Origin of the sequence: Exiguobacterium sp. s145, from assembly GCF_018618835.1 — a bacterium.
Classification (GTDB): Bacteria; Bacillota; Bacilli; order Exiguobacteriales; family Exiguobacteriaceae; genus Exiguobacterium_A; species Exiguobacterium_A artemiae.
In genome coordinates this window covers 108,313-331,999 of sequence record NZ_JACSMV010000002.1, presented here as the reverse complement: position 1 = coordinate 331,999, position 223,687 = coordinate 108,313, and the positions used below count along the sequence as shown (strand labels likewise).

Here is a 223,687-nt window from a genome sequence, read left to right as displayed (position 1 = left end):
CGTTCCGTTCATGCAGAACTTCATGATCAAGGGTTAAAAAAAATGGATTATAAAGTTGGATTAGACGGTCGTGTCCAAAAGACGGAGGATAGTCTAGTTAGCGGTTTGTTTGAAAGCCCATTTGATGAAAAAAATGCACCGAACGATTTCCGACGCTTTATGCGTAACGATTACGTCATTACGCTGGAACAGGATGGAATTTCATATGCGACGGGTGCGCCAGACAATGACAAATGGGAGCTGCAGTACTGGGAAGACGGCAAGCAGCGTGTCGTCAAAAAAATATTTCCGGCACCTGCTGAAGCTAGGAAGCTAGGAAAAACCGAGCTTTATCCGTATAAACGGATTGGAAACAGTATGTATGTTATTGCGCGAGATTATGAATCCGAATCAAAAACATTGTTATACAAAATTGATTTAAAAAACGAAACGATTCGAAAAATCAATTTACCATTTACCTCTAAAGATGAGTTCTATCTTCTAGGAATCCATGATGAAACGATTGTTTATTATACGTCGGAAGGTGTAGAAGGATCAGATGAGACAATAGAAAAAGTATATATGAGCGACGGAAAAACATCTCAACTTTTAAAAGGATTAAAGTCGGTTGGTGCTAACCAAACCGAACTGAGTGCGGATGGAACAAAACTGATCCTACTTGAACGCGAACCAAAAGATTTAATATGGGCAGTTTATGATCTGGCATCGAAGAAATCGACAAAATATAAGATAGGTATCCCGTTAGTATTAGATGAGTCTGGATTAGGTGAGTATACCGAGCTGAAAGATGATTTGATTTACACGGCGAATCGAACTGGTGACGGTGTTATCAATGTCCTTGTCGTCGACGCAATATCAAACCGCGTCTTGTATGAGGGAAACATCAAGGACAAATTAAAACGAGCAGAAACTACACTCAATGAACTTGTCTTGAACTAACGAACAACTTTAATAACTCCAAAAAAACGCAATCCGGAACTCTTCAAGAGTTTCAGATTGCGTTTTTTGTTTCACTGATACGATTTGATGATGATGTCCTGTTTCGTGTAGTAACTCCATGTCAGGTCCTGCGATTCAACCTTTTTCGTCGTCACGGCAACAAACTTGTTTTTCCCGGTGTAGATTCCGACGAAGTTCGGTGATTTCGCCTTTTTCGCCTGGACGAACAACAGATCGCCCGGGACGGCTTTTTTGAATGTGACCGTCTTCAGCGGCATAGCGGCTTGTTTCGCAATTGTCCGCTCGAGTGTCAGACCGCTTTTTTGATAAACGTATTGTGTGAAGCCGGATGCGTCAAAGCCTTTTGTTGTCGTCCCGCCTTCTTTATATGGTGTTCCGATCAAAGACGTCGCGAGTTTCGTAATCGCCGCTTTCTTTTTTGCAAGTGCTTTTTCTGATAATGGTTTCGCTGTCTCGCCTTTAGTCGGTGTTGCAGCAAATGTCGTGACCGGACTAACCGTCGCTGTCAGTAAGAGGGCTGTTAATGGAAGGGCATAATACGATTTCATAGTAAAATCTCCTTTTTCGTAAGTGGGATGAACAACTGACTTTACCGTACCATGCCGATTGGAAAATAAAGCAACAAATTAGATACGTTCACCTAACAGTGTTGTAAGGTTCGGTCTGAGTCTCCGCTACAAAAAGACGCCCGTTCCGTGTGCCTCACGAGAGGACACCATGGAAACAGACGCTTTTTTTATGAATGTTGATCGAGCCGGTGACTGACCGCCGTCAACGCAGCTGCGAGTATAGCAACGGCACCACCGACAAGGGCGATGTTCATGATCGGACCGTTTGCATACACGAGTCCGCCGAGTGCGGAACCGAAGGCAATCCCGACGTTGCTTGCGACCGGCATCAGGGAAGCAGCAAGCCCTTTCGCTTCCGGATTAAACTTTTCTGCCAGGTCGATCAGATAAATTTGCGTCGACGTCGTCAATAAAATCGACATCAAGGACATCAAGGCAATGTTGATCAGGCCAAGCGATACCGACGCTGTCGTCACGTAGAGAGCAGCGAGGACGATCGCCTGAACGATGAAGACGAACCGGAGACGGCCGATCGGATTCCGACTGGCGATTTTACCGGCCAAGATGTTACTGAAGATCGAGACGACACCGTAAGCGAGTAAAATCGGACTGATCCAGGCTGACGGCAATTTCAGTTCCAACTCAAGCACGGGCACGAGATACGTATAGACGACGTATGTCGCACCGAATCCGAATGAGGGAATGAAAAAGGCGATCATGATCCGTGGATTGGCGAGTAAACTGAGCTGTTCGCGGATCGAACCGGATGATTCCGATTGCTGGACTGGAACGACTTTCAAAACAGCAAGCAGAGCGACGACACCAAGACTGCTCGTCAGCCAAAACGTGGCAGAGTAACCGGCATGTTGTCCGATGAATGTGCCAATCGGCACACCGAGGACGTTTGCCATCGTGAATCCACCGAAGATGAAGGAGACAGCGACGCCGCGTTTCGCGATCGGCACACTGTCGCTTGCGACGACCATTGCCAGTGAAATCAGGACACCCGTCAGAACAGCCGTCACGATTCGTGACAACAGCAACAGTTCATAATTCGGTGCGATCCCGCTGCAGATATTCAAAATGATCCAGACGAAAATCAGACTGAGCATTAACTTCCGCCGTTCGAGGTGTCCGGTCAAGGACATCGTAATCGGTGTTCCGATGGCGAAGGCGATCGCAAAGGCGGAGACGAGTGTCCCGGCTTTTGCAATCGTGATGTTCAGACCGTCCGCAATTTCAGATAAAATACCGACGATGACGAATTCGCTTGTTCCAAGGACAAACGTCAACATGGATAACGTCGCGATTAACAGCCAGTCGGCTTGACTCAAACGAGTCGATGATGATGATGACATAAATAATTCCCCACTTCTGGCGCCTGTGCGCAAAAAAACTATCGTTTATCAGAATAGCATGATTTAACAAGGGCGGAAACCGGATTTGCCTGACACAGAAAAAGAAGCATTATTGTGAATAGACAGTCAATTTCACCTGTCACAGATTCGGGTATACTAACAGAGTAGGAAACATCACTTAAATCAGAAAAGGACGTGATCTTGATGCAAGCAACAGTCACTTGGAATCACAAGATGGGTTTTAGCGGGGAGACCGAATCCGGACATCACTTAGCGATGGATGCCGCGCCAGAAAACGGCGGAGACAATCAAGCACCCCGGCCGACAGAGCTCCTTCTTCACGCCGTCGCCGGTTGTACAGGCATCGATATCGTCTCAATTTTAGAAAAGATGCGTTTGACGCTGACGTCATTTGAAATGGATATCGAAGGCGAACGGGCGGATGATCATCCCCGGCGTTTCACGACGATTTCAATTCATTACCGGCTTGAAGGTGATTTACCGGACGATAAAGTCCGCCGGGCGATTGCCTTATCAAAAGACAAATACTGCTCGGTCTCACAATCGCTGAACGCAGAAATTGAAGTCTATTACTCGATCAACGGCGTCCGGAACGAGGAACCGATTTGAAACGGATGGTTCCTGTTCTGTTGGCAAGTGTCCTCCTCGCCGGTTGTGCTGACGAGCCGGCACAACCGGTCGAACCGCAACCGAAGCCGGCGAAGAAAACAAAGCCGCCGCAGCCGGATCGACCTTCTGCTGCTGAGCGGGCAGAGAAACAACTTAAAGAAACCGTCTCGAACATGTCGACGGCGGAAAAAGTCGATCAGTTGCTGTATATCGGTGTGACGGGAACAGCTCTGACACAAGCCGACCGAACGCTGTTGCAGGATCATGCACTCGGTGGTGTGCTGTTACTCGGCGGCAACATCACGTCGACCGATCAACTGAAAACCTTTACGGCAGCGATTGCTGAAGCCCAACCGGCTGATGCAAAAGCGTTTCTCGGCTTTGACGAAGAGGGCGGACGCGTCAGTCGGGTCCCGGACGCACAGCTCAAATTATCACCGAGTCTGTCGTTCGGTCAAAAAAATGATCCAGCATTGATGAAGGAAGTCGGACAGACACTTGGTTCGATTTCCCGTTTTTACGGCTTTAATATGGACTTCGCCCCGGTTCTTGACGTGAACAGTAATCCGGCGAATCCGATCATCGGCGACCGGGCACTCAGTGCGGATCCGCAACAGGTCGCACGGCTGGGTGTGCCGTTGATGCAGGGAATGAAAAAAGAAGACATCGTTCCGGTCGTCAAACATTTTCCGGGACACGGTGACACGACGGTCGATTCCCATGTCGGTCTGCCGCGGGTCGATGCGACAAAAGCGGAACTCGAACAGACGGAACTGGTCCCGTTCAAGCGGGCGATTGAAGAGGGGGCCGAGATGGTCATGGTCGCGCACATCCTGTTCCCGGCCCTCGACAAAAACCGTCCGTCTTCATTGTCAAAACCGGTCATGACCGGCGTCTTGCGGGATGAACTGAAGTTTGACGGAGTCATCATCACGGATGATCTCGTCATGGGAGCGATTACGGAACAGTACGGTCTTGCCCAGGCCGCAAGTCTTGCGCTTGAAAACGGTGCCGACATGGCGATGTTCTCGGCTCCGGGTGCGTATACGTCCGTCCACAAGGAAATCATGGCACGGATCAAACAAGATAAATTGTCGAGAGCCGATCTCGATCAGAAGGTCATCCGGGTTTTACGCTTAAAACAAACGTATGACTTGTCGCAAACGAAACGTGTCGACGAATACCAACGCTTGATCGAGCAGGTCAAAGCGGTCGAAGCGGACATGCGACATTAATCAAGGGTAGAACAAATCGGACTACCCGTGGTAAACTACAGGCGTACCACACAAATCAATATCTACACTAGGGGAGTCTCGCAGCAGACTGAGACGGAAGTATCCGGACCCTTTGAACCTGATCTAGTTCGTACTAGCGGAGGGAAGTGGATTCCGATCATTCATAGAGGATGCGACGGCTGTCGCCCTTTTTTGTAGGACCACTCCATCAGTTCATGGGGTGGTCCTTTTTCGTGTGGAAAGGGGGAAATGATGAGCCAGTTACATCTGATGACAACCGGTCAACAGGGCTGGGAAACGCTGGAACATACATTACCGGAACTCGCGATGCGTGTCGACCGGATTCATCTGCGGGAACCGCTTTGGTCCGCACGGGAGTTGGTGACCTGTATTGAGTTTTTAATGAAACGCGGGGTGCCGGCGGAACGATTAATCGTCCATGACCGGCTTGACGTCGCTCTCGTCACCGGCATCGGGATTCAACTGACGACACGCAGTATTCCGGTCGATCGTGTCCGGAGCCGTTTTAAGGAACTGCGGATCGGTCAATCGGTCCATTCGCTGACGGAAGCGGCAGCAGCAGAACAAGCCGGTGCGGATTACGTGATGTACGGTCACATTTTTGAAACCGGATCAAAACCCGGTGTACCGCCGCGGGGACTGCATGCCTTAAAACAGATTGTCGAGCAGGTCTCGATTCCGGTCATTGCGATCGGCGGCATCAAACCGGGCAACGTTCAGGAGGTCATTGCGACCGGTTGTTTGGGCGTTGCCGTCTTGTCGGGGATTCTCGGGCAAGCGAATTCGCTTAAAGCAGCTGACCGGTTCCGGGAGGTGATGCAACGATGACACGACCGGATGTCTTAATCATCGGGACCGGCATGATCGGTTTGACGCTCGGCTATGAGTTGCTTAAACGCGGACAAACTGTCCGTTTACTTGACCAGTCGACAGCCGGACAAGGGACGACACGGGCAGCGGCAGGGATGCTTGCGACAGACGAAGAACTGCCGGAACCGTTACACGAACTGGCGGCGCTGAGCCGGACGTTGTATCCGGAGCTGGTCCGGCAATTGTTGGACGAGACCGGTCTCGGGAGCGGTTATCTGGAACAGCCGTTTTGCCTGCATCGAGGAAATCAATTCTTGACGTTCGAACAAGTTGGACAAATCGATTCCCGATTAGTGACGCAGGCTTTACGGAGCGCGATCGAACGACGGGGCGGAGTCATTGAAGAAGACACATCTGTTTCGCAGCTCGTTCGGGACAAACAGCGGATCATCGGCGCCGAGACGAACCGGGGTCTGCGGACAGGCAGACAAATCATTGTCGCCAGTGGTCGTGGATCGGAAGCCGTGTTACGTTCGATCGGCATCACAATCGATACATGTCCGGTCAAGGGGGAATGCCTGTCCGTGCGCCTCATGACCGGATGGCTCGACCGGACACTATTTAATGAACAGGTGTACCTCGTTCCGAAAGCAGACGGACGAATCATCATCGGAGCGACGGAACGGTCCGGGGATGAATCGACGACCGTCAGTCTCGACAGTATTCGTTTGTTAGTGAATCAAGCCATCAGGCTCTATCCGCCGCTTGCGGAAGCTGTGTTTGTCGAAGCGTGGGCCGGCGTCCGACCGCAAACCGGTGACGGTCTGCCGTATCTTGGACCGGTGGACGGCATCGAAGGATTATTCGTCGCAACCGGTCATCACCGGCATGGCATCTTACTGGCACCGGCGACGGCGACTGTGCTGGCAGATTGCATCATGGGGCAAAAACCGAAAGTGATGTTGGGTGCTTTTAGTCACCAGCGACAGGGGGAGAAAACGAAGTGAACATTCGTTTAAATGGAAAAGACTACGCATTGATCGAAGAAACGACGACGTTACACGACTTATTGCAACATCTGGCGATTGACGGAAAAATCGTCATCATCGAGCAGAACCGGCAGATCATCGATCGGTCCCGTTATCCGGACACGACCGTCCAACCCGGTGATGTCGTTGAAATCGTTCATTTTGTAGGAGGAGGATGAATCATGTTAGAAATCGGTGGAAAAACATTTGCTTCACGCTTGTTACTCGGAACGGGAAAATATCCGGATGCAACGACGCAACAACAGGCGGTCGAAGCATCCGGGACGAACATTCTGACGTTTTCAGTCCGACGGCTCGACGTCTTTGCCAAAGGACAGACCAACCCGCTCGCGGCACTTGATTTAAACCGCTACGATTTGTTGCCGAACACGGCGGGTGCAAAGACGGCGGAGGAAGCCGTTCGCCTTGCCCGACTTGCCCGCGCATCCGGGATGTGCGATATGGTCAAAGTTGAAGTGATCGGGTGCGACAAGACGTTATTGCCGGACCCGGTTGAAACGTTGCGGGCGTCAGAGGAACTGATCAAGGACGGTTTCATCGTCTTACCGTATACTTCCGACGATTTATTGCTGGCGCGCCGGCTCGAAGAACTCGGTTGTCATGCGATCATGCCGGCCGCATCACCGATCGGTTCCGGTCAGGGGATTCTGAATCCGCTTGCGCTCAGTTTTATCATCGAACAACTGACGGTCCCGGTCATCGTCGACGCCGGCATCGGTTCACCGGCAGACGTGGCTTACGCAATGGAACTCGGAGCGGATGCTGTCCTGTTGAATTCAGCCGTCGCCCACGCCGGAGATCCCGTTAAGATGGCACAGGCGATGAAACTGGCGGTCGAAGCGGGGCGCCTCGGTTTTGAAGCGGGACGGATCGAGAAAAAACGGTATGCGACGGCAAGCAGTCCGATGACCGGGATCAGCCGACCGTGACGGATCGGTACAGCCGGCAAGTCCGATTTCGTCCGATCGGACAAAAGGGGCAGGATCAAATGGCGGATCGTCACGTCGTCATCATCGGTGCCGGTGCACTCGGGACTGCGAATGCCGAACAGCTTGTCCGGGGAGGGGTCGGACACGTCACGTTGATTGACCGGGATCATGTCGAGTGGAGCAACCTGCAACGGCAACAACTCTATACGGAACAGGACGTGCAGGATCATTTGCCGAAGGCGGTTGCGGCCAAACGCCGGCTCGGCAAAGTCAATTCGGTGGTTTCCGTCACGGCAATCGTCGAAGATGTCACGCCGGAAAATATTGAACGTTTGGTCCGCGGCAGTGATTTAATGATTGATGCGACAGACAACTTCGGTGTCCGGATGCTGATCAATGATGTGGCGGCAAAAAGCGGTATTCCCTGGATTTTTGGTGCCTGCGTCGGCAGTTACGGCATGACTTATACGATTCGCCCCGGACAGACACCTTGTCTGCATTGTCTGCTTGAACATCTGCCGAAACAGCAGGAGACATGCGAGACGTCGGGCGTCATCAGTCCCGTCGTCCAGCTTGTCGCGGCGCATCAAGTGACGGAAGCCTTGAAGTATTTGACGGGAGCGGACAACGCCTTACGGCAGACGTTGCTGTCGTTCGACGTCTGGGACAATCATCAGAGTCAAATCAACGTCGGTTCTCTCAGACAATCCGCGTGCCCGTCTTGCGGAGACGATCCGGTCTATCCGTATCTGAATGCACCGATCGTTCAATTCGTGACTTTGTGCGGACGGGATACGGTTCAAATCCGCGGCGAAGGACCGCGGGATTTAGTCCGGCTTGAACAGGAGCTGACTACACACGGGATCAGCTGTCTCCAGAATCCATATCTGCTGATGTTCAAGGCGGACGATTACCGGATTACGGCTTTTGCCGACGGGCGAATTCTTCTCCATGGCGAAGCAAATCTTCAGCAGGCCAAACGAGTATATGAGAACTATTTCACCGGAATATTCACAAAAAAGTAAAACATTTTTTTCGATACATGTTTTAGATGTTTAAAAAAGAGGTAAATAAGACTTCAGACGTAAGTCGGAGATTTTTGGTGAAATTGAATGTGAAGAGGAGTGATTACGATGAAACAAGAATTCGATCAATCGATCCAGTCATTGGATCAGACGAAGCGGACAGACCATGCAGCTGAAGCCGTTCAGCAAGCGAATTGGAATCCAGACCGGTATCGGACGAACCTGAATCCGTTCTATCTGTCACCTTGCAGCGTCGAACGCCGGGAAGACCGTCAACAGGAAGTTGACCGGATTGTCGAAGTCGAGCCTACATCCTCCCCTCTCCAACAGTTATTCGAGCAGAAGCAGGAAGAACATATAACAGCAATTGAACCAGGTTCTGCGAAGAATCCCGGAGGAAAATTTACGACCGGGATTGTCGTCGGGGCAATCATCGGAGGATCAGTGTCCATCTTCACGTCGGTCAAACGATTTCGTCAAAAGCGCCACACCCACTGAAGATGACAATTAAGCCGTCCGAAAAACCGCCTTCCAGCTAAACAGGAAGGCGGTTTTTGTCTATTGTCAGGAGGAAGCTATAATGAATTCAGACAAACCTGAGGCGAATCCTTTTGAGCTTCTCGCAAAGCCGGCACAACGGGCCCTGAGTGAACACGGCGTGACATCATTGGAATTGTTAGCGATGTATCATGAACATGATATTCTGCAGTGGCACGGAATCGGACCTTCTTCGATACCGAAGTTAAAACAGTTGCTTGGTGAACGTGGACTGACCTTTAAAACATGATGCATCATAAAACCCATTGCTTGACCGGGAGACTATCGGTCAAGCAATGGGTTTTACTTGGTTTGGAATCGGTCAGATCATCGTCAGAACCATTCAAGTCATGCTAAAATAAGGATATTATAGAGGAAAAGTGAGCGTGATGAGAGATGAAATGGATTCATACTGCCGATTGGCATTTAGGAAAAATCGTTCATGGCGAATCGATGCTCGACAATCAGCGGGCTGTTCTCCAGGAATTTCTACAATTGCTTGACCGGGAACAGCCGGACGCGGTCATCATTGCCGGTGATCTGTATGACCGTGCCGTCCCGCCGACGGAAGCGGTCGAACTGCTTGATACGGTGTTAGCCGACATTGTTCTGGAACGGAAGATTCCGGTCGTCGCGATCAGCGGCAACCATGATTCAGCGGAACGGCTGAGTTTCGGTACACCGTTATTACAACGGGCGGGTCTTCACCTGGCAGGTAAATTGACGGAGGCGATCGAACCGGTTCAGATCAACGGCGTCCGTTTTTATCCGGTGCCGTTCGCAGATCCGGCGACCGTCCGCTATGTCTATCAGGATGAAACAATCCGGACGCATGATGACGCGATGCGAAAAATCATCGGAACGCTGGACATCGATGGACCAAGTGTCCTCGTTGGGCATGCCTTTGTCATCGGCGGGCTTGAGACCGATTCCGAACGCCAATTGTCGGTCGGGACAGCGGGACAGGTCAGCGCCAGTGCGTTTGCTCCGTTCACCTATACGGCGCTCGGACATTTGCATAATCCACTTGCGATCAAGTCGGAGACAATCCGGTACAGCGGTTCGTTATTGAAATATTCGTTTTCGGAAGCCAGTCATGTCAAAGGCGTCGATATTTTGACACTGAACGAAAACGGGACGTTTGACCGTCGCTTCGAACCGTTGACGGCCAAGCGCGATTTGCGTGAACTGACAGGCAGTCTTGCCGAACTGACGAATCCGGTCTTCGTCGAAACACAAGCGACGGACGATTACATTAAAATCAACCTGACGGATGCCGAAGCCTTGATTGATCCGATGGGGAAATTAAAGAAGCTGTATCCGAATATTCTTCACCTCGAACGGACCGGATTCACACGCGAAAGTACCCGGGCGGTCCAGGCATCACGCGATCAGGTGCAGGCGGCGACGCTAACGGATCTGTTCCGGGAATTTTATGAAGCGGTAAGGGAAAAACAACCGACGGATGCGATGCAGACCGTCTTAGAGGAGGAAGCTGCATGCGTCCAGAACGATTAACCCTACGTGCGTTCGGACCGTTTGCCGACGAACAGACGATTGATTTTCGCGCACTCGGCGGACGGACGATGTTCGTCATCTCCGGGAATACCGGCGCCGGAAAAACGACGATTTTTGATGCATTGACGTTTGCATTGTACGGCGAGACGTCAGGCGGGGAACGGGAAATGAGCGATTTGCGCAGTCATTTCGCGAAACCGGAACACAAGACGGAAGTCGAACTCGAATTTCTGTTAAAAGGCGAACGCTACCGGATTATCCGGCAACCGAGTCAGCCGCATCCGGTCAATAAAACGGATTACGGACATGAGGCGGAACTCGCCCGGCATGATGGGACGAGCTGGAAACCTCTTGCGCTAAAAATTCCGGAAATCCGTCAGCAGGTGCAGGAACTGTTGCAACTCGACCACAAACAGTTTTCGCAAATCCTGCTGCTCCCGCAAAATAAGTTCCGCGAACTGTTGATGGCGGAGTCAAAAGATAAGCTGCAGATCCTCAAGCAGTTGTTCAAGACGGAACATTATGGGGAGTTTCAGCAACGGCTGCACCGGAAAGCGCTGGATCTTGCTGCGGCGATCAAAGAAACGAAAACGAAGCAGCTTGCGAAGCTCGAAGAATTACCGCTCGACCTCAACTGGTCGGAAGCGACGGAAACGACAATCCGTCACCAAACAGATACATTGCTTGTAGCACTTGATGAAAAAATTGAACAGGCGAAAACGGTGGAACAGACAGGACGTCAAACGGTCGAACAGTTGACGGAGCGGCTGCGCCAGGCGGAGCACCTCGAGCAGACATTTACCGAGTACGATCAATTGTTACATCTCGAACAACAGCTCGCCTTGACGTTGCCGGAAACAATACGCCAGAAAGAACAATATGACGCGGCTTCCCGGGCAGCAGCCATCCAAGGGGTGTACGAAACGTTTCAGTCGGAGGAACAATCGGTCCGGCAATTGACCGGGACGAAACAAACCGTCCTGTCCGAACTCAAGCACCTGCAACAGCAACTCGACCAGGTCAACCGGACCGTTGAGCAATTGACGATGCAGGAACCGGAAATACGCGAGGCGTCACGGCGCCTGGAGCAAATCACGGAAGAGCTGCAACGGCTGAAGGATCAAGAACAATTGGTGCGTCAACAAGAAGACTTACGGCGTGCCGTTGCTAAGCTGAATCCGGACGCATTACGTGAACAACGGACTCGTCAGCGCAGTGAACGGACACAGCTGCAGGCAGAGATTTCGATGATGATCGACGATTCGAGCATCCGTCTGTCCTTACAGGAACGCCGCTTCGTCCTGCAATCCATCGAACAGAAACACTTAGAGTGGCAACGGAATGAAGCCGAGCGACTGCAGCTGATCGAGCAGGGGACACGCGTGAAAGCGGAGAAAGAACAGGCCGAAAAAACGTACACGGCTGGCCGGCAGAATGAACGCCGTCAACTGGCAGCGGAACTTGCGGCACATCTGCATGACGGGGAAGCATGTCCGGTCTGCGGTAGTGCAACGCATCCGCAACTTGCTGTCAAAATGGAAGCGCTCGATGTCGAAGCGTTGCATCAGTCCTACTTAACCGCACAATCGGCGCACCAGGAGTTACAGGCGACGTACCGGACAGTCGCGGAACGGAAACGGCAACTCGAACAGGAACTCGCGACACTTGCGGACGGACAACCGGTTCCGACCGATGTGACCGCGATTCGTTCTGAAATCAACGACTTGAAAGGGCAAGAAAATCGATTACAGCAACAACAGGAACGAAAACAGCAACTGGAGCAACAGCTCCGGACAATCGAGACGGAATTGGAACAGGCAGACCGGCAAATCGAAGAGGAGACGAATCAGCAGTCGAAACTGTTGCTGGAGCTCGCTCGGCTTGAAGGCATGCTGAACCGAAATCCGGATGAGGCGTCACGTCGTGAGTTGGAAATCGAACAGCAGACACTGACAAAACGATTGGCGGAGTTTGAAGCGGCACGGACAGCAAGTCAGAATCAAAAACAACGGCTCGATCAAGAAGTCGCGGCACGAAGTGGACGCCTCGAGCATATCGAAGAAGAATTGGCGACCCATACATCCAAGCAGACGGAAGTCAAACGCGTGTTTGAACGGAGTTTACAGGAAGAACGCTTCGAGACAGTCGAACAATTCGAGCAGGCCCGTCTGACACGACAGATGATGGAAGGGTTAGCGGAGCGACTCGAAGCCGACCGGCGAAAACGGCAGGATGTCGAAAGTGGTCTTGGGCGGATCCGACAACTGATTCAGCAACAGGATCGTCCGGATCTGACGGCTCTTCGTCCGCTCGTCAGACAAGCGGAAGCGGAACTGGCGACAGCGACGGATTACCGGATTGGCGTTGAGAAAGAACAGTTGCACATCAAACAACTGGTCGATGCCTGGTCGAGTCTTCAGCAACAAATCGAAGCGGAGGATGCACGGTACGGTATCCTCGGTGAGCTGGCCCGGGTCGGTGTCGGAGAGAACGCGCAACGGATGACGTTTGAAACGTATGTCCAGACCGCCTACTTTGACGAAATCCTGCAGGCGGCGAACCGTCACTTGCACGGGATGACGTCCGGACGCTTCCTGCTCGAACGGAAGACGGAAGCCGGTAAAGGCTTGAAGAAATACGGTCTTGATTTAAACGTTTTTGATGCCTATACGTCGCAGACTCGTCACGTCAAGACGTTGTCCGGCGGGGAAAGCTTTAAGGCCTCACTCGCCTTGGCACTCGGTCTGTCGGAAGTCGTGCAGGAAGCGAGCGGAGGTGTATCGCTTGAGACGATGTTCATCGATGAAGGATTCGGTACGCTTGATCCGGAATCGCTCGAGCAGGCGATCGAGACACTGCTTTCGATTCAGGCAAGCGGCCGGATGGTCGGAATCATCAGTCACGTTCAGGAACTGAAGTCACGGGTCGATGCGAAAATTGAAGTGACGCAAGGCAAAACAGGATCGACGATTCGTCTTGTCGTCGAGTGAGGGGTGCGAAATGGAAACAAGACAAATGGTCACGAAATCAAAACTGATCACCGATTTGAAACAACTCGGTGTGACGCCGGGTATGAAAGTATTCGTCCACAGCGCGATGAAACAGATCGGCTGGATTCCCGGCGGAGCACAAGCGCTGATCGAAGCGTTGCAGGAAGTCATCACGCCGGACGGTCTGATCATGATGGCGGCACAGAGTACGGATAATTCGGATCCGAAAAACTGGAGCCGTCCTGCCGTTCCGGAAGACTGGTGGGAGACAATCCGTCAGCAAATGCCGGCATACGACCCGGCGAAGACACCAACCCGGAGTATCGGCAAGGTACCGGAACTGTTCCGGACGTTCCCGGGCGTCAAACGCAGTGCCCACCCGATGTGGTCAGTCACGGCGTGGGGAAACGAGGCATCGGAATTCGTTGCCGGACATACGATTGAAAATGGATTTGGTCCTGGTTCACCGCTTGAAAAGTTCATCGAAGCGGACGGACAGATTCTGCATCTCGGTTCACCGTGGGATTCGACGACCGTCTGGCATTACGCCGAATACGGAGTCGACCGGCCGCTCGAGGAATCGGGATGTAAGATGCTTCAAGGAGATGAAGAAATCTTCATTCGTTATCAGCACCGGATCATCGACAGTGATCCTTTTGGACCGATCGGCGAAGGAATTATGGACGAACCGTTCGTCACGACAGGTAAAGTCGGACAGGCGACGTCGCACCTTGTCTCAGCGAAAGCATCGATCCCGGTCGTCATGCTGCAGCTGAATGCCTTAAATAGTTGGTTAAGCTGAAACTTTTCCGGAAAACAACCGTAGTAAGAAATAGAAAAAATAGAAGGAGTGAACGCAAGATGGCAACACGATTTAAAGTGAATCCGGCCTTACGCCGTGGTTTTGAAACGGCACGTGCCGGTGAACGGCCGATGACGAAGGCAGGGACGATGAGTAAGATTTTCCTGTTGCTCGCCCTTGTCACGGCAGCAGCCGGTGGAACATGGTTCTTCTTAGCCGCGAATCCGCAATTTTTAGTACCGGCTTTGATTGGCGGAGTCGTCCTCGGATTGATTCTCGCGCTGATCATCACGTTTAAACCACGAACGGCACCCGTGCTCTCACCGGTCTATGCAATCGTCGAAGGGGTCGCCGTCGGAGCGATTTCGTTGATGTTCGAAAGTATGTACCCGGGACTCGTCGGTAAGGCGGTCCTCGCGACATTCGTCGTCTCGTTTGCGATGTGGTTCGTCTATACGACCGGCATGATCAAAGTGACACAACGATTCCGTTCGGCTGTCACGGCAGCGATTCTTTCGATCCTCGTCTTGTACGGCGTCAACTTGTTGCTCGCGTTGTTTGGTGTCGATCTGCCGTTCATGACCGGCAGTTCGCCGCTTGCGATCGGCATTCAGTTTGTCATCGTCATCGTCGCCTCACTGTCGCTCGTGATGGACTTTGATTTCATCTCGCAACAAGTCCAGGCCCGTGCGCCGAAATCGATGGAGTGGGTGGCCGCGTTCGGATTAATCGTCACGATCATCTGGCTCTACATCGAGTTGCTTGATCTGCTGTACCGTTTGGCAGCACGGGACTGATTATTACGAAAAGACATTGCGAAAACGCAATGTCTTTTTTTGATGGAGGAAGCACATAAATGCATTCGGATAAAAAAGGTAGAACCGGAAACCCTCAATTCGATTGTAAAATCCAAGAAAATATTTTATATTTGATTATATTATGTGCAAGTGCACGCTAACAACATAAACATAATCTCATGTAATTGTTTGATTAGAACAGCAAGAACTCAAGAAGGTGAAAAGAATGAAAATGACACGGTCGACGGATTATGCAATTCGCGTTCTGCTCTATGCCACTTTGAATCCCAACCGGCTTGTTCAAATCCAAGAAGTAGCGGATCATTACGCCATTTCCAAAAATCATTTGATGAAAATTGTCCATTCATTGAGTAAGTTCGGGTTAATTACGTCTTATCAGGGACGGAATGGGGGATTTAAGTTAGCCAAAGCACCGAATGAAATCACGCTGGGTCAAGTGGTGGCTTTATTTGAAGAAGTTTCGTATTTGAAAGAAGTATTGCCAACACACGAGAAAGAATCGCTTCGAAATACGCGGCAAGCTTTTGATAATGCTTTTTTATTATTTTCAAATGCTTTGCAAGCGTACACATTAGAAGATTTAACAAAAGTGCAGATTGGATGAAACGAATAAGCACGGTCTTCTTTTTATCAAAAGAAAAAGTGGACCGCTTTTCGTTTTTTTTATGGCTTCGGATTCGGTCTGAAAAGACGAAATATGTTAAACTAAAAAAGGCTAAGCAAATCAGGTTTCTTTGGAATTAAACATACGATATTCTTATATGTTTAATGTTTTGTCTGGATCTTGGCGCAACAAAAGAAAAATCTTCGAACATTTGGTATCGAGGTTAGAAAAGAGGTTTTTGATGTCTGAGATAAGCATTGAACGCATCATTCGTTTTATTCAAAAATTAATTCACCCTCCGTTTTTCCTTACGACGCGGCGGGGAAGAAATCATGAAGTTCACCTTGAAGTCCGGTATTTGGACGTGTCAGAACGTATGAAATCGTCCCTTCTTCATGAAACCATCCATCTCTTACATACGCATACAAGTGAAGAAGTGAGAGAACGACTACATGAGGAATTGCTGGCGGTTGCCGTCTATACACAAAAACATTCGACCTTGCTTTTTGCGTTCAGCTTGATCAACGAACCGCCTGTTCGAATCAAATTGATTCAGAATGAGCAGGTGACCTGTCAGACTCTTATCCGGACGCAGGATGATTTAAAAGCATTCGTTCAGAGCCTAGATACGCGATGGATGAGACAGCATTGATCGTCTCTAAAACATGTATAAAAATGGTATGGATTGATCATCGATAGCAATAAGAAGCGAAATACAGGTTTGCTTTATGGATTTGAGCTAAACTAGAAAAAAGGAAATCATTGATAGAGGGAGGACACAAACGTGAAGCCAATCATTTTATTTGATGGGGAATGCAATTTGTGTGATGCCAGTGTGCAGTTTATCCTGAAACGGGATCAAGGGTACTATGATTTTGCTTCATTGCAGGGCGCGACTGGACAGGAACTCATTCAAAAACATCGTTTACCATCTGATTTAAACAGTGTTGTGGTTATCGAGCAGGGAGTTCCTTATATCAAATCGGATGCAGCGCTACGGATTACCAGACACTTAAACGGCGCATGGCCATTCGCTTCGTTTTTCCGCTTCTTACCGCGTGTCGGAAGAGATTTTGTGTATGATATTGTCGCGAAACACCGGCATGAATGGTTCGGAGAAAAGCAACAATGTATGCTTCCTTCTAAAGAAACACGCGCCCGATTCCATGACTGATACGGGTTCGGCATATGTTTCATCAAAAAAGCCAGACGATGTTCATCGTCTGGCTTTTTTGATGAGGTAATGAATATCATCTGGCCTCCATGAACAGCCAATGGCAGCTCGGTAAAGGGTCAGCTAAAAAACTGAGACCGAGGTCATGTGTTTGATGAATCGGCTGAAAAGCACAGGATTCTGTTTGCAGATAAATTTCATGGTGAGGGGAACGAAGATGAGTTCCGCACAACCGCCATCTTCCGTGACCATACGCGGTATGGACCGTATAGTTGATGTCGGGAGCGATCACCAACGGATTGCCGACTGAATGCCGGGTCGTAAACTGGAGAAAGTCTCGGTCCTTTTCAATATCTTCCAGATAAACCTTCCGTGTCGATGCTACGTCTTCACTCCGTAGGCGTCCCGTCGAGGTCAGAGAACGTGTCGGATTGGCCTGCTTAGCAAGGTGAACATGAGGAACATCCTGTAAGCCTGTCATGGCAATCTCAGTCAACGTCCGGTATTCCGTCGCATGGGGATCAAAGGTCCGGTCATCGCCCTCAAAATAAATATGAGGAGAAAGCAGATTCGGATTTTTTAAAATCGGTGGAGCAATAAACGTCATGATTCGCAGTCGTGCGCGGACGGCTTCGGGTTCTTTATTCGGTGCAAGGGGCTCAGATACAAACGGATGGAGAAGGATATAAAGAATAAACGATTCAAACTCCCGTTCCCGATCTGGTTCGTGTTTTAAATGATTCAAAAGTTTTAACGCTCCCTCCATGACGGAGGAGAGTGGTACATTCTGACGAGACGATGGTCGGAGGGCACGGATTTCGTAACGGGCAGACTCGTCTTGCGATGATGCTTCGTACCACGTATGATTATCCGTATCGCCCAAGCGTTTTCCATCTCGGAAGATACTGTAGGATTCGACATCCGGGATAGCCCCCCATACCAAAAGTAATTCCTGGTCTGAACGGATGATGACGGTGGATTTTTGATTCCAAAACAATGTTCCCTCATCGGCGACAACGGCTGTATCGATTGTGATACGGACGTGATTGGTCCGCAGTTCATATTGCACGGGAGAGAAGGGAGCAAGCGTCGTATCGATGAATTCGTGTGCCGCGCCATCACTGAGGATCTCACCGTCACGGAGAAGCTGAACGGGAGAATCCGCTTGCCACGAAAGATGTAAATCTTGACCAAGTTGCTTGACTGTAATGTTTTTAACGGATAGCATAACGGCGTCCTCCGATCAGTCTTTTAATCCCTTTCGCTTCCCATAATAGGCGGAAGTTACGAAACCCTCTCTTCTCGACCGAAGAGAGGGAAATGTTTACTTGCTCTGAACCAATTCCTGAATCAGGTTCATCTTTTCTTCATCATGCTTCAACTGCTTTTTTAAATCGTATGCCAGGTACATATCATTTTCAATCATGTAAGTCGCAATATCAGCATGTGTCTGAATGGCATGATTCAACTGCTTCGTCAGGATTTTTCTGACATCGGGAGAAGCAGCTTCCGTAACGGCCACGGCATAGGCGCGGACGAGTGATTTGGCACTGACGAGATGGTCGATGGCGATCAGTTCGTCTCTTTTCTTGCTGGCACGGTTCATCTGTTTTTGAATGGTCACAAAAAGCACCTCCGGTCGTTCGTCTGGTGGAATCAATGGAATAAAGGTTGTAGCTCTTTTAGTGCACGTTCTGATTCTTTGATGTCCTGTTCAATCAGTTTTTTAACTTTTTATCTTTGACGAGCGGGCTAAGTGCATAAGATTTGACAAGACAGGATTGCTTCATCGTCATAATTTCATGGATTTCCAACGTCTCGTGCAACGCCAGTTGTTTCGCCATCCTGTCTCACTCCTTGTCCTTTAGAATGCGTTTGACTGTATCCGCGACGCCTCGTTTTTGCGGCGGTTCATTCAAATCATGGTGCAGATTGTGTGCCGGAACTTCAGGATTTGGAATTTGACCCTGCGGTGCCGGATTTTCGAGATACACGAATTCACCGGTTCCATCCTGCGCGCTTCCTTGCGCCCAGCGTCCTTCTTTTGAAGCCGTTCCTTCCGACAAGTCCCAAAATTCATAAGCATGCGGCTGGGCTTCCATTTCATCTTCCGGTGCAAACGTGGCCGGGACGACGATGCCGTTTTTCTCTTCCAGCTCTTCAATGGCTGCCATCCATTGATATTGATGATACCGGTCGCGGGCCAGCATTTTCCGGAGTGTTGTCCGGACTGCTTCATCGTTCGTCATGTGATAGAGACGTGCGACCTGAAGTCGCCCCTGCGATTCCGCATGGAGGTTGGATCGCATATCCGCCAAGAGATTACCACTCGCGACAATGTAGGAACCGTTCCACGGCACCCTGTTTGAATTGGAAGGAAGTCCGCCGAGTCCACTGACAAGAAGGTGTTGCGGATTCATTCCACCGAGAATTGCGGCGATGGCAGGATCCTTGGCCGCCTCAGCTTGGTCGTCGGGTGAAGCACCGTCGAGCAATTGCGAAATTAAAGAACATAACATTTCGACGTGACCGATTTCTTCCGTGCCGATATCCATCAGCATATCCTTGTACTTTTCATTTCCCCGACAGTTGAATCCTTGGAACAGATACTGCATCATGACGGTCATTTCCCCAAATTGTCCGCCTAATACTTCCTGGACAGCCCGTGCAAGTTTCGGATCCGGCCGGTCGACCTTAACTTCGAACTGTAATTCCTTTTGGTGTCTGAGAATGATTCATTCCTCCCTCAGATTAAAAACATATATAAAATGTACATGATATATATACCTGTTTAAGAAAAACGAAAACCAAAGGGGAAGGATTGTCATCAAAATGTAATGTTTTAGAAAATGATTTGGACCGGTGATGCAGGCAGTTATCAGGAGGACGACCAAGTCAGATTCCGCTTGAGCAACGGATAGTTCAACGGATCATTCATTAATTCCACCATATGCGAAAAGAGCAAATCCGTTTCGTTCATGACATGCTGACGCCAAAGCCGGTTTTCGGTAAAGATCGCTTGCAGAGGCAGTCGAAAACCGGATGAGTCTTTAGCTGTTCCGCATTCGATGATCAGTCCAAGGAAACCAATCTGCTTTTCATGCGTCCACTGATACAGTGAGTTCAACCATTCACCTTCAAAGAGATAAAGTGGATGTTCGACAATCGGATAACGGGTGAATTCTTTTAAATGATCCGGTGTGCGGCAATCAGCGGAAGGCAGGACCAGTTGAACTTCTGTCTGGAGGCCGTGACCCGTGTGACAGTCAAGAAACAAAACGTGCGAGTAGGGAGTGATGAGGTAGGAAACTGCAGAAAGGACGTCATGAATATACGGGTCAGGCGGCTGTCCGTCAAAATGAATACTTATCGGTTGAGGAACTGGTACGGTTGTGGCGCTTTTGAACAAACGACCGGGACCGATTGGAAGTAACCGGCTTACTGTTTGGAACGAAAACGGGAAGTGTCCGAATCGACTACCGGAGCCCGCCTTCGGGATGAAAACACCACGAAACGGTGCATAAGTGTGATGGTCCATGGTGTCTACATTCATAGCGTGAATGAATAAAAGATCGACTTCGCTGCTGTTAAGCCGGGCGAGATGTTCTTCTAAAAATCGCAATTGCATCGCGCTCCCCGTAAACCCTTCGATTCCATGCAGACCGCTGCTGAGAATGAGCAACGCATGATTTCCCTCACGTTTCGCATGAATCAAGTCGCAGCTGGCATTTTGTGCCTGGTTGATCGGCAGGTGTGAAATGGACGGGTATTTTGTCGGCAAATGATGCAGTGCGGTTTCGAGGAGTCGTTTTCGTGCCGTCTCACATGTTCCTGAAAAGTATTGCAACATGATGCTGTCCTCCTTTTAGTCGAACGATACGTCACTGCTGTTGGAACAATCAATGGATAATGTCGTGTGGAGAATTTCCAATGCGTGCTCTTTCGCATCTTGCGTCTCGGCTGCGGTACAGTCTTTTGGCACCCAGATTTCGTATTCCCGCATATAAGCGTCGTTTGCCGTAAACAGGATACACATGTCGGTCGTGATGCCCGTAATGATCAGGCATGAGATATTGAGATGCTTTAAGAGAATATCCAACTGTGTCCCGTAAAAACCGGAATGTTTCGGCTTGATGATGAAATAATCATCTTCTTGCGGATGCAACGCTTGAACGAAGACATCGCCGAGCCCGCCGCGGCACTCTTCGACAATCTGATCAACGTTTTCTTGCCATAAACTAAAATTGTCATTTACATAAATGACCGGTATATCATGTTCTTTACATATATGTTTAAGGTCGATCAAAGACTTCAATATGGGGCGTGTCTCAGCAAGCAGATTTTCTGCGCCTTCAAAATCCATTTTATTGATGATATCAACGATTAACAAGGCGGTTCCGGTTATTTTCATACTGCAGTCCACTCCTTATAAAAATGTGATGAGGTAATGATAGGGAGAATATAACTGGGCTTTAGCAATAAAGATTTCCGTTGGATCTTCCGATTCTTTTTCCCCCCGGACATCGATGAGACACCGGAAAATCGTCTCTTCGATTTCAGAGACGAATTCCGGATATTGATATAAGGCATACGCTAAATGCCGCCGGACATGATCCTCAATTAAGATAATGGCCGGCGAGGTATCTTTCAAAATCGTGCCTGAGAATGATCCGAGATGATTGCGAAAATCTCGGTTCAAGTAATAAATGATACGATCTAACTCATAATCCATACGTATTCACTTCCTCTGTCTTTAAATCAATTTATGGTTTTCCGTCTTTGGTCCGTTGCACCATCGGCAGCCGGACTAGGAAATCCGTTCCGACATCCAGTTCGGATGAAACAGAAATTTGTCCGGAATGAGCTTCGACGATTTCCTTACAAATCATCAGCCCGAGTCCGGTTCCTTGAATCCGCTTATGGTCGTTGCGCTCCACGCGGTAAAAGGACTCGAACAAATACGGTAGGTCTTGTTTCGGAATGCCGAGTCCGTTATCGCTGATTGTCAGGACAACCTCTTCCTCACTGCAGTCGAGCAGGACCTCGATCTTCGGACTTGACGGCGAGTATTTGATTGCATTACCCAAAAGGTTCGTCAGCAGTTGACGTATTTTTCCACGGTCCGCTTCAATCGTACAGGTCGTATGAGCCGAATCAAACAGGACCTGATGGGAGGTGTTGGAGACATTCATCCAGTCGGCTACTTCCTGTACCAAAGCTGCTATGTCAAAGGATTCAAACGAATAGACTTCCTTTTGGTGACTCAAGCGTTGATAGTCCAAGAAAGCGGTGACAAGCTTACCTAAGCGTTGGGCTTCACTGCGGACAGTTTTTAAATATTTCAATTGTTTTTCACCGGAGACGTTGCGGTGAATCATCAGCTCACTGAATCCTTCAATCGAGGCTAGGGGCGTCCGGAGTTCATGTGAAATCATTGAAATGAAGGCATGCTCCTTTTGTACCGCTTCGACTTCAGCCGTCCGTTCACTTAAGACAAAGATGATACCTTTGCTGTCCGGCAGAAATTCCGTATACAGACGGACGTGACGATTCCTGCTGACTTCGAAATCTTGGGCGTCCATGGCATGGCCGTTCGCTAAATGAATTTTTAATTGTTTCATATAGTCGGTAAAGGCCTCTTTTTCAGTAAAGACCCGGCGAAGGATGGCCATGATGGATTCAAAATCATGCAAAGTATCTGGCAGGTCTCGTAATTCGGGGAACATAGTGACCAACGTCCCGTTGTGAATCAATCGTGAATCGGGAAAATTGACGTACATGACGGCTTCTCGAAGGCTGTCCAAAATCCGTTGGACGTGCTGTTTATCTTCTTTCAGTGCCCGCATATGCTCGATTCGCAAAATCCCGAGTGACAGAATATCGCTGACTGCCGAAAGCTTTTCATATACTTCTGCCGTTGGGTCAGTGAATGTCAACAAGGCAAACGGTTCAGCTTCACGCGAATTCAGCAATGGAATAATCCGTTCAACAAGGTATTGATCCTCTCTGACAGGCTGCGCCAGCCGGGGGATGCTGCCTTCAGACAAAGGATTTTGCCGGTAAATGACTTCTTCTTGCCTCGAAACCAGAGTCAGCTTCAACTCCGGTAAGCCGAATGATCGGGCCACATCCCGTAGCAAATCTTGCGTGCAGTGAAACGTCTCGTATTCCAATAAGTGACGGGCAAGATCCGTCTGAAGTTGTAGCTTGATTTCCGTTTTGTTTTTTTCCGACAGGCTGTCAGAAAGTTCACGGTTCCGGCTTGATAATTGCTGATTGGCACGATCTGTTTCGGATTGTTGAAACGCAAGCATCGTCATCATGTTCTGCATGGCTTTGGCGAGGACGCCGATTTCATCCTGTCGTTTGATCAGAGGCATCGAAGAATAAGCATATGGATTTTTTGTTTGCTTGACCAGACGAACGAGATCATTTGTCAACCGTTGCATGAATCGGAACGTCCAGCTGTTTAAAAGGAAAAAGACAGCAACAAGAACTGTCAACGTTTTCCAAAGGGTCGCTCGCATCTGATGGGCAAGTGTCTGCTGTGCTCTTTTTTCCAGTATATGAATAGAGTTGATATATTGATCCGCTGCTTGTCGGGTCGTCGAAAAAAAATACATGGTATCGAGTGAAGAACGTTCTGTCCCGCTCATAGTCGATTGCAACGGGATGACGAAGGACGCATCCTTTAACATCCGTCGCATGGCGGTAAAATCGGTATATCGGTTGGCGGACTGTCGATTTTCCGTCAATGGAATCAATATTTTTTCGTAGTACTGTATTAAAATCATTGCCGTTTTTGAGTAAGAATCTGTTTCTGCGGAAGGGTAAGTATGCGCCAAATGTTCAAGATCCTGCTTTGTCCGCTTTAAGTCATTCGACAGTCCGAGAGAAGCCGGTGTTTCCTTTAATAAGGCTTCCTGAATCTCAATATTCGTCTCCTGCAAATCATTCCAAATCTCACGTGCAGCAGTTTTTTGATTGGTCAAACGCAACAGCATGACATTATTCTCTTCTAGTTGCTGAATGGAATAGGAATAGGCACCCATCGTCACGCACACTAAAATCATAAAATTTAATAGTAGCAGTCCTGAAAAGGTCCGGGTAATTTTACTGAATATCCATTTCATCATGACCTCTTTCTACAGCGGACAACGGAGATACGTAGTTCGTGTCCCTGATGATCGCTGTGTGAATAACATACTATGATTATACATGTTATGGGAGAGGTTTTGACCCGTTTCATCAATGGAACTTCTATTAAATTTTTGATGGTAGTATACAGACGATTAGTCTGGACTTTATTCTATTAAGTGATGAATGGATCCAATTAATTCATCAAGAGGCTCAAAACTCTCTAGAAAAAATTGATAATTGGATGGATGCCGAATGCCGCGAATGAAAATTCGTTTTTCTAGTGTCGGTAAAATCAGCAGATATTCGATATCCATGATCCGCTCTTCAGAAAATTCGCGACGGAAAACGGAAATTTTAGCTGAATTAGCAGTTAAATACGTCGGATCGACCCGGTAGCGTTCTTCAGAGAATTGTCTTTTGATAAATACTAAAAAGTCCGAACCACTAAAAAATTTCATATGCGTGAACTCCTTCCTATAATCGTTCTTTATATATTAAGTATTTCCTGTACATGTTTAAAGGAAACGTATTTCAGCAAAAAAATAGATACATTTCATAACACTTAAAACTATATCTTATGTCGTTTTTTTTGTACTATAGGTGATATAGAGAATAAAGTAGGTGGAAATAATGAAAATGACTCGATCGACGGATTATGCGATTCGAGTGCTATTGTATACGACTCTTCACCCGACTCGACTCGTTCAAATTCAAGAAGTAGCCGATTATTATGATATTTCGAAAAATCATTTAATGAAAATTGTTCATGCACTAAGCCGATTCGGACTCATCACATCCTATCAGGGACGTAACGGAGGTTTTAAGTTGGCGAAAGATCCGTTGGACATCACGTTGGGTGAAATCGTACAGCTTTTTGAAAAGGTCTCTTATCTTGAAAGTATTCCAGCCGTCCATGAAGATGAAAATCTGGGAAATATGAAAGAAGCGTTTGATGATGCATTTTTTCAATTTTCGGAAGCACTCAAGGCATACTCACTGCAAGATTTGATTCAAACGGATTGACGGTGTGTAAAAAAAGAGTTTAAAACACGTGGCAGATTGGTAATATTCTGTAACGTGTTTTTTTGTCATGAACAGAAGATAAAATTCCCTAATAAAACTGGTAAATGTTATACTTAATTTTGGATGGAAATAGGGAACTAAAGTGGTTTCTTTCGTTGCATGTCCTCATCCGGAATAATCATAACTTGAATTCTGTCAGAAAGGAGTTTCCAGAATGTCTGAGATCACCATTGACACATTCACATCCTTTATCAAGACCATAATCAGACCTCCCTTATTTCTTGTAGAGAAAAAAGAACAGCCTGAAAACATAACGGTTGAGATTCGATACGCACAGTTGCGTTCTACAACCAAAGCTCAATTGTTAGAACCCCTTGTCCGTTTGTTCGAGGAAGAGGCGACGGATGAAGCAAGGGAAGTGTTAACGAAGGAATTGATTCATTTAGCTGCACATACACTACATCATTCGAATCATCTTTTAACCGCTTGCTTGACGAAAGAGACAAACTCAAATCGTCATTATGCTTATTTGTATATTGAAGGAAAAGAAGTACTACACCGAATTATGACGGATGAGAAAGATATCCTGCCGTTTGTTCGCCAGATCGATCAATTGATTCAGAAATTTGAATCAGACTAACGCTGACTGAAAATGGTGCAAGCCATTTTATATATAAGGATCACGTTCGAAAAACTGAAATGTACAGTAATCATGTAGGATTGCTGGAACAAGTCCGTTGAACATGCCAACAGGCAAGCCTTCCGAAATAACGGAGGACTTGCCTGTTGTTCATTTAACGATTCTCGGACGAGGTATCTTTGAACGCATCGACATATTGTTTCGCTTCCAGTAACGGATAACCAAGCGTTTCCCGGACGAGTTTAACGGCTTCGACTGTCTGATAATCAGCAAGAAGCTGCTTGATTTGTTCATTGAGTAAGGTATGACTGCTTGCTGCATCCGTCATCCCGAGGTGTTCCTGAATCCGGGTCATTTCGCGCAGGAGCTGTTGTTGCATGACCCGTTGCTTTGCCAGTTGTTGAGATACGGATTGCCAGAACATGATCAAGAGGATCAAAGGCAACCAAATCGATAAAAATGAGTCCATATGAAAGAAGCCTCCTTTTGTTTACCGTATCATACTAAAAATGATATAACAATTAGTGGAAATTGAAAAGAATACCGTTTATTCTGAAATAGTGGAAAATTAAGGGTTTGAAAAAGAAAGGAATGAAAAGTGTGGAAGATTTGTTAGCTGCGTTGATTCCGATATTACTTCTTTCAGGGAGTATCCTGTTTGTCGGGTTTGTCGTCACGCTCGGCAGTTTATTTTATTTCCGCCGGCGGTCGTTTGAGAAGAGTACATACAAGCAGGTTACACAAGAACGGTTTCTGAAGGCCGTCCGTGACAAAGGGATCTGGGGAGAATATTTAACGACCCGGCAACTTGAAAAAGTCGGCGGATACGGGAAATTCGTCATGAATACCTATCTGCCAAAAGCACGCGGCAAAGGTCTGACGGAAATCGACGTGACGTTTATCCACGAGAGTGGCATTTACGTGCTCGAGTCGAAAAATTACAGCGGCTGGATTTTTGGAAAAGAAGCGGACCAGCAGTGGACTCAGATGTTTAAAAACCGCTATAAACAAAAGTTTTACAATCCGATCAAACAAAATGAACAACACCTGAAGAGCATGGAACGATTTTTGGAGTCGATGGTCGTAGAAGACGTATTCCAGTCGGTCATCGTCTTCGGTGAACGTTGTGAACTTAAAAAAATTACGGTGGACTCAAGTCACGTCCATGTCATCAAACGGAATGACTTACGGCGGGCCATCAAGAAACTGGCGACTGTCGATCGTTTGACACCAGCACAGGTCGATGCGGTCTATGAGCAACTCAAGCAACAATCCCAAGTTAAACAAGAAGTGAAGGATGCGCATATCGAATCGGTTAAATCGTTTACGTCTTAAATTAAACAATCAGAAGGAAGTGGAAACATGGCCATTCATAAAAAGCCGATTGATTACATTGATATTCCTGCTCCGCAACATAGTGAAGGCGCCTATTACCGGGTTGTCTACGGGGATGTCGACTGGGAGGAAAATGAAAACTTTCATCGGGCGATCTACGTGTTAATGGGATACGAGGAAAAAATCATGTATCGCCGAGTCGCGCACATCTTAACGACACCGAATCACCCGAATGATTTGTCGGACTTCGATAAAGTGATGGCTGCAATGACCCGATTGAAAGACCGCAATGCTGTCTATAACGATAAAAAGAGAGAAAATCAGACATCTATTTGACAATCCACCGATTCCGGCATATAGTAAATAAGTTCAATTAATAAGTAGTGCAACTATTATGCCGAAAGTGGGGAGTCTTAATGAAAGAAGCGGATTGGTCACTTGGTATGCAATTGTCACGCAGCTATCTTTCCTTTAAACGGGCTGCCACGAAACGGATGGAACAACATGGCCTGACACCGGAACAATTTTCAGTGTTGAGTGAGCTGCATAAGCAGGAAGGCATCTCGCAAAAACAGTTGGCGTTGACGACCGAGCGGGATCAGACGACAGTGGGAAAAATCCTCGACAAGCTGGTCAAGAAAGGGCTTGTCATTCGTTCGGCGGATCCGAGAGACCGGAGAGCCTTCATTTTGTTGACGACGAAAGAAGGTATCCAAACGATTCAGCTGCTCGAACCGACACTCGATGAACTGCAGCAGCAGGCGTTTTCTGGTCTGTCGAAAAAAGAGATTAAACAATTCATCAAAACACTCGAGACCATTTACAAAAATGTGACGTAAGTGGTTTCTCTTTTTGAACTAATAGTTGCACATGCTATTATAAGTAATGCATATAAAAAGGAGAGTACATTACATGAAGAGTTTTAAAGAAGTATGGTCCATCACACAAACGAAAGTCGGGTTAATGTTTGCCTTGATTGTTCCGGTCTTGTTCCTTGTCGTCTGGATGACCGGTTACCACGGCGCGACGGACCGGTTGGATCAGTTACGCGTCGCCGTCGTCAAAGATTCGACGACGGAAGGACTATATCAAAACCTCAAAGCCGATAGTCCATTTACCGTCAAAGCCGTTTCGTCCGAAGCGGAAGGATTGAAACAACTCGATGCAGGAAAAGTCGAGATGGTGCTTGCGGCAGACTTGACCGATGCAAAACAAATGACGTTTCATGTCAACCAGGCAAATGCCGAGTTCGCGAACGGTATTCTGAAACAGGCGACAGCTGAAATCGCCAAAGGAATCAACGGTCAACCGGCTATCCAATCGGACATCATCATCGAACACGAGGTATCCGATTTCTCAATGTCGATGTTGCCGTTGTTGCTTGGATTCGTGATTTATATTGCCGTCATGACGATGGGAATTCAATTTAATCTCGTGACACAAATTCTCCAAAAACGTTTTTCGAAATGGTCACTCTTTTGGAGCAAACAACTGTTGCACGGGATCGTCCTGCTGGTTGTTCCGCTCGTCATGGTATCGCTTGCGTTTGCCTTTGCCGATATCGAGACATCATTCTTGAAAGTATGGGCGTTCCAACTGTTGCTGACAGCAACGTGTATCAGTGTCACGCAGATGAACTTCACAATTTTTGGTCCGATTGCCCCGCTTGTGAATGTCGCATTGATTCCGTTCCAACTGATGACGGCGGGCAATATCGTTCCGTCTTCGATGCTGGCTCCGTTTTACCAAACGATTGGTCATTATCTGCCGGTTCCGAATGCCGTCGGCGGTTTGACCCGGTTGCTGTATTTTGACGGTGATATCTCGACCTATCTCTTCCGATTGGCGGTTATTCTGCTCGTGACGCTTGTGGTCACATTGATTTTGACAGCAGTTCGCCGGGAACAGGCACATATCGTCGAAGTCAAACAGGCTTCCTGAATCAAAAAAACGAGCTTGATCCAATGGATCAGCTCGTTTTTTAGTTAAGCAAACAGTTCAGCAATCGCGGTTTGACCCGTCAATAACGGAATCGTTTGGTGGTAGGCCGACTGTTGTCCGATCGAGGCGACGACGACACGGGCGACATCCTCACGGGCAATCGTCGTTTCGTCCGTTGATGCCGGATCCGTCGTCACCGCTCCCATTCCCGCCTCGTCCGTCAGGCCACCCGGACGCAGAATCGTATAGGCAAGAGAACTTTCACGCAACAGACGATCCGCATAATGTTTCGCGACATAATACGGTTTCATGCTGTCGGACCACGTTTCCGGCGAATCGGCATTTAACGCACTGACCATGATGAACTGGCCTGCCTGAATCCCTTCTGCTGCCGCAACCGATTTTGCGGCTCCGTCGAGATCAATCAAAATGGTTTTATCGGCACCGGTGTGACCGCCGGATCCTGCTGTGAAGATGACGATGTCACTGCCTTGGATCGCATCTTGAATCGACGCGACATCCTGCTCCAAATCGAGAAAAACCGGTGTTGCCCCGAGTGCTTCAAAATCGGCATACTGTTCTTTTGAACGTAATCCGACTCGGACGTCGTGACTCGATCCGCTTAATTGTTTCGCCACCTGACGACCGACTTTTCCGTTTGCTCCAATAATGAATACGTTACTCATCTTCCATTCCTCCCATTCGTTGATTCGTTCTCTGTCAGTATGGAAGAAAGTAAGTGTATCCTGCAATCAAGAGGACTTGATGAAAGAACATTGCCTCTTTTTGACGAAATAATCAAAAAATTGTTGGAACCGTTAGAACAATATGATACTGTTTTGAGTATTATACAAAAACACAGCGTCAGACAGAGAGAGGAAGCGGACAGAGTGAATAAACGAGAATTGGCACTTGGAGGAAGTCTGTTGCTTTCCGGTCTCATGATAGCGACACGATTAAAGAATGCGACGGGTTCATTCAGCGTCGGTAAACAAAATGTCTTCACAACAAAAAAGATTGTCGTCGGAACGACCGGAGATTATAAACCGTTTACGTACCTGAACCGTCAGACCAACCAATATGAAGGGTTCGACATTGATGTCATCTGCTCGTTTGCGGAAGTCGCCGGACTCGAAGTCGAATTCGTCCCGACGACATGGGGAACACTGACCCGTGATCTACGTGCCGGGAAATTTCATATGGTCGTCGGCGGCGTCACGAAAAACATCGAACGCGAAATCGTCGGCGACTTCACGAAAAGTTACTTGTCGTTTCAAAAGACACCGCTCGTCCGGACAACGGATCTCGACCTGCTGACGTCAATCGAGGCAATCAATCGACCGGACGTGACAATCGGATTAAACCCAGGAGGAACGAACGAACAATTCGTCCGGCAGACGTTTGATCAAGCCCATATCGTCATGTATGCCGATAATTTGGCTATCCCGGCAGCTGTCGCGACCGGCGAAGTCGATGTCATGATCACGGATACGGTTGAAGCGATTTATTATGCGTCGCTGGATACGCGGCTAGGGGCTCCGAAAATCACTGAAAAGTGGATTCCGGCCGAAAAAAGTTATCTGATCCAGGACCGGCAGACGGAAGTTCTGGACGTGATGAATCTATGGATGAATTCCTATGAAGGACAGGAACGGATTCGAGCCTTAAAAGAAAAGTGGTGTGTGGCTTCAGTTGGACAGGATGTCATCTAAATAGAGCAACCGATGGGCAAATCCAATTTTGGGTTTGTCCCTTTTTGTGCAATCAGCTAAAAAGTGGGTAAAGATAAGGAAGTGACTGAACGATTGCTGACTAACGAAAGGACGGATGAGCATGATTGAAGTAGACCGGTTGACGAAGGAATATAACGGGAAAAAAGTCGTTGATCAGATTTCCTTTCATGTCGACAAAGGCGAGATTTTTGCCTTTTTGGGACCGAACGGTGCCGGTAAATCGACGACGGTTCAAATGCTGACGACATTGATTGCCGTCTCGTCCGGCAGTGCAACGATCAACCAGTACGACATTCAACGAAATCAAAAGGATGTCCGGTTGCAAATCGGTGTCGCCCTGCAGGAAACCGGTATCGATAATGATTTGACAGGTGAAGAGTTACTGGTGCTGCAAGGGAAACTGTTTGGATTTTCAAAGGACAAAGCCGTCGAACGGGCCGTTGAACTGCTTGAACTCGTTGGATTATCGGCAGACGGGAAACGCCGCGCCGGCACGTATTCCGGCGGGATGAAACGCCGGCTGGATCTCGCATTGACACTTGTCCATCAGCCGACCGTTTTGTTTCTCGACGAACCGACAACCGGACTGGATCCAGCAAGCCGTCAGCAAATCTGGACGGAAGTCCGGCGATTGAATGAAGAATACGGAACGACGATTTTTTTGACGACACAGTACTTGGAAGAAGCCGATCAGCTGGCAGACCGGATCGCCATCATCAATGACGGGAAGCTGATTGCCGAGGGGACAGCGGCAGAGCTGAAAGCGCTGAACGGAACAGAACGGATCGAGGTCGTCCTTGAAGGGGAACAGTCGAGCGAGGCTTTCCGGCAGGCGTTTGATGGTCGGATCGAGAAGGGTCTGATCATTTTGCCGTCCAACGGGACAGAGACGCTGAAGCAGGTGTCCGCTATCTCGATGAACAGCACTTGACGGCCCGTTCGCTTGTTGTCAAACAGCCGTCGCTGGATGATGTCTTCATTCAACTGACGGGTCAGGCCTATAAGGAGGAGAGCTGATATGGGCGGGAAACTTTGATATTGACGAAACGCAGCCTGCTCGTGACCTTACGGAATCCGTTTTCGTTCATCCCGAACTTGATCATCAGCGTTTTTTTCCTGCTCGTCTACACGAACGGGCTGTCCGGCATCTCCAGTCTGCCCCAGTTCGGCGGCGTCGACTATTTTAACTTCATCCTGCCGGTCTCAATCGTCTCCGGTGTCGTCGGAGGAGCCGGGGGAGCGGGGCAGGCACTCGTCAAAGATATTGAGAGCGGTTATTTTGCCCGTTTGCTGTTGACACCGGTCTCACGAACGGCGATCGTTCTCGGTCCGATGCTTGCCGGGATGTTGCAATTATTCGTTCAGACGTTATTGATTTTCGGAATGGGCTTTCTACTTGGTCTATCGATTCCGGCGGGGATCAGCGGCTTTTTCCTGACGATTATCCTCGCTCTCGGCTTCGGTCTTGCCTTTGCCGGTTATTCCGTCGGTGTTGCTCTGAAAACTCGGAACGCCCAGGCGGCACAAGCCGGGACATTACTGTTCTTTCCGTTGATTTTCTTATCGACGACGTTTGTCCCGAAAGAATTGATTGAAGCGGAATGGTTAAAGGTAGCCGCGACGCTCAATCCGACGACTTATATCATGGAAGGGATGCGGGCGTCCTGCTACGCGAGACGATTGATTGGAGTGTTTATACACAGGGTGTCATCGTCGCTACCGTTTTGAGTATTGCGATGGTCGTATTTGCGGCACTCAACGCAAGGGGTGCCTTGAAGAAATGACAAAACGCTATCTCCGACTTTTTTAGCCGGGGACAGCGTTGTTTTAAGACGACTTAGGTGTGCGTACTACATAATAGATACCGGAGAGAATCAGGAAAACGAGTCCGATCAGAATCGAGACGCGGGTCTCATCATTGAACAACATTCCGACGAGGACGATCAGCAGCATCACAATCGTGATGTAGTTCGTATACGGTGCGCCGGGCATCTTAAACGGGTGATCGGCAATCCGGTTGGCTTCGATTTTCCGGTACTGGATGTGGCTGATCAAAATCGCGAACCACGGTACCATTCCCGGTAAGACCGACGCACTGTAGACATAGACGAAGATATTCGTGTCTTTGCCGAGAAACAATGGCAGGACGATGTCGAGGATGATTCCGACAAAGATACCGGCTGACACGGCAAGGACCGTGTAGAGTGGAATCCCGTTTTTGTTGACCTTCAGGAAAAGCGACGGCATCTGTCCTTTTTCCGCGAGCGTATAAATCATCCGGCTCGAGCTGAAGATGCCGGAGTTACAACCGGACATCGCAGCCGTGATGACGACGACATTGATGACGGCTGCTGCGGCTGTAATCCCGACTTTAGCAAACGTCGCAACAAACGGGCTGCCGAGATCTGCCAGCTGATCCCATGGATAGACGGTGACGATGATGAAAATTGCTCCAACGTAGAAAATCAGGATCCGCCAGATGACGCCGTTGATGGCACGGGTGATGTTCGTTTCCGGATCCTTCGTCTCCCCGGCTGTCACACCGATTAGTTCAACGCCGATATAAGACGCGAAGACAATCGAGAGGGCGAAGAAGAAGCCGCTGACGCCGTTCGTGAAGAAGCCGCCGTGTGACCACAGGTTCGAGAAGCCGATCGGCGTCCCGTCGTTTCCGAAACCAAACAGGATGATGCCGAGACCGGCGATGATCATCAGGATGATTGTGATAACTTTGACGGAGGCAAACCAAAATTCGAGTTCACCAAACATTTTGACCGAGGCGAGGTTCGCAAGCGTCAGGATGACGATGACGACGACACCCGGAATCCAGGTCGGTAGATCCGGCCACCAAAACCGCATGTAGGTCCCGACGGCAATGACTTCACTCATCCCGACAATGACCCAGTTGAAAATGTTGCTGCTCGCCGTCATGAAGCCGGCTGCCGGATGAATGTAATCATTCGCGAACTTTGCATACGATCCGGTGTGTGGATGGGTGTAGACCATCTCACCTAAGGCGCGCATGATTAAAAAGATGAAGGCCCCTGCCAACATGTAGGCAAGAATGACAGATGGACCGGTCCAGGCAATCGTACTTGACGATCCAAGAAATAGGCCGACGCCGATGGTCCCCCCTAAGGCAATCATTTGTACTTGTCGTGCTGTTAATTCCCGCTTTAAGTTCGATTCCATAAGTACCCCCATGTACCAAAAAATGATTACTCTTGAACTTGTCAGACAAGTCCGAAACACTATAACCATGAGTATACTATCTTAAAAAAGAGAATTGAAAGCTTTTTCTGAAAACATTTTCGTTTTTCCTAATATAAATGAAAAGAAATGAAAAAAAGCCGAACCCCTTCAAAATGAAGGGATTCGGCAACTTGTCATTTTGGAATGAAATCTGTAAACGTTCCCGCATAAAGACGGGTATCCGTAGAGAGGACGATTCGGTTTTGGCGCATTTTGATGGTTCCTTGCAGCGGAGAGCCTTTTTCCGACTCGAATAAAATCCGTGCCATCTCGACATACTTATCGCCTTCCCGCTTTAGCAAATACGTATGTTCATTGTCCGTTGAAATCAAATACCCGCCTTGGACGACGAAATCTGAAAAATGTCGACGCGGGACTTGATAGCTTATACTGTTTCCTTGATGAAAGTGGACGACCCGGTAATCCGGATGATAAAAGAACCAGGCATCGTCCGACGCACAGACGTTCAGCGCATAACAGTCATCAATCGGATAATCCTTGTTCTTAAAAACGGCTTGTCCAAATTCATCGAAGACTACTAATCCAAAGGAACCAACCGAATTGGTCACGGCATCGGCAAAGACGCCCTCATCGAAGTAACTGACCCAAATTTGGTTTTTTTCATCAATATGGACGTTTTGAATCCCGTCATCAAGACAAAAACTATCGAGGAGATGTCCCGCTGAATCGTAAATAAAAGCATTCGGCAGCCACAAACCGTCGATATCATCGTCGCATCGTGAAGCGACAAGGAGAATCCGTCCGTCAGAAAATGAGTCGACATAACTGAAATCTGTTTCGGCCTGAGCGATGATCGTCGTTGTCCGCCATTGGTCATGCAGACGATGGACATGCAGTACGTTCCGATGTCGTTTTGTATCATAAATTTCTTCAATCATCATGATTTGTCCTGAAATCGTCAATCCCGTGGCAATGTGTTTACCGGTAACTTGAGACGCCGTAACGCGGTCGAGGTGAATTTTTAATGTGTTGGAAGTATCCAAGATAAGTCGCTCCTTTTTAAAAACAGTCTGCCGCGGGGACAGACTGCAAAACTTGAATTAGGTTGTACGTTGACGCTTTTTCAGGAAGACATATAAGAGAATCATAACGACAGCAGCAATCAGGACACCGTTCGTATAAGGTGCGGCCACTTCTTTAATCGAGCGCCAGTTCGTTCCGAGCGTCTCACCGAGGTAGAGGAAAAGAATCGACCAGGGAATGATGGCGAGGACAGTGTAGAATGAGAATTTCGTCTGATCCATTTTTGCAAGACCGGCTGGAATCGAAATCGCATGACGGACGACCGGAATGAAGCGGGCTCCGAAAATGACGCCTTGTCCGTATTTCAGGAACCAGCGTTCTGCGAGATCGAGATGGTGTTCCGTAATCAGCAGGTACTTTCCGTATTTTAAAATCAATGGTCGACCGCCGTAACGGGCAAACCAGTATAAAAATAATTGCGAAAACAAACCGCCGATGACAGCAGCAACAACGGCAAGCGGCCAACCGATCGTTCCTTGGGAAATCATGAATCCACCGTAAGACAAGACGATTTCGCTCGGAATGATCTCAATCATCAATCCTAAGGCAATACCGAAATACCCTAGATCAGCGAGGTATAATAAAACGTTATTAACAACTTGAGATAACACATCGAACACTCCTTCAGCTTCACTTCATTCCTTTATATTAGAGAAGAAAGCCGGAAAATGAAAGAAAAAATCTTTAATCTGACGAAGCAAATATTTACTAAGCATCTTTAAGTAGAAGGTACAGCCCGTTTAATGAAGCAAAATGATTCAAAAAAAGAACCAATACCGATTATGGCATTGGTTCCTGAAAACATACTTTTTATAACACCATCGCGGCAATCGTTCCGAAAACGAGCAGCGGCAGATTGTAGTGCAGGAATGTCGGGATGACGGTTTCCCGCATGTGATCATGCTGTCCGTCAGCGTTCAGTCCACTTGTTGGACCGAGCGTCGAATCGGATGCCGGGCTTCCGGCGTCGCCAAGGGCACCGGCCGTCCCGATGATAGCAATCGTCGCTTCCAGACTGAATCCGTACTGGACACAAAGCGGGACGAAAATCGCAGCGATGACAGGAACCGTCGAGAAACTCGAGCCGATCCCCATTGTGACGAGCAGTCCGATCAATAGCATGACGAAAGCGGCAACGAGTTGGGAATCGCCCATCAAGGCTTTTGAATTCTCAACGAGCGGATCGATGTCACCGGTTTTCCGGAGGACGTTCGAAAATCCATTCGCTGAAATCATGACGAATCCGATGAACGACATCATTCGCATACCTCGGGTGATGACATCGTCTGCTTCACTGAAGCGGACGAGACGAAGAAGGAGAAACAGGACGAGACCTGTTGTCGCAGCAAAAATCATCGATTCGGTCGTCAGCTGGACAGCGAGTGTCGCGAGGACGACGAGTCCGCTGAGGAACAATTTTGTTTTCGTGATGACGGGAATCTCATAGTCGTCCGGTGCGATGTTCCTCATTTCGTATTCCCGTGGTTTCCGGTAAACGTAAAGACCAATCAACAGACCAACGAGCATTCCGAGTGCCGGAATCGCCATTGCCTGAATGACGGAAGCACCAGCCGTGTCCATTCCGTTTTTCGAAATGTTCGGCAAAAGGATCTGGTTCAAGTAGATATCCCCGAAGCCGACCGGCAGGAACATGTACGGTGTGACGAGACCAAACGTCATGACGATGGCAATCAGGCGACGGTCAATCTTCATCTCATTAAACAGACCGAGGAGCGGTGGAATGATGATCGGGATGAAGGCGATGTGAATCGGCAAGACGTTTTGTGAGCTGATCGCGAGTAACAAGATTGCAAAGACGATAAAGCCTTTTAACTTCTTGACTGACGCCGCGTCAGCGGATCCTTTTGAACGTTTGATCAGAGCATGTGCCAACGCATCCGGAAGTCCGGTTTTCGACAAGGCGACAGCAAACGCACCGAGTAAGGCATAACTGAGGGCGATTTCGGCCCCGGCGCCAAGTCCTTCAGCAAACGTCGCGATCGTCTTGTTGATGCCGAGACCGCCGATCAGTCCGCCGGCGACGGCACTGAGAACCATCGCGAGGACGATATGGACCCGGAAGATGGCTAAAAGAAATAATAGAGCAACGGCAATAATGACTGCATTAAACATGAACTAAAACCACACTTTCTTTTGGTATCACTGTACTATACTAAAGTATCATACAGACCGATCTTTTGACTGTCAAGAAAAAAACACAAAAAAGGTATGACCGACGTCAAATTGAGGTTGGCCATACCTTTCTTCTTCATTAAAACGTGATTCAGCAATCGACTTGGTCGAGTTTACCTGTTCCCGGATCGATGACAAGTCCGTGGACTTCCGTGCCCGGTGGCAACAATGGATGGTTTTTGATCAGTCCGACCGAGTGGCTGACATTTTCTTCGACCGATGTGAAGCCGCGTAACCATTGCTTCAAATCGACGCCGGAAGCATCCAGCGTGTGCAGAACCTGTTCATTGATGCCACGATCCTGCATCTCGGCGATCATCTTCGCCGGGTCAATCGTGCTCATGCCGCAGTCATGATGTCCGATGACAATGACTTCTTCCGCACCGAGGGCGTAGAGGGCGACGAGAATTGACCGCATGACAGATCCGAATGGATGGGACAGGACGGCTCCGGCATTTTTGATGATTTTCGCATCACCGTTTTTCAGACCAAGTGCGTGGGGAAGGAGCTCCGTCAAACGTGCATCCATACAGGTCAGAATCACAACCTTCTTATCCGGGAACTTATCCGAGATGAATGGTTCGTATTGTTTTTCTTCAACGAACTGTTGATTAAACGCAAGCATTTGATTAACGACTGACATTGAAACTTCCTCCTTTAAGACAAATGAATGATGGAACTATTCCTAGCGTACACGATGAACGATTGGTCAGACAAGCAGATTCATAGATTGCTGTGACAGTTATCACAGCGAGTGATCGAAAAGACGGACCGTTATGTCAGAACAGGTCATTTCGATGAAAACGCTCTCATTCATGTGAAATAGTTCACAGGATAGTCATGCACAAATGAAACAAAAGGCGGTATGATTGATTTGTGAAGGAAAGCACAAACTATTTAAAATCAGCTTGGCATTCCTAACATCTAATAGGGAATTGCAGACTCAGATTCGTTCCAAAATAGGGAGGAAACCTAACATGGCTGTCAAAGAAAAAATCAAATCAGAAGTCACACCTGTCGAAAAAGCAATCAATCAAATCGTCGCGAAAGGTCAAACGGCACTTCAAGAATTGTTGACATTTAATCAAACGAAAATTGATACGATCGTCCGCGACATGGCGCTCGCCGGTCTCGAACGGCACGTCGAACTTGCCCGTCTTGCGGTCGAAGAGACAGGTCGTGGTGTCTTTGAAGATAAAATGATCAAAAACATGTTTGCGACAGAGTACATCTACAACAGTCTCCGCAACGAAAAAACGGTCGGGATTTTAGAAGAGGATGTCCAAAACGGTCTGACGTATATAGCGGAGCCGGTCGGTGTCGTCTGTGGTGTCACACCGGTGACGAATCCGACATCAACCACGATGTTCAAAGCATTGATCGCGATTAAAACACGGAACCCGATCATCTTCGCGTTCCACCCGTCGGCTCAAAATTGTTCCCTCGAAGCAGCGAAAACATTACGGGATGCGGCCGTCAAAGCAGGTGCACCAAAAGATTGTATCCAGTGGGTCGAACAACCGTCCCTCGAAGCAACAAAAGTTTTGATGAACCACACGGACATCGCGATGGTCCTTGCGACAGGCGGAGCCGGCATGGTCAAATCCGCTTACTCGACCGGAAAACCGGCGCTTGGTGTCGGACCGGGGAACGTACCGTGTTACATCGAAAAAACCGCTAAAATCAAACGCGCCGTCAGTGATTTGGTCCTCTCGAAAACATTTGATAACGGAATGATTTGTGCGTCCGAGCAAGCCGTCATCGTCGATCAAGAGATTTATGCGGAAGTCCGGGCAGAGATGGAAGCACTCGGTTGTTACTTCTGTACACCGGATGAGAAAAAACGTCTCGAAGCACTCGTCATCAAAACCGATACATGTGCCGTCAATGCGGATATCGTCGGAAAACCTGCGACATGGATTGCAGCAAAAGCCGGCATCGATGTTCCGGGCAACACCGTCATGCTCGTCGCGGAACTCGAAAAAGTCGGAGCGGAAGAACCGTTATCACACGAAAAACTAAGTCCGGTTCTCGGTGCGTACAGCGTTGCGTCAACGAATGACGCCTTCCATGTCGCGGAACGGATGCTTGAAATCGGCGGACTCGGTCATACGGCGGTTATTCACACAACAGATGATGAGTTGATGACAGCGTTTGGTCTCCGGATGAAAGCCTGCCGGATTCTCGTCAACAGTCCGTCAGCACACGGCGGAATCGGCGATCTCTACAATGAATTGACACCGTCACTCACACTCGGTTGCGGATCATACGGGAAAAACTCGGTCTCAGAAAACGTAACGGCGAAACATCTACTCAATGTCAAAAAGGTGGCGAGACGACGCGTGAACATGCAGTGGTTCAAAGTACCGGAAAAGATTTTCTTTGAGAAAAACTCGGTTCAATACTTGAAATCGATTCAAAATGTCTCACGAGCATTGATCGTCACCGATCAATCGATGGTTGAGTTCGGTTATGCCGACAAAGTCATCCGTAACTTGCCTGCAGGCGTCAGCTACCGGATCTTTGACCAAGTCGAACCGGATCCATCCGTGACGACCGTTCAAGTCGGTGCCCAGGCGATGCGTGACTTTAAACCGGACCTGATCATCGCCCTCGGTGGCGGATCGGCGATGGATGCTGCGAAAGGGATGTGGTTGTTCTACGAGCAGCCAAACGAAACGTTCTCGAACCTCCGTCAAAAATTCATGGATATCCGGAAACGGGCCTATAAATTCCCGGAACTCGGTAATAAAGCGAAGTTCGTCGCCATTCCGACGACATCCGGTACGGGATCAGAAGTCACACCGTTCACTGTCATCACCGATAAAGAGAAAAACGTTAAGTATCCGATTGCTGACTATGCGTTGACACCAGACGTTGCGATCGTTGATCCGGAGTTCGTCATGACGGTGCCTGCCTCTATCACGGCCGATACAGGGATGGATGTCCTGACCCACGCGACGGAAGCGTTCGTCTCTGTCCTTGCGAACGACTACACGGATGGATTGGCATTAAAAGCAATCAAGATGATTTTTGAGTACTTGCCACGCGCTTACGATAACGGTTCAGACGCCGAAGCACGCGAAAAAGTCCACAATGCGTCAACGATGGCCGGAATGGCGTTTGCGAATGCCTTCCTCGGCATCAACCACTCAATCGCGCACAAAATCGGTGGGGAGTTCCACACACCACACGGTCGGACAAATGCGATTCTGATGCCACACGTCATCCGTTACAATGCAACAAAACCAACGAAACTGGCTGCTTTCCCGAAATACGAGTCGTTTATCGCGGATGAACGGTATGCGGAAATCGCCCGTTACCTCGGTCTACCGGCAGCAACGACAGAACAAGGCGTCGAGTCGTTCATTCAAGCCGTCAGTGAGCTCGGACAACGCCTCAACATCAAGATGTCGTTTAAAGCCCAAGGCATCAACAAAGCTGACTTTGAAGCGAAACTCGACAAGATGGCCGTCGATGCGTTTGAAGATCAATGTACGACCGCCAATCCGAAAATGCCGCTTGTGACGGAACTCCGTCAAATCATGGAACTCGCTTACGAAGGTATCTAAATTAGAGAGAAAAACATCATGGCAATAAAAAAGAGCCTTGCTTCCGGTCATCGGAGGCAAGGCTTTCGTCTGTTCATAATTGTGAAGTAAAGTTTACTCATTTGTTAATCACAATCGATAACTGATAATTCACATGCTCATTTAATTCAGTTAAAAACGAATCTAACTCCTGATTTGATGGAAAACGACACTCCAATAGATAACAACTGTCCCCACTGATTTTATAATTATTCAGAACGTATAACGGATGTTTTTTGAGAAACGAGAGATATGGCTGGTGATGGGTATCTTTCGTATAGATACTGATCATCGCATGAATCGTATAACCCATCTGTACGGGGTTGAGAAGAATCGTATACCCTTCGATGATGCCTTGTTCTTCTAATTTCAAGACCCGTGCGGATGTCGCAGGGCCGCTTAAATGAATTTTTTGACCTAATTCTTTCATCGTAATCCGGCTGTTCTGAGACAGTTCGTCGATGATTTGTAAGTCCGTCTGATCCAACACGCTTTCAAATCCCTTCATAAGTAAAGTAAAACGGCAAAAACACCTTCAGTAAGCTCTGTATCGGGAGGATGTTCAAATTATATACTAGGCTCCTAACAACGAAAGGGAGTGGTACACATGAACATCCAACATATCCGCAATGCAACGTTAAAAGTAGACTATGCCGGCAAAACATTTTTGGTTGACCCGTTTTTAGCAAATAAGGGAGCCTATCCGGCATTTCCGAATTCGGCACGACAAGATCAAAAAAATCCGTTAAACGACTTGCCGGTTTCACTTGATTCTATTATTGATGCAGATGCGGTCATTGTCACACATTTGCACCTCGATCATTGGGACGACGTGGCGAAAGAAGTACTATCAAAAGACATGCCTTTGTTCACTCAGAATGAACAGGATGCCCAAGAAATCAGAAACAGCGGATTCCAAAACGTCGAAGTGTTACAAGAAGATACCGTTTTTGAAGGAATTCAGTTGATTCAAACAAAAGGTGAACATGGCAGAGGACCCATTTTGGAAATCGCCGGTTCGGTGTGCGGAGTCGTCTTTAAACATGAGGACGAAAAAACAGTATATATCGCTGGCGATACGGTCTGGTATGAAGAAGTGGAGAAAGTGATCAAGCAGCATCAACCGGAAGTCATCGTCGTCAACGCAGGCGATAACCAGTTTGTTGAAGGTGGATCACTGGTGATGGGAGCGGAAGACGTCTTAGCTGTCCATCAGGCAGCTCCAGCGGCTATGATTTTATCCGTGCATATGGAAGCTGTGAATCACTGGGCATTGTCTCGGACAGATTTAAGAATGTTTGCTGTTGAACATCACTTTTCTTCTCAACTGATCGTGCCGGAAGATGGCGAGCGTTTTGTGTTTTAAGTTTAACTGGAGTTGCCGTGATTTTTGGAGGCACTCATCTTGAAGCAGATAGAGAAACGGTCTTTATGGACAAAAAAATTCGTGATGTTATCAAGTATCAACTTTTTCTTGATTTTTATGTATCTGTTGCTCAACTCCATCATCACACTGTATGCCCTTGATGAATTGGGTACGACGACTGGTCAGGCGGGGGTAGTCGCAGGTATTTTTATCATCGGTGCGTTGGTGGGGCGTCTCGTGACAGGGGTGCTTTTGTCGAAAGTGAACGGTCAGTCCTTGTTACGCTTTGGATTACTGTTCTTTGCCCTGACGATGGCTCTCTACATTTTGGATTTTGGATTTGCCTTTTTTGCTTTAACCCGTTTGTTAAACGGTTTTGCGATGGGTATTGCAACAACTATCATCGGAACGATCGTTGTCTTGACAATTCCGGAAGAAAGAAGCGGAGAGGGCATCGGCTACTTTGCTGTAAGTACAGCGTTGGCTACCGGAATCGGTCCGTTCGTTGGACTTTTTTTGATGCCCCGGACAGGGTTTACGACAATCTTTATATTCTGTTTGCTGTTGGCGGTCCTGAATGTGGTGTGTGGATGGTTCCTTTCGGTTCCATCGAAGAAAACGAATACGCCGACTTCGGATTTGAAGTGGATGCATGTGTTTGAACGAAAAGCATTACCCATCAGCTTGATTATTTTAGTGATGACTTTTTGTTTTTCCAGTATCCTCTCGTATATCAGTTTATTTGCCATCGAGCGTAATCTAATCACGGCTGCCAGTTATTTCTTTATCGTCTACACGTTGACGGTTTTGGTTTCACGTCCTGTTACGGGACGTTTGATGGATCAGCGCGGACCCGACGTCGTCATGTATCCTGCCTTTCTCCTGTTTGCTGTCGGGCTGTTTTTACTGAGTAATGCGACTGATGCCGTTGTCTTTTTATTCGCCAGCCTGTTGATTGGACTCGGATTCGGGAATCTCTCTTCGATCAGCCAGACGATGGCTGTGAAAGCTGTCGCGCGCGAAGGAAAAGCCCGTGCAACAGCGACGTTTCTTATCTTTTTTGATATCGGAAATGGACTCGGTCCGGTTTTACTCGGCTTGATGTTGCCGGTTATTGGATATACCGTCATGTATGTACTGCTTGGAATCATCGTGCTGTTGACGATTCTTCTTTACCGACTTTTGTCTCTGCGATGAATGGGACATAGTACGCACGTCATGCAAAAAACGAAATTCAAAAAACAACTAAAAAACTCAATGTGGTCGGGGAAGACTTTTGTTCTTCGACCGGATTGAGTTTTCTTTTTATCAAAGGAGTAGTGAACATGTTTTTGGAAACAGAACACTTGACGAAAGACCATCGGGATATCGACCGGGTAAATCAATTATACCTGGAAGCATTCCCGGATCATGAACGGATGCCGATGAACATATTGTTAAGAAAAGCCAACAAGCGCTCTGTGGATTTTTGGGCGCTGTATGATCAAAACATTTTTGTTGGTTTTACCTATTTGATCACGCATCAAGATTTAACCTACGTTTTGTATGTTGCTGTTGACGGTCAGGCAAGATCAAGCGGATACGGGAGTCAACTCTTAAAGAAGATTGAAGAACACCGGCCGGGAAATCGTATAATATTAAACATCGAGAATCTGGATGAGAGTGCTGAAAATTATCAACAGCGGGTGACACGGAAAAGGTTCTATGTGCGGAACGGCTATCGAGATTCCGGTCTGGTGTATGAAGACCGATGGGCAAAATATGAAGTACTCTTGAACGGGACGGCCGTAGAAACACATGAGTTTTATCGATTGTTGCGAAAGTTTGCGGGAAACCTGCGATTCCTTCTCTTTAAACCGCGTATTACAAAAACAAATTTGAATCGTTAAACAGTATTACCGAAACCAGTCCCCATACATCGTCCCTTGCGCAACAATCAGATAATCAAGCCACTTATCGAAGGAGAACGGGAGTCGTTCGAAGTCCGGATCTTCGTAAGTCAGGAATTCACCGGTCTAGATCCGATTGTCGCCTTCACTGATCGATTCGCAAACGAGCCTTACTAAACAGTACTCGTCGTGTTCTTTTGACTGTCATGCCACCACTTTTTAATCACCGGACACAGCGCTTCGTAGTCTTTGAGCGCTTTTAACGTCTCAAGCACCTGCTGAACGGCAACTTGTTGCTCCTTTTCAGTTACGGGTTCAAGGTGAAGAGATTTGGACAGACTATAGGCAAGCCATCCGAGTTTACTCGCATATCCAGCGGATAGAGCGGGCTCAAGAGAATAGTTGAGTCGACCGCCTGCCGCATGATACCCCTTGAAGAAGGCTTTAAAATGGTCTCGTCGCACACGATTTTGCTCATCGAGCGACCAATAGAGGGCCGTTTCTAAAAAATCATGCATCGGATGAATCGGACCGGCCGATTCCCAGTCGATGAGAATCGGTGCGCCGGACTTCCACAACACGTTTTTGGCATCCAAATCGCGGTGACTGAGGACAGAAGTTCCCCGCCATTGTTTTAGGGCAGAAGACGCCTCGTTGTCCCAACGCTTGATTCGTTTTAAATCCGACAAGTAAGGTTCTAGCACTGTGAGTCCTTGTTGCCGGATTTTTTCTGCGAATATGTCCCATGAAACCGGAGACTCTGATGGTGCAAGGGTTTGTTGAATCGGCAACGAGGACAGGTCCGCAGTATGAATCTGCGCCAATTGTTCACCGATCAGTTCAGCGTGGTTTGGTGTGACTTGGTGAATCGGCAACGTCCACCCGTCCACCCATTGGAAGACGAGATAATATTGTGTACCGATTTGGTGTAAGGCGGATCCATTGATCGTGAGGGCGGGCAAGGCAGAGACTTCTCCAGCTAAAGCTGTGACAATCCGTTCCGAATCAATGAATTTTTGCCGTGCAGTCGGACGAGAGAGGATGATCGGATTCAGTAACTTTATTGCATACGTCCCGGTCGTCGTTTGAAGAAGAAACATCTTGTGCAACAGACCACCGGACAGAGGATCCGGTTCCGTCAGTAACTCCCCGAGCTTGAATCGTCTGCTGATAGTCTTAAATAGTGTTGAAGCGTTTTCTGTTGTCGTCACGTCATTCCTACTCGTGGAATTGAAATCCCTCTTCCATCCATAATTGGTTATAATTAAAGTATAGCGTACAGAAATGACCAATCGTCGTAAAAATAAGGCGACTGGCGTTTCTGAATGAGGCAGAACAGGAATAATCAAACAAAGGAAAAGGAGGGAATGACAATGGAGCAACGACAAGAGCGGCGCAACAGGCGTTTTTCGATTTTGGATTTCGTACTCGGAATCGGGTTTGGTCTGATTTTCTTTGCCGTCTTATTTGGTCTGATGACAGTCGTGACCGGACAAATCGAGTCCTCCAGTGATTATCAGTCACTCGTGAAGCAAATGCAGGATGCGGGTGTCACCTGGGGCAGTAATGATGTGACGGTGACGTTAATGCTGCTGTTCGTCGGCGGACTCGACGTGACGATGCCGTCTGCCGTCCGGGAAGCAATCATCAACCAATTACTCGGAGCCAGTTCGGCCGGAGATGTCCTGTCGATCTTTGGGATTGATTTGAATCAAGTCTTGTCACCGCTGACCTTCGACGTGACATATGGTTCCCTTTTGCTGTCTGTATTCGGTATCGTATTTGTTTTTATTCTCTTTTTACTAATGCGGATTAAAGCAAACCGGCTCGGCTGGACAGTCCGGTCCGTCAGTTTTTTAGTGACGGCTTGGATCGGTTGGTTCATGCTCGTTCAGCGCAGTGACTCGATTTCCTTTTTATCGTTCCAAGACGGTGTGTTGACACAAGGGTTGCTTGCGCTCGCCATCATGATTGCGTTAAGTTATCTGGCACTTTATCCGCAAGGGTTATCCGGTTTGTCAGCGGCCGCCCGGGGGAGCCTGCTTGTCCTGATGTTTGCGAGTTGTCTCCAGCTGTATCTCGTCGTTACGGATGAAACACAGTATGACGGCGATTCGGCCCTTCGGACGGCCTTGACGGTCGCCAGTCTCGATGCCGGCAGCGGCGGCATGTACGACTTGTTGCACGGCGGACAGGTTGCCTACAAAGCAAATCTTCTTGGAGCAGATGTTGATGTACCGGTGACGATGCTGAACGGGGAGACCTCGACCGGAAAGTTAAATCAATCGATTGAGGATGTCCTGGCAGAAGTTGATACCGACCGGGTGACGGAGCAACTGTTGACGATTCTTGGCGGAGAGCGGCCCGATTTATCGGATACTCAGCTGAATCTCGATCCGGTCGATTACGGTATCGCAAGGCAGACGATTCAAGCACTTGATGCCGAATCGGCGGGTGTCACGCCGGAGCCGATTGACTCGGAGAGTGCGTACTGGGTCCTGATCCTGATACCGTTCATTCTCTATCTGCTTGTCAGTATCCGGGCGTTCAAGACGATTCTCGATCCGATTGTTTTTGCGGTCCTTGTCGGAGTCACCAGTTTCCTGGTTGCTCAAGCGACGACGGCGGACTTTACGGTCGCTTGGCGTAACGAAGCCTTGTTGCAGTTTTCCCAGCAACCGGCCGGACTGACGCCGCTTTATGCTGCGGGGATGGCATTGATTGCCGGATTGATCGGATTTGTCATCAAACGAAAACCAACTGTATAACCAATGACGCCGGTCGACCTGAGAGGGAAGGCCGGCGTTTTTGATTTAACATGTAAAGGCTGTTTGAAGATTATTAAACCAGTATTTGAAATTAGTTAAGAAGGTTAAATAAGACGGATGTCCGACCTATACAAAGTCGCTATAAGCTACAATGAAAGCGTGTTAAATTAGTTGAGCAGTCATTTCTATTTAGGGGGAAATCAGATGAAACAAGTCACAAAAATCGTTATTGCCAGCACGTTGATCGCACCGATGCTTGCACCCGTCATTCAAGTCAAGACACTCGCTGCCGACAACAGCGTCGTCAAGCTCCGTTTTTTAGAGACTACTGATTTACATACAAACTCGATGAACTACGATTACTTCAAGGATGCGCAGGATGAGACGATTGGTCTTGTCAAAGCCGCAACCGTCATCAAACAGGAACAAAACGTCGTCGGCGAAGCCAACAGCTTTGTATTCGACAATGGCGATACATTACAAGGGACACCATTTGGCGATTACGTCAAAAATCAATACGACAAAGGCAACGAAGGGAAACACCCGATGTACGAATTAATGGAATACATCGGTTATGACGCCGTCACACTCGGGAACCACGAGTTCAACTTCGGACTCGACTTCCTGAAGTCAGCGATGAAAGCATCAAGCGGTGAAATCAAATTCGTCAACTCGAATGTCCTCGATGCTGTTACGAAAAAACCGATCGTGTCCGAGTTCAACACGGACGGGAAGGATTATCAAATCATCGAACGTCAAGTCAAAGACCAAAACGGTCAGATGAAAACGGTCAAAGTCGGTGTCTTCGGAGTCGTCACACCACAAATCATGGCGTGGGATGCCGGCAATCTGACAGGAAAAGTGACAGCGGAAGATATCGTACCGGTTGCTAAAGCAACGGCGAAAAAATTAAAAGATGCCGGTGCCGACGTCGTCGTCGCACTTGCGCACACAGGAATCGGTGATACAGCGGATCAAAAAGACGGCGATGAAAACGTCGGGTACGCGTTGACAAAAATCGCGGACATCGATGTCTTGATGACCGGTCACCAGCACGGAAAATTCCCGGACAAAACATTAGCGTTCAATAACTTACCGAACGTCGACGCAGCAAACGGTCTTATCAACGGTAAACCGGTTGTCATGGCCAACACACAAGGGAAAAACGTCGGCGTGATTGATTTGCAATTGAAGCAGGACGGCGAGAAATGGGTCGTCGATACAGCCGGATCAAAACTGGCAGACGTGACAAAAGACACGGCGGCTGATGCCGGTGCTGTCAAGTTGATTGAAAAAGCGCATGAAGGAACGCTTGCTTATATTCGTCAAGAAGTCGGTACGATTAATGACGATATCCAAAGCTTCTTCGCACTCGCGCAAGATGATGACTCGGTTCAGTTCGTCACGAACGCTCAAAAATGGTATGTCGAGAAACAACTCAAAGAAAATGCGGATCTTGCGAAATATAAAGATCTTCCGTTATTGTCAGCAGGTGCACCGTTTAAAACAGGCGGGCGCAATCAAGTCAATGCGTCTGACTATACGTTGATCAAAAAAGGTCCGATCGCGTTGAAAAACGTCGCCGATCTGTATGTCTATCCGAACACACTCGAAGTTGTCAAAGTGACGGGTGCCGACGTCAAAAACTGGCTCGAAATGTCAGCCGGTCAATTCAATGAAGTGACAGATGCGAAAACAGATTTGTTGAACAAAGACTTCCGCAGCTACAACTTCGATATTCTCGATGGTTTGACATACGACATCGACATCACGAAACCGGCGAAGTTTGACTATAACGGGGTGGTCGTCAAGGAAGACGCAAGCCGCGTTCAAAACATTAAGTACCAAGGCAAGGAAATCAAGGACAATCAGGAGTTCCTCGTCGCTACCAACAACTACCGAGCCGGCAGTGCGACTTTCCCGGGCCTTGGTCAAGGAAAGAAAATCGTCTACAAATCGGCTTATGAAACACGCAACGTCATCTCGGACTTCATCAAAGCAAAACAGCCGGTTGATTATCAAGCGGACAACAACTGGTCACTCGTTGCGAGTAAACCGATCACGGTGGACTTCGATTCAGCCGAAGCTGCTGCCGACTATACGAAACGGTATGAAGGCATCACGAACACAGGTGTTAAACGCGCTGGTGAGACAGGGACGTTCCTGAAGTTTAAACTCGACGTCCCGATGAAAGACTTTAACGTCAGCGTCAGCGCTGTCAAACCGGGAGCAAAAGTCGTTACCGGTAAAGCGGTCGCCGGAGCAAAAGTCACAGTCAAACGTGGCACGACGGTCCTTGGCACGACGACAGCCGACGAAACCGGCAAGTATGCCGTTACCGTCCGTCCGGTCAAACTGCGTGACAAATTGACGGTCGTCTCGGAGCTTGGTTTCATGAAAAAAGAAGCAACCGTTACGGTTGGGACACCGGTCATCGACAAGAAACGAGTTGTTTACAATTCATCAGTCTTTTCTAAAAAAGTAATGGAAGAACTTGATTACGCATACTACAAAGGTGTTTGACTGAAATCACAAAACCGGTAGCTATAACTACGTCCTGAAGATGCGGACCGGTCTTGCGACAGGGTCATACAAGATGAACATCTATACAGCATCTGATCGTCTCGATCAATCGCGTTACTTCATCACGAAAAAATAAGGCAGGAAAACGGCTTCTCATCTGAGGAGTCGTTTTAGTTTTGCGGAAAAAACTGGCATACTAATAACGAGGGGAGCGGATAGCATGCGGCAAGTCATCGTCACACCATATCAAACATCGTGGCCGGAGGCATTTGAACAGGAAGCGGATCGATTAAGAGCCATTTTCGGAGACCGTCTGCTGGCGGTTCATCATATCGGCAGTACATCGGTCCCGGGATTATCGGCTAAACCGATTCTTGATATTCTGCCGGTCGTCGATTCACTCGACGGGATCGAAGCGTTTGACGCCGCGATGGAACAGATCGGCTATGAAGCCAAAGGGGAGTTCGGGATGCCGGGTCGCCGCTATTACCGAAAAGGCGGCGACAACCGGACACACCATATTCACCTCTATGTGGACGGCAATCCGGAAATCATGCGCCACGTTGTCTTCCGGGATTACTTGCGGCAGCACCCGGAGGAAGTCGAAGCCTACAGTACAATCAAAGAACGCCTGGCACACCAGTATCCGGAAGACATCAGCGCCTACATTGCCGGCAAGGACAGCTTCGTCAAAACGATGGAGCAGCGGGCACTGGCCTGGTGGTCACAATGACGGACTGGCAACAGGCACTTGACCGGCATGTTGGTGTCGGGGTCCGGACGACCCGTGCGTTGATTCAACTGATTCAGCCGGAAGACTGGGATAAACGTCCGATTCCCGGCAAACGGTCCGTCTATGAAGTCGCGGTCCATCTCGCAGTCCTATTCGAAGCCGATCTGCGGATTGCAACAGGGGCGACAGCGGACGAGATGGCACAGTTCTATGCCGTTCCGGTGCTGCCGGAGCAACTTGTCGACCGGCTGGACCAGTCGTGGCAGTATTATCAAGATCGGCTTATGGCCGATTTTTCGACGGAGACGACCTACTGGGGCGTCACCGACAGCACGACCGGTTGGCTGCTGGAAGCAGCTGTCCATTTGTACCACCACCGGTCACAGTTATTTGATTACTTGAACCTGCTTGGGTATGACATCAAGCTGGATTTGTTTGAATAGGAGAGGATTTATAATGGAACGGATTGTCGATACAGCAGACGGCCGCTTTGATACACGTTTGACAGGGACGGGCAATGTGACATTCATTCTTGATCATGGAATGATGTCGAGTCATTACCAATGGGGCTGGCTCCGCGGGGAACTTCTGAAACAGGGACGGGTCTTTGAATACTCCCGGCTCGGGTACGGCAAGTCGACCCGTGGTAAAACGAAACGCCTGTTTACGCAACAAGCGGACGAACTGGAACGGGTCCTCGCATTGCTTGGGATTAAAGGACCGTTCGTCTTCATCGGGCATTCCCTCGGTGCCTACATCTCGCTTGAACTCGGACGCCGCCGTCCGGACGAGACGGCAGGAATCGTTCTGCTCGACCCGTCGCATCCGGAAGTTGATGCCGAATTGCCGAACTGGTACGAACGGACGCAGGAGGAATGGAACCGTTTTTTGTATGTTTTAAGTCATGTCCGGCCACTCGCCTGGCTGATTCCGGATGATCTCGGCGCGCGTATGTTTACGAGTCTGCCGGAAGCCGACCGCATTCCGATGTGGCGGAACATGGCACGGAAAAACCACTGGCGGGGGACGCTGGATGAGTGGCAGGCAGTCGAAGCGAATAACCAGCATGTCTTGGAAGTCGTCGAGCATATCACGCCGCCGGTCCTCGTGTTATCCGCATCGGACTGGGCCGGCGGAATGCCCGAGAACTGGCTGAACCCGGAACTGACGAAGCGGATCAATGCGGCGCATGAACGGTTTGCTGCGAGTTTGCCGGACGCGGAATTTCACGTCATTACGGACACGAATCATTATACGATTGCCGGTTTTTCGGAAGAGGCCGCGACAACAATCGTCCGCTTGATCCGCAACGCCTTTTTTAAATAAGTCTGATTCCTGGATCCCGTTTCCATGACGCCTTGAGGATTGTCATGGAAGCGGGAATTTTTTCATAGTGTAAAACAGCAGTTGACAGGCTAAACCGGAACGATTACTATTTAAAACGTAATGATTCCGATTTAAAAAGGAGACTGTGTATGAACCCGATTCCGATCACCGTCTTGTCCGGCTACCTGGGTGCCGGCAAGACAACTGTATTAAATCATCTGTTGAACAACCGGCAAGGACGCAAGCTGGCCATCATCGTCAACGACATGAGTGAAGTCAATATCGACGCCGTGTTGATTGAACAAGGCGGCTTTTCACGGACGGAAGAATCATTCGTGACGCTATCGAACGGTTGCATCTGCTGTACGCTGCGGGACGATTTATTGCTCGAAGTCCGGCGTCTCGTCGAGCAAGGCGATATCGACGGCATCGTCATCGAATCGAGCGGGATTTCGGAACCGATTCCGATTGCGCAGACGTTTACATATCTTGACGAAGACAGTCAGATCGATTTGACGGAGACGACAAAAATCAATGCGATGGTGACGGTCATCGACGGCTATCGTTTCCTGAAAGACTTTGAGTCCGGTGAATCGTTGATTGAGCGGCAACAGGCGGTCGACGAGACGGATGTCCGGGAAGTCGTCGATCTCCTCGTCGATCAGGTCGAGTTCGCGGATATCATTTTGCTGAACAGGATCGACCGGTTGACCGAGTCGGGAAAACATGATGTCACAAGCTACTTAAAGGCGCTCAATCCGATCGCCAAACTGATTGAGACGACCCACGGGCAAGTCGATCCGGCTGAGATTCTTGACGTTGATCTGTTTGACTTCGAACAGGCGGCAGCAAGTGCCGGCTGGATCCGTGAGCTGAACGCGGAGGAACACGTCCCGGAAACGGAAGAATACGGGATCAGCTCGTTCGTCTACAAGCGCGATGTCCCGTTTCATCCCGAACGGTTGATGGCACTGATTGAGGCCTGGCCGGAAGAAATCGTTCGCGCGAAGGGTTTTGTCTACCTTGCGACGCGCCCGGAAATCGCCTTGCAGTTCCATCAGGCGGGATATGCGTCGAATATGGAATACGCCGGACGCTTCGAGTCAGTCGCGGATCGCCGGACGGAGTTGGTCTTGATCGGGATTGGTTTCGATCAGGTAACGCTTGAAGCGGAGTTCGACACCTGCCTCGTTCAAGAGGACGAAACGGATTGGGTCAGCCTGAGTGATCCGATTCCGGGACGCGAGCTATACGATCTGAATTTTTCAAAATAGGTCAACTTTTCAAGAAATCACATCTGTGGTTTCTTTTTTTGCTATATTTTTAGAGAAGACAGGGAATTAGAAGAACAGAGTACGTTACAGAGGAGGAAGTCTAGTGCGCAATCGGATTTTACAGTTCGCGCTCGTGTTTTTAGTCGCAGGCGGAATCATTTGGGGACTATACCAATTGGGCTACCTGTTTTATGTTTTGACGATTTCCGCGACCGTCGTACCCTTGGCCGTCATCATGATCATCTTCATCGAGAACCGGACGGCGGAGTCGACGATTGCCTGGTTTTTAGTTTTGATCTTCTTACCGATTCTCGGTGTCATCATCTGGATGATGTTCGGGCGCAATCCGCGCCGCCGTCGCCGGAACCGGCGGTCGCACGATGAACGGATGTTGCTGAAACAGGCAATCCGTCCCGTCCGGTCGCTCGCGGTCAGTGAGTTGCCGCCGAATCACCTGAAGCTGGCCAATACGATTCGGAACTTTGGCGGCGGTGGCGTTGATGTCCATACTGCCAGTCAAATCCTGACGAACGGTAACGAGACGTTCCCGGAAATTCTCCGGATGATCCGCTCCGCCAAGCATCATGTCCATATCCAATACTACATTTACCGGAACGACGAGACCGGACAGGCGATCCGGGAAGCATTGATTGACCGGTTGAATGACGGGGTCGAAGTCCGGTTCATGTTTGACGGTCTTGGCAGTTACATGCTCGGCGAAGGATTTTTGAAACCGCTCCGGGAAGCCGGGGCAAAGATTGCCGCCTATGATCCCATCTCCAGTCCGTTGTTCATCTTTACGGCGAACTTCCGCAATCACCGGAAAATCGTTGTCGTCGATGGCAAAATCGGTTTTACCGGTGGACTGAACGTCGGCGACGAGTATGACGGTAAAAGTAAGAAGTTCGGCTTTTGGCGCGATACCCACCTTCGGCTCGAAGGACGGGCCGTCAAGGAACTGCAGGCAACGTTCCTCGACGATTGGCTCTATGCCCATATAGAAGGCAGTGATACGTGGGAGACGTTTGCCGGCGAAGGGGCAATCGATCAATACTTCCCGAAATACGATGTCGAGACCGACGGCGCGGTCCAGATCGTGACGAGTGGACCGACGTCAAAAGATCCGGCGATCCGGAACGCGTTGATTGCCGCCATCATCTCGGCCCAGCGCTCGATCTGGATTTCGACGCCGTATCTGATTCCGGATAACGAGACGATGACATTGCTCCGTCTTGCGGCCCGTGCCGGACTGGACGTCCGGATTCTGACACCGGGTAAGGGAGACAGTTTTACCTCCTACTATGGAACCCGGTCCTATTTCGGACCTTTGTTAAAAGATGGAGTCAAAATTTATACGTATAACCGGCACTTCATCCATGCCAAACTGTTCCTCGTCGATGGAAAGATTGCCGTCGTCGGAACGGCGAACATGGATATCCGGAGCTTCGTTTTGAACTACGAACTGATGGCCTTTATGTATGATTCCGATAGTGCCGCCCGGCTCGAACGCGATTTCATCGATGATTTCGACGTCTCGATTCAGTTGTCCTCGGCGGATTATGTCAAACGGCCGATGCGGTTCCGGATTTTTGAATCGTTCTCCCGTTTGATTTCACCATTGTTATGATCACAAGCGTACCGTCCTTGATTTTCAAAGGACTGGTGCGTTTTTTGATTAACTGTCACTTGAAACGGGAACAACAATTCTTATACACTAATAGTGTAATCGGTTGCACACTTAATTTTTGGAAGGAAGTGACAAGGACGTTCGCGTCCTGATCCCGTATGCGCACAATTGACGAATCCCATTTCTATACCCGAGACATGAAACCATTGGCACGACCGGAAGCGATTGTCCAAGGCGACACATACCGCTTCACCGTTCTCACCAGTCGCCTGATTCGACTCGAGTACGCAGCGGACGGACAATTCGAAGATCGGCCGACGCAAACCGTTTGGTACCGTGATTTCCCAGTGCCGTCGTACCGGATCGTCGAAGACGAAACGGAGTTGCAAATTATCACGGAACACGTCCATTTGCATTATACGAAAGGACCGTTTGCGTCGAACACCCTCTACATCGACGTCCTTGGAAACTTCAGTACGTATTACAGCCGCTACACGTACGGCGGACCGCTCCGGACGCTTAAAGGAACGGCGCGGACACTTGACCATGCCGACGGGGAGATTCCGCTCGAAGAAGGAATCATCTCCCGCCAAGGCTATGCGGCCATTGACGACTCCGCGTCGTTCGTCCTGACGGAGGATCATTTCGTCGAACCCCGTCAAGAAGGAGCGCAAGACATCTATTACTTCGGTTACGGTCACGACTACAAACAGGCGCTGAAAGACTTTTACCGCCTGACCGGTCCGACACCGATGTTACCGCGGCAAGTGCTCGGGAACTGGTGGAGCCGCTACTGGCGCTATAACGAAAAAGAATACAAGGATTTAATGACCCGCTTCAAGACGGAAGATGTGCCGTTTTCGGTCAGCGTCATCGACATGGACTGGCACGTGACGGACATTCCGGAGAAATACGGCAGCGGCTGGACGGGCTACACGTGGAACCGCGATCTGTTCCCGGATCCAAAAGGGTTCCTGCAATGGTTAAAGGATGACGACCGGATGGTGACACTCAATCTGCACCCGGCCGACGGTGTCCGTGGATTCGAAGAAGCGTATGAGGCGATGGCGGTTGCGATGGGGGTTGATCCGGATACGGAAGACCGGATTCCGTTCGACTTCTCGGACCGCGATTTCATCGAACACTATTTCACGAAGTTGCATCACCCGCACGAAGCCGATGGGGTCGATTTCTGGTGGATTGACTGGCAACAGGGCGCCAACTCGAAGATGAAGGGGCTTGATCCGCTCTGGATGCTCAATCATTACCATGCGCTCGATATCGCGCGGGACGGCAACCGTCCGTTGATCTTCTCGCGGTATGCCGGACCCGGCAGTCACCGTTATCCGGTCGGTTTCTCGGGCGATACGTTGATTTCCTGGGCATCGCTCAAGTTCCAGCCGTACTTCACGGCGACGGCCTCAAACATCGGCTACGGCTGGTGGAGTCATGATATCGGCGGTCACCAGCGTGGGGAGAAGGACGACGAACTGTCGACGCGTTGGCTCCAGTACGGCGTCTTCAGCCCGATCATGCGTCTCCACAGCACGATGAGTATCTTCAACGGGAAAGAGCCGTGGCGTTACTCGGTTGAGTCGGAACAGGTGATGAAGAAGTATTTACGACTTCGTCATCAGCTCGTCCCGTACATCTATACGATGAACGCCCGCAATCACTTTGACGGTCTGCCGCTCGTCTCGCCGATGTACTATGAGCATCCGGAAGACGAACTGGCGTATGCGGTTCCGAACCAATATTATTTCGGGACGGAACTGATGGTCACACCGATCGTCGAGCCGATGAATCCGAAGCTGCACGTCGCAGCGACAACGGCCTGGTTGCCGGAAGGGGACTGGTTTGATTTCTTCACCGGTCACCGGTACACGGGCGGAAAACAGATGCGTCTGTTCCGTAAGCTCGAGGATCAAGGGGTCCTTGCGAAAGCCGGAGCCATCATTCCGCTCGGTCAACACCTCGAGCATTCGAACGCGCTCCACAATCCGGAGCATCTCGAACTGCTTGTTTTCCCGGGCGCCTCGAACCAGTTCACGTTGTTTGAAGATGACAATGTCGGTGTCGCACACCGGGACGGGGAGAATGTAGAGACGGCATTTGAACTCGACTGGGCGGCCCGGACGTTGACGATTGCAACGCCGTTCGGTAAACGGGAACTGTTGCCGGAAAAACGCGAAGTGACACTGATTCTGCGTGGTGTCAACGAAGGACACGTCTCCCGGGACGGAGAAGTGTTGCCGAGCCGTTATGACCATAAGACCCAATCGTTGTCCGTTGAACTCGGCGAAATCGGAGAGACACAAGTCCTGTCGCTCCAGGTCGACATGTCGACGAACGATAACCGGATGGAGCGGCTCTATACGTTCCTCGACCAGGCGGAGATCGGTTACGACTTGAAAGACCGCTTGTACCGTTTGCTGTCACAGCGACTGGATCCGGTCAATATGATGCATCAGTTGCAGGCGCTGGATCTTGAGAAAGATTTGGTCGACTGTCTGCTTGAAATCATGTTGTTCTAACAACAAAGTAAGGTGCCGCAAGCTCTCACTCTCTTTTCATCCGCTTTTCTCTGCAGGAGTCGGATGAAGACGAGGGAGATCTCCGAACATTCAAAAGAAGCGGTGGACACGTCCATCGCTTCTTTTTTGTATAGATGACTGAGCTGTTCGTTTACGTCCTGTTAATTTGTAAAGGGGAGAATAATGGGAAGATTCGTTTCCAATTGTGAGATAAAAGAAGTTAAAAAGGTGTTCTTCCGCAACCTGCGGAAAGAACACCTTTAGTACGATCATTTACGTTTTAATTTCTTCGCTTTCAGCTTCATATCCGGATACGTAATCATCGGACTGTCATCGACGGTCAGCCGGAGATGGTTCGGTTCACCTTTTGAAGTGATACCGGAACAATACAGAATGTCGGCATACTGGTCAAACAGCTTTTCGTAAGCCGGCAAATGGTGCATCAGTCGGCCGGGTGAACCCCAACCACACAAGACGACACCGTTCGTTTCCTTGACCCGGCGTAACGTCTGTTCGACGAATTCGTAATTGATGTCGTCAAAACTGGCTTGGGCGAACGGCAAGTCTTCACTGACCAGCAGGTCCGGCATCAGACTGATGATATCGTATTGTTTGATTGGATCTTCAATGTGCTTCTTCATCAAATTATACGCACGCTGCGTTGTCGTGCCGGATAAAAAGGCATCCGTCGTCCGCGGTGTGTAAATTAGGGCGGCTACGTGCGCGCCGTCCGTCACATCATCAAAGATGTAGCTCCGGAGATAACGTTTTGTTTTTGCTTCGTCAAACGTCGTCTGGACGCGGATTGACGATTCCTCAATCGTCAATGACGAACGATCGGGTTGTGTCATGGTAGTGCCTCCTTTTAGTTGGTCAAACGTAAGCTGATGCGAAGGAGTTGGGCAAGTGTCTGTTTCTTGAAATCGAGATCGTTCGCATCAATCAATTCGATTTTTTGTTGATAGGCATCGTATTGGTTGAGGACGTCAATGACATACTGTTCACTGCGATTGTATTCAAACAGGGCAGATTCAAGCGTTCCTCGGTCAGAATTTTTCGTGACGTCGTGCTGATTGAGGTACTTTGCGGCCGTATGCGCGCTGTCCGTCAAATCCGTCGGATCGGCTTTGCCGTCTCCGTTTGCATCGACACCCAGTCCACCGTATTGTTTGATGGCTTCTGGATCGGTTAAGTCAATTCCGTCATGCTCGATGTCGCCAAGTGACGTTCCGCCTTCATATCCCCAACCGACCCATGTTTTCGGCATGAACTGGAAAGGGCCGAGTGCGCCGACGGAAGACTGCATCGCGGACGATTTTGAGAAGATGGTCTCGACGCGATGGATTGCGGCAAGTAACTTCCAATCGACCTCGTAGCGGTCACCGGCTTGTTCGTAGATGTCGATATTCTCGGCTGGGACACCGTACTGTCCATAATAGGTACGATACAGCTCATTTTGGACGCGTTCCCGGTTTTGCCAGTAGATGATGCTACTACCGATGAGGACGATCAGTACGAACAAGATGCTTAATCGAAAAACTTTTCGCATATTGTTCTCTCCTCTTTCTGTGATTCCACTGAATGGTATCATATTTCGCAAGGCGCTAATAGTTTTTTTGCAAAGTCTGTTCCCGTGCAACGGTGAGAGCGGTCACACCTTCTTCAAAGATTGATGGATCGTGTCCGGTTTTTAACATGAAACAAGAGCAGAGTGGATTTAAAAAACAGCTAAATGGGAATGAGGTTGTTAATTACTGACATCGTCAAAACAAGCGAAATTTGATAGACTGAATGTCAGATGAAGTCATCGTTCATTTTTAAGATTTTGACGGTTGCAGGAATCGTCGATTGGCTTGTAAAATGAAGAGGTAAACGCTTACACATCAAAGGAGATGGACGAAACCATGCGAACGATCACTTCCACTGGCGAACGAAAGAAAACAAGTTGGACTCTGGATATCGGGAGTCAACCGAAGTTGATGATGGATGGACTGACGGAGAAAGAAACAGATCAAGAACAACGGATCATCTTCGATCACTTTTACATTCCGACAACGGCTACACTGATTTTTCGGTTCAAGGAACGTTTCCCGAACCATCTCTGCGAGAACGGGTATGATGTGTATGGAGCAGCAGCATTTGATGAACAGGTCGTCGAACTGATCTCGAACTGGTTCGTCGAACTGGTCACTGTCTTGACGGCCATTCAACGCACGAAAGGCGTCCAGCACTTTTTGATTGAAGGCGGAGTCGCCAAACGGACGGATTTCCTTCCGACCGTGCGCCGGACCTGCCGGGCATTAGAATCAACAGTTGATATCGCATAATTCGTTAGACCGCCGGCCGACGCCGGCGGTCTTTTTTTCTGTGAACAGCAAAACGATCCCCTTCATCGCCGAACCAGATGGGGGACCGTCATTGAAAAATGATTTTAAAACAAACGAGGAAAAGACTTCCTCGTAGTCGAATGCCTTACATAGGGTTCGAGAAGCTTTTTTCAGCCGCCCGACATGCCCGGAGCAAGGCATCCTTGAAGAACCGGTCTTCCTGTGAGGCGAGCAAACGTGTTGCTTCCTCGTCACCGCGTAACGATTTACCGAGCATCTGGATGACTTTGACCCAGCGCCGGACGTGATCGAGTTGCGGACGACCCATTGCGACGTAGACGGTGAACCAGTCGTTTTGATCACGACGGATCATCCGTTGGAAGAGTGACTTCGCGAGATCGACTTCTTCCGTCGACGGGACCGTCATCGTCTCGAAGTACTGGCGAAGCGAAGCGATGGCCGTAACATAAGCTTCTTTGACGTCAGCGGACGGTTCGTGTTTCCCGTAATCGGACGTCGACAGGTGGATCAAGGCCGGTTTCTTTTCGATTCCGGTGATCCAGGCGGACATCGTCTTACTGCTTTTGACCGCTTGCCGGTTGGCGACGGGCAGTTTCGCCGTCACTTGGCCGACCTTGCCGATGACGTTGACTTTTCCGTTACGTTCCTGGACTTCCGTCACCGTCATTTCCACCGTATCGCCCATCTCGAACGGGATGGCTTTTGGCTGCAGTTTTTCACCGGCCGTCAACGGCGCCCGTTTGCGGATCATCCGTAAAGCTTCCTGTTCCATCCGGTCGTCGAGCGACCAGAGGTGTTCCGGAGGGACGTTGCGGAAACGGCGGCGACGCACTTTGATGTATTGATCGAGCGCGTCGGCAGCCTGCTCCCGTGACATCTCGCCGGCAGCGACCGGTCCGATGATGTCTCGCAATGTGATTGATTCGAGTCGTTCCATGATTCCTTCGAATGGAATCAGCTCCATCACGTAGAGGCTGCTGACGACGAGTTCACATTCGCGGGGCGTAAGAGGGCGTTTGGCCATAAATTGACTTCCTTTCCAGTTGCTTGATGATTCTAGTATACCAAAAAAAAGTCACCATCACCTTTATTGGTGATGATGACGATGAGTTTTTCTCCGCTTAAATGATGTAGGCAGATTCCGAACTATTTTGCAGCTCGGCCTGGCTCAACTTGACGAGCCCATCATGAAACGGATCGTGGTCGACCATCAGTTGCCCGAGTGCCTTGATTTCGGCGACCGACGTATCGGGTTTCGCTCCCGCGAGACGCAAGCGGTACGGCTTTTTGAGTAACGTATCGAATGTCAAAACAATCGTGTGTTCCATCTAATTCCTCCTTTTAGATGAGTCAAACGGATTAAGCGTTAAGTAAAGCGAAATCACGGCTGATTTCCGTGTGCGTGTACGAACCGGCAAGCATTTTGCCGATGGCTTGACCAATCGATGCGACGACTTGCGGTTCGAGATCCGACCGCAAACCGTTAAAGCGGCGACGGGCGAGGACCGCGTCCCCGTTTGGTGTCACCTTGTCGTTTCGTTCGAAGACGACGACTAAACTGGTTTTGATTTCTTCAGCTTGTGTCATGTGTATCACCTCCTTCGCCCTTATTGACAGGACGAAAACAGGAAATGTTCGGAAAGGGTGAAAAAAGTATGGTCTGGTTACGGTTTTTACGGCGGATGTCGTTTTTGAAGATGCGGACGCTCGCTTATGCATCGTTTTTATTTGTGTTCGGTGTCGCCCTGATCATGTATCTGGCAGAACCGGAGACGTTCGGAACGTACTTCCGCGCCGTCTACTGGACGATGACGACGGTCGTGACGGTCGGGTACGGGGACTTTTTCCCGAATACGGATTTCGGACGGTTCATGACGATTTTTGTCTTCATCTTCGGGATCGGGATCGTCGGCGGATTGATTTCGAAACTCGTCGACGGGGTCCAGTTGATCCGCAATCAAAAGGAAAGAGGGTTATTACAAGTGAAAGAGACGGGACATACGTTAGTCTTCGGCTACAGCCGGCGGTCGAAACACGTCATCGACGAATTGCTGGAAACGACAGATGTCATCTTGATCGATGATCTTGAAAGGGAACCGTTCAGTCATCCACGGTTCCATTATGTCAGCGGTGATCCGGCGCTCGACTCGACATTACAGCGGGCGAATATTAAAAAGGCGACACGGGCGATCATTCTCGCCGATCATTCGATTCCTCCGGCCCTTGCCGATGGTCGGACCCTATTGATCGCGGCAAGCATCGAACGGGCGAATCCGAACATTTATACGATCGTTGAGATGATGCTTGAGGAACACCTCGACAGCTTCGAACAGGTTAAAGTCGATGAAGTGCTGCTCGGCGACGAGACCGTCGCCCGGATGGCGATTCTTGCCGCCTATCATCCCGGTGTCTCGAAAATCGTGACTAACCTGTTGACGAAAGACGGGGACGGCATGTTCTCGATTTCCGCAAAACCGGAGTGGCAGACGTTTCGGGATGCCTTTCACGTCCTGCTCGAAGACGGAGTGACGATTTTATCGGACGGAAAGCGCCTTGATTTGAACCGGCGGCTGAATGAACCGATTCCTCCGAATACGACGCTGATCGTCTTATGCAGTGAAGAGACGGCGAAACGGATCGGCGCTTTATAGGAAAAGGATTACATTAATTCTTTTTCGGGTATAGTAAATACATTTACTATGCAGAGGAGAAAAGTGTATGACAAACCCACAACCAGAATGGATTCAAGAATTATTCGAGACGGTCGATCAAGGTGAATTAAAAGATGTCCCAAAATTACTCTATATGGCATTGACGCTGGAACCAAGTTATTTCACAAAAGCAGTCAGCCGGTTAAATCAACGGCTCGAAGTCGAGCAGCTTCAGGAAGTATCGGAACTGTTGACGGTCTATCGCCAGTTCTTCATTTCCGCCAACCCATCGGAAGAGTACTGGTCGATTGCCTGGAACGAATTGATCCAGACGATGCATCATTTCATCGACCGCAATGAAGCACAACAATTGTTTAAAGAACATATTGATTTGATTGATTGGTGGTCAAGTGAATCGTTATTATCGTTGCCGAGTTGGTTGACGGTGCTTGATCTGGCGGAACGAATTGATGCCCTCGATCAGTTTTCCAGTTACTTACCAGACATTTTTGAAAGTTATGCGCTCGAGACGGCGAAGGATGAACCGTTTGCCCGCCTCGCTTGGTACGCGCTCGCCAGCGGTCAGCAGGATTTACTGACACCGTTCCGGTCCCGGATTGAGCAGTCGGACGCCCCGGTCATCCGTTCGCTCGGCGATGCCGATTTACTCGATCAAATTGATACGACACGGGTTCGTATGTTAAAGTCTAAGGATAACGAACCGATAGAATTGATGTTTGATCGAAAATGGACATTATAAATTAATCAATAGAAAGTGACATCTAGATACTGCATGAATTTAATTCAAGGGGTGTAGGGATGATACACGTCAATTTGCCGCAAGGTGATTATGTCGTTTTGGTTGAAATCAACCGGGAAGTCTTATTGTGCCACTCACTTGAAGCGGCCGATCAGGCGGAACGGGATCGATATGAACTGGTGGGTCGGATGAGTGAACGGTTGCCGTCCGAAGTCATCGGTCCGTCGATTGCTGATTTTGTACGGTTTTCCACCGGTTTTATCGGAGAAGCCGTGACGTGGAACGAGGCAGAGGAAGCATTCTTCTGCCAACAGTTCGAGACGTTTGACGGATCACCGCTCGGAGAAGATTTGACCGGGATTGATGCGAAACGTTGGCGTGCCGTTCTCGTCCGCTACTACTCCTATGTCACGATCGGAAAAATCATTCCATTTGAAGTCAGCGAAGAATCCGATGGGACGATGCCGTTTTTTTAGTCTGTTTGGATCAGCACATCAATAGAATCGGCGTGTCAAAAGAGAAGGGCAGGGTCCACAATGAAAAAGAAACTTGCACTACTCACATTTGCTGTCGTCGTAGGGTTACCTACTTCTGCGTTCGCTAATTCTCAATATGTGCAGTATGATCCAACATTTAACGAGCAACAAAAACAAACGTGGCTTGCGGAACAGGGTCTGCAGGAAGTCCGGGAGTTGAAACAGGACGGATTCTCACTCGTCGAACCGTTGCCGCATGTCGACAAAGAAGATGTCGATGCCGACCTGATTCCGGTCAGTGTCGTTGAAAAGGCGACGGATTCCGCACAATTGCAACAGACATATCTCGATCAATCGCGTATTCCTACTTACTGGAAGTACAGTCGCGGTAAATCCGATGTTCGTGTGGCGATCATCGATGATGCGATTGATGTCAATCACTCCGAATTCAAAAACGTCATCTATAAGACGACGACGATTTCCGGCATCCGGAAACCGGACGATCACGGGACGCATGTCGCGGGAATTGTGGCGGCAGCGGAAGACGGAAAAGGCATCGTCGGAGTCGCATCCGGTGTCAAACTGATCGGGGCCGACGTCTTTGACGGCGACTTCGCCAGTTCGATCGATATCGGAGACGGCGTTCTGTATGCCATTTCCCAAGGGGCCGACGTAATCAATCTGTCGCTCGGTCAATATGAATATGATCCGTACATGGAAGCCGCGATTAAAAAAGCGGAAGCGAAAAACATCATCGTCGTCAGTGCAGCCGGAAACGACGGCCGCAATAAACTGCTATTCCCGGCCTCAATGAACTCGGTCATTGCCGTCGGTTCAGTCGGGACACTCGGGCGCGCTTCGACGTTCTCGAACTACGGCAGAGGGCTGAACATCATGGCACCCGGTGAAGGGGTGTATTCGACGATGGTCGGCAACAAATACGGCTATCTCGACGGAACCTCGATGGCGACACCGATCGTCAGCGGCGTTATTGCGCTTGCAAAATCGAAGAATCCGTTCATTTCGAGCGGAGCACTTCGAACTAAGTTATATGCGGCAGCTGTGAAAAGAGCAGGTGATACGTCGTTACGTTACGGGTCAGGTCGTCTAAGTGCGGGCATGCTTGCAACGATTCCGGCACCGGTCTCAAAAGTATCTGTGCCATCCATCTTAAAACCAAATCAACCATTTGCGTTTTACTTTAATGAGTATTCTTACGCAAAAACACTGATTCGTCTGTATAAAGATGGAAATATCGTTAAAACATTCTCCAACGGATACCTCCGTGATGGAGCGCATAAATACACTTACACTTTGAAGGAGAAGGGGAAATATAAACTCGTCTTTAAATCATATTACGGACGTCATACACGCGTGACGGAGCGGGTCATCACCGTCAAATAACAACAAAAAAAGCCGTCTCACCTCAGGAGAGACAGCTCGTTAAGGACTCAAAGTATTTACTTTGGGTCTTTTCCTTTTTTATAGATGGGCGTCGGAACGTCTAGCGCTTCGCTGGTCCATTGAATCGTTGCTTCCATTTTGTACCCGGTATCGTCTTCATGGATGAACGACAAGCGTCCTGAATCGATCAGCTGATACAGACCGTATTCGACTTGATTCGCCCACGACCGTAACGTCATCGCCTCATCGTAAAGCGGAATCTGTTGCGGGAACCGTTCATTCATCAATAAGATGTCATGCTGGTCAAAATGGTAACTCCGTTTCGAAAATGTATCAGGTTGTTTTACATTAAATGGCTCGAACGCATGGATGAGTTCACCCTTGCGGTAAAAGGCAAAAATGCCGTTCCGGAGGTGAAGAGCCTTGATTTCATCAATCTCGATCAAGAACGTCAACTTCCGTACGGTACGCTGGTTCGTACCAGAGCGTCGTTTTTTCATGGTATATGCCCCTTTCTGAACCATTGTACTATACCGTAAATTCAGGGAGAATTGCAACTTTTCCGCCCACTAAACGCGAAATACCTCTTGCTAGAAACGCTTACGTGCGCTACACTGTTAAGCAGTGACTATGTTGGTTCGGACAATTGCGGGGCACTTCGGTGCTTTGAGGAAAGTCCATGCTCGCACAACCTGCGATGGTTGTAGTGATCGTGCTACACGAAAAGATAAGTGTAGGCAGCGTCGTGCTGACGGCAGAAGGAACGCCTAAGTCTTCGGATATGGCCGAAACTTCTTGAAAGTGCCACAGTGACGGAGCCTTACTGGAAACAGTAAGGGTGGAACGAGGTAAACCCCACGAGCGAGAAACCCAAATTTGGTAGGGGAATTTCCGGAGCGGAACTGAACGCGAAGGAGAGCGTATGTAAATACGGAGATAGATGATTGTCGCCCGCGTGTGAGGGTCAAACCGTTTGCAACACTAGGGAACAGAACATGGCTTACAGGACCACATAGGCTGTTATTTTTACTTTGAACGAGAGTCCAGGTCCAACTGGGCTCTTTTTTTATTGAAATGATTTTGGAAATTCTAGAAACAGGTAGGAGCGTGAACAATCATGGCAAAACGTTTAGTCATCGCGACAGCGGCAATGGGAATCGAATCCCTCGTCGCCAAGGAAGTCCGCGATTTAGGATACGAGTGTACGGTCGAGGACGGAAAAGTCTACATCGATTGTGAACTCGAGGACATTCCGCGTCTCAACCTCTGGTTACGGACGGCAGACCGCGTCAAACTCGTCGTCGCCGAATTCAAAGCGACATCATTCGAAAAATTATTTGATCAGGTCAAAGACCTCCCGTGGAGCGAACTGTTGCCGTGGGAAGCGAACTACGTCGTCAATGGCCGTTCGGTCAAATCGAAGTTGTTCTCCATCCGTGACTGTCAGAAGATCACCGAAAAAGCGATCGTCTCGCACATGCAGGAAGCCTACAACATGGGCGACGAGTGGTTACCAAAAACCGGTGCCAGCTTCCCGATCGAAGTCGCGCTCTTAAAAGACATCGCAACGCTGACGATTGATACGTCAGGCGATGCGCTTCACAAACGCGGCTACCGTGAGTTCCATTCGGCGGCACCATTGAAAGAGACGATGGCAGCCGCAATGCTGATGCTGACGAACTGGAAGCCGGATATGCCGCTCTACGACGTCTTTACGGGTTCAGGGACATTGGCGATCGAAGCCGCAATGATCGGCCGGAATATCGCGCCGGGGATCAACCGTGAATTTGCGTCGCAAGAATGGACCTGTATTCCGAAAAAAGCCTGGTTCGATGCAATCAAGGAAGCGAACGACAAAGCCGAGTGGGACAAGCCGCTCAAAATCTATGCCAACGATACGGATCCGGAGATGGTCAAGCTCGCAAAACAAAATGCCGAGCTAGCAGACGTCCGGGACGCAATCAACGTCATGCAACGCGATGCAGCTGACTTCAAGCCGAAGGAAGACTTCGGTGTCATCATCGGGAACCCGCCGTACGGGGAACGTCTCGAAGACGCACGTGAAGTCCACCAGCTGTACCGGAAGATCGGCAATGCGTTCCGTGAATTCCCGTACTACAGTGTCTATATGATCACGTCGTACGTCGAGTTCGAAAAAGCATTCGGCCGCCCGGCGACGAAACGCCGTAAGCTGTATAACGGGAATATTGAAGTTCAGTTCTACCAGTATTATGGTTTGCGACGGAAAAAACCGCAGGCTTAAGCCATTTCTAGCCCTTCAGAAAATCCCATTGCACATTCATTGCACACTTAGTGTGAAAATCAGGATTTTTCTTACGAACCGCTCTGTTGAGCGGTTTTTTGCGTTTTAAAAGCTGTTCAAATTGCATGGCCGTATCCGACTGTAAAGTGTGCAATACGTGAGAGTACGTGTTTATCGTCAATGTCGCATCCGCATATCGTAAGCCACGAATAGTGATTTTCGGAAGGTAGGTGACTTTGACGTCTCGATGTGATGTCATCGTAGATTGAAATGCTAAAGATAAGTACTATATACCTAAACAGATCGAATCTTTCTTGTTTCTCCATCCCATTTGCAAACTGTTATATTCGCAGTTAAGCTTTTTTTGACTGTTCAACCAGTTCCCGTATACGTGCTACAAGATTGTCCAAATTATGTTCAGCGATATTACGAATAGTGAATGTTTTAGTTCCGAACGTTTTGCTGTATGTGATATGGATTATACCAAGACCAAAATTAGCAGGATTTCCGAATGGTGTTGGAGAGATATCAAAATCAACTTCTGTGACCTTCTTCATTGGAATACGCTCGAGATTTGCTTTTGGAAAAAGACCTGCTGAATGAAGTGACAATACGATTTCATCGCTCATCAAAATCATGAAGCCATATTTTGTCATAGTAGGCTGCACGCCTTCAAAACTATACAAAAGATCCGTAGGCTTAAACTGCTTATTTAATTCCTTTAAAGTAATTTCATAAAAAGCGCGTTCACTTTTAGGGAACTCCATTTTAATCTCATCCATGGAAGATAATGTAACAGGGTATTCGATTAAAGCGAATCGAGCATTTAGTTTCGTGAAGTTGTTAATCATAGTGTATTCCTCCATTTCTTAATGAATATTGATATTAAAAATTTAATTCTTTGTTGAAATTTCGACCGTATACCGGTCAGCAAGTGAATTTAGTTCCTGATCATGAGGGCCGTCTAAGATGTATTTGATGCTGGTGATGTCTTTAGGTTGAGATTTTGCTAGGAAAAGGACATTCCCGGATTTTTTGACTTTTCCGATGAATTCACCACCGATTTGATCAGATAGAAATAAATCGGCTTCGATTTGCTCTCCAGTATTCGTTGTAAGAGTGGCTTGTTCAGGATAAACACTAATCGTGTCATCACTCGTATTTTCAAGTGTCATATTGATTACGATAGTCGTAACTTCGTCTTGATCGCCGAATGTTGGTTTGAAGGCATCGCTTACCTTTAAACGTGAAGTTTGGATTTTATCAATTGATAGATTGATCGGACCCAACTTTTCTTTGATGCCGAGGCTTTTATTCGTGAAGTAAGCTGTCTTTTCACCGACCTCAGACTTTTCTACTTTTGGTTCTTCTTTTGTATCCACTTCCTTCTCTTTAGTTTTTGGCTTTTCTTTTTTCTCTGTTTTAGCTGTAGTAGTAGGTTCTGATTTTTTAGTATCTGTACTTTCTTCCGCACAACCAGCTAGTAAAAGAGCAACGGTTAATGATGTCCCGATGATTAATCGTTTCACAATAATCCCTCCCTTATTATATATTTTTCTTTATTTTACCAATTTTAAGATGTAAAAAAATCTTTCCTTTTAAGAAAAAGGTGAGGTTTAACAACAACCGTCCGACATTTTTCGACAATTAATTGTACTAATCATGTTCTGCTGTTTTGAAAAATTTATATCAAATAGCTACTAAACGATATAAAGTCACCACATATTACGAGTTGAAAAGTCATATCTTATTTGTACGGACGAAGAACTCGTTTGGAGACAAGCGGTTCAGTATGGCAAATAAGATATTTTCCTCCTTTAAAGCAAAACGTGCTTAACTTGTGTTTAGTTTGCTTCAGGACCCGCCGATTCAAGGAATTGTTCAAACCCTGGTAATTCTGTTTGAGCAGCAATTTTGATTCGTTCAAGGTGACCTTTTGCTTGCTTCAGTGTACCTCCTGGATCCTGTTGGAATTCTTCTGAATAACTATCGAGGAATACTGCTAATTGATCAAGTTCTTTGATGATGATACGATGCGAGTCCATTGCTTGTGTAAATCCATCGACAGTATAGCTCGGTGCTTTAAAATGTATACTCGACGTAATTTCATTTGATATGGTTGAATCAAATTTGTATAAATCATTTAAATCGTTTACTGAGATATATTCAAAATGACCAAATCCGTCTTCCTTTTCATAAGGAGTAAAGCGTTTTTGTAATTCATCGGCCGTTACATAAATAGCGTTCATGGCTTCTGAAATTTTAAAGACGCTAGTGATTGCTTCTGGATATCGTTCAGCGTCAGTTTGCTCGTGCTTCTCAGATTCATCGCTAATATTTCCTTCTTCTGTAACTGGTTCTGCAATAATCGGATTACTGACAATAGAGGAAGAATTAAAGATGGCTTCGTTTAACGGAATGGCGAGTAACGATTTTTCCTGTCGATTCGGTAAATAATTAGCAGCTTCATGCCATGTTTCAAAACTTCTAGCGACGGTATAAGTTTCTAAACTGTATGCCATATCTAGAAGATTTTGCGATAGAGGTTCTAGTTTCTCTTCACTCACGTTTTCGGTATTCGTAAAAGGCATGTCTTTATACTTTGCCATGTACGCACCGGAAGCCATGGTGTGAGCAACTTGAGAGGCTTCGTTTAGTATCTCTACTTGCGAATCGACACGATCACGGACATCTTGCGTGATCGTTTGTTGAAACTCTTTGATGTCCAGTTGTTTTGACTCTTTCATTTCTTTCTGTTCTTTGACGATGTTTTCGATTAATTTACTCGTAGAGGAAATAGCACTCTCAATAACAGGCTTTCCAGTATCTAAAGCATTTTGTACATCTTCAGGGGAAAAATCATTGTTAGGTTGTACAATGTTGGTTCCGTGGCCAAAAGACGCAAGGTCTCGTGGGTCTATAGTTTCCGTTTTATTTGGCTTTGTTTGTTTTGCTTCTGATTGAACGCCCGTATTTTCTTTTTTAGATGGTAAAGGATTAGTGTACATATCTCCAATAAAGATGCCGCCGACAATTAATATGCCAATGCTTCCGATAATCCAACGAAGACGTCTTGTCTTGCGATTATATCGTTCATGTCTTGAACCACGTTCGCTTTCCTCATCCATTTTGTACTCCTCCTTAGGTATATTTGCGATGAGTTCTTAACTTACATTTTTGTAATTATAAGGAATATTCAATTAAATTTCAAATTGATATGGTAAGTTATTCATATCAGCTGACGATAAAAAATATTAAAAAACAGGAGGACAACTAAATGGACTTTTTTCTGAAGGCAATATTTTTCACAGTCATGCTTTTAATTCACTATGCGTTATCCAGTCAAAAGAAGGTGTATCTCGGTGCCGTGATACCGGTGATTTTCGTAGCGGCTATGGTGTGGCGGTACTTAACTGTGGATACCGTGAGCGTAAAAGCTCAATTGCTGGTTATGGGAATCGGCTTGTTTTGTCTGATGGCAGAGTGGATGGAGGGGCGAGAGGTGTTCAAAAGAAATCAGGAAAAAGAATTGGAACGCCTGCGAATCGAGGATTTCAAGTAAGTCCTTGTTCCTTAAAAAACCGCTCAGACCGAGCGGTTTTTTAGTTTATCATCCGAATCCGATCATGACAAATACACCGTAAACGAAAAAAACCACAACACCTGATAACAGAATGAGGGCAATTACTTTTCCGACGCCTCTTGTGCTGAACAGAGCAGTTACTAGTGAGGCTAATAAACCGCCTACTAAAAATATGCTTCCCCAAAATCCGTTTACCGGTAATAGATACATTTGAGCAATACTGAAGATGAACAGTCCGACGGATATCCAACCCAATTTTTTTCTCATGCGTTCTCCTCTCTTAAAACGAAACGTCATGATGTATTTCTACATTTTCTTTTAGTTTACCAATTTAATAGTAAAAATTGTAAAAAATAAAGTGTTTGGAGCTGAATAGTTCTTTTAAACAGGGAACCCTTCATCAGTTGCCGAAAAATAGATTAACGGAAGACAGGAGGGAAAAGAATGTGGTTACTGTTTGGTATACTCGCGATTCTCGCAACGGCGGTGAATCTGTTTTTGTACTTCATCGGTAAGGATTATAAGCTGGCAATGGCTGCCGGTTTATCGCTCACGGCACTCACGCTGTGCGCAGAATACAGTCAACTGAAGAGCTGGGTCGAAGCAGAAGACTGGGCGGCGCTCGCAGACGTAGTACCCGGAATGGAGCGCGCCTTTTGGGTTTTGACGATTGTGTCAATTGGATTGAATCTGACACCGGTCTGCCTGGAAACCAGAAAAAACAGAACATGATTGTTTAATGAACGGCGTAAAAAGGAGAATGTACGATGACCTATGCTTATTTACCGTTGACACAACGTCAGGCGGAACAGATTGCCTACGACTGGACATACGAAGGTGACTTTGCCTTTTATAATATGCCGAACGATCCGGACGACTTGGCAGAATTTCTCGATCCCAATCAACGGACGGAACATTGCTATGCTGTGATGGACGGTACGCAACTGATCGGATTTTTTGTGTGTGAACCCGGACAGGACAGCCTTGAATTGGCGTTAGGGATGCGGCCGGATTTGACGGGGTGGGGGAACGGTGCAGCTTTCTTGGAAAACGGTATCGCCTTTGCGATTCAAAAATATCAACCACACCACATCGAATTAGCCGTCGCGACCTTTAATGAACGGGCGATCCGGCTGTATACGAAAAGCGGTTTTGAGCCGATTGAACGGTTTCAGCAAGAAACGAACGGCGGAAGTTATGAATTCGTCAAAATGCGTCTGTATCCAGGAGTCATGAAATGAATAAGGAACAGTAGTTAATGGGGACGGACAACGAGGGAGTCGAGTCGATGATTTTGTACCGCGTACTGGGAGGATTAGACGATACGTTTAAATGGAAAACGACATTTCAAGGAGACACACAATTCTATGCTTTTTTTGATGATGCAGACTATGAGTCTGTATCTCCTGGAGCCGACAACTATCAAGATGGGGCGTTTTTTCTGCTGAAGGACTTCATTTTGGGACTGGACCGGTATCCGCTCTATATACATGCTTTTGGTGGCGGTTCAGAAATCAGCCTTTCAAAAGTAGGAAAAACGACCAAGTTATCAAGAGGACGGTATCATCATCTTCTTAAGATCTGTTCGCTCGAAGAAGTCGAACAGCTTCTCCCGCTAGCTTATTTTGATGCGTATAACGGGCAAAATGTTTTAATCACAACGGAAAAAGATATATCCATTATCAATGACCCGGATGACTGGCTGTTGTTTGCGTTTGATTTTTCAATTCCTTCGAAGGATATCTACTATCTGATGATTGACCACGATGCTGCCGGTTTTGATTTTGTTGCAAACTTTACGGAGCATCCGTTTCAAGACAGGGAAATCATCGATGAATAAAACTGATTCAAAAAAATAAGATCACTCTACATAATTTAAAAAAGAGGATCCGGCACATCAACTCATGTGCCGGATCCTCTTTTTGATATGACTAGATAAAAACAATCAGCGAAAGTCCAATCAGGATGTTAATAAAACTAAGGACATCTGTGGTTTTGATGAAAGTAGAGGTTGAAGTTTTCTTTAGTCGGTTGTTTAGAACCAACAACACTATTGCAATGAGAGTCGTTACACCAAGCGGTGCGTTGAAGACGTTATCGGAATAAGTAAACAGGTTGGTTACGATGTAGATGCTATTGAGCAGGGAAACATAAAACAATGTTTTAGACACAAAATCAACTCCAATATAGTTTCATCATTCATTATACCTATCAAACGGGAAATGACAATATTTAGGTTGTGTAACGAATCAAATCCTCGAGTCGATACCTCTGAGAGCTCGAGAACATCTGCGGGGGAGCGAATCACCCTAAAGATGCTGCTCCAATGACTCCTGCATGTCCTTTCAGTGTCGCGAGACGGATATCGATACTTGATCGGAGCGACGGATAAACTAATCCGCTGACTGCTTTGAGCAACTCTTCCCAATACAAATCAGCTGATCCGGTAACACCACCACCGATGACGATGACATCCGGATCAATTGTGTGAATGATATTCGCTAGTCCTGTCGCCAGGTGGTTGATGAAACGAGTACGCTCTTGCGGGTCCTCCAATAATCGTTCGATGGACGTTGCTCGCTTTTCTAAAGCGCGTGATTGAAGAGCCGTGCCGCTGGCCAGTCCTTCAAGCGACCCGACATTAAGCACCGGATGAACCGGACCGGATGCATCGATGATCGTATTGCCGATTTCTCCAGCATAACCGTGTGCCCCGCGAATGAGTTTTTTCTCATACACATATCCGCCTCCGATGCCTGTGCTGACGGTCACGTAATAGACGGAAGAGCAGGATTGCCCCGCTCCGAAGAGTGCTTCGCCGAGGGCTGCGGCATTCGCATCATTCTCCAGCGCCACCGGGATGTCGAACGTCGAGGATAGAGGGGTGACGAGATCAACGTCATCCCAACCCGGCAAGTTCGGAGGAGACAGGAGGTGTCCTGTCTTGGCATCGAGCGGACCGGGTGCGGCGATACCGATTGTCGACAGCTGGAATTCGTCCGAGAACAGTTGAATGGCTTGTTTGATGTGAAAAATAGTTTGTGCCGGACCGGCTGCCGGACGTGTCGGAAACGACAGCTGTTTAATGATCGTATCCTGATCAACGACGGCGACGCGTGTTTGAGTGCCGCCTAAATCGATACCGATCCGGAGCGGGCGCGTTATTTTTAGTGCAGGACCGGTGACGATCAGAAGTCCTGTCCCGGAGACGGTATGCTCGCTGTTAGCGGGTAAGAGGACCGTTGTACCGACTGATAATTTGACACCATTTAATTCGATTGTTCCTTCGATGACCGTAATGATCTGGAACAAAGTAGATGACTCCAAGGTATGTGTCTGGCGGATGGTCCATTCTTCAACAAAGAAGTCAGGTGTCTGCGTCAGTCTTTTGCGGAAGGGAGACAAGAAAACAGGAGGTTCCGCGTAGTGAAAATGCGGGAAACGGATGACGCGTCGGGCTTGCTCGAGATGAAGCGGACGTTTCACTCCTGTCACAGGATCGAGACGATCATAATCATACAGCCGGTATGTCGTATCTGAACTTTGCTGGATTTCGAGGACGACGCAGCCTTTCGTCAAAGCATGGACCGTTCCGGCCGGTACATAGAAGAAATCACCTTTTGAGACGGGGATGTGCTTCAGCGATTGGATTAAGGTCCCTTGATCGACTGCCGTATCAAGTTCGGATGACGAAGACAGGGAATGACCGTAGATGAGAGTAGCGTTCTCAGGACAATCGATGATGTACCAACATTCATTCTTGCCGAACGGCTGGTCTTCATAGCGTCTCGCATCCGCGTCGGTCGGGTGGACCTGGACCGATAAATTAGTTGAGGCATCAATCCACTTCAGTAAAAGCGGGAAGTCGGAGTCCGTCTCCATTCCAAAAATTTCAGGGTGATTTGACCATAATTCTTCTAGAGTAAGACCTGTCAGTGTTCCGGATTGAACGGTCGTCATGCCGTTCGGATGACTGGCAATCGTCCAGACTTCACCTATACGTCGTTCGTCTGAAACGGGAAAACCATACTGTCGGAGCTTCTGACCACCCCAAATTCGCTCTTTCACGACGGGTTCGAAAAAAATCGGTTCCTGCATGTCTGATTCCTCCTTCAATCTATTTTCAATAACAACTCTACACTTTTAAAAAATAAAAATAAACAAAATAATTATCAAATATAGACATGAAAGAATAAATCCGTATAATCAAACTTGTAAGCGATTTCAAAAAAGGAGGAATTTTAAATGAAAAAAATTATGTTGGCGTGCAGCTCGGGAATGTCGACGAGTATCCTCGTATCGAAAATGCAGGAACATGCGAAGGGAATCGGAGAAGAAGCCAAGATTTGGGCAGTAGGACAAGATCAGGCAATGAAAGAGATGGATGGTGCCGATGTCATCCTGATTGGACCTCAGATGCGTTTTCTATTATCGAAATTTCAAAAGGCGACAGATAAGCCGGTCGAAGTGATCGATATGATGGCGTATGGAATGGCTGACGGAAAAGCGGCATATGAACAAGCCGTAAAATTGATGGGGTGAATGATATGCCGACGAATGAACAGACGATTGAACAAGTAGCCTTCATGATGATTCTGCACAGCGGGAATGCAAGAAGTACGATCCGTGAGGCAATCGAAGTGTACAAAGACGGTACCTTTGAAGAGTTTGAACAGTTGCTTTCCAGTGCACGTACGCAACTGCAGGAGGCGCACCAGGTTCACTTCGGACAAGTGCAAAAGGAAGCGAACGGGGAACCGGCAACATTGTCCCTCTTACTACTGCATGCGGAGGACCATTTGATGTCGACGCAGACGATGCTTGATTTGACCTCGGGGCTCATCGAGCTCATGGAACATAAGTTTTCTAAAAAATAATAAGGAGTGTTTGAGATGACTGAGAATAGTAAGTGGTTCGACCTGTTGAGTCGTTTCTTGATGCCGATGGCGGCATTTTTGAATAACAGTCGCTACCTGCAAACGTTACGTGATGCGTTCATGCTTGCTTTTCCGATTACGATGTTCGGTTCGTTGATCGTCGTCGTCGCGAATCTACCGTTTCTTGATAAGTTCATGTCTCCCGGCGTACTCGATGCTTTCAAGACGTCGCTCGGGAATGCACCGTCCGCGACGATGGGAATCATGTCATTGTTTGTGGTGTTTGGAATTGGCTATTATCTTTCTAAAAGTTACGAAGTTGAAGCCGTATTTGGCGGTGTCATCGCTTTAGTCTCGTTCTTATTACTTACTCCATTTTTTGTTTCAGTTGAAAATGTCACAGGTCCGGTCGGAAATGTCATCCCGCTCGACCGTTTAGGTGCGAAAGGCATGTTCCTTGCCATGATCACCGGGTTCTTGGCTGGAGAAATCTATCGCTTCGTCGTGCAGAAGAACTGGACGATCAAGATGCCGGCAGGTGTTCCAACTGCTGTCGCCAAATCGTTCTCGGCCCTCATTCCGGCCTTGTTGACCCTCACTACCTTCCTCATGATCAACATTGCGGTCACTTCTCTTTTGAACACGAACTTACATGATCTCATCTTCGACGTCGTCCAAAAGCCGCTGGTCAATCTTGGAAACGGCCTGATTCCGACCTTGATTGCCATCTTCTTTGTCCAGCTCTTCTGGTTCTTCGGTCTCCACGGTCAGGTCATCGTCAACTCGGTGATGGACCCGATCTGGAATACGCTGTCTCTCGAAAATCTGAACGCCTACACGTCAAATGGAGAAATCCCGAACATCATCAGCAAACAGTTTATCGAAATCTACACTGTCGGGATCGGCGGATCAGGTTCGACCCTGGCTGTCGTCGTCGCTATTCTGTTGTTCATGCGTTCCAAACAATTAAAACAAATCGGGAAGTTGTCAATCGGACCGGGTATCTTTAACGTTAATGAACCGATGATTTTCGGACTACCAATCGTCATGAACCCACTGATCATGATCCCGTGGATTTTCGCTCCGATGATTACCGTCACCGTGACGTACTTCGCCATGTCAACAGGTCTCGTTCCGCCTCCGACCGGTGTCGCCGTCCCGTGGACCGTCCCGATGTTCATCAGCGGGATGATGGCGACGAATTCCTTGGCCGGCGGATTATTACAACTCGTCAACTTTGCGATTATCATGGCTGTGTGGTTCCCGTTCCTTGTCTTCATCGATCGTCTGAACCTGAAAAAGGAGAGAGCAGAGGCTAAGACCACAACGGAAAAAGATCAACAAATCGGTTGAGTGAAAACTACAGATAGGATGTGCATACGATGAATCAGATTGAAAACATGACCGGACAAACAAAAAAGTATATCTTTCCAACTGACTTTTGGTGGGGAACGGCTGCCTCCGCCACGCAAATGGAAGGGGCGGCAGATGAAGCGGGGAAGGGTCCGAACATTTGGGACTACTGGTACGAGCAAGAGCCCAACCGATTCTTTGACGGGGTCAGTGCGAACGTAGCATCTAATTTTTATCACCGGTACGAAGAGGATATCGCTTTGATGAAGGAACTGGGACACAACTCTTTCCGGCTGTCGATTTCCTGGTCACGGCTGTTCCCGACAGGTGAAGGAAAAATCAATCCATTGGCCGTAGACTTCTATAATCGTGTGATCGATGAGCTGATCCAGGCGGATATCGAACCATTCGTCAATCTATACCATTTCGATATGCCGCTTTCGTTACAACAGAAAGGTGGATGGGAAAACCGGGAGGTCGTCATGCACTACGTTGATTATGCCAAGACCTGCTTCGAGTTGTTCGGGGACCGTGTATCGAAATGGTTCACGCATAACGAACCGATTGTCCCGGTCGAGGGTGGTTATTTATATGATTTCCATTATCCGAACGTGGTGGACTTCAAAAGAGCTGTTCAGGTCGCGTATCATTCGATCTTATCCAGTGCACTGGCGATCCAGGCCTATAAGGAGGCAGACCAGGCGGGCAAGATCGGTATCATTCTGAACCTGACCCCTTCTTATCCAAGAAGCCAAAATGAGGCGGATGTTCAAGCTGCTCATTTGGCAGATATCCTGTTCAACCGTTCCTTCCTGGATCCATCCGTGTTGGGAACCTTCCCGCAAGAACTGATCGACTTGTTAGAGGAACAAAACGCTCTACCGGTTATGGAAGAGACGGATCGACAGACGATCGCGGCACATACGGTCGATTTGCTCGGTATTAACTATTACCAGCCGAGACGGATCAAAGTAAAGGAGCATCTACCGAACCCTGCAGCACCGTTCATGCCGGAGCATCTGTTCGATTATTACGAGATGCCGGGACGTAAAATGAACCGTCACCGCGGATGGGAAATCTATGAGAAAGGTGTCTATGACATCCTGACGAACTTACGAAAAAATTACGGGAACATCGAATGCTTCATTTCGGAGAATGGCATGGGCGTCGAGGGAGAGGAACAGTATCGTGATGCGGATGGAAGCATCCAGGATGATTACCGGATTGATTTCATCGCAGAGCACCTCAAATGGGTCCATCTGGCATTAGAGGAAGGGTCAAACGTCAAAGGGTATCATCTCTGGACCTTCATGGACAACTGGTCATGGAGCAATGCGTATAAAAACCGATACGGCTTCGTCGGGGTGGACTTGGCCAGTCAGACCAGAACGGTCAAAAAAAGTGGACATTGGTTCAAGCAATTGATAGAAGACGATGGTTTCATAAAATGACGGAAGATAATCAGGGTATATCTAGCCCTGATTATCTTTTTTTGTTATATTGTTCTTATATGTCTATACATGGGGTGGAATCATGTCTACAAAAAAGAAACCAAAGTATGAAAAAATCGCGGATGAGTTACGAGAACGAATCTTCAACGGCGGCTATGATGTCGAAGAAGCCATGCCGGATGAGATTCAGTTGGGACAGGAATTCGAAGTCAGCCGAATGACGATGAAACGCGCACTGGAAATTTTAGTAATGGAAGGCATCATCTATCGGCAACGAGGGCAGGGCACGTTCATCTTGCCATCGAATTTTTCACAGGGACGGATCAATGTATTGAACAAAGAATCGCAGGGGTTGACGAAACTGCTCGGGGAACGGGCAGTGAAGAGTGAAGTCTTGCAGTTCGAAGTCCGCTTCCCGGAAGCGGAAGTCGCCCGGCACTTGATGATTGAGAAAACCGATCCGGTCTACGAGATACGACGTGTCCGGTATGTGGAAGAAGAACCATATGTCATTGAACATACGTTTATGCCTTCCTCACTGATCACCGGATTAACGAAAGAAATTCTAGATAGTTCGATTTACCGGTACATTCAAGAAGAACTCGGCTATACGATCACCAGTTCACACAAGATGATTCGCGCGGACAAGCCGAACCAGTGGGACCGTGAATATCTAGGGAACGAAGAAACCGATCCCGTAATTGAAGTCGAACAAGTCGTCTTTCTCGGAAACGGAAAACCGTTCGAGTATTCATTTTCACGGCACCGATATGATAAATTTGTATTTACGTCTGTTCACATCGGTCGATAAAAAAAGAATAGGTAAGTGATCTCAAAGAGCTCAACTAGGGTAAACGGGCACTCAATGGTCGATTGTAAGTTAAATGTCATTAAAAAACAGGCTGTATTCATTTTCGACATCGAAATGTATACAATCTGTTTTTTTTATGTGTTTATATACTTTTGCACACGTAAGTCTCAGCTCTCGACGATTCGAGACGAATCCCTTTCTATGACGCAGATCAACCGTCCCGAGCAGATTCTTCTTGATCCAGGACATGATGATCCATGAATGTTGAGGATCCATCTTCTTAAAGGACGTTTGAGCTCCGCGCTCAAACTCCACTGTATATGGTGTCATTCTAAAACAAGTTCTTTTATCATATCGTCAAATGAGATTGCCTCTGATTTTTTGCGGTGTGCTGCCATGGAGTCATGATAGAGTTGTAAATCAATCTCATCTTCAATACGATCGAGGACGGCATCGCGAACAAGTGTAGAAATCGTACTCATCCTTATTATCTCCTTTGTAATACATATTTAGATGTTAGTACAGACAAGAGCTCTATTCGTTTTCCATTCAATCTACCTTGATTAAGAAAGCAAACTGACCATCACCATTCTCAGACCATCCTGCTTGAAGTTCATAGGCATATGTGCCGGCTTCTTTCGGTGTTACGAGTTGATTATTTTTTAACGTAACCCGCTTACCGGTCTCCTTATTAAATCGAAGGATTTTGATTGTATCAGGTTCTGGATCGAAGGAAATCTGGATTTTCTCATTCGGCATGACGGTGACCGGTTTACTTTTTTCAGTCATGTGCAAACCGTCTACATAGATTTTGTCTACGCATTGGCCGCTAAACATGCCACTCCAGCAAAATGTCCCTTGGACCGTTGGAATACTTTTTCCCTGTATCTCGACACGGGGATCGGGTGGTTCATCACGGAAGGGTTCGAAGTGAACGAACAAAGCAATGATGAGAATCACGGAGCCGATCAGCAAATATTTACGCATGTAAAATTGTCCTCCTTCGTAAGTGATATCCTTATGCGTCAATTTTTTTATTCAATGAGCTTTTGATACTTATATCCCTTCAAAATAGCGTGATTCTCTTCATACGTCCATGTTTTGATGGCGAGATCAGGGTTTGCTTTCAGATGATGCGTCAAGATATCGCGACCTAAAGAGTAACGGCTCCATAAAGGAATGTCTTTTTCAGTGTTCCCCATTGTAATCTCCTGATAATCGGCTTCACCATTCCCGATCAGACGCGCCACATGTTTTTTTGTTGTATCATCCATCGGTATATTCCAAGGAGGCGAGACGTCCGTGACGATTTGATCGGCAAAGGCATCTGCTTTTCCTTCGAAGATGACCGAATCAAGAGATGTGTCAATTCTGCTTAACTCGGGTGTATCATTTAAAACCAGATGATGATATTCATGAGCGATTGTATAGGCCAAAGCTTCTTTATCGAAGTTTGGATTCAGTTGAATGATAATCGAGTCTTGAAAAGCTGCTCCGGACACTCCGGCTAAAGGATCTGTCATTGACCAAAATTCTGGATTGGACGGTGCGATGAAAATCGTAGCTTTCTTTTTAGGGAGCGCTTCATAGGAAGCGATATAGTTTTTTGTAATGATATCTTTGATTTCTTCATGCTGTTTCATCAATTCATTCGTTTGGTTCAGCAGATCCTGCTCGTAAGCTGTCGCTTTCAACATGAAGAAAGTCTCTAGGGTGGTCGGATCAAAGTTTTCCTTCTCTCCAATCTTATCTATGTAACGCAGGACGTATTCTGCGTAATTTTTTGTATCCGTTTCTGAAGTATCTGCTTTAAGCGATGCTTTCAAATAAGTTTGATAGGGCGCATAAAGTGGGACGATGTTTAATTCACCATCCTCGCCGATCTTCACAGTTTCTGGTTTAAATTCTTTACTTTCGGAGTGCGTCACGGCTTTCTCTGCTTCGTCTGTACAGGCTGCTAACAGCAGGAACGGGATGCAAACCAAAGGAGCAATTACTTTTTTCAACGGGATGACCTCCATTTCTAAATCGTAGGATTATGAATTTTCTCATTGCTTGACGAGGATAGAGTTCAGAACTTCACATGTAAAATTATACCATGAAAATTAAAGGGTTTAATGCATAAATTATTTAGATGATTATTTAATTGGGAGATGCTGACATGAGAACTATTCAAATCGATGAAGTGATAAAAAAACTGGAATAGGTCCTGGAAAAACAGCTGACACGAGAGGAAGTATCCGAGTGGGTATATGAACGGATGGCGGATTTGGAGTGGATGGAAGAGAAAGAATGCAGGTCGTTGACGAAGAAGTAATTGGCTGTTTTTCGTTGTCTGACGACAGTCTGTGGAATGGATTTACAAAATAGCCCGGACGATTATTCTCATGTGGAAGACGATTTTCGGGATTGGATCAAAGCGTTTCAGGAAGTGGAGAGAAGCTTTAAAGCCCAGGATTGAGAGCGCTTCATTGATTGACTTTTCTCAATAAATCGTCCAAATCATGAAACCTTTCCTTGAATAAACAGGTAAAAAGAGGAAAGGGGATGATGAGATGGTACGATGTACGAATTGTGACTACAAGTGGAAGACGAAAGAAGTACTGGCGGTTGGTTTTGCGAAGCATGGCAAGGATTGTCCGAACTGTGGTGAGAAGCAGTATCTTTCAAAAGATACACAACATTTTTTATCACTCGGATACGTCAGCCTGTTCTTTTTACTGATCATGCCGTTTGTCATTAAGCTGAGTGATCGGGAAGAATCCATCTGGTAAACAGCTCGTCGCATGTTCAAAAAAGACGGAGTTTTTTCAGCGGCGTATACTGACGGCAAAGGGGGTGCGACGGGATGCCATCACTCTATGAGATTGAAGTACAGGATGCAACCGGACAGACCGTTTCATTACAGGATTACGCGGGAGAGGTACTTCTCATCGTTAATACAGCCAGCAAATGCGGGCTCGTCGGTCAGCTCGGAGACCTGCAACGGTTGTATGACAAGTATGCGGATCAAGGCGTCAAGGTCCTTGGATTTCCGTGTGATCAGTTCAACAATCAGGAATTTGCCGATCAACAGGAAACAATGCAGTTTTGTCAGCGGAATTACGGCGTGACGTTTCCGATGTTTCAGAAGATTGATGTCAACGGACCAATGGAACATCGGTTATATACGTACTTGAAACAGCAACAGGGTGGTCTATTGTCGTCGAACATCAAATGGAACTTCACGAAGTTTCTCATTGATCGTCAAGGGCGGGTCGTCAAACGGTTTGCGCCGGTCGATTCGATTCAGACGATTGAAAAAACACTGGTGCGCTATGTATAATGAAACTACGCCCCGTCCGGCGCAAGCCGTCGGGCGGGACGAGTCGCATCACCCTACCTTTGGCGAGGTAGGGCTTTTTTTATGTCACTTCTCTTTAGGCAAATTAAAGGAATGCCTGACGGTAAAATCACTCATCTTGTGACCAAGGTCCGTAAAAACAGGCGGACGCGGGGAGAGGATATGAAAGTCCTGTTCGAATGCTCGAATGGCGTAATGCGTCCAGTCTCGTGACGGGTCCCGCTTCAACCCCATCCAGGCCGTCGCAAAGGTCAGGAGTGCCGAATCCTGATACAAGGCGAGCGGAACCGTACTGAATTCCAGCCCGTCATCCAGTTCATGCAAATCCGACGAGCGGAGCAGGACGCAATCTGCTTCAAACAACAATTCAAAATAATTGCAGGAATAGTCACCGATGAGCACCATGATTTCGTCCGTATGACCGCGGAAATAAAAGGCTAACCGATCCCCGTTTTTTTCATCTATGACAAAGTGATCGAGCGCAATCTGATAGTCTTCCCGGTACAACAGTTTCTCGAATGTAAGGTGCATGACTGATGCCCTCCTTTAAGAGTGTTTTTCCTTGGCGAGTTCGAGGATGTCCGGCTGACGTGTCGAACGCGACGACCAGATGAGTAGACCGATACCGCAGAATAAAAGTAAAATGCCGACCCACGACAACAGACTGAGCGTTTCCCCGAGGACAAACACGCCGAGCAAGGCAGCGGTCAACGGTTCACCAAGCGACAGTGTGACGGCCGTCGAAGACGAGACTTGCGCAAGACCGCGGGCAAACAACAGATAGGCGAGACCGGTTGCGAGGACACCAAGGTGGAGACTGATTCCGGCACCGCGCAGGCTGAAGACCCATGACAGATCAAACAGGAATAACAGTGGTGATAATAAGAGAGCGCTGAGTGTAAAGACGACCGCGACGACGGATAGCGGAGGGTGAGTTTTCACTAAGTCCCGGCTGACAAACGTGTAGACGGCAAAGGACATTCCGGCACCGAGTGCGAGCACGATCCCGAACGGATCGACTGAAACGGATGCCTGATTCATGACCAACAGTAAACAACCGGCAATCGAAAGCAATGTCGACAGCCACCAAATGGTACCCGGTCGATTTCTTAAGACAAGCCATTCAATCACTCCGGAAAAAATCGGCGCACTGCCGATCGCGACGACGGTTCCGACGGCGACTCCGGTCATGAGGACAGCGGAAAAGAACAACGGCTGATAGGCGGCCATGCTGAGGGCAGCGAGGAAAATCGTGGGCAATGGCCAATCTTTTAAGGTCAGCTTTCCGGTCAGTAAGACGAGACTGAGTAAAAAGAAGCCGCCGATCGCTAAACGGACTGCACCGATCGCAACCGGATGGGCCGTTTCTGGTGCAAAGGCTTGCGACGTGCCGGTCGTACCCCAAAGCATTGCCGCCAGTAAAATCAGCAAAATCGAAGACTGTTTCTGCATGGTTCACCTCCGGGTTAATAAACATAGATGCTGTTTGAGGATCATTTTTGATTAGAAAAAGAATACCACAGAAACAGGAAGTTAGGATCACCCAAATTATTGGTAAAATGGTAGACTAAAGGAAGATGAGGCCAGGTGGCTCATACATAGAAAAATAAGAGGGTGGATCCAATGAATCAAATCGCAGTTGTCCTCGACGGACTGAAACAAAAAATCAGCCATGGATCGACGTTTATTCAACGCAGTTACAACTCAATTGGTCAGGCCACGTTCCGTCTGCCAAAACCGGTCAAGCCGGAAACAATTCAAGCATTCGAAGCTGAGTTCAAGCAACCGTTACCGAGCGAATATCAGACATTTCTCGAACTGCATGACGGAGCGAAACTGTTTATGTTGGGCGATGAGGGGCTGGTCTTGTATCCGCTCGCGGAAGTGATCGAAAAGACAATCGAAGCTAAGGAAGACGGGCTGATTGATGAAGACTATGATCATTACTGGATCATCGGCGAAATCAACGAAGGGTACCTTTTGATTCACACGGATCATGCAAAAACAGAAGATACCCCTTATATGTACTGGAAGTATCATGAAGGGTCGACTGAAGACACCGATGCCATCGGTCAAAATTTCGGGACGTTTCTGGAACGGTCGATCATCGCGCAAGGCGACATGTACTGGGAATTCAACATTTTTGATGTCCGGGAAGATGATTACTATGTCGAAGAAGAAATGGAGGACGTGCAGGCGGGCGTATCGATTGCATCCGAGGAACGTGTCCGGATTGAAATTGAGTATCCGATTTACCGCCGGGGAGGTTTCATCGTTTCTTTTTATACATATGAAAATGGAAAACCTGATTTATGGTGGAAATCTGACTATGACACGATGAAACAGGTGCATCGTTCTCTTATGAGCACGCTGGAGGAGCCGCAGTTCCATTTTACAGAAATCACTGTGTTCCAAAAAGAAGCACCGCTTTGGGAAAGTGAAGATGCATCCGGTGAACAGATCGCGAAACGCGTTGAACATCCGCAAACCCAAATCATGCAGTATGACGGGTATCAAGCATTTGTGAATGACTTGCCGCGTCCGTTACCGGGCTGGGAAAATGCATGACAGGGAGAGAATGATATGAATCAAATCGCAGCAGTACTCGGCGGGCTTCAGCAGAAAATCAATCACGGATCAACGTTCATTCAACGGAAGTACAATGAAATCGGGCAGGCAAAATTTAATCTCCCGGAACCGGTGACGGCAGAGTCACTTGCAGCATTTGAAGCTGAATTCAATCAAAAATTGCCGAGTGAATACCAAGCGTTCCTTGAACTGCATGATGGAGCGGATCTGTTTATTCTTGACGACGGTCTGGGACTGGTGTTGCATTCCTTGGAGCGGGTGATTGAAGCGACGAATGAGGCGATTGAATATGAATTGATTCATGAGGACTTCGACCATTACTGGGTGATTGGGGAAATCAATGAGGGCTATCTGTTGATTAACCGGGAGTTTGCGAAAACAGAGGACACACCTTATATGTACTGGGTGTTCCATGAGTTATCAACCGAGGAGGCCGATCCGATTGGTCAAAACTTCGGCACGTTCCTTGAGTATTCAATCATTGCCCAAGGGGACGTGTTTTGGGAGTTCAAGGACTTCAGTATTGAAAAGGATAATTATTTCATCGACGAAGAGACTCCGGAAGAGAAGGTTAAGCCGCCCATCTCGATCCGGTTTGTCGATTCGGTTCGCGTCGAAATTGAATACCCGATTTCGAAAACCAATTCATATTTCACGATTTCGATTTATGAGGGCAAGTTTGAACAGGAGAAACTAGGGATGCGTTATAACGAAGGCCGGGGTTTTGAGAAGGTCATCCAATCCGTCCGTGATCATTTGTCTTATGAACAATATCATTTTTCGTCAATTCAAGTGTTCCAAAGAGAACATTTGTTACAGACGAACGAAGATCAATCAGGAGACCCTTTAGTCCGAAACGAAAACCTACAACGACAAGGATTCAGATACGACGGCTACCGTGCCTTCGCGGATCAGTTACCGCGTCCGTTACCGGGCTGGGAGTAAGCCAAGCATTACGTTCAAGGAGCACCTTCATTTCTTCAACTCTTTTGAAACGCATGCGAAAAGGAGAAATGGAAATGAAAAAACTACTGATTATCCCAATTTTATTCAGTTTAGCCGGGTGTATGTCCCTCGACATGAAACCGAGTAGTCAGTCGGTCGAAACGGGTTATACAGGAAGTGTCAAAGACGGGTTTGTATTTGAATACAAACTGACCAATACCGGCGATTATCCGGTAAAAGTCGCCTCCCGGGCCGGTCATCTGCTCAACGTTAAGATCCGAAAGCACGATTCGCAAAAAGTCGTCTATGACTCGTACGAAGAGGTGGAGCCGAAACGGTTGTCGAAAGAAGTACAACCGCATACCACGGTGACACTGAAGAAAAAAGTCAAAGCCGGTGTCATTCCGGCGGGTGTATATGACATTGACTACATCGTTCGTGACGATATCGGTGAAAGTGAAGGCGGCGATACAGAAATCAGATTAAAATAATTCAATCCAGGAGGAACGCATATGTTGAAGAATCCAAATTATCGTTATGGCACTTGGGCATTGATTGTCAGCTTTTTCTTGTTCTTTATCGTTCAACTGTTCAGTGCCTACATCGAGCTGTCATCCAAGTTTGATGGAGAGGCACTCGAAGAATATCATTTGATCTACTTCCCGGTTATCGCGTTGATTGTGGGATGTACGTTCCTGATTGGCGGTTGGTGGAATGAGGACTTTAAACAGGAAGCACAAAAACGAGCAGCACTAGAAGCTGAAAAATCAGCAGAGTAACTATGATTTTGGAGGAATGAAGCAAATGATTAAGAATTTCTCTGCTTTAGTGATGCTGACGATAGCAGGTATCGCATTGATGCGCTTCTTATCGGATACGGAAATGGAACCATTTTTAAAAATTGCTTTGACGCTTGTCGGACTCGTCATGATATTATCGGGCATCATCGGAATGATGTTACACGGCTGGGTCATGGGATATGAGCGAAGAAACAAACAAATGTAAGATAAGTGTGTTATGTCCGGTGGTCCCCTTTAAAAGGGGGACACCGGATTTTTTCGTTTAGCGATATTAAATAATTCTGTTGATAGTCAATTATGAAAACTGGTTGTTTTATATTCCAACAAGCATACTGTCTCAATCGGTTAGTCTGACTTTTCATTTAAAAATACATATCCTTCAGATAAATCAGATGTGTACTTTTCTTTCAAAAACTCAAATGAAGTTTCATCCTTTATTACAATAAAGCAGCCCCGATCGTCAAAAATATACAGAATGATGTCTTTGTCTGGGTTCACGAAAAAAATCTCAGGATAGTATGTCTGTCTCGATTTGAAGCGGGGATACAACTCGGGAAAGTCCTGATTACAGATTGCTTGAAGCAATTTTTTATAACGAAGGGACTTTCTGCTCGGCAACAAGCGGGCGTATTGGTAAATGACTTCCTCCTCATCACGAACCTCCTTTTTTTCAAACTCAAGCGCGTATCGATTCTTGTTATTTTTGAGATAGCGCTCAAAGATCTCTGTACTTTTCGCCGGAGGAGAATGTAGTTCTTTTCGGACACGTACAATGAGGTACAAACGGTCGTTTTCATGAAACAGATCTTCAAATAAAGTGAGTGATTTTTGATAGACCTTATCGAAATATTCCATATTCAGTTCGTCGGAATCCGGTTGAATCTGATACAGTTCCTTTTGCAAATCGAGACTGAGTGTCAATGGACGCTCCGCAAAAGACTCTTCCAAAATATCTGAATTGTCAAAGTGAGTGTGGAAATAATCGTTTAGTTTCATAAAGTGCTCCTGTCTTGGTGATTATTATGTACTTTCCTAATGCGTTCAAGAACGTCTCCGGATGAATGAAGATTTCAGGTTAAGGGTATCGAATATAGAAGCAAACTAAAACGATCCACTCAAAAAGGAAGTGAACGCATGGCGAATCAGCATGTAACACCTCATCCGGATGGCGGCTATCAGGTCATTGCGGAAGGGGCATCAAAAGCAACGGAACGGTTTCCGACACAAAAAGAAGCCATCGCAGCAGGACGGAAGATTGCGAAGGATCAACAGGTTGAGCTGATCATTCATAATAAGGAAGGTCAGATTCGCGATAAAGATTCATACGGCAATGATCCGTTCCCGCCGCGCGGATAAACGCAAAAATACATCGCCATTATATGAACTGCCCTATAAAAGTTGGACATAAAAATCCAACTTTTATAGGGTGTTTTTATTATGGACTGAGCCGTCCTGCCATTCTGGCTTCAACAAGGAATACATATATAGATCATCGAACTGACCGCGTGTCTTCTCGTATTGACGCAACAGTCCTTCCCGCTGAAAACCAAGCCGTTCGAGCAACCGTTGAGAGGCTGTATTGTCCGGCAGAACAAGCGCTTCGATCCGGTTTAGGTCCCATTCATTAAAACCGTGAGCGAGTACGGCCCGAACGGCTTCTTGTGCCAGTCCTTTGCCCCAGTGAGCAGGACTCAGTTCAAAGCCGAGTTCCGCCCGCTGATGCCGGGAAGAACGGTTCAGGAAACCGCAACTGCCGATGATGTCAGAAGTCGCATGTTCGGTGATGCCCCAACGGAGACCGGTCTGTTCTGTTCGGATGGAGTGATACCAGTTGATTTCATCCAACGCATCGGCTTCCGTTTGGAACGGATCGAGTCCCATTTGTGTGACGACGCGTTCGTCAGCAAGATACGTCAGCAGACTTGGAGCATCAAGCGGCGTGACTTCGCGTAAGGTCAGCCTGGTTGTCGTCAGTACAGGAAATGCAAGTGTCGTCAAAGTAATCCCTTCTTTCTAACTATTTAATACAAGCCGGTCATCGTTAGCTTCAACAGCATCGAGACGATGTAGTTTTTTGCCGTTTGTGTATCCGAAAACTGTTGCGCATCAAACGTGTTCCCGCGTTCACGGAAAAAGGTATACCAGGTCCCTTGCTCCTCATAGTAATAAAATCCGTCCGTCAGCCGGTTGATGGCCGGTGAGTCGGGGAACCCGTATTTTTTGGTATAAGCGAGGACGTCGGTTTCCGTGACCGTAAACACATCCGCGTAGGAATGATTCCGCATGTCAGAGACATTCAGTGTGTCGCAGGCAAACTGATACGAATTGCCGTACAGGAGAACTCTGATTTGTGTATCGTGGTCAATCACATCCTTCGACTCCTGTCCTTAAAAAATGGAGATAACGACGTTCGAAATGTATTTCCATCATTTTAACATTTGGATTATTGTAAAACCAGATGATGGTAAAATAGAAGGAGAAAGTTGGCATTCGTTCAGAAGCTTCAAGGTTGTTATAGCACCGTCTCTATATGGAATTTGTACGATATAAAATAGAAAGCAGGAACAAAATAATGAACTATATCATGGAACTCCGAAAATTGGTCGGCACACGTCCGCTCGTCGTACCCGGCGCTTGTGTGATCGTCCTGAATGAACAAAAGGAAGTGTTGCTGCAACTGCGCCGTGATAATCACTGTTGGGGACTTGTCGGCGGAGCACTCGATCCGGGTGAAACGCTGGAACAGGCAGCGGTCCGGGAACTGTTTGAAGAAACCGGACTGACAGCAAATCGGCTTGAGTTATTCAACGTTTACTCCGGCAACGAATTTTACTATAAATATCCGCACGGGGATGAAGTCTACAATGTCATCTCGGCCTATATCTGCCGCGACTATCAGGGGAGATTGGTGCAGGATGATGAAGAAGTCGCGGACTTACGGTTCTTCCGTTTAGACGAGCTGCCGGACAGAATCAATCCGCCGGAACATCCGATTTTGCTCGAGTTCATTAAGTCGCATCAATCATAAAGAGGCAATTTGATCCGTGACACGTTCAAAAGTTCTGTATCTGTAAAGGTAAGTTGATAGATATCCGGTTTAGTCGTCTGCCACAGAAAATCAAAGTCGTACTTCGTATCAAAATGGTGAAAAATCGCCGTCATGATCAATCCGTGCGTGCCGATGACGATTCGTTTTCCGGGATGATTTTGCAGGATGGCGGTCAATGCTTGAACACCGCGGCGCTGACAAGATTGAAATGATTCCGAGCCGTCGCGTGAAAAAGCAGGATCAGCAAACATCTGTTGGACGAGCGGATAAACATCCGTTTGCGACATCGTCTGGTGTTGTCCGGAGAAGACACATTCCCGCAAGTTTTCGTCGATTTAGATATCTTGTCCGAGTGAACGGGCTGCTCCTTCAATCGTTAACAAAGAACGCTCATACGGACTCGAATAAAAGAAATCGATTTTTTCAGTCGTTAAGAAACGCTTGACGCGTGATGCGGCCATCTGTCCCGCATCGGTCAACCCACGCTTTCTTTCATCTAAATCGGTTTTCGGAGATTCGGCGTGGCGGACGAAGTAAATAGTAGTCATGAGTTAAATGAACCTCTTTTCTTTAATTAGGTAAGATCCGGTTTTGGAGGTCAAAGAGAGATGAAGCAGTTGTCACAAAGGACAAAATTCAATACTCTGGGCTTTGTGATCTTAGTAAACAGTCTAACCCTTGTTAGATTATAATGAGCGATAGACGATGGAGTAACCAACCCGTTTTGTCTATCAAGCGAAAAGTGCCTCATGGGAAGGTGTGATCGAAGTAAAGCAGGCAAAGAACGGTCTGTTTTCCTATTATACAGTGAATGCTATGACCTTCAGTACATCGGTAAAGACGTAAAACAATTATATAAGAAAGAACAACCTACTCTATGGGAAGTGGACAGTCTTCTTTCAAGCATAAATGGCTCACCAAATCCAGTAAGGCATTTCAGTGACATGGTCGGCGTTTCGACAACCGAAACGACAGAAAGTTATCGTGCCGACACGACTGATATATTTCGTATCAGCGTCATATGGGATGTTCACAAAAAAGAGACCCTATTCTTGACCTATACCAAGTAAAGTAAAAATTACAGGAAGGTGAGAAATCATGAAGACCGTTGAAATAGATGTCACCACGGTTCAATCAGCAGGCGAACTGCATCGTCTCTTAAAACAGAAACTGGACTTTCCGGCACATTACGGCGAGAACTGGGATGCGTTTTGGGATCTTATCAGTGATCCGGAAGATGATGATTTACCGGACGAAATCATATGGATCAGTTTTGCAGCACTCCAATGCAAGCTGCCGAAAGAAGCGAAACAATTATTAGCGTGTCTGGATGACTACCATCAGGAAACAGAACTTCAACCATGTGTGACGACTTTTTTAGAAAATACGGATTGAGCTCGATTTCGCATAATCAGAAGTTGCTCTCGGATGCGTTTCAGAATCTATACTGAAGTCGAACAGTACATCATCCCGCAAGGAGGAACATCATGCGCGTATTTGCCATTGATTTAGACGGCACGTTATTGCACTCAACTCATAGGATTTCAGAACGGAATGTCACAGCCGTCAAGGACTGTCAGAAGAACGGCGACATCGTTGTCATTGCGACCGGGCGAGCAGCGTTTGACGCAGCGTACCTGTTACGACTCCATCAGCTCAACTGTCCGATTATCGGTTCAAATGGAGCAGAACTCCGGGCAGAACACGAAGGAACAGCGATACGGGAAAACACATATGTCCCTCCTAGAGAAAGTGAAGCCATTTTAGACAGCTTGCTGAAGCAAAACCTTTATCAAAAATTAGTCGAGAATACGCCCACTTCTAAACGAAGTGAAAGTGGGAGATGAATCGCCAACCTCCCTTTCGGGTATATTTCCTTTAAAGGAGGTGAAACATGGTGTTGAAGCACAAGGCCTACAAATTCAGAATCTACCCCACAAAAGAGCAAGAAATCCTGATCGCGAAGACGATCGGGTGTTCGCGCTTCGTCTTCAACCACTTCCTGGCGAAGTGGGAGGAATTGTACAAGACCACTGGGAAAGGACTGTCCTACGGTTCTTGTTCCAAAGAGCTTCCTTTGTTGAAGCAGGAGTTCGACTGGTTGAAGGAAGTCGATAGCACATCTGTTCAGATCAGCGTCAAACATCTTGCCGATGCGTTTGACCGCTTCTTCAACAAGCAGAACGAACGTCCTCGATTCAAGTCGAAGCGTAATCCCGTCCAGTCGTTCAAGACCAACATCCAAGGCAAAAATCAGCTTCCTGAAGTGTCGATCGTCGGGAACAAGATCAAACTTCCGAAGCTGAAATGGGTTCGTTTCGCCCATTCGAAACAGGTCACAGGCCGTATCTTGAACGCAACCATCCGACGCAACGCTTCGGGAAAATATTTCGTCTCCCTGCTCGTCGAGCAGGAGATCCACGAACTGCCGAAGACCGGTTCATCCGTCGGCGTCGACGTCGGACTCAAGAACTTCGCCATCCTGTCGGACGGCACGATGTACCAAAACGACCGTTACTTCCGTTCGCTTGAGAAGAAACTGGCGCGCGAACAACGTAAGCTCTCCCGCCGTCAACGCATCGCCCTGAACAAGAAAGTCAAGCTTTCCGAGGCGAGGAACTATCAGAAGCAGAAGCGGAAGGTTGCGCGTATCCACGAGAAGATTGCCAACAAGCGCACTGACTTCCTGCACAATGTATCGACCGAGATCGTCCAAAACCACGACGTCATCGGGATTGAGACCTTGCAGGTGAAGAACATGCAGAAGAATCGTAAGTTGAGTAAGGCCATCTCGGACGTCAGCTGGTCGGAATTCTTCCGCATGTTGGAATACAAGGCAGACTGGTACGGGAAGATTGTCGTGAAGGTCGGCAAGACCTTTGCATCGAGCCAACTGTGTTCGAGTTGCGGCCATCAACACAAAGACGTGAAACATCTCGGCTTGCGAGAATGGACATGCCCGAATTGCGGGATCCACCACGACCGGGATGTGAACGCAGGACTGAATCTCAAACGAGAAGCTGAACGTATCTTCGCTTCTTCAACCGTCGGGACGACGGGGTTAGCCTGATCATTTTTCGACCGATAGGTCGGATAACTCAGGAATCCTCCACCTCTTAGCGTAGGTGGAGGTAGTTCAATGATGTTAGGAACGTACTTCATCCGATGTAAGCATGCAAACAAAACGCCGCTATCCGGGTATGGAGACTGGATTGATCATGTCGATTCGTTTGTGCTCAGTCTTCTCTTATCGATTGGTGTCATCCTCTTTAGTTCATTATCAGTCAGACAATACGGTTATTTCTGCTTAGCAGGAGGAGTACTTTTACTGTATGGTGTCAATGCAGTTTGGTGAGGAAAAGAGAAAAAACAGAAGGCCGGCATCATTCATCACATACAACTGAAGGTGTGGAATGCAGTCTTGAAAAATTTATATATACAGCAGTGTAAAGGGAGCTACCAGTATGGTGCAATTATTAAAGCAAATTGACGATGAAGTCTATCATGTCGTCTATCACCAAGAAGAATGTACGTTATTCGTCAGGGAAGGCGTTGCCCGGAAAGAACCGGCCCCGGATAGTGATGATATGCTCGATATGAGACGACGGGCGATTTTCATTATTAGTGAAGCATGTCGTGCGTCTGGAAGAACCGAGAGCAAAATCGAGTATGTTGCTCCATGTCGGTATGTTGTATCTTGTCGGTACAGTCAAGAGGCTCGAAGTCAGATTAGAACGCTTAATGATCCGACTAATCGAAAAGAAGAAAACGAGTAAAATCGTTTTCTTCTTTTTCTATACGTCACGACATCATTTGACTTGACCATAGTTGAAAAAAGGAGAGACGACATGGCTAAAAAATCAATTCAAGATTATGCTTTTTTTCGGAAATATCAAAAAGGTGAAGACATGTATCGCGCGCGGAGATGATTTGAATGCGCTCGATGAAGAAGGATCTTCCGCACTGCACTGGGCAGTCGAGGAAGGGTATGACGAAATCGTCACGCTGTTGCTTGATCATGGGGCGGATATCAACCAACGCGATAAGGATGGTCTGACACCGTTGCATCTCGCCTTGTATGAAAAGCAGGGTGAAATCGCAATCCAACTGATTGACCGCGGTGCTGCCCTTGATTTTGACGGGGACGGCTTTACGGCACTGCATTTTATCGCTGCCTGTTCCGGGAATAAACGGGTTCTCCGCCGATTACTGGAAGACCGGACACGAGTGAATTGGCAGACAGATGATGGAGAAGGGTATACGCCGCTGCATTATGCGGCTCAAGAAGGAAAGACAAAGAAAATTCGTATGCTGGTGGAAGCGGGAGCCGATGTCAACCGGATTGAAATGAACGGCTTTGCACCGCTCCACCAGGCGGTCGGGGAAGGGCATATCAAAGCGGTACAGGCATTACTGGCAGCCGGAGCCGACATTGAAATCGAAAATCCGTTAAATGAGAACAATACCCCGTTGATGCTTGCGAGTCAGTACGGTTGGACCGAAATCACCAAATTATTGTTGAAACATGGTGCAGATCGACAGCATCCAGACACGGAAGGGAGAACAGCACTCGACTTTGCCGTCAAACATCGTTACCCGGAAATCGTAGCTTTATTACAAGCTTGAGCAGGAGGAAATCGACGTGAAGAAATGGATTGGGGTCTTGATTATCGTCCAGACGGTTTTGTTTAGTATGCTGATCATTCAACTCAACAAAATGACGGAGACGATTGCGGCTGTGGGATCAATGATTGTTACGAAAGAGGGGGATCTTGGCTGGGGAGGAGGACTACCGACAACAGATTATGTCCTGTTCGGAATCTTACTTGTTTTAGGGATTTATCTCATCATTCCAGAAGATAAAATAAAGTGGTAACACGATTGAATTCTGTTCAACAACGGCATCCGGACGTGATAAAATGAAGACATGGAATATATTTACTTATTTCCTTGGAATTGAAAATGACTAAAGTACAATCCACATAAAAAAAGGACGTGAACGTATGAAAAAGGTAACAGTTCGTAAAGCAATGGCGAGTACGCTTGTAACGGCTCTTGTATTGACGGGAGTCGGAGTAAACAGCAATATAGCGGACGCTTCGACCAAGACGACTCAAGTCGCGAAGAAAAAATTCGACTACAAAAAGTATCGCGCCAAACAAACGAAAGTCGTAGCATCGTACGGCAGCACACTCTTCCATATGGGGAATCTGGGTGGAATCAAAGTACCGGACTACATCACGGATTCTGTGTACCGCGCTAAAGTGGAAGCGTATAACAAAAAATCAAAACAGTATATGACGGACCGTAAGAAGGCACGAAAAGAAGCGGAAGCCTTGAAAAAGCTGATTAAAGAAGTGAACACGCAGAAGGAAAAAAAGGTTGCGGATAAGCAGATTGCAGCGTTGAAAAAAGAAACCATTCGTTTGACGAAGGCGGAAAAGGTGTTGACCAAAGAAGGACAGGCTCTCTATAAAGTGATTGTTGACTACGAAAAGAACCAAATCAAATTATTTGAAGATCAGTACGGATCCATTACAAAAGCCTTAACGGTTCTCGACTATAAGGACTACGCCAATCGTTTGAAAACCTACCTGGATGCCAATAACTTCAGTGCAGACGAGAAAATCGAAATCATGGATCAAGTATATGATCGGCTTCTGTATGCTCGTGAAGATTCATCGGAAATCGTCGGAGACAAACGAGGTGCAATCAGACTGCTGGTTTACGCCGGTAAATTTGAAGAAGCGAATCAACTGTTTGTGAATACAAAAGAAACGATCCTGGTTGAAGAAAACGCGAAATTAGATGCGTTATACACAAAAATCATTGGAGTCTACATGACGAAAAAGTGAAAATAGTCTAATTTTACGACGAAAGGCGTCCGTTTTGGATGCTTTTTTTATTGATTTGTATTAGAGCAATTATCGCCAAAAATGAAGGTCTATTCTTTAAAGTGGTCAGTCCATTTTCATTATTTATCAAGCAATTTCGTGAAAATAATAAGGAAAAACAGATGTCCAATTTCTTATTTATGCAATCGATTGCATACCTATTCTTTTAACACTTAGTCTTGAATGAATCCTATTTCTTGCAAAAAACTAGTTTTTATTTCACCGGATTTATGTAAAAATAGAACACAACAAACTGAGAGAATTTTTAGAAAAGTAAACGAGTAAACTATCTGTCTTTTGGATAGGAGAGAGAATCGTTATTTTTCAAATTCTAAATAACTTATTCGTTTTGAACCTGGAGGGGAACGTATGAAAGTTTTGAAGATGTGGAACCAAATCAGTTTAGTGAAGCAAATTGCAGTCGGTTTGATTATTGGTATTATTTTAGCTGTATCGATTCCTGAAGCTGCCCAGTCCATCACCATCTTTGGAACACTGTTTGTTTCCGCGCTGAAGGCCGTTGCGCCGGTTTTAGTATTCTTCCTGGTCATGGCAGCAATCGTCCAGCATAAAAAGGGACAACAGACGAACATGAAGTCGATTGTCTTCCTGTATCTCCTCGGGACGTTCTTGGCGGGAGCCGTTGCTGTCGTATTCAGTTTCCTGTTCCCTGTCAACATCGCGCTGACGGAGAGTACGGAGAAATTAGCTGCGCCGGGTAATGCGATTGAAGTCATCCGGACACTCGTCTTGAATATGGTGGACAATCCGGTCAATGCGTTAGTCCAAGGCAATTACATTGGGATCTTAACGTGGGCCATCGTGCTGGGATTAACACTGAAAAATGCTTCCGATTCAACGAAAACGTTCATTTCTAATTTCTCGGATGCGATCGCGAAGATGGTCGGTTGGATCATTAAACTCGCACCACTCGGAATCATGGGGATTGTCATTGAGTCGATTACAAAAAACGGTCTCGGATCGCTGCTCAACTATGGTCAACTGCTTGTGCTGTTGATCGGGACGATGCTATTTGTAGCGCTTGTCGTCAATCCACTGATCGTTTTCATCAACGTTCGTCAAAATCCGTATCCGCTCGTCTTTAAATGTATCCGTGAGAGCGGAATTACAGCCTTCTTCACACGGAGTTCGGCTGCCAATATTCCGGTTAACATGGAACTGTGTAAAAAACTTGGTCTCGATAAAGAGACGTATGCGATTTCGATTCCGCTTGGCGCGACCGTCAACATGGCGGGAGCAGCCGTTACGATTTCGGTCTTAACGCTTGCTGCAGTCAATACGCTGAACATCCCGGTCGATCTTCCGACAGCCATTATCTTGAGTGTCTTAGCTGCTGTCTGTGCCTGTGGAGCTTCCGGTGTCGCCGGTGGTTCACTCCTGCTGATCCCGCTTGCGTGCAGTCTTTTCGGGATTCCGAATGAGATCGCGATGCAGGTCATCGCTGTCGGATTCATCATCAGTGTCTTGCAGGATTCGTTTGAAACAGGACTCAACTCTTCAACGGATGTGCTGTTTACAGCGACTGCTGAATTCAAAAAGCGGTTAAAAGAAGGCGAAAACTTATCAATCAATCGTACAGCCATTGCGGAAGAACCAACTGAACAAGTCGTCAACAGCTGATTTGCGTTGATGCTGTCAAAAAAGATGAAAGACATCCCGTAAGAAGAGATGTCTATCATCTTTTTTGTCGTCATGGATGGAACGGAAAACAAGGAGAGAATCATGTGATTCCCTCCTTGCCTGAAGTTACTTTTGTGTTCTTGTCTTTTTAAAGCTGTAAATGACACTGATCAGGATGACAAGGACGATTGTTCCGAGTGACATCCAAATCGGCATTTTGTAGACATCGCTGAAAATCATCTTCGCTCCGATGAAGACGAGCATGAAGCTGAGACCGTGTTTCAGATAGTAGAAGCGGTCGATCAGGTTCGCGAGGACGAAGTAGAGACTGCGGAGTCCAAGGATTGCCATGATGTTCGCATAGAAGATGATGAACGGATCACGCGAGTACGCGAAGCTTGCTGCGACCGAGTCGACGGCGAAGACGATATCCGAGACTTCGATGAAGATCAACGCGATTAACAGTGGTGTAAAGAACAATTTACCGTTGATCCGTTGCGTAAATTTACCGGACGAGATGTCTTGTGTGATCGGCAAGCGTTTCTCCAGCCAACGGATCGTTTTGTTTTCTTCAAGCGACGTTTCCTGACCGATGTTCTTAAACATCATGTAACCCGTGTAGACAAGGAATGCCCCGAAGATGTAGTACACCCATGCGAAGTTCTCAAGAAGCGATACTCCGGCGACGATGAAGATGACGCGGAAGAGAATGGCACCGAGAATTCCCCAGAACAAGACTTTGTGCTGGTACTTCAACGGAATCGCAAAGTACGCAAAGACGAGTGAGAAGACGAAGACGTTATCAATCGCAAGTGCCTTTTCGATGAAATAAACGCTCGTGTATTCAATTGCAGCGTCGCTGCCTTGTGCGTAGAACAACCAACCGCCAAAGGCGACGGCGAGTCCGATCCAGACGAACGTCCACGTCCAGGCTTCGCGGAGCGAGACCTCATGAGCTTTCCTGTGAAATACGCCAAGGTCCAGTGCGAGCATGATGAAGACGATCGCTAAAAATACAATCAATAGTGTCAACAGCGCTTCCTCCTTTTAAGTGGTGTGCTTTTCATATTTTGATTATAAGTTCATAAGAACTCAAAGTAAAGAGATAAGTGTGCTGCTTTTTTATTTGGATGTGCGATCGATCGATTTGTGGATTCGAAAGAAGTGGCGGGGCTAAGGCAAGCGGGTGCACAAAAATGCCCTGTCTTCTATCGGAAAAAGTTTCCGTAAAAAGACAGGGCAATCCGTTAGAGGGCTGAAGGGAGATCAGTTCAAATCACCGGCATGTTTTCGAGAAGGTGCTCGGAAAATGTTTTGATCTTTCGATGGCTCCTAGTTAATCAGACGTCATATTACAGACGTTCCAGACGACGGGAGACGGCAGTCAAGATGACGGCCAGAATGACCATGATGCCACCGACCCACGGTGTGTGGACAAGACCGATCGTATCGGCGACGAGTCCGCCGATTGTTGCTCCAAGTGCAATCCCGATATTAAAGGCGGAGATGTTCAACGCGGACGCAACATCGACCGCTGCCGGGACGTATTTTTCTGCCAACTGGACGATATACAGTTGCAGACCCGGAACATTCATGAAAGCAAGCAGTCCCATCAAGATAATCCCGATGATCCCGGCGACTTTAAACGGAATCATGAACGACAGGGCAATCATGACGATCGCGTGCAAAATGAACATGTAAAACAACGCTTTGATCGGATTTCCGTTGGCGAGTTTTCCGCCGACGGTGTTGCCAATGGCGACAGCAATGCCGTAGACAAGCAGGATGATACTGATCAGGCTCGGACTGATGTGGGTTACGTCCTGCATGATCGGCGTCAAGTAGGTGAAGGCGACGAACGTTCCACCGTACCCGAGGGCGGTGATCAGGAAACCGAGCATTAAACGACCGTTCGTCAACAGTTTGAACATGTCGGAAAACTTCGCCGGCGGTGATTGTTTCAAGTCTTTTGGAATCAGGAAAAAGCTTGCGATGATGGCGATGACGCCGAGTGCGGCAACAGCAAAGAATGTCGCACGCCAGCCGAATGATTGACCGATGAATGTGCCGAGCGGGACGCCGGTTACGGTCGCAACCGTCAGTCCGGTGAACATCAAGGCGATGGCACTGGCTTTTTTATGTTCCGGTACGAGCTGAACGGCAATCGTTGCGCCAATCGAGAAGAAGACACCGTGCGAAAACGCGGTGATGAACCGGGCGACGATCAACAGTTCGAAAGTGGGTGCGATGGCTGATACGAGATTTCCGGCGATAAAGACGACCATCAACGCCATCAGTAATGTTTTCCGGTTCATCCGGTTCGTCAGGGCAGTCAAGATCGGTGCACCGACGGCGACACCGATTGCGTAACCGGAAATAATCAGTCCGGCCAGAGTGATGCCGATATTTAAGTCACCGGCGATCGCAGCAAGCAGACCGATCGGGACAAATTCCGTTGTTCCGATACCAAAGGCGCTGATGGCAAGTGCGAGCAGGGCGAAGCGGCCGTTTTGCGGGACCTGTTCCTGTTCAGCACGCGGGTTTAATTGATTCATGATAATTCCTCCTGGATAAATGAGCTAAAGTGAGATAGTGCAACCATGCTCCGAACGACCGGGCCCGGATCGTTTTTCAAACAGGGACACTTCTGCGTGATCCCATCATAGAGCGGCATTGTTTTTTATGGAAGTACGTACTTTTAAGTGCGATAGGCACTAAAAAGTACCCTACCATCACCAATTAAAGCAATGGACGAAGGTGGCTTGTACTTTCCGTTGACAGTTGTTATCATAAACCCATCAAATCTACTTGAGAAGTACGCACTTTCAAGTGCGATAGGCACTAAAAAGTACCTGTCCCACCGTACTTCGTAACGAAAGGAAGAATCAGCATGGCCTACAATATTCCGGTCGAAGCGACGCTACAAGTCATCGGAGGCAAATGGAAAGTCGTCATCATGTGTCATCTCATTAAAGGCGAACGCCGGACAAGCGAATTGAAAAAGCTGATGCCGAACATCACGCAAAAAATGTTGACGCAACAACTGCGTGAACTCGAACAGGACGGTGTCATCATCCGGACGGTCTACGAACAGGTTCCGCCGAAAGTCATCTATTCGTTATCGGATTACGGTTGGTCGTTGCGCCCGATTTTAGATGCGATGTGTGCCTGGGGTGAAGGGCACATCGATTTAACCGGTGAGGAAGTTGTATCTTCTTAAAGCGAACTATCATACTGCACAGCAAAACGACCGCCTGCCGTCAGGACGGTCGTTTTTTTCTGGGATCCGTTATTTAACGAAGGAAGCGGCTTCGCGGAGGAAGAACTGTTTGATGGCATCATAAACCGTCTGCTGTTCTTCGGTCAGGCCACGGCTTAAGCGTGATAAATAGATGTTTGAGACGATTGTCAGGTTATCCTTGGCGACGAACGGAAGCTTCAGTTCACGGCAGACGGAAACGGGAACGAAGCTGAAATGCCGTTGCTGACGCAGGGCGACCTGCAGGGAAACGTCATCAATGTAACGAATCGAATCCGCGTATAAACTGAATTCCGTCATCTTTAATTTGATGAAACTGTTGTAATCCTTATTATGTGACGGGAACAGGAACGATTTTGCCGTTTCGTTGTCATAGAGCACACGCATAACGTCCTGCTCCGTGTAATGACCGGGATAGGTCAGCACAATCTCTTCTTCGATGACCGGTTCACTCGTGACTTCGGGATGTTTGATTTCCATAAAGCTGATCGAGAAATGGATTTCATCGGTCAAAAGTTGCGACAGGATTTCACGGTTCGACAAAATCTCTGTATTGAACAGCGTCGCTGACGGGTTAACCAAAAATTCCGCCAGTAGGATCTGAATGAAGCGGCCGTGTGAACTGGCGAGGCTGATCGTCACGTCCTGTTCCGAATGCGACAGCCGTTCTTTGACGAGTTCGAGTTCATTTTCGATTTTTTCGACGGACTGCAACAGGATCCGTCCCTGATTCGTCAAGGTGATCGTCCGGCCGTTCCGGTTAAATAATTCGGTATCCAATTCCCGTTCGAGTTTTTTGATCGTCATGCTGAGTGCCGGCTGACTGATGAACAGACGTTTCGCGGCATGAGTAAAATTCAGTTCTTCTGCGACGGTTCTGAAATAATGTAAATGAAGCAATTCCACCTCTTACACCTCCTATAAGTAATCGTTTATAGTAGTATACATCATTATATATTTTTGTTTATGTGGAAACCGGTATATGCTGAGTGCAGAGGTGATGGAAATGAATATCGCAATTTATGGAGCAGGATCACTCGGTACCATCATGGGTGCGTATTTGAGTGAAACATATCCTGTCGTTGACTTGATTGATACGAACAAAGAACATGTCGCGCGACTAAACGAGAACGGGGCACACGTCGTCGGACCCGATATGACGCAACGCGTCACGGCTTTTCTGCCGGAAGAGATTACGAAAACGTATGATATCGTATTGTTGCTGACGAAACAGCTCTACAATCCGCAAGTCTTACCGGCGGTCAAAGCGATTTTAAAAGAAGACGGCATCCTCGTTTCCTTGCAAAACGGGGTGCCGGAAGAAATCATCCGTCAGCATATTCCGAGCGACCAGATTATCGCCGGATCCGTGGAGTTCGGGGCGACGTATGTCGGACCGGGACAATCCCGCCTGACAACAGACTACTCGTTCTTTAAAAAATATGCCTTACAAATCGGTGAACTTGACGGGGCGACGACAGACCGGATTGTTCAGTTAAAAGAAGTCCTGGATATGATCGGCGGAACGGAGATTTCCGATAACCTGCCCGGCACGAAATGGTCGAAACTGATCATTAACAGTGCGTTCAGCGGATTGTCTGCTGCGTGTAACGGGACGTATGGCGACGTGCTTGACCATCCGGTCCTGTTGCGGGCCGCGATTTATGCGATGAAGGAAGTCCTTGATGTCGGTCATGCGCACGGGATTGAATTTGCCCGGATGGGAGAAGCGGATTTGACGGTCTACAGCGAACTTGATGACATCGAACGAAAGATGATTGAACTGCCGCAACTGATGAACAGCTCGCGGAATCTTGAAGCGAGCATGTTGCAGGACTTACGGAAACATCAGCCGACGGAAATCGACTACATTAACGGTGTCGTCACGATGTACGGGGAAACGTACGGCATTCCGACTCCGGTCAATTCCATGATTCAAGCACTCGTCCGAAATGCACAGAACAAACAGGAAGTAACCGACTTTGAACAGAGTGTCGAGCAGTTCAAAGCGCTTCTCGCAGTCAAATAAGGGGGATCATCAAATGAAACAGGAAGACGTTCAACAAATCGTCGCGACACCAATCAACGCACCGGTCTTTCCGGCAGTCGACATTTTCTTCCGGAACCGGGAATACTTGAATATCGTTTATGAAACGGATCTCGAACAATTGCGAGCTGTCGTACCGGAACCGCTTGAGCTGATCGGCAACCAGATCAAGTTCGAAGTCATCAATATGCCGGACAGTACGGGACTCGGATCGTATCTGGAATGCGGACATGTCATTCCGGTGCGGTACAACGGGGAAGTCGGGGAGTTTTACCTGTCGATGTACGTCAACAATCAGGCGGCGATCGCTTCCGGGCGGGAAGTCGCCTCGTTCCCGAAAAAATACGGTTCGCCAAAACTCTATTTGGATAACGACGTCTTAGTCGGGACCCTTGATTATCATTCGCTTCGTGTCGCCCAGGCGACGATGGGCTATAAATACTATCCGATTAAGGAAGAAGAGGCGAAAGCCATCATCGGGACACCACAATTCATGCTGAAGCAACACCGCGGCTACGAAGGGGAACTGATCATCTCTGAATTGACGCGCAGTCAAATCACGGATATTCAGGTCAAGGAAGCCTACCGCGGACCGGCCCGTTTGGAATTGTTCCAGCATGTCATGGCACCGCTGGCCGATTTCCCGGTCGGAAAGATTTTGGATGCCCAGCATATCATCGCCGATTTACGCCTCGGCGGTCCGAAGAAGATTTTTGATTATATGAAGTGAAGTGACGAGACGGGAAGCCGTATCTTCCTGAATCGCGATGAACTAAAAGGCCGCATCCGGGTGATGCGGTCTTTTAGTCGTCTGAGAAAGTAATAATCAGCAACGGGCGGTCCCTCTCGGACCGTCCGTTTTGACGTAATCAAAGCGGATGCTTTCGGTCCCCTCGTTCGATGACAAGGATGTGATCCATGATTTCTTCCGGATCGTCGTCGAACGCATCATAAGTGATTCGTTTAGACAACCGGATTTGATATTGTTCCAAACCATCGATGGTTTGCAAATAGTCCGGTAACCTTCCCATCGGTTCCGTTAAAGTTGGATCGGTAAACGGAAAATGATCGTCGTTCGGATTGTGTGTATGAATGTAGACGGCGTCCAATCCTGCATCCAGCCGGGACAGTTCAATCCAAAGCTGATACGGTTGTCCCCACTCCTTGAGTGCGGCATCGAGCTCATCCATCAGCTGAAACAGTGCCCGGACATGTGCTTTTCGAATTTTAAGGTGACCATTTCCACGTCCGTCAAAATCGAGATGAACATGCCAAAAATCAAACCAGCTGTCGGGACTGAAATCTAAGGCATGGGCCGATAAGTGTTGTTCGGCATGAAGTTGTCGAAAGTAGCGGCGTTTGCCACGGAATTTTTTCATGGGATAGGTGTCTCCTTGCAGGGAATGATGTTCTATTCATTATACAGGAGTCATCATCACACAAAATAAATAAAAATAATAAAGAAATTTTATTTCAAAATGTTTACGCTTTCAAATAAAACATTGTTTCTGAATGTCGGGCTTGTTATACTAACGGGGAACACGGGGAAGTAGCAATCATGCAGGGTCAAAACAAAAGGGGAGCTGAGCATATGGGACAGAAACTCAACTGGACGGCAACACTCGGATTGACGACGGCGCTACTCGCCGCGTCGCTGCCAATGCAACCGGTCGCGGCGGAAACGACACCATCCGTTACGGAACGGGTCGACGCGCAACTGGATCAGATGACACTTGAGCAGAAGATCGGACAAATGATCATGCCGGATTTCCGGTTATGGGACGGGGTCAATCATACGCAACTGGCACCGGAAGTCGGACGGGTTATCGACCGGTTTGATTTAGGCGGAGTCATCCTGTTTGCGGAAAATGTTAGCGAGACAGAACAGACGACGAAACTGGTCCATGATTTGCAGGAAGTCGTCGAGCAGGATCCAAGCAACGACATTCCATTGTTCGTCACGATTGACCAGGAAGGCGGAATCGTCACACGACTCGGTACGGGAACGAACTTACCGGGCAACATGGCACTCGGGGCGACCCGCAGTCCGGCTTATGCGGAAGCGGCAGGCGGAATTATCGGCTCCGAACTGCATGCACTCGGCATCAACGTCAACTTTGGTCCGGTTCTGGACGTCAACAACAATCCGGGCAATCCCGTCATCGGGGTCCGTTCGTTTTCAAGTGATCCGAACCTGGTTGGGGAACTGGGCTCGGCGATGACGCGCGGTATCCAGGAACAAGGGGTCGTTGCGACAGCGAAACACTTCCCGGGACACGGCGATACGGCAGTCGACTCGCATTACGGCTTACCGGTCGTCGATAAATCACTGGCCGAACTGAAACAGCTCGAACTGATTCCGTTCAAGCGGGCAGTGGCGGAAGGCATCGATATGGTGATGACAGGACATATCGGGATGCCGCAGATCGAGGATGAGGTCGTCGAGTCCACACAAGGAACATTCCCGCTACCGGCGACGTTGTCGGATGACGTCATTACCGGTGTCTTACGGGAAGAGCTCGGCTATCAGGGACTTGTCGTCACCGATGCGTTGAACATGCAGGCGATTGCCGACAACTTTACGGAGTCGGAAGCCGTCATCAAAACGTTTAAAGCCGGTGTCGATATCGCGTTGATGCCGACGATTTTAAGATCTGCGAACGACGTGACGAAACTGGAGTCGATTTTTGACGACGTGATCGAAGCGGTTGAAAGCGGGCAACTTTCGGAAGCGGACATCAATCGTTCGGTTGAACGGATTCTGACACTCAAAGCGAAACGCGGTATTTGGAGTGAAGCAACTTCGAATGTGACGCTTGAGGAAAAACTGGTCGAGGCGAAGTCGGTCGTCGGCAGTCCCGAGCACAAGGCGCTTGAGCGGCAGATGACGGAAGCGGCAGTCACGCTCGTCAAAAATGACCGGAAGACATTACCGTTCAAACCGAAAAAAGGGGAGACGGTCCTTGTCCTGTCACCGACAAAAGATCAGACGGACAGCATGGTCAAGACGATCCGGTCGCTTGAGAAAAATGCCGGTAATCTGAAACAGGTGAACGTGCTGACGGAACAATATTCAGCATCGACGCCGCATCTCGATCAAAATCCGGCGCTTCAGGAGAAAATAAATCAAGCAGACTATCTGATTGTCGGCTCAAACGTCAATAACAGTGCGAAGCTCGGAGCCTCCTCCGCGGATCATTATGTGCCGGCTGAAGTCTTCCGTCAGGCAAACCGAACGGGTAAAAAATCCGTCCTGCTCAGTCTGCGGAATCCGTATGACGTCGCCGTCCAACCGGATGCTGACGCCCAATTACTCGTTTACGGCTTCAAAGGCGATCCGAACGGACCGGATTCGGAAGCAGGAAACACAAAATCAGCCGGACCGAATTTACCGGCAGGAATCCGCGCCATTTTTGGTGAATTCGTACCACAAGGGAAATTGCCGGTCGATGTGCCGAAGTTTAAGGACGGTACGTTCCAAACCGATTTGTACCGGGAGTTCGGGGACGGATTCCGCAATTGGAATAAGTAACAGGCTCGTTTGAGGGAGTCCAATCGACGCGGTTGGGCTTTCCCTATTGACTTCTTTTGCAATTTTATTTCTATTTAATAAATTTATTTATGAATTAATGTTTCGTTGTGCTCAGGATAAAAAGGAGCTGTGGAGAGAGGATGAAAATCATGTTAGAGAAATTGGCGACAGAACGCCGGAATCAACGAACGATGGAGCTTGACGATATGACGGTCGAGGAGATCTTGACAGTGATGAACGAGGAGGATCAGTCGGTCGCAGGTGTGATTCGACAGGAGATTCCGATCATCAAACAAGTCGTCGCGCAAGTCATTCAATCGTTTCAAGCGGGCGGACGCCTGATTTACATCGGAGCCGGAACGAGCGGTCGCCTCGGTGTGCTCGACGCGGCAGAATGTGTGCCGACGTTTGGTGTCTCGCCAAAGATGGTCGTCGGTTTGATTGCCGGAGGCGAGCGGGCGCTCATCAAGGCCGTTGAAGGGGCGGAAGACAGCAAAACGCTTGCTGTCGAAGATTTACAGGCGCTCAAAGTAAACGCAAACGATACTGTCATCGGCATCGCAGCAAGCGGCCGGACCCCTTACGTCATCGGCGGTCTCGATTACGCCCGTGAAATCGGCGCGGCGACAGCAGCATTGTCCTGCAACAAAGAAGCCATCATCAGCCAGCACGCCGATTTCCGGATGGAAGTCGAGACCGGTCCGGAAGTCTTGACCGGTTCGACCCGGCTCAAAGCCGGAACGGCACAAAAGCTCGTCCTGAACATGATTTCGACGGCAGCGATGATCGGCGTCGGGAAAGTTTACCAAAACCTGATGGTCGATGTCCAATCGACGAATGAGAAGCTCGAAATCCGGGCCAAACGGATGATCGTGGAAGCGACAGGGGTTGATCTTGAGACAGCCGCGCGTTATTTCACATCGGCGAATGGTCACGTCAAGACGGCGATCGTCATGATTTTAGCGGATGTTTCGTATACTGAGGCGGTCGAACGATTACAGCGTGCGCACGGGTTCGTCCGCGACGCGCTCTAAGGGGGATTCAGATGAAGAAGGAAGAAGTATTGGCGGAAGGAATACTGGAACATGTCGGCGGAAAAGACAATCTCCGCCAGCTGGCCCACTGTATGACACGCGTCCGGTTGGCGCTGAAGGATCCGACGAAAGCGGACATCCAGGCACTCAAACAACTGGACGGCGTCATGGGCGTCATCGATGACGAGACCCTGCAAATCGTCGTCGGACCGGGAACGGTCAACCGGGTGGCTGATCATTTAAGCCGGAAAACGGGGCTTGCCATCGGGGAAGAGTCGGTCGATGAGAACCTGACGTTTGAGGAACGGGCCGCCATCGAACGGCAAAAAGTGAAGGACAAACAAAAATCACCGTTCAAACGCTTTTTACGGCGCTTAGGAAATATCTTCATCCCGCTCATTCCGGGACTGGTCGCGTCGGGAATCATTAACGGAGCAGCGAACTTTGCGAAAAACGCCGGAGTCGATGCGACGGAAACGTGGATGCAGATTTTATTACTGATCGGCAGCACCGTCTTTGCCTACTTAGCGATTCTCGTCGGTTGGAATACGGCGAAGGAATTCGGCGGCACGCCGGTCCTCGGGGCGATTGCCGGGGGGATTTTATTTAATCCGTTACTTGTCGATATAATTATTTACGGCGAACCGCTTGTCGTCGGTCGGGGAGGGTTGTTTGGGGTTATCTTCGCTGCCTGGTTGATGACGTATCTCGAAAAACACATCCGCCGGTTCATGCCGGTCTCAATTGATATCATCTTTACGCCACTCTTTACCGTTTTGATTGTCGGCTTTACAGCACTTTATGCCATCATGCCGGTCGCCGGTGTCCTGTCTGACGGGATCATGAAAGCAATCAACGTGATTCTCGAAGTCGGCGGACCACTCGCCGGGGCCGTCCTCGCCGGATTCTTCCTGCCGCTCGTCATGGTCGGACTGCATCACGGTTTGACACCGATTCATCTCGAACTGCTCAACACCGTCGGCAACACGGCACTCTTGCCGATCCTTGCGATGGCGGGAGCCGGACAAGTCGGTGCCGCACTGGCGATTTTCGTCAAGACACGCAATCAACGGTTGCGCAACATCATCAAGGGTGCGATTCCGGTCGGTTTCCTCGGAATCGGCGAACCGTTGTTGTACGGGGTCACGTTACCGCTCGGTCGTCCGTTCCTGACTGCTTGTATGGGAGCGGCAGTCGGCGGTGCCTTCCAGGCGACGATGAAAACGGCGGCGCTTGGGGTCGGCGTGTCCGGTCTGTCGTTGACACCGTTGATTGATAACGGGATGTACCTGACGTATATCGGCGGGCTTGTCATCTCGTACGTCTTCGGCTTCCTGTTTACCTTCTGGTTTGGATTCAAGGAAGAAATGGCAGACGGAATTTAACGTCGGCACAAGAATCGCACACAACAAAAAGATGGAATATCACGTCGCAGTGATGTTCCATCTTTTTTCGACTCAAATCATGTTCAGGATCAGTCGGCAAAAAACTGGTTGATCTTGGTTTCCGACTTCAACTGGTGTTGGAGCAGCTGTTTTACTTCCTGTTCTTGTTTGATCGTACTGAGAGGTTGACCGTACCAGTGGTCGAGTTGATCCCGTGTCACGGTATACTTGTAGTCCGGAAACGTAAAGGTGATCCGCTCGACATTATCGACGAGGACAAACAGGTAGGTGGCATTAAACAGAACCGTTTCTTTGATTTCCTGTTCGATGTTTTCTGTCTCGATGTCCTTGTAAGTCAAATGCATGCCATACGGTGTTTGTTTCGTTTGCAGGGCAATCTGCCGTAATTCCTGGTGATGGGCCAGTTCCTTGACGATATTTGTGACGGCACTGTTATTGCCGACAACGGAATGCTTATAGTGGAACAGGTCCGTCTTCGAATCGGCATGTTGGCTGTAGCCGTTCCACATCAGCACGAGACAGGCGACCGACAGGAACGGGATTAAGATGCGTTTCATTTCATTTCCCCCTTATGTAACGTGCTTTAATGGTATCATAGTTCAGGAATAGACTCCTAAAAATTTCTTATATTGGAATTTTAGTAACAATTGACGGTTTTTGAACACTACGCTGACAAGAAGGAGTGAAACAGATGAAAGGACTTGCCGTTTATTTGAGTGAACCACTGACAGATGAGGCGAAAGACAGCATCCGACAGATGCGGGCAATCGGCTTTACCTCGATCTTTACTTCATTACATATCCCGGAAGATGATCCGGCGTTATATACAGAGCGATTGAGAACTTTAGGACAATTGGCGCGAGGCCTCGAAATGGAGCTTGTCGCGGATATCGCTCCATCGTCGCTTGCTGCGCTCGGCAAGACATGGGAGGATGCCGGAACGTTAACCGGGTGGGGTGTGACCGGACTACGGATTGATTACGGAGTGACGCCGAAACAGGTCGCGAATTTGTCAAAACAGATGATGATCGCCTTGAACGCCAGTACAGTAACAGCGGAAGAACTCGACGCGATGAAAGCAGAGGGGCTGGTACTTGAGCACGTCGAAGCATGGCATAACTTTTACCCTCGACCGGAAACCGGGCTCGACCGGAACTGGTTCGACGACAAAAACCGATGGCTCCATCAACAAGGAATCCGTGTTCAGGCCTTCATCCCGGGTGACGGGCAACTGCGTGGTCCGCTTTACGAAACGTTACCGACGCTCGAGGATCACCGCGGACAATCATTGTTGGCCTGTTATCTGGAGCTTGTAGCATCCGTCGACCGGATTCTCGTTGGGGACCCGGGCTTGTCGGAAAGCTCGATGCATCAGTTTGCCGCCTATCAGGAGGGAATTATTGTTCTCCGGGCAACGGGACAAGGCGAAGATCCGATGTTAGAAACCATCCAGACAAACCGGATGGATCCGGCACGCGATGTCATCCGTTCGGTCGAGTCACGTGCCTACGGCCGACCGGGCGACGGACTTCTCGAACCTACAACTCTAGCCGATCGACCTGTTGGATCGATTACGATCGATAATCTGCGCTACGGCCGGTATGCGGGGGAACTGCAAATCACAAAACGGGATCTTACGGCCGACGAACGGGTCAATGTCATCGGACGCGTGATTGAAGTTGACCGACCGTTGCTGCAACAGATTGGTCCAGGCGGACGGTTTCGGATGGAGTGGGTTGAACCAAGGGGGGACACGGAATGAAAAAGATTATGTTGATTGGCTCTGGCGGGTCGGGCAAGTCGACGCTTGCGAGGCAACTCGGTCAACGGCTCGGCATCCGTGTCCATCATCTCGACAGTTTATTGTGGCTGGCGGACTGGCAGGCGGTACCAAGTGCGGAACAAAAACAGATTCAAACGGACTTGATCAGCCGGGACGACTGGATCATCGACGGAAATTACGGCGGAACGATGGATATTCGGTTGAATGCAGCGGATACAATCATCTTTCTTGATTTGCCGCGAACGACGTGCGTCTACCGGATTCTGAAACGGTCGATCCGGTACCGGCATAAGGCGCGACCGGATATGGCAGCCGGGTGTCCGGAAAAAATCGATGTTGCCTTTTTGAAGTGGGTGTGGTGTTATCCGGATGAACAACGGCCGGGTATTCAAGCGAGACTCGCTCAAGTCGATTATCGTACTAAAGTCACGGAAAGAAGTCCGGCGGTTCATCGAAAATATCGCCTGATCGAAGAATAGACAAAGCAAACGACTCCCGATGATGAGGGAGTCGTTTTTTTATCAATTTTCTCAGATGTTAGTGTGTTGTTTGTTGACGGCCAGGGAGTTCGTCCAGTATTCCTGAATCACCTGCAGTACAAATGCCGGGTCATCCCAGTGCGCGATGTGGGATGTCGAAGGAACGGAGATGACGGTTCCACCGGTTTTCTCCTGCCACAGGGCGATTGCTTCTTGACGGAACGGTTCATCGGAAACGGGTAACGTCGCGCGGAGCAACACGAGGTTGCCACCCGGAACGTCATCGAGGAAATCGAGAATCTCATCTTGATACATCGCCGTCAAAATGGCACGGGCCGTCTTCGCGCGGGCATGCCAGTAGTACCGGCCGTCCTGCATCCGGACAAAATCCTTACCGGCCAGATCAAGCAGTGGCGATCGGCGCATGTTGGGTCCATAGACGGCAACGTCGCGGAACTCTTCCCACGTCGCAACAGACTCTTCGAAATCGGTGTCGTAAAACGCGGATTCCTGCTCGAGCGGGGTACCGCGTAATCGTTTGCTCTGGTATCCCCCGTCAATTAAAATCGAGCCGAGGACCCGGTCCGGCTGTTCTTTCTGATAAAAGAGGGCGATGAAGCTGCCCCAGGAATGCGACAGGAAATAAAAATCCTGGATACCGATCTGGTCAAACAGCTGATTCAGCCAATCGGAAAAGCGGGCGAATTGATAGCCGCGTTCGTCCGGGAACGGCTCGGTTTTTCCGTGACCCGGCGCATCAATCGAAACGATCCGGTACGTATCTTGTAAGGCGTCCGCCAGTTCGATGAAGCTGAGGCTTGTTCCGCCGAGACCATGCAGGCAGAAAATGACCGGCCGGTCCGGTTCACTCCACTCGGTAATCTGTGTCGAAATGCCGCCGCATGCAATGATATATCGTTTCATCTGTCTGCCTCCGTTTCGAAATAGGTATGTACTTACTTTTTAACCAGTATTATACATCAATTATTGTATACTGAAACTAGCAAATGGATTGAAATGAGATGGAGGAGATAGACGATGAAAATTACAGCAGCGACACTTTGGACGAATGATGTCAAACCGATGCAGGACTTTTACACGGGGACACTCGGTTTTCCGCTCATCGAGGAGACAGCGAGCGAGTTTACGTTGCAAATCGGGACGAGTCAGCTTCGATTCGAGCTCGACACGACACAGCAACCGAAACAATATCACTTTGCCTTTAACGTGCCGGGGGATGCCTTCCAACTGGCGAAGGACTGGTTAGGAGATCGTGTCCCGTTATTGATCGAGGACGGCGAAGACGAAATCTTTTTTGAAAACATCAATGCTCATTCCGTCTATTTTTATGATACGGACGAAAATGTCGTCGAATTGATTGCTCGGCATGACGTTAATCCGAACAAAGCGCTTGAGACGTTTACGGTGAGTGATATTCTCGATATTGGTGAGATGAACGTCACGACACCGGATGTCGCCGGTGTCGGCGCATCCTTTGCGGAACTCGAAGTCTTTCACCGGTACCATCAGCCGATCAACGTCGATTTCCTGAATTTCCTCGGCGCGCCGGAAGACGGCACCCATCTGTTGCTCGGACGAGAAGACCGGACGTGGTTGTTCTCACCGAAACCGGCCATTACCAGCCCGCTTGTGCTTGAACTGGACGGGAATTTGCGCGTCCGGCTTGATGCAGACGGGATGTTGCACCACGAAAAATAAACCCGTCCTGGTGACGGGTTAAGGGTCAGGCGATGAGTTGTAAAATCCCGAACGTCGTCAAGACGACATAAGAGACCGAGACAAAAATCAAGACGGGCTGAAAGAGCGAGTCTTTGGATTGACGGGTAATCCCTTCGACGAAACAGCTGAGGAGGAAGACAAAGATCGCCAGGCCGATATACATCAGGACAATCGTCAGGATACTTTGGATGATGCCGAACGTGAAGAGGGAAAACACGGTAAAGAACAGATAACCGAATCCTGCCAGGAGGATGAGACCAAGCAGGATCCCGAGCGCCGGATGAAGCCGGTTGACACGCGCCGTCCAGTTCGGAATGCGTGGGCTGAGTAACGTCCAAGCCGTATGTAATGACAGACAAATCGAGATGAACAACATCAGGAAAAAGAGTGCCTGCAGGAGGGGCGACAGTTGATCGGTCCAGAACGGAACGATTAAAAAGACGACCGGGAAACAGAGGCTCAAAAGATGTTTTTTCAAGTGAATCACTTCTTTCGTAAGAGTAGGAACTTTTATTAACAATATCTTCCTTATCCGTACCGTATCATACGTGAAGATAAGAGGGAAGGAGCAAGGATGACACATTTTTGGAAAGTGAACGGCAAGTGGCGGATCAGGCGGATTGTCTTACTTGCTATACTGTTGGTGCTGATTTCATGTTTTTTGTATACCTACCATCAGAAAATCCTGCGGCAGTTGTACTTGGAAAACAGATTAGAACAGCAGTACGGGCTGAAAAAAGACGAGTATCAGATATTCGGTCAATTCACAAAGTTTGGTTATGGATACAGTGTATTTCTAAAAGATGAACCGCGAACATCCTATTTGTTTAGTGTCAGAGATAAAGACGGGAACTACTTTGCAGTATACTCAGGACATAATTTTTTAGATCCATCCGAAGAATTCATTGATTTCCGAGAACCAAAACATCCCGAGTTTGAACAATTCAGAGATGATCCGTAAGCGAGTGAGATGTTACAAAATACACTCAATCTTAAAACAGGAGGAATTCACATGTGGCAAGATTACGAATGGCTCAACCAGCCGGCTAAAATCGATATGCAAGAACAACTGAAGTTCACGACGGAAGGCGATACCGACTTTTGGCGGAATACCTATTATCAATTCAACCGGATGACGGGGCATGCCTTGTTAAAACCGATTCCAGCACCGGCTTTTTCCTGCCGAATCGAAGTGAAGCTGTATCCGCAAAAAACATATGATCAGGCAGGCATCCTACTTTATTTAAACGAGGACAACTGGCTAAAAGTTTCAGCGGAATTCATTCCGGACGGGAAATCGCATCTCGGAGCCGTCGTCACCTCATTCGGTTATTCCGATTGGTCATCGCGTGATATCGATAATACGGTCTTTAATCAGCCGTTGATATTTGAACTCGTCTGCAACCAACAGGACGTTGAACTTTACTTCGTCGATGGTGAGACGAAGGAGCAGTTACGAATTGCTCATCTGCATGCGCAAGGAGACTGGAAAGTCGGACCGTACGCTTGCAGTCCGAATCTTGAAGGGCAAGGGTGTGACGTCGAAGTATTGGCGTTTGATTACCGGACCAAATGAAAAGAATCCGAACCGTTTAGCACTCATTCCATTTGATGAGTGCTTTCTTTTATGAATGATCAGATTAAAACGTCTTAAAACACAGCAAAATCAACACTTTCACCGATTATCCATTGACAATTCTTAGTACCGACTCTTACAATTGAAAATGATTATCAATAAGAATGGGAGTCCTGTCCACTATGAACGTTTCACGCCGTAAGAAATACATCATTCAAGCTGTTTCCATCCTCTCGATTACGACACTGCTGTTCGGTTGTTCGAATCCGAACGAAGGTGCTGACAATAAATCAAATCAAGATACGTTAACGATGGCATGGCCGCGTGACATCGGCGAGATGAATCCGCATGTCTACAACCCGTCGCAACTGTTCGCTCAGTCGATGGTCTATGAGCCGCTTGTCCATTACGCAGAAGGCGGAAAGCTCGAGCCGTTCCTCGCGAAATCATGGGACATCTCTAAAGACGGAAAAACATATACCTTTAAATTGCGTGACGATGTCAAGTTCTCGGACGGCTCGATGTTTGATGCGACGATCGTCAAAAAGAACTTTGACGCCGTCCTCAAAAACAAAGCCTTACATAGCTGGCTTGGCTTTATCTCAAAAATCGACAAGACGGAAGCCGTCGACAAGCAGACGTTCCGGATGACGTTGTCGGAAGCCTACTACCCGACGATTCAGGAACTGGCGGTCGTCCGTCCGGTCCGTTTCCTCGGCGAAGCCGGTTTCCCGAAAAACGGCGATACGTCAAAAGGCGTCGAACAGGAAGTCGGAACCGGTCCGTGGGTGCTCGACGAGTACAAAGCGGATCAATACGCGACGTTTAAGGTCAACAAAAACTACTGGGGACCGAAGCCTAAAGTGAAGAAAATCAAGGTCGACATCATTCCCGATGCCGAAAGCCGCGTACTCGCTTTTGAAAAAGGCGACATCGATTTGATTTTCGGCGAAGGGGCAATCAGTGTCGACGCCTACAATCAAATGAAAGAAACGAAATCCTACAAGACGACGATGTCAGAACCGGTTGCGACGCGCCTTCTGATCATGAACACGAAGAAAAAACAGCTTGCGGACGAACGCGTCCGTCAGGCACTGCAATACGGCTTTGATAAGAAGACACTCGTAGAAGGCATCACGTCCGGTCTTGAGGCACCGGCTGACTTCATCCTGCCGCCGAACCTGCCGTACACATCGAACCTGAACGTCGAGAAACGGGACTTTGATGTCGCAAAAGCGAAGTCGTTGCTGGACGAAGCCGGCTGGAAACTGCCGAAGGGCAAAAAGATCCGTGAAAAAGACGGACAACCGTTACAGATTGAAATGATGTATGATGCTGCGGAACTTGTCCAAAAAGCGATGGCGGAGACGTTACAGTCAGAGTGGGCGAGTATCGGCGTCGATTTGAAAATCGTCGGTGTCGAGCTGCCGGATCAAGTCCAGCGCTTCAAAGACAATAAATTCGATATCAACATGTACAGTAACTTCGGGGCACCGTACGATCCGCATACATTCGTCAACATCATCGGGACGGACGGATTTGGGTTCAAAGAAGCGATTTCCGCTTATCCGAACAAGGATCAACTGTTACAGGAAATGAAAGATGTCCTTAAAACGACGGATGAAACGAAACGTCAGAAGATGTATGCTGACATTCTGCCGTCGCTCCAGGATCAAGGTGCACTCGTTCCAATCTCGTATTTGAAAAAGATGGCGATTTATCAAAACGGTGTCACGAACTTTAAATTTGCCGCGAACCGGGATGAAAGTCCGTTCGCCCAAATCGGCATCAAGTAACAGGAGGTGTACGGAATGGGCGTCTATATTCTGAAACGGGTCGGGTCGGTCATTCCGATCCTGCTCCTCGCTATTTTATTACTGACGGTGATGATTCATTTGTCACCGGTTGATCCGGCGGAAGCGTATCTGTCTGCCGCCCACATCCAACCGACGGAAGAGGTGCTCGCACAAAAGCGGGCAGAGTTCGGACTCGATCAGTCGTTTTTGACCCAGTACGTGACGACCGTCGTCCGGCTGGCCAGTTTTGATTTCGGAACATCGTACGTTTCCGGGAAACCGGTCCTCGACGAAGTGTTGCTCCGTTTGCCGGCGACCGTCCAGCTGGCGCTGTCGAGTCTGTTGCTCGCAATTTTCGTCAGTATCCCGCTCGGCTTTCTCGCGGGAGTTCGAAAGAATGGTTTTTTTGACCATTTGAGCCGGGGGATCGCCTTCATCGGGGCGTCGATTCCGTCATTTTGGCTCGGCTACCTGCTGATTTTCTTTTTTTCCGTCCAGCTTGATTTATTACCGGTCGGCGGGATCGGCAGTCCGAGTCACGTCATCTTGCCGGCGATTACGCTCGCGTTGCCGCTGATTGCGCTGTATACGCGGCTGTTACGGACGAGCGTCATCGAGACGATGCGCGAACCGTACGTCCTGTTTGCCCGGACACGCGGCATCCGGGAAACGATCATTTTAGGAAAACACGTCTTGCGGGTCGCGATTCCGCCGATGTTGACCGGACTCGGGATGAACCTCGGGAAGCTGTTGACGGGGACGATCATCGTCGAGACGGTATTCTCGTGGCCGGGATTCGGCCGTTATTTTATTGAAGCCATCTTTGACCGCGACATGCCGATCATTCAAGGCTACGTCTTCCTCGCGGCCTTGCTGTTTATCGGTAGCAGTCTGCTCGTTGATTTATTGCAACTGGCAATCGATCCACGGATTGCCCGGAAAGGAGGGAACAGACGATGAATGTTCCGCTTGGACGACCGAGTCTGCTTGACCGCCTGTCGAATCAACGGCTGATTTTGATCGGCTGTTCCGTATTTTTAGGGCTGTTGTTTCTCGCGGCTCTGGCTGCACCGTGGCTTGCCCCTCATGATCCGTATCTCGTCAATCTGGCGGTCAAATTGCAGGAGCCGTCCTGGACGTATCCGTTCGGAACCGATCATCTCGGACGCTGTACGTTGTCGCGTCTGTTGTACGGTGCCCGGGTGTCGCTCGGATTTGCCGTCCTGATTTTTGCCTCGTCACTGTTGATCGGTTTATTGGTCGGGACGCTGGCCGGCTACATCGGCGGCTGGGTCGACCAACTGCTGATGCGGTTTTGTGACGGCGTGATGGCATTCCCGAGTCTGATTCTTGTTCTTGGTCTCGTCGGAATTTTCGGACCGGGACTGAAACAGGTCATCGTCGCTTTGATGCTCGTCCAATGGGTTTACTACGCCCGGATGTTCCGGGGGTTGATCATGACGCTGAAGGAAAAAAACTTCATTGCCGCGGCGCGTGTCAACGGCTCCTCGCACTGGAAAATCTTCCGGACGCATCTGTTGCCGAACATTCTGCCCCCGCTGCTTGTCATCGGGACACTTGAGATGGGCTGGGCGATCATGGATATCTCGGCGATGTCGTTCCTCGGTCTCGGTGTTCAATCGCCGGGAGCCGAATGGGGAGCGATGATTCACGAAGGTAAATCATATATCCGGACGAATCCGGAACTGATGATTTATCCCGGTCTGCTGATCATGCTCGTCATTGCGAGCTTTAATCTGCTCGGGGAATCGTTATCGGAACGGTTCGGAGTGACCAAACAAACGAAATGAAAGGAGAGACTCGGATGAAACCTGTATTATCCGTCGAACACTTGACGATCGAAACGACGAACGGTCAGCCGCTCGTCCGTGATATTTCTTTTTCACTGGCAGCCGGACAAATTGTCGGTCTGGTCGGGGAGAGCGGTTGCGGTAAGACAGTGACGAGTCTGGCTCTCCTGCGTCTGCTCGACGAAAAGGTCATCCGTCAGTCTGGACGGATTGTACTGGAAGGGACGGACGTGATGACATTGTCCGACCGCGCGCTCCGGCGTGTCCGCGGCGGGCAGATTGCCTTCATCATGCAAAATCCGATGAGTGCCTTCACACCGGTCTATACGATTGGTCATCAATTGATGGAGACGATCCGGACGCACGACCGGTGCAGTAAACGTGAAGCGAAAGAGCGGGCGATTGAAGCGCTGCTTGAAGTCAATCTTGAACAGCCGGACCGGATTTTAAAAGCCTATCCGTTTGAACTGAGTGGCGGCATGCTGCAACGGGTCATGATTGCACTCGCCGCCTGTCTGCGGCCGCATGTCCTGATTGCCGACGAACCGACGACGGCGCTTGACGTCTACAATCAAAAGCTCGTCCTGTATTATCTCGAGAAAGTCCGGGCTACCTATGACACGGCGATTCTCTTAATCTCGCACGACTTAAGTGTTATCGCTGAGATGGCGGACCATGTCCTCGTCATGCGGGACGGCGAAATCGTCGAACAGGCGGATGTCTTTGACCTGTTCGACCAGCCGAGTCACCCGTATACCCGGCAACTGTTGACACAACACGGAATTCAGGCAGGAGGGATGAAGGCATGAGCCTGTTGCAGCTGGAGCACGTCTCCCACCGCTACGGCAATCAACGGTTTTTAACGCGCCAGGCGGAGCAGACGGTCTTGCAGGACGTTTCACTGACGCTTGAAGCCGGAACCTGTCTTGGTTTACTCGGTCGCAGCGGTGCCGGAAAAAGTACGCTCGGACGGATTTTACTCGGACTCGAGCGTCCGAAAGCAGGACGGGTACTGTTTAACGGACAAGACATTTACGACGCGGCGTCAAAGGATTTCCGGAAAGACATCCAGGTCGTCTTTCAGGATTCGTTTGCGGCCGTCAATCCGAAGCTGACGGCGGGACAGATCATCGCCGAACCGTTGACGAATTTCCTCGGGTTGTCACCCGATGCATTAGACGAACGGTTAGGCGGACTGATGACACAGGTCGGTTTATCAAAAACGGATTTAACGAAGTATCCGAATCAGTTCAGCGGCGGTCAGTTGCAGCGAATCTGTATCGCCCGCGCGATTGCGACGAATCCGAAGCTGATTATCCTCGATGAAGCCGTCAGCAGTCTCGACATGGTCAACAAGGCGATGATTCTCGACTTGTTACGGGAGTTAAAAGCGACGCTCGGTCTCGCCTATGTCTTCATCACACACGATGTCCAGGCGGCGCAGACGCTGAGTGACCGGTTCGTGATTCTCGATCAAGGTCAGCTGGTCGGTGAATACCCGACGCTCTGGTCGTTTTCGGAAGCGACGGACGAGCACGTTCAGGCAATCCGTCAGGCCGTTCTCGCCATCCATCCGCGGCACCGGACGATTCGAAAATAAACTCTCCTTCCATTCGGCAGGAGGTTTTTTTTATTCTGATTGTAAAGGAAACTTGACACCTGGATGTGAATTACCTATTATTGGAATTGAGAGGTGACTGGGATGAAAAACAAAATGAAGGCGGTACGGGAAGCCCGTCAGTGGTCGCAGGGGCAACTTGCAGAAGCACTTGGTGTATCAAGACAGACCGTCATTTCAATTGAAAAAGAGCGTTATAATCCATCACTCGAACTGGCTTTTTCAATCGCTGCGTTGTTTGATTGTTCGATTGAAGCGATTTTTATACCCGATGCGAAAGAAAAAGGAGATGATGCCTGATGAAACATATGCCGATGATCAATCGTTTACTGTTCTCCGTTCTACTGATATACGGCGGTTATCTGACGCTGTTCGACGGACCCAGTCCGTACAGTATCATTCTTATGTTGGTCGGAATCAGTCAACTGGCGGTCGATTTGGTTTTCCCGCCTGCTGAGACGTATGACGAACGGCAGGAAAAAATTAAAATGAAAAGCGGTCAACTGTCGTATGTCCTGAGTATCGTTTACGTTTTTGTAATGCTGACACTCGTGCAGTGGAAAGTCGTAGACGACATCATGTCAGCTTTGTTGTGTGTGCTGTTCATTCAGGTAATGACGTTCCCGGTGATGCTGTTTATTTACAATCGGCGCAGTTGACGACAAAAAAAGAACAGGTCAAGCGACCTGTTCTTTAATAATATTCGGACAGCTGTTCTCTTGATTCTTCCGTCAAGTAACCGAGCGATAAAAAGCTTTTGACGAATCGGGAAGGACCGACATTCGAATCGGGTTTGACGTTCCACGTAGTATCTTTTACCTGCTCGAGGACTTCGATGTCAGCTGCCTGCATCTTGACGAAATCGAAGTCAAGCGCAACAGTATCGGTCTCGTCCCATGGTAGTTCATTCGAGGAACGGCTGTTATGTATCGTCTGTAACAGCCGGTCACTTGGAGGATCGAATTCGAATTGTAAGTAATCTCCGCCTGTATCCTGGACGGAAAGTCCGCCGCGGGCGACGATGGCCGGTAAAAAGCGGCGGTGTGTAAAATGTCTGAGAATCATCAGAACAGCTCCTTCCTGATTAGATGTGATTGTTTTGCATCTTATGGAGCAGACGGTCGAATGATTCATGCTCGTCCATTGTAAACTGTTTGAAGTACTGTTCGTGAATGACTTCGACGACAGGAGCGGATTCCTCGACGATCGTCTCGCCTGACGGTGTCAGGACCAGCCGTTTTTCCCGGTCGATCCGTTTACGGGTGATGAGATGAAGGTCAAACAATTTTTTTAAGGTTTGGGAGATGGCTCCGCTCGACAGTTCAAGTGTCGTCTCGAGTGATTTTTGTGTCGCGCTTTGTTCCCGGTATAATGTATCCAGCATATCGAACTGCGATTTCGATAAGCCCCAATCCTTCAGGACAGCGTTGACTTCCTTCATATAGCGGTGATGCAGTTTTTGAATGGCCTGCCAATGACGGTAGGATGGAGTAGACAGGTGTGAAGTCATCAGATCCCTCTTTTCTGTCACCGTGTGTACGGTAAAATAATAAGAAACGCCGGTTTTAAATCAAGCGGTTTCATATATTCAAATTAACACAGAATCGGGTGATCTCCTATCACTTGTGCCTGACAAAAAAGCTTCGTTCGTCTGACCTGATAAGCAGGTGGACGGACGAAGCTTTTTAGTGAGTGGTTGAAGTGATTTTTGCCGGCGGAACATGGCGTCCCCAGACAAGATAACCAGTTGGACCGAGATAGTTGACGAGGAAAATCAAGGTAGCCCAGATCCATTTCGGTCCGCGTGTCTTCGGGCGTTTCCATAAATCGAGATAAGCTGTGATCATCAAACAGAATCCAAGCAGGTGGACGATATTGGTCAACCATTTCCGAGTGTTTAATTTCAAACGAAGTACCTCCTGAGCACTGATTAGCTGACGAACAGTCGGTCATGAAAATTTTTCAAAATCAACCGATCCTGTTCAATCGTAAAGCCGTAACGGGTAAAGCATTCGGCAGAGACGCGTCCACCGTAAGAAATGGCGGTAAAGTCTCCACTGACGCGGTAATGGGTATATTTATGTTGAATATCATGAATTAACGATTCGAGCAGTAAACCACGTTCGCCAAGTCCTTCTTCGCGGACATGGATGTCGAGCAAGCTGAACTCGGCAAATTTACTTGAGCCATGCAGTCGTGTCGACAGATGTTGAATCGTCATATGCGACCGTTTGGATAAAATGGTTTTGTTGGTGCGGCGATTTTCCAGTAACGTCACGTAATAACTGAACAGCGGTGCATGGATGTTACGTGTCACTTGAACGACCTGCTGTTGATTATTGTAAGCCAGTCCGACGATCTGTTCGTTCGGATGCTGTTGAATGTCGATGGAGCGTTCATTACAGACGGTTTGCCAGTTTGGCTCCGGAATCCATGATAATTCAGGCGTCCGGGGGGATCTAAAGAATTTCACGGGCGAAGTAAATCCTCCTTTAAACGAATAGATGGTTTAAATATACACTTTTTGTCAATTGGATAACAGGGTGTTTTAACAAAAACATACAAACGTAAAGAATTTTTGTTGTATTTGCAACAAAAAATAATATAATAAGTTCATAGCATGTTATGAGTGAACATAAAAAGGAGGCGCCATGGGAGAACTATTACGTGAAATCGGAATGATTGCGCGGGCACTTGATTCCATCAGTAATGTTGAATTCAAAGAGCTGGAACTGACAAAAGGACAATACATTTATCTTGTCCGGATTTGTGAAAATCCAGGAATCATTCAAGAAAAACTGGCGGAACTGATTCTCGTGGACCGGACGACAGCCGCCCGATCGATTCAAAAATTAGAAAAAGCCGGATTCATCGAAAAACGACCAGATATCGTGAACAAAAAAATCAAAAAACTGTATGCAACTGCAAAAGGGCAGGCAACGTGTCCGGTGATTCTGCAGGAACACGCTTATTCTAAAGGGGTTGCTTTAGCTGGTCTGAGCGAAGAGGAACAGACGCAGTTACACCAGTTGACGAAGCGGGTTCGTAAAAATATCGAACAGGAGTGGGACTTCGTCAAAAAAGGCGGAATACGAAATTATTTGGAGGAGTGAACAGAATGACACAAACGATTGAGTTTGTCCGCTGTGACGTCAAAGATGTTGAAGCATTGCAAGCAATTAGTGTGGAAACATTTACGGATACATTCGGATCTGAGAATGATCCGCAGCACCTCGAGGATTACCTCAAACAATCCTACGGACGCGAAAAATTGATACGGGAGTTGGAACGTCCGGATTCATTTTTCTTTTTCATCAAAAGTAACGAAAAAATTGCCGGTTATTTAAAGCTGAATGTCGGTGCTGCTCAAACTGAACCGATGGAAGGAAACACCTTGGAACTTGAACGAATTTACATTCGTTCAGCATATCAGGGGACAGGTCTTGGAAAGCAGTTGCTGGAGAAAACATTCGAGGTTGCTCAAGCACAGGGGATGGAGCAAGTCTGGTTAGGGGTGTGGGAAGAAAATCATCATGCGATTCGCTTTTATCAACGTTTTGGTTTTGTAAAGACAGGAGCACACTCTTTCTTTATGGGAGAAGATGAACAGGTGGATTGGATCATGACGAAGACGCTGTAAATAAATCAATATGTCAAAGTGTTATGCGGTCGAAATTTTGCCGTTCTTCGAAACCGAGAAATCCAACCTCAATATAAAAGGAGTTGTTCCAATTCTGTTTTCTGCCGGAAATGATGCCGTGTATGCATGCCGACTAGTTGAATCCATTCCTGTGCATTCAGATAACCGAAACCGCCGTGTTTTGTTTTGGCTGCCGGATTAATCTGCTCCAGGCGGACTGACCAGTCGTCCAGCCGTTGAACGAGCTCAAGCAAACGCTGTTTCAGGCGGTCACGGCTGTCGGTATTGTCCGGCGGAGCGTTCATCTCGTCCGGCAGTCTGATTTTGATCGGTGGGAATGCCTGTTGACGGAATAATTCTTCGCCGAACGGTGTTTTACCGTCCGCCGTATCGGTCGTCAGCGAAGCGCAGATTTCAACTTCATCGATATATTCATGGGCGACAAGTAAAATATGATCATACATTTGACCGAGCGACCAGACGCCCGGTTGCGAGATATGATGCAACTCGTCTTCGGTATACCGGTCCAGTTCATCATGCAGATACAGCAGACAATCGATTTCTGTCATCGGAACCCCTCCTTTAGCGGATCATCCATTTTTCTTAATACTAGCACGTTCGAAACCTGAAAACAGGGACGACAAGGAGTAGAATCCAAGTTGTCCCTGCTGCTTTATTAAGAAACCTTTGATTCGTCCTCGACCGTCATTGTATACAAATCCTGTTTGGAACGTTGAAAGACGATTGGTAACGTCATCAAACCAAGCGCCAGGAAACCAAGCGAAAAGACGATATAGGTCGAGCGGATCGACAATGTTTCGGCAAGCAGACCAATCGATAACGTCAGTCCGATAATGAGAATCGACTCGGCGACGTTGATGACACCGGAGAACCGCCCCATGATCGAGACCGGAACGTTGTTTTGATGAAACGACAGAAAACCGGTGTTTGCAAACGACAAGGCAAACGTCAGCAGGAAAAAACCGACTGCGGCGAGACTGAAATCCGTCGCCGTCGCAAAAATTAAGTAGCCGACCGGTGTCGCAACCGAGCCGAAACCAATCAGGAACGGCAGGCTGAGCCATTTCGTGCACGTTGCATTAATGATGGAGCCGGCAATGATGCCGAGTCCGGCGATACTGACGAGGAAACCGTACATACTCTCCGAAAAATCAAGAACGCGTGTCGCGAACGTCGCTTCCAGTGAATCGAGACCGGACATGAAAATCGTCATGACGCAGAACAGGGTATACACGAGCGTGATATAGCGGTGTTTGTGCGCATAATGCAACGTTTCTTTCCAGTCCGAGACGATCATCCGGAAACTGAGCCGTTCGGAACCGGTAATCGTTGCCTTTTGTTCGATGTCCGGCAGGGAAAACAGAATCATTGCCGAAACGGCCAGCGCACCTGCATTCAGATAGATGGCAAGTGTCGGCGATCCGACGAGGAACAACAGACCGGCAATCGTCGGTCCGAGAATGAAGCCACACGATTGGATAAAATTTTTTAAGGCATTAAACCGTTGACGGTTGGTTTTTGAAACGAGTTTCGTCATATAAATCAAGGAAGCCGATTCGAACAGTGAACTGCCGATATTGATGAAAAAGACCAGCGTGTACAAAAGCAATAACGAGTCAATCCATGGCAGGACGGCAATTAAGACAGCCCGTGCCAAGTCAAGCGCCACCATCAGATTCCGCTTATCGACGCGGTCGATGACCGTGCCGGACCAAAAACTTGATAACAGGGCGGCGATCGGGACGAGCATGTAGAGAATCGAAACGGCGAATGCTGAATTCGTCCGGGCGAGGACAATCAAATTCAGGGCAATGAAGTACACCCACGCTCCGAGATTGGAGATGCCGACGCTTGATAACAAGAGGGCAGGATGTTTCCATGTTCCGCGCATACGCCATCACTCCTTCTGAATGTTTTTTGAATATATAGAAAATGATTACAATTGATGTTAAGGGACAGCTGAATGAAAATCAAGAAGAAAATGGAAAAAGCCATCCGGAAGATGGCTGGGATCAATCCATTAGGTGAGGAAGTAATCGAGTGTCGCAAACAAACTCGTTAACAGAAAACAAATCAGCAACAGCGCAGATAGTAGGATTAAGTCGAGATGCCGGCGAAGCCCGTTCGTTAAGATAAAGAACAAGGTCCAGAAGGCGACAAACACGGTGAAAATGACAGCGAGGACAGGTGCCGCAAGCGGAAACGACTCTGCGATTTGAGTCCGGAAGGCTGGGTTCGTAATGGCGTAAAAGGCAAAAACGAACGTCGGGAGTGCGCCGAGGTAAAGGAGCCATTTGGGAAATTTCATAGGGAACATTACTCCTTCTAAATACGTTAAGCATACATTCAGTATAGAAGATTGAAATTGTAAATAAAACGTACAAAATTGTAAGGAAGTGTCATTTTCATCCCGCGTGTCTTGTATACTGGACAGGACAAGTACTCATCTGTTACGGCTGGAAGAAGACGGACGTTCAAAAATGAGTTCATAATACGTTCCGATAACGACGCCGGACTTCACGAAATCCGGAGCGACAAGCTGAACGAACCGTCAACCTTTTGCCGCCTGTTGATTGATGACTTCCCGGAATCTTCTATTGGATTTCCGGACAATCGTTTAAAGTCAATTTGGATATATTGATATTCATACATATGATCTCCCCCTGAAAGTGCGATATCCTTTTTTACGTCCTGAAAAAGGGAAAGGTTCCCAGGATTCGATTGTTGTGAGAAGTGAAATGCCCTTAACTAGAGAACGTCATTTAGAGCACAGAACGAACAACAGCCCGGTCTTCCTCCTAAACAAGCGGAGAAGCCGGGCTGTTTGTTATTGGATTCGTTTTATTTTTGTTCAGACTTTCGTGCTTCTTCTTCCTCTGCCCAGTTAAAACTCAAATCGACTCGTCTGCCGATGAAGGAATGTAAAAAGAGCAGGAAGCACAGTAGTGGCAAAATCCACCATGCGGAATCGATCGTCCCGAAAAAGCGAACGATATACAACCACATGAATAGGCTGCTGACAAAAAGAATTGTTTCCGAAGTCGTGATGAATTCCCGTTTCGGTTCATACATAAGTAAAACCTCCGATGATATGTCATTAAGTAGTTGTTTCCGTTGAAGTGTGCGATACGGCAACGTCCTGCTGATCGAGCTGATTAAACAGGATCGTCCGATTTCTTCCTTGCTGTTTCGCCGTATATAAGGCTTCGTCCGCCAGTCCATTCATGTGCTGGATGTGAACATGTTTCCCGTGTGCGATTCCGATCGAGGCCGTGACGGTGATGACAGGAAATCCGTCCAGTTGGAACCGTTCATTCGCAATTCGTTCCCGAATCCGGTTCGCGACTTTGATGACTTTGGACGGAGTCAGGTCATAGACCAGAATCATGAACTCCTCTCCGCCGATCCGCGCCGTGATATCGTGGGGACGCGTTTCCTCCATCAGGATATTCGCGAACTGTTGCAACACGAGATCCCCGTTCCCGTGACCGTATGTATCGTTGACACGCTTAAAGTGGTCGATGTCGAGCGCGAGCACATTGTAGACACGTCCTTCCTGTTCCAGCCCGGCTGTCCGGCTGTCCCAGACCCGCCGGTTGTATAATCCGGTCAGATGATCACGCTCCGCCGACTGCTTATACAGTTCGACTTGGCGGTTCAGTGTCTGGAAATCAAGTGTCAACAGACTTGAAAGAACACCGACGGCAAGACCAATCGTCCAGGTCGCAAGTAACAAACGAAGTGAGGCATCGTTAAAACCTAAATTAATCAGAACGGCGAACGTAATCATCAACAGCGCCCAGACGTTGAGGGCGAGATTCTGACGAAACGGTCGATTCAGGAGTTGGCGATGAATCCAAATCATCCCGGTACTGATGGCAATGATGGCGATGAACGCAATAAACGCTTGCGGGGTCACGCCAAACAAAAACCGGGAACCGGCGATGATCAACGTGGCGATGACAAGCGGGAAGCGGCTGCCGTAAAAAGCGAGCAGGACAAGCGGTAAATGACGTAAATCCATCCGTAACGACTCATTGACCTGGATGCCTTTGAACATCAGGATTACCCCGAGCAATCCGGTCGCAAGACCAATGATCAGCGACTTCGCGATATAGGATGAAAATCGGTTGGAGTGGATGATTTTTGAAACGATGTAAAACCCGGTAAACGCGATGCAGGCGTTGATGAGCAGCTCGACGATGAATATGATTTTCCACATCCTTGAACGTGATACTTTTACGATACCATTTTGACAAAAGTTGTCAATCCGGAAGAAAGTTGAACTGTCCGTTGCAATTGAAATAGCAGTCTTCTCTACTAGAATTATACCGTGCTTCGGTCGATCGAAACAGTCTGTTTTTGCGACAGCTGTCCGCTTATACTACAGATAATCACAAAGAGAAGGAAGGCGATCGACATGACGGAACAAAACGAAGTACTCGACCGGGGACCGTTTCTGCACGGAACAAAGGCCGTCTTGCAAGTCGGTGGACAGTTACAGAGCAATCACCTGTCCAACTATCAGGAGAAACGGTCGAATTATATCTATTTTACGGCAACGCTTGAAGCTGCGAAATGGGGAGCCGAGCTTGCCAAAGGCGATGGCCAGGAACGGATTTATCTCGTCGAACCGCTCGGGGCGTTCGAAAATGATCCAAATTTGACAGATCAGCGTTTTCCCGGCAATCCGACCCGTTCTTACCGGTCGAAGGATCCGCTTCTCGTCGTCGCCGAGCTCGGCGTTTGGGAGCGGCATTCGGACGAAATGATTCAACAAATGAAGGATTCCTTGGCTCAGTTAACGAAGGAAGGAAAAAATGTCATTTTGGATTGAACTGGAGACATGAAGAGGTGGGGAAATTGGTACTCTTGATTCAAGCTGTTAAATATGACGGATCGCTTCACTGTGATTGGGAAACGACTTTGTTGGCGGAAACCGACCGGTATGTACTCGTCTACGGACAACTAGGACGCTCCTTAGTCCATCACACGCGGAGACAGACGTTTATCTGTGAGACACCGTCGCTTGAATACTACGATTTGCAGGACGGGTATACCGTCAATCTCGATCTCGAACCGGATGGTGAGCGGTATTACTGCAACATCTGTCTGCCGGCGGAACGGACAGCGACCGGTCTCCGGTTCGTTGATCTCGATCTGGATCTCATCCGGAATAAAGCCTGTGAATGGACGGTTGTCGACGAGGATGAATTTTTGGAAAACCAGCGGGTATATCAGTATCCGGCAGATGTCATCGAAGGAGCAGAACAGATGCTTCATCGTCTGCAGGACAAGATTCAACGACAGGTGTTTCCGTTTGATGGATTTTTGACCGATTGGCTTGACCGATTGCGACAACACAGTCGAGCAGACCGATTGTCATGAAACGAGTGTTGCTCTGCTGCGTCAGTCGTGTTTTCTCCGACACTCTACAGCCAGCTTCCGAATTTCAGTCGCCATCGCCGGATTGACCGGCTGAATCTGCTCGAGCCAGTCAAGCAGTGCAAGCGCCGATTCCGGCACCCGGGCATAACCTTGCAGGACAGCGGCGAATCGTTGTTCGGCTTTCGGGAACCGTTGCTCAGCGCGGCGTTCATTGCCGTAGGCATCGGGATAGTAGACGACTTCCGGCTCGATTAAATGGAGAATGGACAACATGTTTGAAAAGGCATGCTGTTCGACAAGCTGGAGACCGGACAATCGTTCCCCGCGGGCATAACGGCACAAGCCGACGTAAAGATTCGTCAAAGCTTCGTTCAGTGCAAAGTCGAGTGTATCGCGGCGGATCGGTGGAGGTATTTGTTTTGAAACCGTCAAGTCAACGTCCGGGCATGTCGGATCCTGCCAGACAATCCGTCCCGGGGAAAAGGCGATATCCGGCATCTCATCGAGTTCAAAAATCGCACACTCGCCGTAAATCCCGTCCGCGAACAACAACTTAAAACCGTCGACGGTATTTTGAAAGATAAAGCTGAGCGGATGAACGGATTCGAGCCAGTCGAGACGGTCGAGGAACCGCTGTTTTTGCCCCGGTTTCGTAATGACAAAAAAATCGAGATCGGAATAACGATCGAGCCGTTCGAGTTCCCGACCGGCGGAACCGAGTCCGAGCAATAACCAGGCATCGTTTGTTTGTTCCAATTGTTGGCCGATCCGGTCGAGGCGTTCAAGCAGGGCGCGTTGGCGTGACATCATAAAAACTCCTTTTTTCTAGTGTAAGCGTTCTCTTGTTCAGTCTAGCAAGCTTGAGCGGTGCGTCAAGGAAAGATTGTCGAATGACTAAAAAAAGGAAAGGGTGACCGGTATGGAAATACTGATTCTCCTGATCGGTTCATTTCTTTTAAGTGGCTTAATGGTTGAGGCGATTGTCAAAGCCGTCCTGACCGCTTATCGAAAACAACAGCTGTCGATGGCAAAGGCAATTCTCATTACCACCGGTATGACGGTGTTCAGTATCCTGCTTGCCGGTGTGCTGCCGTATGTGTACCTCCGTTTTCTCTGAATGTCAGACCCGATGTATCCGGAACCGTCGATTCCGCGTGCATCGGGTCTGTTTGTTGTCTAAACATTTTCGAACAATCGAGTCTGTCGTCCTGTTACTTCTGGATAGAAAGGAGGAAATTCCTCCTGAACTTAAAGGAGGACAGATGCATGCAACCTTACTTACGTGTCGAACATCAGCTGTTACGCGACGGAGCGGTTTTTTCTTCCGTCCATGAAAAAATGGTTTACCTGCTGCTGCAAAGTTATGCCGGACGGGACGGACTCGCTTTCCCGTCGCATCAAACGCTTGCGGACGCCGTTCCCTGCGGCAAGACGACCGTCAAAAACTGTTTGCAGACGCTTGTAGAAAAAGGCTGGATTGAAAAGGTCGAACGGTTTGACCAAAGCGGAGGACAAACATCAAACGGCTACCGGATTCGGACGGGGGCCCCGGGCACTTCCGGACAGGTCCCTGGTCAAGAGACGCCTTCCAGGGAGACGCCTGCCGCCTCCGAAGAAAAAGAGGTTAAGAAACAGTCTTTAAAAAAAGAATCACTACCGCAAGACGGAGTCAAGGAAATCGTCACCCATTTTGAGACGGAAATCGGCCGTGTCACCCCATCAATCCGCCGGCGGCTCGCTGCGTTCTTACAAGAGACGAGTCCCGCCGTCCTGCATCATGCCATCGAGCAAGCATCAGCGGCGAACGTCCGAAACTTTAATTATGTCACCGTCATTATCGAGAGCCTAAAACAGCGGAATCTGTTGACACAGGAACAAATCGACAGGCATGAAAGACGCCGCCGGACCGCTGTTGCGCGTTCATCCCGCCGAAAAGGACACGGTCCATTACCGGACTGGGTCGAACGGGAACGCAAACAACAGCAACAGGCAGAGGCGGATCAAAAAAAACGTTTTGAAGAAACCGTTCCCGATCAAGGCGAACTCGCAGCCTTGTTGGCGGAACTAATCGGATGAAGGAGGATATCATGACACCATCACTTGACTGGTTACTCACACGGGCCGACCGGAAACTGACGAAGGAGATGGATCCGGACGTCGCTGCGATTACACGTGCGGTCATTACGGAACTGGCGGCAGAAGGATTGCCGATCGGCATCGCGCAAGGCTTTCGGACAAAACAGGAACAGGACGACTTGTATGCCAGCGGGCGGACACGTCCGGGAAAAATCGTCACTTATGCCAAAGGCGGGAAATCGAATCATAACTTCGGTGTCGCTGTCGATCTGTTTATCTATGCGGACGGCGGCAAACGGGCGGAGTTTCTCGCACCGCCTGATCCGCGGCTGAAACGGCTCGTTGCCGCGATGAAGCAGTATCAGATGCAGTGGGGCGGTGACTGGGGTAGCTTTCCGGATTATCCGCATTTTCAACTGTATGATGCGGTCAACGGTCAACCGAAACCGTTGCTCGGTCCCCGGTATCCCGGACGACCGCTTTTTGCCGGAGCAGGACGGATGGACGGGACGGTGATCCGGCTGATTCAAAAACGGCTCAAATTGCCGTTGACCGGACAATTCGACTTGAAGTTGACGCACCTCGTCAAACAGTTTCAACGGCAGCACCGGTTAGCAGAAGACGGTGTCGTTGGTCCGGTCACGTGGCGTCAACTGTTTGGAGTCCGCCGATGAAGGAACGGTCGATTGCCTTGATCCGACTGCTCGTCCCGCTCTACAGTTTCGTGAATTTAACATTACTCGCCTCCGGTTATACACCGTTACCGTTTGAGACGAATCAGATCGAAACCGCTTTGACGGCACTTTTAGGTGCAGGAAGTCTGATCTATGCCTGGTGGAAAAATAACAATCTGACCGAGGCGGCGCAACACGCGCAACGCGTCTTAACGGAAAGGAAACTTTCGGTTCAACGAAACGGACAGGAAAAATCAGGATGAATGTGCCATGTCAATTGGTAATTTGTTTGAAATGTGTAAACAACGGGCAATATTTTGAGTAGAGCGCTAATGGTTTGATCCCAAGATACCGATAATAAGGTAGCGTCCCGTATCGTCAGCATGGTATGACCACTGTCGACGGAAAAGAAAGAGGTCAGACTGAACTTGAAATTATCGACGTTGCAATTTTACCTGTTACTTGCATTGTTTTCATTGATGTTTACCAGTATCTGGAGTTACAATGCATTCCTGAAAATTGAACAAGAGAACGACCGGATCATGACGGAAGCGATTCCGATTTCAAATGCCGCTTCGCAACTGTTCCCATTATTGCTGGATCAAGAGTTGACGGTCCGCAGTTACTTACTCGATCAAAATGATCAGACGTTCCAACAATTCAAAAATACGAATGCCGAACTGAAAGAGACGATCGCCACATTGAAGATGCTCGATCAACGCCATCCGATTCTCAAACAGTTGCTGGCAGAAGAAGCAATTCCGTTAATTTTGCGGACGGATGGCTTTTATGAACAGCAGATTCAATGGATCCAGAGTAATCAAATCGAACGGGCAACACTGAAACGCTACAGCGGCATGGACTACGTCAATCAGTTCCGACCGATCAATGCAAAAATCAATCAAGACATCGACAAAATCATCCAGGAAGCAACCGATCGTTCCAAACAGGCGTCGGCGTCTGCCAAGTGGGTCATCGTCATTGTTGTCAGCGTGGCCGTCTTGCTGCTGATGGCATTCCTGCAGACCTTCCGGCTCGAGCGCAGTCAGCAGGCGCTGATTCACCGCTCCTTGCATGACGCTTTGACCGCGGTTCCGAACCGTCGTGCGTTCGACGAACATTTGGAAGCCTCCTTCACGGCTGCCCGTGAACAGCAGACGGACGTTGGGTTGATTTTGATCGATGTCGATGAATTTAAGCTGTACAACGACACGTACGGTCACTTAAAAGGTGATTGGTGTCTACAGAAAGTCGCTGCAACACTAAAGAAACAAGCGAGTGAGTTCGGCCATGTCTCCCGGTACGGTGGGGAAGAATTTGCGGTCATCTTGACGGAACACGTCGAACAGATCACGCATGTCGCGGAACGGATCCGCAGTGAAATTCTTCGGATGAAGATTGAACATAAAGCGTACGAACCGCTTTGCCAGCTCAGTGTCAGCATCGGACTGGCCGTTGTCCGGCCGAGCACAACGTTGACGGAAGGTGATTTGATCGTCCTCGCTGATCAGGCCCTGTATCGGGCAAAATCGAGTGGACGCAATCGAATTTCAAGCCATGAAGCCAGTTGATTTTCCAAAAAAAGCTCTGATTCCATTTCGAGATGGGATCAGAGCTTTTTTAATTCATAAATGGGCGTTCGAATCATTGCAAAATCACGCAATAGGACCGTTCGGAAATCAACGGTGCAGAAATGACAAAAACTGTCTTGACCGGCGTACCGCCGACTTTCGCGTCCAGTTGATGCAGTTGAGACCTAATCTTTCGGCTCAGGACATACCGGGTTTCCGTACTCAATTCATCAAGCTCTTCATCATGTACATGTAACAAGAGTTGAAACGGTTCGAGCGAGAAAATGGAAAAGTCGCAGTCGATTCGAGGGTCTTCAAACTGTTCATTTAGACCATTTTTTATGAAGTACGCTTCTTGTGCTGTAATCATCTCGTTTCGCCTCGCTCTCTTTCAGAAACAGTTCAAAAAATTATAAGATGTTAGTTAGCTATATAGTCTTTATTACCCAATTTTCTTGAGAAATATCAGTTTCTGCCTGAAAAAGGACCGAATACTGGCGGAATAGGGAATACTTTTACGAACATTAAAAAAATCACTTGATTCAGGAGTGTCTGATCTGGAATCAGGCACTGCTGGATCAAATGATCATCGAGCCGGCACGGCGTAAAAAGTCTTCCGTCGTCTGTTTGAAAAACGTCAGTTGGTGGACCGGAATCGAAACGTGCCCGCCGTAACGGACTTCTAAGTAATGCGGATTGACTGGCGACGGAAAATGGATCCGTTCGAACCATTCGGTCATCGTCTCCTGTTCCCGCCGTTGCATCGGTTGCGGAAGGCGGCGGTTAAACAGCAGCATATGTTGGCGAATGTCTTCAGCCGGCAGTTCATGGTGTTCGTAGCGGATTACTTCGACGCGGCTTGGTGTGAAGAGAAGCGGCTTGAAGCGGGTCTTACGAACGATTTTTATGTAATAAATAAGTAATCCGATCGACACGATCACAAGGAAAATAAAGATGAACGGATATGGAGGCGCGACGACGGCGGAATCAAATCCGGTCCGCAGTAACAGCGGGTCCGGTTCCGGCGCGACGGTCTCGGCAAGCGGCTCGAAGTCAATGACAAGCGAATCCGATGGAAGCGACATATTAGATGTGTCACCACAACGTGTCGTACAGGAGCCTGTCGTCCGACTGTCGAAAAGAGAAACGAAAGATGTCAGAAAACGGGGGATGAACGATTGGAGTACAAACAGAATCAATAAAACACTGGAAAGAAACAAACCGATTTTCAATCGGAACGAAGTCTGCACGGGATCACCTCTTTCATACCGTCAAAACGGCGGTTGCATGAGTCTGAACTGAGTATAGCAAATACGGTACGGCATCGTTTTATTTTTTTTCAAAAAATAGTCATTATTTCCTAAAAAAATGGAGGTTACGAGATGAATCGCTTACGCACAAGTTTTCAACAAACAACCGGTCAGATCAGCGGGCACGGAAAACGGAATGTCGGGATCTTAAAAACCGCTTTTTTAGAAGTGGCAGACGAGACGGCGAGTGATCAATACGGGACGGGTTCAATCATCGAACCGTTCGAACAAAAATTTGCGGATATACTGGGCATGGACGATGCTGTCTTTTTCCCGAGCGGTACGATGGCGCAACAGGTGGCGTTACGGATCTGGTCGGACGAGAAGGACAACCGGACCGTCGCTTACCATCCGCTTTGTCATCTTGAAATCCATGAGCAGGACGGACTGAAGGAGTTGCACCCGATCGAAACGATTCTGGTCGGCGCAGCAGACCGTCTGATGACGCTCGACGAAATTAAGGCGTTACCGGACATCGCCTGTCTGTTGCTTGAGTTGCCGCAACGGGAAATCGGCGGAGTCGCTCCGGCTTTCAGTGAACTCGAAACAATCAGCCGGTATTGCCGCGAACGGGGAATCCGGCTGCATCTCGACGGCGCACGGCTGTTTGAGATGTTACCGTATTATGAAAAGACAGCAGCTGAGATTGCCGGCTTATTCGACAGTGTCTATATCTCGTTTTATAAAGGACTCGGCGGGATTGCCGGCGCGATTCTCGCAGGTCCGGCAGCGTTCTGTCAGACGGCGCGGATTTGGAAGCGGCGGTACGGCGGCGACCTAATCAGTTTGTATCCATACATCGTTTCGGCCGATTATTATTACGAACTGCGAAAGGACCGGATGGGGCAGTACTATGAGCAGGCAAAACAACTGGCCGAGCAGTTCAATGCCTTACCGGGCGTCCGTACGACACCAGAAATTCCGGTCTCGAACATGTTCCACCTCCATTTTGACGGACTGGCGGCGGACGTTTCCCCGAAACTCGAGCAGGTCCAGGAAGAGACGGGGCTCGGGTTCGTAGGTTATCTCGTCGACAAAGACGGGTATTGTTCAACAGAAATCAGTGTCGGTGATGCTTACGGAGAGCTGGATCCGCAAACACGCGATGCCGGATTTGACCGGCTCCGGAAAGCCTTTTCTTAAAACGTTTCTCTGACCGCCGGATGGAGCTGTTCGTAAACGGCAACTTTTTCCGTAATCATCTGTTCCGTCCGGACGAGTTCCGCGAGTTGTCGGCGGACATTTTGCTGGTGTGCTTCGAGGAGACGGAGCCGCTCAAGCGACGTGTCGTGCGTCTCGGACGATGCGAGGAACAGTTCGACATATTCCCGGATCTGGTCAATCGGCATATGCGTCGCCCGGAGCCGCAGGACAAAGCGTAGCCACGTCAGTTGGGTTTCGTCATAACGCCGGACGCCGCTTTTTGTGCGGGTCGGGAATAACAGTCCTTCTTTTTCGTAATAGCGGATCGTATGGGCAGTCGTCTCGGTTAATCGGCTGATTTCTGAAATGGTATACATCTTGATCGCACCTTTCCTGCTTGACTTAGAGTTGACTCTAACTTGTAGACTTTCACTATACCAAACAGAAATGGGGAATTGTTCATGAAATACACAGTCATTACAGGAGCTAGCTCAGGTATCGGATACGAAACGGCAAAAGTGCTTGCGAAAAAAGGAAAATCGCTTGTGCTCGTCGCCCGCCGGACGGATGAACTGGAAAAGTTACGCGACGAAGTCAAAGCACTCGCACCGGACAGTGATGTCATCTTGCGTTCGGTTGATTTAACGGAATCGGAAAACGTCCATGAACTCTATGATTCGTTAAAAGATCTCGATATCGAGACGTGGATCAACAATGCCGGATTCGGTGACTTCGATAACGTCAAAGACGTTTCGGTCCCGAAAGTCGAGAAGATGCTCCGCCTGAACATCGAAGCATTGACGGTCTTAACAAGCCGCTATGTCCATGATTATCATGACGTCGAAGGGACAACGGTCCTCAATGTCTCATCCGGCGGCGGCTACCGGATCGTCCCGAACGCTGTCACATACTGCGCGACGAAGTTTTATGTCAGCGCCTATACGGAAGGACTCGCGCAAGAATTGAAAAATTCCGGGGCGAAACTGCAGGCGAAAGTTCTCGCACCGGCGGCGACGGAAACGGAATTTGCCGACCGGTCACGCGGGGAACAAGGATTTGATTACAGTAAAAACGTCGCCAAGTACCATACGGCGGCGGAAATGGCGACGTTCCTCGATCAACTGCTCGACAGTGACCAAATCGTCGGCATCGTCAACGCCGAAGATTATTCGTTTGAACTGCGCGGACCACTCTTTACGTATGTCGGTGCAAATAAGTAAGCTAGACAAAAAGCCAGCTTCCGCATTGCGGAAACTGGCTTTTTTGTGTCTGAAGCAGATGAAACGATATGTAGTTCATCTTAAATCAGCGGCATGATAAAGGTCGACGTTAAGCTGACGACTAAAAACAGCGCGTAGCTGAAGAATGTAGTTTTAGCACTGCCGTCGGTCCGACTTCCGAGAATCGAAAACAGACTGATTGCGCAAATCGTAAGCGTGGACAATAAAAACGATTGATGGGAATCGACTGACGGGATCAGCGACTGGGCGAGATGCGCCAGACCTAGCGGCAAGACGATCAATAAAAAGTAATAGCCGAGCCGTGCTTCCGATGGATGGTCCGTCGATTCGTGATGGGTGACTGTACGTGTATGCATTCTCATGGCTCTTCACTTCCTTCTGCTTTCAGTATAGAGGACTTACGACAAATTCTTCGTTACAGTCCGATGAGAAGTCGATAACAAGATTAACCAAATATGACGAACAGATGTCGGGAAAAGGGTGGACTGTAAAATATGGAAATGCTTCTGTCTGTTTTATGTAAAAAAGTGTAAAATGAAAAAAGAGAAATGGACGGATGAATCCGTCATGAGAGGGGAAGTTGGGATGAACCGCCTGTTTCGCTATTTTTATGTCTCCGACCTGATTGCAACTGTCGGAGCGAGCATCTCCTATATCGCAATCTACTGGACATGTGCCGGACTGATGTCGCCGGCAGCCGTCTCGTTAGTGATCGGTGCCGTATTTGTGATTCGTTTCATCAGCTCGAGTCTGGTCGGACCGTGGATTGACCGGATCGAGCCGGTCCGCCTGCTGAAAGCGACCGTCCTGATCCGCTTTTTCCTGCTCATTGCCGTCTGGTTCATCCTGACACAGACCGATGCCCTGCTTGTGCCGTTATTCTGTCTGCTCGCCTTCCAGACGTTACTGCAAGTCATCGGCGGCAATACGGCGTTTAAAGTCGTCACCCGGACCGTCGCGTCCGAGCAGTTGCCGGTTGCCAATGCCTATTTGAGTACGCTCGACCGGGTCGGGACGCTTGCCGGCTTACTGGCAGGCGGTCTGTTGATCAGTGGATTTTCGATCACGGTGATTTTAGGAATGGAAGCCGTTATCCACCTGATTGCCTGGTTCCTGTTGTTCCCGTTACGGTCGGCACCGGACACGGCAGTTAAACCGAAACGGACCTATTGGACCGATTTACGGGAAGGGTTTACTTATTTAGTGCGTGACAACCGCTTGATCCGGATTTTAGTCTTCGGTATTCTCGCCAACTGGATGATTACACCGGTCAACGCGTTACTCGCGCCGTTTGCGAAAGACGTCATCCGAGGCGGAGCGAATACGTTTTCGCTGCTCGAACTGGCCCTTGTCATCGGCGGAATCGGCATGTCGCTCGTCTATGCCAAACTTGCGGACCGGCTTGACCTGATGCAGATGTTTTATCTGTCGATGGTCTTGCAGGGCGGTTTTACCCTGCTGATCGGACTGACGACGACGTTGCCGTTTGCCTTCAGCGGCATGTTGTTGCTCGGGATGGCGCTCAGTCTGTTTGGAATTCCGTTTTCGACGCTGCTGCAACAGACGACACCGGATGCCTTGCTCGGACGGATTCGTTCGGCGATGGTCGCCGTTTCGACCTTCAGTTCGGCGCTGTTCTTCGGGTTGTCCGCGTATTTGACGACCGTGTTTGCCATCGATACCGTGTTTCTGTTCTTTTCCGGCAGCGGTCTGCTGATCCTGCTGACCCTACGACTTCAGCGTAAAACACCGGCAGCGGAAGTGCGACGGGACGAAGTCGGATGACAAATCGGCCTTCAGGCGGAGGGCGGGAGAAGCGGGAGGCGTTATACTTAAAAAAACGCTTACAGAGGAGAATGCAGAAGATGAATGGAATGGCGATGCTTGCGTTGATGTTTTTGATTCCGATTGGTGGAATGACGGTCATGTTGAATGTCTTATGGCGCCGGATGACACCGGATCTTGAAAAATAACAACTTACATAGGACCGTTTAAGCGGTCGGTATGATGAAAAAACGGACGAGACTGAACCCTTGAAAAAAGGGCAGTCTCGTCCGTTTTTTTGTCGACAAGAAAAGAGAGGCGTTAAGAAACGGCGGTCGGTGCTTCGAGTGCCAGACTTGGTCCGAACACTTCGAAATGCAATTTGTCCGCTTGACCGCTAAAGTAGCGGCGAACGAACTGAATCATCGCTTCCGGTCCGCACACATACGTGTCGGCCGCCGGATCAATGTTCGTTACATCATCCACCGACAACCGTCCCGGTGTTGTACCCGGTAAGGCATTACGTTCCGCATAGCGGATGATTGTTGCTCCCTGTTCTTCAAACCGGGCCAATTGTTCGGCGAACGGGCGGTCGAGATCGTCCTGGACGGCGACGTATAACGTCGTTTTACGACCAGCCGCAAGGGCCGCTTCAGTCATCGCGAGGAGGGGAGTCAAACCGATTCCGCCGGCGAGACCGATGAATGGCGTCGAAGCGTCCGTTAATGTAAACGAACCGGCCGGTGCACTGAGCAGGACTGTTTCACCGACGGACAGAGCGTGCAGCTGACGCGAGACGGACCCGTCCTGTTTGACGCCGATCGTGTACGATGTGCCGTTGGCGACTGTCGTCAGACTGTATTGGCGATTTTGCCATAAGCCATCCGGTGCCTGCAGGCGGACTGTGACATATTGACCGGTTTGGTACGGCGCAAGCGGTCGTCCGTCTGCCGGACGTAACGTAAACGATTGGATGTCGCTTGACTGACGTGTGATCTGTTCGATGACGAACGGCTGATAGCCTTCAAAGGCAGTCGCTTGTTCATCCTGCTGATAGAGCTCCGCTTCGAGCGAAATGAACAGCTTGGCGATTTCCCCGTAGCCAATCGTCCAGGCTTCGATGATCTCCGGTGTCGCCGCGTCTCCGAGGACATCCTGGATTGCCCCGATCAGTTCCGTTCCGACGATGTCGTACATGAAAGGTTTGATTTGCAGACTGCGGTGCTTATGAAGGACCGGCAATAACGTCGGTTTGAGCGTTTCGAGCTGATCAATGTAAGCAGCTGCCGCATAGACCGCTGTCGCTAAAGCTTGCGACTGGCGGTCATTTTTTTGATTCGATTGATTAAAGATATGTTTCATTTCCGGATGATTTTCAAACAGTCGTTGATAGAAGACACGTGTAATGCTGTGACCGTGTTCAGCGAGCACCGGGACGGTTGATTTGATGATGGCGATTGTCGATGACGTTAACATAAAGACACTTCCTTTTCGGATAATGGATGTCAGATCAGGTTCGATTTCAGTATCCGTCAAGACTTGTTTTAATGCAATAGATTAAATACTAGATTTAAAATAGTACGTGATATTTGTCACAAGTATGCCATCAATTCGTCAAGCAACCGACAAAAAACCTCCGAGGAAGGTCGGAGGTCAAGAGGAAATCCACAGTTTTGAGAAGTCCAAATAGCCGAACGAATCAATCGTAATATTTTGCAGCTCAATCGGAAACGGAATGATCCGCGTATCATCATACAACGGAATGAAGTAGGACGAGTCGATCAAATGCCGCTCGACCGTCTGGTGTAACCTCATCCAGTCTTCGAACGGCGTCTCATCGTACCGGTCAATCCATTTGTCCATCTCCGGCATGTGCCGGAACATCTTCGCCGGCGGGGAAAAATCATTCGTTAAAAACTGATGAAAGGCGACCGGCAAGTTCCGTTCAAAGACTTCGGCGTGAACGGCGAGATCAATCGTGTCAAAGGCATGAAAATCGGTGATGCTCGCTTTAAAACCGATCGGCACGAACTCATAGGGAATTCCGTGCGCATCGAGTGTCTCGCATAACCAGCGTGTCACCTTGTCCGTGAAGTCAGTCAGCTTGATCCGGAGCGGTTGCGTAAACAAAACGGCAGGACCCTCCGGAAGCGGATGGACGGAACTGAACTGTTCAAGAAACCCGCGGTCGTTCGGAAAACCCCGTTCATTGAGTGACTGGATCGCCGGACGGATCGCGGCAATCAACCGGTGAATATAGTGCCGCGCGTCCGGTCGCTCGAACGGACCGCCGGGACGCGGATTCAAAAAGACGAGTCCAAACCCTGACTGAGTCGAGATCGTATCCGTTTCACCGGAGTCTGACCGTGATGTCCGGTAGACGGGATCATAGGCATCGGGCATTTGAATGAACTCAATCCGGTCGAGCAGGGCGCGGATGCCGTAATAGTTCGAAAAGGCTGATAAAATCGTCTTTTTCGGGTCATTTTGTGTCAGCTGGAACGGTCCTGTCCCGACGTTGTCCTTGCCGATGCTCGTATGGATCGTCGCCAGTTTGGGCAGCAGCGAATGGCGCTGCTGGTCCAACGTGATATCAACCTGGTACGGTCCATTGGATTGAATATGTTGGACATGCCGGTACGATTTGGCATAAGCGGGATAGGCAACCAGTTTCCGGAGACTTTTCGTCACGTCCTTACTCGTTAAGAGCGACCCGTCATGGAAGCGGACATCCTTTCGTAAATAAAGCGACAGGACAGGACCGTTCCAGGCGTAGTGGTGGGCCAGTTCGCCCTGCAGTTTGCCGTCTGCGTCAATCGCAAACAACCGGCTGAAAACGTTTTGGACGAGGTGGGCGCTGTGGATGTCAGCCGCTTCGAGCGGATCGGTCGTCAAAAAAGGACGTCGGCGGGGAATCAGCAGCGCATCGGACGATTCCTGTGTATAGCCGAACTTTTGCTCAAGCTTTCGCATGAACCGTCCCGTTTGTGCCGGTGACCAGTCCCAGCTCAGTTCTTCCGTCACCGCGTCGACCGACTCGTGTTCAATCCGTTCGAGCATCTGTTTCGCATATTCGCGTTCGACATGACGGTGCCAGACGAGCTGTGTCAAATGGCCGCGGCCCCGGCCGCTCGTATACGCGAGCCAACCGTCTTCCTGCCAACGTGTTAAATACCGTTTTGTTTGTTTGGGGCTTAAATGGATTGTGTCGGCCAGTTCGGCAATCGAATAGGAACCTTCCCGGCAGGTTTTCCATAACGTGAACAGATACGCGTCCATCTCATTCCTCCGTTCTAAAAGGGGACATCTTTTTCTGACGATGTCCATTTTTTTATGTACTTGTCTTGTTTATCATACAGGTAGAGAATGGAAGGTGACAATATGAAATGGAAAGAAATGCCTCAACCAATTAAAGTCAGACTGGTTACATCATTCATCAACCGGACGATTGCGTTCGCCATCATGCCGTTCATGGCATTGCTGTTTGTCCAAGCCTACAACAAAGTATTTGCCGGCATCTTTTTGATTGGGACAGTGGTTATCAGCTTCCTGATCGGCTTGATCGGCGGTTACCTCGCCGACCGCTTCCCACGGAAACGCCTGCTCGTCCTGTCGACGACGGCGACCGGTTTGATGTTTTTAATCATGACGATCAGTCTTGCCGCCAATCAAATGCTGCTCTTTACGCTCGCCTATGCGATCTTCACAGTGACGAGCAACATTGGACGGCCGGCGATGAGTGCAATCATCATCGATGCGACGACACCGGAAAACCGGCGGGCGGTCTATGCGATTGATTACTGGCTGATCAATCTGTCGATCGCCCTCGGGACGGCGCTTGGCGGTTGGCTTTACGTCAGCAACCGGTTGTTCTTATTCAGTCTTCTGACGTGTACGTCCTTGCTGTTACCGGTCGCTTATCATTTTTTGCTCGACGAGTCGAAACACGTCTGGCAGAAACAACCGCTCCGGAATGTATTTTTGGATCTCGGAAAAAGTTATCAGATCGCCTGGCGTGACCGGCCGTTCGTTAAAGTGGTCTTCGGTTCGATGTGTATTCTCGCCGCCGAATTTTCGATAAGCAGTTACGTCGCCGTCCGCTTGGCGGACGAATTCGACACAGTTACGATCGGTGACCTGACCGTCAACGGCGTCCGGATGCTCAGTCTGATCAACATTGAAAATACAATCCTTGTCGTCTGTCTGACGTTCTTCATTCAACGGTTCTCAAATCGCTTTACGAACAAACAGGCACTGGTCGGCGGACTGGTCCTCTACATCATCGGCTACGCGACGGTGACGAGTGCCAACTCGCTGACACTGTTATTGATATTCATCTTCATCGCGACAATCGGGGAGCTGCTCTATTCCCCGACGCTGAACGCGGAAAAAGCGAACATGATGCCGGCCGACCAACGCGGTGCCTACTCGGCCTTTGCCGGAACGTCACATGCCGGTGCCGATCTGTTGTCCCGCTCGACGATCATTCTCGGAGCGATCCTCGCGCCGTTCATGATGAGTGTCTACATCGGACTGATTGTCTGTCTCGGCCTTGGACTGGTTTACCTCGGTTTGTTCCGGAAAGAAAAAGTCGTCGAGAAACAACAGGCCTCCTAATTGACTGACCCTAATGAAGAAATACAGCAAAAGACGTCCTGCTCCAACAGAGCGGGACGTCTTTTTGTGCCATCACATACGTGTTCCTGCTTTACGGTTGGACAGCAGAAGACTCAGGACGATACTTGCAATCGCGGCGCATAAGCTTTTCAGCAAAAACTGGTTTCCCAGTCCTTCGATCACATAACCGTTGAATTTCTGACCCAGCGTCGCTTCCGGTACCCAGTCGATTACGTAATTGATTCCGAAGAAGGCGGGAAAACTGAGCAACAGATAAATCAGTATGAAGCTGAGAAGAAAGGATTTCATATTCATAGGATATGCCCCGTTTCTTAAAGCGTGACCAACTGTTTTAAGGTCAGAAGATATTTAAAGACTGAACGAGTGTAATGACGAGGATGATGGTCGAAATCGATCCTGCAGTCAGCAACGTCAACATTTTCGGACGGCTGATTTCCTCAGAATCCTTTGTGGCTTCTTTGGAAACGGTCATCCAAATGGCGATTGAGATGATAATGATTAGAAATAATCCGAGACTGGACATCGATTAACCCTCCATTTATCAAGAATGATCTACCAAATAATTGTAAATTAAATAAGCGGTGACTTCAAGGAGGTTTACATCCTGTAACAGCACGCCAAACAATCTTTCCTCCTATCAGCAGGAAAAATCTGTACATTCATAATTGATATGTAATATATTAGTTGTATGAAAACTCAACCGATTCAACGAACTTCCTTAAGTGAAGAAGTGTATCAACGACTGCAACAGCAAATCATTACCTTGGCCTTGGCACCGGGTCAAAAACTGAACGATCAGCAACTCGCGGAGACGTTTGGCGTCAGCCGGACGCCGGTCCGCGAAGCATTGAAAAAACTGGAGGAGGAGGGACTCGTCGTTGCAAAACGGGGATCACGGACGAATGTCACGATGCTTGACGCGACGCAGGCAAGACAGACGTTTCCGATCGTTGCGACACTGCATGCGCTTGCGGCACGTCTCGCGTTTCCCTTGTCGGAAGCGGATATCACCCGTTTAATCGAATTCAATCAATCGTTTCGGGAAGCAATCAACCGCGGGGATGCCGCTTCAGCGTTGCAACTCGATGACGCCTTTCACGGGCTGTTTCTCGAACGAAGTCAAAACGGTCAGCTGGTAGACACATTAAACCGCTTGACGCCGCTGATCCGCCGGCTCGAGTATGCCCAGTTCAGCCGCCACGGACATGATTCGGTCGCGGATCATCAAACAATCATCGAAGCCTGTCAAAACGGCAAGGTCGAAGCCCTTGTCCGTGCGACAGAACACAACTGGAACGGTCTCGGGCGTCATCTGATCGCTTCCCTGGAGGAGGACACGCTATGCGACCCATTATAATCGGGATTTTGGCGGCGATGTTTTTTGCCGTCACCTTCATCCTGAATCAATCGATGCAAGGGAGCGGGGGACACTGGATCTACAGCGCCGCCTTACGATTTTATCTGATGTTACCGCTGTTGGTCGTGATTGTCGCCTACCGGCGCCGGCTTGGTCGCGTTTTGACCGCGCTCCGAGATGCTCCGCGCTTTTGGCTGACCTACGGCACGATCGGCTTCGGGATTTTTTACAGCGGGATTTGCCTCGCCGCCGATTATTCACCGGGCTGGCTGATTGCCGGAACCTGGCAGGTGACGATTCTTGCCGGACCGTTGCTTGCGCCGCTGTTCAAACAGACGATTCCGTGGGCGTCGCTCCGTTATTCGCTGTTAATCGTAGCGGGTGTCTGCCTGATGCAATTGTCGGTCGCAGAAGGGGTGTCCGTTTCGGCGCTGCTGCTCGGTGTCCTTCCGGTCATCTGTGCCGCGATCGCGTATCCGCTCGGCAACCGGAAGATGATGGAACGGTACGGGGACGAGCTTGATGTCTTTGACCGGATTCTCGGCATGACGGTGGCCAGTCTGCCGTTTTGGCTCGTGTTATCCACGATTGCCTACATACAGGTCGGCTTACCGTCGGCGGGACAAGTCGGTCAGTCGGGACTGGTCGCCTTATTCTCCGGCGTCATCGCGACATCACTGTTCTTTTACGCGACGACACTTGTCCGGACGGAACCGGTCCGTCTCGCAGCCGTCGAAGCGACACAGTCGTTTGAAATCCTGTTCACCGTCCTCGGGGAGATGCTGTTTTTACACGCTGTCTTTCCGACCGGTCTCGCGTTGTTCGGGATGCTGATTGTCATGCTCGGGATGACGATCCACAGTGTAAAGCAGGCTCAGTCAAAAGAAATACCAGAAATATAATTATTTCAAATACCATATGTAATTATGATTACTTAGAAAAGAGGACACAGGATGGTCTTAACCGGCACACTTGTCAATATAGGATTAATCATCATCGGTACATTACTTGGTCTGCTGTTTCATAAAATTCCGGAACGGACGAAGGAAACGGTTGTTCAGGCAATCGGACTCGCTGTCGTCGTTCTTGGTGTTCAGATGGGACTGAAGAGTGAGAACTTTCTGATCGTCATCGGCAGTCTCGTCTTAGGCGGGGCAATCGGTGAATGGTTACGGATCGATGAAAAGCTCAACCGTGTCGGAGAATGGCTTGAACTGAAAATCGGCCGCGGGCATCCATCGAATATCGCAGAAGGATTCGTCACAGCGACGTTGATTTTTGTCATCGGAGCAATGGGCGTACTCGGGGCGCTTGACGGCGGCTTACGTCAGGACCATGACGTCCTCTATACAAAAGGACTGATTGACGGCTTCACGGCACTTGTCCTCAGCTCGACTCTCGGGATCGGCGTCATCTTTTCGGCGATTCCGGTTCTCGTTTATCAAGGAGCAATTGCTCTCAGCGCAGTGGCGATTACACAATTTGTTCCGGACGCTATCCTTCAGCAATTCATCGTGGAGATGACGGCGACCGGCGGTGTGATGATTTTAGCCATCGGCTTGAATCTAGCCGGCATCACCAAAATCCGGGTCGCGAACTTGTTACCCGGAATCGTAATGGTCGCGTTGATCGTGACCGGTTTGGAACTGCTTGGTTTTAACTGAAACTTAAAAGACATCCGTTTGCACTGTTGATTTCGGTCAGCAGTAGGCAAACGGATGTCTTTTTTTAGTGGATGATTTGTTCTAATTCAGAAATATGGTGCTCAAGCAGCCGGTGCCCGTCATAGTGAAACGTATGGAGCTGTGGTGTCGTCTGTTTCAAGACGTGCGGCAGGTAAGCTTTCAGATTACTGATGACACCGGTATTATCTGGATGAAGGATCCAGTCAAGCTGTTTCCAGTCGAGAATACCTTCCCGGGTCGCGAGCGGTGTCACGAGGAGCTGATCCGGCGGCAGTTCGGCAAGGAACAAATAAATTCCGACCGTCTCGTCCGCCTGCAGGAGAATCGTGCCCGAGAACTGGACAGCGGTCAGCGTCAGACCGGTTTCTTCGAACGTTTCCCGGATGACGGATTCCGCCGGGGACTCGCCGGGTTCGATTTTACCGCCGACCCCGTTCCACATCCCCATCGCCGGTTGTTTTTGCCGGTTCAGTAGCAACCACTGATCGTTCTTGCGAATCAAACAGAGGGTATAACGATACAAGTCTCCTCATCTCCTTAAAAGAAGTCGTGTTTAAAGGCCGCATACTGGTCATCGGACGTGACCGGTTGAATCGTTTTCTTGCCTTCGGTCCAGGTCGTTAACGCCTGTCGTGTCAGAATACGGTGGCCATCGGCTTTGCGGATGGCGAGCAGACTACGTTTGTTGAACGGGGAAGCCGGATGTTCCTGGATGATTTGTTCCATCTCGGATAAAGCAGCCGGTTCGATCGTCTGTTGCGTGTAGAAATGGTACCCGATGACAAACTCGTCATCCTGACCGGTCCGTAACATCTCCAGCTGATAACCGGCGCCGTTCGGGGCAATCCGGTAGCTGCCGCTCGGTGATGTGATCGTTTCTCCGGTCAGAGGAATTGGGCGTAGGGCGAGATTGACACCGAATCCCGTATCGACGAGATAGGTCTGCTCCTGGTGCGACAGCAGGACGGCGACGTGGGTCGGACCGGTCGCGGACCAGACGTCATTTTCCTGATCGAAGACGGTCGCCTTGAGAAGTGAAACGTCAAACCCTTTGATTCGTAACACTTCGTACAGCAAATGGTTGAGATCATAGCAGACACCGCCCGCCTGACGTTCGATGAAGGTCTGTCGTAGTCGGTTCTGGTCAAACGGAACCGACTCTTTTTCAAGAACTGCTTGATTGTCAAACGCCAGATGATAGGCAAAGGCTTCAAGCAGCGCCGGTAAATCGGCAAACGTTAACGTATGACCGAGCGGATAATGGATCCGGCCGGCTACGTCTTTAATAAATGTAGACAAGACAATTCCTCCTTTAATCGATGATTCCATTATCGCATATTCCCGTTCATGACAGGATACATGTTATCTGAAAATAAGATTTGGTCTTTTGTTTCGTGATGAACTTTGTTATGCTGAAACAGGATTAAATAAGAATGATTCTCATTCTAGATGAAGAAGGAGGCTCCTCATGTTACGAAAACGAATGACCGGCGCATTCGCGCTTTTGGTAATGAGTTGTCTGATGCTTGCGGCATGTGCCGGACAAGCGAAAGAAGAGACGACGAAAAAGACGCACGCTGTCACGCATGAAGCAGGAACAACGAACGTGCCGGACCATCCGAAACGGATCGTGGCCCTTGAGTTCTCGTTCGTCGACGCGCTCGACGAACTGGGCATTGAACCGGTCGGCATCGCACAGGAAAACAAGGATGATGTATCGGGGCTGCTCGGTAAGAAGATTTCCTTTAAGGAAATCGGGACACGCCAGCAACCGAATCTCGAAGTCATCAGCTCGCTGAAACCGGACTTGATCATCGGAGATTTCAACCGGCATAAAGGCATCTACAAACAATTGCAGCAAATCGCACCGACGATCATCTTAAAAAGCCGGAATGCGACCTATCAGGAAAACCTTGCATCATTCAAGAGCATCGCGGAAGCCGTCGGGCAGACCGATCAAATGGAGCAACGTCTGAAATTGCATGACAAGCGGCTTGCAACTGCCAAACAAAAAGTCGATCCGGACGATCAACGCAAAATCATGGTCGGTGTCTTCCGGTCCGATTCATTGACGGCACACGGAGAGACATCGTTTGACGGGGAACTGCTTGAAAAACTCGGCATCGATAATGCCATCACGAAAACAGTAGAACCAACCGTGACGATTACGCTGGAGCAGATTGTCAAATGGGATCCGGACGTCATCTTCATGGCGGAAGCCGACCCGAAACTGCTCAACGAGTGGAAAAAGAATCCGCTCTGGAATCAGATCACGGCTGTGAAAAAAGGTGAAGTCTACGAAGTCAATCGTGACTTGTGGACCCGTTACCGCGGACTGGACGCAGCGGAACAAATCGTCGACGAAGCGATTCAACTGCTGTATCCGAAAAAATCATAAACGACGACACGAGCCAGAGCAATCTGGCTTTTGTTGATGAAAGGGGAAGCCGTTGATGATTCGGAAAACACGATTGATCCGTTTGCTCGTTCTACTTATTGTGCTGATTGGACTCGGCTCCTATCTCAGTCTGTTTCTCGGCGTGACGACGATCCGGCCGCTCGAAGCCATCCGGGAATGGACATCCGGCAATCTGTCAAAAGAAACACTGGTCCTGACGACACTTCGATTACCACGATTAGTACTGGGACTGATACTCGGGGCAAACCTAGCCGTCGCCGGAGCATTGATGCAGGCAGTCACCCGGAATCCGCTCGCCTCGCCGCAGGTGTTTGGTGTTAACGCCGGAGCCTCGCTGTTCGTGGTTCTCGCGTTACTGCTGTTCCCGGCGCTCGGGACGGCCAATCTCGTCTACTTCGCCTTTCTCGGTGCAATGATCGGCGGGTTGCTCGTCTTTTCGTTTGCGTCCGTCCGCGGTATGACGAGTCTGAAACTGGCCCTCGTCGGGATGGCGATCCACTTGTTGCTGACGTCTTTGACGAAAGGGTTGATTTTGTTCAATGACCGGATCACGAATGTCTTGTACTGGTTATCCGGATCGATCAGTGACAGCGGCTGGCTTGAAGTCCGGTTGATTGTGCCGTGGTCGATCATCGGCTTGATCTTAGCCTTCAGCCTGGCCAAATCGCTGGCGATTTTCCAACTCGGTCAGGACGTCGCCGTCGGACTGGGGCAAAACATCACCCGGATCCGGATGCTGGCAGCCGTCGCTGTTGTCTTGCTGGCCGGTGTGACGGTTGCCGTCGCCGGAGCCATCGGCTTCATCGGTCTGATGGTCCCGCACATCGTCCGGCGCCTGGTCGGGGAGGATTACCGGTATGTCCTGCCGGTGTCCGCGTTATGCGGCGGACTGTTGCTGACGTCTGCCGATGTCCTCGCCCGGTTCATCGCTTATCCCTATGAATCACCGGTCGGGATCGTGACGGCATTACTCGGGGCGCCGTTCTTCTTGTATTTAGCGAAACGTCAGACGAAATGGGTGGCGTAAATGAACAGACTCCGTCAACAACCATGGCTTGGTCTCGTCCTCATGTCGCTCCTTGTCACTGTGCTCAGTTTTCTGTTGCTCGGCGTCGGTTCCGTCTACTTGAAACCGGGTGAAATCGTCGCAGCCTTGCAAGGAGATGGAAGTGCCTTCATCGTCTGGAACTACCGGTTGCCGCGGACACTTCTCGCGTTACTCGCCGGCGGTTGTTTTGCCCTATCTGGTGTTTTGTTGCAAGCGATCATCCGGAATCCGCTCGTCTCCCCGGACGTCATCGGCGTGACGAACGGAGCGGCCTTGTTTGCCGTTTTGACAATTGCGTTACTTCCAGACGGTCCGCTCGTTTTGACGCCGCTTGCAGCGATGGGCGGAGCGGCACTCGTGATGATTGCCCTGATGTTACTTGCCGATCACGGCAAGCTGCAACACAGTTCCTTTGCTTTGCTCGGCATCGCCGTCAGTGCGATTTGTGCGTCGGGAACGGAATATCTGTTGATCAAGTTTCCGCTCCAGACGAATGATTCACTCGTTTGGCTTGCCGGCAGTCTGTTCGGCAAAGGCTGGACTGAAGTGTATGTCCTGGCGCCGGTCTTTCTGATTCTCGGACTCGCCATCTGGTCCGGACACCGGCAACTCGATATTCTGTCACTCAGTGAAGACGCGGCGATCGGTCTCGGGTTACGGATGAAACGAACCCGGTATGTCTTTCTCGCGCTTGCTGTTGCTCTCGCTGGTGTCGCCGTCGCGATGGTCGGATCAATCGGGTTCCTCGGACTCGTTGCCCCGCATATGGCCCGACGTTTGATCGGTCACCGGCACCACCTGTTGATTCCGATGGCCGTCCTCGTCGGCGGCGGACTGTTGGTCGTCGCCGATGCGATCGGGCGCGGGATTCATCCGCCGCTTGAAATTCCGGCCGGATTGATCACAGCGATCATCGGTGTACCGTACTTCTTGTATCTGCTGCGGAAAAACCGCGCGTGAATGCGACTAAACACACTGCCTTGTACCCGGTTCTCTGTTGAGAGACTGTGCGACAAGGCGGTGTTTTTTGAGTTGAACGGCAAATCAATATCCGATATATGGTAAAATGAAATAGATTAGCAGATGCTGTCTATAAAAAAACTCAGACGAAGTGTTTAAAAACTATGACGTGTCGAGGTGCTGAATGAACATACACTTTGAAGAACTGAAAATGTACACGAAATTTGATGATTTGGCAGATGATTTACTGGATCTTGCAAAAGAGATTCTGCCGGAACAGCTGTTTTATTTATCAGCTATCAATGAAACCGAGCAATTGATCATTAAACTGTCCGAAGAGCAGACCCGGATGCCGGTCACAGAAGGAATGGTCATTGATTTGAATTACTCGCTCTGCCAACGAATCGATTTTCAAACGAAACAACCGCTTGCATACGAAGATGTCACAAAAGACCGCAGTCTCGACGGGATGAGGGAAGTACTGGAAGGGGCGAATGTTCAGTCCTATTTAGGGATTCCGATTTCGCTTGCGAACGGAGAAAAGTTCGGTACGTTGTGCGCCATCAATGATGAAGTCAGTCTGTTCGAGAGCAAGAGTATCGAGTTACTGCAACGGATCGTCCGTCTGTTTTCGTATTATCTGGAACTCGAGCGGTTTGCCTGGCGTGACATGTTGACGGATCTGTACAATCGACGGTATTTGACGCATCAATTTGACCAGCATCCGCAGACGGAAGGGGCCTTGTTCTTCCTTGATTTGGACGGTTTCAAAAACGTCAACGATGTGTACGGACACGATGCCGGGGACGCTGTTCTGCAGGAGGTCGCAAGACGATTGAAGTCACTGATTGCAGGACAAAAAGAAGCCTATGCCGTCCGCTTGGGCGGAGACGAATTTGTCATTCGGTTTACGCACTTTGATTCTCAGCAAGCATTGATCGATCAAGCAGATGAAATTCTTGTCCGGTTGAGTACGTGGGACACATATGAACTGTCGACCAGCATCGGAATCGTCGCCTACAAAGACGCTGACAGCAGTCTGAAAACGCTGCTCCGCCAAGCGGATATCGCGTTATACGAAGCAAAATCATCAGGAAAAAACAGGTACAAACTGTTTACAGAATGATTGGCCGGACACATGCAAAAGAAAACACCATGAAGTTCGACGTCTCCTTGACCGGAAGCGTACGAAACAGCATGGTGTTTTTGAATTAGTGTCAGACGGTCAGTTCGATCGTCAGTCCTTCCGGATCAAGAAAGACGCTTTCATAGTAGCCGTCGCCTGTCAGACGCGGACCGTCGATTCGGTTATAGCCGTCCTCCTCGAGCCGTGCCGTCAGCTGATCGACAGCGAACCGGCTGCCGAGCGAAAAGGCAATGTGGGCGTAACCGAACCGGTCGCGCGGCGCATCGTGATCGATATCCGTCCGGTGCATCAACTCGAGCCGGGCGCCTGACTTAAAGTGGAGAAAGTAGGACGAAAATCCTTTGAGCGGATTATGGTACAACGCATTGGCCTGCGCCTCGAGATACGTTTCGTAAAAGTGTTTCATCCGTTCGAGATCCTTGACCCAAACGGCGATATGTTCAATCTTCATGAGAGCAGACTCCTTTTTGAATGATTTAGGAAGCGCGGGACAATGCCCGTTTCGCAAGGACACGGTTCAGCCGTTCGGAACAGAGCAACAGGAACAGAATCATCAGGAAACCTGTCACCGGGAACAGCTGTAACGTCAGGAACGAGGCGAGAACACCGAACAACGGCGGCAAAAACGTACTGCCGCTGTAGGCGAAGGCCATCTGAACCCCCATCAGCCGTTTCGCCGCGTCCTGGCCGAACCGGACCGGCGTCTCATGTAACATGGCCGGATAAATCGGCGCGAGTCCGAGTCCGATCAGGATAAATCCGGTCAGCATCAAACCGTCGAGCGGCAGGAAGAACAGCAGACTGCCGAGCAGAGCCGTCCCTTGCCCCAACCGAATCAACTGGCGGTTCGTCATCCGGAGCGATAAAAAGCCGCTCAAAAACCGGCCGACGGTGATGCTGCCGTAATAGACGGAAATCCAGGTGGCCGCTGTTTCGACGGAAAAAGATTTGACCTGGACGAGATAACTGCTGCCCCATAAACCGATCAATGCTTCAGCACCGCAATAGAGGACAAACGAGGCGAGCGCGAACGGGAGACCGGTCAAACGCTTCGCCTGTGTTCCGTGTAAGGACAGTTCTTCAGTCGGTGCTGCAATTGCGACCGGTGCCTGTTTCCAAAGCGGAACGCTTAAGACGAGCAGCAAGGCAAGACCGAACTGGACCAGTGCGACAGTCAGATATCCGCTGCGCCAGTCGCCCGATTCGCTCATCATCGCTGCCATAATCAACGGTCCGGCCGTAGCGCCAACGCCCCAAAAGCAGTGAAGCCAGTTCATATGGTGTGCTTTGTAACGGGTCGCGACAAAATGATTGAGTGCCGCGTCGACGACGCCGGCACCGAGACCAAGCGGAACCGCAAGCAGAAACAGCCACAGTAACGAAGGGGCAAAATAAAATCCGAGCAGGCTGCCAGCCGTGACTGCGGCACAAAAGGCGGTGACATGACTCGTCTCAAACCGGTTGAGAATTTTGCCGCTGAAAAGACTCGAGATGATCGTTCCGCCGGCAATCGTCATGAACAGCCAGCCGGCGACTTCGAGATTCGCCCCGAACTCTGTCCGCATGACGGGCCAGGCGACGCCGAGTAAGGAGTCCGGTAATCCTAAACTGATGAAGGCAAGATAGATGATGCTGAGTAACCAGACTCCACTCATGTTGATGTCCCCTTTATTGGTTGTTCTGTCTGAAGTTGTAATCCGAGACGTGTCAAGCCGTTCAGATAATCGGTTTCCCAATTACTCCGGACGAGCCGGGGAATATGGGCTTCCGGCATATACCGGGCTGTCGTTGTCCGGATTTGTTCCAAATCCGACGCAGTCACTTCCGTATTGTTAAAAATCAACTGGTGCGGATTCAGTGTCGCGGCGAATGTCGTCGTCAACCGGCTGATCCCATCGATCGTATCTGCGTTCAGGACGTCGCTTCGTTCGGCGATCCGTTGTCCGAACGTCGCCTTGTCATACTGCGGGACAAGGGAAATCTCACCGGCAAAGTGACTGCTGCCGCGGACGAGTTGTCCGTTGATCAAAATCCCGGAACCGGGTCCGTTTTTTCCTAAGTACAAATAAATCAGGGACTGTTGCCGCTGCTGATAGGTTTCGTGAAAGCCGATGACGGCGGCATTCATATCGTTTTCGACGACGACCGGCAAATGGAACTCGGATTCAAGCGTCTGTTTCAGATCGACCTGTTGCAAAGACGGATAATCCGGTGCGAAAAAGACTTGCCCGTTTTCGACCGACGCCGCCACCCCGATACTTAAACAAGTGATGCGTGGATCTTGCGCAAGCAACCGGTGAATCAGGCGGACGAGAGCTTGAACGTGCGGTTGCTGACGGGGAACGGATTCCGTTCCGTTCGTCAGTAATGTGCCGACAGCGTCGAAGATCCGGTAACCGATGGCATCGAGTTCGAGATACAGCGCCAATCCGTGAGTGTGATCGGCCCGGGAACGATAGCGTTTAGCCGGACGTCCGCCGCTCGATACATCCGAATCCTCTTCGGCGACCTCACCGTTCTCGATTAGAATATCCAAATGTTTTTTGACTGTCGGGAAACTCGTCGAGAGCGTCCGGCTCAGTTCCGGAATCGTCTGAAGCCGCTCGAATAAGAGGGCTTGCCGCAACTGGGTTAATAAGTCCGTGTTCATACCGGCCATGAGGCACCTCCTGTTTACTTCTTAAAATATTTTAATAAGTACTCGGATTGAGTGTAGCAAGCAGAGGTTTAAAAAGCAAATACTTTTAAAAACTTAAGTTGTTTGTCGTACGCGAATCAAGAGGAGCATAATGTAGGTAACGGCTGCCAAAGTTCTTGCACACATGACCCGCACGGCTGAAAGGGGCTGGATGACCGGCAGGGAAATCTTTTGAAAATGGAGATATATACAAAATCACAGCATGGTTCGATATTTTAAGCAGAAAGAAGGGTTCTTATGAAATTATTGCTGACTTCAGGCGGCATTCAAAATGACAGTCAACGTCGTGCACTCGTCGACTTACTCGGAAAACCGATTGAGGAAGCACATGCCCTCTGCATTCCTACAGCAGTCTACGGAATGAAAGAAGGACCGTACCACGCATACTCGTTCATCACAGGAACGGGTTCCACTCCGATGTGTGAATTAGGATTTCAGTCGGTGGGTGTTCTCGAATTGACGGCACTACCGAGTCTGGATGAATCACTCTGGGTGCCGCTTGTCGAACAGGCCGATGTGTTGTTGGTAAATGGCGGTGATCCCTTATTTTTAAACTACTGGATGAAAAAGTCGGGACTTGCCGACCGATTGCCTTCGCTAAAAGCAGTCTACGTCGGATTGAGTGCCGGCAGTATGGTGCTGACACCAAGGATTGGTCAAGCGTTCGTGGAGTGGACACCGCCTCATACAACGTCGGATGAAACCCTTGGATTGGTTGATTTTTCGATTTCCCCCCATCTGGATCACGAACTGTTACCGGAAAATACATTGGACGAAGCCGTCAAATGGGCGGCTGATCTCAGAGGACCGTCCTATGCAATTGATGATCAAACGGCGATTCAGGTTGTTGATGGCGTAGTGAAAGTGATCTCAGAAGGTCACTGGAAACGATTTGATTGAACTGAGGTGAGACCAGTGGAGATCACGACACAATTGTACGTCGAACATATCGGGCAATGGCGGAGTTGGCTGGAAAACCATCATCTGACAGAGACCGAAGTTTGGCTCGTATTTGATAAAAAAGATGCAGAAAAATATCAGTTGGATTATATCGAAACCGTCGAAGAAGCACTTTGTTTTGGTTGGGTTGACGGGATTAAAAAGAAGGACGGGGACCGTCTGCTTCAGCGATTTACACCGCGTCGGACAAACAGTCACTGGACCGAACTGAATAAAGAACGGGTTCGTCGACTGATGGCACTCGGAAAGATGCGAGAACAAGGGATAAAGGTGACACCTGACTTGACAGTACCGTTTGAAATTGATCACATCATCATCATGGAACTGAAAAAAGATCCGGACACCTATCAATTTTTCCGGACGTTGCCGGAGCTCTACATCCGTGTCAGGATCAGTTATATCCAGGACTGCAAGCGAGACAGCGCGGAGTATGAAAAACGTCTGACCAAGTTTTTGAACTATACGGCGCAACGGCGACTGTTTGGTCGCTATGACGACGGAGGGAAATTGACGGGAGACTATAAAGGAGATGACTGATGATGGATTCTGAACAGGAGAAACCGACTTTTGGTGTGAAACTGAAGGGACGACACTACCAGTATAAGCAAAGTGTCTATGGCATCGCATACGATCAACGACAGCAGACATTTTTAACCGTCGAGACTAAATGGAACAATCTTTTGTTGCCGGGTGGGGGAGTCGAGCGAGGAGAAACACCGGAGCAAGCACTCCACAGAGAGCTACTCGAAGAGACCAGGTTTACGATTCAAATTGATGCGTTGATCGGCCGTGCCGAACAGTATCTAATGGCACCAAGCGGAGAAGCGATCCTGAATGATGCATCCTTTTTTGAGATACGATTGCTAAAGCAGATTCAAGTTTCCCGTGAACTGGATCATCGTCTAGTCTGGCAGCCACTTCAATCAGTGAATGAATTGTTTCATACACATCAGGCGTGGGCAGTCAGGGGAGGGTTATAGTATAAGGAAGAACACCTCTGAATCTAATACCTAAAAAATGAAAAGCATCAGGTATTCGGGATTGTCACGTGTACTCGATGCTTTTTCATTTTTAGAATCCTAGGACGAGTGGTAAGATCAAGGTTATCTTTTGATCCATTTTGCTCCTCGTCCACGTCCTGACGGTTTTATGAGTCCCTCATCCCGAAGTTCACGCAGAAGCCGATTGATGGTGGCTTCGCTGACATCCGGACAGGCATTACGGACATCCGCTTTCGTAAACGGTGTGATTCGGCTTTCGACAAATTGACGAATTCGTCCCGCCTTATTTTGATTGCCGGTCGTAATCAGTCCGACCCGATCCTCGAGTTCCTTATACGCGGCAAGGATTGTGCTCAACAGGTAGTTTACCCACGGGAAAGGACCTTGCTGATTCTGATGCCAGTGGATAGAGGATAGTCGAAGCGATTCATAATAATCTTCTTTACGCGACTCGACGATCTTTTCCAGACTAATGTACCGTCCAACCTCGAAACCTTCCTGGTAAAGTAGTAATAGTGTTAATAAGCGTGATATCCGACCATTTCCATCATTGAATGGATGAATCGACAAGAAATCGAGTACAAAGAGGCTCGTCAAGATAAGTGGATCGACATCTTCTTGTTGTCGTCGCTCACGCAAACTATCGCATAATGCCTGGACTGAGGCAGGAGTCTCGAATGCCGGCACCGGAACGAAACGTGTTCGTCGTGTCCCGTCAGGAAAGGATTCACTGATTTCGTTATCGACATTCTTCCATCGTCCACCCTCGACGGGAACGAATTTATAAAGCTCCTTGTGAAGTTGTAATAATACGTTCGCATTGATCGGGATATCTCGTGCTGAAGCATGAATTAAATTCAAAACATCTCGGTAACCGGCAATTTCCGCCTCAGAACGGTCGGCGGGATCGGCTGATTTCGACATGATGGTATGGAGGCGGCTTTCTGTAACGACAATTCCCTCAATCGCGTTCGATGCTTTTGTCGACTGAATGACAGCTACGTCTCGTAACGTATCGAGAATTTGAGGAGCCTGTTGTTTATATAAATCTTGTTTTCCTTTATATTCATTGATCCGGCTGATCAAGCGGACTGTTTCCATCGGTAGTGCAATGGTATTTAAATAACGATACGTATAGTTTCTCACATGTAGCGCCTCTTTCATTAATAGACTCATTAATAGCTAAACATATTCATTTATTAAAGAAATGAATATGTTTAATTAAACTATAACGTATTTAAACGTGTTCAAAAAGAATAAACATACTCATTTTAGGATGAAATGAGTATGTTTATTCAAAAATGAACTAATTAATATGGATTTAAAACAGTTAAACATAGTCAAAAACAATTAAAATGAACATGTTTACATGAAAATGAGCTAATTTATGATTTAAACGATTGCAGCTACTCGTAACGTCACAAAATCGGTGACAACAGACGCGAAATACTTTCCTTAAAGTGGATCATCCGCGGACGGGCAGCGTATTTTTCCCGGGTCAGCAAGGCACTGTCGGCAACGTCGGACAAAAAGAGCAACTCCAGCTCTTCCGCAATCGTCGTATCGTACAAAATCGCATTCATTTCGAAGTTCAACCGGAAACTCCGGGCGTCGATGTTCGTCGTCCCGACCGATGCGATTTTCCCGTCGACGACAATCGTCTTCGCATGCATGAAGCCGATCTCATACGTATAGACTTCAGCCCCGTGTTGAATCAATTCGCCGACTGCCGCATATGTCGCCCAGTAAACAAACGGATGATCCGGCTGGTTAGGAATCATGATTTTGAGGGAGACACCGGACGCTAAGGAAATCCGGCAGGCATCCATGAAACTGGCATCGGGAATAAAGTAGGGAGACTGGATATAAATCGATTTTTCTGCTGAATGGATCATCTGAATTAGCATGTTTTTCAAGTATTCCGTTTCCGAGGTCGGTCCGGACGTCACGATTTGAACCTGTACCCGTTCCGTCGTCACTTCAATCGGTGGAATCGGGGCCGTCGACCAATCGGTCCGTTCGTTGCTTGCCGCGTCCCAGTCCTGTTCAAAATGAAATTCGAGTTCCTCGACGACAGGGCCGAGGACCCGGAGATGGGTATCACGCCAGTAGCCGAACTGTTCGTCTTCTCCAAGATATTCCGAGCCGACGTTAAAACCACCGATGTAACCGATTTGCCGGTCAATCGTACAAAGTTTCCGGTGATTCCGGTTGTTGATCCGCAAGTTGAAGATGCCGAGCGGCGAAGAGAAGAAGGAGCGGACTTCACCGCCGTCTTGTTTGAACGCCGCGAAGTCCTTCGCTTTTAGTTTCCAGGAACCGACCGCGTCGTAAAGAATCCGGACTTTGACGCCGCGTTTGGCCTGTTCGAAGAGAGTATTTAACAACCGGTCGCCGAGCGGATCGCGCTTTAAAATGAAGTATTGAATATTGATTTCGACTTGGGCACTCTGTATGTCAGCGAGTAACGTATCGAATTTTTGATGACCGTCGAACAGCGTCCGGACATCGCTTGCTTCTGTCAATAGGGCTCCTGACGTACGGTTCGCTTGAATCAACTTCCGGTACGGGTAAAGCGTTGCTTCGCGGGGAACTTCGTCGTTAGCTTGCGCCACAAGCTCTTCTTCGCGCGCCAACCGGCGTGCTTCCGGGACATGATAAAACGTTTCTTGTTTCAATGACCGGCCAAACAATAAGTAAATCAAAAAGCCGATGATGGGTAAGAAAAAGAGAATCATCAGCCAGGCCCAGGTTGCACTGACGTCACGCCGTTCGAAAAACAGGATGGCGATTGCCGCAGCGACGTTGGCAAACAGGACAACATAGAGCAAAACCGGCAAGATTAGGGTATAGTCCATCAATACGAACACCTCGTTTTCAGAAAGAATGACTTCGATGGGAGGGGAGACAGCATGTTTTCGGAATGGATCCGGTTCATCTCGAGTATCTTGTTCATCCCGATTTCGGATGATTTGTTGGTCATCCGCCAAATCAGCAGCTGGTTACGCCAGGATCAAGCACTTATCCTGATTTTTTTATCCGCCTGTTTCGTGTGTTTTAATCTGTTTTACGGCATTCCCCGTATTTTTCGCGAACTTCCCTTCTTTCGAAAGTTATTGACCAATAAACATCTCGCGAAAGCCGAAGTGATTCTGCAGGAGAAAGGAACGGTCGCCATTGCTATGTCGTTTTTCCTGCCGGGTGTCCGGCGTCCGATTCATTATATGGCAGGACTGCTCGCCTATCCGTTTCGCCCCTACGTGCTCGTGACGTTAGCCGGAACCGGCGTCTATGCGTTGCTGTGGACGATTCTCGTCAACCGGCTCGGCACCTACGGCCTGTTGAGCCGCTTTTCGACATGGTGGGCAACTCATGGCGGTGTCATCTTGTTACCGGGACTACTGATCCTGTCTTGCTTGTTAGGTTGGATCTTCCGGGACACGATCCGGAACTGGTTTGTCCGTCCGTAACGCCATTTTCCGGAGTTGCGCGAGCTTAATGATGTTGAGCACCGTCACCTTCGCGACGGCATAAAACGGGACGGCCAGCAACATACCGAGAATTCCCGCCAGTTGCCCGGCGACGAGCAGGACGACCGTAATCGTAATCGGATGCACCTTCAAGGATTTTCCCTGAACGAGCCGGGGAGATGACATTGGCATCCAGTTGCTGGACGATCGTGATGCCGATGATGACATACAATCCTTTGATCGGTTCATCCAAGAAGCCGATCAAGACAGCCGGCGCAGCACTGAGGAACGGTCCGAGGTACGGGATGATATTCGTCGCGAAGATGAACAGACCAAGCGGTAAGAAATACGGGACATCGAGCCACCACAGGACAAGTGTCGCGAGACTTCCGACGAATGTACAGACGATCAATTGCGCCCGGACATAGGAGCGGATCGTCCCGTTCATGTCTTTTAAAATCAGCAGGGCTTCCTTGCGGTAACTGATCGGGATGAACTGGACGAGCGCGTTCGGTAATTTTTTTCCGTCGACCAACATGAAGACATATAAAAAAAGGGCGATGAACAACGTGAAAACGGTCGAGGCAATCAACTGAATCAGCCAAAATACGGAACCGGCAATCGAGGAAAAGACGTTCCCGAGGAGTGCAGTCGCGCTTTTCATCGAACTTTCGACCGATGAAAACTGGCTCTCGAGTGACGGAATCGACGTCCCGTATTTGGCATAAAGCGACAGGGATTGTGTGTACAGACGTTCAGCAAAACCGGGGACGGCACTGATGAAGGCAAAAAGCTGTTTCGTGATCAGCGGGAATAAGGTCAAGAGAAACAAAATGACAAGGGCAAACAACAAAAGCAGGACGATAAAAATCGCCAGTTTGCGCGACCGGAGATGACGTTCGAGTGAATCGACGAAACCAACGGAGAGGTAAAATAAAATTCCGGCGATGATGAACGGGGTGAAGATGGTCGTAAACAGGACGAGTAACGGATAAAAGAGAAAGTCGACCTGTCGTGCCATATAGATGATGCCAAGTACAAGCAGGATGAACAGACCGATACGAAAGGAACGATTGGAAATCAATCCGGACAAGGTAATCTCCTCCTACTAATGGATGACATATGTGTTCTTTCCCCGAAAACCAAATTATTTATCCTGATGTTGGATTAAAAGTGGAGAGAGTAGGTTATCGTGCGGAGCATACTTTTAGGAGAATCACAAAAAGCCACTTCCCTGATTTTTGAAGGCAGGAAAGTGGTTTTTTGGTTGTTTTTGTTATCCTTTGTCACCACTCGATAAATCCATTCCTTGAATGAAATAGCGTTGAAAAAAGAAGAACAGCAGAATGACGGGCAGAAGGGCAAACAAAGATCCTGTCATCAATAGATTCCATTGAGTAGACGCTTCACTTTTAAAAACTTGAAGCCCTAACTGAAGTGTATAGCGTGTCTCGTCATTCAAGTATAAAAGTGGTCCTAAAAAATCATTCCATGCTCCATTAAAAGAAAAAATAGCCACTGTCGCTAAAGCCGGTTTTGATAAGGGTAGCATGATGTGCCACCAGATGTAAAAATGTCCTGCCCCATCGATTCTTGCCGCTTCAATCATTTCATTTGGAATTCGTAAATAGAATTGGCGCAAAAGAAATATGAAGAATGCACTTCCTAAAAAATAAGGAACAATAAGTGGATAATACGTATTGAGCCAACCTAATTTGGAAAATAAAATATATTGCGGGATGAGCGTGACGAACCCTGGAATCATCATCGTAGCGAGTAAAGCAATGAACCAAAATGATCGACCTGGAAAGTTTATCTTGGCAAATCCGTACGCAACAAAAGCATTAATCAAAACACTTGCCAGAACAGAAACAACCGTTAAAAATAACGTATTGACTAAATAGAGACCGAATGGAGCCGCCTTCCAAGTCGCCAGAATATTATCAAATCTCCAATTTTCCGGAAAGAAGGTAGGAGGATATCTTAAAATTTCTTCCATTGGTTTCAGAGCGGTTGAAACCATCCATCCTAAAGGAAGTAAGATGATGAGACTAACGATACATAAAAAGACAAACACGATTCCACCTCGTATGGTTTGTTTGTTCATCGCTGTTCACCTTCATAATGCACCCATCGACGTGCCCATTTGAAATTAAAGAGAGTCAACAGCAAAATAATGATAAACAAGAACCACGACATCGCCATCGCATACCCCATATTATAAGACTCAAAAGCCTGTTGCCAAATGCGCAGATTATAAAAGAGTAACGAGTTCACGGGTCCTCCTTTACCTCCTTCGCTCATCACATACGCTTCGGAAAAGATTTGGAATGCTCCGATAAAGCTGGTAATTAAGTCAAAAAAGACGACGGGTGTGATCAGCGGGAAAGTGATGTAGCGAAAACGATGCCAGGCATTCGCCCCTTCCAAGGAACCAACTTCATACAATGTCCGGGGTACATTTTGTAAGGCGGCCAGGTAGAAAAGCATACTACCACCAACAGACCACATTTTCATTAAAACTAAGGCCGGCTTCGTCCATTCAGGATCGGATAACCAAGCAGGACCGGCAATTCCTACGTAACCAAGTAAAGTATTCACAAGACCAGAAGCAGGAGAAAGGAGTTGCATCCATAATAAATAGACACCTACCCCGGAGAGAACAGCAGGTAAGTAAAAAATTGTCCGGAATACCCGCTGACCCGGAATTCCTTGGTTCAACAGGATGGCAAGCAACATCGCTCCTATTGTCGTCAAGGGAACACTGAAGGCAACGAAAAATAATGTATTGAATAACGAAACCCAAAATAAACTATCCTGGAAAAACATTTGCTTGAAGTTGAATAGCCCGACAAAGCTCATTTGAGACGTCATGTCGTAATTCGTAAAACTGGCATACAAGGAGAAAAGTAAAGGACCCGCAGTTAATAGTAAAAATCCAGCAAGCCATGGCAGGATAAACAGGTATCCTTGCCAGGCATCTTGTTTTTTTAAAGAGGAAGTGGATTTCATTCTTTTTTACCTGCCATTGACTGCTCTACTTTCTCTTGAGCATTTTGTAAAGCTTGTTTAGGTGAAGATTTTCCTAAGACTGCTTTTTCGATTTCTGGATTAACTAAATTCACAAGATCAGGGACCTCAACAGGTGTCGGAGTCAGAAGCGTCGTCTTCATGGCAGTCTCAGCTACTTGATAGACATCCTGCGCATCACCTTCTAGTCGGTTCACGACTGCATGTGCTGCTACGGTGTTTGCCACTTGATCATAATTTTTTTCTGCCCAGTACATTTGAGCTTCCTTACTCGTCATATAAGCGATGAATTTCGCCGCTTCTTTTGGATGTTTAGCACCTTTTGGGATTTCGAGCGCAAATCCTCCGCTCCAACTATAGTGACCGCTTCCTTTTTTTCTTTCCGGTAAGGGAACTACTCCAAAGTCCAGTGATGGCGCATAATCCCGAATCTGAGTATAAAATGTGGGCACATCTGCATACATAGCCACTTTTTGTGAGAGGAAGGGATTAGCTTGTTGTTCTCCGAATTCCGCTTTAAAAACATCAATTTTTTTTCGTCCCATTTTTTGATTAAATCGATTGATCCATTCTAAGGCCGCTTGATCTTCTGGTGTATTGATGGTCACTTTTCCATTGTCTAAATAATTACGACCATCTGTATTGATTAGCCAAACATCAGCTCCTACACCGAACAGAGGGTGGAAACCTACTTGTTCAAAGGACGAACCACTAGTTTTAGTGATTTTTTCATTCATCTTCTCTAAGTCTGACCACGTTTTAGGCGGTGTCATGAAACCTGCTGCACGGAGCATCTTTTTGTTATAAAACAAGATTCGGGTATCAAGCGTGAATGGAGCTGCATATAACGTATCTTCAGTAGTCACGGCTTTCCAAGCCTCTTGATGAGTTGTACTTTTAAGTTTTTTGACATCTAACAATGGATTGAGTGGTTCAATTTGTTGTTTCTTCGCCCGTAATTGAATGGCGTTAATATCACCTACGACGACATCAGGAATTGCATTTTTATTTTTAGAAGCGACGGCTGCTAATTCTTTCGTCCAAATATCCCCAAAGGGGATGAACGTATGCTTGACCCGCACTTCATTTTGGGATGCGTTGTAATCATCAATCATCTTCTCGATAATGGGACGACGTGTTTCGGATCCCCAAAACGACCAGAATTCAACGACTTTGCGCCCGTCCTGATTTTGGTCAGAATTGGCTTTGTCTTGCATGTACAAAACACCAGCAGCAAGACCTGATACAAGCAATACGAGTAAGACGATTAAAAGCACTTTTTTCATAAGTAACTCCTCCTTTAATAATGAATAAGGTATAATTTTTATAAAGGTATAATTTTTATACATGAATAAAATACCCATCTTTATGAGCTATCAATCATCGTTATTTACACGATCCGATAAGTATCTTCAATACCTATAAAAAACCTCTTCTTATACTAAAAAAGAATTTATGAAATAGCCGAGAACACTTATGACTTCAGTCGTGAGATGAATCGGCTTCGAGAAAGGGATGGCTGCTTTAGTCGTCCCTACTGTTCGACATCTCCAATCTCTTGCGGATCAACTCATAAACTGCTCCAGCAAAGGATGAAATTTATGTTTCTTTCTGATACGACTCAATCGCTTTCACTCGATCTTTCGAAAAATTAATCCGTTTGGGTATACGCTACATTTTGACATCTTTTTTTGTTTTTTTGTATAGACTACCTACATATCGAAAGGAGGTGGAAATCAAGGTGAAAAAACATAAAGCGTACAAATTTCGCATCTACCCAAATAAAGAGCAGGAAATCCTGATCGCAAAGACAATCGGGTGTTCACGATTCATCTTCAACCACTTTTTGGCGAAGCGGGAGGAAAGCTACAAGGCGACAAGGAAAGGCTTATCTTATGTCTCTTGTTCCAAAGAAAGTCCATCTCTGAAGTCAGTTGGTCTGCGTTCTTCCGCATGGTGGAGTACAAGGCAGAATGGTACGGGAAGACCGTCGTGAAAGTCGGCAAAACCTTTGCTCCCAGTCAAACTTTCCTCCAGTTGCAGACATCAACACAAAGACTTGAAACATCTTGATTTGCGTGAATGGACATGCCCAAGTTGCGTTCACACCACGACCATGATGTGAAGGCAGGACTGAATCTCAAACAAGAAGCAAAACGCATCTTAGCTTCTTCAATCGGCGTGACGACGGGGTTAGCCTGATCAATTTTCGACCGTTAGGTCGGATAACTCAGGAATCTCGGTACTTTAGTGCCGAGTAGTTCAAAAGGTAGCATTTAAATTTAGGAAGACTTAAGCAAATTCAAAAGTAATAGAGTGAAAAGATCCCTTAAAAAGATTAAAGGAGAGCGGAAAATGACTTATATAGAGATTGGAAGTAAGTTAATCTGTGGTTTGTTTGCATTATTATTAGTGACCCGAATTATGGGGAAGAAAACAATTTCGCAACTTACTCCGTTCGATTTTATCCATTCGGTTGTGTTGGGCGGAATCCTGGAAGAAAGTATTTATGATGAGACGATTTCACCATTAGAACTTTTATTTGCAATCTCTATATGGAGCGTTATGTTATTTTTAATAGAGTTCTTTTCCCGTAAATACGATAAAGTCCGAATTTTTTTTAAAGGTGAAGCTTCGATTTTAATGAAAGATGGAAAGTTGAATTTGGATGAACTAAATCGAAATCATATTGAAATGGAGCAACTTCGAATTATGTTGCGTCAAAAGGGAGCTTTCTCATTACGTGATGTAAAAGATTTATATTTGGAGCCTGGGGGAGCAATTAGTTTAAAAAAGTATGCCAGGACTGATACTGTTACTGCCGACATGATTGATATTAGCGTAAAAGATTCAACTCTCAACTATTTATTTATAGATGAAGGGAAAATTAATAAGAATATTCTTTATCATGTTGGAAAATCCATTGCCTGGTTATATGAGGAGCTGAAAAAAGAGGGCTACGAAGATACATCAAAAATTTTATATGCGGAGTGGTCAGAAACAGAAGGTTTTTTCATAAAAACGTATATCGAGAACGAAGCAAAAACATTCGAACCTTCAAAGGGAAACTGATTATAACGCTTGTTTACTTGATTTACTTGATTTACTTGATTTATAAGATAGCATTACTATATAAAAGTAATTTTAAGGGTGAAATAGGGACGATCATTGAAAGATAATCGTCTCTATTTTTTTTCATATTTTAATCAGAGCTAAGATTTTACTTCATCAAAGTGTGATTTGAAGGATCATTAATAAATTGTACCATCTGTTCAAAGATAAGATCAGCTTCTTTTAAAACTTGTTTTCGCCATTGTTTACTTGAAGGAATATAGAGTTCATCAAATCGTTTTCGGATGGCAGGTGCACACTCGGCTCGCCCGGCAAAGAGACGACTTTCATCGATCGTTGCTTTTAAGGAGCGTAAAAGCCCGATCGGTCCTTTTCCGACGGTTCCACATTCTACAGTAAACCCCATGAATCCAAGGTTCTGTTGTTTTGTGTAACGATACATCCAATTGAGCCATTCTCCTTCAATTTTGTAAAATTGTTGTTCTCTCGGGTTTTCTACAATCGGGTAGTGGAATATTTTTTTTACATCTTTTGAGTGCATCGGATCTTCAGACGACATGACCAACTGTACTTCAGCTTGATGACCAAATCCGGTATGACAATCTAGAAACAAGATGTGCGTATAGGCTGAAAATCGATTTGTCAGTTGGGTAAGAATTTGATGGAAATAAGGATCCGGTGCTGGTCCTCCGTAATAAAAGCCTGCCGGAAATTCAAACTGGCCTAATGTGGCACCTTTCATAAACCGCTTAGGACCTAACTGTACAAGGTGTTTAATTGTCTTAAACAGAAACGGAAAATACTCTAATTTGCTACCTGTGACGCTTCTTGGAACAAATAGATCAGAACTTTTTTTGAATTCAGGATTCGATAAATCGGCGTCTGTCCAGTCTTCTATGGCATTTCGATTAAAATTAATGTTTTTGTCTGATTCTTTCCGATGGTGCTTCATGCCATATGCATTGATGCCATGAAGCAGCAACAGATCAACTGTACCTGTATCAAGATGTGACAAATGATATTCAAGAAAACGTAGTTGCATGGCGCTACCTGTATACCCTTCGATTCCATGTAAGCCACTACTCAATACTAGCAAAGTTTGATTGCCTTCTCGTTTTGCATGAATCAAATCTGACTGAGTGTCTGCCGTTTGACGGAAAATGGAATGATCTATTTCAGGGTAACTTGATTTCAAAAAATAATGAGAATCTTCGATAAAACGGCTTCTTGCACATTCAAAAGTACCAGAAAAATACTGTAGCATCAGAAAACTCTCCTTCGATTATTTAAAGTGATAAATAATATATAATTTGACGTTCACGTCTGTTTTCAAACTCCAGTTCGACGATTTTAAAGAAATGTCACTAAATAGTGATAAGGGGAATACAGTTGTGCCTTTGAAATAAAAATTTCAGTTGGCTCTTCCGATTCCATCTTACCCCGAACATCAATGAAACACCGCCGCAACACATTTTCGATTTCAGAGACAAAATCCGGATATTGATACAACGGCTCATTGATCTCTCGCTTGATATGATCTTGTATCAACAGGATGCTCGGACTTGTTTTTTTTAAAACTAACCCGGAAAATGAAATCCGCTGATATTGATAATCTTGATTCATACAACTGACGATACGATCCAACTCTTTTTCCATTCATTTTCACTTCCTAATTGATTATGTTCTTCGAAAATAAATTGATTGATCCAGAAATGGCGCTTTTTATTGAGTGTGTTTCAAAGGTAAGCGAATTAAAAAATCGCTTCCTTTGTTTACTTCTGAGGAAACAGAAATCTGACCACCATGAGCATCAACAATTTCCTTACAAATCAGCAGACCAAGTCCTGTACCTTGTATTTTTTTATGCTCCTGATGATCCACCCGGTAATACGAATCAAACAGGTGCGGAATATCTTTTTTGGGAATGCCTAGACCATTATCACTGATTGTTACAACAACTTCTTCCGGACTACAATCCAGCAAAACGTCAATCCGCGGATTGTCGGGAGAATACTTGACTGCATTATTTATTAGATTGATCAACAGCCGACGGATTTTGTCTTCGTCGGCGAGGATTTTACACTTCTTATGTTTCGTATCAAATATAATTTGGTGAGAAGGAACAGAAATGTTCATCCAATCAACAATTTCCACCACTAAGTTTGAAAGATCAAATGGCTCAAAATGATATTTTTCTTTCTGATGACTCATTCGTTGGTAATCAAGAAATTCAGATACAAGATGTCCCAACCGTTGGGCTTCGGTTTTGACAGTTTTTAAGTATTTTAATTGTTTATCAGGAGGCAGTTTTCGGTGAATCATCAATTCACTGAATCCTTCGATTGAAGCTAAAGGAGTCCGTAATTCATGTGAAATCATCGAAATGAACGATTTCTCCTTTTGAATGGTCTCAACTTCCGCTGTGCGTTCTCGGAATACAAAAATGAGACCTCGTTGGTCGTCTAGTATCTCCGTATAAAGCCGAACGTATCGATTCTGTCTGATTTCAAAATCTTGTGTGGCAATCGGAAGCCCGACTTCAAGGTGACGCCTTACCTCATCCATATACAGTGAAAGAGCTTGATGGTCTACAATGAGACGTTCCATCACTTTCGTAATGGATGCTAATTCTTGAGTATCTTCTGGTAAATCAGAGAGTTCCGGAAAAAGGTTGGAAAGTGCCCTGTTGTGAATGAGCTGCCCGGCCGATAAGTCCACATAGATAATTGCCTCACGTAAACTATTTAAAATGCGTTGCGTCTTCAACTTATCTTCATTATAATTTCCGCATATTCTGTACACGTAAGACACCAAGTGACAAGATATTTGAGAGTGCAAAAATCGTCTGAGCATCCATACTAAGCGGTTCAATATACGTGAAAACAGCAAATGGAACAGTTTCTTTAGAATCTAGCAGAGGAATTGCCCAAATTTTTCGCTGCTGATGCATCCAGACTTGAGGTGATTGAAACTGTTCTGCTTGCTTCTCTAAATCAATCCGGATTTTTTCGGGAATAAGCCGTTCGGCAGTCGACCGAAATGCGATAAGTTCGTGTTGCGGCATCAACAATGTTAAGGCAACTTCCTCTATTTGGAGGTGATGCGCGATATCCTCAACAAGTCCATGAATGCAGTTCGGTGCATCATATTTTAATAATCTTCGAGCAAATTCATTTTGAAACTGTAATTGTTCTTGTGATCGGTTTTTATCAGCTAAAATTTGCTGAAGTTCTTGATTACTAGCAATGAGCCTGTCATTTATTTGATTCGTTTGGGATTGCTGAAAAGATAACATCGCCATCATTTGTTGCAATGCATTTCCAAGTGAACCAAGTTCATCCTGTCTATTCAATAAGGGAACCGAAGTGAGTGTATATGGATTTTTAGTTTGACGGATGAGACGTACGAGATCTGTTCTTAAACGATCAATCAATTTAAACGTCCAACCATTTAAAATAGCAAAAATAACGACTAATAAAGCAAAGGAGCCCCATAATGCCATGCGTGTTTTGGTTTCTAAACGTTTTTGGTCCTGCTTTTCCTGGTTGTGTATGCTTTGAAAATAAGATTCAACCGATTTGTTCGTATTTTCTAAAAAAAAACGAGTATCGATTGCAAACGTCGATTGGTCATTTCCGATATTCCGAACCGTATAAGGGATATTTCTATCCTGTAAAATAGTTTCTAGCCCTTCGGTATCGTTATTTTCTTCTGTATAGAGCTTCGCGAGAGGAATCAGTACTAGGGCATAATGGGACGAAAGCTGTCGTGCAGAATCAATAAACGATTGCGAACGTTGAGAAGTGTTTTTACGAGAAAATAGTTCTAGTTGATGGTTGATTTTATCTAATTTTTGATTTAACTTCTGAGTGTCGATTTTTTTATCTAACATTGAAGCTTGAATATTTATGTTCATTTGTTGTAATTGGGTCCACAAGTGTCGGGCTTCTACTTTTTGTTCGGTATATTCTGATAACACCGCATGATTTTTTTCAATCTGTTTAATCGATAAAAAAGAAGTGATTGTAGTAACAGTTAAAAATATTAAAAAGTTTAACAGCATCAAACCTAAAAACTTCCGATTTAAACTTTTTGAAATCGACTTCATGATTACCTCTTCCTAAAAATTAAATTAGTGACTAGTAAATAAATTGAAACAATTTATAATATCGTATCAGAAAACATACTTATTTTACACATGTTATTAAAAATTTGTACGAAATCTGATTCCTTTCAGATATTAATTATTAATTCGCGAAAAAAGAAAGAGAGTAATAGGATTTTGTTAACGCGTAAGTAATCAAAATCTAATTACTTAAAATATAAAAAAAGTTTTTTAGCTAAATTCTTGAACGATTAATTTTTTTCTTTTTTACGGTGGGGAAATTGTTTAAAAAGATAAAAATCAGGAAAAATGTTTGGAAAAATGTTTAAAGAGATTTTCGTGAAAGAGGGTATTTATAAAATTGTAAAAAATCTGTAACACTTAAACATGTATTAAAAGTATATGTATGGGGTACATAGAACATGTACGATCATTAAAAATTTAAAGGAGGAATTCAATCATGGCGGACAATAACAAAATGAGTCGTGAAGAAGCAGGACAAAAAGGTGGTCAAGCAAACGCTGAAAATCATGATCGAGAACACTTTGAAGAGATCGGACAAAAAGGTGGTCAAGCAAACGCTGAAAATCATGATCGAGAACACTTTGAAGAGATCGGGCAAAAAGGCGGTCAGAAAAATCAATCCAACAATTAATTATTAAGTTTTTTGTGGCATATGAAATATTGAGAGGTAACGGAGATTTTTATAACTAAAAGAAATGAGCCGGAAAAAAAACCGGCTCATTCGCATTATATGATGATTTGATTGAAATGGGGATGGCAATATGAATTGGAGTCATGGCAAGGCATTGATGGTTAAGTTGCCGCACTGTTAATTATATTTTTGCTCATTTTAACGGTAGGTTTTGATATAGAATGGTATCACTCTGTTTGGATGGCACTCGCAATTGGAATTATTGCCTATCTACTTGGTGATTATGTCATTTTACGAAAAGCTGGAAATCTTATAGCTACAAGTGCGGATTTTGGGCTTGTTTTTCTACTAACGTGGTTTTTTACAGGGACAGTACAAGGGGAATATACCAAATCCATTGCTCTTGCTGGTCTGTATACTGGTCTAGTTACAGCAGTAGTCGAATACTTTTTCCATGAATGGTTATTAAAAAACCGTCAGATGAAAGAGGTACACAAGAGAAGTCATCTGTCTAAATATTAATAATGGTTCTACTTAGGAGATATATTTCAAATTTTTGAAGTATATCTCCTTTTATTTAAACAGCACTTTACTTACTCATGACTAACTTTTAAAAAATAGAATAATGATGTAAAAATTTAACATTGTTTTAATCGTCAGAATAATTGGGTAACTCTTATTAGAACTACTTTAATGACTAATTTGATCATCTTTATGAATAAAGAGAGTGCTTTTGAGACGATTTAGATAACTAACCTCTATCCTAAACATTCAGTATGTATGTCCGGTTTTGAAATTAGACCGGGTACCTCTATTTTCCTCTTTGCCAATTTCCCAAATTGTAAAGGTGATGACGATCATTTTTTACACTAGAAAGGATAATAAAACACTCCTTATATAATTCATCGTTAAAATTCTCATTTTGTCATCAAATGTCCGACCGTCATTGCGACAAATAGTAAAGGGGCGGAACGATTTTCGTCATCATCGTTCAGGAACAAGCGTTGAATGCCGGATTGATCTCGGTCGCCGTCTTTCCGGTCTTGATTGCCGCCTTGCAAGGGTTGATCGGTTTTCCACTGACGTCGGTCATTCTGCGCAAGGAAGGGTTGCGGATCCGCGACGGAGTCCGTGATGGCAGCATTACACGAAAAGCAGCCATCGACCAGGCCGAAACATCCGAGAAACAGACGATTTCGCCGGAGCCGTTCCAGACGACGGCCGGCACGTTGTTCGTCGTCGGTGTCATCGTCTCGTCGTCTCGTCGTTTCTCAGCGGTTTAACGAACGGATGGCTGAATACGTTTGTCATTGCCTTATTACTCGGGATTGCCTTACGGGCGACCGGTGTCTTGAAACCAAACGTCTTAAACGGAATTGACGCGTACGGTTTGATGATGCTCGCGATTTTGTTGATCAACTTCGGACCGCTCGCTACGACCTCATTTGCGGACCTCGTCGAACTGTTTGTGCCACTGTTGATTGCCTTCATTCTCGGTGTGCTCGGGATTGTCCTATTTTCGATGCTTGCCGGGAAGTTCCTCGGTTACTCGTACCCGATGGCGATTGCAATCGATTTGACGTCACTATATGGTTTTCCCGGTACATTGATTCTCAGTCAGCAAGCAGCAAAAAATATTGGAGAGACGGAAGATGAGGTCCAGATCATTGAAGATGAAATTTTACTGAAATGGTCGTTGCCGGCTTCTCGACGGTCACGATCACATCCGTCTTTATCACCGGTATTTTAGCGTCATTCATTTATTAAAGGGGGCATTTTCATGGGACTTGGAGAAGATATCAAACGGTTAAAGGAATTTGACGAGTCGACGCAAGTCTTGTCGGTGTATCTGAGCACGGCACCGGATAAACGGAATCAGTGGGAGACGATTTTACGGAATGAGAAGAAACGTCTTTTGACGGAACAGGAGGATAAAAAAGCCGTTGAAAGCGTCTTTACGAAACTGGAACAAGCGATTAACAATCAGCGGACAGGGTTGCTCCGGAGTATCGTCGCCTTTGTCTCAAGTGATGATTCGCTTCAGGAAGTGTATTTGTTACAGCTTGATGTGACGGATGAAATCAGTTATTATAGCAAACCGAATCTCAATCAACTCGAAGTTCTTGATCAACAATTCCCACGGACCGGGATCGTACTGACGCATCTCGATTCCGCGACTGTCCTCGACGTCCGCCTTGGTGAAGTGGACGCGACGCACGAGTACGAACTGGATCTCGATACCGGGCAATGGCGGCGTTATCAGGGGAGAAGCGGACGAAGTGGCGCTTCGAGCAGCAATCAGACGGACGATTTCCGCAATCGGGTCGAACAGCAGGCAGAACGGTTTTACCGGGAATTGTCAGGAGAGGTCGAAAAATTGAACCGGTCGCTCGGTTGGGAGCAGATCATCGTCATCGGCGAACGATCGCAAGCGAACTTCCTCGAGCAGGCCCTAACGACCAAACCCAAACAGGTCATTCATAAAAATTTGTCGCAATCGAGCCAACAACAGATTCTCAAGCAGGTATTTTAAGCGTCCACGTCTAAAGTATAGCTTTAGACGTTACATAAGGAGTGACAACAGATGTTCATGCACCATATTACCGATCAATTGAGCTTAAAATTAATCGAACGCCAGGACGCCGACGCGTTGTATGCGTTGATTGACGCCAACCGGGACCACTTGCGGCAATGGCTACGCTGGGTCGACGGGGCGACCGGACCCGACATCTACCGGAACGAAATCATTCCGGCCTGGTTGACGGACTATGCGAACGGCAACGGCTTTGCCTGCGGGATCTATTTTGAGGGCGAACTCGTCGGGACGATCGCCTTACACGAAATCAATCAGACGTTACGGCAAACGTCGATCGGGTATTATTTGACCGGGAACGGACGCGGTAAAGGATTGATGACGACTGTCGTCGCATTTATCACAGACTATTGTTTTACGACATTACAACTGAACCGGGTCGTCAACGAATGTGCGGTCGGCAATACACGAAGCCGGAAGATACCGGAGCGTTTAGGTTTTCAGCAAGAAGGGATTCTGCGTGACGCGGAGCTTTTGTACGGGTCATATCATGATATTGCCGTTTATGCGATGCTCGCAAAAGATTGGTCCGGCACGTGCGTATCATCCGTACAAAATCAGCAAATGAATTAAAGCAGGAGGTGCCACGGAATGGTTCAATTCATGAAAATGACAGAAGCGGCCTATGCTGCATACTTACCGGAAGCCATCAAAGAATATGCCGAGGAGAAAGTCAAAGCCGGGACATGGGCAGAGGTGGAAGCGCTTGACCGGTCAGCCGCCGAGTACGGCCAATTATTACCGGACGGTATCCAGACGAAACAGCATTATCTGTTTTCGATCGTTGACGATCCCGAACAGCCGCCGGTCGGTATGATTTGGTTTCAATTAAGTGAATCGACGCACGGTCGAACCGCCTTTATCTTTGATTTCAAAATCGAAGAAGGCTATCAAGGGAAAGGGTACGGACGGCAAGCGATGGAAGTACTGGAGCAGGTCGCCCGACGGATGAACATTAAAAAAATCAAATTGCATGTCTTTGCGCATAACACGCGGGCGATTCATCTCTATGAAACGACCGGATTTGTCACGACAGACTTACATATGACCAAAACAATCGACTGAAAAACACCTCTGTGCATCCGAAAAATCGATGCACAGAGGTGTTTTGTTGTCTTCAGCGCCACGTTTGAAGGGTGTTTGCGAACTGGATATCGGTCTCGAGTTCACCATGGATGTGCGTTGACATAAAATCGTTTCCGGCCAGCCAATCTTTAAAATCAAACGTAACCGGCTCTTGATCACCGCCGAGAGCGAACCAGACTTTCATGTCGGTCGGGAAATAGGCTGACGTATGAATCGTGCCTGCCCAGTGACTGTACAACTCGGAGAAGACCCCTTTATCGGAATCGTTTAACAGACGGAATGCCGATTCCGCATCCTGAATCAAATGCTGATGCGTTTTCAGTTCCATCATCCGGCGTTTTGAATCGTCGAGATGGAACCGATTTTCGTGTTGCAGCAGATCAAAATGATTCGTACAGAGATTCGTCTCCCGGACTTCGATGTCGCGGGCTGTCGCTTCGATGACGAATGACCGGTTCGACCGGTCATGGACGACATAACTGAAAGATCCCCGGTGCGGCATCTCTTTGACGAGCGAAATCGCATCTTCAATCGAGGTACATGTCTCGAGGATGATCCGCCCAATCATGAAACTGACGAAGCCGTCGCCCGGACGACGGCGGTTGATGAAATTGTACCCCATCGCAAGACCATGTTCGTTCATCCCGTCCATTCGTCCGGTGACGCGGGACGCCGGTCCGATGATGGCGGAGACGCCATCCGTCGGTTGAAAGACAGAGAAACGTCCGTCGTATGTCATCGGATGATAATCATAATTGCGGACTAAGAAGTTATCGCCCGTCATGATGGAACAGCCGCTGCTTGGTCCTTCGACGCGGTAATGACCAAAATGGAGCAACGTATCGGCGAGCGATAATTCGAGTTCGTCCTGTAATCCGAGTAACTCGTCCCAAATGTACGGGGCATAGCGGAGAAACATCTCTTTCGTTTCGACAGGGTCGACCTGAAAACGGGGGACCCGGATTTTCCAATTGTCTTCACGGTTATGCAACAATTCATTTCGTTTCACATAACGGCCCTGTTCGCGGCCGAAGTCATAGTGTGTTCCGCGAAACTGCGTGATTTCGTTCGAGACAGACTGCACAAACTTCACTCCTTTTGTTTCTGTATGATTCTGATTATATCGAATCTGTCACCTCCTGTCGTAATCAAGGGCTTGGCACAACACATCCGGAAAATGAAAAACAGAAAAAGACTGAATCATTTGTGTAATCGACCGATAAACAGGTGGGAGGGGTCTACATAATGAAAAATTTATCAGTACGGAAAAAGATTCAACTGTTGATTGCGACAGCGATTGTCGCAATGATTTTATTAGCCGGTGCAGGACTCTATTTTTTAAATCAGATGTCGAATGCATCAAAAGCGATGTACGAAGAAAACTTGATTCCGATCCAGGAAGTGGCGCAAATCCGGATTGATACGCGGGCGCTTGATTCGTTTCTCGTCGAGATGATGCTGACGAAAGATCCGGCCCGGGTTGAAGAACTGGGGGCGCAAATCGATCAACGGCAAGCGCAAATCCGTTCTTCCCTCAACAAATTTGAACGCACATCTGTACCGACGAAACAATCAGAAAAACAAGTCGAGAACCTGAAGGACAGTGTCCTCGCTTACGATAACGGCTTGAGTACGATTCAGGACCTGGTCACACAGGGCGATGAAGAACAAGGCTACCGCTTCTATTCGGAAAGTCTCGAGAAAACACGGGACGAAGTGGCCAATACGGCGAAAAGCCTGATGATGTCGATGACGAAACAGTCGAAAGACATCAACGCATTGAACCAGCAGGAAAAGCAGACAGCGTTTTACATCATGCTCGGGATTTTCCTCCTGGCCGTATTGTTGTTTGCCGGTCTTGCAATCTATATCACGCGTCTGATCACAAAACCGATCCGTTCCCTTCAAGGATGGATGAAGCAGTCGGGTAAAGGCGATTTGTCTGTCCGTGGCGATTACGTTTCAAAAGACGAACTCGGTCAATTGACGACATCATTCAACACGATGACAGAGCAGCTCCATCACGTCATCATTGAGATGACGGATACGTCGAAACATGTCGCGACAGCATCGGACGAATTAAGTACGAACGCGGAAGCGACGACAAAAGCGACGGAAATGGTTGCCGTGACGATGGAAGAAATCGCGAGCGGTGCCAGCCAACAATTAAATCAGGTATCCGGTGCATCGCGGACCGTTCAGGACTTGACGTCCGGCGTCAGTCAGGTTGCCGGGAATGCCCAACAGATGACGGACGCGACGGGTGACGCGATGGAGAAAGTGACTCACGGCGGACAGGTCGTCCGTCAGCTCGGTCAACAGATGGAACGGATTAACACCGACTTTACGGAACTGGGTCACGTCATCGTCGGACTTGGAAACCGGTCGCAGGAGATCGGACAAATCACCGATTCGATCACGGGCATTGCGGCGCAGACGAACCTGCTCGCACTGAATGCAGCGATTGAGGCGGCCCGGGCCGGTGAACAGGGACGCGGATTCGCCGTCGTCGCAGCGGAAGTCAAGACGCTTGCCGAACAGTCGGCACTCGCGGCGAAACAAATCGAGGGTCTGATTCAAGTCATCCGTCAGGAAACGGAACAGTCGGTTGTTTCGATGGAAAAAGTCACGACGGAAATGACGAACGGCATTCAGGTTGCCGGCGAGGCGAGTGCTTCCTTTGAAGCAATCGAACGGTCAATCAGTGACGTGACGGGGCAGGTCGAAGAAGTGTCGGGAGCCGTCCAGGAAATGGCGGCCGGCAGTGAACAGATTTCCGCAATCATGCGTGAGATTCAAGGTGTGACGGAAAGTACGGCCGCCGGAACCGAGAACATCTCGGCTTCGACGGAAGAACAGATGGCCTCGATGCAGGAAATCTCGTCCGCGTCACAATCACTGGCGACGATGGCAGAAGACTTAAAACGGTTGTCGAGTCGTTTTAACGTGTAATAAATCAGGCAGGTATCCAAAACGGATACCTGTTTTTTGATGGAAAAAGAAGGGATTTGAAGTAGTGAACAGTAATAACTATAGAAATAGTGAAAAAAGGAGGCTACGGATATGGGACCACATGAACTCATTGAATGGATTCTTTACGGGGTATTCGGTTTGATTGTGCTTCCGATTGTCGTGTTCGGCTTTGTGAAGACGGGAAAAAAACGTATGCTGGCTTTGATGACGGCAGGAGTGCTCTGTCTGATGTTCGGCAGTTTTTTAATAATGAGTCAGCCGGATGATGAGGACATCAAAGCAGAGATTCAGGAAAATGTAGCAGCCGTCAAACCGTATCTTGCGAAAGAGTTTCCGGGTGAAAAGTGGACGATTTCGACCGTACCCTTTCAAAAAGAAGGATATCAGCACGTCAATCCTTATTTCATAACCGTTGTTTTTCAAAATGAACCGGATGCTGCGTATGAGTACAATGTTAATCGCAACGGACGCGTCGAACTGGTCGGGTTTTCCAGTAAAAGTGATTACCATGAGTTTAAGCACTTGGAAAAATGAAAAGAATCAAAAAAACAGTCCACCGCGAGGCGGAACTGTTTCAAACATCCGTTCAGGACGTCAGCGTTTTTCCTTTGGAAGACGATAGCGACGACATCGTTTTGACGGCGAAGAAGGCAATCAAACCGAACCCGACCTTGTTCGTTAAATCGGCAAAGTTGTAAATCAATTCGCGGACGAGCTGGATTTCAACTCCCGGCGCAAACAACGTGACAGCGTAACCGATCGGATAGATGGCCCAACCGATCAGGATGAACAACCGCATTTTCAGAAGAGCATCGCGAATTGGAGCCGGTTTGTTTTCCGCAGCTTTCGTGACATTCGTAAACAGCAGATAGATGATATAGATCCAGGCGAAACATCCAATCAGATACGACCACAGTCCGAGTTGCGTGAAACCGCCGGCGATGTTGATTGAGGATTCGCCGATGTAGCCGCCGACAATCATGATCACGTCAGCGATTACGAGTTTCGTCAGCAAGCACCGGCCGAGCCGACCTTTCAGACCGAGCAACAATGGAAACTTGACGAGCAACAGAGGCGTCGTGACGAGCCAGTCGATATAACGGATTTCTGTTGGAAAACCGTCGATTTCTGACAACAGACCGGACGTTCCGACGGCATCTTTCATAAAGTAATAATGAATGGCCGCGACAAAGGTGACGAGTGCAGCGACGGTAGCGGTGGAGCGGTATTCCGGTGCCAGTGAATTCCGTTCGACTAAAAAGTAGAGTGTCCCGGCGGCCATTCCGACGAATCCGACCCAAAACATATACTGCGTGGCAAGAACGAGTAAATTGACTTCTTCCATGATCAGTCACTCCTTCATTACACAAAACACGCGTTTCTATACATTTAGTATAGGACGACACTGGCAACAACGAAGTGCTTCAACCGTTGCGTGATGTGCGGTGAGGTACTGAAAAGACACAAGTTAGACGAAAGATTCAAACCGAAACCAAGACATCAAAACTGGAGGAATCAATATGCCTTTTCCCACTTTAGAAACATCCCGTCTCGCACTGGTGGAAGTAACACCGGAACACGCTTCGTCACTCTTTCATATCTTATCGAACGAAACCGTCACCCGCTTTTACGGAATGAATCCGCTTCGTGAACAAAACGATGCGTTGAACATCACAGGGTCTTTCAAACAGACGTATGACACGCAACAAGGCATTCGTTGGGGTATCCTGATCCGTGACAGCGGGACGTTTATCGGGACGCTTGGTCTGAATCACCTCAGCCTGTACAGCAAAAAGGCGGAGATCGGCTTTGAACTTGATCCTGCGCACTGGCGGCGTGGTTATGCAGCAGAAGCGATTCAAGCTGTGTTGGAATATGCCTTCGAGACACTGGCATTACACCGGATGGGTGCCGTGACATTTTTAGAAAACGAGGCATCCGTTCAACTGTTAAAACGACTCGGATTCGAAGAGGAAGGGATTTTGCGTGGTTATCTTTATCAAGACGGCTCGTCGCACGATGGACGGATTTTTTCATTGCTGCAACCAGATTATCAGTTGATGGTACAGGAACAACACGCACAGGAAAAACCGGTATGAAAGTGAACCGGATTGATCATGTCAGTATCAACGTACTGAGTTTAGTGGAAGTGACACATTTTTTCGTCAGCCTGGGATTCGTCGTAAAAGGTGAATGGGAATCGTCCGGACCGCAACTCGACCGGATTACCGGTCTGCGTAACGTCAAGACTTCATGTGCCGCTCTCGGCGTACCCGACGGAGAGACGTGGCTTGAACTCGTTCAATATCAGAATCCAGTCGATACTGGTCAATCATCAAACGAAGTTCACGCGGCAGGTCTTCGTCATCTTTGTCTCAATGTCGAGTCGCTTGACGCGATGATGACAATCGTGAACGAGCAGGGCTATACTTCAATCAGTCCGGCAGAGCAGTTTGGAGAAACGTACCGAATTTGTTATGTCAGGGGACCGGAAGGCATCATACTGGAAATAGCAGAAAACTATCTTAAACTAAAGGAGGGAAAAGATGTTTCGTAATTCAAAAGGCAGCACGCAAGTCTGACTCAATGATCTTGGTGTTTGTTTATTCGTCCTGATCGGTCTGACGCTTGCGACGTATCCTGTCGTCATCACGGCATCTGGACGGTTGATGTACGATGAATCAATCTGGCTGAGTACAACGGAAATGAACAAATTCATCACCTTTTATTTTTCTGCATTTTTTGCCTATTTTTTAATCGTAAATCAATTGTATCCCCGTTTTAATAGACGTCAGCTAAAAAAAGACTTGAATAACAAAGAGGTTATATAATAAATTGGTTATATAGAGAAAATCGTCAGTCTGAACGTGTCGGCTGACGATTTTCCCGTTGAAGCTCAATCCGGAAAGGAGGAATTGACTTGATTCGTACGGCGAACCCTGTCGAAGAGATGAGCCAGTTCTTGAAACTGCTCAGTGACAGTACACGTCTTGAAGTGTTGCGTCGGTTGCATGCCCGGGAACATTGTGTCTGTGATTTTGTCGAAATGTTTGATATCTCACAACCCGCCGTCAGCCGTCACTTAAAATTGTTGCGTCAAGCACAGGTGATTTTGGAACGGCGTGAACGGCAATGGATTTATTTCCGATTGAATCCGGATCATCCGCAACATGACTTGTTGTTGACGATCTTAAACTCGATGGAACCATTACCAGTTTCTTTACCAAATAGTTGCTGAGTTTTAAGTAAATAAACAGAGCTGATACATAACGGAAATGTTATGTAAGAAAAAATGTATTCAGCCGTTGTAAAACAGAGGAAAAAATTAATCAAGAAATGAAGTGAACGCATTGACCGGAACACATCTACTTGCGATCGGGATTTTCCTGATCACCTTATTTTTAATCATCAAACAACCAAAAGGTCTAGGCATCGGCTACTCCGCGATAGGAATGGCATTGATTGCCTTACTGACCGGCGCAGTGAATCTGGATGATGTCTCGACGGTTTGGGGCATCATCTGGAACGCAACCTTTACCTTCATCGCCCTGATCATCATCTCGTTGATTTTGGACGAAATCGGCTTCTTCGAATGGGCGGCGCTTCACATGGCACGTATCGCAAAAGGCGGCGGCGTCAAACTGTTTGTTTACCTGACATTGCTCGGCGCACTCGTATCCGCCTTGTTTGCGAACGACGGGGCTGCCTTGATCCTGACACCGATTGTTCTTGCCATCGTCCGCTACTTAAAATTACCGGACTACGTCGTTTTGGCGTACGTGTTTGCGTCCGGCTTCATTGCCGATACGGCGAGTCTGCCGTTCGTCGTCTCCAACCTCGTCAATATCGTCTCGGCCGACTTCTTTGACATCGGTTTTACGGAATATGCCTCACGGATGGTCTTCGTGAACGTCTTTTCCGTCATCGGCAGTCTGCTTGTGTTGTATCTTTACTTCCGCAAAAGTATTCCGAAGACCTACGACGTGACGCAACTTGTCGCACCGAGCACGGCAATTAAGGATCAGCGGATGTTCAAGTTATCGTGGCTGGTTCTCGTGCTGCTTGTCGTCGGCTACTTCACGAGTGACTTCATCGGCATTCCGGTCAGTCTCGTTGCCGGCGTCATCGCCTTGTTCTTCCTGTTGATGGCGCGTCGTTCACCTAGTGTGCCGACGAAAAAAGTCATCGCCGGTGCACCGTGGGCGATCGTCTTCTTCTCGCTCGGAATGTATATCGTCGTTTATGGTCTGCAAAATGCCGGGTTGACGCAAGTGCTTGCCGAAGTCATCGACGGTTTTGCGACGACGCTTGCCGGTGCGACGTTCGGGATGGGCTTCCTCGCCGCCATTCTGTCATCGATTATGAACAATATGCCGACCGTCATGATTGATGCCCTGGCAATCGAGCACAGTCAGACGACCGGCATCATCCGTGAAGCCTTGATTTATGCCAATGTCATCGGTTCCGATTTAGGTCCGAAGATTACACCGATCGGCAGTCTGGCAACACTGCTGTGGTTGCATGTCTTACGCTCGAAAGGTGTCAGAATCGGCTGGGGACAATACTTTAAAATCGGTACGATCCTGACGATTCCAACGCTTGCGATTACGTTGCTCGGATTGTACATCAGCTTGTTACTTTATTAATTTTCAGGAGGACACTTACATGAAATTGTTGATCATTGGTTCAGTTGCCGCCGGAACATCGGTCGGTGCAAAAGCACGCCGGAACAGTGAAGATTTACAGATTACGATTTATGACCGCGATCAGGACATCTCCTATTCCGGTTGCGGGATTCCGTACTTCGTCGGCGGTGAGATTGCCGACATCGACGAATTGACACCGCGCGATGCCGCATTCTTCAAAAAACGTTATAACATCGACATCCACACAAGACACGAAGTCGAATCGATTGATCACGCAACGAAAACGGCGACCATCGTTAATCTGGCGACCGGTGATCGGTTGACGGATACGTACGATACGCTGGTGCTTGCGACCGGTGCATCAAGCATCGTTCCGCCCTTACAGGGTGTCGATCACGACAACGTCTTCACGGTGCGCAATGTCCGGAATGCCGATGCGATCCGCTCATACATCGACGCCCATAATCCAAAAACGGCAACGATTGTCGGCGGCGGTTTCATCGGTCTTGAGATGGCCGAGCAACTGTCATACCGCGGGATTCAGGTGACACTCGTCGAACGTTTGCCGCAAGTCATGCCACCGCTTGACCGTGACATGGCAGAACGGGTTGCTGATCATTTAAGAGATAAAGGCGTCTCACTGTTGCTCGGAGAATCGGTGACGGCATTAAACGGGACGGAGCGGGTCACGGACATCGCCCTTGAAAGTGGCAAATCAATTGCGACAGAGCTCGTCATCCTGTCAGTCGGGGTCAAACCGAATACGGAGCTCGCCAAACAGATCGGCGTTGGGCTTGGTCAGACAGGCGCAATCGCCGTCAACCGGAAGATGCAGACGAACGTGGCAGATATCTATGCCGTCGGTGACGTCGCGGAAAGTTTCTCCGTCATTACCGGAGAAGCGATTTATCGTCCGCTCGGCTCGACCGCCAACAAGATGGGCCGGATTGCCGGGATGGTCATCACCGGGGAAGAAGCGGAACACCGCGGAATTCTTGGAACCGGCATCTTCAAAGCGTTTGATCTGACGGTCGCCCAAACCGGCTTGACGGAAAAAGAAGCGCGGGAAGCCGGATACGACATCGAAGTTCTCCACAATATTAAACCGGATCGTCCGGAATATATGGGTGGAAAAGAAATGACGATCAAGGCGATTGCCGACCGGGCGACAGGACGGGTCCTTGGCGCACAAATCGTTGGTCCGCAAGGGGTCGACAAACGGATTGATGTCCTCGCGACAGCGATTACGTTCAAGGCAAAAGCAGAAGATCTGTTCCACCTTGATCTTGCCTATGCGCCGCCGTTTGCGACAACAAAGGATCCGGTGCTCTATACCGGAATGGCACTCGACAATGCGATTAAAAAAACAGCCCGTCTGATGACACCAAATGAGTTGATCGAACAGGTCGCCGGCGGCAAGTCGTTCCAAATCATCGATACCCGTTCGAAAGCCCAGTTCGAAAAAAATCACGTCGACGGCGCGATTCATATCCCGCTCGGTGAACTGCGGACACGGGCGAAGGAACTCGATCCGACGTTGCCGACGATTGTTTACTGTAACAAAGGGGTGACCGGGAACGCCGCACAAAACGTGCTCAAAAACCTAGGTTTTACGGATGTCTGTAACTTATCCGGCGGTAATAAAAACTATCAACATTGCAAAAAGTGTCTGACCGAGTAATGGTCCGATGACAAAAAGCGGTTCTTCTTCGCAGAAGAGCCGCTTTTTTTACTGTGCATACCGGTAAGTATGCTCAATCCGTTGACGGATGCTGTCCGGCAAGGAAGCAGCGAGTGCGGTTTGTAACCGTTCCGGCGCGTCGAGCGGGTGAGACTGCCAGTAGTCTTCAAGGAGACGGACTTTGGATTCGCGTCCCGGCATCAATAGATAGAAGACGTACCAATCCTCAAGATGCATGAACGGATAGCGTTGTCCACCGAAACTGACCTGTTCCGTCATAGCCGTCTCATCAAAAATGAATGAAAAAACGCCTGCTTTATGTTGAATTTTGAAATCGACGATGAGATCCAGTTCAACGCTTCCAATCGTGTATTCTTCAAACCGGCGTGTCAAAAAAACTCCTTTATCTTGAGACGGCTGTTGTTTACCGAACTGCTTCAAAATCCGTTCAGCCACAGCGAAATCGTCCGGATGAAAGAGCAAATCCACATCGTTTGGATGCTCCACCAACCCATGGTGGGCGAGGAGAACCGAACCACCAATGCCCCATCTGACGTGAGCAGAGGCAAAGAGTGGGGAAAGGAGAGAAATCACGGATTCAATCATTTAAAATTCCTCCTGTGCAAACTATTGATTCTGTGAAATTACATTCAGCTTAGCAAACAAGCGCACTGAAATGAATTATTTTTTGGTCATTACCACTGTATGCTCAGGATAGGATTTCCGAAGACGTTTAAGCGACCTACTCAAATCCAACTCCGGTACTACACAAGGAGTTCATCGATTCGGATGAACTCCTTTTTAGTATGGATCAAATTTATCGTTTGAAAATAAAAAGACCAAAAGTGTTCCTTTTTGAAACTAACGGTGCTAGACTGTGGATATTCAAAACAGGATAGGATGTTGAGTAAGGAACGCTTCTCAACAGAAAGGTGGAAGAAACAGATGAAAATGAGTGTAAGAGAACAATGGTTCTCAAATGTCAGAGGTGATGTATTGGCAGGCATCGTTGTTGCGCTTGCTTTGATTCCGGAAGCAATCGCTTTCTCAATCATTGCCGGTGTCGATCCGATGGTCGGATTGTATGCTTCGTTTTGCATCGCTGTCATCATCGCTTTTGTCGGCGGCCGGCCGGGAATGATTTCAGCGGCAACCGGTGCGATGGCCCTTTTAATGGTCCCGCTCGTCAAGGAACACGGACTCAATTATCTGCTTGCGGCAACGATTTTAACCGGAGTCATTCAAATTCTCTTTGGGGTCTTCAAGATTGCACGGGTCATGAAATTCATTCCGCGTGCCGTCATGATCGGGTTCGTCAATGCACTGGCGATTCTGATTTTTATGGCTCATGTCCCGCATTTCATCGGGATTTCCACGATGACGTATGTGTTCGTCGCGATGACGCTGGCAATTGTCTATCTGTTACCGCGTTTTCTTAAAACGATTCCGGCACCACTGATTGCAATCATCGTGCTGACGATTGCGGCGATTTATTTAAACGTCGATTTACGGACGGTCGGTGATCTCGGAACGATTCAACGGTCGTTACCGTCGTTTTTCTTGCCGGACGTCCCGTTGAACTTCGAGACACTTCAAATTATTTTCCCGTATTCACTGGCACTCGCGATTGTCGGATTACTTGAATCATTGCTGACGGCGACGATCGTCGACGATATGACGGGCACGGAGAGCGAAAAAAACAAGGAAGCCCGCGGGCAGGGGATTGCGAACTTCATCACCGGTTTCTTCGGCGGAATGGCGGGTTGCGCGATGATCGGTCAATCGGTCAATCGGTCATCAACGTCAAGTCAGGAGGACGTGGGCGGCTGTCGACACTTATCGCCGGGCTGTTCCTGATGTTTTTGATCATCGTCCTCGGAAACTGGGTCGTTCAAATTCCGATGCCGGTTCTTGTCGGAATCATGATCATGGTCTCAATTGGCACGTTTGACTGGTCGTCGTTTACGTATCTCCGTAAAGCTCCGAAAGCCGATGCCTTCGTGATGCTCGCGACAGTCAGCATCGTCGTTGCCACACATGATCTGTCAATCGGCGTCATGGCAGGTGTCGTGTTAAGTGCCCTGTTCTTTGTCGCCAAAGTCTCGAAAATCAAGATCAAGCAACAGATAACGTCCGGAAAAACGGTATATACCGTCAAAGGTCCGTTATTCTTCGCGTCGGTTGATCATTTCATCGCTTCGTTTGATTATGAGGGGACGAACCAACAAATCCGGATTGATTTCAGCAGCACCCAAATTTGGGATGATTCGGCCGTCGGAGCGATTGACAAGGTGATGCTCCGCTTGATGGCGAATCAAAACAAAGTCGAACTGATTGGATTGAATCCGGAAAGTAAGAAACTGATTGATCGGTTGGCGGTTCATCAGGATCCGATCCCGAAAATTTCCACACATTGAGTTAAGGGGGAACGGTTATGTATCAACATATCTTATTAGCCGTCGACGGTTCGGACCATTCCGTCCGGGCGGCGGAAGAAGCAATTAAGATTGCCCGGCTCAGTCTGGACAGTCAAGTGGAAGTCGTTTTCGTCGCCGATTTTGGAAAAATTAAAGACGATGTCCTGCATACGAAAGGAACGGCAGGGCTTGAAGTGGCCCGCAGAAAAAGACTGGCACCGGTCGAAGAAAAGCTCGAAGCAGCAGATGTCTCCTATTACGTGACGATTCTTCGCGGTGAGCCGGGTCCGACAATTGTGGATCACGCCAATCAAAAGCAGGTCGATTTAACGATTATCGGCAGCCGGGGGTTAAACAGTCTGCAGGAAATGATGCTCGGTAGTGTCAGTCATAAGATTGCCAAACGTGTCAAATGTCCGGTTTTGATTGTGAAGTGACGAGTGAATCTTTTTCTGAAATCGCACATTAAAATGATTTATGTGTCTTGACCCGGGGGATAGTCAAAAAAAGAGGGGGTCATTCTAATGAAGAAGACATATTTGGTACCGGTTCTTGGTCTTGCCCTGTTTGCCGCAGGATGCGGCAATTCGGACAATCAGGAAACGGAAAAAGTCGAGGAAACGACAACGACAAATGATAATTCGATGACGGATGACAGCACGATGAACGACGATACGTCAGGTATACAAGATCAGGATACAGTGACGGACAATGCCGACAAAGATTACGGATTCGTCAGTCTGTCAGTCGAGGCAGATACTTCGGACATGATGGACGCCGTCGACATTAGTTATGACCGTGATAACGACGGGACGGAAGCCGATTACAAGATGAACGGTGAGCAGGCGCAAGGCAATGAAGCGATGAAGACGCTGGATGCCAAGCTCGACGAACTGAACCTTGATGCCGATACGTCAAATGATGACGCGATTGCTCAAGTCGAGAAAGTCTTTGGCATCAATGACGCGACCCGTCTTGAAATCGAGATCGAGTTTGCCGATGGTACAGAAAAAGAATTTAAGAAGTAAAAAAAAGAGGTGCCAAGCGGCGCCTCTTTTTCTTTTCTCTCTATGATATGATGAGAACGTATTGTAAAATATTTCAATCGGGGGTTTTGAATGATGGAAATCACAAGCGGTACGACGGAAGATGGGCAATGGATCCGGGAGCAACTGATTGCTTATAACCGACAACACGTTCCGGCAACGCTCTTTACGGAAGCGGAACCATATTGCTTTTTGGCATGGGATGAAGACGAGCAACTCCTCGGCGGTGTTACGGCAAGTTATGTGTGGAATCATCTGCAGGTGCACTTTTTGTGGGTCGACCCGGAAAACCGAATCGGCGGTACCGGAAAACAGCTGATGGCAAAAATCGAATCGATTGCCGAAGAAAAATCATGCAGTAAGATCTTGCTTGATACGTTCAGCTTTCAAGCGCCGGGCTTTTATGAAAAGCTCGGATTCGAGGAATACGGTCGTCTGCCCGATCATCCGACGGAAGGACAGACCCAGTACTTTTTCGTCAAGTATTTGTAAGTGTTTAGCGTTGGTAATGATAGACCCAGGCCGCCATATAGGAAAGCGTTCCTGCTGTTAAGACGAGCGCAGTGGCGTAAAATGAAAAGTTTGGAAAAATCGACATCAGCGGAACATCAAATAAAAAGCAAATCATTAGAGCGGGTAAAGTAATTAAAAAAGTCACATAGGCGGCGCGTGTTGCCTTTCCTGTGATCACTTCTTCCCGTTCATCTTGATCAGAAAACTCTGTAGTCGACGACGACCACTTGGAAAAAGAACTCTTCTTATCTGTTCGCATCCAGTAGCCGGTGACCGAAAGACCAATTGCGACCAGTATGACAGGAAGAATAATGGAAAGGTCCAGTGTCAGATTGAAGCCGGTTCCTTTGACCGGATCATTTTGAAAAACATTTAGTTGATCGTGAATAGAACTAATGAAAATAGCTGCCAAAAAATACATACAAATGTTTAAACACGACTGAATGATGACACGTTTCATTCCGATTCCTCCTCCAAGTAAAAAATCGATTCGACAGGACGCTCGAGCACTCGTGCAATCTGCATTGCCAGTAACAAGGACGGAGTATAGCTGCCTTTTTCAAGCGAGATGACTGTCTGGCGTGTGACACCAATCATCTGAGCAAATTGTTCCTGCGTCCATCCGTTGCTGCTCCGCAACGATTTAACCCGGTTCGTCAGCTTCATCACAGTTTCTCCTTCATTAGTTGGTACTTAAATTGTAAAGTATGTTTTACATTTTGTAAAGTTCGTTTTACATTGGAATAAAAAACAGACTGTTACTTTTTTGAGACTCTTTATCAAAAATCATCGAACCTCTTGAATTATCGGAATATTCAACCGATAAACGGGTAACTTACACAAAACGATGACGGTTGGCTTAAAGAGAGAAAGGAGGCGCCGACATGATGCCGGAATTGTTACCTGACGAGCGTGAACTCGAGCGAAGGATTCGAATCGTCCATTTGCTGCGTAAACTCGGGAAATCCGACGAAGCCATCGCCAAATCATTATATGTTTCCACCGAATGGGTCCAGTCGATCTTTGATGAAGACGACTGGCGACATATGCAATCATCCTAAGGAACAACGAACAGAGTGTCGGATGACGCTCTGTTTTTTTGTTTGCTTCTGTTAAAGAGTAGGCGGTCGAATTGTTTTTCGGTACACTGAGAAGGAAATCACTGGAAAAAAGCGGTCAACATGCGAAGAATTGCCATCATCGGTGCCAGTTTAACCGGTTTGTACACTACTTGGCGTCTGCAGGAAAAGGGATATGAGGTCACGCTTTTTGAGGGACGTGATCAGATCGGCAGGCGGATCGGGCAGGCTTCGCTATCAGTTGACCCGTTTATTCGAACCGGAAGTCCGATCCACGTATTGTTTTTTATCAGGACTGGACAAAGGAAATGGAGACAGCCACGTTAGCCGACGCTGACTCGTTAATCGAAATTCCCGTCTATGAAGCGATTGAGCTTGAAGGATTGTGGAAAGATGCGCTGACGTTACTCGGAACGGAGAGTGACCCGGCGTTCGGCGACTATCTCGAAGGGGAGTTACAATGGGTCGAGCGGTGGTTAACACATCTCGCTTGTACATGAAACGAAAGGGTGAGTAGGAATGGAGATTAGGGTTAAAGTCTTTCACTATGATGTTTTTACGACAACACCGGGTAAAGGGAACCCTGCTGGTGTTGTGTTAAACAGTGACGCCCTATCAACAGAGCAAATGCAATTAATTGCAGCGCAAACAGGCTTTACGGAAACGACATTTGTTAGTCGATTAAACGAATCTGTTCCCCGCTTCAGATATTTTTCACCGAAATCTGAAATGAACCTTTGCGGGCACGGCACGATTGCTGCCTGGACCGCGTTGCAAGAGCAAAACTTTAATTCCGAACGTAAACAACTGATTGAGACCAAAATTGGTCGGTTAAATATTGGGGAAGTACGAACCCCAAAAGGAATTCAAGTACAGATGCAACAGGGAGTAGCACAATTTTCTCCGTTCGAAAGTGATTTGATACCTGTTCTTGAAAGTATCGGCATTAAGCTGGAGCAAGTGGATAAGCGGTTTCCAATCGTCTATGGAAGTACAGGGAACTGGACGCTGATTCTTCCAGTCAAACGCTTAAAAGACTTTCTTGATATGCAACCAGATAATAAACAATTTTCTTCAGTTTTAAAACAGTTTCCGGAAGCATCGATTCACCCGATTTGTCTTGAAACTTATTTGGCGGAAGCTGATATGCATGGTAGACATTTTTCTGCAACGCAGTCTGGAACAAAGGAAAATCCGGTGACAGGTACCGCAAGTGGCGTTATGGGGGCATATTACGCTAAATACATAAATCCACAATCCTGGGAGCGACATATCTTTCGAGTGGAACAGAGACATGAAATGGAACGCGAAGGATTAGTAGAGGTCACAGTCAACTATATTGCAAAAAATTGGGAAGTAATGATTGCAGGGGTTTGTGTCAGAACAACATCTCGCATACTCATTATTTAAAAAATGGAGGATCATCATGCAACAATCAAAAGATACGTTTCACCGGGCATTCGGTACATACGGCATCTATTATAATGAAGGAAAATTGCTCGTCATTCATAAGCAGGGCGGACCGTACACGTACCGGTACGATTTGCCGGGCGGGAGTCTGGAAGATTTCGAGACGTTGCCGGACGCGCTGGACCGTGAATTCCAAGAGGAAACCGGGCTGACGGTCCGTTCCAAACAGTTGCTTGGAACGTTTGAATTTTTCCTTCAGTCCGACTGGCACCGGGCGTCGCATCTGCATCATATCGGCGTATTTTTCCGCGTGTTAGAAGCAGTTGGGGAACGGTCTGTACCAAAGACATTTGATGGGCAGGATTCGACCGGTTCGTCCTGGGTCAGCCGGGAAGACGTCGATGCGTCGAACGCGTCGCCGCTTGTTTTAAAAGCTTTTGATTATTTCGAAAACCCGGAAACGGACAAACTGACCCGGATACAAGACTGGGTCGTCCGCCAGAAGGCGACACGATGTACCGGCATGTAATCTGGGATTTTGACGGGACGCTGTTTGATACTTATCCGGTCATGGCTACTTTCTTGCAGAAGATGTTACGCGGGCAGGGACAGAATGTGGCGATTGAGTCGATTTTGGAAGCCATGAAAATCTCGGCGAAAACGGCCTATGAAAAGTATGGACTTGATGCGGACGCGATTTCACGGTTCAAAGTACAAAAAGCACAGGCAGAACTTAAATCGGCTCAACCGTTTACCGACATACCGCAACTCTGCCGCTTCATTCAAAAGCACGACGGACATAACTACATCCTGACGCATCGCGGAGCATCGACGTTTAAACTGTTACAGGCGAACGGATTGACGGGGGTCTTCCGGGATGTAGTGACGGCGGAGCGGGGATTTGCCCGAAAGCCGGATCCGGCCGCGATTCAGTATCTGATGAAACACTATCAAATGGAACCGGCTGAAACAATTATGATTGGTGACCGCGAACTTGACGTACTATCGGGACACCAGGCTGGAATTGACTTCTGCCTGATTGCGGACATACCGCCGAATCAAACTGTCGCGACGTACATTGTATCGAACGTGAAGGGTCTGAAGAGATTATTTGATTGATCTTCAAAAAAGCCGATAAAAGTTGGATGGTGACGTCCAACTTTTATCGGCTTTTTATGTTTATTCTGAAGATGACACATCCGTGTCACGCATATGAGAAGACAGTATGTAAGACGGTCAAAGATTATACTTTAAGAACCTATGTTCGTTTTATAACACAATTCAAACAGGGCTTTCCTTACTTATTTTTCATAATGTTAGTATAATCCATGCGGAAATATAAGTCTAGTTCTTTCTGTATCGTTTTCTTATAGTAAATCTACACGGGAAAAGCAGGGCTTCCTGCATGAATTGAAATGAGGGGATGTATATTATGGAGCAATTTTCTTGGGATTCAAACATGAAAGTCAGATTAGTCGGAGAGGGTCTGTTCAATTTATTATTTTGGATGTATTTCCCCTTTATCACCGTTTATTTCGGTCAAACGTTAGGTTTGCAGAAAGCAGGACTTCTGATGACCCTTCCTCCTCTGCTGAGTATCCTCGGCAGTTTAGTCGGCGGGAACCTTGCGGACACTTGGGGAAGACGTCCCGTAATGCTCGTTGGGACGTTCCTCCAAATGAGTATGTTCGTGCTGTTTGCAGCCTCCACCTCCTATTGGATCGACTATATCGCTTTTATCGGTATTGGAATCGGAGCTGCATTTTATCGTCCGGCTAGTTCTGCCATGATAGCGGACATTGTTCCCGAGCGTGCACTGCGTTCGGTATTTGCGACGTTTTCGACTGTGAACAATATCGGAGCAGTTCTTGGTCCGGTGATTGGAGCTGTTTTCTTTTTTCAATATCGCCAAACCTTACTATGGACTTGCGCCGGTATTCTTTTGCTGTACTTATTGGCTCTGTATTTCATGATGTATGAAACGGTTCCTCTTGAAAAAAAGCAAGAGGATGTGACATCATCCCTCAAACATTCCTTTCAAAAAAGATGGAACGGGTATCGAATCATTTTTCAGGACCGGGTTTTTATGTTGTATGTGCTTGCAGGAATTTTTTCCTTGTTTCCGATCATGCAACTTGATCTTTATTTGCCGGTTTATTTGATTGAGCAGATACCCGCGCAGTCTCTTCTATCTTGGACGCAAGACCCGATTCGTCTGACGAGCCAGTCACTGTTTGGATGGTTGGTCGGGTTTAACGGTCTTTTGTTTGTGCTCTTGATTCTTCCGGTGACCAATGCGCTAAAGCATTGGTCAGAAAAACGTCTGTTTATTGTATCTACCTTGTTTGCAGGGGGCGGAACGTTTTTAGTTGGTATGAGCAGTAATATCTTGTATTTATTTTTCTGTACCGTCCTCTTTACGCTGGGTGAGATTATTCGGACCCCCGTCACACAGAGTTTCGTGAGCCATTATGCTCCTAAACAAGCGAGAGGACAGTTCTTAGCAGCCGACAGTCTGCAGAATACACTTGGGAAAACACTTGCTCCGTTGACGGTCTATTTGTCAGGAATTCTGTCGCCGATCAGTATTTTTGGCGTCATCCTGTTCTTTTCCTTCACCGGTGTCGGATTATACCTTTGGTTATTCCGTCTGTACGAGACTCTTCGTCGACCGAAGCTAGAGGACAACTCCCGAACATCATGATTATTGAGAAGTTTTCTCTGACAATCGGTAAAAATGTCGGCAAAAAACTCACATATCTATAAATACGTGAGTTTTTTCTCTCTAATTTCTGAATGTCATGACGTTTTTTCTTCAGCCGTCAGATCAGCCGGCTGTTGTTCCCGCCAGACGAAGGTCAGGGCGATGCCGATGGCAAGCATGACCGTTGCGAAATAAAACGGATAGTTGAGATCGACGTCAAACAGAATCCCGCCGATGATCGGTCCAAGAATATTCCCGATACTCGTAAACATCGAGTTCATCCCGCCGACGAAACCTTGTTCGTTACCGGCGATTTTCGATAAATACGTCGTAACAGCAGGGCGCATCAAGTCGAAACCGACGAAGACGACCATCGTCACGAGAATAATCGCAAGGTAACTTGTCACATAGGTCATGACAAGGACGAGCAGGGTTGAACCGATCAGGCTGTACCGGATGAGACGAATCTCACCGAACCAGCGCGTCAGCCGTTCAAACAAGCCGACCTGGACGATGACACCGACGATTGCCCCAAGTGAAATCGCGAGCGCGATATCTTTCGCCGTGAATCCGAACTTCCGGTCGACGAACAGCGCGAACAGTGACTCAAACGACGCGAGTCCGAATGAAGAAATCAGCAGCACCATAAAAGCGATGAAGTAGAGCGGTGAAAAGACTTTCCGGAAACCGGTTTTTTGCTGGGGAATCGTTGACTGTTCATAATGTCGTTCCGGTTCGCGTAACGTAAAGACGGACAAGATCATCGCGGTCAAACCAAATGCGGCGGCAAAGAAAAACGGCACACGCGTTCCGATGTCGGCCAGGAAACCGCCGATGCCCGGTCCTATGATGAAACCGGTCGAAATCGCCGCCGACATATAGCCGAGGGCTTTCGGACGGGTTTCGTTTGTCGTAATATCAGCGATGAACGCCGTGACGGCCGGCATGATAAAGGCGGCACTGACACCACCCAAAATCCGCGACGCAAACAATACTTCGACGGATTGTCCGAGACCAAACAGCAGTTCCGACATGCTGAAGATGAACAGACCGATGATGATCATCGGTTTGCGGCCGTACTTGTCGACGGCCCGGCCGGCGAGCGGAGATAATACAAGCTGGGCAAAGGCGAATGCCGAGACCATGTAACCGACGGTCGAACCGGAAATGTTCAGCTCGTTCATAATCGTCGGCGTGACGGGAATGACAAGACCAATCCCTAGAAAGGCGATAAACAGGTTAAGCAACAGGGTGCCTAAGATCAATTTGTTGTTTTGCATGGTGAATTCCTCTGTTTCTGTAGTTTAAATCATCAGCGGACAAGTCCGCGCCAAAAAATCGGCCAAACGGCGGTGAAACGCCGTTCATACGCGGCGACGCCATTGAACACGAACTCGGTCATAGTCCCTTCCGTCACCGTCAAATAGGCGAGGGCGGCACTGGCATAATCATCCGAATATAAAATCTGTTCCGTCCGATTGCGTTCCCGTAACAAACGCGTCAAATGGCGTTGCATCGTATCAAAAAACGGATTAATCAAATCCGTCACTTCCCGTTCGAGTTTGACGGGAGGAAAATAAGCAATCCGTAAAATGAACTTCAATTGATCATTTTGGGTGCTCTCCTCGAGGAACCAGTCAAAAAAACCTTTCAGACTCTGCTCGAGTGACAGATGACGGGTCGAGATAAAGTACGTGGCGAGATGCGTTTTTTGTGTGTCGAGGGCGTAACGCATCGCCGTCAAAAATAAATCATCTTTTCCGCGGTAATGCGCGTAAATCGATGGTTTCTTGATGCCGACGTCCTGCGCGATCTCCTGTAAGGACGCTCCTTCATAACCATGCTGGGCAAAGTGCCGCAGGGCCGTTTGTAATAATAATGAAGCTTTCATTTCGTCACCTTCCTAACGGTCGTTAGTTAACAGCCTAACAGATTTAAAACGATTGTCAAACAAAAAAGCCGAAGGTCGCTAGGACCTTCGGCTGCAAACATTTAATTATTTGTTGGCTATACGACCGCGTGAAGCAACACGTGAACCTGTGATGCCGGCGATTGATGTCACGATCATCGTTAAGATGAGAGCGACGAAGCCCCAGATTGAAACTTTAGATGCTGTTTGTGTCGCTTGTTCTGTTTGAACACGAACATCTTCAACTGTTTTCTTGAGATCAGCTGATGTTTCATCAAGTGTTTGTTTTGCGTTTTCGATTTGTTTGCTTGTTTCGCTTGTTGCCTGGTTTAAACCGTCAACGATATTTTTCGTTGCTTTATCTGCTTCTGCTTGTGAAAGATCTGTGTTTTGAGCAACAGCTTCAGCGATTTTATCTTCATCGACCGAGTTTTGGATTTTTTCTGAACGTGCTGTCAATTTATCACCAAGATCGCTGACGATTTTATCGAAATCTTCCGGCTTTGTTAAGACATCTTTACCGGCTGCTGTTGCGTCATCTTTGACGGCATCGAGCTGCCCTTGCAAGTAGTTCGGTTGTAATTCCGGAATGTCTGTATCTTTCAGAATCTCATCGACATTTCCTTCAAGTTCTTTTGTATCGACGTTTGAGACGTTATCCGTCACTGAGCTGAATCCTTTTGAGACAGCATCTGATGTTGTGCTGGCGATGGCGCCGACACCTTGACCTGCTGCACCACCGACTGTACCAAGCACAGAACCGACTGTTTGGAACGTGTTGATTGTCGTGAATGTCAACAAAGCGAACAAGAGAATGACACTTGTCGACCATGTCAGGAACCCGTGAACGAGTCCGGCACGCGATGATGTCACACCGGAAACGAAGCCGGCGACGAACAATGAGATCAAAAGTGAGAGAATCGCCCAGATGGCTAAGCCGATCCCGACACCGTCAAACGGGTTGTTGGATGTGACGTCCGTGACGCCAAAGCCGATCGCCGAACCGATTAAGCTGAATGTAATTAAGAGTGCGAAAAATGATACGACTCCGGCGATGATTGAACTCCAGGAAATGTTACGACCTGCACCATCTGCTTCTGGTCGTAAGTACGACGAGAAACCTTTTCTTGTTTTTTCCATAAAAATCCACTATCTTTCCACTTACGATTTTAGAACATCACTTAACTTCAAGAAGCTTTGTTTTAAACTGTTTTAACTTGAGATGTTGATGTGCATAGCTCTTATATTGCCGCTATCCAGACAAAAGAAACCTAGTATCAAAAGTACTCCTTTTAGAAACTGTAATCCGATTATTCTGATAATTCAGCAAAAAAAGACGATTCAAAACAGTTGCTAATTTGAAGGTCAACCGATACTATAATAACCATAACGTTTTACTGTACGGTTTAAATGCAGGAATCATTTTACGATTCAAACTATTTTACTGGAGGTGACCCCCTGTTTCAGGGGAATGGATTGGACATATTGTTGGTATTGAATTTGGCGTTGCTTGTATTGTTGATTGTCTTAACGGCGTTTTTCGTCGGCTCGGAGTTTGCGGTCGTCAAGGTTCGGATGTCGCGGCTTGATCAAATGATTCAGGAAGGAAATAAGGGCGCGGTCCTGGCAAAAAAAGTCGCCAGTGATTTGGACTACTATCTGTCCGCCTGTCAGCTCGGAATCACAATTACGGCACTCGGTCTTGGAGCACTCGGGAAACCGACCGTCGAAAAGTTGCTCGGACCGGTGTTCGATGAATTTGGTGTCGCTGCGGCGCTGTCGACGATCCTGTCGTACACGATTGCTTTCGTTTCGGTCACATTCCTGCACGTCGTCATCGGAGAGCTCGCACCAAAGACACTGGCGATCCAGTATGCAGAACGGATGACATTACTCCTTGCGCCGGCGTTATATGTGTTCGGTAAAATCATGTACCCGTTCATCTGGGTCATGAACGGTTCGGCCCGGATTTTCTTACGTCTGTTCGGCGTTCAGCCGGCAGGACACGAACAAGCCCACTCGGAAGAAGAGTTGAAAATCATCATGTCGCAAAGCTTTAAGAGCGGTGAAATCAATCAGACGGAACTCGCCTTGATGCAAAACGTGTTTGCGTTTGATGAGCGGGTGACGAAAGACATCATGGTGCCGCGGATGAACGTGACGACGCTCTCGCTCAGCATGACGTGGACGGAAGTCCTGCAGGTCATGACCGACAATCAGTACACGCGTTATCCGGTCATTGAAGATTTCGATAAAGACAAAATCATCGGCTACGTCAACGTCAAGGAAGTCCTGACGGATCAGGCAAACGATCAACAGCGGGATTTACGAAAGTATCTGAAAGACATTCCCGCTGTATCGGAAATCACACCGCTTCAGGAAACGTTGTTGAAGATGAAGATGACGCGTTCCCACATCGCGCTCGTCATCGACGAATACGGCGGGACTGCCGGGATGATTGCGATGGAGGACTTGCTTGAAGAAATCGTTGGTGAGATCCGCGATGAGTTTGATGAAGATGAACAGGCTGATATCGAAACGATTTCAAAGACGGAATACCAACTGTCGGGAACAGTTCTCCTCGCAGATTTAGTTGAGCGCTTTAACCTGACGTTTCCTGATGCGGACGAAATCGATACGATTGCCGGGTTCATCCAGGCAAAAGGAACGGACTATCAGGGCGGGGAACGGCACGAGATGGAGACCTATGATTTGGAACTGCTGCACGTCGAAAACTATCAAATCCAGCAGGTGAAACTGGTTTTAAAACAATTAACTTAACCACAACAGCAAGCGCTCTGTAACACGGGGAGTGCTTGTTTTTTTCTGTTTCAAAATATATTTTGAAAGCGCTTCATAAAATGATTGACGCGGCACGTTTTCCATCGTATTCTAGTAATGAAAAGAATAAATCATTCAGGATTGTTACTGCGAAAGCAGGCAAAACCTAAATTGATATCTGTTGCGTGTTGCGGCGATGGATATGAATTTAGGTTTTTTCTTTTCAATACGATGCTTAAGGGTGGAGGTGAGGGATTCCGTGCAAATCGTGAAAGTGTTTAATAACAATGTCGTGGCGATTGAATCGAACGGACAGGAACACGTCGTCATGGGGCGGGGAATCGCGTTTCAAAAACGGATGGGCGATGTGATTGACGAATCACGGATCGAGAAAGTCTTTACGCTCGAGAGTAAAGAGAGCCGGGAACGGTTCATCGATTTTTTAAACGAGATGCCGCCAGCTGAAATCGAGACGGTTAAGGAAATCGTCAAGATGGCTGAAGCCAGACTCAACAAATCGCTCCATGACACAGTGTACGTGACACTGGCCGATCACATTCATTATGCGCTGTCACGGTATGCAGATGGTATCCTGATTCGGAATCCGCTCGTCTGGGAAGTCAAACGGTTTTATGCGCCGGAATTCGCGGCCGGTAAAGAAGCGGTCCGGCTGATTAATGAACGGCATAATGTCCGTCTCGAGGAGGAAGAAGCCGTTTCGATTGCCCTGCACCTGGTCAATGCCTCGATGTCCGGCGTCAAAGGTGAAAGTCTCCACATCGTCACCGAAATGACGAAGGCGACGCAGGCGATCATGACGATCATCACCTATCATTTTCAGGTCGAACTGGATGAAGAGTCCCACGCGTACGCCCGTTTTTTAACGCATCTCAAGTTTTTTGTCCAGCGGATTGTCTCTAAATCGATGCTGAAGGCAGGGGGAGACGAAGAATTGTATGAAATGGTCAAATCACGTTATCCGCTCGCTTTTGAATGTGTCGAAAAGATTGCCAGTTTGATTACCGGAAAGTATGACTATGCCGTCTCAAAGGATGAGCGGCTTTACTTGATGATTCATATCGAGAATCTCATGAAACAGAATCGTGCGTAAGGATGGTTACCGCATCGACGGGCCAAACCTAAAGGATTACAGGTGTTTTTCACTTGTCGTCGTTTAGGTTTTTTTATTCCAAAAAATCATGAATGGAGTGAGTCAGGTGGGCAAATATCAAACGCTGGCGCAAGATATCGTCCGATTGGTCGGGGGCGAAGACAACGTCAAAACGGTTTTTCACTGTGCGACACGGTTACGTTTCAAACTAAAGGATGAACAAAAAGCGGATGCCGAAGCGTTAAAACAGGTCGACGGTATCATTACCGTCGTCAAGAGCGGCGGACAGTTCCAGGTCGTCATCGGCAACCATGTCGGCGATGTTTACAACGAACTGAATGGAATCGGTCAGGAAACGTCGGAAGAAACGGAAAAGACCAGTTTATTCAACCGCTTCATCGATACGATTGCCGGTATCTTCACACCAATCCTCGGACCGATGGCAGGAAGCGGACTGTTAAAAGGGTTGCTCGCGATTCTTGTTGCGACTGGCTTATTGACACCGACGATGGGTACGTACATCGTCCTGAACGCGACGGCGGACGCCCTATTTTACTTCCTCCCGGTCGTCCTCGGACATTCGGCAGCAAAAAAATTCGGCGGCAATCCGTATATCGGGATGATTATCGGGGGCGCGCTCGTCTATCCGTCGATCGTCGCCCTGCAAGCTTCCGGTGAGAGTCTGACCTTCCTGACGATTCCGGTCGTTCTGATGAGTTATGCTTCATCCGTCATCCCGATTATCTTGGCGACGCTTGTCTCATCAAAACTTGAAAAATTCTTTAACCGTCACTCGCATGAAGCGGTCAAAAACTTTACGACACCGATGCTCGTCCTGATGATCGTCGTTCCGGTAACGTTCCTTGCGATCGGACCACTTGCAACATACGCGAGCCAAGGGCTTGCAGCCGGTTACTCGTTCCTCTACAACTTGAGTCCGGTCATCGCGATTGCCTTCATCGGCGCCTTTTGGCAAATCTTCGTCATGTTTGGTCTCCACTGGGGACTGGTCCCGATCATCATCAATAACCTGGCCGTCAACGGTTTTGACACGATTACAGTCGGTGTCCTGATGGCGACATTTGGTCAGGTCGGTGCCGTCTTCGCGATCACGATGCGGGCAAAAGATCCGAAAATCAAAGGACTCGGAACGTCTTCGACGATTGCCGGCATCTTCGGCATCACGGAACCGGCAATGTACGGTTTGACGTTGCCGCGGAAAAAACCATTCATTTTCGGTGTTGTCGGTGGAGCGGCCGGCGGTTTGGTCGGCGGCGGGCTCGGAACAGCTTCCTACGCGATGGGCGGACTCGGGATTTTCGGTATTCCGGTCATGATTCCGCAGGACGGTCTCAACTTGACGTTCTGGGGTGCACTGATTGGTCTTGCTGTCGCGACACTCGTGTCGTTCGGACTGACATACTTCTTTGCCCGCGACAACGAACAGGTGACGCAAGAAATACCGACGATCAGCGAACAGATTGGCTTACCGGTCCTCGCACCGGTCAAAGGTGAAATCATTTCACTTGAACAAGTCGATGATGCCGTCTTTTCAAGCGGCGCAATGGGAAAAGGATTAGCGATCATTCCGGATGAAGGTGTCGTCTATGCCCCGTTTGACGGGGAAGTCGTCACGGTCTATCCATCGAAACATGCGATCGGTTTACGGTCGGACACCGGCGTTGAAATTTTGATTCACATCGGTCTCGACACCGTCCAGCTGAACGGTCAACACTTTGAGTCGTTCGTCGAGAGTGGTCAATCCATCCGTGTCGGTGATCCGTTGATCCGCTTCGATATCGAGCGGATCAAACAAGCCGGATATGACGTCATCACACCAATCATCGTGACGAATACAGCGAGTTATCTCGACGTCTTACCGACGTATCAAGGAACGGTCGAACCGTCACGCGATGTCTTACGCATCTTAGTCTAAAACCAATCAGAGGAGGAATTATTCATGAAACAGATCAAATCCGATTTTCTATGGGGCGGCGCAACGGCTGCCAATCAACTCGAAGGGGCGTACGCAACAGACGGCAAAGGATTGTCGATTGCTGACGTTATGCCGGGTGGCAAACACCGGATGCAGGTCATCCATGATCCGCAGTTCGATTTCGAGTTAAAAGAAGAGTATACGTATCCGAATCATGACGGCATTGATTTTTACAGTCACTATAAAGAAGACATTGCCCTGTTTGCCGAAATGGGCTTCAAAACGTACCGGATGTCGATCGCCTGGAGCCGGATCTTCCCGAACGGGGACGAAACGGAACCAAATGAAGCGGGTCTGCAGTTTTATGACAACGTCTTTGATGAATTGCTGAAACACGGCATTGAGCCGCTCGTCACGATTTCGCATTACGAACTGCCGCTCCATTTGGCAAAAGAATACGGCGGCTGGCGCGACCGCCGGCTCGTGACGTTCTTTGAACGCTACAGCCGGGTGCTGTTCGAGCGTTATCAAGGAAAGGTCAAATACTGGCTGACATTTAACGAAATCAATGGTGCCCAGTTCATGCCGATGCTCAGTCTCGGGATGGCGGTCCGCGAAGACGAAAACATGTTGCAGTCGACCTATCAAGGCCTGCATCACCAGTTCGTCGCGAGTAGTCTGGCGACGAAGGCCGCCCGGGAAATTGATCCGACGATGCAAATCGGCTGCATGCTGATTGCCGCTCCGGTTTATCCGTTCAGCTCAAACCCGGTCGACGTCCAGTTCGCCCTGGAAGAAGAACGGATGATGAACTATTTCTGCGGGGATGTTCACGTCCGCGGCGCCTATCCGGCGTTTGCCGACCGTTTCTTCACTGAAAACAATATCGAACTCGTTCTCGAAGACGGCGATCTTGAATTGTTGCGTGACTACACCGTCGATTTCTTCTCGCTCAGTTATTACATGTCGCGGACGGAAAAAGCGGAGAAAGACGGAAACGATGCCGGCGGAAACATCATGAGCGGCGTCAAGAATCCATATTTAAAAGCGAGTGACTGGGGTTGGGAAATCGATCCGGACGGGTTACGGATCATCTTGAATAAATTATATGACCGGTATCAGATTCCATTGTTCATCGTCGAAAACGGACTCGGTGCCTACGATGAAGTCGAAGCGGACGGTGCGATTCATGACTCGTACCGGATCGCGTATCTCGAAGGTCACTTGAAAGCGATGATGGAAGCGATCGAGGACGGTGTCGAGATGATGGGGTATACAAGCTGGGGCTGCATCGATCTCGTCAGTGCGTCGACTGGTGAATACAGCAAACGCTACGGATTCATCTATGTCGACAAACATGATGACGGGTCGGGAACACTGGCGCGGTCGCGGAAAGATTCATTCTACTGGTACAAAGAAGTCATCGCTTCAAACGGTGCGGTACTGACGCAGACATCAGTTTCAAAATAAGCAAAGACCGGCGTCGCAGAAGCGACGCCGGTCTTTTTTAATCAATTATTCTGCCCACCATAAGGCATCATCCGGTTTTTTAGCAACGGCTTGCAGTTCTTTTTCCGTCGAGACGGTCGGGTGGGAACCTTTTAAGGCTTTACCCGATGTGCTCTTGAAGAAGAAGAAGAACGTGATGAAGCCGATCACGCTGACGGCTGTCAGGTAATACGCCGGAGCGAGTGGATTTTGTGTCGCATGGACGAGCCAAGTCGAGACAAGTGGTGTCGTTCCGCCGAAAATCGAAACGGAAACGTTAAACGTGACAGACAATGTCCGGTAACGGACGTCTGTATAAAAGATACTCGGCAACAGACTTGGCATCGTTCCTTCGAAGATGGCGAGGAAGAATCCAAGAATGAAGATTCCGATTCCGACGAACAGGAGTGGCTTCAGACCAATCAGGTAGAACGAGAGAATCGACAGAATCGACAGACCGGCCAATGCAAACAGGACGATGTTCCGATTGCCTTTTTTGTCGCTGAGTTTACCGAAAAAGTAGGCGAGTGGAATCATGATGAACATGACACCGGTAATCAAAATCGTACTCGTTGAGCTTGAGATGCCCATGACTTCATTCAGGTAAGAAGGCATATACGACAGTAACATGTAGTTCGTAATGTTGAAGAATGCAACGGCGATGAAACAAACGATGATATCGCGTTTGTGGTCCCGGAGAATTTCGCGGAACGACGCCGGTTCTTCCGTATTTTCATTGATTTCATTTTCGAAAATTGGTGATTCATCGAGGTGGCGACGCAAGTACAGACCAAACAGTCCGAGCGGTGCCCCTAAGATAAACGGAATCCGCCAGCCCCACGATGCCATTTGATCGTCGGATAACGTGACGAACAGCACAGTCGCAAGAATCGAAGCTAAAATGTAACCACCGAGTGTCCCGATTTCAAGACCACTTCCAAGGGCGCTTCGTTTATTGTCCGGTGATGATTCCGCGATATAAACCATCGCGCCGGCATATTCACCGCCGGTTGAGAAACCTTGTAGAATCCGAGCCAGTAACAGTAGAATCGGTGCCCAAATCCCGATTTGATCATACGTCGGTAACAGACCGATGAGCAGGGTGGACGCTGCCATCATGACGATGGTTGTCGTCAGGACAACCTTTCGTCCAAGGCGATCTCCGATTCGTCCGAAAACGATTCCGCCGATTGGTCGCATTAAAAAAGCGATCGCAAACGTCGCAAAGGTAAAGACAAGCTTCAGTTCATCATTTTCAACAGCACTAAAGAAGTTTTGACTGATGATGATTGCGAGATAGGAATAAAGACCAAAATCGAACCATTCCATCGCATTCCCAATTCCGGTCGCGTAGACACTTTTTTTGGTTTGCTTCATGTCGACGACATTGACTTTTTCTTTTCTGAATTTCATAAGTTCTGTTCACTCCCTTTAATAAGTTCGTATCGTAACATAGTAGGAAATGAAGTCAAGTCGCTAAGCCGCTTAACGACTTGGAAATGACTAAAAACGGCTCTGTGCCGGGAGTTGTCAAACCGTTGAGACTGTAAGGAAGACGTCTTGTCGTCAAGATAAATGAAAAAATATTAATTTTTTTCATTTCTTTTCACAAAAATGACACGTTTCTCATTCGTTTTCATTTTGTTTGTCCGTCAAGAATCCGCCCTAAGCAGGAGGTTAATTTAAGGGAATGATTGGTAAAGTTAAATGGATACATAGATGAATGAAGAGGGGCAGGATGACATGAATACGCGACGCATGGGAAAGTGGCTGGCAGGTTTGTTAGGTGTAGCGATCATCAGCGGAACGGCTTGGTATTATCTGTTTGAAACGTCAAACGTAAATGGTTTTCCGATTCCACGAACGGGGACGGTCGAGGAAAAGCCGGAGGGTTTATTAGTCAAGACGCATCTTGTGTCGGAATTAGAAGGTCCCGGCGTATTATACGAAATGCGGATCCGGCAAGCCGGCTGGAAATGGATCGACCGGGAAGGACTGGCTGCCTGGTACGAAAAAGACGGCCGGATGATTGAGCTGACGACTTTTGATGATGAACTGTTTCTTGAACCGGCTGTGCGAGCGGGTATCGAACAGTAAACAAGCGGAGTTCCTATTCACAGGAACTCCGCTTGTTTGTGTCCTCAATTCGCATAGAGCAGCTTTTTCGTATCTTTTTCGTAGACCCGGTAATCAATTTCGAACGCCTGATTCCGGGTCGTTGTCACCCGGCAATAATACGGAACCTTCTGGCCGTAAGCCTCAAGATCCGGTCCGTCACGGAAAGAAAATGTGTCGTTGGTTTCCGTTAAGGTGATGTCGATCGATGTTCCTTTTGACTCCGACGGTTCCAAAACACAGGCACCTTCTAATACCCGGTAATCACGAAACACCATCTCGGTGAAACTCGGCAGCGTGATCCAAAGACACAGCAATCCGAGTAACAGGACACCTGTCCATTTGAGCTTCTTTAAGAAAGCATACTGCTTATTGTCGAAGTGAAGTACAAGCACGTAACTGGCCGGTAAGACAAACGCGATACCCAATAAGAAAATGAAAAAATAAGAGAGGATTTCAGGATTCATTTGGATACGTCCTTTTCAATCCGGCCATTCAGACGAATAGAGTAACCGGTTTGTCTTAACATCATAGAGCCGGTAAGAGATCTCAAATTCATGATCTTTTGTGGTTGTCACGTGACACGTATACGGGACGTCCGGTCCGTACGCACCGAGGTCGGCCCGATCCAAGAAACTGAAATAGTCGCCTGTTTTATCGTAATAAAGGTCAAGCGTCCGCGGTGAGGATTGATCATCGTATTCCACCGTACATGTTCCTTTGATTGTCGCATAGTCATGATAGAAGACGTATTTCAGACTCGGAGCCGTATACCAGATGAGTCCGACGCCGAGTAAACACATGAAAACGAGTCGGCCAAACGTAGAAAATTCGATTCCGGTATCCTCGCGGAGCCAGAAGTATAACAAGATGCTCAAGATTATACAGACGATCCCGCCTGCGAAAAGTGCGTAAAAAAACAATATTTCTTCATTCATGCGACCATCCCCCTCATAAATACAAGCCGTTCGCCTGAACGACGAATTGCGAGTGTTCATAATGATAGGTGATGACGGAATAGTCGAACGGTCGGCCGTTCGTCAGGTGGAAGATTGTCTCGACCGTCAATGCCGGATCACCGGCTGTCAGCTCCAAGTGGGTTGCGATTGCGTCCGGCAACTTACCGACATGCATATACATGTCCGAGAACCCGATGTTCAGTCCGAGGGCCGTCTCGAGGTACTCAAAGATCGATTGTTCGACGATTTCCCGGTTTAAGTAAGGCACGATGGTTTGACGGTAATAGGACTCCTCAAGACACATGATCTGCCCGTCGATGTAGCGGATCCGTTTAATGAAATAAACCATGTCACCGGTCGTACAGCCGAGGTTTTTAGCAACCGCTTCCGGACACGGGATTAACTCAAACGACAGGACGTTTGACCGGATGTCATGTTCGACGAGATTCTGCTTAAAACCTTGCGTCGAAAACAGCTCGATATAGCCTTTCCGATTCGTCTTGCGGACAAAAATCCCGCTGCCGCGGACTTGAAAGATGATGCCTTTTCGCTCCAATAATTCCAGTGCTTTCGTCATCGTCGTCTTGCTGACCGCGAATTGACGAATCAAGTGATCGAGAACCGGTAATTTATCTCCTTGCTGTAATGCATGTTGCTCGATATAGGCTTCGATTTCCGTTGCCGTCTGTTGGTATTTCAGCATGGTTCACCCTCATTTTCCAGTAATTGTTCTGCTTTTTTACTATAGCATAAGACGATTTCGAACTGAATAATACGAATAATTAAATTAAATATGGATTGATAAATTGTGCATGTACAATTATAATAAGAACGTACGATACGGATTTATTACATAAGGGGGTTCAGGGATGAGTAAAGTGCGGGATTATCAGCAACTGGCGCATTCGATTTTGGAGGCGGTTGGCGGCGAGGACAATATCATCAGTGTCGCGCGGTGTGCGACCCGGCTGCGTTTAGTGTTGAAACGGTCGGATGCAAAAGCGAAAGATCAAGTCGCTGCATTACCGGGTGTCATCACAGTCGTCGAATCAGGCGGTCAGTTCCAGGTCGTCATCGGACAGCATGTCGGGGAAGTCTATGAAGCGTTTCGACCACTTGTTTCATTAGAGGACGGGAATTCGGATCAGGGGACCGAAGCACCGAAAGGAACGATCTTGAACCGGATCATTGCAACGATGTCCGCCGTCTTTGCACCGTTCGTCTATATCTTGGCGGCAGCCGGTATCCTGCAAGGGGCACTCATCTTAATTTCACTTGTGTTTAAAGACTTTGCCGCGACGGGAACATATGAAGTGTTCAGCTTTATCTCGTGGGCACCGTTCACATTCCTGCCGATTTTCATTGCGATCACGGCAGCGAATCACTTTAAAGTCAATCAGTTCATCGCTGTTGCCTGTAGTGCGGCACTCGTCAGTCCGACTTGGGCCGAGATGGCCGGACGGATCACGTCCGGTGAATCGATTTCGTTCATCGGCATCGCCTTATCAGGAACGACTTACACGTCATCGGTCTTGCCACCGTTGTTCCTCGTCTGGTTGCTGTCCTATCTCGAACGGTTCTTGAACCGGACGATCAATGACGTCATCAAACCATTATTCGTCCCGTTCTTCAGCATGGTCATCATGGTGCCGCTGACGATTCTCGTCATCGGTCCGATCACGACACTCGGAGCGGAAGGAATTGCAAACGGATACAATTATTTAGCGGAAAATGCACCAGCGCTGGCCGGATTGATTATCGGCGGTTTTTGGCAAATCATCGTCATCTTCGGTGTTCACTGGGGCGTCACACCGATGGTCCTGGCGAACTTCGAACAATATGGTCGGGATTCGTTCCAGGCGTATCAGACGATTGCCGTCATCGCCCAGGTCGGTGCCGTCATCGGTGTCATCTCAAAAACACGCAACAAGGAAACGAAAAAGGTTGGTGTCTCAGCCGGTCTGACCGGGATTTTCGGGATTACGGAACCGGCGATCTACGGGGTGACGTTACGCTTTAAGAAACCGTTCATCTACGGCTGTATCTCGGGCGCGGTTGGAGCGGTCGTCGCGAGTTTCTTCAAACCGTATTACTTCGCTTATGCCGGTCTGCCGGGACCATTGACGCTCGTCAACGGTATTAATTCCGATTATCCGTCGTCGATCGTCGGATTGCTGATCGGAACGGCGATTGCCTTGATTTTACCAATCGTTCTGATTCAAATCCTTGGTTTTGGTGAAGAAAAAGTTGTCCCGGTGACGACGACGCCGACAACACCGGTTCCGGCACAAGAAGTCAGTGCAACGTTGACGAATGAAGAAACGATTCAAGCACCGATCGCGGGACAAGTCGTGCCACTGTCGGACGTACCGGATGAGGTTTTTGCATCGGGAGCGATGGGGCAAGGTGTGGCGATTCGTCCAACCGGAAACACGGTCGTCGCACCGTTCACCGGTACGGTCGTTATGATTGCGCCGACAAAACACGCGATCGGACTCCGGTCGACGAGTGGCGTTGAAGTGTTGATTCACGTCGGTCTCGAAACCGTCGGCTTGGACGGAGAGCCGTTTACGCTGCACGTTGAAGACGGAACGCATGTCGAAGCGGGGCAAACACTGTTGACGTTCGACGCCGCAATGATTGAGCAGCACGGTTTACAGACGATTACACCGGTCATCGTCACGAACGCGTCGAGTTACGCGGAAGTGTTGACGACAAACACTGGAACGGTCGAAGCCGATACAGAACTGTTAACGATCGTGAAATAAGAGAGAATAAAAGGAGGAAATGAAGATGAAGACATTACCAAACGATTTTTTATGGGGCGGGGCACTTGCTGCGCATCAATTTGAAGGCGGCTGGAACGCCGGCGGTAAAGGACCAAGCGTCGTCGATGTCATGACGGCTGGTGAACACGGGGTGGCCCGCCTGATTACCGAGACGATCGAAGAAGGAACGTTTTATCCGAACCATGAAGCAATCGATTTTTATCACCGTTATAAAGAAGACATCGCGTTATTCGCCGAGATGGGATTAAAATGTCTCCGGACATCCATCGGCTGGAGCCGGATTTTCCCGAACGGGGACGAAACGGAACCAAATGAAGCCGGTCTGCAGTTTTATGATGATGTCTTTGACGAATTGCTGAAACACGGCATCGAACCAATCATCACGTTGTCACACTTCGAGATGCCGTTGCACCTGGCCCGCGCATACGGCGGGTTCCGCAACCGGAAAGTGGCCGAGTTCTTCGAACGGTTCGCCGAAGTTTGCTTCACACGCTACAAAGACAAAGTCACGTACTGGATGACGTTTAACGAAATCAACAACAAGATGGATGTCGAAAACCCGTTGTTCCTCTGGACGAATTCCGGTGTCAAAGTCGAGCCGGGTGAAAACGCGATGGAAGTCATGTATCAGACCGGTCACCACGAGCTGATCGCGAGTGCTCTTGCTGTCGCAAAAGGAAAAGCGATCAATCCCGACTTCCAGATTGGGGCGATGATTTCCCACGTGCCAATCTATCCATACTCGTCACATCCGGAAGACGTCATGCTGGCGGAAAAATCGATGCGTCAACGGTACTTCTTCCCGGACGTTCAGGCGCGCGGGTATTATCCGAACTATGCCTTAAAAGAGTTTGAACGCGAAGGGTATCAGATTCCGATTCTCGACGGCGACGACGAAATCTTGAAAAACGGAACCGTTGACTACATCGGCTTCAGTTACTACATGTCGACGACCGTCAAACACGACGCGACTGTCAACAATACAGGCAACATCGTCAACGGCGGCCTTGCGAACGGTGTCGAGAATCCGTACATCCAGTCGAGTGACTGGGGTTGGGCGATTGATCCGGTCGGTCTCCGGTATGTCTTAAACCGGCTCTATGACCGCTATCAGCTCCCGCTCTTCATTGTCGAAAACGGCTTTGGGGCCGTCGATACGATTGAAGACGGCAAGATTCATGACGCAGCGCGGATTGATTATCTGAAGACGCACATCGAGGCGTTGACGGAAGCGGTCACGGAAGACGGCGTTGAATTGATGGGCTACACACCATGGGGCATCATCGATATCGTGTCGTTTACGACAGGCGAGATGAAAAAACGTTACGGGATGATTTACGTCGACCGCGATAACGAGGGCAACGGATCGATGGAACGGATGAAAAAAGATTCGTTCGACTGGTACAAACAAGTCATCGCGACAAACGGTCAAAATTTATCTTATAACAAAGCCGTGCAACGTTAAGCCGGCCGACCTCCACCTGAACACGGGTGGAGGTTGTTTGTTATATCCAAAAAAGACTTGCCGGAACAAGGGAAAGACGGGATGATGAAGAAGGAATCATCCATTTTTTGTATGGATTAATTGAAAATCATCCTAAATACAGGATGATTCAAAAAGATGACGGAGGTTATACATATGTTTACAGTTACTGAATACTTGGCTTCCATCCGAACGAATCTCGCACCACACACAGAGACGTTGGTCAATCAGTTAAAGACAGTCGCGGAATTGACTTTTGCAGCAGATGTCGAGTTGCTTGATTTTGCAGCCTTTATCGAACCGTTGAGCCATGAGGTATCGATTACGCTCTTTTCGATGGACCGAGACGCCAACGAAGTATTTGAAGAAGAGGGAACACCGGGTTTTGCCGGCAGTAGATCAGTGCTCGATGAAATTGTCTTTATGGACGTACCGGACGACCAATCTGAGGCGTTTGATGCTTTTTATGAAGAACACGAGGAAACGCTGCTTGAAGAGGAACAGCGCCTGATCGGAGAATGGTTCCGTACCTGCTTTGAGCAAGCCGGTGGCGCTGCTGTGGAGTTGCCGTGTTACTTCGGCGTTCACGATGAAGGGCAGACACTTGATTTAAAACGGAATGTCTGGATGGACGAAGAAGAAAAATGGAACTGATACCTGACTTAAAGCACGTCGAAATCGGCGTCAGTATCGCCACCGTTTGGGAATTCGAGGCGGCATTAAGTTACTTTGACGTAAAAGAAACGGAACGAACGACGTATCCGTACGGAGAATACTTTTCCCGGACGATCAAAGGGACACCGGTCATCTTTTTCAGTACCGGTGTCCGCAAAGTGAACGGGGTTGGTGCGAATCAGTATATGCTGGCGCGTTTTCCACTTCAAAAAGTGCTTGTCGTTGGGACGTGTGCCGGCATCGACGAACGGTTTGACATCCTCGATATCCTCATACCGGACCGTGCCGCTCAATATGACTGTACGGTCAAAGAGATCGAACCGTTGCTTAAACCGTCGTTCATCGTGGAAATCGATGTGCTGAAATATGGCATGAAAGGCAACGGGACGATCGGTACGGCTGACCGTGCCGTCGTCATGTGGAACGATTATCTCGAACTGCAGGCGAACGACATTATGATTGCCGATACGGAAGCAGCGGCGATTGCCTATATCTGCCGGAAAAACGACGTCGAATGTATCATCATTAAAGGCATCTCGGATGTTCCGACGGACGAGACGGATCTTGATCCTCTTCAGTCAAATCAGGAACAGATCAATGTCTACATCGCCAATACACCGAAGGTTATGACGAGGATTTTTGACGACTATCTGCACATATTCATTTAAAAGGAGTGCCGTTATGAAAAAACGAGTTTTTTGTTCGGTCACGATGGCGCTGATGCTTGGCGGATGTGGAACCGGACAACCGAAAGAGCCCGACTTCCCTCGGTATACGGGCGAATATTTACACATTGCCTATATCGGGAAAGCACCGGAAGTTCGGGAAGACAACGTCCGTTTAAAGGAAATTTCATTCACAGAATTAAAAAATCGTAAGCAGGTCGCTTCGACTTTCGACGCGGTCATGATCATGCCGAACAAGTTACTGGAAGCGGATCAAGGCGAGTATGCCGACACCTACCTGAAAATGCGAATTCCGACGTTTTTCATCGGATCGAATAAGGGGCATGTGCCGTTTATCGCGGACTGGATTTCGTACAAGGAAGCGGCGGGAGAGACGACCGATTATGCAGCCGGTTACTTAAACGGGAAAACGACTTTGTTTTGGACATACGGGTTATACAACGATGTTAAAACGAAGAGACATATTACCGCCATGTATTCGAATGTCTTTCAAACGGTGGAAACGGTCAAAAACAAACGACAGCAGTAACAGAAAAAACGCTGTTCCGGCATCACGTCGGAATGGTGTTTTATGTATGAGATTGCGTCATGATGAGAAACGTGGCATGCGTCGTCGAAAACGCGGCGTGGCGTTGAAATCCGAGCTGTTCATACAGGTGAATCGCCCGTTCATTAAACGAAGCGACCGTTAAACGGAGCGGTAACGCCGATTGCGCTTTGACCGTATCAAGGACAAACGAACAAAACGCAAATCCTGTCCCTTGTCCGGTCAGTTCGGGCTGCCGGCCGAGTCCGATATCCAAATGGTCATCTGGGTACAAATGAAGCGGGCGACCAGGTGGGACTTGCGCAGAACGGCCCGTACAAAAGAAGCCGACGAGTTGTTTGTGAGCGATGACGGCCTGATAGGAACCGTCAAGCAGTTCGGCATATGCCTCCTCCGACGTTTCCATGTTGTAAAAATCGTACGGCGGCGGATAGGTCCACTTCAGAACGGCAGTTGCCTGATCAACGGTCATCGGGACAGCTTGAAAGGTCATAACGTATACCTCCGGATATATTTTTCTCCACTGTATCGCATTCCTGTTATTTTTTCTATATAATGTAAAAAAAGAACGGGGGAACGAACATGACGACAACGGAATTTTACCGGCACTTACCGGTCCTTAAGACCGAACGATTGGTGCTGCGGCCGCTTCGAGCAAGCGATCTTGATGATTTATTTGAATACACGCAGGACGAGGAAACCGCCCGTTACGTGACGTGGAATGCCAATCAGACAATTGAACAGGCCGAACAGTTTTTGAACTATGTCCTGTCAAACTATGACCAGGGGAAAGAAGCACCGTGGGCGATCGTTTGGAAGGAAACCGGCAAGATGATCGGAACAATTGATTTCATCCACCTGTTGCTCGACGACAATAAACAGACGGAACTCGGGTATGCGTTATCGCGTCAGTTCTGGGGCAAAGGAATCGTCACGGAAGCCGTCGCACGTGTCATGGCCTATGGTTTTGAAGAACTCAAGCTCGAGCGGATCCAGGCGCGGTGCATGGAGCCGAACATCGGTTCAGCCCGGGTGATGGAAAAAGTCGGGATGACGTACGAGGGAACGTTACGCCGATTAATCTTCATCAAAGGGGCGTTCCATGACGTCAAGATGTATGCAATATTACGGGATGAGTATGCCGCAGTGACGCAAAAGACAGAATCCAATTCGAAACAGCATCAATGAGATGAAACCCCCAAACCGGCGAACCGGTTTGGGGGTTTTTTGATTAGATCGTCTGTTCAACGGATGAAGCATCCACAAATTCAACCATGTGCGTCTCTGTATCGAGAATCCGTGTCCGTGGATCATCTTTTGAGAGGAAAATCGCTTCGCCGGTCGCGTCAAAGGCAAACGCCGTCGGAATCGAGAAGCCGCAATTGCGGTAAGAGCCGTCGGCGTGACTCGTTCCGAGGAATAGTGCCGATTGCTGGCGGCTGATGCGCCGGGCTTCGCCGGACCAGTCCGTGTATTGTTCCTCACTGAACATCCCGACACCGATCGGATTAAAAATGATGTCGACTTTGTCCTGCTTCAGACCGTCCAGGCCGAGGAAAATCTCCCGGCAAAGCAGATATCCGGCAGCTTGTCCGGCAACAGTCGCCGTCGACGGCGTATAAAGTGGACCGGCTTCCGGTGTCTTCGCCCGGTCGAGCAGAATCTCGCCTGTTGCATTGATGATCAGGGCCCGGTCCAGGCGATCCGCATCGCGGTACCCGGTCACGATGACGGTCGCGAATTGCTTCGCCAAGTGACGTAACGTCTCGACATCCGTCTCGCGGCAGTAACCTTCCGGATACAGCAGAAGATCGATGTCCGGATAGGCCGCTATTTCACGTTGCAATTGTTCGAGTTGTGTTTCCTGTTTCGGTTGGCCGATTAAAATCTTCATGTTAGCACGTCCTTCTATGTATTACGAAATTTGTTTGGTCGTCTGATCGTCCCGGAAAAATGCTTCCTTGTCCGGTTGCAGGACATGACGGATCAGTATGAGACTCAGCAGTGAAAGCAAAACAGAACCGGCAATGATGCTGAAACGAAGCGGGAACAGGTCGCCTGTAAAGCCGATCGCTAAAATCAACAGAATCTGGATGACGCTTTGACCGAGACCATACAGACTCGTGAAGCGGCCGATCAAAGCCTCCGGGACGTTGTTTTGATAAAATGTCATGAAGCCGGTTCCGGCAAAGGCATTAAAAAAGCCGAGCAGTAAAAATCCGACCGTCACGATCAGAAATGAGCCGGCAGTCGCATACATCAGGTAGCCGATTGCGACGAACAGATAACCGCTGACGAGTAACGCCTTGAGCGACAGCCGGTTCGCAAAACGTGCGACCGTCAAACCACCGAGGACGGAACCGATTCCTGTAATGCTGATCAGAAGACCGTAATCAGTGGCGGTCAAACCGACGACCGTTTGCAGAAAGACAACTTCCTGGGCATCCATTGCAAGTGCGAGACTCATCGACAAAATACCGACCAGGTAAATTCGGCTGACAAACCAGTTGGTCCGGCTGAACCGGCTGACCATCCGCCAATCGGTTCTAATATCCGACAGGCGGACGGTTGACAGAGTCGCATGCGAAACGGACGGCAACGTCAGGAGTAGTACCCCGGACACGAGAAATGAACCGGCATTGATCCAGATGGCGACATCGGGTGTCGCAACAAGTAACAGCAGACCGGCGAGTGCCGGACCAATCAAAAAGGCACTGGATGTGATCAGACCTCGGTACGCATTAAACGACTTGCGTCCGCTTTCCGGAATCATCTGCGTCAGATAACGGATGGCGGCCGGTTCAAAAAATGCTTTGACGAACGCCAGTCCAAACAACGTCAGGTACATCATTGGTAAGGACGATAAAAAGGGAATCAAGGCAACAAGCAGTGCCCGGACCAGATCGGTTCCAATCAGCCAGCGTCGGACATCGGCCCGGTCAACCACGCTGCCAGCCCAAAATTTCGTCAACAGGGCGGCGAGCGGACCGATGATCCAAAGACCGGCAACTGCGGCGGCAGAACCGGTCAGTTGATAGAGGTAGACATTGATCGCGACGAGGTAAACAAAATCTCCAAACTGGGAGATACCGAATGAAGCCAAAAGAGTCGAAGAACGAGACAACCAAATCCACCTGCTTTTCCAGAAGCATTTTACCAAAATTATACAGGTTGTCCGATTAGTATGCCAGACCCATCTTTTAAGCTGTTGTTCCGGAAATCAAGTTCTTTTGTTTAACAAGTGACTGTAAAAGCGAACTGATGACACCGAGTGTAACAGGAATCAAAATCAGTATAAAAGCAAATAGGATCAGACCCGGTGCATCATCCCGATCGGCGACGATGAACATGACCGGAAACAGACCGACCGCGACACAACTGATAAGGATAAAGCAGATTTTAATTGTGCCGAAGGAAGAAGAGAGGACATTTGTTTCAGTCATATTTCTCTTAAGCGACCGGAGAATTTTTAAGACATGCACCAGGATTAGCAGACTCGGAATTAATGCGAGCAGTCCCGCCATTAAGATGAAATAACCCGGTTTATCAAGTAAAACCTCCAGTGAGAATCCACGTTGTGCTCTTTTAATCAGCAGGGAAATGGCGACTCCGGCCAATCCGAACAGACTGATCAACAACCCGCTGCAGACAAGTTGCAAATAGACAAGATGCCATTTTTTCATCATCCGTTCCTCCTTTCTTTCCTTCAGTATAGTCCATCTTTGTCCGCAAATTACCCGCCTGAAGGATGAGAAAAAATCTTTTTTTATCAATTCAAAGCAAAGTACTCGGAATTGGTTTGAACGTATGTTACACTGGGAATAAGAAAAGTAAGGAAGTAAGGAAAATCAGACAAAGAAAGAAGGAAGTTCGGAATGGAGCTATCCAAGTTGACGTCCAAAGGGCAAATCACGATCCCGAAAAAAATTAGACAGGCGTTACAAGTAGAGGAAGGAGATCGCGTTGCCTTCATCGAGGAAGACGGGTTTGTCATCATGGCGAAAGCGGATTTACAACAGCTGCATGACCTTCAAGATATTTTGAGTGACGAGAAATTCAAATCACTCATCCAAAAAGCACATCATCACCTGTAAAATTATCAGATTGACCAACTAAAAGGAGGAACTAACAACATGGATATGCGCGAAGTAGATTTACCGGGAATCGGACGGAAGTTCGAAGGAATTACGACAAGAGGGGACAAGGTGGTTGTGATTGTCCACGATGACGGACGCCGGGAAATGCACCACTATGACGATGATGATTTTGATGAGAGCATCTCAAGTGTGACATTCAACGACACAGAGGCAAGACAGATGGCAGGTATTTTAGGCGGTCTGGCATATAAACCGAAGGACCTTGAAAAAATTGAACTGGCGTTTGACGATCTCGTCATTGAATGGTTTAAGATCGGTGAGGACTCATCCGTCAACAACCGGACGATTGGCGAACTCGACGTACGAAACGAGTACGACATCTCGATTATCGCTGTCCTCAAACACGATAAATCAAAATCATTGAACCCGGGTCCGGAGACACGTCTTGAAGCCGGTGATACGATTGTCCTGTCGGGAGAACGTCAAAATGTCCGCCACATTACGAAAGCACTCTTCTCAATCGAAGGAGGCGGATGATAGATGGATCATTTAATATTTGAAGTCGGTACCGCGCTTATCTTAGTGGCAATCGCAGCTTTGCTTGCGAATAAATTGAATTTTTCGATCATTCCGTTTTTAATCATCTTAGGGATGATCGTCGGACCGCACGCTCCGACAATCGGGATACTAGACTTCAAGTTCATTGAAAGTGCTGAGTTTATCAGCTTCCTCGGACGCATCGGTGTCCTGTTCCTCTTGTTTTATCTGGGACTGGAGTTCTCAATCGGAAAATTAATCCGGTCGGGTAAATCGATCGTTACGAGTGGAACAATTTATTTATCGATTAACTTCACAGGTGGATTGCTGTACGGATTCATCGCCGGCTTCCCGTTATATGAAGTGCTGATCATCGCCGGAATCATCACGATTTCGTCGAGCGCAATCGTTGCGAAAGTCCTCGTCGATCTGCGACGGACCGGGAATACGGAAACCGAGTTGATTCTCGGGATCATCATGTTCGAAGACATTTTCCTCGCTGTTTACCTGTCCGTCTTATCGGGACTCCTGCTTGGCGACGGAACGACGTTACTGTCTTCGGTCACATCGATTTTAATCGCTCTCGGTTACATGCTGTTGTTCTTCATCATCGCCCGCAAAGCGACACCACTTCTGAATCGGATGCTGAAGATTGCGTCGGATGAAGTCTTCATCATCGTCGTCTTTGCCGCCCTGTTCTTCGTCGCCGGCTTCTCGGAAACGATTCACGTCGCGGAAGCCATCGGGGCCTTACTGCTCGGACTCGTCTTTTCGGAAACGGAACAAGGCGAACGGATTGAGCACCTCGTCGTGCCGTTCCGTGATTTCTTCGGTGCTATCTTCTTCTTCAGCTTCGGACTGAGCATCGATCCGACGATGTTGCTTGACGCCGTCTGGCTTGCCCTCGGTGCCGTCGTCATCACGATTGTCGGAAACTATGTCGCCGGCATGATTGCCGGACGCCGGGCCGGACTGTCGCACAAAGCGTCCTCGAACATCGGGCTGACGATTGTCTCGCGTGGTGAATTCTCGATCATCGTCGCGAACCTTGGCATCGCCGGCGGTTTGATGGAGATCCTGTCCCCGTTCTCGGCACTCTATGTCCTGATTCTCGCGATTCTCGGACCGCTGATGACAAAGGAATCAAGACGGATTTTCAACTTTATGAACGGAATATTCAAGTGGACGGAACCAAAACCGAAAAAAACGAAACCGAAATCCTGATTCGAAAATACGCTGACCGGCTTCAAGCCCGGTCAGCGTATTTTTGAGATGTCATCCTTTTAAGACGTCATACGTGGCCATGATGAACTGTCCGGACGGACGGCAACCGGTCAGTCGGAACCGGGTTTCAAGCGTTCCCTCCGGAAACAGCGGGATGCCGCTCCCGAGGACGACCGGTGCGATCGCCAGCTCCAGCTGATCGACGCGCTTGAGTCGTAACGCTTCTTGAATCAGTTCACCGCCGCCAACCAGCCAAATTTTCCCGTCGATCGTCGGACCGATCCGGTCAAGTAAGACATCAAGCGGTTCATTCGTAAACATAGCATGCTCCGACTGTTTACCGGTTTGCCGGGTCAGGACGTAGTTGTCGATGGCAGAGTAAGGGTAGTCGTCACTGAGAACAAGTACTTCGTCAAACGTTTTCCGCCCCATGATGACGGCACCGACGTCCTGCATGAACGTTGCGTAGCCGTTGTCACCGTCTCCTTCAACAGCAAACAACCAATCGAGTGAATCGTCCGAACGGGCGATTTTCCCGTCTAAGCTGCAGGCGATATATAAAACGGTTTGTGTCATCTTTTTTCCTCCTTTGGTTCGTTCTGTTTGTAGTCTACGGTATAATCATGACAAAAGATGTCGTAATTGAAGGAGGTTTTTTATCATGAAAACCCGACAGTTGAAACTGATGCGTTTATTGAATCGGCAACAACTGCTGACGGCGCGGGAACTGGCGGAAGCATGCGGCGTTTCCTTGCGGACGATCCAGCGCGATTTGCTGGAGCTTGAAGCAAACGGCTATCCGATTTACAGCGAACGCGGACCGGCCGGCGGCTACCGGGTCTTACCGAACCGGCTGTTGCCGCCGCTTGCCTTGCGGGAACAGGAAGCCATCACGTTGTTTTTGATGCTCGACTGGGTCGGTCAGGTGCCGGATTTGCCGTTCGGTACGTTACGCGGCAATCTTGCCGAATGGTATCTGCACGAACTGCCGGCCGATCTCGAACTGAAGCTCGACCGGTTGAAAGGGCGTGTCCGTTTTGCCAAACCGGATACACCGGCGTCTCCATTGACGCGCGACTTGTTGCGGCTGATGGAAATGGAAGTGCAGGGTGAACTGATTTACCGGACGATAAGCGGTCGTCGGACGATTCGGATTGACCCGGTTGGTCTGACGTTTGAACGGAACCGCTGGTATCTGCTCGCGCAGACAGACCGCGGATTACGCCAGTACCGGGTCGACCGGATGGAGCAGGTGACCGAGACGACGGTTCCGTCACAGCGAATGACGTTTGAGGAGGCGGAGCAGCTCGGGCAGGCGGGAGAACAGGTGACGGTCCGTCTCGAGTTGACGCCGCTCGGCGAACGGTTACTTGAAGGGGTTTTGCCGCTGAATGCGTTGCGGACGTGGTTCGTGCCGGTTGCCGAACTGCCGTTTCTCGGACGACAGTTATTCGGATTGGGGCGGGAAGTGCGGGTTCTCGAACCGTTGCTCCTGCGTCAAGAGATCCAGGAGCAGGCCCGGGCGGTCATCGCCTTATATGAGGACTGACAAGGGGTTCTGTTCCTAAGTCAGTGAGAAACTATGTTACGATATAACCAGAGAAACAGTGAAAGTATGGAAGGGGTTTTCTATGGAAACGTTATCACTTATTTTGTTAATGCTTGCCTTAATCATCTTGACTCAAGTCCTTGGACACTACATCCGCTTCATTCCGACCGCGTTGATTCAAATCCTCGTCGGAACGATTGCCGCGCTGCTGATCAGCGGGCTGAAGATTGAAGTCGAATCGGAATGGTTCCTGTTATTATTCATCGCTCCATTGCTTTATAACGACAGTTCACATTTTCCGCGTGATGAACTGTGGAAGATGCGTGCCGCCATTTTCGGTAATGCCATCGTCCTCGTCCTGTTGACGACGGTCATCGGCGGTTACTTCATCAACTGGCTTGTACCGGTCATTCCGGTCGCGGCCGCCTTTGCGCTCGCGGCCATCCTGTCACCGACTGACCCGATTGCCGTCAACGGGATCGCGAAACGCGTTCAGATTCCGGAACAGATCTTAAATCTTGTCCGGGGAGAGTCGTTGATCAATGACGCCTCGGGACTGGTTGCCTTCAGTTATGCGGTCGCCGCCGTCGTCACCGGTTACTTCTCGATCCAGCAGGCGACGACGGAATTCGTCTACATGTTCGCCGTCGGAGCCGTCGTCGGTCTTACGATCAGCATCGCGATGAACTGGCTGAAGATGAAATTACGCCGGACCGGAATTGAAGACGTCGTCTTTTATGCGTTACTGCAAATCCTGACACCGTTCATCATCTTTTTCGTCGCAGAAGAAATTCTGCATGCATCCGGCGTCATCGCCGTCGTCACAGGCGGAATCCTGCACGCGTTGATTAAAGAGCGGACCGAAACGTTTTTCGCTCAGGAACAGACATTGACGGACAATATCTGGACGATGATTGCCTACATCTTAAACGGGATCATCTTCCTGTTGCTTGGTCTGACGTTACCGGAAGCGACACGCGAAATCTTTGCCGATGACGCGATTAACAACTGGCGTCTGATGTCATTTGTGATTGAAATTGGAACGGTCATTCTTTTAATTCGCTTGATTTGGACGATGTTCTTCAATTGGTTCGACCATCGCTTCCTGAAAAAAGCGGATCACCGCAAACCGTCGTTTAAGCAGGATGTCATCACGACACTCGTCGGCGTCCGCGGAACGATTACGATGGTCGGGGTCTTGTCTCTGCCGTTTCTGACTGAATCGGGCGAAGCGTTCCCGGAACGGTCATTGATTATTTTCCTCGCGGCCGGTGTCATCATCTTTACGCTGGTGCTTGCAACGATTCTTCTGCCGTTGCTTAACCGCGGCGAGGCTGATGTCCAACCGGAACTCGATTTGAATTCGTACAAACAGCGGATGGTCAAACGGGCGATCACGGAAATCAAACAGGTCGTCCAGGAAGAAAACTCGACCGTCGCCTTTGACTTGTTAAATGAATATCACGTCATGCTGCGCCTGTTACGGGCACAGGAGAAAAGTGAAGAAGAATTGACGCACTTCAACCAACAGTTGAAAAAACTGCGGCTCGAGGCGGTCCAGTGGGAACGTGATTTTACAAAGCAGTTCCTGCAGGAGCATAAAACACCGGATCAGCTGAAAAAAGAAGTCTTCCGGTCAATCGATAACCGGCGCGAAGCCATCGACAAGGAAGCCCGTTTTCGTCTGATGCAACCGATCCGGAAAATCCTTTGGAAACGGAAACGGTCGAACATGTCGTCCGAGCAGTTGATTTACTTGACGCAGGTCGAGCATGAGCTGTACGAACAGGTCATGACAGAGGTCATCACCCGGCTTGAAGGATGCCGCGGCGACTATCCGGCAGATGTCGTACAAAGTGTACTCGAATTTTACAAACGTTTACGCTTTAAACACACGCGCTGGTCGTCACCGGTCGGCGGAAAAGCCGACGTCGATCAGCAAAAAGAAGAACTCTGTCTGCGGGCAATCGAAGTCCAGCGCCAGGAAATCGCTTCGATGTCAAAAGAAGGCGATTTGTCGGGCGAGGAAGAAAAAGAATTGCGCCGCTTCATTCATTATATTGAGAGTGTCGTTCTTTATGAGTACGTCGAGTAAACGAAAAAACAGCCCTTGTCCAGTGGACAGGGGTTGCTTTGTGATTAACCGAGTGACAAGTATTTGACTTCGAGATAATCTTCGATACCGTAGACGCCGCCTTCACGGCCGAGTCCACTTTCTTTATAACCGCCGAAGGGTGCTTGCGCAGCGGATGGTGCACCGTCATTGAGACCGACGATTCCGTACTCGAGTTTTTTACCGAGCAGGAGAGCTTCGTCGATTTTTTCCGAGAACGCATAGGCCGCAAGACCGTATGGTGTGTTGTTCGCGCGTTCGATGACTTCGTCAAGCGTATCGAAGACCGAAATCGGTGCGAGCGGACCAAACGTTTCTTCCTGCATGCAGATCATGTCTTCCGTGACATTACCGAGGACGGTTGGTTCAACAAAGTATCCGACTGAATCATCAATCGTACCGCCGGAAAGAATCGTTGCGCCTTTGGCGACGGCGTCGTCAATATGTGCTTTGACTTTGGCAACGGCTTTCGCATTGATCAACGGTCCGATCGTCGAATCGGCGTCGAGTCCGTTGCCGACTTTCAGACGATTGACTTCAGCGACGAATTTTTCAGTGAAGGCGTCGAGAACCGATGCCTGGACATAAAAGCGGTTCGTTGCGACACAGGCTTGTCCGCCGTTGCGGAATTTCGAGCGGATGGCGCCTTGAACGGCTTTGTCGAGATCGGCATTTTCCGTGACGATGAACGGCGCATGACCACCGAGTTCAAGCGACAATTTTTTCATCGTATCAGCCGCTTGACGCATGATCAATTTACCGACCGCTGTTGAGCCGGTGAATGTGATTTTCCGGACACGGGAATCGCCTTGCCAGACACCACTGATTGTTGCGGCGTCCCCAGTCAAGACGTTGATCGCACCAGCCGGAATACCCGCTTCGATCGCCAGTTCGACGAGGCGAAGTGCCGTATACGGTGTTTCTTCTGACGGTTTCAACACGACGGTACAGCCGGCAGCCAGTGCCGGAGCGAGTTTCCGTGTAATCATTGCTGCCGGGAAGTTCCATGGCGTGATTGCCGCAACGACACCAACCGGTTCTTTTTCGACGAAGAGTCGTTTCCCGGGAACCGATGCCGGAATTGTTTCTCCGTAGATCCGGCGCGCTTCTTCCGCATACCAGCGGACATATTGATTGCCGTAGTCGATTTCTCCGCGTGCTTCGACGAATGGTTTCCCTTGTTCGAGCGTCATGATTTCCGCGAGTTCATCACGGTGTTGTTGAATCAGGCGGTACCAGGCATCGATTTTATCGGCGCGGTCATCGGCTGTCCGTTCCGACCAGTCGACGAATGCTGTACTTGCTGCATCGACGGCACGCGCTGCATCGTCTGCTGTGCTGCTCGGGACGTGTCCGAGCAATTCTTTAGTTGCCGGGTTAAAGACGGGAATCGTTTCTTCTGTGTTATACCAAATATTATTAATGACGTTTTGTTCAATCATGTGTTGCACCTCCGTGTGTTTTCATTACGTCCCTTATTAAACACCCATCCGGGCGGTTTGTGTACTTCCGCTTTGGATGGGGGACATAACGAACTGGAATACCCTTCTCAAAGTAGTTAATCGACTGAATAATCGGGAATATAAAAAGTAAGCGGAGTGGAGTATTGTTTGTCGGAGAAAGGACGGAATTCAGATGAATAAAAAATGGATGGGCGTCAGTCTTGCAGGAATCGTATTGATCAGTGGATGCGGTCAGCCGTCAGTTGGATCAGAAACGAAAACGAAGCAGGTCGAACATCAGGCAGCAGACACGAGCTACATACGTCAGGAATTAAAACGCGCCGATTTTATCGCGGCCCAGTACGATTATGCCCGGGCAATCCGGATTGTCGACCGGTTGAAGACGACGGAAGCGAAACAAAAGCGGAAGGAATACGCGGCGAAACAGGCGAATCTCGGAACGATCAAAGCCGGTAAGTCCGTCCCACACCTGTTTTTCCACTCCTTGATCGCCGAGCCGAAACGTGCCTTTGACGGGGACCGGAAACAGCAGGGCTACGATGATTATATGGTGACGAAAGGGGAGTTCGAACGGATTTTGACCGCCTTGTATCAACGGAACTATGTCCTCGTCCGCCCGACCGATCTTGCGGTATGGAGAGACGGACGGATGACGGAAAAGGGACTTGCTTTTCCAAAGGGCAAAAAGCCGCTTGTCCTGTCGCAGGATGACGTCAACTACTATGAATACATGACGGGAGACGGTTTTGCGACGACGTTGAAAGTGAAAAACGGGCGGATCACCAATTCGATGGCCGGAAAACCGGACGGTGCTTATGATCTCGTGCCGATCGTGGATGCGTTCGTCAACCGCCATCCGGACTTCTCTTACCACGGCGCAAAAGGATTGCTTGGTATCACCGGCTACAACGGTGTTCTCGGGTACCGGTCGTCGTATGCGCAGTACGGAAGTTCTTCTAAAGTTGAGCAGGCGCGTCAACAGGCAAAAGCGACTGCAACGGCCTTGAAGAAGGACGGATGGCAATTTGCCAGCCACACCTATGGTCACATCGCGATCGGAAAAGTCAGTCTGGCAACGCTTCAGGCGGATACGGCTCGCTACAACCGTGATGTCGCTCCATTGATCGGAACGACACGGCAGTTGATTTATCCGTTCGGCAGTGATATTCAGAATTGGCATGGGTACACGGGGGATAAATACCGTTATTTGACGCAGCAAGGGTTCCATTATTTTTATAACGTCGATGCGTCGCAGCATGCCTGGAAACAGTTAGGCAAAGACTATTACCGTCAGGCACGGATTAATGTCGACGGGATCCGGCTCCGCCAGGCACTGGCGAAAAAAACAAAGGTCTTGGATCCGTTTTTCGATTCGAAAGCCGTTTTTGATCCGATGCGGCCGGTCGTTAAAAAATAATCTCATTCCTGAAAAACGAATTGACCCATTTAATGATTCACGACTTTCCACGTGACATTAAATGGGTATTCTTTATATAGAGGAGAAAGTGGAGACGTCAGGATGTGACGGTTTCTAGAACCTCAATATGGTTCGTATGGAAAGGAACCCGGGACATGCATACAGGATACAAGCTGTTGATGGCAGCAACGATTGTCAGTTCTACGATTGGTTTTACTCATGATGTTTCGGCACAATCGGACAGTTACAAGATCGCGTCGACGAGTTACAGTCAACCGTTGACCCAAATTGAGAGCTTCATCGGCGGA

At 48.2% G+C, this 223,687-nt stretch carries 252 protein-coding genes, 1 other RNA gene, 7 pseudogenes and 1 riboswitch (2 of these 261 running past the window's edge); of the genes and pseudogenes, 160 read left to right on the top strand and 100 right to left on the bottom strand.

Features of this window, described 5'->3' with window-relative positions; all coding sequences use genetic code 11:
- On the top strand, window positions 1-939 hold the 3' portion of the coding sequence (locus KNQ07_RS04805; protein WP_214765049.1) for a hypothetical protein. Its footprint begins 141 nt before the window's first position; only the last 939 of its 1,080 coding nucleotides appear in the window; the start codon falls outside the window, past its left edge; the stop codon is at window positions 937-939.
- Window positions 940-1,010: 71 nt separating this feature from the next.
- Here the strand turns inward: KNQ07_RS04805 and KNQ07_RS04800 are convergent, their stop codons facing one another.
- Complete coding sequence (locus KNQ07_RS04800; RefSeq protein WP_214765047.1) at window positions 1,011-1,508, bottom strand: C40 family peptidase; 498 nt, start codon at window positions 1,506-1,508, stop codon at window positions 1,011-1,013.
- Between the two features lie 188 nt (window positions 1,509-1,696).
- A complete protein-coding gene (locus KNQ07_RS04795; RefSeq protein ID WP_214765046.1) occupies window positions 1,697-2,887 on the bottom strand; it encodes an MFS transporter in 1,191 nt (396 codons plus the stop codon).
- A gap of 204 nt (window positions 2,888-3,091) precedes the next feature.
- Between KNQ07_RS04795 and KNQ07_RS04790 the strand changes: the two genes are divergently transcribed.
- The 16 genes from KNQ07_RS04790 (at window position 3,092) to KNQ07_RS04715 (ending at window position 17,029) form a co-directional block, all read left to right on the top strand.
- Window positions 3,092-3,517, top strand: coding sequence for an OsmC family protein (locus KNQ07_RS04790; protein WP_214765044.1), 426 nt, complete (start codon window positions 3,092-3,094; stop codon window positions 3,515-3,517).
- A gap of 5 nt (window positions 3,518-3,522) precedes the next feature.
- Window positions 3,523-4,752, top strand: coding sequence for a beta-N-acetylhexosaminidase (gene nagZ, locus KNQ07_RS04785; protein WP_251139479.1), 1,230 nt, complete (start codon window positions 3,523-3,525; stop codon window positions 4,750-4,752).
- Window positions 4,753-4,811: 59 nt separating this feature from the next.
- Window positions 4,812-4,914: riboswitch (TPP riboswitch) on the top strand.
- Between the two features lie 90 nt (window positions 4,915-5,004).
- Window positions 5,005-5,601, top strand: a complete 597-nt coding sequence (gene tenI / locus KNQ07_RS04780; protein WP_214765040.1) for a thiazole tautomerase TenI — start codon at window positions 5,005-5,007, stop codon at window positions 5,599-5,601.
- On the top strand, window positions 5,598-6,590 hold the full coding sequence (locus KNQ07_RS04775) for an NAD(P)/FAD-dependent oxidoreductase (RefSeq protein ID WP_214765035.1): 993 nt from the start codon (window positions 5,598-5,600) through the stop codon (window positions 6,588-6,590). Before tenI ends, KNQ07_RS04775 begins: the two co-directional genes overlap by 4 nt.
- Window positions 6,587-6,790 carry a sulfur carrier protein ThiS gene (gene thiS / locus KNQ07_RS04770; RefSeq protein WP_012370100.1) on the top strand — a complete coding sequence of 68 codons (204 nt, stop codon included), beginning with the start codon at window positions 6,587-6,589 and terminating at the stop codon, window positions 6,788-6,790. Before KNQ07_RS04775 ends, thiS begins: the two co-directional genes overlap by 4 nt.
- A gap of 3 nt (window positions 6,791-6,793) precedes the next feature.
- Complete coding sequence (locus tag KNQ07_RS04765) at window positions 6,794-7,561, top strand: thiazole synthase (protein WP_214765034.1); 768 nt, start codon at window positions 6,794-6,796, stop codon at window positions 7,559-7,561.
- Window positions 7,558-8,586, top strand: coding sequence for a thiazole biosynthesis adenylyltransferase ThiF (locus tag KNQ07_RS04760; RefSeq protein ID WP_214765033.1), 1,029 nt, complete (start codon window positions 7,558-7,560; stop codon window positions 8,584-8,586). The genes KNQ07_RS04765 and KNQ07_RS04760 overlap by 4 nt, the downstream gene beginning before the upstream one ends.
- A 108-nt stretch (window positions 8,587-8,694) precedes the next feature.
- Window positions 8,695-9,084: a hypothetical protein gene (locus tag KNQ07_RS04755; protein WP_131502886.1), complete on the top strand. Its 390-nt coding sequence runs from the start codon at window positions 8,695-8,697 to the stop codon at window positions 9,082-9,084.
- An 82-nt stretch (window positions 9,085-9,166) separates the two neighbouring features.
- A complete protein-coding gene (locus KNQ07_RS04750; protein ID WP_131973025.1) occupies window positions 9,167-9,373 on the top strand; it encodes a helix-hairpin-helix domain-containing protein in 207 nt (68 codons plus the stop codon).
- A 146-nt stretch (window positions 9,374-9,519) separates the two neighbouring features.
- On the top strand, window positions 9,520-10,641 hold the full coding sequence (locus KNQ07_RS04745) for an exonuclease SbcCD subunit D (protein ID WP_214765032.1): 1,122 nt from the start codon (window positions 9,520-9,522) through the stop codon (window positions 10,639-10,641).
- Complete coding sequence (locus tag KNQ07_RS04740; RefSeq protein ID WP_214765031.1) at window positions 10,623-13,631, top strand: AAA family ATPase; 3,009 nt, start codon at window positions 10,623-10,625, stop codon at window positions 13,629-13,631. Before KNQ07_RS04745 ends, KNQ07_RS04740 begins: the two co-directional genes overlap by 19 nt.
- A gap of 10 nt (window positions 13,632-13,641) precedes the next feature.
- On the top strand, window positions 13,642-14,433 hold the full coding sequence (locus tag KNQ07_RS04735; protein ID WP_214765030.1) for an AAC(3) family N-acetyltransferase: 792 nt from the start codon (window positions 13,642-13,644) through the stop codon (window positions 14,431-14,433).
- Between the two features lie 59 nt (window positions 14,434-14,492).
- Window positions 14,493-15,230, top strand: coding sequence for a Bax inhibitor-1/YccA family protein (locus KNQ07_RS04730; RefSeq protein ID WP_131973022.1), 738 nt, complete (start codon window positions 14,493-14,495; stop codon window positions 15,228-15,230).
- Window positions 15,231-15,456: 226 nt separating this feature from the next.
- Complete coding sequence (locus KNQ07_RS04725) at window positions 15,457-15,855, top strand: RrF2 family transcriptional regulator (RefSeq protein ID WP_214765029.1); 399 nt, start codon at window positions 15,457-15,459, stop codon at window positions 15,853-15,855.
- A gap of 241 nt (window positions 15,856-16,096) precedes the next feature.
- The gene (locus tag KNQ07_RS04720; RefSeq protein WP_214765028.1) at window positions 16,097-16,507 is read left to right on the top strand and encodes a hypothetical protein; all 411 of its coding nucleotides are present in this window, start codon (window positions 16,097-16,099) and stop codon (window positions 16,505-16,507) included.
- A gap of 132 nt (window positions 16,508-16,639) precedes the next feature.
- Window positions 16,640-17,029, top strand: coding sequence for a thiol-disulfide oxidoreductase DCC family protein (locus KNQ07_RS04715; RefSeq protein ID WP_131973019.1), 390 nt, complete (start codon window positions 16,640-16,642; stop codon window positions 17,027-17,029).
- A gap of 76 nt (window positions 17,030-17,105) precedes the next feature.
- Here KNQ07_RS04715 and KNQ07_RS04710 read toward each other — a convergent pair whose 3' ends face one another.
- From KNQ07_RS04710 to KNQ07_RS04670, 9 genes are all read right to left on the bottom strand, one after another.
- Window positions 17,106-18,257, bottom strand: coding sequence for a DUF3238 domain-containing protein (locus KNQ07_RS04710; RefSeq protein ID WP_214765027.1), 1,152 nt, complete (start codon window positions 18,255-18,257; stop codon window positions 17,106-17,108).
- A 96-nt stretch (window positions 18,258-18,353) separates the two neighbouring features.
- Complete coding sequence (locus KNQ07_RS04705; RefSeq protein ID WP_255508434.1) at window positions 18,354-18,653, bottom strand: spore coat protein; 300 nt, start codon at window positions 18,651-18,653, stop codon at window positions 18,354-18,356.
- A gap of 94 nt (window positions 18,654-18,747) precedes the next feature.
- Window positions 18,748-18,873 (bottom strand): hypothetical protein, encoded by a 126-nt coding sequence (locus KNQ07_RS16235; protein WP_261966327.1) that lies wholly within the window; start codon window positions 18,871-18,873, stop codon window positions 18,748-18,750.
- A gap of 6 nt (window positions 18,874-18,879) precedes the next feature.
- The gene (locus KNQ07_RS04695; RefSeq protein ID WP_214765149.1) at window positions 18,880-19,761 is read right to left on the bottom strand and encodes a manganese catalase; all 882 of its coding nucleotides are present in this window, start codon (window positions 19,759-19,761) and stop codon (window positions 18,880-18,882) included.
- 146 nt (window positions 19,762-19,907) lie between these two features.
- Window positions 19,908-20,879: a DUF2817 domain-containing protein gene (locus KNQ07_RS04690; protein ID WP_214765026.1), complete on the bottom strand. Its 972-nt coding sequence runs from the start codon at window positions 20,877-20,879 to the stop codon at window positions 19,908-19,910.
- A 15-nt stretch (window positions 20,880-20,894) separates the two neighbouring features.
- Window positions 20,895-21,440, bottom strand: a complete 546-nt coding sequence (locus KNQ07_RS04685; RefSeq protein WP_214765025.1) for a cysteine hydrolase family protein — start codon at window positions 21,438-21,440, stop codon at window positions 20,895-20,897.
- 15 nt (window positions 21,441-21,455) lie between these two features.
- Window positions 21,456-21,761: a hypothetical protein gene (locus tag KNQ07_RS04680; protein WP_131973013.1), complete on the bottom strand. Its 306-nt coding sequence runs from the start codon at window positions 21,759-21,761 to the stop codon at window positions 21,456-21,458.
- A gap of 31 nt (window positions 21,762-21,792) precedes the next feature.
- Window positions 21,793-24,162: a sensor histidine kinase gene (locus KNQ07_RS04675; protein WP_214765024.1), complete on the bottom strand. Its 2,370-nt coding sequence runs from the start codon at window positions 24,160-24,162 to the stop codon at window positions 21,793-21,795.
- A 171-nt stretch (window positions 24,163-24,333) separates the two neighbouring features.
- Window positions 24,334-24,627, bottom strand: a complete 294-nt coding sequence (locus KNQ07_RS04670) for a hypothetical protein (protein WP_214765023.1) — start codon at window positions 24,625-24,627, stop codon at window positions 24,334-24,336.
- Window positions 24,628-24,799: 172 nt separating this feature from the next.
- Between KNQ07_RS04670 and KNQ07_RS04665 the strand changes: the two genes are divergently transcribed.
- Both KNQ07_RS04665 and KNQ07_RS04660 read left to right on the top strand, forming a co-directional pair.
- The gene (locus KNQ07_RS04665) at window positions 24,800-25,192 is read left to right on the top strand and encodes an RrF2 family transcriptional regulator (RefSeq protein WP_131973010.1); all 393 of its coding nucleotides are present in this window, start codon (window positions 24,800-24,802) and stop codon (window positions 25,190-25,192) included.
- Between the two features lie 214 nt (window positions 25,193-25,406).
- A complete protein-coding gene (locus KNQ07_RS04660) occupies window positions 25,407-25,832 on the top strand; it encodes a hypothetical protein (RefSeq protein WP_131973009.1) in 426 nt (141 codons plus the stop codon).
- Between the two features lie 154 nt (window positions 25,833-25,986).
- On the opposite strand, the gene KNQ07_RS04655 is transcribed toward KNQ07_RS04660, so the two are convergent.
- A complete protein-coding gene (locus tag KNQ07_RS04655; protein WP_012370120.1) occupies window positions 25,987-26,301 on the bottom strand; it encodes a hypothetical protein in 315 nt (104 codons plus the stop codon).
- Window positions 26,302-26,423: 122 nt separating this feature from the next.
- On the opposite strand from KNQ07_RS04655, the gene KNQ07_RS04650 reads away from it, so the two are divergent.
- From KNQ07_RS04650 to KNQ07_RS04635, 4 genes are all read left to right on the top strand, one after another.
- Entirely contained in the window at window positions 26,424-27,167 is a 744-nt protein-coding gene (locus tag KNQ07_RS04650) for a nuclease-related domain-containing protein (protein WP_251139477.1), read from the top strand.
- 27 nt (window positions 27,168-27,194) lie between these two features.
- A complete protein-coding gene (locus tag KNQ07_RS04645; RefSeq protein ID WP_214765021.1) occupies window positions 27,195-27,503 on the top strand; it encodes a hypothetical protein in 309 nt (102 codons plus the stop codon).
- Window positions 27,504-27,583: 80 nt separating this feature from the next.
- Window positions 27,584-28,006: a MarR family winged helix-turn-helix transcriptional regulator gene (locus KNQ07_RS04640; RefSeq protein WP_012370122.1), complete on the top strand. Its 423-nt coding sequence runs from the start codon at window positions 27,584-27,586 to the stop codon at window positions 28,004-28,006.
- Window positions 28,007-28,079: 73 nt separating this feature from the next.
- The gene (locus KNQ07_RS04635) at window positions 28,080-29,108 is read left to right on the top strand and encodes a YhgE/Pip domain-containing protein (protein WP_214765020.1); all 1,029 of its coding nucleotides are present in this window, start codon (window positions 28,080-28,082) and stop codon (window positions 29,106-29,108) included.
- A gap of 44 nt (window positions 29,109-29,152) precedes the next feature.
- Here KNQ07_RS04635 and KNQ07_RS04630 read toward each other — a convergent pair whose 3' ends face one another.
- Complete coding sequence (locus KNQ07_RS04630; protein WP_131973005.1) at window positions 29,153-29,794, bottom strand: SDR family oxidoreductase; 642 nt, start codon at window positions 29,792-29,794, stop codon at window positions 29,153-29,155.
- Window positions 29,795-29,998: 204 nt separating this feature from the next.
- On the opposite strand from KNQ07_RS04630, the gene KNQ07_RS04625 reads away from it, so the two are divergent.
- From KNQ07_RS04625 to KNQ07_RS04615, 3 genes are all read left to right on the top strand, one after another.
- The gene (locus KNQ07_RS04625) at window positions 29,999-30,820 is read left to right on the top strand and encodes a transporter substrate-binding domain-containing protein (RefSeq protein WP_214765019.1); all 822 of its coding nucleotides are present in this window, start codon (window positions 29,999-30,001) and stop codon (window positions 30,818-30,820) included.
- Between the two features lie 121 nt (window positions 30,821-30,941).
- The gene (locus KNQ07_RS04620) at window positions 30,942-31,772 is read left to right on the top strand and encodes an ABC transporter ATP-binding protein (RefSeq protein ID WP_251139465.1); all 831 of its coding nucleotides are present in this window, start codon (window positions 30,942-30,944) and stop codon (window positions 31,770-31,772) included.
- A 101-nt stretch (window positions 31,773-31,873) separates the two neighbouring features.
- Window positions 31,874-32,569: an ABC transporter permease gene (locus KNQ07_RS04615; RefSeq protein ID WP_251139464.1), complete on the top strand. Its 696-nt coding sequence runs from the start codon at window positions 31,874-31,876 to the stop codon at window positions 32,567-32,569.
- Window positions 32,570-32,668: 99 nt separating this feature from the next.
- On the opposite strand, the gene KNQ07_RS04610 is transcribed toward KNQ07_RS04615, so the two are convergent.
- The 5 genes from KNQ07_RS04610 to KNQ07_RS04590 all read right to left on the bottom strand — a co-directional run bounded on the left by KNQ07_RS04610 (window position 32,669) and on the right by KNQ07_RS04590 (window position 37,973).
- A complete protein-coding gene (locus KNQ07_RS04610) occupies window positions 32,669-34,033 on the bottom strand; it encodes an amino acid permease (protein ID WP_214765017.1) in 1,365 nt (454 codons plus the stop codon).
- A gap of 194 nt (window positions 34,034-34,227) precedes the next feature.
- Entirely contained in the window at window positions 34,228-35,097 is an 870-nt protein-coding gene (locus KNQ07_RS04605) for a hypothetical protein (protein WP_214765016.1), read from the bottom strand.
- A gap of 57 nt (window positions 35,098-35,154) precedes the next feature.
- Window positions 35,155-35,748 carry an undecaprenyl phosphate transporter UptA gene (gene uptA, locus KNQ07_RS04600; protein ID WP_131502864.1) on the bottom strand — a complete coding sequence of 198 codons (594 nt, stop codon included), beginning with the start codon at window positions 35,746-35,748 and terminating at the stop codon, window positions 35,155-35,157.
- Between the two features lie 199 nt (window positions 35,749-35,947).
- On the bottom strand, window positions 35,948-37,270 hold the full coding sequence (locus tag KNQ07_RS04595) for a Na+/H+ antiporter family protein (protein WP_026828620.1): 1,323 nt from the start codon (window positions 37,268-37,270) through the stop codon (window positions 35,948-35,950).
- A gap of 151 nt (window positions 37,271-37,421) precedes the next feature.
- Window positions 37,422-37,973, bottom strand: coding sequence for a beta-class carbonic anhydrase (locus tag KNQ07_RS04590; protein ID WP_026828619.1), 552 nt, complete (start codon window positions 37,971-37,973; stop codon window positions 37,422-37,424).
- 334 nt (window positions 37,974-38,307) lie between these two features.
- Between KNQ07_RS04590 and adhE the strand changes: the two genes are divergently transcribed.
- Complete coding sequence (gene adhE, locus KNQ07_RS04585; RefSeq protein ID WP_214765015.1) at window positions 38,308-40,902, top strand: bifunctional acetaldehyde-CoA/alcohol dehydrogenase; 2,595 nt, start codon at window positions 38,308-38,310, stop codon at window positions 40,900-40,902.
- Window positions 40,903-40,999: 97 nt separating this feature from the next.
- On the opposite strand, the gene KNQ07_RS04580 is transcribed toward adhE, so the two are convergent.
- Window positions 41,000-41,410 carry an Lrp/AsnC family transcriptional regulator gene (locus tag KNQ07_RS04580; RefSeq protein ID WP_214765014.1) on the bottom strand — a complete coding sequence of 137 codons (411 nt, stop codon included), beginning with the start codon at window positions 41,408-41,410 and terminating at the stop codon, window positions 41,000-41,002.
- Between the two features lie 117 nt (window positions 41,411-41,527).
- Between KNQ07_RS04580 and KNQ07_RS04575 the strand changes: the two genes are divergently transcribed.
- The 3 genes from KNQ07_RS04575 to KNQ07_RS04565 all read left to right on the top strand — a co-directional run bounded on the left by KNQ07_RS04575 (window position 41,528) and on the right by KNQ07_RS04565 (window position 44,175).
- On the top strand, window positions 41,528-42,286 hold the full coding sequence (locus KNQ07_RS04575; RefSeq protein ID WP_214765013.1) for an MBL fold metallo-hydrolase: 759 nt from the start codon (window positions 41,528-41,530) through the stop codon (window positions 42,284-42,286).
- 39 nt (window positions 42,287-42,325) lie between these two features.
- Entirely contained in the window at window positions 42,326-43,483 is a 1,158-nt protein-coding gene (locus tag KNQ07_RS04570; RefSeq protein ID WP_214765012.1) for an MFS transporter, read from the top strand.
- A gap of 128 nt (window positions 43,484-43,611) precedes the next feature.
- Window positions 43,612-44,175, top strand: coding sequence for a GNAT family N-acetyltransferase (locus KNQ07_RS04565; protein ID WP_214765011.1), 564 nt, complete (start codon window positions 43,612-43,614; stop codon window positions 44,173-44,175).
- Between the two features lie 173 nt (window positions 44,176-44,348).
- Here the strand turns inward: KNQ07_RS04565 and KNQ07_RS04560 are convergent, their stop codons facing one another.
- The gene (locus KNQ07_RS04560; RefSeq protein WP_214765010.1) at window positions 44,349-45,386 is read right to left on the bottom strand and encodes a phosphotransferase; all 1,038 of its coding nucleotides are present in this window, start codon (window positions 45,384-45,386) and stop codon (window positions 44,349-44,351) included.
- 162 nt (window positions 45,387-45,548) lie between these two features.
- Between KNQ07_RS04560 and KNQ07_RS04555 the strand changes: the two genes are divergently transcribed.
- From KNQ07_RS04555 to KNQ07_RS04520, 8 genes are all read left to right on the top strand, one after another.
- Window positions 45,549-46,943: a hypothetical protein gene (locus tag KNQ07_RS04555; protein ID WP_214765009.1), complete on the top strand. Its 1,395-nt coding sequence runs from the start codon at window positions 45,549-45,551 to the stop codon at window positions 46,941-46,943.
- 204 nt (window positions 46,944-47,147) lie between these two features.
- On the top strand, window positions 47,148-49,466 hold the full coding sequence (locus tag KNQ07_RS04550) for a bifunctional 2',3'-cyclic-nucleotide 2'-phosphodiesterase/3'-nucleotidase (protein WP_251139462.1): 2,319 nt from the start codon (window positions 47,148-47,150) through the stop codon (window positions 49,464-49,466).
- 220 nt (window positions 49,467-49,686) lie between these two features.
- The gene (locus KNQ07_RS04545; protein ID WP_214765008.1) at window positions 49,687-50,199 is read left to right on the top strand and encodes a GrpB family protein; all 513 of its coding nucleotides are present in this window, start codon (window positions 49,687-49,689) and stop codon (window positions 50,197-50,199) included.
- Window positions 50,196-50,642: a DinB family protein gene (locus KNQ07_RS04540; RefSeq protein WP_214765147.1), complete on the top strand. Its 447-nt coding sequence runs from the start codon at window positions 50,196-50,198 to the stop codon at window positions 50,640-50,642. The genes KNQ07_RS04545 and KNQ07_RS04540 overlap by 4 nt, the downstream gene beginning before the upstream one ends.
- 13 nt (window positions 50,643-50,655) lie before the next feature.
- Window positions 50,656-51,525, top strand: a complete 870-nt coding sequence (locus tag KNQ07_RS04535) for an alpha/beta fold hydrolase (protein WP_214765007.1) — start codon at window positions 50,656-50,658, stop codon at window positions 51,523-51,525.
- 149 nt (window positions 51,526-51,674) lie between these two features.
- Complete coding sequence (locus KNQ07_RS04530) at window positions 51,675-52,799, top strand: GTP-binding protein (protein ID WP_214765006.1); 1,125 nt, start codon at window positions 51,675-51,677, stop codon at window positions 52,797-52,799.
- A 103-nt stretch (window positions 52,800-52,902) separates the two neighbouring features.
- On the top strand, window positions 52,903-54,426 hold the full coding sequence (locus tag KNQ07_RS04525; RefSeq protein WP_214765005.1) for a cardiolipin synthase: 1,524 nt from the start codon (window positions 52,903-52,905) through the stop codon (window positions 54,424-54,426).
- A gap of 197 nt (window positions 54,427-54,623) precedes the next feature.
- On the top strand, window positions 54,624-56,960 hold the full coding sequence (locus KNQ07_RS04520; protein ID WP_251139461.1) for a glycoside hydrolase family 31 protein: 2,337 nt from the start codon (window positions 54,624-54,626) through the stop codon (window positions 56,958-56,960).
- Window positions 56,961-57,229: 269 nt separating this feature from the next.
- Here the strand turns inward: KNQ07_RS04520 and KNQ07_RS04515 are convergent, their stop codons facing one another.
- Window positions 57,230-57,811 (bottom strand): DUF1643 domain-containing protein, encoded by a 582-nt coding sequence (locus KNQ07_RS04515; RefSeq protein WP_114596065.1) that lies wholly within the window; start codon window positions 57,809-57,811, stop codon window positions 57,230-57,232.
- Window positions 57,812-57,825: 14 nt separating this feature from the next.
- Entirely contained in the window at window positions 57,826-58,509 is a 684-nt protein-coding gene (locus KNQ07_RS04510; protein ID WP_214765003.1) for a lytic transglycosylase domain-containing protein, read from the bottom strand.
- Between the two features lie 355 nt (window positions 58,510-58,864).
- On the opposite strand from KNQ07_RS04510, the gene KNQ07_RS04505 reads away from it, so the two are divergent.
- A complete protein-coding gene (locus KNQ07_RS04505; protein WP_214765002.1) occupies window positions 58,865-59,287 on the top strand; it encodes a hypothetical protein in 423 nt (140 codons plus the stop codon).
- A 145-nt stretch (window positions 59,288-59,432) separates the two neighbouring features.
- On the opposite strand, the gene KNQ07_RS04500 is transcribed toward KNQ07_RS04505, so the two are convergent.
- The 3 genes from KNQ07_RS04500 to KNQ07_RS04490 form a co-directional block, all read right to left on the bottom strand.
- Complete coding sequence (locus KNQ07_RS04500; RefSeq protein WP_214765001.1) at window positions 59,433-60,332, bottom strand: hypothetical protein; 900 nt, start codon at window positions 60,330-60,332, stop codon at window positions 59,433-59,435.
- A gap of 97 nt (window positions 60,333-60,429) precedes the next feature.
- A complete protein-coding gene (locus KNQ07_RS04495; RefSeq protein WP_214765000.1) occupies window positions 60,430-60,636 on the bottom strand; it encodes a DUF2922 family protein in 207 nt (68 codons plus the stop codon).
- Between the two features lie 31 nt (window positions 60,637-60,667).
- Window positions 60,668-60,895 (bottom strand): DUF1659 domain-containing protein, encoded by a 228-nt coding sequence (locus KNQ07_RS04490; RefSeq protein ID WP_012370146.1) that lies wholly within the window; start codon window positions 60,893-60,895, stop codon window positions 60,668-60,670.
- A gap of 68 nt (window positions 60,896-60,963) precedes the next feature.
- On the opposite strand from KNQ07_RS04490, the gene KNQ07_RS04485 reads away from it, so the two are divergent.
- The 4 genes from KNQ07_RS04485 (at window position 60,964) to KNQ07_RS04470 (ending at window position 64,599) form a co-directional block, all read left to right on the top strand.
- A complete protein-coding gene (locus tag KNQ07_RS04485; RefSeq protein WP_251139460.1) occupies window positions 60,964-61,959 on the top strand; it encodes a potassium channel family protein in 996 nt (331 codons plus the stop codon).
- 67 nt (window positions 61,960-62,026) lie between these two features.
- On the top strand, window positions 62,027-62,719 hold the full coding sequence (locus KNQ07_RS04480) for a hypothetical protein (protein WP_214764998.1): 693 nt from the start codon (window positions 62,027-62,029) through the stop codon (window positions 62,717-62,719).
- A 59-nt stretch (window positions 62,720-62,778) separates the two neighbouring features.
- Window positions 62,779-63,195: a hypothetical protein gene (locus KNQ07_RS04475; protein ID WP_214764997.1), complete on the top strand. Its 417-nt coding sequence runs from the start codon at window positions 62,779-62,781 to the stop codon at window positions 63,193-63,195.
- A gap of 60 nt (window positions 63,196-63,255) precedes the next feature.
- Window positions 63,256-64,599, top strand: coding sequence for a S8 family peptidase (locus KNQ07_RS04470; RefSeq protein ID WP_214764996.1), 1,344 nt, complete (start codon window positions 63,256-63,258; stop codon window positions 64,597-64,599).
- A gap of 56 nt (window positions 64,600-64,655) precedes the next feature.
- On the opposite strand, the gene KNQ07_RS04465 is transcribed toward KNQ07_RS04470, so the two are convergent.
- Window positions 64,656-65,099, bottom strand: a complete 444-nt coding sequence (locus tag KNQ07_RS04465; RefSeq protein WP_251139459.1) for a hypothetical protein — start codon at window positions 65,097-65,099, stop codon at window positions 64,656-64,658.
- A 134-nt stretch (window positions 65,100-65,233) separates the two neighbouring features.
- Here KNQ07_RS04465 and rnpB point away from each other — a divergent pair.
- Together rnpB and KNQ07_RS04455 are read left to right on the top strand one after the other, a co-directional pair.
- An RNA gene (gene rnpB / locus KNQ07_RS04460) (RNase P RNA component class B) lies at window positions 65,234-65,607 on the top strand.
- A 109-nt stretch (window positions 65,608-65,716) separates the two neighbouring features.
- A complete protein-coding gene (locus KNQ07_RS04455) occupies window positions 65,717-66,862 on the top strand; it encodes a THUMP domain-containing class I SAM-dependent RNA methyltransferase (RefSeq protein WP_214764995.1) in 1,146 nt (381 codons plus the stop codon).
- Window positions 66,863-67,215: 353 nt separating this feature from the next.
- Here KNQ07_RS04455 and KNQ07_RS04450 read toward each other — a convergent pair whose 3' ends face one another.
- The 3 genes from KNQ07_RS04450 to KNQ07_RS04440 form a co-directional block, all read right to left on the bottom strand.
- Window positions 67,216-67,713, bottom strand: a complete 498-nt coding sequence (locus KNQ07_RS04450) for a hypothetical protein (protein ID WP_214764994.1) — start codon at window positions 67,711-67,713, stop codon at window positions 67,216-67,218.
- Between the two features lie 42 nt (window positions 67,714-67,755).
- Window positions 67,756-68,391, bottom strand: coding sequence for a DUF4352 domain-containing protein (locus tag KNQ07_RS04445; RefSeq protein WP_214764993.1), 636 nt, complete (start codon window positions 68,389-68,391; stop codon window positions 67,756-67,758).
- A gap of 315 nt (window positions 68,392-68,706) precedes the next feature.
- Window positions 68,707-69,990 carry a hypothetical protein gene (locus KNQ07_RS04440; RefSeq protein ID WP_214764992.1) on the bottom strand — a complete coding sequence of 428 codons (1,284 nt, stop codon included), beginning with the start codon at window positions 69,988-69,990 and terminating at the stop codon, window positions 68,707-68,709.
- Window positions 69,991-70,139: 149 nt separating this feature from the next.
- Between KNQ07_RS04440 and KNQ07_RS04435 the strand changes: the two genes are divergently transcribed.
- Window positions 70,140-70,424: a hypothetical protein gene (locus KNQ07_RS04435; RefSeq protein ID WP_214764991.1), complete on the top strand. Its 285-nt coding sequence runs from the start codon at window positions 70,140-70,142 to the stop codon at window positions 70,422-70,424.
- Window positions 70,425-70,472: 48 nt separating this feature from the next.
- On the opposite strand, the gene KNQ07_RS04430 is transcribed toward KNQ07_RS04435, so the two are convergent.
- Complete coding sequence (locus tag KNQ07_RS04430) at window positions 70,473-70,712, bottom strand: hypothetical protein (protein ID WP_214764990.1); 240 nt, start codon at window positions 70,710-70,712, stop codon at window positions 70,473-70,475.
- Window positions 70,713-70,889: 177 nt separating this feature from the next.
- Between KNQ07_RS04430 and KNQ07_RS04425 the strand changes: the two genes are divergently transcribed.
- The 3 genes from KNQ07_RS04425 to KNQ07_RS04415 are packed head-to-tail and all read left to right on the top strand — an operon-like array spanning window position 70,890 to window position 72,285.
- On the top strand, window positions 70,890-71,177 hold the full coding sequence (locus KNQ07_RS04425) for a hypothetical protein (protein WP_214764989.1): 288 nt from the start codon (window positions 70,890-70,892) through the stop codon (window positions 71,175-71,177).
- A gap of 35 nt (window positions 71,178-71,212) precedes the next feature.
- Window positions 71,213-71,686, top strand: a complete 474-nt coding sequence (locus KNQ07_RS04420) for a GNAT family N-acetyltransferase (RefSeq protein ID WP_214764988.1) — start codon at window positions 71,213-71,215, stop codon at window positions 71,684-71,686.
- A 47-nt stretch (window positions 71,687-71,733) separates the two neighbouring features.
- Entirely contained in the window at window positions 71,734-72,285 is a 552-nt protein-coding gene (locus KNQ07_RS04415; protein WP_214764987.1) for a hypothetical protein, read from the top strand.
- A gap of 464 nt (window positions 72,286-72,749) precedes the next feature.
- Here the strand turns inward: KNQ07_RS04415 and KNQ07_RS04410 are convergent, their stop codons facing one another.
- A complete protein-coding gene (locus KNQ07_RS04410; RefSeq protein ID WP_214764986.1) occupies window positions 72,750-74,543 on the bottom strand; it encodes a type I phosphomannose isomerase catalytic subunit in 1,794 nt (597 codons plus the stop codon).
- Between the two features lie 147 nt (window positions 74,544-74,690).
- Between KNQ07_RS04410 and KNQ07_RS04405 the strand changes: the two genes are divergently transcribed.
- The 5 genes from KNQ07_RS04405 to KNQ07_RS04385 all read left to right on the top strand — a co-directional run bounded on the left by KNQ07_RS04405 (window position 74,691) and on the right by KNQ07_RS04385 (window position 78,937).
- The gene (locus KNQ07_RS04405; protein ID WP_026828592.1) at window positions 74,691-74,987 is read left to right on the top strand and encodes a PTS sugar transporter subunit IIB; all 297 of its coding nucleotides are present in this window, start codon (window positions 74,691-74,693) and stop codon (window positions 74,985-74,987) included.
- A gap of 5 nt (window positions 74,988-74,992) precedes the next feature.
- Entirely contained in the window at window positions 74,993-75,322 is a 330-nt protein-coding gene (locus KNQ07_RS04400) for a PTS sugar transporter subunit IIA (RefSeq protein WP_214764985.1), read from the top strand.
- A gap of 15 nt (window positions 75,323-75,337) precedes the next feature.
- The gene (gene celB, locus KNQ07_RS04395) at window positions 75,338-76,675 is read left to right on the top strand and encodes a PTS cellobiose transporter subunit IIC (protein ID WP_214764984.1); all 1,338 of its coding nucleotides are present in this window, start codon (window positions 75,338-75,340) and stop codon (window positions 76,673-76,675) included.
- Between the two features lie 47 nt (window positions 76,676-76,722).
- Window positions 76,723-78,126 (top strand): glycoside hydrolase family 1 protein, encoded by a 1,404-nt coding sequence (locus KNQ07_RS04390; protein ID WP_376778099.1) that lies wholly within the window; start codon window positions 76,723-76,725, stop codon window positions 78,124-78,126.
- 82 nt (window positions 78,127-78,208) lie between these two features.
- Window positions 78,209-78,937 (top strand): GntR family transcriptional regulator, encoded by a 729-nt coding sequence (locus KNQ07_RS04385; protein ID WP_214764982.1) that lies wholly within the window; start codon window positions 78,209-78,211, stop codon window positions 78,935-78,937.
- 326 nt (window positions 78,938-79,263) lie between these two features.
- Here the strand turns inward: KNQ07_RS04385 and relB are convergent, their stop codons facing one another.
- The 3 genes from relB to KNQ07_RS04370 all read right to left on the bottom strand — a co-directional run bounded on the left by relB (window position 79,264) and on the right by KNQ07_RS04370 (window position 80,943).
- Window positions 79,264-79,419 (bottom strand): type II toxin-antitoxin system RelB family antitoxin, encoded by a 156-nt coding sequence (gene relB / locus KNQ07_RS04380; RefSeq protein ID WP_251139458.1) that lies wholly within the window; start codon window positions 79,417-79,419, stop codon window positions 79,264-79,266.
- A 67-nt stretch (window positions 79,420-79,486) separates the two neighbouring features.
- Entirely contained in the window at window positions 79,487-79,924 is a 438-nt protein-coding gene (locus KNQ07_RS04375) for a hypothetical protein (protein ID WP_214764981.1), read from the bottom strand.
- 47 nt (window positions 79,925-79,971) lie between these two features.
- On the bottom strand, window positions 79,972-80,943 hold the full coding sequence (locus KNQ07_RS04370; RefSeq protein ID WP_214764980.1) for a DUF2268 domain-containing putative Zn-dependent protease: 972 nt from the start codon (window positions 80,941-80,943) through the stop codon (window positions 79,972-79,974).
- A 549-nt stretch (window positions 80,944-81,492) separates the two neighbouring features.
- On the opposite strand from KNQ07_RS04370, the gene KNQ07_RS04365 reads away from it, so the two are divergent.
- Both KNQ07_RS04365 and KNQ07_RS04360 read left to right on the top strand, forming a co-directional pair.
- Window positions 81,493-81,711 (top strand): hypothetical protein, encoded by a 219-nt coding sequence (locus KNQ07_RS04365; RefSeq protein WP_214764979.1) that lies wholly within the window; start codon window positions 81,493-81,495, stop codon window positions 81,709-81,711.
- Window positions 81,712-81,785: 74 nt separating this feature from the next.
- Complete coding sequence (locus KNQ07_RS04360; RefSeq protein ID WP_214764978.1) at window positions 81,786-82,262, top strand: glutathione peroxidase; 477 nt, start codon at window positions 81,786-81,788, stop codon at window positions 82,260-82,262.
- 84 nt (window positions 82,263-82,346) lie between these two features.
- On the opposite strand, the gene KNQ07_RS04355 is transcribed toward KNQ07_RS04360, so the two are convergent.
- Together KNQ07_RS04355 and KNQ07_RS04350 are read right to left on the bottom strand one after the other, a co-directional pair.
- Window positions 82,347-82,811 (bottom strand): hypothetical protein, encoded by a 465-nt coding sequence (locus KNQ07_RS04355; RefSeq protein WP_214764977.1) that lies wholly within the window; start codon window positions 82,809-82,811, stop codon window positions 82,347-82,349.
- A 15-nt stretch (window positions 82,812-82,826) separates the two neighbouring features.
- On the bottom strand, window positions 82,827-83,732 hold the full coding sequence (locus tag KNQ07_RS04350; RefSeq protein WP_214764976.1) for an EamA family transporter: 906 nt from the start codon (window positions 83,730-83,732) through the stop codon (window positions 82,827-82,829).
- A 171-nt stretch (window positions 83,733-83,903) separates the two neighbouring features.
- Between KNQ07_RS04350 and KNQ07_RS04345 the strand changes: the two genes are divergently transcribed.
- From KNQ07_RS04345 to KNQ07_RS04325, 5 genes are all read left to right on the top strand, one after another.
- Window positions 83,904-84,848, top strand: coding sequence for an SMI1/KNR4 family protein (locus KNQ07_RS04345; RefSeq protein ID WP_214764975.1), 945 nt, complete (start codon window positions 83,904-83,906; stop codon window positions 84,846-84,848).
- A 15-nt stretch (window positions 84,849-84,863) separates the two neighbouring features.
- Window positions 84,864-85,814, top strand: a complete 951-nt coding sequence (locus tag KNQ07_RS04340) for an SMI1/KNR4 family protein (protein WP_214764974.1) — start codon at window positions 84,864-84,866, stop codon at window positions 85,812-85,814.
- Between the two features lie 74 nt (window positions 85,815-85,888).
- Window positions 85,889-86,305 (top strand): hypothetical protein, encoded by a 417-nt coding sequence (locus KNQ07_RS04335; protein WP_214764973.1) that lies wholly within the window; start codon window positions 85,889-85,891, stop codon window positions 86,303-86,305.
- 21 nt (window positions 86,306-86,326) lie between these two features.
- Window positions 86,327-86,593 (top strand): hypothetical protein, encoded by a 267-nt coding sequence (locus KNQ07_RS04330; RefSeq protein WP_214764972.1) that lies wholly within the window; start codon window positions 86,327-86,329, stop codon window positions 86,591-86,593.
- A gap of 25 nt (window positions 86,594-86,618) precedes the next feature.
- Window positions 86,619-86,819, top strand: a complete 201-nt coding sequence (locus tag KNQ07_RS04325; RefSeq protein ID WP_214764971.1) for a hypothetical protein — start codon at window positions 86,619-86,621, stop codon at window positions 86,817-86,819.
- Between the two features lie 140 nt (window positions 86,820-86,959).
- Here the strand turns inward: KNQ07_RS04325 and KNQ07_RS04320 are convergent, their stop codons facing one another.
- A complete protein-coding gene (locus KNQ07_RS04320) occupies window positions 86,960-87,610 on the bottom strand; it encodes a DUF3885 domain-containing protein (protein ID WP_214764970.1) in 651 nt (216 codons plus the stop codon).
- Between the two features lie 138 nt (window positions 87,611-87,748).
- Here KNQ07_RS04320 and KNQ07_RS04315 point away from each other — a divergent pair, with 138 nt between their 5' ends.
- Window positions 87,749-87,970, top strand: coding sequence for a DUF2188 domain-containing protein (locus KNQ07_RS04315; RefSeq protein ID WP_214764969.1), 222 nt, complete (start codon window positions 87,749-87,751; stop codon window positions 87,968-87,970).
- A 63-nt stretch (window positions 87,971-88,033) separates the two neighbouring features.
- Here the strand turns inward: KNQ07_RS04315 and KNQ07_RS04310 are convergent, their stop codons facing one another.
- Together KNQ07_RS04310 and KNQ07_RS04305 are read right to left on the bottom strand one after the other, a co-directional pair.
- Complete coding sequence (locus KNQ07_RS04310; RefSeq protein ID WP_214764968.1) at window positions 88,034-88,612, bottom strand: GNAT family N-acetyltransferase; 579 nt, start codon at window positions 88,610-88,612, stop codon at window positions 88,034-88,036.
- Between the two features lie 23 nt (window positions 88,613-88,635).
- Entirely contained in the window at window positions 88,636-88,983 is a 348-nt protein-coding gene (locus KNQ07_RS04305; RefSeq protein ID WP_214764967.1) for a hypothetical protein, read from the bottom strand.
- 203 nt (window positions 88,984-89,186) lie between these two features.
- Here KNQ07_RS04305 and KNQ07_RS04300 point away from each other — a divergent pair, with 203 nt between their 5' ends.
- Window positions 89,187-89,642, top strand: a complete 456-nt coding sequence (locus KNQ07_RS04300) for an NUDIX hydrolase (protein ID WP_214764966.1) — start codon at window positions 89,187-89,189, stop codon at window positions 89,640-89,642.
- On the opposite strand, the pseudogene KNQ07_RS04295 reads toward KNQ07_RS04300, so the two are convergent.
- A pseudogene (locus KNQ07_RS04295) lies at window positions 89,633-90,211 on the bottom strand (histidine phosphatase family protein). The gene KNQ07_RS04300 and the pseudogene KNQ07_RS04295 sit on opposite strands and share 10 nt — an antisense overlap.
- A gap of 550 nt (window positions 90,212-90,761) precedes the next feature.
- Here KNQ07_RS04295 and KNQ07_RS04290 point away from each other — a divergent pair.
- From KNQ07_RS04290 to sstT, 9 genes are all read left to right on the top strand, one after another.
- Window positions 90,762-91,058 carry a barstar family protein gene (locus KNQ07_RS04290; protein ID WP_214764965.1) on the top strand — a complete coding sequence of 99 codons (297 nt, stop codon included), beginning with the start codon at window positions 90,762-90,764 and terminating at the stop codon, window positions 91,056-91,058.
- A 92-nt stretch (window positions 91,059-91,150) separates the two neighbouring features.
- Complete coding sequence (locus tag KNQ07_RS04285; RefSeq protein WP_214764964.1) at window positions 91,151-91,510, top strand: HAD family hydrolase; 360 nt, start codon at window positions 91,151-91,153, stop codon at window positions 91,508-91,510.
- A 50-nt stretch (window positions 91,511-91,560) separates the two neighbouring features.
- Window positions 91,561-92,733, top strand: coding sequence for an IS200/IS605 family element RNA-guided endonuclease TnpB (tnpB, locus tag KNQ07_RS04280; RefSeq protein WP_214764963.1), 1,173 nt, complete (start codon window positions 91,561-91,563; stop codon window positions 92,731-92,733).
- Window positions 92,734-92,802: 69 nt separating this feature from the next.
- Complete coding sequence (locus tag KNQ07_RS04275; protein WP_214764962.1) at window positions 92,803-93,018, top strand: hypothetical protein; 216 nt, start codon at window positions 92,803-92,805, stop codon at window positions 93,016-93,018.
- 109 nt (window positions 93,019-93,127) lie between these two features.
- The gene (locus KNQ07_RS04270) at window positions 93,128-93,439 is read left to right on the top strand and encodes a hypothetical protein (RefSeq protein ID WP_214765152.1); all 312 of its coding nucleotides are present in this window, start codon (window positions 93,128-93,130) and stop codon (window positions 93,437-93,439) included.
- Window positions 93,440-93,536: 97 nt separating this feature from the next.
- Entirely contained in the window at window positions 93,537-94,289 is a 753-nt protein-coding gene (locus tag KNQ07_RS04265) for an ankyrin repeat domain-containing protein (RefSeq protein WP_251139456.1), read from the top strand.
- 16 nt (window positions 94,290-94,305) lie between these two features.
- On the top strand, window positions 94,306-94,539 hold the full coding sequence (locus KNQ07_RS04260) for a hypothetical protein (RefSeq protein WP_247857402.1): 234 nt from the start codon (window positions 94,306-94,308) through the stop codon (window positions 94,537-94,539).
- 127 nt (window positions 94,540-94,666) lie between these two features.
- The gene (locus KNQ07_RS04255; protein ID WP_214764960.1) at window positions 94,667-95,518 is read left to right on the top strand and encodes a hypothetical protein; all 852 of its coding nucleotides are present in this window, start codon (window positions 94,667-94,669) and stop codon (window positions 95,516-95,518) included.
- Between the two features lie 408 nt (window positions 95,519-95,926).
- Window positions 95,927-97,198: a serine/threonine transporter SstT gene (gene sstT / locus KNQ07_RS04250; RefSeq protein ID WP_214764959.1), complete on the top strand. Its 1,272-nt coding sequence runs from the start codon at window positions 95,927-95,929 to the stop codon at window positions 97,196-97,198.
- A gap of 126 nt (window positions 97,199-97,324) precedes the next feature.
- Here sstT and KNQ07_RS04245 read toward each other — a convergent pair whose 3' ends face one another.
- Together KNQ07_RS04245 and KNQ07_RS04240 are read right to left on the bottom strand one after the other, a co-directional pair.
- Window positions 97,325-98,230 carry a TerC family protein gene (locus KNQ07_RS04245; protein WP_012370212.1) on the bottom strand — a complete coding sequence of 302 codons (906 nt, stop codon included), beginning with the start codon at window positions 98,228-98,230 and terminating at the stop codon, window positions 97,325-97,327.
- A gap of 320 nt (window positions 98,231-98,550) precedes the next feature.
- A complete protein-coding gene (locus tag KNQ07_RS04240; RefSeq protein ID WP_214764958.1) occupies window positions 98,551-99,753 on the bottom strand; it encodes an MFS transporter in 1,203 nt (400 codons plus the stop codon).
- A 335-nt stretch (window positions 99,754-100,088) separates the two neighbouring features.
- Between KNQ07_RS04240 and KNQ07_RS04235 the strand changes: the two genes are divergently transcribed.
- The gene (locus KNQ07_RS04235) at window positions 100,089-100,418 is read left to right on the top strand and encodes a winged helix-turn-helix transcriptional regulator (RefSeq protein WP_012370213.1); all 330 of its coding nucleotides are present in this window, start codon (window positions 100,089-100,091) and stop codon (window positions 100,416-100,418) included.
- A gap of 69 nt (window positions 100,419-100,487) precedes the next feature.
- On the opposite strand, the gene KNQ07_RS04230 is transcribed toward KNQ07_RS04235, so the two are convergent.
- Window positions 100,488-101,363, bottom strand: a complete 876-nt coding sequence (locus KNQ07_RS04230) for a LysR family transcriptional regulator (RefSeq protein ID WP_214764957.1) — start codon at window positions 101,361-101,363, stop codon at window positions 100,488-100,490.
- 100 nt (window positions 101,364-101,463) lie between these two features.
- On the opposite strand from KNQ07_RS04230, the gene KNQ07_RS04225 reads away from it, so the two are divergent.
- Together KNQ07_RS04225 and KNQ07_RS04220 are read left to right on the top strand one after the other, a co-directional pair.
- Window positions 101,464-102,486, top strand: coding sequence for a ketopantoate reductase family protein (locus KNQ07_RS04225; RefSeq protein WP_214764956.1), 1,023 nt, complete (start codon window positions 101,464-101,466; stop codon window positions 102,484-102,486).
- Window positions 102,487-102,499: 13 nt separating this feature from the next.
- Entirely contained in the window at window positions 102,500-103,234 is a 735-nt protein-coding gene (locus KNQ07_RS04220; RefSeq protein WP_214764955.1) for an acetoacetate decarboxylase, read from the top strand.
- Window positions 103,235-103,373: 139 nt separating this feature from the next.
- Here the strand turns inward: KNQ07_RS04220 and KNQ07_RS04215 are convergent, their stop codons facing one another.
- Entirely contained in the window at window positions 103,374-103,883 is a 510-nt protein-coding gene (locus tag KNQ07_RS04215; protein ID WP_214764954.1) for a hypothetical protein, read from the bottom strand.
- Between the two features lie 212 nt (window positions 103,884-104,095).
- On the opposite strand from KNQ07_RS04215, the gene KNQ07_RS04210 reads away from it, so the two are divergent.
- The 3 genes from KNQ07_RS04210 (at window position 104,096) to KNQ07_RS04200 (ending at window position 108,455) form a co-directional block, all read left to right on the top strand.
- Window positions 104,096-106,036 carry a glycoside hydrolase family 3 protein gene (locus KNQ07_RS04210; RefSeq protein ID WP_214764953.1) on the top strand — a complete coding sequence of 647 codons (1,941 nt, stop codon included), beginning with the start codon at window positions 104,096-104,098 and terminating at the stop codon, window positions 106,034-106,036.
- 140 nt (window positions 106,037-106,176) lie between these two features.
- Window positions 106,177-107,070 carry an N-acetylmuramic acid 6-phosphate etherase gene (murQ, locus tag KNQ07_RS04205; protein WP_261966370.1) on the top strand — a complete coding sequence of 298 codons (894 nt, stop codon included), beginning with the start codon at window positions 106,177-106,179 and terminating at the stop codon, window positions 107,068-107,070.
- 11 nt (window positions 107,071-107,081) lie between these two features.
- Window positions 107,082-108,455: a PTS transporter subunit EIIC gene (locus tag KNQ07_RS04200; RefSeq protein ID WP_214764951.1), complete on the top strand. Its 1,374-nt coding sequence runs from the start codon at window positions 107,082-107,084 to the stop codon at window positions 108,453-108,455.
- Window positions 108,456-108,544: 89 nt separating this feature from the next.
- Here the strand turns inward: KNQ07_RS04200 and KNQ07_RS04195 are convergent, their stop codons facing one another.
- On the bottom strand, window positions 108,545-109,033 hold the full coding sequence (locus tag KNQ07_RS04195; protein ID WP_214764950.1) for a DUF4825 domain-containing protein: 489 nt from the start codon (window positions 109,031-109,033) through the stop codon (window positions 108,545-108,547).
- 134 nt (window positions 109,034-109,167) lie between these two features.
- Between KNQ07_RS04195 and KNQ07_RS04190 the strand changes: the two genes are divergently transcribed.
- Complete coding sequence (locus tag KNQ07_RS04190) at window positions 109,168-110,238, top strand: DUF871 domain-containing protein (protein WP_214764949.1); 1,071 nt, start codon at window positions 109,168-109,170, stop codon at window positions 110,236-110,238.
- A pseudogene (locus tag KNQ07_RS04185) lies at window positions 110,235-110,727 on the top strand (DNA topology modulation protein). Before KNQ07_RS04190 ends, KNQ07_RS04185 begins: the two are co-directional and overlap by 4 nt.
- Window positions 110,728-110,789: 62 nt before the next feature.
- Here the strand turns inward: KNQ07_RS04185 and KNQ07_RS04180 are convergent.
- Window positions 110,790-111,662: an alpha/beta fold hydrolase gene (locus KNQ07_RS04180; protein WP_214764948.1), complete on the bottom strand. Its 873-nt coding sequence runs from the start codon at window positions 111,660-111,662 to the stop codon at window positions 110,790-110,792.
- A gap of 114 nt (window positions 111,663-111,776) precedes the next feature.
- Here KNQ07_RS04180 and KNQ07_RS04175 point away from each other — a divergent pair, with 114 nt between their 5' ends.
- Complete coding sequence (locus KNQ07_RS04175; protein WP_214764947.1) at window positions 111,777-112,457, top strand: VOC family protein; 681 nt, start codon at window positions 111,777-111,779, stop codon at window positions 112,455-112,457.
- A 25-nt stretch (window positions 112,458-112,482) separates the two neighbouring features.
- Here KNQ07_RS04175 and KNQ07_RS04170 read toward each other — a convergent pair whose 3' ends face one another.
- Window positions 112,483-112,965 (bottom strand): hypothetical protein, encoded by a 483-nt coding sequence (locus KNQ07_RS04170; RefSeq protein ID WP_261966371.1) that lies wholly within the window; start codon window positions 112,963-112,965, stop codon window positions 112,483-112,485.
- A gap of 87 nt (window positions 112,966-113,052) precedes the next feature.
- On the opposite strand from KNQ07_RS04170, the gene KNQ07_RS04165 reads away from it, so the two are divergent.
- From KNQ07_RS04165 to KNQ07_RS04125, 9 genes are all read left to right on the top strand, one after another.
- A complete protein-coding gene (locus tag KNQ07_RS04165) occupies window positions 113,053-113,439 on the top strand; it encodes a hypothetical protein (protein ID WP_214764946.1) in 387 nt (128 codons plus the stop codon).
- A gap of 51 nt (window positions 113,440-113,490) precedes the next feature.
- Complete coding sequence (locus tag KNQ07_RS04160) at window positions 113,491-114,054, top strand: DUF1349 domain-containing protein (protein WP_214764945.1); 564 nt, start codon at window positions 113,491-113,493, stop codon at window positions 114,052-114,054.
- A gap of 182 nt (window positions 114,055-114,236) precedes the next feature.
- Window positions 114,237-115,850 carry a nickel ABC transporter substrate-binding protein gene (gene nikA / locus KNQ07_RS04155; RefSeq protein ID WP_214764944.1) on the top strand — a complete coding sequence of 538 codons (1,614 nt, stop codon included), beginning with the start codon at window positions 114,237-114,239 and terminating at the stop codon, window positions 115,848-115,850.
- A gap of 15 nt (window positions 115,851-115,865) precedes the next feature.
- Window positions 115,866-116,810, top strand: coding sequence for an ABC transporter permease (locus tag KNQ07_RS04150; RefSeq protein WP_214764943.1), 945 nt, complete (start codon window positions 115,866-115,868; stop codon window positions 116,808-116,810).
- On the top strand, window positions 116,807-117,661 hold the full coding sequence (nikC, locus tag KNQ07_RS04145) for a nickel ABC transporter permease subunit NikC (protein ID WP_214764942.1): 855 nt from the start codon (window positions 116,807-116,809) through the stop codon (window positions 117,659-117,661). The genes KNQ07_RS04150 and nikC overlap by 4 nt, the downstream gene beginning before the upstream one ends.
- A gap of 14 nt (window positions 117,662-117,675) precedes the next feature.
- Window positions 117,676-118,470, top strand: a complete 795-nt coding sequence (locus KNQ07_RS04140) for an ABC transporter ATP-binding protein (protein ID WP_214764941.1) — start codon at window positions 117,676-117,678, stop codon at window positions 118,468-118,470.
- Complete coding sequence (locus KNQ07_RS04135; protein WP_214764940.1) at window positions 118,467-119,261, top strand: ATP-binding cassette domain-containing protein; 795 nt, start codon at window positions 118,467-118,469, stop codon at window positions 119,259-119,261. Before KNQ07_RS04140 ends, KNQ07_RS04135 begins: the two co-directional genes overlap by 4 nt.
- Before the next feature lie 102 nt (window positions 119,262-119,363).
- A complete protein-coding gene (locus KNQ07_RS04130; protein ID WP_214764939.1) occupies window positions 119,364-119,579 on the top strand; it encodes a helix-turn-helix transcriptional regulator in 216 nt (71 codons plus the stop codon).
- Window positions 119,579-119,938, top strand: a complete 360-nt coding sequence (locus tag KNQ07_RS04125) for a hypothetical protein (RefSeq protein ID WP_214764938.1) — start codon at window positions 119,579-119,581, stop codon at window positions 119,936-119,938. The genes KNQ07_RS04130 and KNQ07_RS04125 overlap by 1 nt, the downstream gene beginning before the upstream one ends.
- Before the next feature lie 34 nt (window positions 119,939-119,972).
- Here KNQ07_RS04125 and KNQ07_RS04120 read toward each other — a convergent pair whose 3' ends face one another.
- The 4 genes from KNQ07_RS04120 to KNQ07_RS04105 form a co-directional block, all read right to left on the bottom strand.
- Entirely contained in the window at window positions 119,973-120,344 is a 372-nt protein-coding gene (locus KNQ07_RS04120; protein ID WP_214764937.1) for a hypothetical protein, read from the bottom strand.
- Between the two features lie 19 nt (window positions 120,345-120,363).
- Complete coding sequence (locus tag KNQ07_RS04115; RefSeq protein ID WP_012370246.1) at window positions 120,364-120,789, bottom strand: MarR family winged helix-turn-helix transcriptional regulator; 426 nt, start codon at window positions 120,787-120,789, stop codon at window positions 120,364-120,366.
- Between the two features lie 175 nt (window positions 120,790-120,964).
- The gene (locus KNQ07_RS04110) at window positions 120,965-121,186 is read right to left on the bottom strand and encodes a PLD nuclease N-terminal domain-containing protein (RefSeq protein WP_251135852.1); all 222 of its coding nucleotides are present in this window, start codon (window positions 121,184-121,186) and stop codon (window positions 120,965-120,967) included.
- A 23-nt stretch (window positions 121,187-121,209) separates the two neighbouring features.
- Window positions 121,210-121,752: a hypothetical protein gene (locus KNQ07_RS04105; protein WP_214764936.1), complete on the bottom strand. Its 543-nt coding sequence runs from the start codon at window positions 121,750-121,752 to the stop codon at window positions 121,210-121,212.
- A gap of 178 nt (window positions 121,753-121,930) precedes the next feature.
- Between KNQ07_RS04105 and KNQ07_RS04100 the strand changes: the two genes are divergently transcribed.
- Together KNQ07_RS04100 and KNQ07_RS04095 are read left to right on the top strand one after the other, a co-directional pair.
- Window positions 121,931-122,392, top strand: coding sequence for a MarR family winged helix-turn-helix transcriptional regulator (locus KNQ07_RS04100; protein WP_214764935.1), 462 nt, complete (start codon window positions 121,931-121,933; stop codon window positions 122,390-122,392).
- 5 nt (window positions 122,393-122,397) lie between these two features.
- Complete coding sequence (locus tag KNQ07_RS04095; RefSeq protein WP_214764934.1) at window positions 122,398-122,919, top strand: GNAT family N-acetyltransferase; 522 nt, start codon at window positions 122,398-122,400, stop codon at window positions 122,917-122,919.
- A gap of 68 nt (window positions 122,920-122,987) precedes the next feature.
- On the opposite strand, the gene KNQ07_RS04090 is transcribed toward KNQ07_RS04095, so the two are convergent.
- The 6 genes from KNQ07_RS04090 to KNQ07_RS04065 all read right to left on the bottom strand — a co-directional run bounded on the left by KNQ07_RS04090 (window position 122,988) and on the right by KNQ07_RS04065 (window position 127,162).
- The gene (locus KNQ07_RS04090) at window positions 122,988-123,488 is read right to left on the bottom strand and encodes a DinB family protein (protein ID WP_214764933.1); all 501 of its coding nucleotides are present in this window, start codon (window positions 123,486-123,488) and stop codon (window positions 122,988-122,990) included.
- A 107-nt stretch (window positions 123,489-123,595) separates the two neighbouring features.
- The gene (locus tag KNQ07_RS04085; RefSeq protein WP_214764932.1) at window positions 123,596-124,831 is read right to left on the bottom strand and encodes an MFS transporter; all 1,236 of its coding nucleotides are present in this window, start codon (window positions 124,829-124,831) and stop codon (window positions 123,596-123,598) included.
- A gap of 129 nt (window positions 124,832-124,960) precedes the next feature.
- A complete protein-coding gene (locus KNQ07_RS04080) occupies window positions 124,961-125,248 on the bottom strand; it encodes a hypothetical protein (protein ID WP_214764931.1) in 288 nt (95 codons plus the stop codon).
- Between the two features lie 209 nt (window positions 125,249-125,457).
- Complete coding sequence (locus KNQ07_RS16230; RefSeq protein ID WP_261966502.1) at window positions 125,458-125,592, bottom strand: hypothetical protein; 135 nt, start codon at window positions 125,590-125,592, stop codon at window positions 125,458-125,460.
- Window positions 125,593-125,781: 189 nt separating this feature from the next.
- Window positions 125,782-126,012, bottom strand: coding sequence for a hypothetical protein (locus KNQ07_RS04070; protein WP_214764930.1), 231 nt, complete (start codon window positions 126,010-126,012; stop codon window positions 125,782-125,784).
- A gap of 25 nt (window positions 126,013-126,037) precedes the next feature.
- Entirely contained in the window at window positions 126,038-127,162 is a 1,125-nt protein-coding gene (locus KNQ07_RS04065) for a diguanylate cyclase (RefSeq protein ID WP_214764929.1), read from the bottom strand.
- A 198-nt stretch (window positions 127,163-127,360) separates the two neighbouring features.
- On the opposite strand from KNQ07_RS04065, the gene arr reads away from it, so the two are divergent.
- The gene (gene arr, locus KNQ07_RS04060) at window positions 127,361-127,777 is read left to right on the top strand and encodes an NAD(+)--rifampin ADP-ribosyltransferase (RefSeq protein WP_214764928.1); all 417 of its coding nucleotides are present in this window, start codon (window positions 127,361-127,363) and stop codon (window positions 127,775-127,777) included.
- 17 nt (window positions 127,778-127,794) lie between these two features.
- A complete protein-coding gene (locus KNQ07_RS04055; RefSeq protein WP_214764927.1) occupies window positions 127,795-128,328 on the top strand; it encodes a DUF402 domain-containing protein in 534 nt (177 codons plus the stop codon).
- A 21-nt stretch (window positions 128,329-128,349) separates the two neighbouring features.
- On the opposite strand, the gene KNQ07_RS04050 is transcribed toward KNQ07_RS04055, so the two are convergent.
- Window positions 128,350-129,135, bottom strand: a complete 786-nt coding sequence (locus KNQ07_RS04050; RefSeq protein WP_312846459.1) for a hypothetical protein — start codon at window positions 129,133-129,135, stop codon at window positions 128,350-128,352.
- Between the two features lie 112 nt (window positions 129,136-129,247).
- Here KNQ07_RS04050 and KNQ07_RS04045 point away from each other — a divergent pair, with 112 nt between their 5' ends.
- From KNQ07_RS04045 to KNQ07_RS04025, 5 genes are all read left to right on the top strand, one after another.
- Window positions 129,248-129,445, top strand: a complete 198-nt coding sequence (locus KNQ07_RS04045; RefSeq protein WP_214764925.1) for a hypothetical protein — start codon at window positions 129,248-129,250, stop codon at window positions 129,443-129,445.
- Window positions 129,446-129,594: 149 nt separating this feature from the next.
- Window positions 129,595-130,404, top strand: a complete 810-nt coding sequence (locus KNQ07_RS04040) for a helix-turn-helix domain-containing protein (protein ID WP_214764924.1) — start codon at window positions 129,595-129,597, stop codon at window positions 130,402-130,404.
- A gap of 11 nt (window positions 130,405-130,415) precedes the next feature.
- On the top strand, window positions 130,416-131,078 hold the full coding sequence (locus tag KNQ07_RS04035; RefSeq protein ID WP_214764923.1) for a M15 family metallopeptidase: 663 nt from the start codon (window positions 130,416-130,418) through the stop codon (window positions 131,076-131,078).
- Complete coding sequence (locus KNQ07_RS04030; RefSeq protein ID WP_214764922.1) at window positions 131,075-131,341, top strand: SPP1 phage holin family protein; 267 nt, start codon at window positions 131,075-131,077, stop codon at window positions 131,339-131,341. The genes KNQ07_RS04035 and KNQ07_RS04030 overlap by 4 nt, the downstream gene beginning before the upstream one ends.
- 165 nt (window positions 131,342-131,506) lie before the next feature.
- Window positions 131,507-132,649 (top strand): GGDEF domain-containing protein, encoded by a 1,143-nt coding sequence (locus tag KNQ07_RS04025; RefSeq protein ID WP_214764921.1) that lies wholly within the window; start codon window positions 131,507-131,509, stop codon window positions 132,647-132,649.
- A 73-nt stretch (window positions 132,650-132,722) separates the two neighbouring features.
- Here the strand turns inward: KNQ07_RS04025 and KNQ07_RS04020 are convergent, their stop codons facing one another.
- Window positions 132,723-133,019 (bottom strand): hypothetical protein, encoded by a 297-nt coding sequence (locus KNQ07_RS04020; RefSeq protein ID WP_012370268.1) that lies wholly within the window; start codon window positions 133,017-133,019, stop codon window positions 132,723-132,725.
- Between the two features lie 208 nt (window positions 133,020-133,227).
- Window positions 133,228-133,899, bottom strand: a complete 672-nt coding sequence (locus KNQ07_RS04015) for a hypothetical protein (protein ID WP_214764920.1) — start codon at window positions 133,897-133,899, stop codon at window positions 133,228-133,230.
- Between the two features lie 132 nt (window positions 133,900-134,031).
- Between KNQ07_RS04015 and KNQ07_RS04010 the strand changes: the two genes are divergently transcribed.
- Window positions 134,032-135,102 carry a threonine aldolase family protein gene (locus KNQ07_RS04010; protein WP_214764919.1) on the top strand — a complete coding sequence of 357 codons (1,071 nt, stop codon included), beginning with the start codon at window positions 134,032-134,034 and terminating at the stop codon, window positions 135,100-135,102.
- Here KNQ07_RS04010 and KNQ07_RS04005 read toward each other — a convergent pair.
- Window positions 135,099-135,479, bottom strand: a complete 381-nt coding sequence (locus tag KNQ07_RS04005) for a MerR family transcriptional regulator (protein WP_214764918.1) — start codon at window positions 135,477-135,479, stop codon at window positions 135,099-135,101. The two genes, KNQ07_RS04010 and KNQ07_RS04005, sit on opposite strands and share 4 nt — an antisense overlap.
- An 84-nt stretch (window positions 135,480-135,563) precedes the next feature.
- On the opposite strand from KNQ07_RS04005, the gene KNQ07_RS04000 reads away from it, so the two are divergent.
- Window positions 135,564-136,322 carry an SDR family NAD(P)-dependent oxidoreductase gene (locus KNQ07_RS04000; protein ID WP_214764917.1) on the top strand — a complete coding sequence of 253 codons (759 nt, stop codon included), beginning with the start codon at window positions 135,564-135,566 and terminating at the stop codon, window positions 136,320-136,322.
- A gap of 80 nt (window positions 136,323-136,402) precedes the next feature.
- On the opposite strand, the gene KNQ07_RS03995 is transcribed toward KNQ07_RS04000, so the two are convergent.
- Complete coding sequence (locus tag KNQ07_RS03995) at window positions 136,403-136,699, bottom strand: hypothetical protein (protein ID WP_251139454.1); 297 nt, start codon at window positions 136,697-136,699, stop codon at window positions 136,403-136,405.
- Between the two features lie 229 nt (window positions 136,700-136,928).
- Between KNQ07_RS03995 and KNQ07_RS03990 the strand changes: the two genes are divergently transcribed.
- Entirely contained in the window at window positions 136,929-138,128 is a 1,200-nt protein-coding gene (locus KNQ07_RS03990; protein WP_214764915.1) for an MFS transporter, read from the top strand.
- Window positions 138,129-138,428: 300 nt separating this feature from the next.
- Here KNQ07_RS03990 and KNQ07_RS03985 read toward each other — a convergent pair whose 3' ends face one another.
- Both KNQ07_RS03985 and KNQ07_RS03980 read right to left on the bottom strand, forming a co-directional pair.
- Entirely contained in the window at window positions 138,429-139,583 is a 1,155-nt protein-coding gene (locus tag KNQ07_RS03985) for a globin domain-containing protein (RefSeq protein WP_214764914.1), read from the bottom strand.
- A 177-nt stretch (window positions 139,584-139,760) separates the two neighbouring features.
- A complete protein-coding gene (locus tag KNQ07_RS03980; RefSeq protein ID WP_214764913.1) occupies window positions 139,761-141,386 on the bottom strand; it encodes an ABC transporter substrate-binding protein in 1,626 nt (541 codons plus the stop codon).
- A 102-nt stretch (window positions 141,387-141,488) separates the two neighbouring features.
- Between KNQ07_RS03980 and KNQ07_RS03975 the strand changes: the two genes are divergently transcribed.
- Window positions 141,489-142,724, top strand: coding sequence for an MDR family MFS transporter (locus KNQ07_RS03975; RefSeq protein ID WP_214764912.1), 1,236 nt, complete (start codon window positions 141,489-141,491; stop codon window positions 142,722-142,724).
- Window positions 142,725-142,796: 72 nt separating this feature from the next.
- Here KNQ07_RS03975 and KNQ07_RS03970 read toward each other — a convergent pair whose 3' ends face one another.
- Window positions 142,797-143,039 carry a hypothetical protein gene (locus KNQ07_RS03970; RefSeq protein ID WP_214764911.1) on the bottom strand — a complete coding sequence of 81 codons (243 nt, stop codon included), beginning with the start codon at window positions 143,037-143,039 and terminating at the stop codon, window positions 142,797-142,799.
- A 43-nt stretch (window positions 143,040-143,082) separates the two neighbouring features.
- Window positions 143,083-143,268 (bottom strand): hypothetical protein, encoded by a 186-nt coding sequence (locus KNQ07_RS03965; protein ID WP_214764910.1) that lies wholly within the window; start codon window positions 143,266-143,268, stop codon window positions 143,083-143,085.
- A gap of 165 nt (window positions 143,269-143,433) precedes the next feature.
- Between KNQ07_RS03965 and KNQ07_RS03960 the strand changes: the two genes are divergently transcribed.
- From KNQ07_RS03960 to KNQ07_RS03950, 3 genes are read left to right on the top strand one after another with little or no spacing between them, the layout of a single operon-like run.
- Entirely contained in the window at window positions 143,434-144,102 is a 669-nt protein-coding gene (locus KNQ07_RS03960) for a GntR family transcriptional regulator (RefSeq protein WP_214764909.1), read from the top strand.
- Window positions 144,087-145,004 (top strand): DMT family transporter, encoded by a 918-nt coding sequence (locus tag KNQ07_RS03955; RefSeq protein ID WP_214764908.1) that lies wholly within the window; start codon window positions 144,087-144,089, stop codon window positions 145,002-145,004. The genes KNQ07_RS03960 and KNQ07_RS03955 overlap by 16 nt, the downstream gene beginning before the upstream one ends.
- Before the next feature lie 51 nt (window positions 145,005-145,055).
- Complete coding sequence (locus KNQ07_RS03950) at window positions 145,056-145,766, top strand: DUF554 domain-containing protein (protein WP_214764907.1); 711 nt, start codon at window positions 145,056-145,058, stop codon at window positions 145,764-145,766.
- Window positions 145,767-145,830: 64 nt separating this feature from the next.
- On the opposite strand, the gene KNQ07_RS03945 is transcribed toward KNQ07_RS03950, so the two are convergent.
- Both KNQ07_RS03945 and KNQ07_RS03940 read right to left on the bottom strand, forming a co-directional pair.
- Window positions 145,831-146,310 carry an NUDIX hydrolase gene (locus KNQ07_RS03945; RefSeq protein ID WP_214764906.1) on the bottom strand — a complete coding sequence of 160 codons (480 nt, stop codon included), beginning with the start codon at window positions 146,308-146,310 and terminating at the stop codon, window positions 145,831-145,833.
- A 14-nt stretch (window positions 146,311-146,324) separates the two neighbouring features.
- Entirely contained in the window at window positions 146,325-147,086 is a 762-nt protein-coding gene (locus tag KNQ07_RS03940; protein WP_251139453.1) for an arylamine N-acetyltransferase family protein, read from the bottom strand.
- A gap of 169 nt (window positions 147,087-147,255) precedes the next feature.
- Between KNQ07_RS03940 and KNQ07_RS03935 the strand changes: the two genes are divergently transcribed.
- From KNQ07_RS03935 to KNQ07_RS03920, 4 genes are all read left to right on the top strand, one after another.
- Entirely contained in the window at window positions 147,256-148,185 is a 930-nt protein-coding gene (locus KNQ07_RS03935; RefSeq protein ID WP_214764904.1) for an ABC transporter substrate-binding protein, read from the top strand.
- 55 nt (window positions 148,186-148,240) lie between these two features.
- Window positions 148,241-149,233 (top strand): FecCD family ABC transporter permease, encoded by a 993-nt coding sequence (locus KNQ07_RS03930; protein WP_214764903.1) that lies wholly within the window; start codon window positions 148,241-148,243, stop codon window positions 149,231-149,233.
- Window positions 149,234-150,214 (top strand): FecCD family ABC transporter permease, encoded by a 981-nt coding sequence (locus KNQ07_RS03925; RefSeq protein ID WP_214764902.1) that lies wholly within the window; start codon window positions 149,234-149,236, stop codon window positions 150,212-150,214.
- A 184-nt stretch (window positions 150,215-150,398) separates the two neighbouring features.
- Entirely contained in the window at window positions 150,399-151,340 is a 942-nt protein-coding gene (locus KNQ07_RS03920; RefSeq protein WP_214764901.1) for a sensor domain-containing protein, read from the top strand.
- A gap of 91 nt (window positions 151,341-151,431) precedes the next feature.
- Here KNQ07_RS03920 and KNQ07_RS03915 read toward each other — a convergent pair whose 3' ends face one another.
- Genes KNQ07_RS03915 through KNQ07_RS03905 form a run of 3 tightly spaced genes read right to left on the bottom strand, consistent with a single transcriptional unit; the run spans window position 151,432 to window position 154,020 of the window.
- A complete protein-coding gene (locus tag KNQ07_RS03915; RefSeq protein WP_012370293.1) occupies window positions 151,432-151,812 on the bottom strand; it encodes a VOC family protein in 381 nt (126 codons plus the stop codon).
- Window positions 151,813-151,837: 25 nt separating this feature from the next.
- Window positions 151,838-153,016: an MFS transporter gene (locus KNQ07_RS03910; RefSeq protein WP_214764900.1), complete on the bottom strand. Its 1,179-nt coding sequence runs from the start codon at window positions 153,014-153,016 to the stop codon at window positions 151,838-151,840.
- Window positions 153,013-154,020: an ROK family transcriptional regulator gene (locus KNQ07_RS03905; RefSeq protein ID WP_214764899.1), complete on the bottom strand. Its 1,008-nt coding sequence runs from the start codon at window positions 154,018-154,020 to the stop codon at window positions 153,013-153,015. Before KNQ07_RS03905 ends, KNQ07_RS03910 begins: the two co-directional genes overlap by 4 nt.
- Before the next feature lie 276 nt (window positions 154,021-154,296).
- Here KNQ07_RS03905 and KNQ07_RS03900 point away from each other — a divergent pair, with 276 nt between their 5' ends.
- Genes KNQ07_RS03900 through KNQ07_RS03890 form a run of 3 tightly spaced genes read left to right on the top strand, consistent with a single transcriptional unit; the run spans window position 154,297 to window position 155,999 of the window.
- Window positions 154,297-154,959: a Type 1 glutamine amidotransferase-like domain-containing protein gene (locus KNQ07_RS03900; RefSeq protein WP_214764898.1), complete on the top strand. Its 663-nt coding sequence runs from the start codon at window positions 154,297-154,299 to the stop codon at window positions 154,957-154,959.
- Between the two features lie 15 nt (window positions 154,960-154,974).
- The gene (locus KNQ07_RS03895; protein ID WP_214764897.1) at window positions 154,975-155,556 is read left to right on the top strand and encodes a YdeI/OmpD-associated family protein; all 582 of its coding nucleotides are present in this window, start codon (window positions 154,975-154,977) and stop codon (window positions 155,554-155,556) included.
- Window positions 155,556-155,999 (top strand): NUDIX domain-containing protein, encoded by a 444-nt coding sequence (locus tag KNQ07_RS03890; RefSeq protein ID WP_214764896.1) that lies wholly within the window; start codon window positions 155,556-155,558, stop codon window positions 155,997-155,999. Before KNQ07_RS03895 ends, KNQ07_RS03890 begins: the two co-directional genes overlap by 1 nt.
- Before the next feature lie 123 nt (window positions 156,000-156,122).
- Here KNQ07_RS03890 and KNQ07_RS03885 read toward each other — a convergent pair whose 3' ends face one another.
- Both KNQ07_RS03885 and cls read right to left on the bottom strand, forming a co-directional pair.
- Window positions 156,123-157,166: a Fic family protein gene (locus tag KNQ07_RS03885; protein WP_261966383.1), complete on the bottom strand. Its 1,044-nt coding sequence runs from the start codon at window positions 157,164-157,166 to the stop codon at window positions 156,123-156,125.
- Window positions 157,167-157,438: 272 nt separating this feature from the next.
- Complete coding sequence (gene cls / locus KNQ07_RS03880) at window positions 157,439-158,878, bottom strand: cardiolipin synthase (RefSeq protein ID WP_214764894.1); 1,440 nt, start codon at window positions 158,876-158,878, stop codon at window positions 157,439-157,441.
- A gap of 54 nt (window positions 158,879-158,932) precedes the next feature.
- Here cls and KNQ07_RS03875 point away from each other — a divergent pair, with 54 nt between their 5' ends.
- Complete coding sequence (locus KNQ07_RS03875; RefSeq protein WP_214764893.1) at window positions 158,933-159,490, top strand: DedA family protein; 558 nt, start codon at window positions 158,933-158,935, stop codon at window positions 159,488-159,490.
- Here KNQ07_RS03875 and KNQ07_RS16095 read toward each other — a convergent pair.
- The 5 genes and pseudogenes from KNQ07_RS16095 to KNQ07_RS03855 all read right to left on the bottom strand — a co-directional run bounded on the left by KNQ07_RS16095 (window position 159,440) and on the right by KNQ07_RS03855 (window position 163,806).
- A complete protein-coding gene (locus KNQ07_RS16095) occupies window positions 159,440-159,676 on the bottom strand; it encodes an AI-2E family transporter (protein WP_251135855.1) in 237 nt (78 codons plus the stop codon). The two genes, KNQ07_RS03875 and KNQ07_RS16095, sit on opposite strands and share 51 nt — an antisense overlap.
- A gap of 43 nt (window positions 159,677-159,719) precedes the next feature.
- Window positions 159,720-160,511, bottom strand: a pseudogene (locus KNQ07_RS03870) (AI-2E family transporter); the annotation flags it as partial.
- 255 nt (window positions 160,512-160,766) lie between these two features.
- Window positions 160,767-161,597, bottom strand: coding sequence for a carbohydrate ABC transporter permease (locus tag KNQ07_RS03865; RefSeq protein ID WP_214764892.1), 831 nt, complete (start codon window positions 161,595-161,597; stop codon window positions 160,767-160,769).
- Window positions 161,594-162,502 carry a carbohydrate ABC transporter permease gene (locus KNQ07_RS03860; protein WP_214764891.1) on the bottom strand — a complete coding sequence of 303 codons (909 nt, stop codon included), beginning with the start codon at window positions 162,500-162,502 and terminating at the stop codon, window positions 161,594-161,596. The genes KNQ07_RS03865 and KNQ07_RS03860 overlap by 4 nt, the downstream gene beginning before the upstream one ends.
- Window positions 162,499-163,806, bottom strand: coding sequence for an ABC transporter substrate-binding protein (locus tag KNQ07_RS03855; protein ID WP_214764890.1), 1,308 nt, complete (start codon window positions 163,804-163,806; stop codon window positions 162,499-162,501). The genes KNQ07_RS03860 and KNQ07_RS03855 overlap by 4 nt, the downstream gene beginning before the upstream one ends.
- A gap of 449 nt (window positions 163,807-164,255) precedes the next feature.
- Between KNQ07_RS03855 and KNQ07_RS16090 the strand changes: the two are divergent.
- From KNQ07_RS16090 to KNQ07_RS03845, 3 genes and pseudogenes are all read left to right on the top strand, one after another.
- Window positions 164,256-164,450, top strand: a pseudogene (locus KNQ07_RS16090) (helix-turn-helix domain-containing protein); the annotation flags it as partial.
- Window positions 164,435-164,722, top strand: a pseudogene (locus KNQ07_RS16085) (zinc ribbon domain-containing protein); the annotation flags it as partial. The pseudogenes KNQ07_RS16090 and KNQ07_RS16085, both read left to right, overlap by 16 nt.
- A 153-nt stretch (window positions 164,723-164,875) precedes the next feature.
- Complete coding sequence (locus KNQ07_RS03845) at window positions 164,876-165,592, top strand: DUF421 domain-containing protein (RefSeq protein ID WP_214764889.1); 717 nt, start codon at window positions 164,876-164,878, stop codon at window positions 165,590-165,592.
- A gap of 148 nt (window positions 165,593-165,740) precedes the next feature.
- Here KNQ07_RS03845 and KNQ07_RS03840 read toward each other — a convergent pair whose 3' ends face one another.
- The 4 genes from KNQ07_RS03840 to KNQ07_RS03825 form a co-directional block, all read right to left on the bottom strand.
- Entirely contained in the window at window positions 165,741-166,856 is a 1,116-nt protein-coding gene (locus tag KNQ07_RS03840) for a M14 family metallopeptidase (RefSeq protein ID WP_214764888.1), read from the bottom strand.
- Window positions 166,857-166,942: 86 nt separating this feature from the next.
- On the bottom strand, window positions 166,943-167,248 hold the full coding sequence (locus KNQ07_RS03835) for a hypothetical protein (protein ID WP_214764887.1): 306 nt from the start codon (window positions 167,246-167,248) through the stop codon (window positions 166,943-166,945).
- A gap of 66 nt (window positions 167,249-167,314) precedes the next feature.
- A complete protein-coding gene (locus KNQ07_RS03830) occupies window positions 167,315-168,358 on the bottom strand; it encodes a sensor histidine kinase (protein WP_214764886.1) in 1,044 nt (347 codons plus the stop codon).
- A gap of 10 nt (window positions 168,359-168,368) precedes the next feature.
- On the bottom strand, window positions 168,369-169,700 hold the full coding sequence (locus tag KNQ07_RS03825; RefSeq protein ID WP_214764885.1) for a hypothetical protein: 1,332 nt from the start codon (window positions 169,698-169,700) through the stop codon (window positions 168,369-168,371).
- Window positions 169,701-170,157: 457 nt separating this feature from the next.
- Here KNQ07_RS03825 and KNQ07_RS03820 point away from each other — a divergent pair.
- The 7 genes and pseudogenes from KNQ07_RS03820 to KNQ07_RS03790 all read left to right on the top strand — a co-directional run.
- Window positions 170,158-170,349 (top strand): annotated as a pseudogene (locus tag KNQ07_RS03820) (glucose starvation-inducible protein B); the annotation flags it as partial.
- Between the two features lie 177 nt (window positions 170,350-170,526).
- Window positions 170,527-170,874 (top strand): DUF2512 family protein, encoded by a 348-nt coding sequence (locus tag KNQ07_RS03815; protein WP_285801131.1) that lies wholly within the window; start codon window positions 170,527-170,529, stop codon window positions 170,872-170,874.
- Window positions 170,875-171,356: 482 nt separating this feature from the next.
- Window positions 171,357-171,635: a hypothetical protein gene (locus KNQ07_RS03810; RefSeq protein WP_214764882.1), complete on the top strand. Its 279-nt coding sequence runs from the start codon at window positions 171,357-171,359 to the stop codon at window positions 171,633-171,635.
- A 68-nt stretch (window positions 171,636-171,703) separates the two neighbouring features.
- Window positions 171,704-172,102: a hypothetical protein gene (locus KNQ07_RS03805; protein WP_214764881.1), complete on the top strand. Its 399-nt coding sequence runs from the start codon at window positions 171,704-171,706 to the stop codon at window positions 172,100-172,102.
- Between the two features lie 30 nt (window positions 172,103-172,132).
- Window positions 172,133-172,885: a VLRF1 family aeRF1-type release factor gene (locus tag KNQ07_RS03800; protein ID WP_214764880.1), complete on the top strand. Its 753-nt coding sequence runs from the start codon at window positions 172,133-172,135 to the stop codon at window positions 172,883-172,885.
- A gap of 51 nt (window positions 172,886-172,936) precedes the next feature.
- Window positions 172,937-173,518 carry a GNAT family N-acetyltransferase gene (locus tag KNQ07_RS03795; protein WP_214764879.1) on the top strand — a complete coding sequence of 194 codons (582 nt, stop codon included), beginning with the start codon at window positions 172,937-172,939 and terminating at the stop codon, window positions 173,516-173,518.
- An 18-nt stretch (window positions 173,519-173,536) separates the two neighbouring features.
- Window positions 173,537-174,010 carry a GNAT family N-acetyltransferase gene (locus KNQ07_RS03790; protein ID WP_214764878.1) on the top strand — a complete coding sequence of 158 codons (474 nt, stop codon included), beginning with the start codon at window positions 173,537-173,539 and terminating at the stop codon, window positions 174,008-174,010.
- Window positions 174,011-174,062: 52 nt separating this feature from the next.
- Here the strand turns inward: KNQ07_RS03790 and KNQ07_RS03785 are convergent, their stop codons facing one another.
- On the bottom strand, window positions 174,063-175,115 hold the full coding sequence (locus KNQ07_RS03785) for a C45 family autoproteolytic acyltransferase/hydrolase (protein ID WP_214764877.1): 1,053 nt from the start codon (window positions 175,113-175,115) through the stop codon (window positions 174,063-174,065).
- Window positions 175,116-175,276: 161 nt separating this feature from the next.
- Here KNQ07_RS03785 and KNQ07_RS03780 point away from each other — a divergent pair, with 161 nt between their 5' ends.
- Together KNQ07_RS03780 and KNQ07_RS03775 are read left to right on the top strand one after the other, a co-directional pair.
- Window positions 175,277-176,983, top strand: coding sequence for a methyl-accepting chemotaxis protein (locus tag KNQ07_RS03780; RefSeq protein WP_214764876.1), 1,707 nt, complete (start codon window positions 175,277-175,279; stop codon window positions 176,981-176,983).
- A gap of 111 nt (window positions 176,984-177,094) precedes the next feature.
- Window positions 177,095-177,538, top strand: coding sequence for a hypothetical protein (locus KNQ07_RS03775; protein ID WP_214764875.1), 444 nt, complete (start codon window positions 177,095-177,097; stop codon window positions 177,536-177,538).
- A 52-nt stretch (window positions 177,539-177,590) separates the two neighbouring features.
- On the opposite strand, the gene KNQ07_RS03770 is transcribed toward KNQ07_RS03775, so the two are convergent.
- Complete coding sequence (locus tag KNQ07_RS03770; protein WP_214764874.1) at window positions 177,591-178,349, bottom strand: bacteriorhodopsin; 759 nt, start codon at window positions 178,347-178,349, stop codon at window positions 177,591-177,593.
- A gap of 175 nt (window positions 178,350-178,524) precedes the next feature.
- On the opposite strand from KNQ07_RS03770, the gene KNQ07_RS03765 reads away from it, so the two are divergent.
- From KNQ07_RS03765 to KNQ07_RS03745, 5 genes are all read left to right on the top strand, one after another.
- The gene (locus KNQ07_RS03765) at window positions 178,525-179,103 is read left to right on the top strand and encodes a GNAT family N-acetyltransferase (protein WP_214764873.1); all 579 of its coding nucleotides are present in this window, start codon (window positions 178,525-178,527) and stop codon (window positions 179,101-179,103) included.
- Entirely contained in the window at window positions 179,100-179,561 is a 462-nt protein-coding gene (locus KNQ07_RS03760; protein WP_214764872.1) for a VOC family protein, read from the top strand. The genes KNQ07_RS03765 and KNQ07_RS03760 overlap by 4 nt, the downstream gene beginning before the upstream one ends.
- Before the next feature lie 363 nt (window positions 179,562-179,924).
- A complete protein-coding gene (locus KNQ07_RS03755) occupies window positions 179,925-180,242 on the top strand; it encodes an ArsR/SmtB family transcription factor (RefSeq protein WP_214764871.1) in 318 nt (105 codons plus the stop codon).
- 103 nt (window positions 180,243-180,345) lie between these two features.
- Window positions 180,346-181,650: an arsenic transporter gene (locus KNQ07_RS03750; protein ID WP_012370311.1), complete on the top strand. Its 1,305-nt coding sequence runs from the start codon at window positions 180,346-180,348 to the stop codon at window positions 181,648-181,650.
- 19 nt (window positions 181,651-181,669) lie between these two features.
- Entirely contained in the window at window positions 181,670-183,331 is a 1,662-nt protein-coding gene (locus KNQ07_RS03745) for an FAD-dependent oxidoreductase (RefSeq protein ID WP_012370312.1), read from the top strand.
- Between the two features lie 48 nt (window positions 183,332-183,379).
- Here the strand turns inward: KNQ07_RS03745 and KNQ07_RS03740 are convergent, their stop codons facing one another.
- Window positions 183,380-183,937, bottom strand: a complete 558-nt coding sequence (locus tag KNQ07_RS03740; RefSeq protein WP_012370313.1) for a hypothetical protein — start codon at window positions 183,935-183,937, stop codon at window positions 183,380-183,382.
- 339 nt (window positions 183,938-184,276) lie between these two features.
- Between KNQ07_RS03740 and KNQ07_RS03735 the strand changes: the two are divergent.
- The 4 genes and pseudogenes from KNQ07_RS03735 to KNQ07_RS03720 all read left to right on the top strand — a co-directional run bounded on the left by KNQ07_RS03735 (window position 184,277) and on the right by KNQ07_RS03720 (window position 187,286).
- A pseudogene (locus tag KNQ07_RS03735) lies at window positions 184,277-185,748 on the top strand (SulP family inorganic anion transporter).
- A 17-nt stretch (window positions 185,749-185,765) separates the two neighbouring features.
- A complete protein-coding gene (locus KNQ07_RS03730) occupies window positions 185,766-186,185 on the top strand; it encodes a universal stress protein (RefSeq protein WP_214764870.1) in 420 nt (139 codons plus the stop codon).
- Window positions 186,186-186,272: 87 nt separating this feature from the next.
- A complete protein-coding gene (locus KNQ07_RS03725) occupies window positions 186,273-186,776 on the top strand; it encodes a YusW family protein (protein WP_214764869.1) in 504 nt (167 codons plus the stop codon).
- Window positions 186,777-186,866: 90 nt separating this feature from the next.
- Window positions 186,867-187,286 carry a GNAT family N-acetyltransferase gene (locus tag KNQ07_RS03720; RefSeq protein WP_214764868.1) on the top strand — a complete coding sequence of 140 codons (420 nt, stop codon included), beginning with the start codon at window positions 186,867-186,869 and terminating at the stop codon, window positions 187,284-187,286.
- A 4-nt stretch (window positions 187,287-187,290) separates the two neighbouring features.
- Here KNQ07_RS03720 and KNQ07_RS03715 read toward each other — a convergent pair whose 3' ends face one another.
- Window positions 187,291-187,767, bottom strand: coding sequence for a hypothetical protein (locus tag KNQ07_RS03715; protein ID WP_214764867.1), 477 nt, complete (start codon window positions 187,765-187,767; stop codon window positions 187,291-187,293).
- Window positions 187,764-187,973 carry a helix-turn-helix transcriptional regulator gene (locus tag KNQ07_RS03710; RefSeq protein ID WP_114595896.1) on the bottom strand — a complete coding sequence of 70 codons (210 nt, stop codon included), beginning with the start codon at window positions 187,971-187,973 and terminating at the stop codon, window positions 187,764-187,766. Before KNQ07_RS03710 ends, KNQ07_RS03715 begins: the two co-directional genes overlap by 4 nt.
- Before the next feature lie 218 nt (window positions 187,974-188,191).
- On the opposite strand from KNQ07_RS03710, the gene KNQ07_RS03705 reads away from it, so the two are divergent.
- The 7 genes from KNQ07_RS03705 (at window position 188,192) to KNQ07_RS03675 (ending at window position 192,500) form a co-directional block, all read left to right on the top strand.
- Window positions 188,192-188,368 carry a hypothetical protein gene (locus tag KNQ07_RS03705; protein WP_214764866.1) on the top strand — a complete coding sequence of 59 codons (177 nt, stop codon included), beginning with the start codon at window positions 188,192-188,194 and terminating at the stop codon, window positions 188,366-188,368.
- A gap of 120 nt (window positions 188,369-188,488) precedes the next feature.
- A complete protein-coding gene (locus tag KNQ07_RS16305) occupies window positions 188,489-188,713 on the top strand; it encodes an NAD(P)-binding protein (protein ID WP_214764865.1) in 225 nt (74 codons plus the stop codon).
- Window positions 188,695-188,886 carry a hypothetical protein gene (locus KNQ07_RS03695; protein ID WP_214764864.1) on the top strand — a complete coding sequence of 64 codons (192 nt, stop codon included), beginning with the start codon at window positions 188,695-188,697 and terminating at the stop codon, window positions 188,884-188,886. The genes KNQ07_RS16305 and KNQ07_RS03695 overlap by 19 nt, the downstream gene beginning before the upstream one ends.
- A 19-nt stretch (window positions 188,887-188,905) precedes the next feature.
- Complete coding sequence (locus tag KNQ07_RS03690) at window positions 188,906-189,796, top strand: PhzF family phenazine biosynthesis protein (protein ID WP_214764863.1); 891 nt, start codon at window positions 188,906-188,908, stop codon at window positions 189,794-189,796.
- 16 nt (window positions 189,797-189,812) lie between these two features.
- Entirely contained in the window at window positions 189,813-190,325 is a 513-nt protein-coding gene (locus KNQ07_RS03685; protein WP_214764862.1) for an NUDIX hydrolase, read from the top strand.
- Entirely contained in the window at window positions 190,310-190,915 is a 606-nt protein-coding gene (locus KNQ07_RS03680; RefSeq protein ID WP_214764861.1) for an HAD-IA family hydrolase, read from the top strand. Before KNQ07_RS03685 ends, KNQ07_RS03680 begins: the two co-directional genes overlap by 16 nt.
- Window positions 190,916-191,255: 340 nt before the next feature.
- Window positions 191,256-192,500 (top strand): MDR family MFS transporter, encoded by a 1,245-nt coding sequence (locus tag KNQ07_RS03675; RefSeq protein ID WP_251139452.1) that lies wholly within the window; start codon window positions 191,256-191,258, stop codon window positions 192,498-192,500.
- A 95-nt stretch (window positions 192,501-192,595) separates the two neighbouring features.
- On the opposite strand, the gene KNQ07_RS03670 is transcribed toward KNQ07_RS03675, so the two are convergent.
- The 3 genes from KNQ07_RS03670 to KNQ07_RS03660 all read right to left on the bottom strand — a co-directional run bounded on the left by KNQ07_RS03670 (window position 192,596) and on the right by KNQ07_RS03660 (window position 195,549).
- Window positions 192,596-193,780 (bottom strand): MFS transporter, encoded by a 1,185-nt coding sequence (locus tag KNQ07_RS03670; protein WP_214764859.1) that lies wholly within the window; start codon window positions 193,778-193,780, stop codon window positions 192,596-192,598.
- Between the two features lie 32 nt (window positions 193,781-193,812).
- Complete coding sequence (locus KNQ07_RS03665; RefSeq protein ID WP_012370324.1) at window positions 193,813-194,391, bottom strand: TetR/AcrR family transcriptional regulator; 579 nt, start codon at window positions 194,389-194,391, stop codon at window positions 193,813-193,815.
- A 105-nt stretch (window positions 194,392-194,496) separates the two neighbouring features.
- Window positions 194,497-195,549: a hypothetical protein gene (locus KNQ07_RS03660; protein WP_251139451.1), complete on the bottom strand. Its 1,053-nt coding sequence runs from the start codon at window positions 195,547-195,549 to the stop codon at window positions 194,497-194,499.
- A gap of 336 nt (window positions 195,550-195,885) precedes the next feature.
- Between KNQ07_RS03660 and KNQ07_RS03655 the strand changes: the two genes are divergently transcribed.
- The 4 genes from KNQ07_RS03655 (at window position 195,886) to KNQ07_RS03640 (ending at window position 201,707) form a co-directional block, all read left to right on the top strand.
- Window positions 195,886-197,190 carry a hemolysin family protein gene (locus tag KNQ07_RS03655; RefSeq protein WP_214764858.1) on the top strand — a complete coding sequence of 435 codons (1,305 nt, stop codon included), beginning with the start codon at window positions 195,886-195,888 and terminating at the stop codon, window positions 197,188-197,190.
- Window positions 197,191-197,449: 259 nt separating this feature from the next.
- On the top strand, window positions 197,450-198,301 hold the full coding sequence (gene licT, locus KNQ07_RS03650) for a BglG family transcription antiterminator LicT (RefSeq protein WP_214764857.1): 852 nt from the start codon (window positions 197,450-197,452) through the stop codon (window positions 198,299-198,301).
- Between the two features lie 106 nt (window positions 198,302-198,407).
- The gene (locus tag KNQ07_RS03645; protein ID WP_353048621.1) at window positions 198,408-200,237 is read left to right on the top strand and encodes a beta-glucoside-specific PTS transporter subunit IIABC; all 1,830 of its coding nucleotides are present in this window, start codon (window positions 198,408-198,410) and stop codon (window positions 200,235-200,237) included.
- A gap of 24 nt (window positions 200,238-200,261) precedes the next feature.
- A complete protein-coding gene (locus tag KNQ07_RS03640; RefSeq protein ID WP_214764855.1) occupies window positions 200,262-201,707 on the top strand; it encodes a glycoside hydrolase family 1 protein in 1,446 nt (481 codons plus the stop codon).
- A 45-nt stretch (window positions 201,708-201,752) separates the two neighbouring features.
- Here KNQ07_RS03640 and KNQ07_RS03635 read toward each other — a convergent pair whose 3' ends face one another.
- Window positions 201,753-203,138 (bottom strand): MFS transporter, encoded by a 1,386-nt coding sequence (locus tag KNQ07_RS03635; RefSeq protein ID WP_012370326.1) that lies wholly within the window; start codon window positions 203,136-203,138, stop codon window positions 201,753-201,755.
- Between the two features lie 330 nt (window positions 203,139-203,468).
- Between KNQ07_RS03635 and KNQ07_RS03630 the strand changes: the two genes are divergently transcribed.
- A complete protein-coding gene (locus KNQ07_RS03630) occupies window positions 203,469-203,822 on the top strand; it encodes a hypothetical protein (RefSeq protein WP_214764854.1) in 354 nt (117 codons plus the stop codon).
- Window positions 203,823-203,866: 44 nt separating this feature from the next.
- Here KNQ07_RS03630 and KNQ07_RS03625 read toward each other — a convergent pair whose 3' ends face one another.
- Genes KNQ07_RS03625 through KNQ07_RS03615 form a run of 3 tightly spaced genes read right to left on the bottom strand, consistent with a single transcriptional unit; the run spans window position 203,867 to window position 205,502 of the window.
- The gene (locus KNQ07_RS03625; RefSeq protein ID WP_214764853.1) at window positions 203,867-204,307 is read right to left on the bottom strand and encodes a hypothetical protein; all 441 of its coding nucleotides are present in this window, start codon (window positions 204,305-204,307) and stop codon (window positions 203,867-203,869) included.
- 15 nt (window positions 204,308-204,322) lie between these two features.
- The gene (locus KNQ07_RS03620) at window positions 204,323-204,778 is read right to left on the bottom strand and encodes a hypothetical protein (protein WP_214764852.1); all 456 of its coding nucleotides are present in this window, start codon (window positions 204,776-204,778) and stop codon (window positions 204,323-204,325) included.
- Window positions 204,779-204,791: 13 nt separating this feature from the next.
- Window positions 204,792-205,502, bottom strand: a complete 711-nt coding sequence (locus KNQ07_RS03615) for a GntR family transcriptional regulator (protein ID WP_214764851.1) — start codon at window positions 205,500-205,502, stop codon at window positions 204,792-204,794.
- A gap of 166 nt (window positions 205,503-205,668) precedes the next feature.
- Between KNQ07_RS03615 and KNQ07_RS03610 the strand changes: the two genes are divergently transcribed.
- From KNQ07_RS03610 to KNQ07_RS03590, 5 genes are all read left to right on the top strand, one after another.
- Window positions 205,669-207,567, top strand: a complete 1,899-nt coding sequence (locus KNQ07_RS03610) for a beta-glucoside-specific PTS transporter subunit IIABC (protein ID WP_214764850.1) — start codon at window positions 205,669-205,671, stop codon at window positions 207,565-207,567.
- 25 nt (window positions 207,568-207,592) lie between these two features.
- Window positions 207,593-209,053 carry a 6-phospho-beta-glucosidase gene (bglA, locus tag KNQ07_RS03605; RefSeq protein ID WP_214764849.1) on the top strand — a complete coding sequence of 487 codons (1,461 nt, stop codon included), beginning with the start codon at window positions 207,593-207,595 and terminating at the stop codon, window positions 209,051-209,053.
- Window positions 209,054-209,227: 174 nt separating this feature from the next.
- Window positions 209,228-209,725 (top strand): hypothetical protein, encoded by a 498-nt coding sequence (locus tag KNQ07_RS03600; protein WP_131972781.1) that lies wholly within the window; start codon window positions 209,228-209,230, stop codon window positions 209,723-209,725.
- Complete coding sequence (locus KNQ07_RS03595; RefSeq protein WP_214764848.1) at window positions 209,716-210,414, top strand: 5'-methylthioadenosine/S-adenosylhomocysteine nucleosidase family protein; 699 nt, start codon at window positions 209,716-209,718, stop codon at window positions 210,412-210,414. The genes KNQ07_RS03600 and KNQ07_RS03595 overlap by 10 nt, the downstream gene beginning before the upstream one ends.
- Window positions 210,415-210,427: 13 nt before the next feature.
- Window positions 210,428-210,961 carry a hypothetical protein gene (locus KNQ07_RS03590; protein WP_131972780.1) on the top strand — a complete coding sequence of 178 codons (534 nt, stop codon included), beginning with the start codon at window positions 210,428-210,430 and terminating at the stop codon, window positions 210,959-210,961.
- Between the two features lie 40 nt (window positions 210,962-211,001).
- Here KNQ07_RS03590 and KNQ07_RS03585 read toward each other — a convergent pair whose 3' ends face one another.
- Window positions 211,002-211,472 (bottom strand): GNAT family N-acetyltransferase, encoded by a 471-nt coding sequence (locus KNQ07_RS03585; RefSeq protein WP_214764847.1) that lies wholly within the window; start codon window positions 211,470-211,472, stop codon window positions 211,002-211,004.
- Between the two features lie 89 nt (window positions 211,473-211,561).
- Here KNQ07_RS03585 and KNQ07_RS03580 point away from each other — a divergent pair, with 89 nt between their 5' ends.
- On the top strand, window positions 211,562-212,167 hold the full coding sequence (locus KNQ07_RS03580; protein ID WP_214764846.1) for a GNAT family N-acetyltransferase: 606 nt from the start codon (window positions 211,562-211,564) through the stop codon (window positions 212,165-212,167).
- Between the two features lie 43 nt (window positions 212,168-212,210).
- Here KNQ07_RS03580 and KNQ07_RS03575 read toward each other — a convergent pair whose 3' ends face one another.
- From KNQ07_RS03575 to KNQ07_RS03565, 3 genes are all read right to left on the bottom strand, one after another.
- Window positions 212,211-212,873, bottom strand: a complete 663-nt coding sequence (locus KNQ07_RS03575; protein WP_214764845.1) for a hypothetical protein — start codon at window positions 212,871-212,873, stop codon at window positions 212,211-212,213.
- 21 nt (window positions 212,874-212,894) lie between these two features.
- Window positions 212,895-214,103: an MFS transporter gene (locus KNQ07_RS03570; RefSeq protein WP_214764844.1), complete on the bottom strand. Its 1,209-nt coding sequence runs from the start codon at window positions 214,101-214,103 to the stop codon at window positions 212,895-212,897.
- A 76-nt stretch (window positions 214,104-214,179) separates the two neighbouring features.
- Window positions 214,180-214,662, bottom strand: a complete 483-nt coding sequence (locus tag KNQ07_RS03565; protein WP_214764843.1) for a DUF2975 domain-containing protein — start codon at window positions 214,660-214,662, stop codon at window positions 214,180-214,182.
- Window positions 214,663-214,854: 192 nt separating this feature from the next.
- On the opposite strand from KNQ07_RS03565, the gene KNQ07_RS03560 reads away from it, so the two are divergent.
- The 3 genes from KNQ07_RS03560 to KNQ07_RS03550 are packed head-to-tail and all read left to right on the top strand — an operon-like array spanning window position 214,855 to window position 216,837.
- A complete protein-coding gene (locus KNQ07_RS03560; RefSeq protein WP_012370339.1) occupies window positions 214,855-215,073 on the top strand; it encodes an AbrB/MazE/SpoVT family DNA-binding domain-containing protein in 219 nt (72 codons plus the stop codon).
- A 39-nt stretch (window positions 215,074-215,112) separates the two neighbouring features.
- Window positions 215,113-215,613 carry a cation:proton antiporter regulatory subunit gene (locus KNQ07_RS03555; protein WP_214764842.1) on the top strand — a complete coding sequence of 167 codons (501 nt, stop codon included), beginning with the start codon at window positions 215,113-215,115 and terminating at the stop codon, window positions 215,611-215,613.
- 3 nt (window positions 215,614-215,616) lie between these two features.
- A complete protein-coding gene (locus KNQ07_RS03550) occupies window positions 215,617-216,837 on the top strand; it encodes a cation:proton antiporter (RefSeq protein WP_214764841.1) in 1,221 nt (406 codons plus the stop codon).
- A 51-nt stretch (window positions 216,838-216,888) separates the two neighbouring features.
- Here KNQ07_RS03550 and KNQ07_RS03545 read toward each other — a convergent pair whose 3' ends face one another.
- The gene (locus KNQ07_RS03545; protein WP_214764840.1) at window positions 216,889-217,413 is read right to left on the bottom strand and encodes a dihydrofolate reductase family protein; all 525 of its coding nucleotides are present in this window, start codon (window positions 217,411-217,413) and stop codon (window positions 216,889-216,891) included.
- An 85-nt stretch (window positions 217,414-217,498) separates the two neighbouring features.
- On the opposite strand from KNQ07_RS03545, the gene KNQ07_RS03540 reads away from it, so the two are divergent.
- Together KNQ07_RS03540 and KNQ07_RS03535 are read left to right on the top strand one after the other, a co-directional pair.
- Window positions 217,499-218,386, top strand: a complete 888-nt coding sequence (locus KNQ07_RS03540; protein WP_214764839.1) for a helix-turn-helix transcriptional regulator — start codon at window positions 217,499-217,501, stop codon at window positions 218,384-218,386.
- Window positions 218,387-218,468: 82 nt separating this feature from the next.
- Window positions 218,469-220,481, top strand: a complete 2,013-nt coding sequence (locus KNQ07_RS03535) for a Na+/H+ antiporter (protein ID WP_214764838.1) — start codon at window positions 218,469-218,471, stop codon at window positions 220,479-220,481.
- 44 nt (window positions 220,482-220,525) lie between these two features.
- Here KNQ07_RS03535 and KNQ07_RS03530 read toward each other — a convergent pair whose 3' ends face one another.
- Window positions 220,526-221,941, bottom strand: a complete 1,416-nt coding sequence (locus KNQ07_RS03530; protein ID WP_214764837.1) for an NAD-dependent succinate-semialdehyde dehydrogenase — start codon at window positions 221,939-221,941, stop codon at window positions 220,526-220,528.
- 193 nt (window positions 221,942-222,134) lie between these two features.
- Between KNQ07_RS03530 and KNQ07_RS03525 the strand changes: the two genes are divergently transcribed.
- A complete protein-coding gene (locus tag KNQ07_RS03525; RefSeq protein WP_251139450.1) occupies window positions 222,135-223,379 on the top strand; it encodes a polysaccharide deacetylase family protein in 1,245 nt (414 codons plus the stop codon).
- Window positions 223,380-223,534: 155 nt separating this feature from the next.
- Window positions 223,535-223,687: the beginning of a hypothetical protein gene (locus KNQ07_RS03520; protein WP_214764836.1), read on the top strand. Its footprint extends 834 nt past the window's final position; the window shows 153 of its 987 coding nt (coding positions 1-153); it begins with the start codon at window positions 223,535-223,537; its stop codon lies beyond the right edge, outside the window.

Excerpts from the sequence above, each read along its gene's own strand:
- KNQ07_RS03890 (WP_214764896.1), top strand. The coding sequence starts at position 155,556 with ATGATGGATTCTGAACAGGAGAAACCGACTTTTGGTGTGAAACTGAAG.
- KNQ07_RS04160 (WP_214764945.1), top strand. The coding sequence starts at position 113,491 with ATGTGGCAAGATTACGAATGGCTCAACCAGCCGGCTAAAATCGATATG.
- KNQ07_RS03535 (WP_214764838.1), top strand. The coding sequence starts at position 218,469 with ATGGAAACGTTATCACTTATTTTGTTAATGCTTGCCTTAATCATCTTG.
- KNQ07_RS03980 (WP_214764913.1), bottom strand. The coding sequence starts at position 141,386 with ATGGACGCGTATCTGTTCACGTTATGGAAAACCTGCCGGGAAGGTTCC.
- KNQ07_RS03975 (WP_214764912.1), top strand. The coding sequence starts at position 141,489 with ATGAAATGGAAAGAAATGCCTCAACCAATTAAAGTCAGACTGGTTACA.
- KNQ07_RS04290 (WP_214764965.1), top strand. The coding sequence starts at position 90,762 with ATGAAGACCGTTGAAATAGATGTCACCACGGTTCAATCAGCAGGCGAA.
- KNQ07_RS03930 (WP_214764903.1), top strand. The coding sequence starts at position 148,241 with ATGATTCGGAAAACACGATTGATCCGTTTGCTCGTTCTACTTATTGTG.
- KNQ07_RS03920 (WP_214764901.1), top strand. The coding sequence starts at position 150,399 with ATGAACATACACTTTGAAGAACTGAAAATGTACACGAAATTTGATGAT.
- KNQ07_RS04120 (WP_214764937.1), bottom strand. The coding sequence starts at position 120,344 with ATGATTCTCAGACATTTTACACACCGCCGCTTTTTACCGGCCATCGTC.
- KNQ07_RS04740 (WP_214765031.1), top strand. The coding sequence starts at position 10,623 with ATGCGTCCAGAACGATTAACCCTACGTGCGTTCGGACCGTTTGCCGAC.
- KNQ07_RS04455 (WP_214764995.1), top strand. The coding sequence starts at position 65,717 with ATGGCAAAACGTTTAGTCATCGCGACAGCGGCAATGGGAATCGAATCC.
- KNQ07_RS03680 (WP_214764861.1), top strand. The coding sequence starts at position 190,310 with ATGTACCGGCATGTAATCTGGGATTTTGACGGGACGCTGTTTGATACT.
- KNQ07_RS04465 (WP_251139459.1), bottom strand. The coding sequence starts at position 65,099 with ATGAAAAAACGACGCTCTGGTACGAACCAGCGTACCGTACGGAAGTTG.
- KNQ07_RS04450 (WP_214764994.1), bottom strand. The coding sequence starts at position 67,713 with ATGATTAACAACTTCACGAAACTAAATGCTCGATTCGCTTTAATCGAA.
- KNQ07_RS04040 (WP_214764924.1), top strand. The coding sequence starts at position 129,595 with ATGCAACCTTACTTACGTGTCGAACATCAGCTGTTACGCGACGGAGCG.
- KNQ07_RS03770 (WP_214764874.1), bottom strand. The coding sequence starts at position 178,349 with ATGGAAGAAGTCAATTTACTCGTTCTTGCCACGCAGTATATGTTTTGG.
- KNQ07_RS04340 (WP_214764974.1), top strand. The coding sequence starts at position 84,864 with ATGAATCAAATCGCAGCAGTACTCGGCGGGCTTCAGCAGAAAATCAAT.
- KNQ07_RS04540 (WP_214765147.1), top strand. The coding sequence starts at position 50,196 with ATGACGGACTGGCAACAGGCACTTGACCGGCATGTTGGTGTCGGGGTC.
- KNQ07_RS04410 (WP_214764986.1), bottom strand. The coding sequence starts at position 74,543 with ATGCAGGAACCGATTTTTTTCGAACCCGTCGTGAAAGAGCGAATTTGG.
- KNQ07_RS04495 (WP_214765000.1), bottom strand. The coding sequence starts at position 60,636 with ATGGAACACACGATTGTTTTGACATTCGATACGTTACTCAAAAAGCCG.
- KNQ07_RS04610 (WP_214765017.1), bottom strand. The coding sequence starts at position 34,033 with ATGGAATCGAACTTAAAGCGGGAATTAACAGCACGACAAGTACAAATG.
- KNQ07_RS04220 (WP_214764955.1), top strand. The coding sequence starts at position 102,500 with ATGAAACAGGAAGACGTTCAACAAATCGTCGCGACACCAATCAACGCA.
- nikA (WP_214764944.1), top strand. The coding sequence starts at position 114,237 with ATGAACGTTTCACGCCGTAAGAAATACATCATTCAAGCTGTTTCCATC.
- KNQ07_RS03840 (WP_214764888.1), bottom strand. The coding sequence starts at position 166,856 with ATGCTACAGTATTTTTCTGGTACTTTTGAATGTGCAAGAAGCCGTTTT.
- KNQ07_RS04200 (WP_214764951.1), top strand. The coding sequence starts at position 107,082 with ATGAAGAAGGAAGAAGTATTGGCGGAAGGAATACTGGAACATGTCGGC.
- KNQ07_RS03600 (WP_131972781.1), top strand. The coding sequence starts at position 209,228 with ATGTTTACAGTTACTGAATACTTGGCTTCCATCCGAACGAATCTCGCA.
- KNQ07_RS04565 (WP_214765011.1), top strand. The coding sequence starts at position 43,612 with ATGTTTTTGGAAACAGAACACTTGACGAAAGACCATCGGGATATCGAC.
- KNQ07_RS04390 (WP_376778099.1), top strand. The coding sequence starts at position 76,723 with ATGACCGGACAAACAAAAAAGTATATCTTTCCAACTGACTTTTGGTGG.
- KNQ07_RS04640 (WP_012370122.1), top strand. The coding sequence starts at position 27,584 with ATGAAAGAAGCGGATTGGTCACTTGGTATGCAATTGTCACGCAGCTAT.
- KNQ07_RS04365 (WP_214764979.1), top strand. The coding sequence starts at position 81,493 with ATGGTACGATGTACGAATTGTGACTACAAGTGGAAGACGAAAGAAGTA.
- KNQ07_RS04330 (WP_214764972.1), top strand. The coding sequence starts at position 86,327 with ATGTTGAAGAATCCAAATTATCGTTATGGCACTTGGGCATTGATTGTC.
- KNQ07_RS04095 (WP_214764934.1), top strand. The coding sequence starts at position 122,398 with ATGACACAAACGATTGAGTTTGTCCGCTGTGACGTCAAAGATGTTGAA.
- nikC (WP_214764942.1), top strand. The coding sequence starts at position 116,807 with ATGAATGTTCCGCTTGGACGACCGAGTCTGCTTGACCGCCTGTCGAAT.
- KNQ07_RS03765 (WP_214764873.1), top strand. The coding sequence starts at position 178,525 with ATGCCTTTTCCCACTTTAGAAACATCCCGTCTCGCACTGGTGGAAGTA.
- KNQ07_RS03780 (WP_214764876.1), top strand. The coding sequence starts at position 175,277 with ATGAAAAATTTATCAGTACGGAAAAAGATTCAACTGTTGATTGCGACA.
- KNQ07_RS16095 (WP_251135855.1), bottom strand. The coding sequence starts at position 159,676 with ATGTCATCTCCCCGGCTCGTTCAGGGAAAATCCTTGAAGGTGCATCCG.
- KNQ07_RS03715 (WP_214764867.1), bottom strand. The coding sequence starts at position 187,767 with ATGAAACGTGTCATCATTCAGTCGTGTTTAAACATTTGTATGTATTTT.
- KNQ07_RS04085 (WP_214764932.1), bottom strand. The coding sequence starts at position 124,831 with ATGCGCGGAACATGGAAACATCCTGCCCTCTTGTTATCAAGCGTCGGC.
- KNQ07_RS03985 (WP_214764914.1), bottom strand. The coding sequence starts at position 139,583 with ATGTTAACGTCATCGACAATCGCCATCATCAAATCAACCGTCCCGGTG.
- KNQ07_RS04530 (WP_214765006.1), top strand. The coding sequence starts at position 51,675 with ATGAACCCGATTCCGATCACCGTCTTGTCCGGCTACCTGGGTGCCGGC.
- KNQ07_RS03855 (WP_214764890.1), bottom strand. The coding sequence starts at position 163,806 with ATGAAAAAAGTGCTTTTAATCGTCTTACTCGTATTGCTTGTATCAGGT.
- KNQ07_RS04420 (WP_214764988.1), top strand. The coding sequence starts at position 71,213 with ATGACCTATGCTTATTTACCGTTGACACAACGTCAGGCGGAACAGATT.
- KNQ07_RS04480 (WP_214764998.1), top strand. The coding sequence starts at position 62,027 with ATGACAAACCCACAACCAGAATGGATTCAAGAATTATTCGAGACGGTC.
- KNQ07_RS04655 (WP_012370120.1), bottom strand. The coding sequence starts at position 26,301 with ATGGACTCATTTTTATCGATTTGGTTGCCTTTGATCCTCTTGATCATG.
- KNQ07_RS04745 (WP_214765032.1), top strand. The coding sequence starts at position 9,520 with ATGAAATGGATTCATACTGCCGATTGGCATTTAGGAAAAATCGTTCAT.
- KNQ07_RS03620 (WP_214764852.1), bottom strand. The coding sequence starts at position 204,778 with ATGAATGAAGAAATATTGTTTTTTTACGCACTTTTCGCAGGCGGGATC.
- KNQ07_RS03740 (WP_012370313.1), bottom strand. The coding sequence starts at position 183,937 with ATGATTGAATCCGTGATTTCTCTCCTTTCCCCACTCTTTGCCTCTGCT.
- KNQ07_RS04065 (WP_214764929.1), bottom strand. The coding sequence starts at position 127,162 with ATGTGGAAAATCATATTCATCGTCGAGCTGCTCATCAACGCCTGCATC.
- KNQ07_RS04355 (WP_214764977.1), bottom strand. The coding sequence starts at position 82,811 with ATGCACCTTACATTCGAGAAACTGTTGTACCGGGAAGACTATCAGATT.
- KNQ07_RS03560 (WP_012370339.1), top strand. The coding sequence starts at position 214,855 with ATGGAGCTATCCAAGTTGACGTCCAAAGGGCAAATCACGATCCCGAAA.
- KNQ07_RS04070 (WP_214764930.1), bottom strand. The coding sequence starts at position 126,012 with ATGTATGAACCGAAACGGGAATTCATCACGACTTCGGAAACAATTCTT.
- KNQ07_RS04470 (WP_214764996.1), top strand. The coding sequence starts at position 63,256 with ATGAAAAAGAAACTTGCACTACTCACATTTGCTGTCGTCGTAGGGTTA.
- KNQ07_RS04645 (WP_214765021.1), top strand. The coding sequence starts at position 27,195 with ATGGCCATTCATAAAAAGCCGATTGATTACATTGATATTCCTGCTCCG.
- KNQ07_RS03955 (WP_214764908.1), top strand. The coding sequence starts at position 144,087 with ATGCGACCCATTATAATCGGGATTTTGGCGGCGATGTTTTTTGCCGTC.
- KNQ07_RS03555 (WP_214764842.1), top strand. The coding sequence starts at position 215,113 with ATGGATATGCGCGAAGTAGATTTACCGGGAATCGGACGGAAGTTCGAA.
- KNQ07_RS04755 (WP_131502886.1), top strand. The coding sequence starts at position 8,695 with ATGAAACAAGAATTCGATCAATCGATCCAGTCATTGGATCAGACGAAG.
- KNQ07_RS04190 (WP_214764949.1), top strand. The coding sequence starts at position 109,168 with ATGAAAGGACTTGCCGTTTATTTGAGTGAACCACTGACAGATGAGGCG.
- KNQ07_RS04425 (WP_214764989.1), top strand. The coding sequence starts at position 70,890 with ATGTGGTTACTGTTTGGTATACTCGCGATTCTCGCAACGGCGGTGAAT.
- KNQ07_RS03865 (WP_214764892.1), bottom strand. The coding sequence starts at position 161,597 with ATGAACAAACAAACCATACGAGGTGGAATCGTGTTTGTCTTTTTATGT.
- KNQ07_RS03670 (WP_214764859.1), bottom strand. The coding sequence starts at position 193,780 with ATGCAAAACAACAAATTGATCTTAGGCACCCTGTTGCTTAACCTGTTT.
- KNQ07_RS04275 (WP_214764962.1), top strand. The coding sequence starts at position 92,803 with ATGATGTTAGGAACGTACTTCATCCGATGTAAGCATGCAAACAAAACG.
- KNQ07_RS04505 (WP_214765002.1), top strand. The coding sequence starts at position 58,865 with ATGCGAACGATCACTTCCACTGGCGAACGAAAGAAAACAAGTTGGACT.
- KNQ07_RS03845 (WP_214764889.1), top strand. The coding sequence starts at position 164,876 with ATGACTTATATAGAGATTGGAAGTAAGTTAATCTGTGGTTTGTTTGCA.
- KNQ07_RS04765 (WP_214765034.1), top strand. The coding sequence starts at position 6,794 with ATGTTAGAAATCGGTGGAAAAACATTTGCTTCACGCTTGTTACTCGGA.
- KNQ07_RS03530 (WP_214764837.1), bottom strand. The coding sequence starts at position 221,941 with ATGATTGAACAAAACGTCATTAATAATATTTGGTATAACACAGAAGAA.
- KNQ07_RS04130 (WP_214764939.1), top strand. The coding sequence starts at position 119,364 with ATGAAAAACAAAATGAAGGCGGTACGGGAAGCCCGTCAGTGGTCGCAG.
- KNQ07_RS03565 (WP_214764843.1), bottom strand. The coding sequence starts at position 214,662 with ATGAAAAAATGGCATCTTGTCTATTTGCAACTTGTCTGCAGCGGGTTG.
- KNQ07_RS04670 (WP_214765023.1), bottom strand. The coding sequence starts at position 24,627 with ATGAAATTTTTTAGTGGTTCGGACTTTTTAGTATTTATCAAAAGACAA.
- celB (WP_214764984.1), top strand. The coding sequence starts at position 75,338 with ATGACTGAGAATAGTAAGTGGTTCGACCTGTTGAGTCGTTTCTTGATG.
- KNQ07_RS16305 (WP_214764865.1), top strand. The coding sequence starts at position 188,489 with ATGCGAAGAATTGCCATCATCGGTGCCAGTTTAACCGGTTTGTACACT.
- KNQ07_RS03835 (WP_214764887.1), bottom strand. The coding sequence starts at position 167,248 with ATGGAAAAAGAGTTGGATCGTATCGTCAGTTGTATGAATCAAGATTAT.
- KNQ07_RS03925 (WP_214764902.1), top strand. The coding sequence starts at position 149,234 with ATGAACAGACTCCGTCAACAACCATGGCTTGGTCTCGTCCTCATGTCG.
- KNQ07_RS04265 (WP_251139456.1), top strand. The coding sequence starts at position 93,537 with ATGCTTTTTTTCGGAAATATCAAAAAGGTGAAGACATGTATCGCGCGC.
- KNQ07_RS04685 (WP_214765025.1), bottom strand. The coding sequence starts at position 21,440 with ATGAAAATAACCGGAACCGCCTTGTTAATCGTTGATATCATCAATAAA.
- KNQ07_RS04135 (WP_214764940.1), top strand. The coding sequence starts at position 118,467 with ATGAGCCTGTTGCAGCTGGAGCACGTCTCCCACCGCTACGGCAATCAA.
- KNQ07_RS16235 (WP_261966327.1), bottom strand. The coding sequence starts at position 18,873 with ATGGCGAAACAACTGGCGTTGCACGAGACGTTGGAAATCCATGAAATT.
- KNQ07_RS04555 (WP_214765009.1), top strand. The coding sequence starts at position 45,549 with ATGGAGCAACGACAAGAGCGGCGCAACAGGCGTTTTTCGATTTTGGAT.
- KNQ07_RS04550 (WP_251139462.1), top strand. The coding sequence starts at position 47,148 with ATGAAACAAGTCACAAAAATCGTTATTGCCAGCACGTTGATCGCACCG.
- KNQ07_RS04035 (WP_214764923.1), top strand. The coding sequence starts at position 130,416 with ATGACACCATCACTTGACTGGTTACTCACACGGGCCGACCGGAAACTG.
- KNQ07_RS04010 (WP_214764919.1), top strand. The coding sequence starts at position 134,032 with ATGAATCGCTTACGCACAAGTTTTCAACAAACAACCGGTCAGATCAGC.
- KNQ07_RS03630 (WP_214764854.1), top strand. The coding sequence starts at position 203,469 with ATGAATACGCGACGCATGGGAAAGTGGCTGGCAGGTTTGTTAGGTGTA.
- KNQ07_RS03760 (WP_214764872.1), top strand. The coding sequence starts at position 179,100 with ATGAAAGTGAACCGGATTGATCATGTCAGTATCAACGTACTGAGTTTA.
- bglA (WP_214764849.1), top strand. The coding sequence starts at position 207,593 with ATGAAGACATTACCAAACGATTTTTTATGGGGCGGGGCACTTGCTGCG.
- KNQ07_RS03635 (WP_012370326.1), bottom strand. The coding sequence starts at position 203,138 with ATGAAATTCAGAAAAGAAAAAGTCAATGTCGTCGACATGAAGCAAACC.
- KNQ07_RS03625 (WP_214764853.1), bottom strand. The coding sequence starts at position 204,307 with ATGAATCCTGAAATCCTCTCTTATTTTTTCATTTTCTTATTGGGTATC.
- KNQ07_RS04335 (WP_214764973.1), top strand. The coding sequence starts at position 85,889 with ATGAAAAAACTACTGATTATCCCAATTTTATTCAGTTTAGCCGGGTGT.
- KNQ07_RS04000 (WP_214764917.1), top strand. The coding sequence starts at position 135,564 with ATGAAATACACAGTCATTACAGGAGCTAGCTCAGGTATCGGATACGAA.
- KNQ07_RS03640 (WP_214764855.1), top strand. The coding sequence starts at position 200,262 with ATGAAACAGATCAAATCCGATTTTCTATGGGGCGGCGCAACGGCTGCC.
- KNQ07_RS03965 (WP_214764910.1), bottom strand. The coding sequence starts at position 143,268 with ATGTCCAGTCTCGGATTATTTCTAATCATTATCATCTCAATCGCCATT.
- KNQ07_RS04225 (WP_214764956.1), top strand. The coding sequence starts at position 101,464 with ATGAATATCGCAATTTATGGAGCAGGATCACTCGGTACCATCATGGGT.
- KNQ07_RS03935 (WP_214764904.1), top strand. The coding sequence starts at position 147,256 with ATGTTACGAAAACGAATGACCGGCGCATTCGCGCTTTTGGTAATGAGT.
- KNQ07_RS04675 (WP_214765024.1), bottom strand. The coding sequence starts at position 24,162 with ATGAAATGGATATTCAGTAAAATTACCCGGACCTTTTCAGGACTGCTA.
- KNQ07_RS03615 (WP_214764851.1), bottom strand. The coding sequence starts at position 205,502 with ATGCTGAAATACCAACAGACGGCAACGGAAATCGAAGCCTATATCGAG.
- KNQ07_RS04635 (WP_214765020.1), top strand. The coding sequence starts at position 28,080 with ATGAAGAGTTTTAAAGAAGTATGGTCCATCACACAAACGAAAGTCGGG.
- KNQ07_RS03775 (WP_214764875.1), top strand. The coding sequence starts at position 177,095 with ATGGGACCACATGAACTCATTGAATGGATTCTTTACGGGGTATTCGGT.
- KNQ07_RS03685 (WP_214764862.1), top strand. The coding sequence starts at position 189,813 with ATGCAACAATCAAAAGATACGTTTCACCGGGCATTCGGTACATACGGC.
- KNQ07_RS04440 (WP_214764992.1), bottom strand. The coding sequence starts at position 69,990 with ATGGATGAGGAAAGCGAACGTGGTTCAAGACATGAACGATATAATCGC.
- KNQ07_RS04490 (WP_012370146.1), bottom strand. The coding sequence starts at position 60,895 with ATGACACAAGCTGAAGAAATCAAAACCAGTTTAGTCGTCGTCTTCGAA.
- KNQ07_RS03595 (WP_214764848.1), top strand. The coding sequence starts at position 209,716 with ATGGAACTGATACCTGACTTAAAGCACGTCGAAATCGGCGTCAGTATC.
- KNQ07_RS04735 (WP_214765030.1), top strand. The coding sequence starts at position 13,642 with ATGGAAACAAGACAAATGGTCACGAAATCAAAACTGATCACCGATTTG.
- KNQ07_RS03730 (WP_214764870.1), top strand. The coding sequence starts at position 185,766 with ATGTATCAACATATCTTATTAGCCGTCGACGGTTCGGACCATTCCGTC.
- KNQ07_RS03800 (WP_214764880.1), top strand. The coding sequence starts at position 172,133 with ATGGGACTTGGAGAAGATATCAAACGGTTAAAGGAATTTGACGAGTCG.
- KNQ07_RS04080 (WP_214764931.1), bottom strand. The coding sequence starts at position 125,248 with ATGAAATTTCCCAAATGGCTCCTTTACCTCGGCGCACTCCCGACGTTC.
- KNQ07_RS04535 (WP_214765007.1), top strand. The coding sequence starts at position 50,656 with ATGGAACGGATTGTCGATACAGCAGACGGCCGCTTTGATACACGTTTG.
- KNQ07_RS04325 (WP_214764971.1), top strand. The coding sequence starts at position 86,619 with ATGATTAAGAATTTCTCTGCTTTAGTGATGCTGACGATAGCAGGTATC.
- KNQ07_RS04285 (WP_214764964.1), top strand. The coding sequence starts at position 91,151 with ATGCGCGTATTTGCCATTGATTTAGACGGCACGTTATTGCACTCAACT.
- KNQ07_RS04680 (WP_131973013.1), bottom strand. The coding sequence starts at position 21,761 with ATGGATTATGAGTTAGATCGTATCATTTATTACTTGAACCGAGATTTT.
- KNQ07_RS04500 (WP_214765001.1), bottom strand. The coding sequence starts at position 60,332 with ATGGCCAAACGCCCTCTTACGCCCCGCGAATGTGAACTCGTCGTCAGC.
- KNQ07_RS03970 (WP_214764911.1), bottom strand. The coding sequence starts at position 143,039 with ATGAATATGAAATCCTTTCTTCTCAGCTTCATACTGATTTATCTGTTG.
- nagZ (WP_251139479.1), top strand. The coding sequence starts at position 3,523 with ATGGTTCCTGTTCTGTTGGCAAGTGTCCTCCTCGCCGGTTGTGCTGAC.
- KNQ07_RS04400 (WP_214764985.1), top strand. The coding sequence starts at position 74,993 with ATGCCGACGAATGAACAGACGATTGAACAAGTAGCCTTCATGATGATT.
- KNQ07_RS04650 (WP_251139477.1), top strand. The coding sequence starts at position 26,424 with ATGAAAAGTGTGGAAGATTTGTTAGCTGCGTTGATTCCGATATTACTT.
- KNQ07_RS04045 (WP_214764925.1), top strand. The coding sequence starts at position 129,248 with ATGGAAATACTGATTCTCCTGATCGGTTCATTTCTTTTAAGTGGCTTA.
- KNQ07_RS04545 (WP_214765008.1), top strand. The coding sequence starts at position 49,687 with ATGCGGCAAGTCATCGTCACACCATATCAAACATCGTGGCCGGAGGCA.
- KNQ07_RS03860 (WP_214764891.1), bottom strand. The coding sequence starts at position 162,502 with ATGAAATCCACTTCCTCTTTAAAAAAACAAGATGCCTGGCAAGGATAC.
- KNQ07_RS04270 (WP_214765152.1), top strand. The coding sequence starts at position 93,128 with ATGGTGCAATTATTAAAGCAAATTGACGATGAAGTCTATCATGTCGTC.
- KNQ07_RS04630 (WP_131973005.1), bottom strand. The coding sequence starts at position 29,794 with ATGAGTAACGTATTCATTATTGGAGCAAACGGAAAAGTCGGTCGTCAG.
- KNQ07_RS04385 (WP_214764982.1), top strand. The coding sequence starts at position 78,209 with ATGTCTACAAAAAAGAAACCAAAGTATGAAAAAATCGCGGATGAGTTA.
- KNQ07_RS03675 (WP_251139452.1), top strand. The coding sequence starts at position 191,256 with ATGAAAGTCAGATTAGTCGGAGAGGGTCTGTTCAATTTATTATTTTGG.
- KNQ07_RS04725 (WP_214765029.1), top strand. The coding sequence starts at position 15,457 with ATGAAAATGACACGGTCGACGGATTATGCAATTCGCGTTCTGCTCTAT.
- KNQ07_RS03690 (WP_214764863.1), top strand. The coding sequence starts at position 188,906 with ATGGAGATTAGGGTTAAAGTCTTTCACTATGATGTTTTTACGACAACA.
- KNQ07_RS04375 (WP_214764981.1), bottom strand. The coding sequence starts at position 79,924 with ATGCGTAAATATTTGCTGATCGGCTCCGTGATTCTCATCATTGCTTTG.
- arr (WP_214764928.1), top strand. The coding sequence starts at position 127,361 with ATGACGGAACAAAACGAAGTACTCGACCGGGGACCGTTTCTGCACGGA.
- KNQ07_RS04800 (WP_214765047.1), bottom strand. The coding sequence starts at position 1,508 with ATGAAATCGTATTATGCCCTTCCATTAACAGCCCTCTTACTGACAGCG.
- KNQ07_RS16230 (WP_261966502.1), bottom strand. The coding sequence starts at position 125,592 with ATGTATGAATATCAATATATCCAAATTGACTTTAAACGATTGTCCGGA.
- KNQ07_RS04180 (WP_214764948.1), bottom strand. The coding sequence starts at position 111,662 with ATGAAACGATATATCATTGCATGCGGCGGCATTTCGACACAGATTACC.
- KNQ07_RS04405 (WP_026828592.1), top strand. The coding sequence starts at position 74,691 with ATGAAAAAAATTATGTTGGCGTGCAGCTCGGGAATGTCGACGAGTATC.
- KNQ07_RS03875 (WP_214764893.1), top strand. The coding sequence starts at position 158,933 with ATGTTTTCGGAATGGATCCGGTTCATCTCGAGTATCTTGTTCATCCCG.
- KNQ07_RS04730 (WP_131973022.1), top strand. The coding sequence starts at position 14,493 with ATGGCAACACGATTTAAAGTGAATCCGGCCTTACGCCGTGGTTTTGAA.
- KNQ07_RS04215 (WP_214764954.1), bottom strand. The coding sequence starts at position 103,883 with ATGAAAAAATTCCGTGGCAAACGCCGCTACTTTCGACAACTTCATGCC.
- KNQ07_RS03950 (WP_214764907.1), top strand. The coding sequence starts at position 145,056 with ATGGTCTTAACCGGCACACTTGTCAATATAGGATTAATCATCATCGGT.
- KNQ07_RS04005 (WP_214764918.1), bottom strand. The coding sequence starts at position 135,479 with ATGTATACCATTTCAGAAATCAGCCGATTAACCGAGACGACTGCCCAT.
- KNQ07_RS03575 (WP_214764845.1), bottom strand. The coding sequence starts at position 212,873 with ATGAAGATTTTAATCGGCCAACCGAAACAGGAAACACAACTCGAACAA.
- KNQ07_RS04575 (WP_214765013.1), top strand. The coding sequence starts at position 41,528 with ATGAACATCCAACATATCCGCAATGCAACGTTAAAAGTAGACTATGCC.
- adhE (WP_214765015.1), top strand. The coding sequence starts at position 38,308 with ATGGCTGTCAAAGAAAAAATCAAATCAGAAGTCACACCTGTCGAAAAA.
- KNQ07_RS04100 (WP_214764935.1), top strand. The coding sequence starts at position 121,931 with ATGGGAGAACTATTACGTGAAATCGGAATGATTGCGCGGGCACTTGAT.
- KNQ07_RS04415 (WP_214764987.1), top strand. The coding sequence starts at position 71,734 with ATGATTTTGTACCGCGTACTGGGAGGATTAGACGATACGTTTAAATGG.
- KNQ07_RS03915 (WP_012370293.1), bottom strand. The coding sequence starts at position 151,812 with ATGAAGATTGAACATATCGCCGTTTGGGTCAAGGATCTCGAACGGATG.
- KNQ07_RS03710 (WP_114595896.1), bottom strand. The coding sequence starts at position 187,973 with ATGAAGCTGACGAACCGGGTTAAATCGTTGCGGAGCAGCAACGGATGG.
- KNQ07_RS04090 (WP_214764933.1), bottom strand. The coding sequence starts at position 123,488 with ATGACAGAAATCGATTGTCTGCTGTATCTGCATGATGAACTGGACCGG.
- KNQ07_RS03665 (WP_012370324.1), bottom strand. The coding sequence starts at position 194,391 with ATGAAAGCTTCATTATTATTACAAACGGCCCTGCGGCACTTTGCCCAG.
- sstT (WP_214764959.1), top strand. The coding sequence starts at position 95,927 with ATGAAAGTTTTGAAGATGTGGAACCAAATCAGTTTAGTGAAGCAAATT.
- relB (WP_251139458.1), bottom strand. The coding sequence starts at position 79,419 with ATGAGTACGATTTCTACACTTGTTCGCGATGCCGTCCTCGATCGTATT.
- KNQ07_RS03610 (WP_214764850.1), top strand. The coding sequence starts at position 205,669 with ATGAGTAAAGTGCGGGATTATCAGCAACTGGCGCATTCGATTTTGGAG.
- KNQ07_RS03795 (WP_214764879.1), top strand. The coding sequence starts at position 172,937 with ATGTTCATGCACCATATTACCGATCAATTGAGCTTAAAATTAATCGAA.
- KNQ07_RS04485 (WP_251139460.1), top strand. The coding sequence starts at position 60,964 with ATGGTCTGGTTACGGTTTTTACGGCGGATGTCGTTTTTGAAGATGCGG.
- KNQ07_RS04240 (WP_214764958.1), bottom strand. The coding sequence starts at position 99,753 with ATGAATCAATTAAACCCGCGTGCTGAACAGGAACAGGTCCCGCAAAAC.
- KNQ07_RS04300 (WP_214764966.1), top strand. The coding sequence starts at position 89,187 with ATGAACTATATCATGGAACTCCGAAAATTGGTCGGCACACGTCCGCTC.
- KNQ07_RS04115 (WP_012370246.1), bottom strand. The coding sequence starts at position 120,789 with ATGACTTCACACCTGTCTACTCCATCCTACCGTCATTGGCAGGCCATT.
- KNQ07_RS04315 (WP_214764969.1), top strand. The coding sequence starts at position 87,749 with ATGGCGAATCAGCATGTAACACCTCATCCGGATGGCGGCTATCAGGTC.
- KNQ07_RS04210 (WP_214764953.1), top strand. The coding sequence starts at position 104,096 with ATGGGACAGAAACTCAACTGGACGGCAACACTCGGATTGACGACGGCG.
- KNQ07_RS04475 (WP_214764997.1), top strand. The coding sequence starts at position 62,779 with ATGATACACGTCAATTTGCCGCAAGGTGATTATGTCGTTTTGGTTGAA.
- KNQ07_RS04590 (WP_026828619.1), bottom strand. The coding sequence starts at position 37,973 with ATGTCAGTCGTTAATCAAATGCTTGCGTTTAATCAACAGTTCGTTGAA.
- KNQ07_RS04750 (WP_131973025.1), top strand. The coding sequence starts at position 9,167 with ATGAATTCAGACAAACCTGAGGCGAATCCTTTTGAGCTTCTCGCAAAG.
- KNQ07_RS04660 (WP_131973009.1), top strand. The coding sequence starts at position 25,407 with ATGTCTGAGATCACCATTGACACATTCACATCCTTTATCAAGACCATA.
- KNQ07_RS03590 (WP_131972780.1), top strand. The coding sequence starts at position 210,428 with ATGAAAAAACGAGTTTTTTGTTCGGTCACGATGGCGCTGATGCTTGGC.
- KNQ07_RS04775 (WP_214765035.1), top strand. The coding sequence starts at position 5,598 with ATGACACGACCGGATGTCTTAATCATCGGGACCGGCATGATCGGTTTG.
- KNQ07_RS03990 (WP_214764915.1), top strand. The coding sequence starts at position 136,929 with ATGAACCGCCTGTTTCGCTATTTTTATGTCTCCGACCTGATTGCAACT.
- KNQ07_RS03545 (WP_214764840.1), bottom strand. The coding sequence starts at position 217,413 with ATGACACAAACCGTTTTATATATCGCCTGCAGCTTAGACGGGAAAATC.
- KNQ07_RS03790 (WP_214764878.1), top strand. The coding sequence starts at position 173,537 with ATGGTTCAATTCATGAAAATGACAGAAGCGGCCTATGCTGCATACTTA.
- KNQ07_RS04175 (WP_214764947.1), top strand. The coding sequence starts at position 111,777 with ATGAAAATTACAGCAGCGACACTTTGGACGAATGATGTCAAACCGATG.
- KNQ07_RS03995 (WP_251139454.1), bottom strand. The coding sequence starts at position 136,699 with ATGCATACACGTACAGTCACCCATCACGAATCGACGGACCATCCATCG.
- KNQ07_RS04510 (WP_214765003.1), bottom strand. The coding sequence starts at position 58,509 with ATGCGAAAAGTTTTTCGATTAAGCATCTTGTTCGTACTGATCGTCCTC.
- KNQ07_RS04140 (WP_214764941.1), top strand. The coding sequence starts at position 117,676 with ATGAAACCTGTATTATCCGTCGAACACTTGACGATCGAAACGACGAAC.
- KNQ07_RS03910 (WP_214764900.1), bottom strand. The coding sequence starts at position 153,016 with ATGAGTGGAGTCTGGTTACTCAGCATCATCTATCTTGCCTTCATCAGT.
- KNQ07_RS03580 (WP_214764846.1), top strand. The coding sequence starts at position 211,562 with ATGACGACAACGGAATTTTACCGGCACTTACCGGTCCTTAAGACCGAA.
- KNQ07_RS03705 (WP_214764866.1), top strand. The coding sequence starts at position 188,192 with ATGATGCCGGAATTGTTACCTGACGAGCGTGAACTCGAGCGAAGGATT.
- KNQ07_RS04195 (WP_214764950.1), bottom strand. The coding sequence starts at position 109,033 with ATGAAACGCATCTTAATCCCGTTCCTGTCGGTCGCCTGTCTCGTGCTG.
- KNQ07_RS03900 (WP_214764898.1), top strand. The coding sequence starts at position 154,297 with ATGAAATTATTGCTGACTTCAGGCGGCATTCAAAATGACAGTCAACGT.
- KNQ07_RS03960 (WP_214764909.1), top strand. The coding sequence starts at position 143,434 with ATGAAAACTCAACCGATTCAACGAACTTCCTTAAGTGAAGAAGTGTAT.
- KNQ07_RS04125 (WP_214764938.1), top strand. The coding sequence starts at position 119,579 with ATGAAACATATGCCGATGATCAATCGTTTACTGTTCTCCGTTCTACTG.
- KNQ07_RS04710 (WP_214765027.1), bottom strand. The coding sequence starts at position 18,257 with ATGCTATCCGTTAAAAACATTACAGTCAAGCAACTTGGTCAAGATTTA.
- KNQ07_RS04165 (WP_214764946.1), top strand. The coding sequence starts at position 113,053 with ATGACACATTTTTGGAAAGTGAACGGCAAGTGGCGGATCAGGCGGATT.
- KNQ07_RS03720 (WP_214764868.1), top strand. The coding sequence starts at position 186,867 with ATGATGGAAATCACAAGCGGTACGACGGAAGATGGGCAATGGATCCGG.
- KNQ07_RS04050 (WP_312846459.1), bottom strand. The coding sequence starts at position 129,135 with ATGTCACGCCAACGCGCCCTGCTTGAACGCCTCGACCGGATCGGCCAA.
- KNQ07_RS04795 (WP_214765046.1), bottom strand. The coding sequence starts at position 2,887 with ATGTCATCATCATCATCGACTCGTTTGAGTCAAGCCGACTGGCTGTTA.
- KNQ07_RS04720 (WP_214765028.1), top strand. The coding sequence starts at position 16,097 with ATGTCTGAGATAAGCATTGAACGCATCATTCGTTTTATTCAAAAATTA.
- KNQ07_RS03695 (WP_214764864.1), top strand. The coding sequence starts at position 188,695 with ATGGAGACAGCCACGTTAGCCGACGCTGACTCGTTAATCGAAATTCCC.
- KNQ07_RS03825 (WP_214764885.1), bottom strand. The coding sequence starts at position 169,700 with ATGAAGTCGATTTCAAAAAGTTTAAATCGGAAGTTTTTAGGTTTGATG.
- KNQ07_RS04430 (WP_214764990.1), bottom strand. The coding sequence starts at position 70,712 with ATGAGAAAAAAATTGGGTTGGATATCCGTCGGACTGTTCATCTTCAGT.
- KNQ07_RS04255 (WP_214764960.1), top strand. The coding sequence starts at position 94,667 with ATGAAAAAGGTAACAGTTCGTAAAGCAATGGCGAGTACGCTTGTAACG.
- KNQ07_RS03540 (WP_214764839.1), top strand. The coding sequence starts at position 217,499 with ATGAAAACCCGACAGTTGAAACTGATGCGTTTATTGAATCGGCAACAA.
- cls (WP_214764894.1), bottom strand. The coding sequence starts at position 158,878 with ATGGACTATACCCTAATCTTGCCGGTTTTGCTCTATGTTGTCCTGTTT.
- KNQ07_RS03550 (WP_214764841.1), top strand. The coding sequence starts at position 215,617 with ATGGATCATTTAATATTTGAAGTCGGTACCGCGCTTATCTTAGTGGCA.
- KNQ07_RS04350 (WP_214764976.1), bottom strand. The coding sequence starts at position 83,732 with ATGCAGAAACAGTCTTCGATTTTGCTGATTTTACTGGCGGCAATGCTT.
- KNQ07_RS04020 (WP_012370268.1), bottom strand. The coding sequence starts at position 133,019 with ATGATTACAGCACAAGAAGCGTACTTCATAAAAAATGGTCTAAATGAA.
- KNQ07_RS03660 (WP_251139451.1), bottom strand. The coding sequence starts at position 195,549 with ATGGAAAAAACAAGAAAAGGTTTCTCGTCGTACTTACGACCAGAAGCA.
- tenI (WP_214765040.1), top strand. The coding sequence starts at position 5,005 with ATGAGCCAGTTACATCTGATGACAACCGGTCAACAGGGCTGGGAAACG.
- KNQ07_RS03745 (WP_012370312.1), top strand. The coding sequence starts at position 181,670 with ATGAAATTGTTGATCATTGGTTCAGTTGCCGCCGGAACATCGGTCGGT.
- murQ (WP_261966370.1), top strand. The coding sequence starts at position 106,177 with ATGAAAATCATGTTAGAGAAATTGGCGACAGAACGCCGGAATCAACGA.
- KNQ07_RS04595 (WP_026828620.1), bottom strand. The coding sequence starts at position 37,270 with ATGTTTAATGCAGTCATTATTGCCGTTGCTCTATTATTTCTTTTAGCC.
- KNQ07_RS03585 (WP_214764847.1), bottom strand. The coding sequence starts at position 211,472 with ATGACCTTTCAAGCTGTCCCGATGACCGTTGATCAGGCAACTGCCGTT.
- KNQ07_RS03725 (WP_214764869.1), top strand. The coding sequence starts at position 186,273 with ATGAAGAAGACATATTTGGTACCGGTTCTTGGTCTTGCCCTGTTTGCC.
- KNQ07_RS04520 (WP_251139461.1), top strand. The coding sequence starts at position 54,624 with ATGAAACCATTGGCACGACCGGAAGCGATTGTCCAAGGCGACACATAC.
- KNQ07_RS04345 (WP_214764975.1), top strand. The coding sequence starts at position 83,904 with ATGAATCAAATCGCAGTTGTCCTCGACGGACTGAAACAAAAAATCAGC.
- KNQ07_RS04515 (WP_114596065.1), bottom strand. The coding sequence starts at position 57,811 with ATGACACAACCCGATCGTTCGTCATTGACGATTGAGGAATCGTCAATC.
- KNQ07_RS04620 (WP_251139465.1), top strand. The coding sequence starts at position 30,942 with ATGATTGAAGTAGACCGGTTGACGAAGGAATATAACGGGAAAAAAGTC.
- KNQ07_RS04690 (WP_214765026.1), bottom strand. The coding sequence starts at position 20,879 with ATGTTGCAATACTTTTCAGGAACATGTGAGACGGCACGAAAACGACTC.
- KNQ07_RS03905 (WP_214764899.1), bottom strand. The coding sequence starts at position 154,020 with ATGGCCGGTATGAACACGGACTTATTAACCCAGTTGCGGCAAGCCCTC.
- KNQ07_RS04360 (WP_214764978.1), top strand. The coding sequence starts at position 81,786 with ATGCCATCACTCTATGAGATTGAAGTACAGGATGCAACCGGACAGACC.
- KNQ07_RS04665 (WP_131973010.1), top strand. The coding sequence starts at position 24,800 with ATGAAAATGACTCGATCGACGGATTATGCGATTCGAGTGCTATTGTAT.
- KNQ07_RS04790 (WP_214765044.1), top strand. The coding sequence starts at position 3,092 with ATGCAAGCAACAGTCACTTGGAATCACAAGATGGGTTTTAGCGGGGAG.
- KNQ07_RS04320 (WP_214764970.1), bottom strand. The coding sequence starts at position 87,610 with ATGAAACTAAACGATTATTTCCACACTCACTTTGACAATTCAGATATT.
- KNQ07_RS03525 (WP_251139450.1), top strand. The coding sequence starts at position 222,135 with ATGAATAAAAAATGGATGGGCGTCAGTCTTGCAGGAATCGTATTGATC.
- KNQ07_RS04435 (WP_214764991.1), top strand. The coding sequence starts at position 70,140 with ATGGACTTTTTTCTGAAGGCAATATTTTTCACAGTCATGCTTTTAATT.
- KNQ07_RS04030 (WP_214764922.1), top strand. The coding sequence starts at position 131,075 with ATGAAGGAACGGTCGATTGCCTTGATCCGACTGCTCGTCCCGCTCTAC.
- KNQ07_RS04150 (WP_214764943.1), top strand. The coding sequence starts at position 115,866 with ATGGGCGTCTATATTCTGAAACGGGTCGGGTCGGTCATTCCGATCCTG.
- KNQ07_RS04235 (WP_012370213.1), top strand. The coding sequence starts at position 100,089 with ATGGCCTACAATATTCCGGTCGAAGCGACGCTACAAGTCATCGGAGGC.